At 53.2% G+C, this 230,686-nt stretch carries 192 protein-coding genes and 16 pseudogenes (1 of these 208 only partly in view); 96 read left to right on the forward strand and 112 right to left on the reverse strand.

From position 1 onward, the window contains the following. Nucleotides 1–529: the 5' portion of an IclR family transcriptional regulator gene (locus tag ACGYLY_RS24970; RefSeq protein WP_395285476.1), read on the reverse strand. The gene continues 275 nt to the left of window position 1, outside the view; 529 of the gene's 804 nt are visible here — the first part of the coding sequence; its start codon is at nt 527–529; its stop codon lies off the left edge, out of view. 1,449 nt (nt 530–1,978) lie between these two features. On the opposite strand from ACGYLY_RS24970, the gene ACGYLY_RS24975 reads away from it, so the two are divergent. From ACGYLY_RS24975 to ACGYLY_RS24985, 3 genes are all read left to right on the forward strand, one after another. Then, nucleotides 1,979–2,302 (forward strand): hypothetical protein, encoded by a 324-nt coding sequence (locus ACGYLY_RS24975; protein WP_395285477.1) that lies wholly within the window; start codon nt 1,979–1,981, stop codon nt 2,300–2,302. 358 nt (nt 2,303–2,660) lie between these two features. Further along, the gene (locus tag ACGYLY_RS24980) at nt 2,661–2,972 is read left to right on the forward strand and encodes a hypothetical protein (protein ID WP_395285478.1); all 312 of its coding nucleotides are present in this window, start codon (nt 2,661–2,663) and stop codon (nt 2,970–2,972) included. 9 nt (nt 2,973–2,981) lie between these two features. Next, on the forward strand, nt 2,982–3,773 hold the full coding sequence (locus tag ACGYLY_RS24985; RefSeq protein WP_395285479.1) for a hypothetical protein: 792 nt from the start codon (nt 2,982–2,984) through the stop codon (nt 3,771–3,773). 561 nt (nt 3,774–4,334) lie between these two features. Here the strand turns inward: ACGYLY_RS24985 and ACGYLY_RS24990 are convergent. Next, nucleotides 4,335–4,421: pseudogene (locus ACGYLY_RS24990) on the reverse strand (IS5/IS1182 family transposase); the annotation flags it as partial. Nucleotides 4,422–4,555: 134 nt separating this feature from the next. Here ACGYLY_RS24990 and ACGYLY_RS24995 point away from each other — a divergent pair. Next, nucleotides 4,556–5,245 carry a hypothetical protein gene (locus tag ACGYLY_RS24995; RefSeq protein WP_395285480.1) on the forward strand — a complete coding sequence of 230 codons (690 nt, stop codon included), beginning with the start codon at nt 4,556–4,558 and terminating at the stop codon, nt 5,243–5,245. 169 nt (nt 5,246–5,414) lie between these two features. On the opposite strand, the gene ACGYLY_RS25000 is transcribed toward ACGYLY_RS24995, so the two are convergent. From ACGYLY_RS25000 to ACGYLY_RS25010, 3 genes are all read right to left on the reverse strand, one after another. Beyond that, the gene (locus ACGYLY_RS25000) at nt 5,415–6,944 is read right to left on the reverse strand and encodes an APC family permease (RefSeq protein ID WP_395285481.1); all 1,530 of its coding nucleotides are present in this window, start codon (nt 6,942–6,944) and stop codon (nt 5,415–5,417) included. Between the two features lie 147 nt (nt 6,945–7,091). Further along, nucleotides 7,092–8,222, reverse strand: coding sequence for a saccharopine dehydrogenase C-terminal domain-containing protein (locus ACGYLY_RS25005; RefSeq protein WP_395285482.1), 1,131 nt, complete (start codon nt 8,220–8,222; stop codon nt 7,092–7,094). A gap of 15 nt (nt 8,223–8,237) precedes the next feature. After that, nucleotides 8,238–9,752 (reverse strand): aldehyde dehydrogenase family protein, encoded by a 1,515-nt coding sequence (locus tag ACGYLY_RS25010; RefSeq protein ID WP_395285483.1) that lies wholly within the window; start codon nt 9,750–9,752, stop codon nt 8,238–8,240. Nucleotides 9,753–10,098: 346 nt separating this feature from the next. On the opposite strand from ACGYLY_RS25010, the gene ACGYLY_RS25015 reads away from it, so the two are divergent. The 5 genes and pseudogenes from ACGYLY_RS25015 (at nt 10,099) to ACGYLY_RS25035 (ending at nt 15,846) form a co-directional block, all read left to right on the forward strand. Then, the gene (locus ACGYLY_RS25015; protein WP_395285484.1) at nt 10,099–11,493 is read left to right on the forward strand and encodes an aspartate aminotransferase family protein; all 1,395 of its coding nucleotides are present in this window, start codon (nt 10,099–10,101) and stop codon (nt 11,491–11,493) included. Nucleotides 11,494–12,154: 661 nt separating this feature from the next. Next, nucleotides 12,155–12,325 carry a hypothetical protein gene (locus tag ACGYLY_RS25020; protein ID WP_395285485.1) on the forward strand — a complete coding sequence of 57 codons (171 nt, stop codon included), beginning with the start codon at nt 12,155–12,157 and terminating at the stop codon, nt 12,323–12,325. A gap of 566 nt (nt 12,326–12,891) precedes the next feature. Continuing rightward, a pseudogene (locus tag ACGYLY_RS25025) lies at nt 12,892–13,308 on the forward strand (NADP-dependent malic enzyme); the annotation flags it as partial. 494 nt (nt 13,309–13,802) lie between these two features. Next, entirely contained in the window at nt 13,803–14,579 is a 777-nt protein-coding gene (locus ACGYLY_RS25030; RefSeq protein WP_395285486.1) for an NAD(P)H-hydrate dehydratase, read from the forward strand. Nucleotides 14,580–14,979: 400 nt separating this feature from the next. Then, nucleotides 14,980–15,846: an NmrA/HSCARG family protein gene (locus ACGYLY_RS25035; protein ID WP_395285487.1), complete on the forward strand. Its 867-nt coding sequence runs from the start codon at nt 14,980–14,982 to the stop codon at nt 15,844–15,846. Between the two features lie 31 nt (nt 15,847–15,877). On the opposite strand, the gene ACGYLY_RS25040 is transcribed toward ACGYLY_RS25035, so the two are convergent. Beyond that, nucleotides 15,878–16,216: a four-helix bundle copper-binding protein gene (locus tag ACGYLY_RS25040; RefSeq protein ID WP_395285488.1), complete on the reverse strand. Its 339-nt coding sequence runs from the start codon at nt 16,214–16,216 to the stop codon at nt 15,878–15,880. 140 nt (nt 16,217–16,356) lie between these two features. Between ACGYLY_RS25040 and ACGYLY_RS25045 the strand changes: the two genes are divergently transcribed. Then, nucleotides 16,357–16,746: a DCC1-like thiol-disulfide oxidoreductase family protein gene (locus tag ACGYLY_RS25045; protein ID WP_395285489.1), complete on the forward strand. Its 390-nt coding sequence runs from the start codon at nt 16,357–16,359 to the stop codon at nt 16,744–16,746. A gap of 34 nt (nt 16,747–16,780) precedes the next feature. Here ACGYLY_RS25045 and ACGYLY_RS25050 read toward each other — a convergent pair whose 3' ends face one another. Further along, nucleotides 16,781–16,930 (reverse strand): hypothetical protein, encoded by a 150-nt coding sequence (locus tag ACGYLY_RS25050; protein WP_395285490.1) that lies wholly within the window; start codon nt 16,928–16,930, stop codon nt 16,781–16,783. A 43-nt stretch (nt 16,931–16,973) separates the two neighbouring features. On the opposite strand from ACGYLY_RS25050, the gene ACGYLY_RS25055 reads away from it, so the two are divergent. Continuing rightward, nucleotides 16,974–17,858 (forward strand): complex I NDUFA9 subunit family protein, encoded by an 885-nt coding sequence (locus ACGYLY_RS25055; protein WP_395285491.1) that lies wholly within the window; start codon nt 16,974–16,976, stop codon nt 17,856–17,858. A 48-nt stretch (nt 17,859–17,906) separates the two neighbouring features. Here the strand turns inward: ACGYLY_RS25055 and ACGYLY_RS25060 are convergent, their stop codons facing one another. Then, complete coding sequence (locus ACGYLY_RS25060; protein ID WP_395285492.1) at nt 17,907–18,182, reverse strand: HalOD1 output domain-containing protein; 276 nt, start codon at nt 18,180–18,182, stop codon at nt 17,907–17,909. Between the two features lie 143 nt (nt 18,183–18,325). Here ACGYLY_RS25060 and ACGYLY_RS25065 point away from each other — a divergent pair, with 143 nt between their 5' ends. From ACGYLY_RS25065 to ACGYLY_RS25075, 3 genes are all read left to right on the forward strand, one after another. Beyond that, on the forward strand, nt 18,326–19,345 hold the full coding sequence (locus tag ACGYLY_RS25065; protein WP_395285493.1) for an SDR family oxidoreductase: 1,020 nt from the start codon (nt 18,326–18,328) through the stop codon (nt 19,343–19,345). Between the two features lie 74 nt (nt 19,346–19,419). Beyond that, nucleotides 19,420–19,674, forward strand: coding sequence for a hypothetical protein (locus tag ACGYLY_RS25070; protein WP_395285494.1), 255 nt, complete (start codon nt 19,420–19,422; stop codon nt 19,672–19,674). Beyond that, nucleotides 19,671–20,030 (forward strand): hypothetical protein, encoded by a 360-nt coding sequence (locus ACGYLY_RS25075; RefSeq protein WP_395285495.1) that lies wholly within the window; start codon nt 19,671–19,673, stop codon nt 20,028–20,030. Before ACGYLY_RS25070 ends, ACGYLY_RS25075 begins: the two co-directional genes overlap by 4 nt. Before the next feature lie 6 nt (nt 20,031–20,036). On the opposite strand, the gene ACGYLY_RS25080 is transcribed toward ACGYLY_RS25075, so the two are convergent. Continuing rightward, nucleotides 20,037–20,984, reverse strand: coding sequence for a zinc-binding dehydrogenase (locus ACGYLY_RS25080; RefSeq protein ID WP_395285496.1), 948 nt, complete (start codon nt 20,982–20,984; stop codon nt 20,037–20,039). A 236-nt stretch (nt 20,985–21,220) separates the two neighbouring features. Here ACGYLY_RS25080 and ACGYLY_RS25085 point away from each other — a divergent pair, with 236 nt between their 5' ends. Beyond that, nucleotides 21,221–22,639, forward strand: coding sequence for a sugar porter family MFS transporter (locus ACGYLY_RS25085; RefSeq protein ID WP_395285669.1), 1,419 nt, complete (start codon nt 21,221–21,223; stop codon nt 22,637–22,639). Between the two features lie 164 nt (nt 22,640–22,803). Here ACGYLY_RS25085 and ACGYLY_RS25090 read toward each other — a convergent pair whose 3' ends face one another. Next, nucleotides 22,804–23,430: an SDR family oxidoreductase gene (locus ACGYLY_RS25090; RefSeq protein ID WP_395285497.1), complete on the reverse strand. Its 627-nt coding sequence runs from the start codon at nt 23,428–23,430 to the stop codon at nt 22,804–22,806. A gap of 559 nt (nt 23,431–23,989) precedes the next feature. On the opposite strand from ACGYLY_RS25090, the gene ACGYLY_RS25095 reads away from it, so the two are divergent. Then, entirely contained in the window at nt 23,990–25,147 is a 1,158-nt protein-coding gene (locus ACGYLY_RS25095; protein ID WP_395285670.1) for a glutathione-independent formaldehyde dehydrogenase, read from the forward strand. 100 nt (nt 25,148–25,247) lie between these two features. On the opposite strand, the gene ACGYLY_RS25100 is transcribed toward ACGYLY_RS25095, so the two are convergent. The 3 genes from ACGYLY_RS25100 to ACGYLY_RS25110 form a co-directional block, all read right to left on the reverse strand. Further along, a complete protein-coding gene (locus ACGYLY_RS25100; RefSeq protein WP_395285498.1) occupies nt 25,248–25,388 on the reverse strand; it encodes a YHS domain-containing protein in 141 nt (46 codons plus the stop codon). Nucleotides 25,389–25,610: 222 nt separating this feature from the next. Continuing rightward, entirely contained in the window at nt 25,611–29,900 is a 4,290-nt protein-coding gene (pglX, locus tag ACGYLY_RS25105; RefSeq protein ID WP_395285499.1) for a BREX-5 system adenine-specific DNA-methyltransferase PglX, read from the reverse strand. An 862-nt stretch (nt 29,901–30,762) separates the two neighbouring features. Further along, a complete protein-coding gene (locus ACGYLY_RS25110) occupies nt 30,763–31,044 on the reverse strand; it encodes a hypothetical protein (RefSeq protein WP_395285500.1) in 282 nt (93 codons plus the stop codon). Between the two features lie 679 nt (nt 31,045–31,723). Between ACGYLY_RS25110 and epsC the strand changes: the two genes are divergently transcribed. After that, on the forward strand, nt 31,724–32,605 hold the full coding sequence (gene epsC, locus ACGYLY_RS25115; protein ID WP_395285501.1) for a serine O-acetyltransferase EpsC: 882 nt from the start codon (nt 31,724–31,726) through the stop codon (nt 32,603–32,605). A gap of 1,273 nt (nt 32,606–33,878) precedes the next feature. Here the strand turns inward: epsC and ACGYLY_RS25120 are convergent. Both ACGYLY_RS25120 and ACGYLY_RS25125 read right to left on the reverse strand, forming a co-directional pair. Further along, on the reverse strand, nt 33,879–34,802 hold the full coding sequence (locus ACGYLY_RS25120; RefSeq protein ID WP_395285502.1) for a manganese-dependent inorganic pyrophosphatase: 924 nt from the start codon (nt 34,800–34,802) through the stop codon (nt 33,879–33,881). Nucleotides 34,803–35,251: 449 nt separating this feature from the next. Further along, the gene (locus tag ACGYLY_RS25125; protein WP_231187573.1) at nt 35,252–35,488 is read right to left on the reverse strand and encodes a hypothetical protein; all 237 of its coding nucleotides are present in this window, start codon (nt 35,486–35,488) and stop codon (nt 35,252–35,254) included. Between the two features lie 928 nt (nt 35,489–36,416). Between ACGYLY_RS25125 and ACGYLY_RS25130 the strand changes: the two genes are divergently transcribed. Further along, on the forward strand, nt 36,417–37,796 hold the full coding sequence (locus tag ACGYLY_RS25130) for a Cdc6/Cdc18 family protein (protein WP_395285503.1): 1,380 nt from the start codon (nt 36,417–36,419) through the stop codon (nt 37,794–37,796). Between the two features lie 80 nt (nt 37,797–37,876). Here the strand turns inward: ACGYLY_RS25130 and ACGYLY_RS25135 are convergent, their stop codons facing one another. From ACGYLY_RS25135 to ACGYLY_RS25145, 3 genes are all read right to left on the reverse strand, one after another. Then, on the reverse strand, nt 37,877–38,290 hold the full coding sequence (locus ACGYLY_RS25135) for a hypothetical protein (RefSeq protein WP_395285504.1): 414 nt from the start codon (nt 38,288–38,290) through the stop codon (nt 37,877–37,879). Beyond that, on the reverse strand, nt 38,287–39,162 hold the full coding sequence (locus ACGYLY_RS25140; protein WP_395285505.1) for a ParA family protein: 876 nt from the start codon (nt 39,160–39,162) through the stop codon (nt 38,287–38,289). Before ACGYLY_RS25140 ends, ACGYLY_RS25135 begins: the two co-directional genes overlap by 4 nt. A 400-nt stretch (nt 39,163–39,562) precedes the next feature. Next, the gene (locus ACGYLY_RS25145; protein ID WP_395285506.1) at nt 39,563–40,978 is read right to left on the reverse strand and encodes an ATP-binding protein; all 1,416 of its coding nucleotides are present in this window, start codon (nt 40,976–40,978) and stop codon (nt 39,563–39,565) included. Between the two features lie 684 nt (nt 40,979–41,662). Here ACGYLY_RS25145 and psmA point away from each other — a divergent pair. Beyond that, nucleotides 41,663–42,397 (forward strand): archaeal proteasome endopeptidase complex subunit alpha, encoded by a 735-nt coding sequence (gene psmA, locus ACGYLY_RS25150; protein WP_395285671.1) that lies wholly within the window; start codon nt 41,663–41,665, stop codon nt 42,395–42,397. A gap of 600 nt (nt 42,398–42,997) precedes the next feature. Next, a pseudogene (locus ACGYLY_RS25155) lies at nt 42,998–43,995 on the forward strand (IS630 family transposase). A 105-nt stretch (nt 43,996–44,100) separates the two neighbouring features. On the opposite strand, the gene rdfA reads toward ACGYLY_RS25155, so the two are convergent. Continuing rightward, the gene (rdfA, locus tag ACGYLY_RS25160; protein WP_395285507.1) at nt 44,101–44,733 is read right to left on the reverse strand and encodes a rod-determining factor RdfA; all 633 of its coding nucleotides are present in this window, start codon (nt 44,731–44,733) and stop codon (nt 44,101–44,103) included. Nucleotides 44,734–45,519: 786 nt separating this feature from the next. Here rdfA and ACGYLY_RS25165 point away from each other — a divergent pair. After that, complete coding sequence (locus ACGYLY_RS25165) at nt 45,520–46,575, forward strand: hypothetical protein (protein WP_395285508.1); 1,056 nt, start codon at nt 45,520–45,522, stop codon at nt 46,573–46,575. Nucleotides 46,576–46,738: 163 nt separating this feature from the next. Here the strand turns inward: ACGYLY_RS25165 and ACGYLY_RS25170 are convergent, their stop codons facing one another. The 3 genes from ACGYLY_RS25170 to ACGYLY_RS25180 form a co-directional block, all read right to left on the reverse strand. Continuing rightward, nucleotides 46,739–47,641, reverse strand: a complete 903-nt coding sequence (locus ACGYLY_RS25170; protein ID WP_395285509.1) for an aldo/keto reductase — start codon at nt 47,639–47,641, stop codon at nt 46,739–46,741. A 345-nt stretch (nt 47,642–47,986) separates the two neighbouring features. Beyond that, nucleotides 47,987–49,243 (reverse strand): Cdc6/Cdc18 family protein, encoded by a 1,257-nt coding sequence (locus ACGYLY_RS25175; RefSeq protein ID WP_395285510.1) that lies wholly within the window; start codon nt 49,241–49,243, stop codon nt 47,987–47,989. Between the two features lie 1,129 nt (nt 49,244–50,372). After that, nucleotides 50,373–51,704, reverse strand: a complete 1,332-nt coding sequence (locus ACGYLY_RS25180; RefSeq protein ID WP_395285511.1) for a cytochrome P450 — start codon at nt 51,702–51,704, stop codon at nt 50,373–50,375. Between the two features lie 85 nt (nt 51,705–51,789). On the opposite strand from ACGYLY_RS25180, the gene ACGYLY_RS25185 reads away from it, so the two are divergent. Then, the gene (locus tag ACGYLY_RS25185) at nt 51,790–52,431 is read left to right on the forward strand and encodes a helix-turn-helix domain-containing protein (RefSeq protein ID WP_395285512.1); all 642 of its coding nucleotides are present in this window, start codon (nt 51,790–51,792) and stop codon (nt 52,429–52,431) included. Nucleotides 52,432–53,231: 800 nt separating this feature from the next. Here the strand turns inward: ACGYLY_RS25185 and ACGYLY_RS25190 are convergent. Then, nucleotides 53,232–53,453 (reverse strand): hypothetical protein, encoded by a 222-nt coding sequence (locus tag ACGYLY_RS25190; RefSeq protein ID WP_395285513.1) that lies wholly within the window; start codon nt 53,451–53,453, stop codon nt 53,232–53,234. A gap of 483 nt (nt 53,454–53,936) precedes the next feature. Here ACGYLY_RS25190 and ACGYLY_RS25195 point away from each other — a divergent pair, with 483 nt between their 5' ends. From ACGYLY_RS25195 to ACGYLY_RS25205, 3 genes are all read left to right on the forward strand, one after another. Further along, complete coding sequence (locus ACGYLY_RS25195; protein WP_395285514.1) at nt 53,937–54,698, forward strand: IclR family transcriptional regulator; 762 nt, start codon at nt 53,937–53,939, stop codon at nt 54,696–54,698. A 344-nt stretch (nt 54,699–55,042) separates the two neighbouring features. Then, nucleotides 55,043–56,704, forward strand: coding sequence for a long-chain-fatty-acid--CoA ligase (locus ACGYLY_RS25200; protein ID WP_395285515.1), 1,662 nt, complete (start codon nt 55,043–55,045; stop codon nt 56,702–56,704). Nucleotides 56,705–56,826: 122 nt separating this feature from the next. Further along, on the forward strand, nt 56,827–58,185 hold the full coding sequence (locus ACGYLY_RS25205; RefSeq protein ID WP_395285516.1) for a short-chain fatty acid transporter: 1,359 nt from the start codon (nt 56,827–56,829) through the stop codon (nt 58,183–58,185). A 308-nt stretch (nt 58,186–58,493) separates the two neighbouring features. Here ACGYLY_RS25205 and ACGYLY_RS25210 read toward each other — a convergent pair whose 3' ends face one another. From ACGYLY_RS25210 to ACGYLY_RS25230, 5 genes are all read right to left on the reverse strand, one after another. Next, on the reverse strand, nt 58,494–59,288 hold the full coding sequence (locus tag ACGYLY_RS25210; protein ID WP_395285517.1) for an SDR family NAD(P)-dependent oxidoreductase: 795 nt from the start codon (nt 59,286–59,288) through the stop codon (nt 58,494–58,496). Between the two features lie 564 nt (nt 59,289–59,852). Then, nucleotides 59,853–60,653 carry an enoyl-CoA hydratase/isomerase family protein gene (locus tag ACGYLY_RS25215; protein WP_395285518.1) on the reverse strand — a complete coding sequence of 267 codons (801 nt, stop codon included), beginning with the start codon at nt 60,651–60,653 and terminating at the stop codon, nt 59,853–59,855. Nucleotides 60,654–60,936: 283 nt separating this feature from the next. Continuing rightward, the gene (locus ACGYLY_RS25220) at nt 60,937–61,218 is read right to left on the reverse strand and encodes an acetone carboxylase subunit gamma (RefSeq protein WP_395291294.1); all 282 of its coding nucleotides are present in this window, start codon (nt 61,216–61,218) and stop codon (nt 60,937–60,939) included. 2 nt (nt 61,219–61,220) lie between these two features. Continuing rightward, entirely contained in the window at nt 61,221–63,206 is a 1,986-nt protein-coding gene (locus ACGYLY_RS25225; RefSeq protein ID WP_395285520.1) for a hydantoinase B/oxoprolinase family protein, read from the reverse strand. Between the two features lie 2 nt (nt 63,207–63,208). Next, nucleotides 63,209–65,293, reverse strand: coding sequence for a hydantoinase/oxoprolinase family protein (locus ACGYLY_RS25230; RefSeq protein ID WP_395285521.1), 2,085 nt, complete (start codon nt 65,291–65,293; stop codon nt 63,209–63,211). Between the two features lie 452 nt (nt 65,294–65,745). Between ACGYLY_RS25230 and ACGYLY_RS25235 the strand changes: the two genes are divergently transcribed. Together ACGYLY_RS25235 and ACGYLY_RS25240 are read left to right on the forward strand one after the other, a co-directional pair. Further along, entirely contained in the window at nt 65,746–66,885 is a 1,140-nt protein-coding gene (locus ACGYLY_RS25235) for a thiolase family protein (protein WP_395285522.1), read from the forward strand. A 286-nt stretch (nt 66,886–67,171) separates the two neighbouring features. After that, complete coding sequence (locus ACGYLY_RS25240; protein ID WP_395285523.1) at nt 67,172–68,065, forward strand: SDR family oxidoreductase; 894 nt, start codon at nt 67,172–67,174, stop codon at nt 68,063–68,065. Between the two features lie 126 nt (nt 68,066–68,191). Here the strand turns inward: ACGYLY_RS25240 and ACGYLY_RS25245 are convergent, their stop codons facing one another. The 4 genes from ACGYLY_RS25245 to ACGYLY_RS25260 form a co-directional block, all read right to left on the reverse strand. Continuing rightward, nucleotides 68,192–69,880, reverse strand: a complete 1,689-nt coding sequence (locus tag ACGYLY_RS25245; protein WP_395285524.1) for an acyl-CoA synthetase — start codon at nt 69,878–69,880, stop codon at nt 68,192–68,194. Nucleotides 69,881–70,683: 803 nt separating this feature from the next. Next, a complete protein-coding gene (locus ACGYLY_RS25250) occupies nt 70,684–71,187 on the reverse strand; it encodes an SRPBCC family protein (RefSeq protein ID WP_395285525.1) in 504 nt (167 codons plus the stop codon). Then, the gene (locus ACGYLY_RS25255; RefSeq protein WP_395285526.1) at nt 71,171–71,521 is read right to left on the reverse strand and encodes an ArsR/SmtB family transcription factor; all 351 of its coding nucleotides are present in this window, start codon (nt 71,519–71,521) and stop codon (nt 71,171–71,173) included. The genes ACGYLY_RS25250 and ACGYLY_RS25255 overlap by 17 nt, the downstream gene beginning before the upstream one ends. Nucleotides 71,522–71,963: 442 nt before the next feature. After that, nucleotides 71,964–72,410 (reverse strand): VOC family protein, encoded by a 447-nt coding sequence (locus ACGYLY_RS25260; protein WP_395285527.1) that lies wholly within the window; start codon nt 72,408–72,410, stop codon nt 71,964–71,966. A 279-nt stretch (nt 72,411–72,689) separates the two neighbouring features. Between ACGYLY_RS25260 and ACGYLY_RS25265 the strand changes: the two genes are divergently transcribed. Continuing rightward, a complete protein-coding gene (locus ACGYLY_RS25265) occupies nt 72,690–73,145 on the forward strand; it encodes a hypothetical protein (protein WP_395285528.1) in 456 nt (151 codons plus the stop codon). A gap of 179 nt (nt 73,146–73,324) precedes the next feature. Here the strand turns inward: ACGYLY_RS25265 and ACGYLY_RS25270 are convergent. From ACGYLY_RS25270 to ACGYLY_RS25285, 4 genes and pseudogenes are all read right to left on the reverse strand, one after another. After that, nucleotides 73,325–73,783, reverse strand: a pseudogene (locus ACGYLY_RS25270) (IS5/IS1182 family transposase); the annotation flags it as partial. Nucleotides 73,784–73,912: 129 nt separating this feature from the next. After that, nucleotides 73,913–74,623 (reverse strand): lysostaphin resistance A-like protein, encoded by a 711-nt coding sequence (locus tag ACGYLY_RS25275; protein WP_395285529.1) that lies wholly within the window; start codon nt 74,621–74,623, stop codon nt 73,913–73,915. 1,014 nt (nt 74,624–75,637) lie between these two features. Further along, the gene (locus ACGYLY_RS25280; RefSeq protein ID WP_395285530.1) at nt 75,638–75,790 is read right to left on the reverse strand and encodes a hypothetical protein; all 153 of its coding nucleotides are present in this window, start codon (nt 75,788–75,790) and stop codon (nt 75,638–75,640) included. 358 nt (nt 75,791–76,148) lie between these two features. Continuing rightward, a complete protein-coding gene (locus ACGYLY_RS25285) occupies nt 76,149–76,775 on the reverse strand; it encodes a helix-turn-helix domain-containing protein (RefSeq protein WP_395285531.1) in 627 nt (208 codons plus the stop codon). 115 nt (nt 76,776–76,890) lie between these two features. Here ACGYLY_RS25285 and ACGYLY_RS25290 point away from each other — a divergent pair, with 115 nt between their 5' ends. Both ACGYLY_RS25290 and ACGYLY_RS25295 read left to right on the forward strand, forming a co-directional pair. After that, entirely contained in the window at nt 76,891–77,259 is a 369-nt protein-coding gene (locus tag ACGYLY_RS25290; RefSeq protein WP_395285532.1) for a DoxX family protein, read from the forward strand. A gap of 284 nt (nt 77,260–77,543) precedes the next feature. Then, nucleotides 77,544–77,783 (forward strand): VOC family protein, encoded by a 240-nt coding sequence (locus ACGYLY_RS25295; RefSeq protein WP_395285533.1) that lies wholly within the window; start codon nt 77,544–77,546, stop codon nt 77,781–77,783. Nucleotides 77,784–77,845: 62 nt separating this feature from the next. On the opposite strand, the gene ACGYLY_RS25300 is transcribed toward ACGYLY_RS25295, so the two are convergent. Both ACGYLY_RS25300 and ACGYLY_RS25305 read right to left on the reverse strand, forming a co-directional pair. Then, nucleotides 77,846–78,352, reverse strand: coding sequence for a VOC family protein (locus tag ACGYLY_RS25300; protein WP_395285534.1), 507 nt, complete (start codon nt 78,350–78,352; stop codon nt 77,846–77,848). Between the two features lie 94 nt (nt 78,353–78,446). Further along, nucleotides 78,447–79,361 carry a glycosyltransferase family 2 protein gene (locus tag ACGYLY_RS25305; RefSeq protein ID WP_395285672.1) on the reverse strand — a complete coding sequence of 305 codons (915 nt, stop codon included), beginning with the start codon at nt 79,359–79,361 and terminating at the stop codon, nt 78,447–78,449. 99 nt (nt 79,362–79,460) lie between these two features. Here ACGYLY_RS25305 and ACGYLY_RS25310 point away from each other — a divergent pair, with 99 nt between their 5' ends. The 7 genes from ACGYLY_RS25310 (at nt 79,461) to ACGYLY_RS25340 (ending at nt 86,107) form a co-directional block, all read left to right on the forward strand. Continuing rightward, nucleotides 79,461–80,123, forward strand: coding sequence for a helix-turn-helix domain-containing protein (locus tag ACGYLY_RS25310; protein WP_395285535.1), 663 nt, complete (start codon nt 79,461–79,463; stop codon nt 80,121–80,123). Nucleotides 80,124–80,495: 372 nt separating this feature from the next. Continuing rightward, on the forward strand, nt 80,496–81,557 hold the full coding sequence (locus tag ACGYLY_RS25315) for an NADH-quinone oxidoreductase subunit H (RefSeq protein ID WP_395285536.1): 1,062 nt from the start codon (nt 80,496–80,498) through the stop codon (nt 81,555–81,557). Between the two features lie 182 nt (nt 81,558–81,739). Further along, complete coding sequence (locus tag ACGYLY_RS25320; RefSeq protein ID WP_395285537.1) at nt 81,740–81,913, forward strand: hypothetical protein; 174 nt, start codon at nt 81,740–81,742, stop codon at nt 81,911–81,913. Between the two features lie 415 nt (nt 81,914–82,328). Continuing rightward, a complete protein-coding gene (locus tag ACGYLY_RS25325) occupies nt 82,329–83,291 on the forward strand; it encodes an ATP-binding cassette domain-containing protein (RefSeq protein WP_395285538.1) in 963 nt (320 codons plus the stop codon). Then, nucleotides 83,288–84,127 carry an ABC transporter permease gene (locus ACGYLY_RS25330; protein ID WP_395285539.1) on the forward strand — a complete coding sequence of 280 codons (840 nt, stop codon included), beginning with the start codon at nt 83,288–83,290 and terminating at the stop codon, nt 84,125–84,127. Before ACGYLY_RS25325 ends, ACGYLY_RS25330 begins: the two co-directional genes overlap by 4 nt. Nucleotides 84,128–84,862: 735 nt before the next feature. Then, the gene (locus tag ACGYLY_RS25335) at nt 84,863–85,498 is read left to right on the forward strand and encodes a helix-turn-helix domain-containing protein (protein WP_395285540.1); all 636 of its coding nucleotides are present in this window, start codon (nt 84,863–84,865) and stop codon (nt 85,496–85,498) included. A 150-nt stretch (nt 85,499–85,648) separates the two neighbouring features. Then, nucleotides 85,649–86,107: a DUF6069 family protein gene (locus tag ACGYLY_RS25340; protein WP_395285541.1), complete on the forward strand. Its 459-nt coding sequence runs from the start codon at nt 85,649–85,651 to the stop codon at nt 86,105–86,107. A 226-nt stretch (nt 86,108–86,333) separates the two neighbouring features. Here ACGYLY_RS25340 and ACGYLY_RS25345 read toward each other — a convergent pair whose 3' ends face one another. From ACGYLY_RS25345 to ACGYLY_RS25360, 4 genes are all read right to left on the reverse strand, one after another. After that, entirely contained in the window at nt 86,334–87,161 is an 828-nt protein-coding gene (locus ACGYLY_RS25345; RefSeq protein ID WP_395285542.1) for an ABC transporter permease subunit, read from the reverse strand. Beyond that, nucleotides 87,158–88,075 (reverse strand): ATP-binding cassette domain-containing protein, encoded by a 918-nt coding sequence (locus tag ACGYLY_RS25350; protein ID WP_395285543.1) that lies wholly within the window; start codon nt 88,073–88,075, stop codon nt 87,158–87,160. Before ACGYLY_RS25350 ends, ACGYLY_RS25345 begins: the two co-directional genes overlap by 4 nt. 101 nt (nt 88,076–88,176) lie before the next feature. After that, a complete protein-coding gene (locus tag ACGYLY_RS25355) occupies nt 88,177–89,049 on the reverse strand; it encodes a hypothetical protein (protein WP_395285544.1) in 873 nt (290 codons plus the stop codon). Nucleotides 89,050–89,535: 486 nt separating this feature from the next. Further along, complete coding sequence (locus ACGYLY_RS25360; protein WP_395285545.1) at nt 89,536–89,883, reverse strand: helix-turn-helix domain-containing protein; 348 nt, start codon at nt 89,881–89,883, stop codon at nt 89,536–89,538. A 610-nt stretch (nt 89,884–90,493) separates the two neighbouring features. Between ACGYLY_RS25360 and ACGYLY_RS25365 the strand changes: the two genes are divergently transcribed. Both ACGYLY_RS25365 and ACGYLY_RS25370 read left to right on the forward strand, forming a co-directional pair. Continuing rightward, nucleotides 90,494–91,438 (forward strand): VOC family protein, encoded by a 945-nt coding sequence (locus tag ACGYLY_RS25365; RefSeq protein WP_395285546.1) that lies wholly within the window; start codon nt 90,494–90,496, stop codon nt 91,436–91,438. A 20-nt stretch (nt 91,439–91,458) separates the two neighbouring features. After that, complete coding sequence (locus tag ACGYLY_RS25370; protein ID WP_395285547.1) at nt 91,459–92,004, forward strand: YdeI/OmpD-associated family protein; 546 nt, start codon at nt 91,459–91,461, stop codon at nt 92,002–92,004. 179 nt (nt 92,005–92,183) lie between these two features. On the opposite strand, the pseudogene ACGYLY_RS25375 reads toward ACGYLY_RS25370, so the two are convergent. Continuing rightward, a pseudogene (locus ACGYLY_RS25375) lies at nt 92,184–92,860 on the reverse strand (IS6 family transposase). 811 nt (nt 92,861–93,671) lie between these two features. Between ACGYLY_RS25375 and ACGYLY_RS25380 the strand changes: the two are divergent. Continuing rightward, complete coding sequence (locus ACGYLY_RS25380) at nt 93,672–93,935, forward strand: hypothetical protein (protein WP_395285548.1); 264 nt, start codon at nt 93,672–93,674, stop codon at nt 93,933–93,935. Between the two features lie 1,074 nt (nt 93,936–95,009). Here ACGYLY_RS25380 and ACGYLY_RS25385 read toward each other — a convergent pair. Both ACGYLY_RS25385 and ACGYLY_RS25390 read right to left on the reverse strand, forming a co-directional pair. Next, complete coding sequence (locus ACGYLY_RS25385) at nt 95,010–95,168, reverse strand: ribbon-helix-helix protein, CopG family (RefSeq protein ID WP_395291295.1); 159 nt, start codon at nt 95,166–95,168, stop codon at nt 95,010–95,012. 164 nt (nt 95,169–95,332) lie between these two features. Then, entirely contained in the window at nt 95,333–96,601 is a 1,269-nt protein-coding gene (locus ACGYLY_RS25390; protein WP_395285549.1) for a cation:proton antiporter, read from the reverse strand. A 981-nt stretch (nt 96,602–97,582) separates the two neighbouring features. Between ACGYLY_RS25390 and ACGYLY_RS25395 the strand changes: the two are divergent. The 4 genes and pseudogenes from ACGYLY_RS25395 (at nt 97,583) to ACGYLY_RS25410 (ending at nt 100,248) form a co-directional block, all read left to right on the forward strand. Beyond that, a pseudogene (locus tag ACGYLY_RS25395) lies at nt 97,583–97,749 on the forward strand (DUF1931 domain-containing protein). Nucleotides 97,750–97,987: 238 nt separating this feature from the next. Beyond that, the gene (locus ACGYLY_RS25400) at nt 97,988–98,317 is read left to right on the forward strand and encodes an SWIM zinc finger family protein (RefSeq protein WP_395285550.1); all 330 of its coding nucleotides are present in this window, start codon (nt 97,988–97,990) and stop codon (nt 98,315–98,317) included. Nucleotides 98,318–98,472: 155 nt separating this feature from the next. Continuing rightward, nucleotides 98,473–98,904, forward strand: coding sequence for a TIGR03668 family PPOX class F420-dependent oxidoreductase (locus ACGYLY_RS25405; RefSeq protein WP_395285551.1), 432 nt, complete (start codon nt 98,473–98,475; stop codon nt 98,902–98,904). Between the two features lie 195 nt (nt 98,905–99,099). Then, the gene (locus ACGYLY_RS25410; RefSeq protein ID WP_395285552.1) at nt 99,100–100,248 is read left to right on the forward strand and encodes a M20 family metallopeptidase; all 1,149 of its coding nucleotides are present in this window, start codon (nt 99,100–99,102) and stop codon (nt 100,246–100,248) included. 98 nt (nt 100,249–100,346) lie between these two features. On the opposite strand, the gene ACGYLY_RS25415 is transcribed toward ACGYLY_RS25410, so the two are convergent. Together ACGYLY_RS25415 and ACGYLY_RS25420 are read right to left on the reverse strand one after the other, a co-directional pair. Further along, nucleotides 100,347–101,528, reverse strand: a complete 1,182-nt coding sequence (locus tag ACGYLY_RS25415) for a pyridoxal phosphate-dependent aminotransferase (protein ID WP_395285553.1) — start codon at nt 101,526–101,528, stop codon at nt 100,347–100,349. Nucleotides 101,529–101,530: 2 nt separating this feature from the next. Next, nucleotides 101,531–102,628, reverse strand: coding sequence for a mandelate racemase/muconate lactonizing enzyme family protein (locus ACGYLY_RS25420; RefSeq protein WP_395285554.1), 1,098 nt, complete (start codon nt 102,626–102,628; stop codon nt 101,531–101,533). Between the two features lie 148 nt (nt 102,629–102,776). Between ACGYLY_RS25420 and ACGYLY_RS25425 the strand changes: the two genes are divergently transcribed. Then, complete coding sequence (locus tag ACGYLY_RS25425; RefSeq protein WP_395285555.1) at nt 102,777–103,931, forward strand: hypothetical protein; 1,155 nt, start codon at nt 102,777–102,779, stop codon at nt 103,929–103,931. Between the two features lie 53 nt (nt 103,932–103,984). Here ACGYLY_RS25425 and ACGYLY_RS25430 read toward each other — a convergent pair whose 3' ends face one another. The 3 genes from ACGYLY_RS25430 to ACGYLY_RS25440 form a co-directional block, all read right to left on the reverse strand. Beyond that, entirely contained in the window at nt 103,985–104,962 is a 978-nt protein-coding gene (locus tag ACGYLY_RS25430; RefSeq protein ID WP_395291296.1) for an LLM class flavin-dependent oxidoreductase, read from the reverse strand. A 114-nt stretch (nt 104,963–105,076) separates the two neighbouring features. After that, nucleotides 105,077–106,414 carry a purine-cytosine permease family protein gene (locus ACGYLY_RS25435; protein WP_395285557.1) on the reverse strand — a complete coding sequence of 446 codons (1,338 nt, stop codon included), beginning with the start codon at nt 106,412–106,414 and terminating at the stop codon, nt 105,077–105,079. Nucleotides 106,415–106,899: 485 nt separating this feature from the next. Next, on the reverse strand, nt 106,900–107,100 hold the full coding sequence (locus ACGYLY_RS25440; protein ID WP_395285558.1) for a hypothetical protein: 201 nt from the start codon (nt 107,098–107,100) through the stop codon (nt 106,900–106,902). A gap of 403 nt (nt 107,101–107,503) precedes the next feature. Here ACGYLY_RS25440 and ACGYLY_RS25445 point away from each other — a divergent pair, with 403 nt between their 5' ends. Both ACGYLY_RS25445 and ACGYLY_RS25450 read left to right on the forward strand, forming a co-directional pair. Then, entirely contained in the window at nt 107,504–108,190 is a 687-nt protein-coding gene (locus ACGYLY_RS25445) for a helix-turn-helix domain-containing protein (protein ID WP_395285559.1), read from the forward strand. Between the two features lie 999 nt (nt 108,191–109,189). Continuing rightward, nucleotides 109,190–109,510, forward strand: a complete 321-nt coding sequence (locus tag ACGYLY_RS25450) for a HalOD1 output domain-containing protein (protein WP_395285560.1) — start codon at nt 109,190–109,192, stop codon at nt 109,508–109,510. 333 nt (nt 109,511–109,843) lie between these two features. Here the strand turns inward: ACGYLY_RS25450 and ACGYLY_RS25455 are convergent, their stop codons facing one another. The 5 genes from ACGYLY_RS25455 to ACGYLY_RS25475 all read right to left on the reverse strand — a co-directional run bounded on the left by ACGYLY_RS25455 (nt 109,844) and on the right by ACGYLY_RS25475 (nt 114,864). Further along, complete coding sequence (locus ACGYLY_RS25455; RefSeq protein WP_395285561.1) at nt 109,844–110,998, reverse strand: ABC transporter ATP-binding protein; 1,155 nt, start codon at nt 110,996–110,998, stop codon at nt 109,844–109,846. Nucleotides 110,999–111,000: 2 nt separating this feature from the next. Then, complete coding sequence (locus ACGYLY_RS25460; protein WP_395285673.1) at nt 111,001–111,867, reverse strand: carbohydrate ABC transporter permease; 867 nt, start codon at nt 111,865–111,867, stop codon at nt 111,001–111,003. Between the two features lie 56 nt (nt 111,868–111,923). Then, the gene (locus ACGYLY_RS25465; RefSeq protein ID WP_395285562.1) at nt 111,924–112,919 is read right to left on the reverse strand and encodes a carbohydrate ABC transporter permease; all 996 of its coding nucleotides are present in this window, start codon (nt 112,917–112,919) and stop codon (nt 111,924–111,926) included. A 24-nt stretch (nt 112,920–112,943) separates the two neighbouring features. Continuing rightward, nucleotides 112,944–114,251, reverse strand: a complete 1,308-nt coding sequence (locus tag ACGYLY_RS25470; RefSeq protein WP_395285563.1) for an ABC transporter substrate-binding protein — start codon at nt 114,249–114,251, stop codon at nt 112,944–112,946. Between the two features lie 427 nt (nt 114,252–114,678). Next, on the reverse strand, nt 114,679–114,864 hold the full coding sequence (locus ACGYLY_RS25475; RefSeq protein ID WP_395285564.1) for a hypothetical protein: 186 nt from the start codon (nt 114,862–114,864) through the stop codon (nt 114,679–114,681). A gap of 427 nt (nt 114,865–115,291) precedes the next feature. On the opposite strand from ACGYLY_RS25475, the gene ACGYLY_RS25480 reads away from it, so the two are divergent. Together ACGYLY_RS25480 and ACGYLY_RS25485 are read left to right on the forward strand one after the other, a co-directional pair. Next, nucleotides 115,292–116,626 carry a hemolysin family protein gene (locus ACGYLY_RS25480; protein WP_395285565.1) on the forward strand — a complete coding sequence of 445 codons (1,335 nt, stop codon included), beginning with the start codon at nt 115,292–115,294 and terminating at the stop codon, nt 116,624–116,626. A 520-nt stretch (nt 116,627–117,146) separates the two neighbouring features. Beyond that, nucleotides 117,147–118,391 carry an ABC transporter substrate-binding protein gene (locus ACGYLY_RS25485; RefSeq protein ID WP_395285566.1) on the forward strand — a complete coding sequence of 415 codons (1,245 nt, stop codon included), beginning with the start codon at nt 117,147–117,149 and terminating at the stop codon, nt 118,389–118,391. A 152-nt stretch (nt 118,392–118,543) separates the two neighbouring features. Here ACGYLY_RS25485 and ACGYLY_RS25490 read toward each other — a convergent pair whose 3' ends face one another. The 3 genes from ACGYLY_RS25490 to ACGYLY_RS25500 all read right to left on the reverse strand — a co-directional run bounded on the left by ACGYLY_RS25490 (nt 118,544) and on the right by ACGYLY_RS25500 (nt 122,056). Then, the gene (locus ACGYLY_RS25490) at nt 118,544–119,317 is read right to left on the reverse strand and encodes an ABC transporter ATP-binding protein (RefSeq protein WP_395285674.1); all 774 of its coding nucleotides are present in this window, start codon (nt 119,315–119,317) and stop codon (nt 118,544–118,546) included. A 180-nt stretch (nt 119,318–119,497) separates the two neighbouring features. Then, complete coding sequence (locus ACGYLY_RS25495) at nt 119,498–120,820, reverse strand: branched-chain amino acid ABC transporter permease (protein ID WP_395285567.1); 1,323 nt, start codon at nt 120,818–120,820, stop codon at nt 119,498–119,500. A gap of 132 nt (nt 120,821–120,952) precedes the next feature. Further along, nucleotides 120,953–122,056, reverse strand: coding sequence for a branched-chain amino acid ABC transporter permease (locus ACGYLY_RS25500; protein ID WP_395285568.1), 1,104 nt, complete (start codon nt 122,054–122,056; stop codon nt 120,953–120,955). Nucleotides 122,057–122,853: 797 nt separating this feature from the next. Here ACGYLY_RS25500 and ACGYLY_RS25505 point away from each other — a divergent pair. Beyond that, nucleotides 122,854–122,994: a hypothetical protein gene (locus ACGYLY_RS25505; RefSeq protein WP_395285569.1), complete on the forward strand. Its 141-nt coding sequence runs from the start codon at nt 122,854–122,856 to the stop codon at nt 122,992–122,994. Between the two features lie 260 nt (nt 122,995–123,254). On the opposite strand, the gene ACGYLY_RS25510 is transcribed toward ACGYLY_RS25505, so the two are convergent. Then, entirely contained in the window at nt 123,255–124,313 is a 1,059-nt protein-coding gene (locus ACGYLY_RS25510; protein WP_395285570.1) for a glutamate--cysteine ligase, read from the reverse strand. Nucleotides 124,314–124,723: 410 nt separating this feature from the next. Beyond that, entirely contained in the window at nt 124,724–125,197 is a 474-nt protein-coding gene (locus ACGYLY_RS25515) for a GtrA family protein (RefSeq protein WP_395285571.1), read from the reverse strand. Between the two features lie 416 nt (nt 125,198–125,613). Between ACGYLY_RS25515 and ACGYLY_RS25520 the strand changes: the two genes are divergently transcribed. Beyond that, complete coding sequence (locus ACGYLY_RS25520) at nt 125,614–125,748, forward strand: hypothetical protein (protein ID WP_395285572.1); 135 nt, start codon at nt 125,614–125,616, stop codon at nt 125,746–125,748. A gap of 1 nt (nt 125,749) precedes the next feature. Here ACGYLY_RS25520 and ACGYLY_RS25525 read toward each other — a convergent pair whose 3' ends face one another. Continuing rightward, on the reverse strand, nt 125,750–127,825 hold the full coding sequence (locus ACGYLY_RS25525; protein ID WP_395285573.1) for a hypothetical protein: 2,076 nt from the start codon (nt 127,823–127,825) through the stop codon (nt 125,750–125,752). A gap of 105 nt (nt 127,826–127,930) precedes the next feature. Then, nucleotides 127,931–128,884: a HalOD1 output domain-containing protein gene (locus ACGYLY_RS25530; protein ID WP_395291297.1), complete on the reverse strand. Its 954-nt coding sequence runs from the start codon at nt 128,882–128,884 to the stop codon at nt 127,931–127,933. A 318-nt stretch (nt 128,885–129,202) separates the two neighbouring features. Here ACGYLY_RS25530 and ACGYLY_RS25535 point away from each other — a divergent pair, with 318 nt between their 5' ends. Further along, nucleotides 129,203–129,559, forward strand: a complete 357-nt coding sequence (locus ACGYLY_RS25535) for a hypothetical protein (protein WP_395285575.1) — start codon at nt 129,203–129,205, stop codon at nt 129,557–129,559. Nucleotides 129,560–129,777: 218 nt separating this feature from the next. Here ACGYLY_RS25535 and ACGYLY_RS25540 read toward each other — a convergent pair whose 3' ends face one another. Next, the gene (locus ACGYLY_RS25540; RefSeq protein WP_395285576.1) at nt 129,778–130,623 is read right to left on the reverse strand and encodes a helix-turn-helix transcriptional regulator; all 846 of its coding nucleotides are present in this window, start codon (nt 130,621–130,623) and stop codon (nt 129,778–129,780) included. Between the two features lie 564 nt (nt 130,624–131,187). Continuing rightward, nucleotides 131,188–131,745 (reverse strand): hypothetical protein, encoded by a 558-nt coding sequence (locus ACGYLY_RS25545; RefSeq protein ID WP_395285577.1) that lies wholly within the window; start codon nt 131,743–131,745, stop codon nt 131,188–131,190. Between the two features lie 2,672 nt (nt 131,746–134,417). Between ACGYLY_RS25545 and glmS the strand changes: the two genes are divergently transcribed. The 3 genes from glmS to ACGYLY_RS25560 all read left to right on the forward strand — a co-directional run bounded on the left by glmS (nt 134,418) and on the right by ACGYLY_RS25560 (nt 138,612). Beyond that, the gene (gene glmS / locus ACGYLY_RS25550; RefSeq protein WP_395285578.1) at nt 134,418–136,232 is read left to right on the forward strand and encodes a glutamine--fructose-6-phosphate transaminase (isomerizing); all 1,815 of its coding nucleotides are present in this window, start codon (nt 134,418–134,420) and stop codon (nt 136,230–136,232) included. Between the two features lie 221 nt (nt 136,233–136,453). Next, nucleotides 136,454–137,767 carry a glycosyltransferase family 2 protein gene (locus ACGYLY_RS25555; RefSeq protein WP_395285579.1) on the forward strand — a complete coding sequence of 438 codons (1,314 nt, stop codon included), beginning with the start codon at nt 136,454–136,456 and terminating at the stop codon, nt 137,765–137,767. Next, nucleotides 137,764–138,612: a polysaccharide deacetylase family protein gene (locus tag ACGYLY_RS25560; RefSeq protein WP_395285580.1), complete on the forward strand. Its 849-nt coding sequence runs from the start codon at nt 137,764–137,766 to the stop codon at nt 138,610–138,612. Before ACGYLY_RS25555 ends, ACGYLY_RS25560 begins: the two co-directional genes overlap by 4 nt. Nucleotides 138,613–138,960: 348 nt before the next feature. Here ACGYLY_RS25560 and ACGYLY_RS25565 read toward each other — a convergent pair whose 3' ends face one another. Beyond that, nucleotides 138,961–140,100: a glycosyltransferase family 4 protein gene (locus ACGYLY_RS25565; protein ID WP_395285581.1), complete on the reverse strand. Its 1,140-nt coding sequence runs from the start codon at nt 140,098–140,100 to the stop codon at nt 138,961–138,963. Nucleotides 140,101–141,598: 1,498 nt separating this feature from the next. Between ACGYLY_RS25565 and ACGYLY_RS25570 the strand changes: the two genes are divergently transcribed. From ACGYLY_RS25570 to ACGYLY_RS25580, 3 genes are all read left to right on the forward strand, one after another. Next, on the forward strand, nt 141,599–143,344 hold the full coding sequence (locus ACGYLY_RS25570) for a right-handed parallel beta-helix repeat-containing protein (RefSeq protein ID WP_395285582.1): 1,746 nt from the start codon (nt 141,599–141,601) through the stop codon (nt 143,342–143,344). A 181-nt stretch (nt 143,345–143,525) separates the two neighbouring features. Further along, nucleotides 143,526–145,007 carry a flippase gene (locus ACGYLY_RS25575; RefSeq protein WP_395285583.1) on the forward strand — a complete coding sequence of 494 codons (1,482 nt, stop codon included), beginning with the start codon at nt 143,526–143,528 and terminating at the stop codon, nt 145,005–145,007. A gap of 87 nt (nt 145,008–145,094) precedes the next feature. Further along, nucleotides 145,095–146,246, forward strand: a complete 1,152-nt coding sequence (locus ACGYLY_RS25580) for a glycosyltransferase family 4 protein (protein ID WP_395285584.1) — start codon at nt 145,095–145,097, stop codon at nt 146,244–146,246. On the opposite strand, the gene ACGYLY_RS25585 is transcribed toward ACGYLY_RS25580, so the two are convergent. Next, on the reverse strand, nt 146,170–147,777 hold the full coding sequence (locus ACGYLY_RS25585) for a hypothetical protein (RefSeq protein WP_395285585.1): 1,608 nt from the start codon (nt 147,775–147,777) through the stop codon (nt 146,170–146,172). The two genes, ACGYLY_RS25580 and ACGYLY_RS25585, sit on opposite strands and share 77 nt — an antisense overlap. 709 nt (nt 147,778–148,486) lie before the next feature. Between ACGYLY_RS25585 and ACGYLY_RS25590 the strand changes: the two genes are divergently transcribed. The 3 genes from ACGYLY_RS25590 (at nt 148,487) to ACGYLY_RS25600 (ending at nt 150,700) form a co-directional block, all read left to right on the forward strand. After that, on the forward strand, nt 148,487–149,290 hold the full coding sequence (locus tag ACGYLY_RS25590; protein WP_395291298.1) for a hypothetical protein: 804 nt from the start codon (nt 148,487–148,489) through the stop codon (nt 149,288–149,290). 106 nt (nt 149,291–149,396) lie between these two features. Further along, entirely contained in the window at nt 149,397–149,678 is a 282-nt protein-coding gene (locus tag ACGYLY_RS25595) for a hypothetical protein (RefSeq protein ID WP_395285587.1), read from the forward strand. Between the two features lie 482 nt (nt 149,679–150,160). Then, entirely contained in the window at nt 150,161–150,700 is a 540-nt protein-coding gene (locus ACGYLY_RS25600; protein ID WP_395285588.1) for a metal-dependent hydrolase, read from the forward strand. Between the two features lie 174 nt (nt 150,701–150,874). On the opposite strand, the gene ACGYLY_RS25605 is transcribed toward ACGYLY_RS25600, so the two are convergent. Then, the gene (locus tag ACGYLY_RS25605; RefSeq protein WP_395285589.1) at nt 150,875–151,510 is read right to left on the reverse strand and encodes an IS6 family transposase; all 636 of its coding nucleotides are present in this window, start codon (nt 151,508–151,510) and stop codon (nt 150,875–150,877) included. 269 nt (nt 151,511–151,779) lie between these two features. Beyond that, nucleotides 151,780–151,935: a 4-hydroxythreonine-4-phosphate dehydrogenase PdxA gene (locus tag ACGYLY_RS25610; RefSeq protein WP_395285590.1), complete on the reverse strand. Its 156-nt coding sequence runs from the start codon at nt 151,933–151,935 to the stop codon at nt 151,780–151,782. A 587-nt stretch (nt 151,936–152,522) separates the two neighbouring features. On the opposite strand from ACGYLY_RS25610, the gene ACGYLY_RS25615 reads away from it, so the two are divergent. From ACGYLY_RS25615 to ACGYLY_RS25650, 8 genes are all read left to right on the forward strand, one after another. Next, nucleotides 152,523–153,599: an amidohydrolase family protein gene (locus ACGYLY_RS25615; protein WP_395285591.1), complete on the forward strand. Its 1,077-nt coding sequence runs from the start codon at nt 152,523–152,525 to the stop codon at nt 153,597–153,599. A 47-nt stretch (nt 153,600–153,646) separates the two neighbouring features. Next, nucleotides 153,647–154,009, forward strand: coding sequence for a Rieske (2Fe-2S) protein (locus ACGYLY_RS25620; RefSeq protein WP_395285592.1), 363 nt, complete (start codon nt 153,647–153,649; stop codon nt 154,007–154,009). 279 nt (nt 154,010–154,288) lie between these two features. Beyond that, nucleotides 154,289–155,461: a PotD/PotF family extracellular solute-binding protein gene (locus ACGYLY_RS25625; RefSeq protein WP_395285593.1), complete on the forward strand. Its 1,173-nt coding sequence runs from the start codon at nt 154,289–154,291 to the stop codon at nt 155,459–155,461. A 42-nt stretch (nt 155,462–155,503) separates the two neighbouring features. After that, complete coding sequence (locus ACGYLY_RS25630) at nt 155,504–157,006, forward strand: aldehyde dehydrogenase family protein (protein ID WP_395285594.1); 1,503 nt, start codon at nt 155,504–155,506, stop codon at nt 157,004–157,006. A gap of 114 nt (nt 157,007–157,120) precedes the next feature. Next, nucleotides 157,121–157,456, forward strand: coding sequence for a hypothetical protein (locus ACGYLY_RS25635; RefSeq protein WP_395285595.1), 336 nt, complete (start codon nt 157,121–157,123; stop codon nt 157,454–157,456). A gap of 195 nt (nt 157,457–157,651) precedes the next feature. Then, a complete protein-coding gene (locus tag ACGYLY_RS25640; RefSeq protein ID WP_395285596.1) occupies nt 157,652–158,782 on the forward strand; it encodes an ABC transporter ATP-binding protein in 1,131 nt (376 codons plus the stop codon). An 86-nt stretch (nt 158,783–158,868) separates the two neighbouring features. Next, nucleotides 158,869–159,699, forward strand: a complete 831-nt coding sequence (locus ACGYLY_RS25645) for an ABC transporter permease (RefSeq protein ID WP_395285597.1) — start codon at nt 158,869–158,871, stop codon at nt 159,697–159,699. Next, nucleotides 159,692–160,504, forward strand: coding sequence for an ABC transporter permease (locus ACGYLY_RS25650; RefSeq protein ID WP_395285598.1), 813 nt, complete (start codon nt 159,692–159,694; stop codon nt 160,502–160,504). The genes ACGYLY_RS25645 and ACGYLY_RS25650 overlap by 8 nt, the downstream gene beginning before the upstream one ends. 120 nt (nt 160,505–160,624) lie before the next feature. On the opposite strand, the gene ACGYLY_RS25655 is transcribed toward ACGYLY_RS25650, so the two are convergent. From ACGYLY_RS25655 to ACGYLY_RS25665, 3 genes and pseudogenes are all read right to left on the reverse strand, one after another. Then, nucleotides 160,625–161,398: an IclR family transcriptional regulator gene (locus ACGYLY_RS25655; protein WP_395285599.1), complete on the reverse strand. Its 774-nt coding sequence runs from the start codon at nt 161,396–161,398 to the stop codon at nt 160,625–160,627. Nucleotides 161,399–162,323: 925 nt separating this feature from the next. After that, nucleotides 162,324–162,539: pseudogene (locus tag ACGYLY_RS25660) on the reverse strand (transposase); the annotation flags it as partial. Nucleotides 162,540–162,543: 4 nt separating this feature from the next. Next, a pseudogene (locus ACGYLY_RS25665) lies at nt 162,544–162,861 on the reverse strand (UbiA family prenyltransferase); the annotation flags it as partial. A gap of 133 nt (nt 162,862–162,994) precedes the next feature. Here ACGYLY_RS25665 and ACGYLY_RS25670 point away from each other — a divergent pair. Then, entirely contained in the window at nt 162,995–163,414 is a 420-nt protein-coding gene (locus ACGYLY_RS25670) for a helix-turn-helix domain-containing protein (RefSeq protein ID WP_395285600.1), read from the forward strand. 337 nt (nt 163,415–163,751) lie between these two features. Here the strand turns inward: ACGYLY_RS25670 and ACGYLY_RS25675 are convergent, their stop codons facing one another. The 7 genes and pseudogenes from ACGYLY_RS25675 to ACGYLY_RS25705 form a co-directional block, all read right to left on the reverse strand. Then, on the reverse strand, nt 163,752–164,147 hold the full coding sequence (locus ACGYLY_RS25675; protein ID WP_395285601.1) for a hypothetical protein: 396 nt from the start codon (nt 164,145–164,147) through the stop codon (nt 163,752–163,754). Then, a complete protein-coding gene (locus tag ACGYLY_RS25680; protein WP_395291299.1) occupies nt 164,107–165,000 on the reverse strand; it encodes a ParA family protein in 894 nt (297 codons plus the stop codon). Before ACGYLY_RS25680 ends, ACGYLY_RS25675 begins: the two co-directional genes overlap by 41 nt. Nucleotides 165,001–165,910: 910 nt before the next feature. After that, nucleotides 165,911–167,137: pseudogene (locus ACGYLY_RS25685) on the reverse strand (orc1/cdc6 family replication initiation protein). 656 nt (nt 167,138–167,793) lie between these two features. Then, nucleotides 167,794–168,045: a UPF0175 family protein gene (locus ACGYLY_RS25690; RefSeq protein WP_395285603.1), complete on the reverse strand. Its 252-nt coding sequence runs from the start codon at nt 168,043–168,045 to the stop codon at nt 167,794–167,796. Beyond that, entirely contained in the window at nt 167,939–168,481 is a 543-nt protein-coding gene (locus tag ACGYLY_RS25695; protein ID WP_395285681.1) for a hypothetical protein, read from the reverse strand. Before ACGYLY_RS25695 ends, ACGYLY_RS25690 begins: the two co-directional genes overlap by 107 nt. Next, the gene (locus ACGYLY_RS25700; protein ID WP_395285604.1) at nt 168,482–169,084 is read right to left on the reverse strand and encodes a helix-turn-helix domain-containing protein; all 603 of its coding nucleotides are present in this window, start codon (nt 169,082–169,084) and stop codon (nt 168,482–168,484) included. It lies immediately after the preceding gene. 120 nt (nt 169,085–169,204) lie between these two features. Next, on the reverse strand, nt 169,205–169,624 hold the full coding sequence (locus tag ACGYLY_RS25705) for a hypothetical protein (protein ID WP_395285605.1): 420 nt from the start codon (nt 169,622–169,624) through the stop codon (nt 169,205–169,207). Between the two features lie 147 nt (nt 169,625–169,771). Between ACGYLY_RS25705 and ACGYLY_RS25710 the strand changes: the two genes are divergently transcribed. The 4 genes and pseudogenes from ACGYLY_RS25710 to ACGYLY_RS25725 all read left to right on the forward strand — a co-directional run. Then, a complete protein-coding gene (locus ACGYLY_RS25710) occupies nt 169,772–169,999 on the forward strand; it encodes a hypothetical protein (RefSeq protein ID WP_395285606.1) in 228 nt (75 codons plus the stop codon). A gap of 505 nt (nt 170,000–170,504) precedes the next feature. Beyond that, the gene (locus ACGYLY_RS25715) at nt 170,505–170,753 is read left to right on the forward strand and encodes a hypothetical protein (protein ID WP_395285607.1); all 249 of its coding nucleotides are present in this window, start codon (nt 170,505–170,507) and stop codon (nt 170,751–170,753) included. A 7-nt stretch (nt 170,754–170,760) separates the two neighbouring features. Then, nucleotides 170,761–171,000 carry a hypothetical protein gene (locus ACGYLY_RS25720; protein WP_395291300.1) on the forward strand — a complete coding sequence of 80 codons (240 nt, stop codon included), beginning with the start codon at nt 170,761–170,763 and terminating at the stop codon, nt 170,998–171,000. After that, nucleotides 170,982–171,944, forward strand: a pseudogene (locus tag ACGYLY_RS25725) (DNA polymerase domain-containing protein); the annotation flags it as partial. The gene ACGYLY_RS25720 and the pseudogene ACGYLY_RS25725, both read left to right, overlap by 19 nt. Before the next feature lie 24 nt (nt 171,945–171,968). Here ACGYLY_RS25725 and ACGYLY_RS25730 read toward each other — a convergent pair. The 4 genes and pseudogenes from ACGYLY_RS25730 to ACGYLY_RS25745 all read right to left on the reverse strand — a co-directional run. Then, nucleotides 171,969–174,719: a heavy metal translocating P-type ATPase gene (locus tag ACGYLY_RS25730; protein WP_395285609.1), complete on the reverse strand. Its 2,751-nt coding sequence runs from the start codon at nt 174,717–174,719 to the stop codon at nt 171,969–171,971. A 73-nt stretch (nt 174,720–174,792) separates the two neighbouring features. Beyond that, nucleotides 174,793–175,548, reverse strand: a complete 756-nt coding sequence (locus ACGYLY_RS25735) for a helix-turn-helix domain-containing protein (RefSeq protein ID WP_395285610.1) — start codon at nt 175,546–175,548, stop codon at nt 174,793–174,795. A 117-nt stretch (nt 175,549–175,665) separates the two neighbouring features. Continuing rightward, nucleotides 175,666–176,192: pseudogene (locus ACGYLY_RS25740) on the reverse strand (hypothetical protein). 10 nt (nt 176,193–176,202) lie between these two features. Further along, nucleotides 176,203–176,424 (reverse strand): annotated as a pseudogene (locus ACGYLY_RS25745) (transcriptional regulator TrmB); the annotation flags it as partial. Between the two features lie 130 nt (nt 176,425–176,554). Here ACGYLY_RS25745 and ACGYLY_RS25750 point away from each other — a divergent pair. Genes ACGYLY_RS25750 through ACGYLY_RS25780 form a run of 7 tightly spaced genes read left to right on the forward strand, consistent with a single transcriptional unit; the run spans nt 176,555 to nt 182,048 of the window. After that, on the forward strand, nt 176,555–177,178 hold the full coding sequence (locus ACGYLY_RS25750) for an HAD family hydrolase (protein WP_395285611.1): 624 nt from the start codon (nt 176,555–176,557) through the stop codon (nt 177,176–177,178). Continuing rightward, nucleotides 177,175–178,077, forward strand: a complete 903-nt coding sequence (gene cbiB, locus ACGYLY_RS25755; RefSeq protein WP_395285612.1) for an adenosylcobinamide-phosphate synthase CbiB — start codon at nt 177,175–177,177, stop codon at nt 178,075–178,077. Before ACGYLY_RS25750 ends, cbiB begins: the two co-directional genes overlap by 4 nt. Next, entirely contained in the window at nt 178,068–178,808 is a 741-nt protein-coding gene (gene cobS / locus ACGYLY_RS25760) for an adenosylcobinamide-GDP ribazoletransferase (protein ID WP_395285613.1), read from the forward strand. The genes cbiB and cobS overlap by 10 nt, the downstream gene beginning before the upstream one ends. Next, nucleotides 178,808–179,353 carry an NTP transferase domain-containing protein gene (locus ACGYLY_RS25765; protein WP_395285675.1) on the forward strand — a complete coding sequence of 182 codons (546 nt, stop codon included), beginning with the start codon at nt 178,808–178,810 and terminating at the stop codon, nt 179,351–179,353. Before cobS ends, ACGYLY_RS25765 begins: the two co-directional genes overlap by 1 nt. Then, on the forward strand, nt 179,350–180,351 hold the full coding sequence (gene cobT, locus ACGYLY_RS25770) for a nicotinate mononucleotide-dependent phosphoribosyltransferase CobT (RefSeq protein WP_395285614.1): 1,002 nt from the start codon (nt 179,350–179,352) through the stop codon (nt 180,349–180,351). Before ACGYLY_RS25765 ends, cobT begins: the two co-directional genes overlap by 4 nt. Next, nucleotides 180,341–181,351 (forward strand): threonine-phosphate decarboxylase, encoded by a 1,011-nt coding sequence (locus ACGYLY_RS25775; RefSeq protein WP_395285676.1) that lies wholly within the window; start codon nt 180,341–180,343, stop codon nt 181,349–181,351. Before cobT ends, ACGYLY_RS25775 begins: the two co-directional genes overlap by 11 nt. After that, nucleotides 181,344–182,048 carry an adenosylcobinamide amidohydrolase gene (locus tag ACGYLY_RS25780; protein WP_395285615.1) on the forward strand — a complete coding sequence of 235 codons (705 nt, stop codon included), beginning with the start codon at nt 181,344–181,346 and terminating at the stop codon, nt 182,046–182,048. The genes ACGYLY_RS25775 and ACGYLY_RS25780 overlap by 8 nt, the downstream gene beginning before the upstream one ends. Before the next feature lie 27 nt (nt 182,049–182,075). Here the strand turns inward: ACGYLY_RS25780 and ACGYLY_RS25785 are convergent, their stop codons facing one another. Continuing rightward, nucleotides 182,076–183,146, reverse strand: coding sequence for a PGF-CTERM-anchored ABC transporter substrate-binding protein (locus ACGYLY_RS25785; protein ID WP_395285616.1), 1,071 nt, complete (start codon nt 183,144–183,146; stop codon nt 182,076–182,078). Nucleotides 183,147–183,313: 167 nt separating this feature from the next. Between ACGYLY_RS25785 and ACGYLY_RS25790 the strand changes: the two genes are divergently transcribed. From ACGYLY_RS25790 to ACGYLY_RS25800, 3 genes are read left to right on the forward strand one after another with little or no spacing between them, the layout of a single operon-like run. Further along, on the forward strand, nt 183,314–184,612 hold the full coding sequence (locus ACGYLY_RS25790) for a cobyrinic acid a,c-diamide synthase (protein ID WP_395285617.1): 1,299 nt from the start codon (nt 183,314–183,316) through the stop codon (nt 184,610–184,612). A 2-nt stretch (nt 184,613–184,614) separates the two neighbouring features. Continuing rightward, the gene (locus tag ACGYLY_RS25795; RefSeq protein ID WP_395285618.1) at nt 184,615–185,322 is read left to right on the forward strand and encodes a cob(I)yrinic acid a,c-diamide adenosyltransferase; all 708 of its coding nucleotides are present in this window, start codon (nt 184,615–184,617) and stop codon (nt 185,320–185,322) included. Then, entirely contained in the window at nt 185,322–186,818 is a 1,497-nt protein-coding gene (locus ACGYLY_RS25800) for a cobyric acid synthase (RefSeq protein WP_395285619.1), read from the forward strand. The genes ACGYLY_RS25795 and ACGYLY_RS25800 overlap by 1 nt, the downstream gene beginning before the upstream one ends. 101 nt (nt 186,819–186,919) lie before the next feature. Here ACGYLY_RS25800 and ACGYLY_RS25805 read toward each other — a convergent pair whose 3' ends face one another. After that, on the reverse strand, nt 186,920–187,237 hold the full coding sequence (locus ACGYLY_RS25805; protein WP_395285620.1) for a hypothetical protein: 318 nt from the start codon (nt 187,235–187,237) through the stop codon (nt 186,920–186,922). A 207-nt stretch (nt 187,238–187,444) separates the two neighbouring features. On the opposite strand from ACGYLY_RS25805, the gene ACGYLY_RS25810 reads away from it, so the two are divergent. Then, nucleotides 187,445–190,552 (forward strand): nitric-oxide reductase large subunit, encoded by a 3,108-nt coding sequence (locus tag ACGYLY_RS25810; protein ID WP_395285621.1) that lies wholly within the window; start codon nt 187,445–187,447, stop codon nt 190,550–190,552. Between the two features lie 311 nt (nt 190,553–190,863). Here the strand turns inward: ACGYLY_RS25810 and ACGYLY_RS25815 are convergent, their stop codons facing one another. The 4 genes from ACGYLY_RS25815 to ACGYLY_RS25830 form a co-directional block, all read right to left on the reverse strand. Beyond that, nucleotides 190,864–191,298 (reverse strand): DUF86 domain-containing protein, encoded by a 435-nt coding sequence (locus tag ACGYLY_RS25815; protein WP_395285622.1) that lies wholly within the window; start codon nt 191,296–191,298, stop codon nt 190,864–190,866. After that, nucleotides 191,291–191,722, reverse strand: coding sequence for a nucleotidyltransferase domain-containing protein (locus ACGYLY_RS25820; protein ID WP_395285623.1), 432 nt, complete (start codon nt 191,720–191,722; stop codon nt 191,291–191,293). Before ACGYLY_RS25820 ends, ACGYLY_RS25815 begins: the two co-directional genes overlap by 8 nt. Nucleotides 191,723–192,319: 597 nt before the next feature. Then, the gene (locus ACGYLY_RS25825; RefSeq protein ID WP_395285624.1) at nt 192,320–192,610 is read right to left on the reverse strand and encodes a hypothetical protein; all 291 of its coding nucleotides are present in this window, start codon (nt 192,608–192,610) and stop codon (nt 192,320–192,322) included. A gap of 536 nt (nt 192,611–193,146) precedes the next feature. After that, complete coding sequence (locus tag ACGYLY_RS25830; RefSeq protein ID WP_395285625.1) at nt 193,147–193,404, reverse strand: hypothetical protein; 258 nt, start codon at nt 193,402–193,404, stop codon at nt 193,147–193,149. A gap of 402 nt (nt 193,405–193,806) precedes the next feature. On the opposite strand from ACGYLY_RS25830, the pseudogene ACGYLY_RS25835 reads away from it, so the two are divergent. Next, nucleotides 193,807–194,040 (forward strand): annotated as a pseudogene (locus ACGYLY_RS25835) (hypothetical protein); the annotation flags it as partial. Between the two features lie 183 nt (nt 194,041–194,223). Here ACGYLY_RS25835 and ACGYLY_RS25840 read toward each other — a convergent pair. From ACGYLY_RS25840 to ACGYLY_RS25850, 3 genes are all read right to left on the reverse strand, one after another. Further along, a complete protein-coding gene (locus tag ACGYLY_RS25840) occupies nt 194,224–194,754 on the reverse strand; it encodes an MATE family efflux transporter (RefSeq protein WP_395285626.1) in 531 nt (176 codons plus the stop codon). Continuing rightward, on the reverse strand, nt 194,652–195,620 hold the full coding sequence (locus tag ACGYLY_RS25845; RefSeq protein WP_395285627.1) for an MATE family efflux transporter: 969 nt from the start codon (nt 195,618–195,620) through the stop codon (nt 194,652–194,654). The genes ACGYLY_RS25840 and ACGYLY_RS25845 overlap by 103 nt, the downstream gene beginning before the upstream one ends. Before the next feature lie 148 nt (nt 195,621–195,768). Then, nucleotides 195,769–196,020 (reverse strand): lanthionine synthetase LanC family protein, encoded by a 252-nt coding sequence (locus ACGYLY_RS25850; RefSeq protein WP_395285677.1) that lies wholly within the window; start codon nt 196,018–196,020, stop codon nt 195,769–195,771. A gap of 255 nt (nt 196,021–196,275) precedes the next feature. Between ACGYLY_RS25850 and ACGYLY_RS25855 the strand changes: the two genes are divergently transcribed. After that, nucleotides 196,276–196,503 carry an SWIM zinc finger family protein gene (locus ACGYLY_RS25855; protein ID WP_395285628.1) on the forward strand — a complete coding sequence of 76 codons (228 nt, stop codon included), beginning with the start codon at nt 196,276–196,278 and terminating at the stop codon, nt 196,501–196,503. Nucleotides 196,504–196,734: 231 nt separating this feature from the next. Beyond that, entirely contained in the window at nt 196,735–197,688 is a 954-nt protein-coding gene (locus ACGYLY_RS25860) for a transcription initiation factor IIB family protein (RefSeq protein ID WP_395285629.1), read from the forward strand. A 672-nt stretch (nt 197,689–198,360) separates the two neighbouring features. Here ACGYLY_RS25860 and ACGYLY_RS25865 read toward each other — a convergent pair. The 3 genes and pseudogenes from ACGYLY_RS25865 to ACGYLY_RS25875 all read right to left on the reverse strand — a co-directional run bounded on the left by ACGYLY_RS25865 (nt 198,361) and on the right by ACGYLY_RS25875 (nt 200,555). Next, nucleotides 198,361–199,566, reverse strand: a complete 1,206-nt coding sequence (locus ACGYLY_RS25865) for an anion permease (RefSeq protein WP_395285630.1) — start codon at nt 199,564–199,566, stop codon at nt 198,361–198,363. Between the two features lie 351 nt (nt 199,567–199,917). Beyond that, nucleotides 199,918–200,399 (reverse strand): annotated as a pseudogene (locus ACGYLY_RS25870) (RNA-guided endonuclease InsQ/TnpB family protein); the annotation flags it as partial. A gap of 3 nt (nt 200,400–200,402) precedes the next feature. After that, the gene (locus tag ACGYLY_RS25875) at nt 200,403–200,555 is read right to left on the reverse strand and encodes a hypothetical protein (protein ID WP_395285631.1); all 153 of its coding nucleotides are present in this window, start codon (nt 200,553–200,555) and stop codon (nt 200,403–200,405) included. Between the two features lie 204 nt (nt 200,556–200,759). Between ACGYLY_RS25875 and ACGYLY_RS25880 the strand changes: the two genes are divergently transcribed. Further along, nucleotides 200,760–200,978, forward strand: coding sequence for a HalOD1 output domain-containing protein (locus ACGYLY_RS25880; RefSeq protein ID WP_395285678.1), 219 nt, complete (start codon nt 200,760–200,762; stop codon nt 200,976–200,978). Between the two features lie 14 nt (nt 200,979–200,992). Here the strand turns inward: ACGYLY_RS25880 and ACGYLY_RS25885 are convergent, their stop codons facing one another. Beyond that, nucleotides 200,993–201,193 (reverse strand): hypothetical protein, encoded by a 201-nt coding sequence (locus tag ACGYLY_RS25885; RefSeq protein ID WP_395285632.1) that lies wholly within the window; start codon nt 201,191–201,193, stop codon nt 200,993–200,995. A 310-nt stretch (nt 201,194–201,503) separates the two neighbouring features. Further along, the gene (locus ACGYLY_RS25890) at nt 201,504–201,950 is read right to left on the reverse strand and encodes a VOC family protein (RefSeq protein ID WP_395285633.1); all 447 of its coding nucleotides are present in this window, start codon (nt 201,948–201,950) and stop codon (nt 201,504–201,506) included. A 1,329-nt stretch (nt 201,951–203,279) separates the two neighbouring features. On the opposite strand from ACGYLY_RS25890, the gene ACGYLY_RS25895 reads away from it, so the two are divergent. Further along, nucleotides 203,280–203,921 (forward strand): helix-turn-helix domain-containing protein, encoded by a 642-nt coding sequence (locus tag ACGYLY_RS25895; RefSeq protein WP_395285634.1) that lies wholly within the window; start codon nt 203,280–203,282, stop codon nt 203,919–203,921. Between the two features lie 258 nt (nt 203,922–204,179). On the opposite strand, the gene ACGYLY_RS25900 is transcribed toward ACGYLY_RS25895, so the two are convergent. Then, nucleotides 204,180–204,896 (reverse strand): YbhN family protein, encoded by a 717-nt coding sequence (locus ACGYLY_RS25900; RefSeq protein WP_395285635.1) that lies wholly within the window; start codon nt 204,894–204,896, stop codon nt 204,180–204,182. A gap of 283 nt (nt 204,897–205,179) precedes the next feature. Here ACGYLY_RS25900 and ACGYLY_RS25905 point away from each other — a divergent pair, with 283 nt between their 5' ends. Beyond that, nucleotides 205,180–205,860: a TVP38/TMEM64 family protein gene (locus tag ACGYLY_RS25905; protein ID WP_395285636.1), complete on the forward strand. Its 681-nt coding sequence runs from the start codon at nt 205,180–205,182 to the stop codon at nt 205,858–205,860. A gap of 1,027 nt (nt 205,861–206,887) precedes the next feature. Here ACGYLY_RS25905 and ACGYLY_RS25910 read toward each other — a convergent pair. The 5 genes and pseudogenes from ACGYLY_RS25910 to ACGYLY_RS25930 all read right to left on the reverse strand — a co-directional run. Continuing rightward, a pseudogene (locus tag ACGYLY_RS25910) lies at nt 206,888–206,992 on the reverse strand (IS5/IS1182 family transposase); the annotation flags it as partial. Between the two features lie 135 nt (nt 206,993–207,127). Next, the gene (locus tag ACGYLY_RS25915) at nt 207,128–208,144 is read right to left on the reverse strand and encodes a DMT family transporter (protein WP_395285637.1); all 1,017 of its coding nucleotides are present in this window, start codon (nt 208,142–208,144) and stop codon (nt 207,128–207,130) included. Nucleotides 208,145–208,303: 159 nt separating this feature from the next. Next, nucleotides 208,304–208,507: a hypothetical protein gene (locus ACGYLY_RS25920; RefSeq protein ID WP_395285638.1), complete on the reverse strand. Its 204-nt coding sequence runs from the start codon at nt 208,505–208,507 to the stop codon at nt 208,304–208,306. A 194-nt stretch (nt 208,508–208,701) separates the two neighbouring features. Beyond that, a complete protein-coding gene (locus tag ACGYLY_RS25925) occupies nt 208,702–209,274 on the reverse strand; it encodes a hypothetical protein (protein ID WP_395285639.1) in 573 nt (190 codons plus the stop codon). Nucleotides 209,275–210,015: 741 nt separating this feature from the next. Further along, complete coding sequence (locus ACGYLY_RS25930) at nt 210,016–211,881, reverse strand: cation:proton antiporter (RefSeq protein ID WP_395285640.1); 1,866 nt, start codon at nt 211,879–211,881, stop codon at nt 210,016–210,018. 813 nt (nt 211,882–212,694) lie between these two features. On the opposite strand from ACGYLY_RS25930, the gene ACGYLY_RS25935 reads away from it, so the two are divergent. Further along, complete coding sequence (locus tag ACGYLY_RS25935; RefSeq protein ID WP_395285642.1) at nt 212,695–214,182, forward strand: glycosyltransferase family 39 protein; 1,488 nt, start codon at nt 212,695–212,697, stop codon at nt 214,180–214,182. A gap of 64 nt (nt 214,183–214,246) precedes the next feature. On the opposite strand, the gene ACGYLY_RS25940 is transcribed toward ACGYLY_RS25935, so the two are convergent. From ACGYLY_RS25940 to ACGYLY_RS25950, 3 genes are all read right to left on the reverse strand, one after another. Further along, complete coding sequence (locus ACGYLY_RS25940) at nt 214,247–214,540, reverse strand: hypothetical protein (RefSeq protein ID WP_395285643.1); 294 nt, start codon at nt 214,538–214,540, stop codon at nt 214,247–214,249. Between the two features lie 141 nt (nt 214,541–214,681). Beyond that, nucleotides 214,682–216,904, reverse strand: a complete 2,223-nt coding sequence (locus ACGYLY_RS25945) for an amino acid permease (RefSeq protein ID WP_395285644.1) — start codon at nt 216,902–216,904, stop codon at nt 214,682–214,684. 530 nt (nt 216,905–217,434) lie between these two features. Further along, nucleotides 217,435–218,337: a universal stress protein gene (locus ACGYLY_RS25950; protein ID WP_395285645.1), complete on the reverse strand. Its 903-nt coding sequence runs from the start codon at nt 218,335–218,337 to the stop codon at nt 217,435–217,437. A 176-nt stretch (nt 218,338–218,513) separates the two neighbouring features. On the opposite strand from ACGYLY_RS25950, the gene ACGYLY_RS25955 reads away from it, so the two are divergent. Beyond that, the gene (locus tag ACGYLY_RS25955; RefSeq protein ID WP_395285646.1) at nt 218,514–219,278 is read left to right on the forward strand and encodes a winged helix-turn-helix transcriptional regulator; all 765 of its coding nucleotides are present in this window, start codon (nt 218,514–218,516) and stop codon (nt 219,276–219,278) included. Nucleotides 219,279–219,477: 199 nt separating this feature from the next. Continuing rightward, nucleotides 219,478–221,892 carry an amino acid permease gene (locus tag ACGYLY_RS25960; protein WP_395285647.1) on the forward strand — a complete coding sequence of 805 codons (2,415 nt, stop codon included), beginning with the start codon at nt 219,478–219,480 and terminating at the stop codon, nt 221,890–221,892. A gap of 526 nt (nt 221,893–222,418) precedes the next feature. On the opposite strand, the gene ACGYLY_RS25965 is transcribed toward ACGYLY_RS25960, so the two are convergent. Further along, a complete protein-coding gene (locus tag ACGYLY_RS25965) occupies nt 222,419–223,732 on the reverse strand; it encodes an HPP family protein (protein ID WP_395285648.1) in 1,314 nt (437 codons plus the stop codon). A gap of 634 nt (nt 223,733–224,366) precedes the next feature. Continuing rightward, on the reverse strand, nt 224,367–224,741 hold the full coding sequence (locus ACGYLY_RS25970) for a winged helix-turn-helix transcriptional regulator (RefSeq protein ID WP_395285649.1): 375 nt from the start codon (nt 224,739–224,741) through the stop codon (nt 224,367–224,369). 128 nt (nt 224,742–224,869) lie between these two features. Between ACGYLY_RS25970 and ACGYLY_RS25975 the strand changes: the two genes are divergently transcribed. Together ACGYLY_RS25975 and ACGYLY_RS25980 are read left to right on the forward strand one after the other, a co-directional pair. Beyond that, nucleotides 224,870–225,844 (forward strand): aldo/keto reductase, encoded by a 975-nt coding sequence (locus tag ACGYLY_RS25975; RefSeq protein ID WP_395285650.1) that lies wholly within the window; start codon nt 224,870–224,872, stop codon nt 225,842–225,844. 165 nt (nt 225,845–226,009) lie between these two features. Continuing rightward, nucleotides 226,010–226,590 (forward strand): annotated as a pseudogene (locus ACGYLY_RS25980) (transposase); the annotation flags it as partial. Nucleotides 226,591–226,747: 157 nt separating this feature from the next. Here the strand turns inward: ACGYLY_RS25980 and ACGYLY_RS25985 are convergent. The 5 genes from ACGYLY_RS25985 to ACGYLY_RS26005 form a co-directional block, all read right to left on the reverse strand. Next, nucleotides 226,748–227,314 carry a SprT-like domain-containing protein gene (locus tag ACGYLY_RS25985; protein WP_395285651.1) on the reverse strand — a complete coding sequence of 189 codons (567 nt, stop codon included), beginning with the start codon at nt 227,312–227,314 and terminating at the stop codon, nt 226,748–226,750. Continuing rightward, nucleotides 227,293–227,544 (reverse strand): hypothetical protein, encoded by a 252-nt coding sequence (locus ACGYLY_RS25990; RefSeq protein WP_395285679.1) that lies wholly within the window; start codon nt 227,542–227,544, stop codon nt 227,293–227,295. The genes ACGYLY_RS25985 and ACGYLY_RS25990 overlap by 22 nt, the downstream gene beginning before the upstream one ends. A gap of 176 nt (nt 227,545–227,720) precedes the next feature. Beyond that, nucleotides 227,721–227,924, reverse strand: coding sequence for a hypothetical protein (locus ACGYLY_RS25995; protein ID WP_395285652.1), 204 nt, complete (start codon nt 227,922–227,924; stop codon nt 227,721–227,723). A gap of 164 nt (nt 227,925–228,088) precedes the next feature. After that, nucleotides 228,089–228,541, reverse strand: a complete 453-nt coding sequence (locus tag ACGYLY_RS26000; protein WP_395285653.1) for a universal stress protein — start codon at nt 228,539–228,541, stop codon at nt 228,089–228,091. A 196-nt stretch (nt 228,542–228,737) separates the two neighbouring features. After that, nucleotides 228,738–230,153 carry a sugar porter family MFS transporter gene (locus ACGYLY_RS26005; protein ID WP_395285654.1) on the reverse strand — a complete coding sequence of 472 codons (1,416 nt, stop codon included), beginning with the start codon at nt 230,151–230,153 and terminating at the stop codon, nt 228,738–228,740. Nucleotides 230,154–230,686 lie beyond the last annotated feature (533 nt).

Raw genomic sequence — 230,686 nt, forward strand, 5'->3', positions numbered from 1 at the left:
TCGTGATCGTGTTCCGCGTTTCCCCCGGGAGACCCGTGCTATCGACGATGGCGCGGACCTCTTCTTCCGGCAACTGGGAGAGGATAGCCTTTCCACCGGCAGTCTGGTTGGGGTACATCCGTCGTCCCAAACGGGTTCGCGTGGATACCCCTTGGTTGCCGTTCTCTCGAAACAGGGTGATGATACGAGCGTGTTCCCGTATGGCGAACATGGCCACCTCGTTCGTCACTTCGGCCAGTTCCTGAATCTGGGGCCTGATGATTGGCGAGCCGATATAGTGGGACCGTAGCCAGCCCCCGTAGTCGAGGAAACGAAATCCGAGGTGGTACTCGCTCCCGTTCTTGACCACGAAGTCGTGTGCCATCAGTGTGGAGAGGTGCTTATAGACGCCCCCCTTCGACAAACCAGTCTCGTCAGCGATATCGGTGACCTTTCCGCCCCCGAGTTTTTTTAGGGAATCTATTACTTCGAACGAAGTCTCCACGGCTTTGACGCGGGAATCCGATTCGGTTTCGGTGTTCGGGTTCATACGACTAGGTATGAACTATTTTAGCATATATTTTACCCATAGTTGAAAATTTCAGAGCCGAGTTTCTACCAGAAATTTCAGTGAAATATTTGTTGACAATGCTCCAGGATGATTTCAGTTGAACTCCCATAATGAGATATTGACAACCCGATAAGGACTACAAATCGACACGAATGAAATATCGGTGGACTACACGTCGGGGAGCGCAAAAAAACACCCGATAGAGGCGGTATACGTCGATTCTGTGCGTTTTTGACCCGAGAGACATCGGATCGGAATGGACCGGTCATCCACGGAAACGGACGAGCGGAACGCGGAAATCCGAAAAAGGGCACGATTTTTCGGTGCGTGTTAGCAGCATTCACGGATAGTATAAACTCACTCGAGCAAAAATCCGGAGAACTGGGAGAATAATACCTCAAAGTGTCCAAATGTTCGGATTATTTGTTTCCTTTCTCTATTTTTGACCGCTTATTCAGCCGATATGGAGTATACAATACGTCATCTATTAGTTCAATCACTGAATGGCGATCGCACGTACGACTCTCCGAGACGGTATGGTCGGAGCACCCGTAACAGACGTGCGCTTGTTATGGTGAACTTTCCTCTCCATAACAAGCGTATGTTTGTTATGGCCCGCCCGAGCGGGAGTACCACTGTCACACTAACGACCAAATCGGATCGAAGGAGGAATAGAAATCCGGAATGCGGATCGACTGCGAACGGAGGTTCGGTTAGATAGTGGAGAAGCGTTGGTGCTTGGTATCGAGTGTGGCTGCGTCGATCGCTTCGAGCGAGTCGAGGGGGATAAACGGAAGCCGTTCGCACACGTCGTTGACGGATAGCCGGCGCGCACGAACGCGAGTCCCAGTTTTTCGAGGGTCTCCGCTCCGGTCTCGATTTGAACCGGTAGAGTACTCGATCAGTTCCCCTGATCCGATTTAACCCCGATAGTCGAGGATAGGACCAGGATGGATTACAGATTTAGTCTTGTAATGGCCACGGAGCGTCGGGCGAGGATTTCAGCCGTTTAGAGGACCGGGTCGATGTTCGGACGTCCCCGTTGGAGAGCCGAGATTCGTCGAAAGGTGCCAGAAACGACGTTACATATCATGATAGGTCCCCTCGATGCTGACCACCTTCGCAACCTGCGTTACTTTGGTGGGAATGGAATCGGGTGAATAGTACGGAGTCCCACAAACAGTAACGTATATTGCGGTCTACCGCACAAGTATATCCAATGAGCGGTTAGCTAGTCGAATACTATGGGTTGACGACGTCCTTCGGGGGAGACTTCGCCACCGACAGGGTCGATTCGAAACTGGGACTCGTTCGGACGTTTCAATCGACGACTCCGTTCGAGAATCGCTCGGTCACGAAAACCTTCTCGCCGTCTACTCAAAGGGACTCCGAGTCACGGCGACGAAGCGACGACGCGCCGAGGAGGTGTTGGAGTCCCTCGAAATCGACCACGTTTCCGACAACGAAGCGAGCGAGCGCAGCGGGGGACAACAGAAGGCCCACGAACCTGACTACATACTGATTCTTGACCCGAAATGTATCCTTCTTGATGGACAGACTGTAGGTGTCAATCCGGCGCTGGCCGACCGGATTTTGGACCGAATCGACGAGATGCGAAAGGACGGGACGTCCGTCGTCATCATCGAACACGACATGAACGTCGTTCGGTCGATAAGCGACACTGTAACCGTGTTCGACCGAGGACGGAGTATCGCGCACGGATCGTTCGATGACGTTGCGGGGAATGAATAGGTACAGGAAGCGTACCTCGGGACGGAGGACGAAGCGGAGGGGTCACTACTATAAGCGGCACGAGAACGGCCGAGAGACTCGTTGCGACGGATGTTTCGACCGGATACGGTACGACAGAGATCGTCCACGACGTCTCGATTGCAAGCCGAGACAGTGTGACATGTGTGTCCGGTCCTAACCGAAGTGGAAAGTCCACATCGATGAAAGCCCTGAGCGGGGATCTGCCAGTATAGTCAGGAAAAACTACAGTCAATGTAAATGACATCACGGACGAATCCATCGTCGAAAAATATCGACGTGGCGTGGTTCAGGTTCCGCAGGATGGTGGGCAGCAAATGTCGCTGAGTATGGACGGGCGATGGCTCCGGAACCGTCGATATACCTGCTCGATGAACCCAGCGCCGGGCTCTCCCCGGCGCTCGTCGAGGACTTGTTCGATATCGTTCGGACGGTGGTCGACGACGGTGCACAGGTGATTCTCATCGAGCAGAGCATCCGCTCCGCTCTTCGTATCGCTGATTACGTTCATATCCTCGCAAATGGTCGGGCACAGTTCGAATGGGTCCGTCCGACCTCGCGGAGGAGGACGAACTCCTTGCCGCGTCTTTTGGCGAGCCTCGTCAGGTCGTCGACGCTTGAGTTGCCCACCTATTTTATCCCGCAGACTTGAGACCTCCGTATGGACGAGAAGAAACAGGCCACGTTCGGATCGGACGGGGCGTTGCGAACCGACGACGAAGCGACAAACGAGACCGACGACGGGGAGGGAGCGACAACGAACGATTTCGGCGATGAGTGCGGCGAGAACGAAACCATGTCCGGGGTGAACCGATACACCGTTTCCAGCTTGCTTCAAAAGGCAGTCAGACGTTCCGACGAGGAGACCGCCGCGTGGGCTGCCTGGGAGCTTGTGCGGTCCGGTTACGCGTGGAATTTTTGGGATCGAATCAACCTGTACGTAGTCGAGGATCTACGGGCCGGTCACGAAGCGGCGCTCACGATAGACCGTTACGAGGAATTGGCGCGTGAGCGCTGGTCGGAAGGTTCCTGGCGGGGGCGACTGTGTGCGGTGCACGCCGCGCTAGCGGCGGCCAGGGCGACCTCTTCGCGCGAATCCGCGCACGCGGACGATTATTTTAGTGAACTATCGGACGAACGAGCCACCGCGAATGAGGAGGGACGAGAACCCCGCTTTGATCACCCGGCGGACGATCTCGAAATAGATGGGAAGTACGATGTCGCGTTCGACCAGCACACGTACGAAGGAAAGAGGCGTGGCCGCGGTGGTGCCTTCTTCCGGACGCATGGAGCGCGGGTCGGTCCTGACGAGGAACCTGAACTCAGTCGCCGATGGCGTCTTCGGAGTATGAAACTGGAGAATCGTGACTATACCGATGAACAGTTGGCCCGCGCCGTCGCTCCGGTCAAGGCCGAGGACAGGTGGTCGGACGACGAAGCTCGTGACGAGTGATGGACCCGCTGACACTTCAAGGAGAATGAATGAGACGGCGGCGATAATGTCAAAAACTCAACTGTCTCGGGGCTGACGCCCGGGGCTGATTTTCGTCGCAGGTAGGTTCACCGTCTTTGATGAGTGTTCAGAAAACACTTATCAGTAAAGACGAACACATGGATAATGGAACGAAGGAGACGAACGTTTATCGGCGGTTTCTCGCTCGCGCTACTCGGACTATCCGGGTGTTTAGGTGTGAACTCCGGAGGGACGACGGACATCGCTATTGTGAATGAAACGTCCGATACAGTAACCACCAGTATTCACGTTACACGACTGTCCAACGGCACGCAGTTGCTCGACGAAACAATTACTATCGGTGCCGGTGGGACCGATGAATACGAGGACGTCGTGAGTGACGCTCACGTCGAAGTCTCTCTGAGCGTAGAAAACGGTCCAGAGAACAGGTACGAATGGTCCGATGGTGAAAGCGATGCGTAGGGACTTCACATCGATATCAATGAGGACACCATAGCGTTCTCATCGTTTGTCGACTAGAGCATCTTATGTCCGCCAATGAGAGTTCACCATTTCGTTCTGACTCCATTGGCCGTAGAGGTCGCCGTCCAGCCGAGCGCTCCATGCCGTGTGGAGCGACGAGAACTTCGAGGAGTATCGAGCGACAACAGGCCAAACAGACGTCTTTTCCATCTCCCACCGATTACCGAGGGGACAAGACACGTCTCTTCCTTACATGCGCAACGCGAATGGCCAAGGTCGTGGAATCGCTATTCATACGTATGGAACTTCGACTCCGGAACCGTATACGCGAGGTCGCCGAGGACGCAAAGGAGCGGACGGAAACGGTGTCGTATGTGGGGCGTATCGCGGGAGAAACCACCGCGCGAAAGACGGTCGGAAGCGGGACGACTGCATACGACGAGTTAGCGCGCGCCGCCACGTCGGCGAGAGAAGCGGTCGATACCGTTCGGGAACGACTGAACGATCGGGGTTCCGAAACGCTGTCGGACCCGTCGGCGATTGCGGCAACAACGAACCTATCGGCGGCCACGGTTGCGATCGAAATTCGAGAGTTCATCGACGCTGTTGACCACCGCTACGCAGCCAAGAGCGCGTTCCAAGGAGCGCAACGCGGGTACATCGCCGGCCCGTACGGTGCGGTTCTTGGAGGTGGGATAGGTACGGTGTACGGTACGTACACCAGCACCCGTGAGGCGTTCGACCCCAACGAACCACCGCGACCGTTCAGTGAGATGGGTGACATCGAGCGGTATTTAGATAGCGTTCAGCACGCAAGAACGGGATACGAGGTCGGCAAACGGTTCGGAACGAAGGGGAAAGTCACCGGAGCGGCGATCGGTGCCGGAGTTTCGACCCTTCCCATGCTCGTCAAACGAGTGACAGCGGGTCCGAATGGCGATGAAAGCGAGCGCGACGACAAGCGAATGGAGCAGTCATCGAGTGAATAAACAACCGAACGACGGCATCGTTGTCGTTCTCGGGTGGGAGCGTCGGATTCCGTCGTCGGTCGCGGTTTCGAGGGCGGCCGTGTATTTTCAGACGGCGTTGCGGTGAACACGGTGCCGGCAGTTGCAGGCCATCAGCTCGTCGCTCAAGGAATTTCGATGGAACCTGAAATTAGCGCTTTCGAGGCCGTCCCCGTTCACCTAGGAACCCCGGTTCGGAAGTCTGGGTGTGCCGATGGAAAAACGTGGGATTCACGTACTCCATCCACAGCATCAAGACGATGCCGAGGAGCAACGACGCGATGGCAATAACCAGCGGCGCACCCAGGCCGAAGATGGCACCGGTGTACGCTTCCGCGGGGTTCGAGAGGGTGATGACTTGCTGGATGAGTGCCCACGTGAGGATGAGCCCTCCCACGACGGGAGCAACACCGACCAACACGAAGTTCTTCACGCTCTTCGTGAGTTCGTGTCGATAGTAAATCGCACAGGCAAATCCGGTCAGGCCATAGTAGAACGCGATCATCAACCCGAGCGCCGAGAGCGAATCGTACAGGATGTTCTGGCTGATGAGCGTCAGACCGACGTACCACACGATGGATAGCGTCCCCATCCAGATGGTCGAGATATGGGGCGTGAGATAGCGTGGGTGAACTTTGCCGAATTCCTCCGGTATCGCTTCGTATCGCGCCATCGAGAGCGTGGTCCGTGCCGTCGGCAGAATCGTCGTCTGCGTGGACGCCGCCGCGGACGTGAGAACCGCGATGATAAGCAACTTATCGAACGGGAAGCCGAGGACTTGTGTTCCGAGTGAACTCAACACGTCGTTTTGATTGGCGACGAGAAACGGGACGCCGGCGTACGCTTGAGCGGCGATCGCCACGATGACGTAAATCGCGAGCAAGACGACGGTACTCACTAGCGCGGCGAGACCCGGCGTTCTGTCACTGTTCTCGCTTTCCTCGTTGACCGTGACGGTGGTGTCCCATCCCCAGTAAATGAAGATGGCGAGTATCAGCCCGGAATTCAACGCTCCCCAATCCGTAATCGCGAACGGATTCAGCCATGACAACGACGGCGTGATCGCACCGGCACTAGCGGTGCCCGTAAACACCTCTACAAGCGCGGCGACGGCAAAAATCCCGAGCGTGAGGATTTCCATGCCCAACAATAGAAATTGCGTGCGTGCAGAAAGCTCGATGCCGATGACACAGATGGCGGTGAGAAGGGCGATCCAAACGACCCCGATTAGCGTGACGGCGAACACCGAATTGGCCGCGTTCTGCCACCCGAGCAGCAAGAACGTGTACAACCCCGCGATCTGCGCGAGATTCGCCATCACGATGACGTCCGAAACGACGATGGCCCACCCCCCGAGCCAGCCGAGCCGTGGGCCCATGGCCTTCGTGACCCACGTGAAGGTCGTCCCGCAGTCCGGGTCGGCCTTGTTCATGTAGTAGTACGCCGCCGCGATGAACAGCATCGGGACGAACGCCAACCAGAGAACCGCCGGTGATTGCGTCCCGACGACTGCCGCGACGAATCCCAGCGTGGCGGCGAGGCTATAGCCCGGTGCCGTTGATGCCACGCCGATAACGACGTTGGAGAGGAACCCCAGCGCCCCGCCTTTTAGCCCTTTGCTCCCGATTTCCGGTGTCTTGAGTTCTGCTTCTTCTGTGAGTACGTCCCCGCGCTCGTTCATCCTATCCCTCCTTCGTATCGCGTTCGTTCGGCGGGCAAGATGCGATTCGAGACCGTATCCCACCCATCATCGTACCCCCGTTCGTACTACCCAACTACTAGTGTAGAACACGGACGAATATGGTCGTGTCGGGTCGTGCTGATGTGACTACGACACGTGTGTTTCCTCGATGACGATTTCTCGTTCGGTCAGCGCATCAAGGATCGTATTCGGGTCGAACGCCACTTCGGGAGGAACCGCGCCGGTCGTTAGCACATCCCCGCGTGCGACGAGTTCCGCCGCGACGCCCAACGGCACGCCCGTCCAAACTGCCGTTGCACCGAGGTTCCACTCGTCGAGGCGAGAGCGGACGACCGTCGTATACCGTCGGTAAGCATTCTCTCCGTCCACTTCTCCAACCACGTCCACCTGGAACGATTTCCACTCCTCAACGGCTTCGGGCGTCGGTTGCTGGCCGAGGTACCAGTCCAGAAACGTCCGCGGCGTCGTGGTCACGCCCTCGAATTCGATCTCCTCCTCGCTCGTCAGTCCGAGCGTGACGAGGGCGTCGCAGATGGAGAGTAACTCGGGCGAGAACGCGACGCGGAAATCGACGGTTTCCACGCCGGGAAACGTGAACGGCAGCGTCGCCAGTTCGGAGTGAATACTATACACGCCTTCTACTTCGCCCACGGGCTCCGGGAGAGTGTACGTTTCCCTGCCGGACAGCGGTTCGGTCTCGATCAGTTCGCCGTTCTCGTAGCAAATCGGACGCTCCGTCAGTTCGTTCAGAATCGTCTTCGCCGAGTACGCGAATCCCTCGCCGCCGCGTGTCCCGGTTCGAATATGGATTTGGCGTACCCGGTCCAGTTCGCTGGCTCCCTTCGCGACGGCGACGTTGGTGAGGCCGGGACTCGCACCCATTCCGAGAACCGCTGTGAGATTCGCCGCGTCGAATTCATCGTCGAGCCGTAACTGCTCCCGCGTCGTGTGGTACAGACCGCCCAAATCGAGGTACTGTGTCTCTGCGGCCAGACAGGCGTCCATCACGTATAGGTTGAAGGCGTACGGAAGCGCATTCGCAACCACGTCCTGGCGCTCCATCGCGCCCACGAGCGCGTCGTGGTCGGTGACGTCGAGCACGTCCGAATCGACTTCGCTCGGGATGGCTCGTGCAATCGACGAAATCGCTTCGGTGTCGGCATCGAATATCGATACCCGGATCCCGTCGTGTTCGGCGAGCTCCCGTGAAACGGCTCTCCCCATCGCGCCTCCACCTCCGAGCACTGCGATTTTCATGGTCGTCTCAGTTCCTCAGATGTCCGCCTCGTCGAGTGTGACGGTGACTGCCTTCGTGTGGGTGTATTCGTCCAGCGTCTCTGCTGCACACTCGCGGCCGAAGCCGGAGTATTTGTACCCGCCAAAGGGGATACCTGCACCGCCGCCGAAGTACTCGTTCACCCAGACGCTCCCGGCCTGAATATCGGCCGCCGCGCGGTGAGCGAGCGACACGTCACCCGTTGCGACACCCGACGCGAGTCCGTACTCCACATCGTTCGCCAGTTCGATGGCCTCGTCGTAATCCGAGAAGGTGATGATACACTGCACCGGTCCGAAGATTTCCTCCTGGGCGATTCGCATGTCGTTGTCCACGTCGTCGAAGACGGTCGGTTCAAAGAACCACCCATCATCGAATGCGTCGTCGGACGGGCGGTCGCCGCCCACTACCACGTGAGCACCCTCCTCGATTCCGAGTTCCACGTAGTTTGTGACCTTCTCGCGTTGCCGTTCGAACGAGAGGGGTCCCATCTCGGTTCCGTCCGCGAGCGGGTCGCCGGGTTCGTATGCTCGCGCGGCGGTCTCAAACGCCGCCACGAACACGTCGTGAACGGATTCGTGAACGAGCACCCGCGAGCAGGCGTCGCAGGATTGTCCCGTGTTGTAATATATTCCCATCGCGGCCGTCTCGGCGGCGGCGTCGATGTCTGCATCGGGGAATACGATGAACGGTGACTTTCCACCCAATTCCAAGGTGACGGGCGTAACGTTGTTTGCGGCCGCTTTCATCACGGATTGGCCGACGGGTACCGACCCGGTGAAGGACAGTTTATCGACGCCATCGTGTTCCGCGAGTGCCGAACCTGCTTCCTCCCCGTAGCCGTTGACGACGTTAAATACCCCATCCGGGAGGATCCCCTTCGAGAGCTGTGCGATTCGGGTTATCGACATCGGAGCCTCCTCGGACGGTTTACAGACCACCGTGTTGCCGGCCGCGAGCGCCGCGCCGACCTTCCAGCCGGTGAGCAACAGCGGGAAATTCCACGGCAAAATCAGCCCCGCTACGCCGTACGGCTCCGAGCGCGTGTACGTGTGGGTGTCGTCACCGGTCTGAAGGTTCGCACCGTCGTGCGTCCGTGCCGCCGAGACGTAGTATTCGAAGAACGAAATCGCGTCTTCGGTCTCCTCCCGTGCGTTCGCGAGTGGCTTTCCCGTGTCTAGGGATTCGAGGAGCGCCAACTCTTCTCCGTGGTCACGCAGTCGTGCCATCCACTCCCGAATGACAGTCGCCCGCTCTCGGGGCGTGGTGTGTCGCCACTCACGCTCGAACGCCTCGCGTGCGGCTGTCACGGCACCGTCGACATCGGCAGTGTCGCCGCGTCCGACGGTGGTAATGGTCTTTCCCACCGCCGGGTCGAGCGTCGGAAAACGTCCTTCACCGTCGGCCGGAGCCGACTCGCCGTCTATCCACGCGTCGATTCGCACCCCATCCATCGCCTGTTCGATCGCCTGTTCGTGATTTTCTTCCAATGTCCCAGTGAAGCCGGTCATTTCAATCCCTCAATCGCGTTCTCGACGGGCGCGTGTCACGGAAACCGACAGGGTCGCCGCAGCGAGAAAATCACCTGCGTTCCCCGATAGCGATCCGCCCACAGCGTGTTCGCCCCGCGGCAAACGGGAGGAGATACGTCGCGAACGAGCAAGAACTTTCGTTCAGATAGTGTCGGCGTAGCAGCGAGGAGTATGCTGCCGATGGAGGGACCTCGGATGACGATCAGCCCGAAGGGAACTGGAACTGTTCGTTCATCCGATTCTTGGGCAAAAATCTGGAAACCAATCGTGCGAAAATCGTCCTCCCGAGGAAGGCTTATTGCCGAAATCGGCCTATATAGTTGTGATGAGCATCGATAACAAGCCACATGAAAATCCCCACGAGCGGTTGTTTCGTGACCGGACGAAGAACAGTCAAACGTTCAACGCCCGCGCGTCCAACATCACGCCGCTCGGGGTCGAATCGAACGTGCGTGCGTTCGCGCCGTACCCGTTCTATGTCGAACGCGCCGAAGGGTCGTACGTCTACGACGTCGATGGGAACGAGTATCTCGACTTCCTGCTCGCGCTTGGACCGATCGTTCTCGGGCACAGCAACCCGGAAATCCGTGATGCAGTGAAAGCACAGGTCGATACCGCCGACCTGACAGCGACACCGCAGCCTATCGCCATCGAATTCATGGAGAAGGTCGCCGAGATGACACCGAGCATCGAACGGGTTCGGTTGGCGAACAGCGGTACGGAGGCAACCATGCACGCGATTCGTGTCGCTCGGTCGTACACGGGGAAGGACCTCGTCGCCAAACCCGAAGGCGGATACGCTGGAGCACACGACTACGCCCTCCAGAGCGTCTATGCCAGTGAAGAGGCGCTCGGTCCGGAAGATCACCCGAATACGGTTCCGTACGGCACGGGGATTCCGGACGCAGTTATGGACACCGTCGTTGCGTTCCCGTTCAACGACAAGGAGTCGACCGAGGCGATCTTACGCGAACACGCCGATAACCTCGCAGCAGTCATAATCGAGCCTGTAATGTTCTCTTGTGGCTGTCTCCTCCCGCGTGACGGCTATCACGAGTTCCTCCGCGAATTGACCGCGGAACTGGACGTCGTCCTTATCTGGGACGAGGTGATGACTGGGTTCCGACTCGGGCCACACAGTGCACAGGGTCGATTTGGAGTTACGCCGGACATGACCACCTTCGCCAAAGTCGCCGGGGGAGGCTATCAAATGGCGGGATTCGGCGGCAGACGCGACATCATGGAGGAAATCGTCCCACCCGAGGGTGACGAGGAGCAAACGTGGGACTCATCGGTTTTCCACGGCGGAACGTACAACGGCCATCCGACGTCCGCTGCGGCAGGGCTGAAAGCGCTCGAACTACTCGAATCCGGGGACGTGTACGACCACATCGAACGACTCGGCGACAAGTTGTTCGTCGGTTTACAGGAGGTTGCGGACGATGTGGGAGTGGCGGCGAACGTTCAACACATCGGTTCGATGGGACAGATCTACATGACCGATCATGACATCCACTCCTACCGGGATACGTGGCACGCGAACGAGGAGCGATTTGCCGACTGGTGGCTAGAAGCGGCGGGTCGCGGCGTCGTCTTCGGGACACCCAGTCAAGGGGAGCGCTTCTTCACGACGGACTCGCATACGGACGGAGAAATAGACCACGCTCTCGAAGTCGCCGAAGAGGCACTGAGTGCTGTGAACCATCCGTACGAGGATTGAAACCAGCGAAAGGACTGGGTCGCACCTCGCTTTTATTTCGGTGATCGGTCTCTTTCCGTGCTGCCGACAGAAAAAGCCGGAAAGGTATGAGGATTCCCTGATATGAACGAGTGGATCGGTCCAAATGGAAGCAGCAGTCCTGATCGCCTCGGGTGTCGCAATACGCCATGGAATGACGTCAACGCCATGCTGTTCGTTGTGATGGTGTAATGGAGAAACCTGTTCCCGTTCTCGATGGGATACACCGAACTGACGAACGGGGTGTTCACAAAGAGAGGCGTGGAGAGTTATCAGTTCGCCCGCTCTCTTTCTGAAGAGTGCAGGGCACTCGGTGTCCTACGATATGATATCGACCGTCGTACGGTCAAAGCCGAGCACCCAGCACTCAATTACTATCGAGGGCACGAAGACGGGAAATAATTTTGGCCGAACGATTGAAAATATGGTCGGATCGACCAGTCCGAGCATCCTCGAAGATGATGAACCACCTCGGGGTCTGGCTACGTAATCATCCTCGGTCTTCCCGATCAGCACGATGTCGCTCGACCTATTCGGCACCTTCGTATTCGTCGTCAGTGACGTGTTCCAACCACGCGACGGCTTCTCCGTCGAGTTCCTCCTGAATCGCGATGTGCGTCATCACCTTGTCCGGAGACGCACCGTGCCAGTGCTTCTCACCCGGCGGGAACCAGACGACGTCGCCCGCGCGAACCTGCTCGATCGGACCGTCTTCACGCTGGACGAGTCCGCACCCGCCCGTGATAACGAGTCGTTGCCCCAGCGGGTAGATCCCGTTCCCGAACGCCTTCGACCCGGCGCTCTCGATGGATGAGGTGCTGAAGATTGCGAGCCAGTTTATCGTTTCCGACGGCTAACCGACCCGGTCCTCTCCGCTCTGCCATACTAATTCGAAACGTTTGTCGAACGGAGGACACCCGACAACGTGAAAAACGAGACGGCGGTTCGGCTATCGGTTGATACTCGGTAGAACGGTGATTCTCGAATTCGTCTCGATACGCACGAATCGATCCGAACAGTCACGTCTCTTCAGGGAACGCTGTGAACCCGCCCGACCTATTCTTCGTTTTCTTCCGATCGATAGTATTCCCACGCTTCGTCGGGAATCTTCAACACGGTTCCACAGTAGGGGCACCTCGCCGTCTGTTCATCCGGTGCATCGAACGGTTCCCCACATCGTATGCACCGCCACTCTACACACCCTTCCTCTATCATGCTATGGGACTCTAGTTACTCACGAGGTGTATGCGTGTCGTGTGGTGGGTTATCCTCTATCGTGGATGCTTGATTGTCCGATCGAGTCGATCGGATTCCGACGCACTGATCGTCGGCGATGTGTTCCGCTCCGTTGCTTTGGCAACCCGTTCGCTTATGGAAACCATGGGCCTCGAAGAAGACGCTCTTGACTATCACCGGCGAGATCCACCGGGGAAAATCGAAGTCTCGACCACGAAGCCCACCGACTCACAGAACGAGTTGAGCCTCGCCTACACGCCGGGCGTTGCAACACCGTGCGAGGAAATCGCGGACGAGACGGACGAGGTGTATTCCTATACGGCGAAGGGACACCTCGTCACCGTCGTATCCGACGGCAGTGCAGTTCTGGAACTCGGAGATATCGGCCCTCGGGCCGCGAAACCAGTCATGGAGGGAAAGAGCGTACTGTTCAAACAGTTCGCCGGTATCAACAGCTTCGATATCGAACTCGATTCGACCGACCCGGACGAAATCGTCCTCGGAACGAAACTGTTGGAACCCACGTTCGGAGGAGTGACCCTCGAAGACATCTCGTCGCCGAGGCGGCCATGGACAGCGGTGTGTCACGGATCGCGATCGATATCGATGACTACACCGAACGACTTCGTGAGGAAGCGGAACACCTCGAAGAGTGACCGTTCCATCACGGGAAACACGTTCGAGGTGAAAGGGGTAGAGCGATGGCTCGATACGTCGAGACAAGGTTTATTGATCGCGCCGCCGACAACCGATGTCATGAACACGAGCGACCAAAGCGGCCGAGAACCGAGTGTCCAGCGACGATGTAGCATCTGTAATCGTATCCGGGAGGATTTTTTCGTCTCCGGAGACGACGCCTTCTGTTTCGATTGCTTCTCCCGACAGTACGGTTGGGATTGATGTTGCCGGTGGGGTGCCCGAAGAACAGCAGTGGCGGGGAACGGTCGGCAAAAAAGCCGAATAGTCGCGGGAAACCGTCTTGACGCCGCGTTCAGAACGGCCTTGAAAGAGCAGGCAGTAGTGCTAATCGTCTCATCCGTGAATCACACGTCACCATGAGCCGACTTCTCGAGACGCTTCCGGATCGCTCCGAGGAAGCCGATTCGCAGGGTGGTACCGTCGGTGTCATCGCCGGTAGCGTCGAGTTTACCGGTCAGCCTGTTCTCACCGGGTTGGCCGCCCTTCGAACCGGCTCGGATCACGTCCGCGCCTTCACGCCGGAGAAAATCTATCCCATCGTAGCGAGCCATTCGCCGAACCTGCTCGTCGGCCAGTATCCCGGCGAGGGGTTCACCGAAGCGGCGGTCGACCAAGCCATCGAACTGGGCCAGTGGGCCGATGCACTCGTCGTGGGGCCGGGTCTCACTCGCTCGGACGGGTCCGCAGTGTGTGAGACGCTTACGGAGGTGGATGGTCCGATGGTCATCGACGCCGTCGCCATCGAACCGGCGCTGGGGAACGACCTCTCGAACGCGGTGTTCACACCCGACGACTCCGAAATGGAATCGATAGTCGACGAACATGGATCGCTCGAGGAGTTCTCCGAATCGACGGGTGCCGTCGTCGTCGCGACTGGCGACGAAGACACCATCGTCGCCGAAGGGGAGCGAACGACCAACGAAACCGGCACTCCGGCACTGGCGGTCGCCGGGACCGGAGATACGTTGGCGGGAATCGTCGCCTCGCTGCTGAGTCAAGGACTGTCGCGTGAAGACGCCGCGGAACTCGGCGCGTGGCTCGTCGGGAAAGCCGGCGAACTGGCGACTATCGACCACGGCAACGGACTCGTCGCCACCGACGTTATCGACCGGATTCCGGACACCGTCCGTTGATCGGTGACTTCGCGCATCGAGAGGGACGTCTGTCGTTTTACACGTCGAACGGATCGGGTCGGGAGAACGACAGCTCGGTCCCCTGCGTCCCGTTCGTACTCGGCCGTGCCGGACTCACCGTCCGAACCGATGAACCCGTCGCTTCGAAGCGTCGATTCGATCGCTTCGAGCGAGGATGAATCCGTGTCCGGTACAAACGAGTGACACATGCTCTCGTTTGAATCCCATTCGACTGTCGATACTGCTAGCCACAGCAGTATCGACGAATCCTCCCCGTTCGTGTCGGTTCATCGTCTTCGTAGGATTTCTAGCGGGGGACGACGGGCGGAGAGGGGTCGGTTTGACACCCAAAACTCCTGTGGCTCACAACTAAGTAACTCGTGGTTGCCGATGTACCACCATGTCCCGAGAGACTCCGACCGGTATCCTCGTTGTCGGTGCGACGGGAACACAGGGAGGCGCCGTCGTGGATGCTCTCCTCGATTCCGACATCGAGTTCGACGTTCACGGATTGACACGACACCCGGAAAGCGACGCCGCCCGTCAGTTGGTCGAGCGGGGCGTCACGATAGAGGAGGGTAATCTGAACGAAAAGGAAGCGCTTCGTCCGATAGTGGAGGAAGTGGACGCGGTGTACGGCGTGACCAATTACTACGAAGCGGGCTACGACCGCGAAGTGGCTCAAGGCACGAACCTCGCGGAAGTGGCCGCAGACGTCGGTGTCGACCATTTCGTCTTCAGTTCGGTCGGCGGGGCCGAGCGCGACACCGACATTCCCCACTTCGACTCGAAGTACGAGGTCGAAGAGCGAATCCGTGACCTCGACCTTCCCGCCACCGTCGTCCGCCCCGTCTTCTTCATGCAGAACTTCGAGGGACAGCGCGACGCCATCGAGAACGGAACGATGGCGCTCGCGCTCGACGAGGGGGTCGAACTACAGATGATCGACGTCGATGACATCGGTGCCTTCGTGGCGCGGATTTTCGAGCATCCGGACGAATATCGAGGGGAGGCGTTTGAACTCGCGGGCGACGAACACACCCTCGAAAGCTCCGCGGCTACCGCCTCCGACGTACTCGACCGTGACGTCGAAGCACGCTACCTCTCGATAGAGGACGTGCGGGGGCGGATGGGTGACGAAGCCGCCACGATGTTCGAGTGGTTCAACGAACACGGCTACGAAGCAGATATCGAAACGCTTCGGGAGGACAACGACGTGGACTTCACGCGGTTGGCCGCGTACGTCCGCAAAAACGACTGGAAGTGAGTCGAGAGTACACCGCTCGATAGGTGGCGATTCACATCATCGCACGGCACGACTCGACGCAGTCTTCGAGGACGTCGGCACAGACCTGACAGTGATCGTGGTCGTGGCGGGAACACTCCTCGACACACTCCTCGGCCGCTTCGGCGGTGGCCTCCGCGAGTTGGTCGCTGTAGTTCGAGTTACGTGCCATGAATCGAGCGTGGTCGGCGGCGAGGTCGGCGACGTCCCGACAGAGGCGGATACATCGCGACATATCCATGTCCTCGTCGAGACACCGGTCGGCACACCACTCACACGTCTGTACCGCCTCGAAGCAGTTGTCGATACACTCCTCCTCGGTTTCGTTCAGATCGAGTTCTGACACTACCATCGAAAAGGGACGACACGCTCGACCGGAAAAGAGGTTACGGCGGCCGAAAAACGGGACCCCGAAGGTGAGCCAGTATCGCTCCGAGTGGTGGACTACGAGGGCCACATCCGATTAGTCGTTGGCGACGGTATGGGGTATCCATGCCCGATGAAACGCTCATCTACGACGACGGTTGCGGATTCTGCACGTGGTGGGCGGAGTTCTTCGGCGACCGCTCCGATATCCGCATCGTCGGGTTCTCGGACCTTTCGAAGGACGAACGAAGTCGGCTTCCCGACGACTACGAAGAGTGCGCCCACCTCGTCACGGACGGGGGTCGGTACTCCTGTGGCGCGGCGATGGAACAGACGTTCGTCCGTTCGAAGTTCGGGACCTCCGTTCACCCCTTGGTATCGTTCCTCAGGAACTTCGAGGAGTACAGCGGAATCCGGGAGGACGTCTACCGTGAGATAGCGGAGCGGCGCGACACCTTGGCGACGGTCCTCTCGAAAGAACCGGCGGCGAGCGACGTCCGAGAGGGTCACGACTGACAGTCTGTGGTTCGGAGACGGGGCGGAAAGCCGGTCACTGATGGTTTTCCATCCCTCCCCTTCGACGATGGCGGTCGCTCTCGTAGTCGTGGGATCGATAGCCGAACAACGGGAACGTGGCGAGCGAGGACAGGTTGATGGCGACGACGTTGATTACGAGGAGTTCGAGCTCTCCTCCCGACAACGGCCGATATATTTAGCACACAAACCACCGCTGATGGTATCGTATGAACATCCTCGTTACCGGTGGCGACGGGTTCGTCGGTCGAAACTTGTGTCGCGAACTCGCGGAGGACGGTCACGATTTGACCGTCCTTTCACGAACGCCCGACGAGTCAGTACTACCCGACGGAACAGGGACGGTTACGGGCGACGTTACGGAGTACGAATCGATAGTGGACGCGTTCGCGAGCCAGGATATCGTCGTCAACCTCGTCGCGCTGTCGCCACTCTTTCAGCCGCCGGACGAACCGACACACGAGGACGTTCACGTCGGCGGCACGCGAAACGTGACCCGGGCGGCCACGGAACACGACCTCGACTACATCGTTCAGATGAGTTCCGTCGGCGTGAATCCCAGCGGCGAGACCGGATACGTTCGTGCCAAAGCGTGGGCCGAATGGGTCGTCCTCACCGCCGACATCGACACCATGATATTCCGTCCGAACATCATGTTCGGCGACGCGGACGAGTTCGTCAACTTCATCCAATTGACGACTTTTCCCTACGTATCGGCGTTACCAAACGGCGGTACGACGCCGTTCCAGCCCCTCTGGGTCGGCGACACGGCAGCGATGATGGCCGACGCCATCGGGAACGACGACTACCTGAACGGGATCTACGAACTCGCCGGGCCGGAGGAGTTGACGCTCGCCGACGTGACCAGACACGTCCACCGGGCGAAAGGAAGGTCCGTATGGGTACTCCCCATCCCGATGGAACTCGTCGATGCCGGATTGATGCTCGCCCATCCGATTCCGCAGATCCCGTTCGGTATCGATCAGGCACGCTCGTTGAAAATGGACCTCACTGCCGGTCGCAACGACCTCGCCTCGTTCGACCGGAGGGAGCGCGACCTCACGACGCTCGATGCGTATCTCAGGGGGGCCTGACGTCCAAAACCGAAAAGAGATCGAATCGCGCCACGAAGCCGAATATGGTCACGTCATCTCGTCGGTGACCCGAATATCGATTCCGCCGTCGCTCCAGATACTCACCGTCACGTTGGTAAGATGAATCCGAACGGAGACGGAGACATCGTCGGTATCTTCGAACAGCATATCGATAGCCGTCGGGCTGATGTGATCGTAGAGGGAGAACTCGTCTTCGATCAATGACGCCGACTCGTGTGCTTCGACCGCTTCGAGGACGACTTCGCTAAGCGGCGTGTCCACATCGTCGGCGTAGTAATTTCGTCGCTCGGGATGGTCGTCCATGTTTTTCCTCTTCGAGCGCATCGACAGCGAGCGGCAATTTTCTTTGGGCTATATCACTTGCCGCTGTCTTTAGGGAGGTTGACGCACAGTTGTGCATCGAAGAACTGGCACCGGCGTGGGGACAACGACGTAGAAACCAAACCATGAACGTACAGCTGAAACCAGTCGAAGAGCAAGTGATCGTTATCACGGGCGCATCGTCCGGTATCGGGTTGACGACCGCGCGAATGGCCGCGGAGCGAGGCGCACAAGTCGTGCTCGCCGCTCGGGACGAGGACATCCTGCGGGAATTGACCGACGAGATCGCCGAGAACGGCGGGGAATCGACGTACGTCGTCGCCGACGTGAGAGATAGGGACGACGTTCGAAAGATAGCGTCAGTCACGACGGAGGAGCACGGCGGCTTCGACACGTGGATCAACGGCGCGGGGTCCTTCGTCTACGGAAGGGTCGATGAGACCCCGGTCGAGGACATGCGCGACCAGTTCGAAACGAACGTCTGGGGGCTGCTCTACGGCTCGCTCGAAGCGGCCGACCATCTGCGAGACCGGGGCGGCGCAATAGTGAACATCGGCAGCGTCGCTTCGGACCGTGCTATTCCGTTGCAAGGGAGCTATTCGGCCTCCAAACACGCCGTCAAAGGGTTCACCGATTCACTGCGGATGGAACTCGAGAAGGACGATGCACCCATCTCGGTGACGCTCGTCAAACCCGCCTCCATCGACACGCCGTATCCAGGGCATGCGAAAAACCACATGGACGAAGGAGCGTCACTCCCGCCGCCAATCTACGCCCCGGAAACGGTCGCACGCGCCATCCTGAACGCCGCGAAATCGCCCGAACGGGACGTGTTCGTCGGCGGAGGAGCCAAGGGACTGTCGCTGCTCGGTCACTACGCGCCGCGTCTTGCGGACACGATCATGGAGAAGCTATTCTTCAGGTTACAGCGCCGAGGCAACCGGACTCGGGCTCGCGAGCGAAACACCATCGACGGGCCGGTCGGACGCCTCGAAGAGCGTGGAACGGAAGAAAGCCACGTGTCCGAGTCCAGTCTCTACACCGAAATCGCCCAGCGACGGTCACCGTCTCGTAGGGCAGTCGTCGGCCTCACGGTCCTCGCAACGGTGCTGTACGTACTCCGTGCGGTACGTTCGAGAACGTAAGACCCATTATTCGACGTCCGCGACGAACCACGCAGGCCACCATACATAACACACCCATCGTCGATAAACCTCCCATGACCCACATCGAGCGAGCAAGGGGGGAGATCCAGCAGGTGAGCGAACTGGCGGACGGCGCGGTCAGAGAGCGATTACTCTCCATCGGCGAGGGTCTCGACGAACCGACCGACGGCGACCCCGGTGCACACGGGCCGTTCGACGAGCGAGCCGCGAACGGGAGTTTACAGCTCGAATCGAGTAGACATCGGACGGTTATCGGAGCCGTTCTTGTTCTCGTCACGGTAGCCTTCTGGAAGGTGGTTAGGGGATGAGGCGTGCAGCCGCGGTTCGCGCGTGCTACGGGTTAGTTCTCCTCCTTTCTCCGCGTGACGTGGTCGAACGCCTGTCCGGCGCGGACGGGAAGCTGTTTACGGTATCACGGTTGTTACTCGGCGTTCGTCACCTCTCGCAGGCGTTTCTCCTGAGCAACAACGACGGACGCGGACGGCGATTCCTCAGCGCGGGAGTCGATAGTATCCACGCGGCGAGTATGATTCCGGTGATCGTCTTCGAGAAAAACTATCGGAGAGCGGCGTCGTACTCGATGGTCGCCAATCTCCTTCTCGGGATTGGCGACGCGAACGAGGAGTGTCCCGCCCCTACGAAAGCGGACCGACGCGAGGCGTAAAATCGATCATTCGTCCGCAACGTCTACCACTATCTTCCCCGTCAGTCCGCCCTCTTCTGCCCTCTCGTGTGCTTCCGCGATCTCCTTCAACGGGACGACCGAGTCGATGACGGGTTCGAGTTGACCGCGTTCGACGAGCCGTCGAAGCCCTTCGAGCGGGCGTCGGTCGCGTTCCAAAAACACCATCTCGACGGTCAGATTCTTTTGGTACGCGTTCCCCCACTCGCCCTTCGGTTCGAGGATGGTAACCAATCTGCCACCCGGTTTTGTCACGCCGGTGCTATCCACGAGCGTGGTCCCTCCGACGGTGGTGAAGACCAGATCGACCCCTTCGTCGAACTCCGACTGAATCACGTCGGTGAACGCTTCGGACTCGTAATTGATCGCTCGGATCGCGCCGAGGTCCTCGGTTTGATCGACGGTTTCCGGACTCGCCGTCGCGATGACGCGTGCACCAGCGGCGCTAGCGATCTGTACCGCGTGAGCGCCGACACCGCCCGTCCCGTGGATGAGCACCGTCTCGTCGACGCCGACGTCACCGCGGGTGACGACCGCGCTCCATGCCGTTCCCGCGGCGAGCGGGAGCGCTGCCGCCTCCGTGTGTGAGACGTTTTCGGGTTTTCGAGCGACGATCGATTCATCCGCGGCGTGATATTCGGCGTAGCTACCCTGTTCGCCGAATATTTCCGGCGTATAAAACACGTCGTCTCCGACGTCGAAATCCGTGACCGCATCCCCAACCGCCTCGACGACGCCCGAGACGTCGTAACCGATGATCGCCGGGGGAGCGATACCGGCCCACGACCCTGCCTGTCGGATCTTGTAATCGACGGGATTGACGGACGTCGCGTGTACTCGAACCAGTACTTCGGTCGGTCCGGGAGACGGTTTCTCGACGTCGCGTCGTTCGAAGACGTCCGTTCCGCCGAAATCCGTGATGACCATCGCGTCCATGCGCACGCCTTCGAGAGGGATCGGTGTATAAATTGTGTCCGCTCGAGTGTGCCGAGTGGAGCGGTGGAACCTGTGGGCGTTTGCAGCGGAGCTAGCAAGAACGTGATGGGTGACGTCCGCGCATATAAAAACCGTTGTAATACGCCGAGATTAAAAGGGTTGTTAAATCGTAGTCCGGCGATTAACGCGACGGCTCGATCGGCCAACAAATTATTCCGGCTAAATAGTGGAACGTAATTGTGTCCACTGAATCATCCGAGGGCGGCTCCGGAGAGATCAATCGGTTCGTGTACGTCGCAACGGCCATCGCAGCGTTGAACGGGCTGTTATTCGGGTTCGACACCGGAATCATATCGGGTGCGTTACCGTTCATCGGCAAGACGTTTCAGCTCTCGTCGTTCATGAAAGAATTGGTCGTCAGTGGAGCGCTGATCGGTGCAATCGTCGGTGCTGCCGGAGGAGGACGGTTAACCGACGACTTCGGACGGCGAAAGCTCATCTTCGTCGCCTCGATCATCTTCTTCGTCGGGTCGCTCATAATGGCATTCGCGCCGAGCGTTCCGATACTCGTCGTTGGTCGCTTCACCGTCGGCTTCGGAATCGGCGTCGCGTCACTCATCGGGCCGCTGTACAACTCGGAAATCGCACCGTCTCGACTCCGTGGGTCGCTCGTCTCGCTCAATCAACTCGCCGTTACCAGCGGCATCCTGCTCGCGTACTTCGTCAACTATGCGTTCGCACAGGGTGGACAATGGCGCTGGATGCTCGGCATGGGCGTCGTCCCCGCGGCAGTCCTCGGTATCGGGATGATTTGGATGCCAAAGAGCCCGCGGTACCTCGTGCGAATCGGTGAAGAGGAAGAGGCACGAGACATTCTCAAGCGCATTCGTCCGTCGGCCGACGTCGACGAAGAACTCGACGACATACGAAAGACCGAGAAAGAACAGTCGGGAACCGGACTCGGCGAACTGTTAGAGTCGTGGATACGTCCGGCTCTCATCGTCGGTGCGGGACTCGCCGTGTTCCAACAGATCACCGGAATCAATACGGTGATTTACTACGCTCCGACGATCTTCAATTCGACCGGGTTCGCCAGTAGCGCCTCGATCCTTGCGACCGTCGGCGTCGGCGTCGTCAACGTCTCCTTTACGCTCGCCGCCGTTTTCCTCCTCGACCGCCGCGGACGACGGCCACTGCTCCTCGTCGGACTGGGAGGGATGACGGCCATGCTCTTCGGTCTGGGCGGAGTGTTCTATTTCCAGAGTTTGCAGGGCATCGTCGGATTGCTCAGCGTCGTCGGTGTGATGGCGTACGTGGCGTTTTTCGCCATCGGTCTTGGCCCGGTATTCTGGCTACTCATCTCCGAGATCTATCCGCTCGAAGTCCGTGGAACCGCGATGGGGCTCGTGACGGTTCTCAACTGGGCCGCGAACCTCGCCGTTTCGATCTCGTTTCTCACGTTGACGAACGCCATCGGTAAATCGTTCACTTTCTGGCTGTACGGCGCCCTGAGTATCGTTACGTTCGTGTTCGCGTACTATCTCGTCCCCGAGACGAAGGGTCGATCACTCGAAGCGATCGAATCGGACCTTCGAAGCAACAGCCTGACGGGAAGCAGCGAAGAAGCGACGGAACAGACGGTGCAGAACGAGTAGGATTCGTCCTTTTCTGGACAGTATTTACACTGCGTACTTCACGAATGGTTCTCCCGGACGCTGGCGTATTCACCGGAGTTAGCTCACGATGGCTGCATCGATCGAAGACGATACTCCACGAATCGGTTCGATCGGCTACCGATTTCGATCCGTTCGAATGCCGATCACCGAAGCGTTTCCAACGCCGTTTGAATCGGTGTATCGCCTGAAAGGATTTCGAACGTCCGCCCGTACGTACTCTCCATGGGAAGCGCAGTGACGAGCGTCCGTGCGACATCCGCCCGCGGGATATCCCCATCGCGCTCGACGTTGTCCTCGATTCTGATCCGACCGGTCCCGGGGTCGTTCGTCAACGGACCCGGACGAACGATCGTACAGGTTAGCTCGCTCTCCCTGAGCGCATCGTCGGCTTCCGCTTTCGCAGCCAAGTACTCTTGGAGCGCATCCGGGCTGTCTTCGGGCGAGTCGGCATTGATCGAACTCAGCATCACGAACCGTTCGACGCCTCGATCTTCCGCCGCTTCGATCAAACCGATCGCTCCATCTCGATCGACTCCCCACACGTCATCCCCGCCGGATCCGGCGGCAAAAATAATCGCATCATGCCCCGTAACGGCGTGTGACACGTCCTGCGTCAAATCCGCAACGACCGCCTCCGCACCCATGGCTTCGATATCTGCTACTTGGGTTTCGTCGCGAACCATTCCCCGTACGGTGTGGTCACTTCGGCTCAGAATATCCGTAATCCGTCGTCCAACTTGACCGTGGGATCCGGCAACGAGTACATCCATCGTTCAAGGATCGATTCGGCTTCGACCGCTAAGACTCTGATGACCGACCGATCCGCCCGCCGTTCCGATTACGAAAATAGCGTCGGCGAATCGGTGGTTCGCCTCCGATTATATACTATTTCGAGGAGAACCGAAGCGGATTTCCCTGGACGGTACTTTCCGAGCGAGTCTGATCTTTTTCACCCGACAGAACGCTAGTTAGGTGTCGTTTAGTATGCTGGGCATTCTTGCCTCCCGATGTGTCCCACGAGCGAGGGACGGGGAAAACGCGAGAGCGACACACGCGACCACGTCGAAATTGTCACGACTGAACTCCGTGGCTATACATCCCGAATCGGAGTGACAACGAAGGAGTACCATTACAGAGATAGAGTTGTAATTTGTTACCGACGGCTGCTCAGAAGCCCACATCGACGGGAAGTGCGATCGAAGACACGCCCATACCGAACATACGATATTCGATGGGTAACATATATTCTCGGAAAACAAAACTAATCTGGCAATAGCCACTATTGATCTTCCGGCACAGAAAGTCCACTTGGAGGAATAACACATGTCAATGAGAGCTGTCGTCTTTCAGGGAGAGCACGAAGTGGACGTCGAAGACGTGGATGAACCGCAGATAGAACACCCGAACGACGTCATCGTCGATATCACGACGACGGCGATTTGCGGTTCGGACCTCCACATGTACGAGGGCCGAACCGGGGACGACCCCGGGATGGTCTTCGGCCACGAGAACATGGGAATCGTCGAGGAAGTCGGAGACGGGGTCGACACGCTCACCGAAGGTGATCGGGTCGTCATGCCGTTCAACGTCGCGTGTGGCTTCTGTGAGAACTGCGAGAACGGCTACACCGGATTCTGCCAGAACGTCAACCCCGGATTCGACGGCGGCGCGTACGGATACGTTCAGATGGGGCCGTACCGAGGGGGACAAGCCGAGAAACTTCGGGTCCCGTACGCGGATTTCAACGCGCTCAAACTCCCGGACGGGGACGAACACGAGGATTCGTTCGCGCTGCTCGCGGACATCTTCCCGACGGGATGGCACGGCACCCGACTCGCCGACCTCCAGCCCGGCGAATCCATCGTCATCTACGGCGCGGGACCGGTCGGGTTGATGGCCGCCTACAGCGCGAAATTGAAAGGCGCATCGGAGATTTACGTCGTCGACCGCGTGGAGGACAGACTCGAACTCGCCGAGGAACACTGCGACGCCAAAACGGTAAACTTCGAGGAGGAAGACGCCGTCGAACGGATCGTGGAGATGACCGGCGGCGGGACCGACAAGGGCGTCGATGCGGTCGGCTATCAGGCGGTCGACCCCGAAAAGGAGGCCGAAGAGGATTACGACTCGGCGCGCGAAAACCCGGCGATCGTCATCAACAACCTCATCCGGACCGTGCGAGCCACCGGCCAAATCGGGGTCGTCGGCCTCTACGTCCCGGAGGATCCGGGAGCGCCCGACGAGATGGCCGCCGAAGGCCGCCTCGGCATCGACTTCGGAAAGCTCTTCGAGAAGGGCCAGCGGTTGGGTACCGGACAGTGTGACGTGAAACGATACAACCGCCAACTTCGGGACATGATAATCGAGGGACGCGCCGACCCGAGTTTCGTCATCTCCCACCGCGTTGACCTCGACGAAGCCCCGGAGATGTACGAACGGTTCGACAACCGCGAGGAAGGCTTCACCAAAGTCCTGATGGAACCGTAGCGACTACACGGCCTTTTTTTCAGCGAGTTCGTCTCACCGTCAGGAACCGCGGATCGCCCGAACCTCGGAAAATGAGAGCGGTGAACTACCGTACTGAACGTCAGCGGTACTCGTCCGGATTCTCTTCGAACAGTTCCCTGCACTTCGCGGACTCGAAGTAGTACGTGTCGCCTTCGTACTCCACATCGACGGCGGGAACGTCGCTGTCGACCATCGAACCACAGACTTGGCACTCTGTCATTTGCAGTTACCTCCGGGTGGGCGGTCAATCGCGCTCCCCATAAAATTTTTTCCCGCGGTCGCATTTCGGGCAGTTCAAGGCGAGCACCGCGTGGAGAGGAAATAGCGACAGCACGACGCTATACGGTCTCTATCTCGAGGAATGGACCGTACGATTTGCCGTACACGCTGTCCGTATCGTTCGATGTTCCGCGACTCCCGAAGGAGATCGTCGCGGGCGCGGTTATAGCACCCGTTCGTCGACGGTTTTCGGTACGATCTTCGCCTCGGAGAGCGGTGTGATATTGATCGCGACGCCGTGCTTGTGATTCGGGAGATAGCCGGCAGTCGTGATCTCCGATAGCGCCCGGTCGGCCCAGTTGGAGGGGAGTCGTTCGTCGACATCTTGGCAACGGTCCTGTATCTCTTCGGCTAGCGCCTTGAACTCCGCCAGCGGCGGGAGATCATCGACACTCTCGTCATCGTCCGTCATCGACTCCAGATACCCCTCATCGAGGATCGAGGAATCGTCGAGGCCCGTCGCGAGCGAGGCGAGCAGGCGCTCGTCCTCGGTCAGATTGTCGAACGGCTGGCCGTCCTCGTCCACCAAGTCGGCACCCTCGCGCTCGAAGTAGTAGGTCATAAACAGGATACCCGTACTGGAGTAATGATCCGAGCCTTTGAGCCGCCAGTTGAAATAGTCGAACAGATCGGCCAGGTGCGCTTCGACGGGTTCGTCGACCGGGTTTGCATACTGCTCGCAGGCCCGTTCGAGTTCGTCGAGGGCGTCGACCCACTCCTCGCGCCACTCGTCAACCGTGTTCCAGAAGTTGTCCGAGAAGGTATCCTGGAACCACGCTTCGTCGTTGCGCTCGCGTAGTTCGGCCAGCACGTCCACCCGCTCGCGGAGTTCCTCGCGGAAGGAGGCGACCTTCGGAGCCAATTCTTCGACGTGCTGACGGTCCTCGTCGGTGAAGTCCCGCTCGTCGGTGTTGCTCAGTTCCTGCATCACGTCCTCGAAGACGTCGATCTGATTGAGCCCGCTTGCACAGCGCTCGTACAGTTCCGTAGCCTCGGCCCGCTCGCTCGTCGAGAGCGAATCGTCACTCCGACGGCGGTTCGCGGCGCTGCGGCGTTCCCGCAGTTCGGCCTTCCGCGGTACGATGTACCGATTGGCGATCCGGTCGAACAGTCCCGAATCGAGGCGATGGTAATCGACGAAACACGCGAAGCCTTCGCCGTCCGAGTTGACAATGAGGCGTTCGGTAGTGAGCTTCCAGAGGATCGGCGCCTTTTCCATCCGCTCGACATGATACTCGAACAAGTCGTCCTCGATGAATATCCGGAGGTTGGGGTACGCCTCCTCGGCGGCGGACTTTGCGCCGAGCAAGCCGTCGACTTCGACCAGTCTATTTTCGGCGTACTCGCCGTAGGTGTCGCCGAACCGTTCGACGATACGATCGAACAGATCGGCATGGTCGCCGGCACCGTGGAGGGGAACGATTCCGTCCGGTTCGTCGCGAACCGCTTCTATCGCGAAGTAATGGACGAGATCCCGACAGTAGGAACGAACGTCTTGCGTTTCGAACAGGTCGGCTACGGGGCCAGACCCGCGAAGATCGATCTCTTGATCGATAGCTTTCCTCGTCGCCTCGGAGATGTTCAATGAGTCGTAGACCAGCGTATCAGTCGCTTCTGCGGTCTTTCTGATATCGTCCTCCCTGGAAGAGACACGATCGTTGGCGATCTTCGCTGCTTGAGAGATGGTCGTATCGGTCAGTATCGATTCATTTTCGAACGTATCTCCGTCCGTCGGTGCCTGCTCTATGTGCGGGTGTCGATCGTAGACGTACGATTCGGACGGTTCGTCCGGGAGGATATGTGGACCGACGAAATAGGGGCTAGTCGGGTCTCCCTGCCGTTGTGACGTGAATAACTCATACTGGGCTTTCGCTTTCTCTTCTAGCTCTTCGGCAGGTACGATGGACGGATCATACGGGATGCGGCCGACGTCGCCGGGATTCCACTCTCGGTCCGGGGTTAACGAGAGAAACAACCCGTGATAGAGTTGTGAATTGAGAACGTTCTGCATAGCCCATGCGGAGTGTCCGTCCGGGAACACCATCGGTCCTTTCTGGTCGAAGATCCCACCTGCGGGGAAGTAACCGAATCGCCGTCCCGTTTCCTTTATATACGTCCACGTGAGACCCTCCCGAAAATAGTAGTCGGTATTCTGTGGCCGAGACGACGTGATTCGCTTCACTTCCTTCCCGTTCCCTTCCCACCAGACCGTTTGTACGGTCTTCGGAAGCGTCCAAGCGTCCGTCCCTCCCTTCGCGAACGGATAAAAGGGCTCGTCGAACGAGATTTCCCAATGATTTCGAACGAATCTCGGATTATCGCCGGTTTGCAGACCGGTTTTGACGTCCGAGACCGACTCCCCCTCGATATTTGCGACAGCCGCATCGACGAAAGGGAAGTCGTCGAACAGCGCTCTCGTTTCTTCCGTCGTCCAGTAGCTCATCGGCGACTTCGGCAGGCGACCGAACTCCGAGAGTTCGACACGGTAGAGTCGCTCGACCCCGCTCGAAACGTTCCCCAACACCTCGTCGATGAACACACCTTCTTTCGAACCGGCATCCGGGTCTTCCAATCGAATGAACGTCCCCGTGTCTTGCGTACTCGAACCGGAACGCAGAACCGTTCCCACGGTTCGTACCGTAGCATTGTCCAATATTCCCAGACCGAACTCGGACAGGAAATCGAACGACGCGATGTGACCTTGGAAATCCCTTCTAAAATCCTCGAAACTCCGTTTGAACATGAACGAGCGCGGTACGAGCATACCGATTCTCCCGTTCGTAGCGCAGAGTTTGTTGCATACCTCGACGAAATTGACGTAGAACTCCGGATAATATCTGTAATTGTTTTCCACGTATTCCTGGACGGCGTTCGGCATCCGACCCTTCGAACCATACGGCGGGTTCATCAGCGCCACATCGTACTCCTGTGCGAGGATATCCAGCAATCGAACGAAACTCCTCAAATCTCGTGCGAGGAACGAATCCGACTCCCGATGCTCCTCCACGGCCTCGCGCAGGCTGTGCAGAACTTGCCCGAGGGTGTAATTCTCCCGCGGGTCGTCGCCGAGGGTGATCTGCACGCCCTCGACATCGCTGTCGTCCTCGAACAGATCACCGAGCGTCCCGCGCACGTCCAACAGACTGCCGAGACCGTGAACCTCTTCGAACGCGTCGAGGATACGCCGGAGCGCCCGTTCGACCTCCTCATCCGTACCGGCAACCTCGTCGAACACCGCCTCAACGCCGTCGATCTCGGCGACAGACGCGTCGGCACAGACGATACCGACTTCGGGCATATCGAACCCGTCGGCACCTTCGGCCTCGGCGCGGGTCCGACCCTTCAGATACAGATTGAACGCCGCGAGCTGGCAGGCCCGCATATCCAGGTCGACGCCGTAGAGGTTGTGTCGCAGGATCTCACGTGGAATCTTCTCGAAATCGAGGTCCGTCTCGGCGCGCCAGATACGTTCCAGCACGTCGAAAGCGTAGAGAAGAAAATGTCCGCTTCCACAGGCCGGGTCGATGACGCGAAGTTCCTCGGGATGCTCGAAGTCGGTCGGTTCACCTTCTTCCTCGGAGGGAACGAGATAGGTACAGAAGTCGGCGATGTCGGGTGACTCGTCGGGCGAGAGCGGTCGATTCTTCCGTTCGTCGGGAGCGAACGCCTCCTGAGCCTCGACGACGTCCCGAAGCTCGCCTGTCTGTTCGAGATAGAGCTTCCCGAGACTGTTGTCGGTGAGCATCCGAACGACCCAATGGGGCGTGTAGAACTGGTTCGCCGGCGGCACGTCTCCAGGGTCGAGTCCCTCACGGTCACCCTTGCGGCGCAAGTCGTCGAGGAGTTTGACGTTGTAGTACTCATAGACCCATCCGAGAACGTCATCGGCCCGCCAGACCTCGTCGTCGGCCTCGTCAAGGGTTTTGCAGAGTTCCTCGAAGGTGTCGTCGTCAGGGTCGATCAGGCTGTACACCGACGAGCGATCGAAGAGTATCTCGATCTCTTCTGCGAGATCGTCACACGCGTTGTGGTATGCCTTGAGGATGGCTTCGTCCTCGAGGAGGAACTCCTCCCTAACGAGCGTCTCGGCGGCGGGCGTCAGTCCGTTCTCCTTGAAGACGGTAACTTCCTCATCGATGAAATCACGCACCTCCATGGACCGGAGCGCTGCCAGTCGATTGACGATCGTGTAGCCGACGCCCGTGACGTACTGCTCGAACGCGTCCGACCAAACCTCGTCGGGGGCTTCGAGTTCGATCGCCTCCACGAGCTTCTCAGTATCCGTATCCAGCCCGGTGCGGTCTTTCGGTTCGTCATCGAGTCCTCGTTGCGTCAGCTGAAAACGAACGTTGTCCTCGACGCGCCCGCGCATCTCGGTGACGACATCCTCGAGGTGTTCGCGCTCCTCCTTGTCGAGCTGTGCTTTCCGGTGAGAGAGAAAATCGCGTTCCATATGGAGTACTGTGTGTGCTACCTTCGAGTCACAGGAGTGGCTTTAATGTTGTCAATGGGTTAACTTTGGAATCGGTAGCGACTCCATAATCACGTTTCTGTTCGGGATACGGGGCAGAAATTCCCTCCGCTTCCCGGTAGAACGGAACCCCTTCTCAGAAGTCCACGACGAACCCCCATGAAACCGCTCTCGATCACCAAACAACGAACGTGCCGGGCGGTAAATAGGTGTCTTTCACGTTAGCCCGGCGGTTCGATGCGTTGTGGAGGGTGATAGAACGATATATTGGTACCGCTATGGGACCGACGGGACGTTCAGCCGCGTCGAATCGAGTGTTGGCAGACGGGGCATTGTCGTTTCTCGCCATCGGTTACGCAATTCGTCGCATTTCCAGTCCATCCACATTCAGGACATTGAGCGATGTCAGTAGGCATTTCGACGTAAACTAACGGCTCATCCACTAACTACCTTGGTGTGAAGATACTACTAAGTAGCTGCCCCAGCCACTAGCCCACCAATCTCGCAGGGATACGTCGATCGTGTCGGTATCACTGGACGCGTTCATCAACGATTGGTGGTCACTGCACGTCCCCCAAACTTTTCCGATACCATGGAAAGTGTACAGTACCACCAATGAGCTTCATGAGCAAACTCAAAAAGCTCTTCGGGACAGAGAGCGATGCGCGATCTTCATGTCAGATGTGTGGTGAAACCTTCGATACCACGGACGGAGTGTGTCCGGAATGTGGTGGCCAAGTCACGAAGCGAGATCAACAGTCGTCGGACAATCGGCCCGGTCGCTAGCGACGCGGACGAACGCTGTTGGCGGGCAACTACCTCTTCGGCGAATGCATCGGGAGCTTCACTCGGTATCTCGCAGCGTAGCTGCAATTGCCTCGAGCTCCGCCTTCCGGAACGCGTTCGACGTTTGTTCCGGGTTATCGTCGTCCAGTTCGCCGATTTTTAGGAGGATTCCAGCCCGCATTTGTGGTTTGGACGGCAGATTGTTCGGATCGATATCGTAGTTGACAGCCGTACAGAGTGCTGCGAGGGCCTCTTTCGTGAACGCCGTCGATTCGATACGTTTGTGTCTCCCGACAGCCTGTCGAATTTCGTTGCGGAGTTCGGTAACCGTTTGTGACATGGGTACAATGCTGGTGGGAGTTGGCATGTCGGTTCTGGTTTCTCCCGTGATGGAATTCGGTTCCGATCATCGTTTCCGTCGCCCAACCGCCGAACATGTGACGGTTAAGCGGGAAAACCGTTATCCGGTTCCCGCGATATCTGCACGGTATGGGACTGTTTCAGGATGTGCTGTGCATCACGGGCGTTCGACACGACTACGGCGACGTGCACGGCGGCATGAAACGCTGTCGAAACTGCGGGAACGTCGAGGAGGACGAGTAGCGACAATCGAATCACGATCAAGGCCGTATAGAACACGGATCCTCTCCGAAAACAGATGGATATCAGCGAGTGCCGCCCCTAGTGCCCGACAGTTTTGACCGAGAATGTTCGATACCGATGTTTGATCGGTGATAAATACCACGAGTCAACGGAAGTCCGACCCAAAACTAGTCCCATCCTCCGAAGTTGTGAATCTTTTAGGCCCGATATCATATGTAGCGATATGTGGTTCATGTACTCTCCCGGCTCCCGGATGGTGTCCGCCTGGATGAAGGGGACGGTTAGGAGGAAGCCGCCATCACTGACGGAGACACCGGCGTCGTCCTCATTGATCGTCACGTCGACCCGCTCAACTCATGGACAGCCGTTCTCCTCTCCCATAGATTCTTCCCGACCAGTTCCTTACGGGACGAGTGATGGAGTACAGCTACACCGGCAACGCTCACCACAGTCTAGTCGCCGCCTACGAAGCTGACGAGCCGCCCTTCCCGGTCCACGAGCCACGGACCGCCCCCGAAACCTCGCACGCGAGGACTGAACTCTCCCTTCTTCATCGACTCCTCTTCCCGAGTTGCTGGAACGCCTACGCGGACCACACTAACCCCGAAGAGGTTCAAGAAACCCTCACTGAACTCGGCGAGCAGCTCGTGCGAGGCTGCCAACTGTACGCTCCCCGTGCTCAGCCTCGGGACTGCATCAGTGCCGTCATCGACGAGCTGCCCGCGATCAGAGAGCGCCTCAAACGTGATGTCGAAGCCGCGTATAAAGGAGATCCCGCCGCGAAATCCCACCTCGAGATTATCCGAGCGTATCCGGGATTCCACGCCATCGTCGCTCAGCGCGTCGCTCACGAACTGTACAAGGAGGGCAGGCAGGAGTACGCCCGCGAACTCACCGAAGCCGCGAAAAGCGACACGGGCATCGACATCCATCCCGGCGCCGAGATTGGCGACTACTTTTTCATCGATCACGGCACCGGCGTCGTCATCGGCGAGACCGCCACGATCGGTGATTGGTGTCGGCTCTACCAGAACGTCACCCTCGGCGCCCTCCACTTCGAAGAAGAAGAGGACACCGACCACGCACTCAAGAAAGGGTACAAGCGCCACCCGGACATCGGCGATCACGTCGTCATCGGTGCCGGGACGAACGTCCTCGGCGCCATCTCCGTCGGCAATCACGTCAGCATCGGCGCAAACTCCTGGATCACCGAAGATATTCCCGCGAACACCACGGTGTACGTCTCCGACCATCCCGACCAGGAACGCAAATCAAGCGGCAGCGAGACCGAAGAATAACGCTTTCGGCGATACGACTTCGTTTTCGTCATTCTTTTACCGTGGATGACCGGAGTCGTCGAACCGATCAACGGTGCCAGTGAGAGGGATATCGTGTGAGCGAAACAGCGCCTTTGCGTGTTCGAACTCTCGTTCGGTGAATGCGAAGTATCTAGACGGAAGTCGGACACGTCGCTTGTTGCTCTGATCGCCGTTTTGGTATTCGATAATAAATCGAGCATGCGTCCACCATGCGCCTTCGATCACCTCGACAGCGGTGATCGAATCGAGGGGAAGGATATCGACTCGTCGAAATCCTCGGAGATGGTCCGCAATATGGGCGAGAACGATGATGACCACAAGGATCACCAAAAAGATCGGAAAGAGCCCCCGTCTTACGAATAGGAAGAAATTGACCATCCAAACGAGGTAGACGCCCATCAGACCGACGAGAATGAGACCACGGGTCGAAGCCCTTGCTCCCTCATAGTAGCGTTTCAACTGGCCAGTGTAGCTCTCCTCGAGTCGTAGCTCGTTGTCGGAGATGAGACACGTCCCTCGTTTCGTCCTGAAACTCGCCACAACATGCCAATGTGAGTGTCTCGTGAAAAACGTTTAGTGCGTAACTGTATTCGAGATCACCAAATCGTTCGAACTCTTCGTAACGGGCGGGAGTGCGAGACTGCTTGGATGGCCACATCGGTCGGTTTATGCGGTTCACACCGGTTAACACCGTAGAAATATCCGTTGGAGTTTGGTTTTGAGAGATCGGTCAGAACGTCTTTTTCCTGAACGTCCATTGGTCGAGGTGGCCCGAGGAAACTCGGCCACCACCCTGTCGAAGTGACGTCAGAGGCACATCATCGATCGACAGGATAGCTGTGAACTGCGTTCACATCGGCTACCCGCCTATCATCCAACCCGCAGCATCTCTCTGCTCTGCCCACACGGGGGCATTATTTTTCGGTCATGCTGGCGGAGTCGGTGCCACGTAAGCACGTCGAGACGCATCGATGCCGATGCGAGAACCCGTCGCCGTGATCCGTGTCCATAATGTCAACGCGGGTCATAACGCGGCAAAAAAACGCCGAGCTACGGTATGCTCGAAGACGACGACCGCAGTCTGTGTCGTCGCTCACGTCGGGGAGAAAGGTTGGAAATCACTGACTAGGAGAGCGTCTTCGCTAGTCAGCGCCGTAGGGTGATGAGGGACATACCTCCCTCCGTGAAATAGGATGTACGCTAGCGCGTCCGGGAGGGGAAGTACTGCCGTACTCGAGGGACGTCTATGTATTTATTTGAAGACAGTCTCAAGTGGCGGGACGACCTGCTTCTTTCGGGACATGACCCCCGGTAAGAACGCCTCGCGGTCAGTAAACGTCGTATCGAGGCCTTCTTCTACGGTATCGACAGCACCACCCGCGATCAGTGCGGTGGTGTCTTCTTCGAGGAGATCCGTAACGAGCAATACGAACGCGGTGTACCCTCGCTCTGCGGTCACGTCGTCCATCGCGGCGAGCACGTCGTCACGTTGATTGAGGACTACCGCTGGCTCTACCGTTTCTACCTGTCCGATTCCAACCCGATCGGATCCGAATTCGAACTCCTTGAAATCGCTTAGTACCATCTCACGAGGGCTTTTTTCGCCGATCTTGCTCTTCCGTTGGAGTAGCTCCTTGCCGTACTCCTCGGTATCGACACCAGCGATTTCCGCCAGTCGATCAGCGACGACTCGATCCCGGTCGGTCGTCGTCGGCGAGCGAAGTACCACCGTATCACTCAGCAGTCCGCTGAGGAGCAGTCCGGCAGTTTGTGTATCGATCGTCTTGCCTGCATCATCGTACAGTCGTGTCAGGATGGTCGCGGTGGACCCGACCGGTTCCGTCCGGAAGAAGATCGGATCACCGGTTTTCACGTCGCCGATTCGGTGATGATCCACCACCTCGACGATCTTCGCATCTTGCGCGCCGGGAACCGTCTGACTGTACTCGTTGTGATCGACGAGAATGAGCTGTTCCCCGGTTGCGTCGTCGATGAGAGACGGACTCTCTACGTCCCAGCGATCCAAGACGAACTGCGTTTCCGGATTTAACTTACCGGCCCGCGCCGGAATCACATCGGCTCCCTGTGCCTGCTTCAGCCACGCGTAGGCAACTGCAGAGCAGATCGTATCCGTATCCGGCTGTTGATGGCCAACAACGTAGGTTGACGATGACATACGAAGGTGTCTCGACTCCAAATGTATGAACGCTTTTATTGCAATGTGAGTCACATCGGAAGGCTATTTCTGTCCGCATCGTAATCCATAGAGCATCCAAAACCTCGATAGACCACCCAAAGCCTCGGTCTCAAGCCTACTTCATCGTCCACCTTGACCGATCGTCGCGAGCACCCGTGTTGTCTCGAAGCGAACCCTCTCCCTCTCTCCCGAACGACACGTGTCCGTCGAATCCGTCGGTGGGAATGGCATCCGTAAACGATGGCGGACGAAACTGTGTTTAGTAGTGAGCACAACAGCTGTACGCAACTAGTGAACACAACTGTTGAACGCAACTAATGAATACAACCAGTGAACACTATTTTGTTCATTTCAGAACGTCATACGTGCGTTCGCGTCGTTCTCCACCGTGTACAAAACGCTTTGTGCGCGGTCACGAGGAGCCTTCGCTATTCAGAGCCGTAATCAGTGAGCCGAAGTTTCCCTTCGACTTCGTACACATGGCCCTTGTTGTACAGTCGTTCGATGATATCCTCGGCAGCGGGCCGCTCGAGATCTTCATTTTCAGCCAGAACGGCGTAGGCTTGCTCGTAGGTGAGTTCACCACCGGGTGGGATCGTGCTCGCGAGTGCATCAAGCGCTTCTTGCGCAAGTGGGGTGAGTGGCGATTTCTCATTTGGACCCATTCGTACGACCGAATTAGAGGACGCGATAGGTAAACCCTCGGACAGCGTCTACTCGTGATTGCGACAGAAGGATCCGAACGGGTGGCAGCCGATTTAGTAAGATTTGGAGACGGTTTGGTGACGATGGTCGATCTCGAGGAAACACCCCCACACCGGATTTCAAATGAATTCCGTTCCAAGAGAAGGGAGGGTTCGGAGAAGACGGAGGACGGTAGAGGTCCTCGAAGAAAGAGATCACGCGATAGAACAGTCATAGACCACGAATTTATAAAATCGAGTTCGTTTGGAGGACAATCCTCTATTCGCGTTATTATATATATTACTATAACGGAAAGATAGTAGTAGTAGTGAAGCGCAAGAAACCGGGTTTCCAAAGGTACAATCACTCTGAGGAATGGGCGGTTTCTACAAACAGCTCATTTATATACTAAATACTGAATCGGTGTTTCGATCGTCGACACTCGTCCTTCCCATCGTGGTTCACAATCGACACCGGATTTCAAATGATTCCGAAGTTACCAGGCTTCTATCGCCTCTCTAGCGTGGGTTCAGATTATTCCGCCGTTCCCTCCCCGTCCCTGTCCCCGCCTGAATCGCACCCGAATTCATTTGAAATCCGGTGTGGGGGTGCCGTGCACCTCCTGTCTTGCTTTACCCTGTCGCGAATTCATTTGAAATCCGGTGTGGCCGAGGGATAACCGACAACTCTCACGCCGTCTCTTTTATGGGATATTCATTTGAAACCCAGTGTATTCATTTGAAACCCGGTGTCATTTGCCCGTCTAACGGTTTTGTTCGGTTTATATACTCCCGACAACAGTGACCGCTCTCGACACGAATCGGTGAAACTGGCGTCCCGGGTGTATCGGAGAAAGAACCCGGGTGTATCGGGGAAAGAACTAAGGTGAATTCATTTGAAATCCGGTGTATGGATTCCGGCACAGCACAGGTGAAAACACTCGGCGATTATGCTGCCGAGCATGGGGCTGTTGCCCATTCTCGCTCTAAGGCTCGCGACGATCCTCTTTCCGTGCTCGACGAGGACGATCCCATTTTCGCTAACGAAGATTTGCTTCGTATCGACCACATTCCCGAGCATGACAAAATCGTCGGTCGAAACGACCAGATCGAGACCGTCGCCCGCCGACTCAAACCGACGATAACTGGAGGATCCGGAAAGGGAACCCTCCTTCTCGGCAAGTCCGGTTCCGGAAAGACGCTTGTCACTAGATATGTGAGCCGAGAAGTCGAAGAACGCGGTGCAGAGAATGACACCCGGATCGGTCGAGCAATCATCGACTGTGCACAACGCCGTTCGGAAGTTCAAACGGTCATTCACCTCTCGAAAAGTCTGAACGTCCCGCAGAAAACGGGCATTACGATTCCGCACTCGGGAATCGCGACGGGAGCGTACTACGACCGCTTGTGGACGGTCATCGACAAACTCTACGATGCGATCATTGTCGTCCTCGACGAAATCGATCGGCTTGCGCCGCCGGATGATGCCCGGAACATCCCACCGGAGGAGGCCGACGACAGTAAGCTCCTCATGCAGCTTTCTCGAGCCGGTGAGGAGAACGACGTCGACGCTAGCATCACGGTCGTTGGTATCAGCAACGATCTCAAATACGGTGATCGACTGGATACCCGCGTCGAGAGTTCGTTCGCTCCCGATGAGATCGTTTTCCCAGCGTACGACGCAAACCAGCTTGGAGATATTCTGTACCGACGCCGTGATGCCTATCACGAGGGCGTCCTATCGGAGGACGTGATCCCGCTGTGCTCTGCATTTTCCGCACAGGAACACGGGGATGCACGGCGGGCGCTCGATCTCTTTCGACTTGCTGGTGAAGTCGCTCGCGACGCCGATGGTGATCAGGTCCGTGAAGAACACGTCCGAGCTGCGAACGATGATGCCGAAGTCACACGCGTCCAAGATCTGATTAGGGGCTGTCCAACCCAGGCAAAGATCGCGATCGCGGCGCTTGCCGCCATGGACGAATTCACGAACCAATCCCATTTCAAGGCGACCGAGATGTATCAAGTCTACCGCATATTCGCGGAGTCAATCGGCACGAACGTCCTGGGTCAGAAGCGTATCACCGACCAACTCCGTGAGTATGAAACGTTGAAAATCATCGACATGACCCGGACGAGTGACGGATACCGTGAAGGAACGTATCTAGAGCTTTCGCTTTTGGACGAAGCGAGCCTTCTGCTTCAGTCGATCGGACTCGACGACCAGTGTTCCCAAATCCCGATTGATACTCAAATGCGCCAGCAGATCGTCGGTCTGGTGGGACGCTGATCCCGGTCTCGATCGTCAGGTTTCGCTTCAGACGGAGGAACCGAACGTTGGAAAAATAAACTCGGTAGCAAAATCGCGACTCAGTCGAACGTCATTCCGTATCCCCATTCTTCCAGGTGAACCTCGGCCTCGTCGAGATGTTGGAGACCGACTTTCATCAGGGCTTCTCGAAGATCGGTCAGGGAAACGTCGTCGTCAAATCGGTCTTCGAGTTCTCGAAGCGCGTCACGTTCAGCGCTTTTCGTGTCCTTTTGAAGGAATAGTGGTACTCGATCGCGGCCGTCTTGGACCCCATCTCGGCGGAACTTGTACGGAATTTGCATGGTTCGTCGTGAACTGGCCGTATCCGTCGTCGTTGTTTGGGAGTCGGTGGTCGGTTCATCGTCGGTGGCGTCGATACCGTCCGAATCCGATCGTTCGGTAGTTGTTGGATCGGTTGTACTAGCGTCTTCTGCGAACGGATCTTCACCCGCTCCTTCTTTCATTCCCGTCATACGGTCACAACCTCGTGATCAAGATCGCCTGGCTCAGGTGCGTTCGGTGCTTCGAGACCGACTTGGCTCTCGAGATACCGGGCCACCCTGTCGAACTGTGCGAGCGTTTCGAGTTCGTAGTCGCGACGACGGTCCCGGTATTCACGGACATAGGTGAACGCCGAACACTGTTGCATCCAGCATCCTTCCATCAAAGACGCACGCTCTCCGATGATCTCCGGAACCGGGTACTCGATTCCGTCGAGGATTTCCCGCTGATCACGCGTGTCTTTGAACCCGATCGGCAGTGCGCCGAGAACGCCAACTTCGACGTCCAACTGGTCCTCTAGGCCGGTCACGAGTGATTCCAACCCTTCGACCGCTGCGCGACCCTTCGCGGTGGGTTCGACCGGAATAACTAACGACCGCGTCGCGTGGATCGCGTTGTAGAGATGTGGCCCTTCGGTCGCTGGCGGATCACAGATGAGTACATCGTACTCGTCGGGGACACCTGCTTCACGGAGGACGCGGAGCAGTTGTGCGTGCATTCCAAACGCTTCCCCCATCGCCTCCGCTTGATCTTTCTCCCGCTGGAGATACTCCGCGAGGTCAGAGAGCATGTTGTGCTCTGGAATGATATCCACGCCGTCGACCGTCCTGATGAGGTCATCGAAGTCGCCTTTCGGACGACGGATCATATGCCGAACGATATTATCGACGGCCTCCGTTCGATGGTCGTCGACATCGAAGAGGCGGGACAGATCACCGTCTTGTGGGTCGAGTGGCACCACGAGCGGTTTGAGACCCGCGCGGGCGTGCGCTACCGCGAGGTTCGCAGCGGTTGTGGTCTTGCCCACCCCGCCAGCCTCACTGTACGTTGAGTACGCTAACATATTCTCTTCATGAGGCCCATTCATCTTGAAAGTTCGTCAGACGAATTCATGTTTTGTGTTCTTTTGTGGGTGTAATTGGTGTGTGCAATGGATGGATATGATGAATGGATTCGATGAACATCATCGATGAACATAACTAATGAACACACATGGTTGATTCATCCATTGGTTGCTTTTGTAGGCCATACCTACTGGAACCACTGAACACAGGTACTGAATGTAGTTCGTGAACATCTCGGCTGAACCTCTCACTATGGCGTCCATTTTGGTAGCGATATCTGAAAAATGTAGCATACAGCTGCGTGTTCATCACTGAACATAATTAGTGAACGCACTCAGTGAATGTACTCGGTGAATGCTACACTGTTCACTACTATTGTGATCAATTGGTTGCCCGTGTTTAGCGCGTTTCGTCCGTCTCAAGCGTGCGTACAACATCACGGAGGTCGAAAAGGCGAAGGTCGCTACGATCGGCGGCGGCTTCTTCCACGGATGGCTTGAATCCCGACCGGCTGAATAACGCGTATTCATACGACGGATCGCCGCCCGTCTTCGGTGTCCAGTCGATGTACTCCACCGTCTCTTCGAGAGTGTTGAGGATATCATATCCGAGTGGAGTGTTTGTGAACTTGACCTCACCGACGAGGAGTTTCGATGCGTCAGTCGGGGCGACGACATCGATTTCACGTCTCTTGTACCACCACTGACTCGGCACTCGTGTGAACGTACATTCGGGATACAGTTCAGGGAGTGCGTCGTGACAGAGCTCTTCAAACGTCTCACTCACGAAGTCCGGCAACTCCGGTTCGATGAGATCCTCGTATGCATTTTCGCCATAGAGCTCATACTGACCGCCGCGGCCGTACAGATATCGGAAGTAAAAACGAAAGACGGGATCCCGGATTTTGTATCGTGTTCGTTTGCTTCGGGTCGGGTCAGCGAGTGCTGGATGGTTTTTTTCGATGATCTGAAGCGTCTCCAAGCGGTCGAAATAATAGGATGTATTGGTGCTCTCAACTCCGGCCCCTTGTGCGATTTCGTTTCTGCTCCGATTTCCGCTCGCCATCGATTCCAACACCGAGAAATACGTATTCACCTCACTGAGTTCCATTTGGAGCACCGTTTCTGGCTCGTTGTGAAGTGACCCGTCCGGATCACACAATAGTCGCGTGATGTTCTCTCCTAGCGATCGTGATGCGTCGAGCGGATCTAAATAGCGCGGTGTCCCACCGAAAACACCGTACACGAATACGCGATCTTCCGGGTTGTATCCCGGAACGAACTCTTGAACTGACCTGAAAGGGAGCTGTGTGAGTTCCATTCGACCGTTCGGTGTCTGGGAAACACGACCATATAGCGGTGCACCGCCATCGAGCAGATACGTGTGGATCATTCCGATCGCTGACCCCGTAAGGACGAGCGTCGATTGACTGTCGTCCACGCCGGTATCCCACAGGTGTTGCACGATAGAGGGGAGGCTCTCGTCCGATTCGATGAGATAGGGAAACTCGTCGATAACGATAATCGCGTCTCGCTCAACGAGGTGTGTGAGGAGCGGTTCCCACTCCTCTTTGACGGACATGATGCCGGGAAATGGTGATGCTGCTGCTTCGGCGAAGCGGGAGAGTTGGGTCGTAGGAGTTCCTTGGATAGCCTGATAGTAGACGACGTCGTTTCGATCGATAACCGATTGGCGAACGAGTTCGCTTTTCCCGATCTGTCGACGCCCGTAGACGATTGCGAGTTCCGCCTGCTCGCTATCGTACAGCGCTTCGAGTCGGTCAAGTTCCGTAATGCGATTGACGAACCGTTCCATACGTGCTATAGAAATACGGGGTATGTATGTGCTTCGGAATTAGTGATGAAACTATTATAGTCTGAACTCTAATAGCCTCGATCCTATTCTGTACGTTCTATCAGGCTCGAACGTTCGATGGTGTCGTCGTTCTCCGATTCATCGCCGTAGTACCTCTAGTTTCGACGTTAGCGAAGTCCGGACTTGGCGGGATGTAATGGCCTCACGCCTCCAGCGACCGAACTCGCGATAACCCATCCTTTGTGACGAGTTGTGAAGTGGACAGTTTGTCCCATCGACCGCCTTTCATGGGTCAGCAAAAGGTCAGTCACTGATATCGAACTGGTAAAACTGTCTGAAAGACAAGATCGGATGTGGGGTAGAAGGCGTCTATCGGCAATGTACCGCCGGATTACTCCGGAACTGTGGTGTGGTAGTAGCGGACCGTCCGGATGCCTTGCGATGGTCGTCCGTGATGTTGGAATCCACTCGGAAAACGGGGCGTTTCACACCGGATTGGACATCCTTTCCGCCGTTCGACTGACCACCGATCAGGCAACAGGGACCCCCAACGGTGGGTCGCCGAGCGGTCAGGAGTGCGGAAAAACAGGACCGGTTTTCATCACGTCCCCCGACAGACAACAAAACTCCTTTACAAAGCCCACACCAATGGGTAGCAACGAGAGCCGAGCTCTATACAACACTATGCAAGGACAAAATCAACAGCAGGCATACGACCGAGGCACCTCGATTTTCTCACCGGACGGCCGACTCTACCAAGTCGAATACGCTCGCGAAGCGGTCAAACGGGGCAGTGCCTGTGTCGGAATTCGGACGACTGGCGGGGTGGTGCTCGCAGCCGAAATCAATACCCGATCACCGTTGATGGAATCGTCGTCGGTCGAAAAGCTCCATAAGACGGACAAGCATATCGGGATCGCATCCGCAGGCCATGCCGCTGACGCTCGCCAACTAGTCGACAAGGCACGTCAGCATGCACAAGTCGAGCAGTGGCGCTATGATCAACCGATTAGCGTCGATACGCTCACCACCGCGGTCTGTGATGATATTCAAGAACATACGCAGAAAGGTGGCACACGACCATTTGGTGTCGGGCTTCTCATCGGTGGCATCGACGAGGGCGAACCGAAACTCTTCGAAGTAACCCCGGCAGGAACGGCGTCCGAATGGCGGGCAACTGCAATCGGTGCGAGGAGTGAGGACCTGCAAGCCGCTCTCGAAGAACAGTATAAGGCCGATATCTCGATCGATAGCGGCATTCGCGTCGTTCTGCAGGCATTTAAAAGCGTGAAAGACGATGAGCTGTCGGCAACGGACGTCAGTGTCGCAACCATCGACACTGAGTCGAACCGGTACGGGATGATAAATGAGGAAACGGTCGTAGACCACCTTCGCGATCTCTCGACGGCCGATGAGTGAACACGGGTAGTGGTTCGTTCCGGCAACACGGTTCTCTCATGGCTTCTTCCGCGGTTTTGGACTGTAGGACGGGACGTTTTCGAGGAACGTTTGTGGTTAGTATGAGCTACTAACCGGAGTATGCTCTCGACCAGAAACCCGACGGTCCACGCATCGCAAACGGGACACGGTCGTCGATAATTGCAGTGCCGTCGCTTGGAACCCGCGCTTCTCCAACTATTCTGTCCCGCTCCGGACAGGGATCGTAGTCAGTCGCCTCTCAACGGCATCTCGTATCCATACGGACCGGCACGATTCCGTCCTGTTCGGCGGGTCGTAGTACTCGGCTGCCTCCAGTCCGGATTCCTCACGTACCGGCGAATCCGATATTTCCTCACTCACAGCATTCTCTAACTCCGAATCGAGGATTTTCTCCGATAACTCGTCCTAGTTTTCGGGAGATGGAACGAGATGGTGTAGTAGAACTCGGACACGCGCTAGTTAGTATAGAATTCTAACCACACGGTCGGCGTTCCGAGTGTCCAACAAAGAAGCAATCTTGTCGCAGCGTTGCCACAGTAATCGTTAGAACTTTTTACTCACATTTTCTTGCTGCATCTGATTAATCATCTCGGTGACATTTCCGCCGAAGAACTGCAAGACGCACTCGACAACGTGGACGAGAAGAAGCCGACACAGCGGCTGTTAGCGGCAATTGCGTACAAAAACGGTGTGACGCAAACCGAACTCGCCGAGTGGCACAACGTCGAACGACGAACGATCTACAGCTGGCTCAAGCGACTCGTTGGTATCGAGTCGCTTGAGCACGCCGTTACTGATGCTTATCGATCCGGAAGGAAACGCAAACTCTCAAAACCACAACGGAACGAGTTCGAATAAACCGTCTACGAGTCGCCGACGAACATGGGTATCGACGCACCGGCGTGGACGCCGGCGCTCGTTCAGCGCTATCTCGAAGAAACGTACGACGTGGACTATTCGACTCCGAGTTGTCGACGGTTACTGAAAGAAGCGGGATTGAGCTATCGAAAGCCTCGCCGAACGGCCGTCGAAGTCGATGTCGACGAGCGAGATGAGTTTCACGAGCAACGCAAAAAAAGCGGCAGGAAATGGGTTCCACGATAGTCCGGATCGATCCAAGAGCTGTGTGCACATCGAGCCGCGACCGCCCGGGAACCAAACGGCTTACGGCCCGCTGTCACGCTCTCTGGGCAGTATGACGGACGTATCTCCCGAGTACGATCCGGGTTCTCGGTGATCTCACACTCTCTCTTTCTCTCTCGATTCCAGGAGCGCGTCATCGCCGACCGCACGAAACGTTTCATTCTCGGATTATGTGATGATTCCTGAGACGAATTGATAAGTGTCCCCGACGATGGCCGTATTTTCCGGCGTCGACTGTCACGGACGTGGCGGTCCGTGACGACCTCCCCTTTGCGGCGTTACCGTCGTACTCTCCCGAGATGAATCCTGTCGAATGGTGTTGCGACGACCTCGACCGTCGTAGTAATCGGTTCTTTGATTCGCTAAACGAGCGTCCGTCAGCGATCGACGTTTCGAACAGATTTCGACATCGAAAAACGAGTAATTACTTTTAACAACCACCGTCGATTCGATGTCACAGACCTCCGTCCCGACACCGTCAAACGTCAGAACACGCCGGCACGTCGTTCGAGCGGACGGTTGTAACACAACTATCGGTGTTATTCGCCGGTCGTCGAACAGGCACATCCACCCCGCTGTAATAACGACGTTACTTCGTACTGTGTCTCACAGTCGTCACAGTAGACGGAGACGGTCGTTTGAACGTAAAAATCGCCCAGGGAGAGCAAGTCGTTTCCTTTCAGTTGTGACAATTTCCGTTCGACGACGGCCGTCGTTCGACCGATGAGACGGTCGAAACTGGACCGGGCCTTTTCGCGACTGCCGCTGACGTCTTTGCTATAGGTCGCCTCGCGAACGTCTTTCAGGTACGTCCGAATCGCCTGATACGTGACGAAGTCGCTTCGGAGCACCTCCATGTCGACACCTTCTTGACGGAGTCTGGTTTCGGTTTCGGTCCTAGTACCGCTACTGACCTCGTCGTCGGTGAGGAGTCGATAGACGTTTTCGACCTCTCCCTCCAGCGGGTCCATGCCTGCTTCCATCATACTGACCCCGAGCAGGCGTTGATTGAACACCGCCGCCAGCGTGCGGAGGCTATCCCGTTCGACGTCACGTCCGGTCCATCGCTGCTCCAGTTCGTCACCGATGTCGTCGAGGTCGTACTCTTCGATGAGTCGAACGACTTTCGTCCGGCGGGCGACCGGTCGGTTCGACGAATTCGAATTGGTCATTATCTTATACGTTCAGCTACAGGCTAAAGTAACTCCCGACCCGGCCCATCGAACGCTCTTTTAGAACGCTGGTGTGCACCCCCAGTCGGGGTTTGACGATACTGAACGATATCGCGTGGTGCGTTCGTCCTCCCCGGACCGAAAACACCCTCTCACTGCGCGAATATCGACGGCTCGACTGGTATTGCGGCGTTCTTCGAAGTTCCCTCACAGCCACTACCGATTGACAGTAGTGAACTGCCCGCCCGTAAATTCGCTGAGAGTAGGGGTTCGCACGGAATACGGTTTCACGACCTCGGAGAGCAGTGAAACCGCCGGTTGGGTCGCATCGATCAACTCCGTGACGATGGGAGCGATGGTAGTACTCGGCGATTCGAAGTGTTCGATGCGTGTGGTCGAGTAGGGTACATGTCCGACTCGACACCTCTTTCACCGATGTCCGCCGACCCTCCGACAGACAATGCGACTCGCACTGCTAGGCGGCACTGGAGACTTCGGTGAAGCGCGCTCCGCTTCGGACGGGACACGGACATAGAACTGTCGATCGGCTCCCGCGGCGCCTGTGAACGATGGCGGGTCGGATACACTGTCGAATTTCGGATGGATCTGCTGAAAAGTAGCACGATGTGAGCATTAGACACCGAATGGACCGAGAAATTTGTCCCATCGAGTGTGATACGTTCGCTCGGGGTGAACGCGGTGGAGATTTTCGCTCAATCTTCCCGCATGTTTATTGAAATATGTTTAGGAGAAAACTTATGGTGCTATTACCATAAATATGCTTCAATGTCCCCCTCACGACGAACGTTTCTCAAGTCGACAGGTCTCTCGCTCAGTAGCGGGATGCTCGCGTCGGCTGCCGGATGTCTCACCGACTCATCGGCGGGCGGCAACAGTAATCCAACTGAATCAACCACGTCGAACCAGTCGGGCGGGACCGATGCGAGGGATTTCACACGGTGGTTCCCGGATCCAACGACGACCCCGCTGCGAGACGGCTACGGGATCCGGTATTTCGACATCGCAAGCATCCGTGCCCGGAAAGATTCCATCCACGAGAATTCCTACGCCCGACTCAGGTCCCAGATGTTGCGCCCCGTTCCCGGTGAATACGTCGATGAAACCGCTGTCGATGCCACAGTAGCGATAGACTTCGTCATGCAGTTGGCCCTCGGGTCGTTCGACCCGGAGGCGATAGGAGAGAAAATCACTACCGACAGGCAGTCATCCGCAACGACGTCGGCGCGAAGTTCCACAACAGCGACGCGAACCACCCGGCCGGAGCCGGAACGCTACAAGGGGTTCGACCTCTACGGGACGGAGTACGTTTATGCCGTTTCGAAGGACGCGCTGATGGTGGTGTCTCCGATGGTCGATGGCGACGCAGTCGAGTACACGAAAGCTATCATCGATACGCGGGCCGCGAAGGCGAACCAGTACGCTGACAGCAACGGGTATGTTGCGGCGATGCTCGGGGTCGTCGACGCCCCCCACGCGCTCTGGTGCTATCCGGAGGCGATGGACGGGTCAACGTCGCGGGGCTTCCGGAAGGACGTCATCACGGGAGAGATCAAATCGTGGCGATTCGGGGCCGAGACAACCCACCTCACATGGGCGAACACCTATCCCGACACTGAGACGGCCGAGAGCGGCGAACTGACGGAGTATATCGAAGCTGAATCCGATCGATTCGGTGCGTACGAAGGGCTCGATGTCAAAACCGAAGGCCGGATGGCCTGGACCGACGGCACTATTCCGACCGGGGAATTCGATCACCTGTCACCACGCGGTCCGGGGGACAGTATCACCACCTCCCACAAGTCCCGTCGCAATCCCTTCTGAGGGCTACCTCGAAGACCGCCCGATCGGTCGATCGAAGTACTCGGCGATATTCGCACCCGCCGAAAAAGTGATCGAACCGATTGCGAGCTACTACCGTCCGGGGGGTTCGTGAAAAATCGGCTGCCGAGGAATACCGTTTTCGCATTTCCGGATTCGGTGTCGTTTAGGGGGCCGGAACCGGTGAATCGTGATCGCGTCCGGCATCACGCAGTCGCTCTTGTTCGGCCTCGTCGAGGGGTTCGTATTCGTTCGCCGCGTCGAGAATGTCCGGCACCAGGTTCGGATCACCGGCGCTCGGGATGGTGGTCATGCCCTGCGAGAGCGCATAGCGGAAGCAGTCGACGAGTTCCTCCTCCGTGTCGTACGGTTCATACCAGGTCTCATAGGGGCGCTCGTCCTCGGAGAGCTCATCGGGCCACGATCGTTTCGCGAAGCCTTTGATACACAGGGTACCGAGGCCGCGCTCCTGGGCGAACTCGAGTACGGATCGGTAGTTGTATTCGGGACCTTCTTTCGAGTCGAGTGTGTAGTTGAACGGAAACATCACTGATTCTAGTTCGGGGATGCGCTTGATGCTGGTGCGAATGATGCTCGGATCACCATGGCTTGTCAGACCGATATGGCCGATAAGCCCCTCTTCTTTCGCTTCCTTGAATGCCTCCAGCGCGCCCGGATCGTGATCGCCTTGAGACATCTCTGGCTGATAGTCGCCCGTGATAGTGTCCAGTTCATCATAGCGGGTCACTGCGTGGAACTGATACAGATCGATGTAGTCCGTATCGAGGCGCTCCAATGACTTGTGGAGTTCGCCCCAAGCGCCGTAGTAGGTGCGCTCTTGGGTCTTACACCCGAGGAAGATTTCGTCGCGGTGTTCGTTCAGCTTGGGGGCCAGTTTCACTTCGGCGTCACCATAGGTAGGAGCGACGTCGAAGTGATTGACACCCGCATCGAGAACGTCCTCCACCATCCGATTCGCGTCGTTTTGTTCGAGGAAATTCAGTGCGATGGCGCCGAACGTCAGAATCGAGCTGTCGTGACCGATGTCGCCGAGTGGTCGAGTTTCCATGTGTCCGAAACGGTGGGAGGTCACAAAATTCTATGCTCGCCGTCGGGACAACGTTACTCTCCACTCTGTTTCCGAATATCCCTATTGACAGTTTCCGAATACCCCTGTTGACAGAATGGATTCACAATCGCCCGGCACACCAATATTGCCAGTAAAAGCACCTGATTGAAGAACTCTATTGAATACTGGCAACGATGGTTTTCTCACCGATATACCAAATGGTATACCGTTCCGTGGAATACTGGCAAAAGCGGAGGGGGTACTGGCAAAACTGGCAGTCCTGGCTGAGAGATACTGGCGGAAGTGGAGAGGGTATTGGCAGTACTGGTTGTATCGGTTCCGCGTTCAATCGAGAATGCGATTCCGCTCGGCAGTTTCTCGAATCGAATCTAGTCCGCCAAGTTCGCTTTCGAGTGCATCTAGTGCCGATGAGAGCGAGACGTCGAGTTCGTACTCGTTGTAGTTACCGCGTCCTCCCGAGGAATCGACAAGTCGCAGAATCCCGTGTAAACTCAAATCGGACAAGTGATCGTGCACTCGGCGACGTTTCAGCGGATCACTTCCGTGATTGCGGAGAACCTCGCAATAGCGCTCGTAGATTATTTTTGTACGCTCCGGTGTCTCACCTCGTGCCGCCAGTTGACACACCGTTAACAACACGTATTGTCCTTGTCGAGTGAGTGAATGCATCCCCTCAACGACCTGCTGACGCTGGATTTGATGTTCGGCCTCTCGGACGTGAGTTTCCGTGATCAGTGTTTCACCCTCATCCATCGCCTCGTTCTCCGCGATATCTGCTGCCTTCCTCAACAATCGGAGTGCCTGTCGAGCGGAGCCCGAGTCCTGTGCCGAAAAGGCTGCACACAGTGGAATCACGTCCGACTCGAGCACATTATCGTGAAGCGCAAGGGAGGCACGTTGCCGGAGGATGTTCCGAAGCTCGGACGCGTCATAGGGTGGAAAGAGGATTTCTTCTTCACAGAGCGTATCCTTTACCTTCGGACTCAGATTGTCTCGGAACTTGAAGTTGTTGGAGATGCCAATAACGCCGACTTTCACATCGAGATCGAGTTGGGAGCGAGCCCGCGGGAGTTCGTACAAGATGTCGTCATCACTGCCGATATTGTCTATTTCGTCGAGTACGACGAGAATCGTCCCGCCGATAGATTCGAGGTCGTCGTAGAGTTCGTTAAAAATACGTTTTTGTTGGTATCCAGTTTCACTCATCGGCTCTCGATGGGACGAAACCGTGGTAAGTGGGTGGGTCGGTGAGCGTATCTCGTTCACCAGGTTCACCGCGACTTGGTAGGAAGTAGTACAACCGGTGCAGTTGAGTTCGATAATATCGAGATCGACATCGTCATACTCCCCGGCGGATGCTTGGAGTTCCTCGAGAAGATCGTGAGTAGCAGCAGTTTTCCCGACCCCCGTAACACCATAGAGAAAAACGTTGTTCGGTTGCCACCCTTGAATGACAGGGCGGAGGGTAGCTGCATATTCATCGAGTTCCTCATCCCTTTCTTCGAGTGACTCCGGTTGATAATCATCCCGGAGAACGTCCTTGTCTCGGATGATGAACGATTCTCGATTAAATCGGCCCATGTGAACACTCATCGTGAGTGACGGTGATATAACCACTGGTTCCAGTATGACCACTAAACAACCGTCAGTACCAGTACCCAACCGTCAGTACCAGTACTGCCAATAATTGCTCGGCTTATAAACCACACACACTCCACTATTGCCAGTGAAATTTGTGTAACGGTTGGTGGGGTGTCGATCCGGGTTCTAGCTAACGAAGGTTTTAATATAGAGTGCGTAGAACCATATCCGTACTGTGGAGTACTGTATACTATATTTCTAATAGATCAGTTATATTCGGTTATATTCGGATCCTCACCAGATTTGAGCTATAATGGTTCTCACCGCCAACTGCCTGTGCCCGTTCTTCTCTCTTACTGGCAATAGTGGAGTGAGAGAGGTATTTAAAAGAATCCGATACTGGCAACACTGGCAACACTGGCAACACCGGTGAACACCGCAACGCCAACAACACCGCCAACACCGCCAACCCCGGCAACACCGATAAACGTCGACAATGTCAACAACACTGAGAACACCCAGAGCACCGGTAACACCGAGAATACCGACGACGGTGATATCCAAACTACCGAGATCCCACTCCTCATCGGTTTCCCGATCGAAACTGACCTTCATCTCCGAAAAATGACGGCATGAATCATAGAACTCGAAGCCGCTACTGAATCAGACTCCTCGTGAAATCCCGATCGGTAAAATCGCGATTTAGATGATCACCACGATTATCATCTATTGTTCTCGGTGGTCGTTTGGCTCCACCGCGTTTCGGTAACCGAAAGAAGGAATTGGACACGTTACGATCGAAATTTCAACGCGATACTGCCGACTTGAGCGTGGTTTTCCGCTGTGATTCGCCGTGCGAACGATGACGTCGCCCCGGGCGCAAGGCCCTCCACTCGATCGACGAGGTGATCTATCGCGTCACGCCGTGTTTCGACTGCGTCTCGTTCTGACTGGACGCGTGTGTTCGCAACCATTCCTCTGCATGTTGAGTTGTGAGGACAAACCGGTGTTGGTATGGCTCTTTCGATGGGATACTGAACTCGCCACGAAGCGCAGAAGTCGAGACCGCTGCTCTCAATGCATAGAAAATCGACTCGACAGCCTCCAACCAATTCTTATCACCATGACCCTACTCACCTATTTGTTTCCGCCGTATTCGTAACCATACCGGTTCACTCGGACGGCATGTGAGCGCAGGGGTTGGCGACAACTCTGTATCAGATGTTGCTTCAAATCGCACCGATCGGAGCAGTGTCGCAAGCGTGAGGCGTAGTTCGAGGAGTGCAAACCGACGCCCGATACACTGCCGCTCACCACCTCCGAACGGGAAGTACGCGAACTCCGGGTGTGTCTCGGACATCTCCGTCCAGCGATCGGGTTGAAATTCATGTGGATCGTCATAGTAGCGCTCGCTGCGATGGATCGCCCACTGAGGGAGGACAACCCGAGTTCCCGCCGGGATATCGTACCCGGCAACTGTATCTGCGGTCACTGTTTGGCGAAAGAGTGTATATGCAGGTGGATACAGTCGGAGGGTTTCACGGATTACACGGTCAGTGTATGGAAGATTCGTTTGCGGTGAAAGACTCTCGGGCTTTCGAACTTCGTTGATCACCCTCTCTTGTTGCTCAGGATTGGTCGCCAACAATCCGAGAGCGTATGTCAGCCCGATCGCAGTCGTTTCGTGGCCAGCGAACAGCATCGTCACAAGGTGATCACGGATTTCAGTATCTGAAAGCGACCCTGCTTCTTCGGCCGACAGTAACGTCGAACAGAGATCAGTCCGTTCATCGGTACTCGTTGTGTTTTCTGACTCTCGTCGTCGCCGGAGGATTTCGTCAATGACGTCGTCGAGATCATCGGTTGCACGCTGATACCGGCGATTCGTCGGTGTCGGCACCCAAAGTGGGAGTTCCATGGGCAGTTTCGATGGTTTGAACCGCTCTGTGATAGCATCTGCAGCGGTGGTAATCACATCTGTTTCTTCAATACCGTCAGCACCAAACATCGTCGTCGCGATGATGGATAGCGTGAGCTGCGTCGCTATGGTATGCGCGTTGATTCGCTGGCCGTCTTTCCAGTCGCTGAGTTGGTGTTGTGTTTGCTCACGCATATCGAGCGCATAGGTGGTGAGCTTGCCTGGATAAAATGCAGGCTGGACGTGCTTACGACCGCGTTCCCAATTTTCGCCAGACGCAGTGAGCAATCCATCTCCTAGTAGCTTACCAAGGTCGTTGAGTTCACGAGGATCTTTTTGATACCGGTCTGATTTCTCAACGAGCACTCGTTTCACGAGGCCGGCATCGGCAAAACAGACGAACGATAGCCCGGGAATCGAGACGCGAAATACGCGGCCATACGTTTTTGGTGCTTCTTCGAGAAATTGAAATGGATTTTGTCCGATCTCAAGTGCACTTCCGAGCAGTGGGAGTTGACCAGCCGTGGGAATTGACCCGCTCATGGTTCTATGTTGGGTCAGAATTCCAGAGGACTTACTGCCGGTTGCAACTGGGTGTTTATATACTATCAAGAAAATATGATCCTAAATGGAGTATATCCGGGCTCGGATTGGGATTCCTGAATCCGAAACGTCAATCACAAATCTCGCCGCAGCTGACGGTATTGAAGCCGTACATCTGTTGGCTGGTGGCGTTCTCGATACCGATACGCCGACGTACACGCTCTCGATTACGGGACCTGAGAAGACGGTTCGACAGGTTCTCAAGGCTGATCCTGATGTTCTTGCGTGGGAAATCTCAGGTTCCGATACGGAGGTTGTGTATGTCTACGTCCAATTTCATGCTCCGCTTGAGGTTAGATTGCTCCGAGAGCGGTTTACGAAAGACAGCCTCATTGTCCTTCTTCCGGTGACATTCTATCCTGACAGCGTCGAACTCACCGTCGTGGGCGCACAATCTGACCTCTCCTGCGCTATCAAAACACTTCCATCGATATTTGATGCTACCGTCTGTGAAGTCGGCACCTACCGAAATGGCATCCACCGTGGTCAGTCACTGACCCAGCGGCAGCGCGAGGTTCTAAAAGTCGCCTACGATTTCGGGTACTACGAACGGCCGAGTGAAACGAGCCATGAAGAGATTGCCGACGTACTCGGTTGTGCACCCAGTACAGTTGGAGAGCATCTACAGAAAGCCGAGAAACGCCTTGTGAAGGAGGTATTCACGTAATCTTGGTCTCGGAAGTCGATGCTTTTCACTAATACGTTTCTGCGGTTATTTGATTTCATCGTCAATATAAAAATCGTAACGTCCACATCCAACTCTCGGCGTGCTGTTGATCTGCTGGTGCAGTTCGAAGTGACCGGCGAATACGACGGATCACCGATTGTGACGGCAAACACAGTGCTCACGCTGCTGAAACGGACTGGAATCGGCTAGGAACACTGTTTCAGAACGACGAACGCCGGGTGAGCAGCGGCGGCTCTGGTTCGAATCGTCTTTGATTCGTCCAATGGTTAAAAGAGTGACTAGAGATGGCATCTGTGGTTCAGTTTGCGACATTTGTCGAGGGGGTGATTGTCCCAAATAGTGCATTCTGGGACTGTTATTACCTATGTAGTCTCATCTTCTGTGTCTGTGGTTTCATGTATCGTTATACGATTTATGAACTTCTAAATCGCTGTTTTCGTGCAGTAGACGAGTTGTAGCCGGAAAATACACAGGAAGTGGTGGTGTGCGACTCACTTTCTAATCGGAAGTGCAACTACCCCGGGCCTACCATTCAAACTGATGCGTGAACGTTCTAATCTCTTAATCCACTATCGGAGGGAGAACAATGCAAAATGACCCCGAAGGAATTTCGTCTTCTCCATTCAGACATTTAAACGGACAATCGGTTTCGATGCTCATACTCAACAAAGAACCGCACAGTGAGGATCGAGACAAGGACCCTCGAATAGAGAAACGTGGGTGGATCGGTGTTCGATCGTAGAGGCGAAAGAAACTTCCGTCTCTTCGGCGTAGAACGATCACATCAGGTGATTTTCTGTGAGGCATCGGTTGGCTGGCAACGTTCCCGGTTTGCCGTCGATGCCGCCGATACGGGTCGCGGCGGGCGAAACAGCTGACAAAATCAACGGCGAGTAGTCTTGGATGTTTGCTGCAAAGATGTCGAAAGAAGCTGCCTCTCGACGTTGTCGCTTTTGATTAGCAAAGCACTGAATCATCGGCTGCATTCCCGTCCAGACCAACCGAGAAACACGATCTTATGAACGCCGTATCTTTCGAATGGTTTTAACTATCGGACCACTCTCTTTCGAACCAGGCTGATCGATTGACACGTGTGTCTGTTCAAAACCAGATCGAAAAATGGTTTCACACGCTCGAATTCGGGTCGACTGCTCCCATAGATTATGGGTAGGCAATTGGTCGGGTGTCCAGTGGTGGTTTGAACAGCTAGTGCATTACTATCGCCATCAAGAACCACATCGATCACTCGACGACGAACACCCGTCGAAGACGGGCTAAACTAAACCCAGTCGGCATTGATTATCCAAAAAACTGGGACGATGTTGGAACGGACTCTTTCTACGGGCCCGCTTAGTATATTTTAGGTTAGGATCCGAAACTGATCGAGATACTACCCATTTCCTCCGTTTAGAATCTCGGTTGAGCGCATCGTAACGTGAATGGGTTCCCTGATGTTTATGATGACATATGCTGTGTTATGGAGCATGAGCACACAAAAAACGGTCGGGTCGGTCAAACGGAGTCTAGATATAATCGAGGCGGTAACCGAACTCAAAGGGGCACGGATTAGCGAATTAAGTGATTATTTGGATATGACGGAAAGCTCTATCCACAGTCATCTCACCACGCTTAAGAACGAGGGATACGTCGTCAAACGAGGTAACAACTACGATATCGGGATGCGATACATCCAGCTCGGTAGATATGCGAAGCATCAGAACCCTATTTGTAGAAAGGCAAAACAGAAACTGCGAGAAATCGCTTCGGAAACCGGGGAAGTGGCATCAATAATGGTCGAACAGAACGGGTTCGGCTACTACGTCTTCGGGCGCAAGAACTACAACACGAATCAACCCTGTACCGAAGGGAGAATCACGAAACTTCATTATTGTGCACCGGGGAAGGCGATACTCGCGCATTATCCGCCGGAACGAGTCGAGAAGATAATCTCTGAACATGGGTTAGTTTCGCGAACTAACAGAACCATCACGGAGGAGGGCAAACTGTTCGAGGAACTCGCGAAAATCCGAGAGTGTGGAGTTGCTTTCAACCGAGGAGAGTGCATCGAAGGACTCAGAGGGGTCGGCGTTCCTATCATTGGGGAGGCCGGGGAGGTTGTCGCTGCCATCGGAGTATACGGGCCATCCCACCGCGTGACCGGTGAGTTCCTCGAGACCGAACTTCCTGACCTCCTGGAAGCCCACGCGAACGATATCCATCTCGATTTAGTTTACGGGGGAGAGTGAACGACCGTAGACCCTATCGATCTTGATCCGTCGGCGATTACCGTACGTAGTGCATTGCGTCCCCAGTCTACTACCACTTTACTGACGGTTCTTTGATAAGAACTCTCCGGGTTACAACACCTGTTCTCACTGACTTCCGTAAAGTGGTTGTAGCGCTCATCTATTCAGGACTCGTTCTTCGTTCGAATTCGAACTCGTCGAAGGGTCTCCAGTGAATACGTCGATTTTCTTCTTGAATTCGGAACGCCGCTTCGGCCTGCTCGCTCCCCATTTATGGATCTAATTTTCGGACTAGCCGGCGACGACAGTACATTTATTGCGACTGGTCTTATAGTAACTCTCCTATGCTAGATAGTAACGACATGACGTTACACACCTTCCTCTGGCGAGCTGAGAACGTGTTCACCAACCGAGAGATCGTTTCTCGGACACACAACGGTATTCACCGCTACACGTATGGCGAATACGGAAATCGGGTCCGGAAACTTGCGAGTGTCCTCGACCGACAAGGATATGGCAACGAGGACCGAATCGCGTCGTTTGCTTGGAACAACCATTGGCATCACGAGTTGTACTATGGCGTTCCCTGTCAGGGCGCACAACTACATATGATTAACATCCTCCTGCCGGATTCCCACATTCGGCATATAGTATCGGATGCCGAGGACAAACTACTTTTCGTCGATCCGACGGTCCTCGAGACGCTGGAGGGGGCATACGACGAGGAGTCGTTTGCAAGCGTAGAGCAGTTCATCGTCATGGGCGAGACGGTTCCCGAGACGGACCTCGCTCCTATCACCGACTACGAATCGTTCATCGCTGACGGCGATCCGGACTATGAGTTTCCTGACGTCAACGAGGACCAGGCGGCCGGAATGTGTTATACCTCCGGAACGACCGGGAAGCCCAAAGGCGTTGAGTACAGCCACAAAATGTACTGGGGACACACGTTGTCGTTACTGGCGGGTGAGATCGGCTTCACCTCCCACGACGTCGAATTGACGACCGTTCCGATGTTCCACGTCTCTGGATGGGGCCGACCGTTTGCGACACTCGCAGCTGGGTCAAAACAGGTACTTCCGGGGCCGAACCCTGAAACGGAGGACCTCGCTGCGCTCATTGAAGAGGAGTCAGTTACCAAGAGTGCGGCAGTCCCGACGGTCTGGAGAGGCCTACTCCAGTACGCCGAGGAGACCAATCTAGACCTCTCCTCTGTCGAATACTTATTCTCAGGTGGCTCGGCCACACCGAAGGAACTCATTGACGGGTACCAGAAGAAACTCGGAATCGAGGTTGTGGGAGGGTACGGAATGACCGAAACAACTCCAGTCACTCATACCGCGGAGTTACTTCCCGACAAAACCGATCTCGAAGGTGAGGAGCGGACCGAAATCCGCGCTCACGCAGGTCTCCCGGCTCCAGGAGTACAGATAAAAGTCGTCGATAATGAGACTGGCGAAGAAGTCCCATGGGATGGAGAGTCGCTCGGGGAAGTCTGGATGAAGGGCCCCTGGGTCGCCACGGAGTATTTCAACGCACCCGAGAAGACCAAGAAGACGATCACCGATGATGGCTGGCTCAGAACGGGTGACGTGGCACGCGTAACGAAGGATGGATACACCGATGTCGTCGATCGGCTGGACGACCTCGTGAAGAGTGGTGGAGAGTGGATCTCGAGCGTGGAGATCGAAAACCGGCTCATGGGGCATGAACTGATCGAGGAAGCCGCAGTTGTGCCGGTCGAACATCCGAATTGGGACGAGCGTCCGGTGGCGTTTGTCGTCACTGCCGATAGCGTCGAGGATCGTACCGAACTGCGCGCAAGGCTCCGCGAGCACATTGCGGAGGAGTTCCTGTCCTGGTGGGTTCCGGACGAGATCGAATTCATCGATGAAGTCCCGAAGGGTTCGACGGGCAAGTTCTCGAAGCTCGAACTGAAGGAACAGTACGTCGACGACGATCTCCGGACCCGAGTCCGCGAGAATGCTCCCGGTGGCGGAGCTTAAACCATCTGAGTAGATGCGAGCTCTCACTATTTGAACATAGCTTCGCCCGTCTTCACCACTGCTCGGCTTGGTACGTCCTGAAAGAACGTTACCTTTATTATGTATGTATGTGAGTTCACAGTGTGACAAACGTACTCAGGCGGATGGCTGAACAGTTGAGCGTCGGTGTAGAAAAGTACATGCCTCACTCGTTCGTTTTTGCTATAGTTCTAACAGTCGTTGCATATATCGCAGCGGTACTGATGACCCCTACTGGTCCATTTGGTGTTGTGAGAGAATGGTACAGCGAATTCTGGGGTTTCCTCGAATTCGCAATGCAACTCACGGTTATCATTGTTACAGGATACGGGATTGCTACTGCTCCTGTGGTAAGAAATGGCATAAATAAGCTCGTTCGAATTCCAAACACGCCACTGCAATCGTATCTTTCCGTCGCTATTTTTGGGTTTGCAATTGCGCTCGTCCATTGGGGGCTTGGATTAGTCTCCGTGGCACTGTATGCGATCTTCCTATGCAAGGAACGAGATGACGTTGATTTCGGCTTTACAGTTGCAATAGCGTATTCCGCGGGCGTGATCGGTGCTGGCGATTCAATATCACAGACTGCACCACTACTGGTGAGTACATCGGGTCACTTCATGGAGGATATGATCGGAGTGATCCCGCTTAGCGAGACGATTTTTAGTCCGTTCCACGTAGCGATGATCTGGGGCGCCTTTTTTTGTCTCCTACTGATCGTTTACTTCACCTATCCGACCCAAGAAAACACGGAACCAATTCCTGACGGAAAAGTGGACGATCTAGTTCCGGAATACGGGAGCCATCTGGACATTTCATCACCTGCTATGCGTTTCAACAACTCCAAAGTATTTAACAGCAGTATTGTGATGCTCGGAGGGGCGATGTCGATATGGCAAATACAATCCGAAGGCCTGTTCGGAATGTTAGGGCTCAACAGCCTGAATCTGATATTTCTCACGGTAGGTATCGCTCTCCATGGAAATGTAGTCAGTTATGCCGATGCGATAACGGACGGCGCAACGCGTTGTGGACAAGTGATTCTCCAATTTCCGTTCTACGGCGGGATTCAAGGAATTCTGATCGGAACTGGACTTGCAGGCATTCTCATCAGTTCTATCACGTCAGTATCGTCGGCGGAAACCTACCCTTTTTTCGTTTGGTTAATGTCGGGTATTATTAATGTATTCGTGCCCTCGGGCGGCGGCCAATACATCGTCACCGCTGAAATCATACACCCCGTTGCAGCGAATCTCGGTGTGCCACATTCCGCGATCGTGACGGCTTACACTGTTGGTGACGTGTGGACGAACTTGCTCAATCCATTCTGGGCACTGCCTGTTCTCGGGATCGCCGGGCTAAACGTGCGAGACATATGGGGATACGTCATTATGGCAATGATCGGTTACGGATTGGTTGTCGGCAGCCTCACGCTGCTCTTCCCACTGCTTGGACTCATATAACATTCGGATTTTCAATTTCTGACGATTCTTATCGGTCTCTGACGTTCTCGGAGTAGGATTGGGGCGGGGTTGCTTACGAAACAGCGCTAGAAAGCGCGTTGCACTGATTGGCCTGCCTACCTAGAAAGATCCGTAATGGGAGTCCCCCTCGATTGATCGGAGCACTGGTCGTCCAATTCCCCTTCTCCACCAGGGTTATCTCCTATCTACAATCTACTAATATGATCCCACGTTTCGCTCCGATCGTATCGTTTTGTGAGTTTGATTTGAACGTGCAACCGGATACCGAGCGGGTCGTCAACGGGGTCCTACTCCAGATTGAGGTCGTCCTCCATCGAGTTGCCAGGTCTCGGAACGCCTTTGACTGTCACCGTCTCGCCGGTCACGAACGACGCGGCAGGGGTGACGAGAAACCGTACCACGTCTGCGACGTCCTCCCCGTAGCCGATACGACGATCAACTTGCTCGCGGGGCGGCATGTCCTCGCTCTCGATACCGAGCGTTTCAGCGACGCCGGGAGTCTGAATGAGCCCAGGCGCGACGCAGTTGACCCGAATCCCCGCGTTCGCCCACTCGACGGCGACCGTCTCCGTCAGATGAATAATAGCTGCTTTCGCCGCGCCGTAGTGGCTCTCTCCTGGCGCGGCGTGCTGGCCATTGATACTGGCGAGGTTGACGATACGGCCGCCATCGGTTCTGCGCATCACTTCCCCGGCGACCTGCATACAGTGAACCGTCCCGTTCAGGTTTAGGTCCATGATGGCGTTCCAGCCGTTTGACGAGATATCCTCGAAGGACGCAACGAACTCGCCGCCGGCGTTATTGACGAGGATGTCGCACCCCCCGAACTCCTCAACTGTGGTCTCGACAAACGCCTCGACATCGTCACGCTCGCGGACGTTGCATTCGACGGCGAGGGCGTCCCCACCCTTCGCCTTGTTAATCGCGTCGGCAACGGGATCGATTCGTTCGCTAGCGCGCGAGCAGATGGCGACATTTGCACCGCCCGCTGCGAGCGTCTCCGCGATGGATCGGCCGATTCCCTGACTCGCGCCGGTAACGATAGCGGTATCGCCCGCTACGCTGAAGTCCGAATCATGCATCGTGGAGTACGACAAATGCACGGGGCATCACTCTATCGATCCTCGGTCGCCCGTACTCAGTTTGTTGGTTCTCCATCTCACTCCTTGCAATGTCCCGAGCGAAAACGGTCTTACAGAGGGGTCGTATTCTTCTCCGAGTATTCCGTAGCGAAAGCGGGTATTTTAGGGTTGGTGCGTTCGGCAGCGCGAACTATCACAACACAAAATCTCGTAAACGCATCATGGCCGTCTACCCTCTCCCGGATGATTGAGAGTTCGAAGCGCTTAGAGTTCCCATCGACCACTTCCGCAATTCATGGGTGGGCAGTCGGTCGAGTGTTCAGCGATGATTTTGAACAACACTAGTTCGATCACTCGAATTCGCATCGATCGTTCGACGACCGCACCCGTTGAGGAAGAGCTAAACGAGGCCGTACCGGCACTGATTTCTGACAATCCCTGTGATGATATCGGAAAGGCCCTTTCTACGGAACCTTCCGAGTATATTTTGAGACATCAGTTCAGAACTGATCGAATCGCTACAGCATTTCTCCCATATATGACCGGAACGGTATCATGCGTCTCTCAGTCACTCTCCTTCCCGTCGAACGACGGTTCTCGCTTCTCGAGGAACGCGTTCATGCCTTCCTCTTTGTCACTTGTATCGTACAGCTTCCCCGCCAGCGACGCCTCTAGCGCTAGCCCGACGTCCAGATTCGGACGAGTGGCGTTCACGGCGCGCTTCCCAAACCACTGCGCGAGAGGTGGGCCGGCAGCGAGTTCCGCGGCGACCTCGTCGACTTTGCCCTTGAACTTTTGGTCGGGAATCGTATCGTTGATGAGTCCGATATCTTCAGCCTCCGCCGCTGGGATGTAACGTCCCGTCAGAATCAACTCCTTCGCTTTCAGGAATCCGACGAGATGCGTGAGACGCTGGGTGCCCCCCGCGTTCGGAATAATGCCCAATCCGATTTCGGGAAAGCCGAACCTCGCGGATTCGGTCGCGAGTATCATGTCACACATCATGGCGATCTCGGTGCCACCACCCAGCGCGTCTCCGTTTACCGCTGCTAGGACCGGCTTCGTCGACTCCTCGATTGCTCGTTCCAGATCTCGGGTCGCTGTTCGAAACTCCCGCTGAAACCAGATTCCGGACTGGCCCTGAAACTGCTTGATATCTCCGCCGCCGATGAACGCCTGTTCCCCATCTCCGGTCAATACGATCACGCGAACTGAATCGTCTCCGTCGAGTGCCTCGAAGACATCGACTAGTTCGCGAATCGTCCCTAAATCGACCGCATTTCTCACCGCAGTACGGCTGACGAAGATCGTTGCAAGTGAACCTTCGCGCTCGACGTATATGTTAGTGTAGTTTGAATTGTCCATGGTTGTTGGGTTAATAATCGTTTGTCAATTTGGGTTTCGTGTATCAGCTGTTGGTAATTATCGTGATGCAGTCCATTGTTTATCGTTGTGGACCGATTATTCCTCCGACCTCGCGTTTTCGACGTCCGTATACCGGTCGCGAAGGTCTTTCTTCGAGAACGTGCCGGCCGTCGTCTTCGCGTCCTCGTCGACAAATTCGATGTCTTGGGCCACACCTGCGATACTCCTCGGGCAGCAGGTCGTAGACTTTGACGTTGCTGCCACGGTTGACGATAGCAGTCACTCAGCTTTCGAGGAGCGTGACCTCGTCGTGGACCGGGTCCTCCGGACGCGCAACCTCGTTAGTGAGCATCGTAGCACACTTCGGGCAGTAGAACTTTCGGAACACCATTTCCTGATCGACGTAACGCGACGGGTCCTCGTAGTGGGGACCGGCCTCCTCGACGCTGACCTGTTCGATAGCTAGGTTCCGTTTGACGTTCTCCGTGTTGGCACCAAGCTCTGCGGAACAGAATCCGCAGGTGACGACACCGTCTTCGACGGTGAACTGATCGCCGATCTTCATCGTCATTGCACCTCCTCGGGGATACCAAGTTCGTCCGCGGTTTGTGCCCGTTCGAGACGGTCGTCTCGAATCTCCTGTCTCTTAGCCTCAGTACCGGGCTCGTCCACCGCATCGTCATCTGTGAGGACGACTCCGTAGGTCTCGCGAGCATGGGCTTTGCTGATCGTTCCGTTGGCAACGTCCTCCGCGACTCGATCCGGTTCGCGGAGGATCGGATCACCGAGACCGGCGCACGACCCCCACCACCACTCGGTGACGGAGTCGTCGTCGAGGCTTATCGCCGGCCCTTTCCCGACGGTCAGTTCCCTTTCACCGGCGAGTTCGTCGAACTCGCTCGCGATCTTCCCTGCTTCGAACTGTTCGTTCACGTCGGAGTCGTGAACCACTCGCGTCTCACCGCGACTGCTGGGGAGACCACCGAAGATACCCGGCCCTTTCGGGACGCCTTCGGTCGTGTAGACGCCGAGGTCCATCGATCCCTGGTGGAGTGTGAACGCGAGGCGACCGCCGTTACCGCCGCGGCGTTTACCGGCTCCCGCCGTGTCTCGATGCTCCGACCGATACAGGTACAGAATCGGCCATTCGCGCTCGTAATACTCGACATTGGGACCTACTCCCTCTGGAATCCAGAACTGGCCCGCGGCGAAGGCCCCGTCCTGATTCAGTCTCGCGCCGGTCGAAGAAACGAGCCCGTCGAGCATCGGCGCGACGTAGTAGTCGCCGCGCTGATTCTCACCCTCGCCGATGACGAGATGCCACTGCGGCTGCGTCGTCGAGACCGCCTGTTCGCGTAGCGCTTCGTCCTCGGCACTCAGCAGCATCTTCGAGATGACGGCGTTCGCCAGGCCGACCCCGAGTTCGTTCGCGTAGATTCCCGCGGGGCTGACGGCCGCGCCGAACTCGGGACAGGAGATGGTTCCCGGCACCGGCTCGAAGTTCAGCGATTTCATCATCCCGCCCGTCGCTCCCATCTGCTCGGGCTGCATGAGGAGGTTCGCAACGGCGATGATGGATCCGCGCCATCCGGGGAACGGCTGGTTGATGGAGCCGACCTGATCGTGCGTTCCCTCGTTCGTGAAGGTGAGCTGATCACCTTCTTTCCGCACGGTGAGTTCCACCGGATACACACCATTATCACCGGTGATCGCCCGTTCCTGATAGACGCGTTCCGACCACTCACCGTCGGGGATCGCCGAGAGGATGTCGTCTTTGAACGCCTGCTCACCGCTGTCGATAATCTTCCGCATCGTCCCCTTGACGGCGCTGGCTCCGTACTTCTCGATGAGCGTCCCGATCCGCTCTCGGGCGGTGTTGATCCCGGCGATACCCGCCCTGAGGTCCATCGATAGCTGTCTCGGAGTCCGTGACTGACGGCGATAGATCGCTTCCGTCTCCGTAACGATATCCCCGCCGTCGACGATCTTCGTCGGCGGAAACATCGGAGGATCCCAGTAAGTGTCGACCGCGTTGGGGCAGAAGCTCCCGGCGACGGTACCGCCGACGTCGTTCTGGTGCATGAGGTTACTCACCCAGCAGAACAGCTCTCCGTCGTTGAACACCGGCGCCATCAGTGCAACGTCGGGCTGATGAGGCGAACCCACCCAGCAGTCGTTACTGAGGAAGACGTCCCCTTCGTCAATGCCGGGTTCAGCGCCACGGTTTTCCAGAATCCAGTTGGCGATGAGATCCATCGTTCCCGCGAAGTACTGCAAGTACGGCCCGAAGAAGACGAACTCCGCGTTCTCCGTCAGGATACCCGTTTGGAAGTCCCGAGTCTCCAGCGTGATGGGGGAGACGGCGAGATTTTCGATGGTGCTGCCGTGCTCCTCGTTCGCGTTCCACAACGAGTGTCTGATAACCTCGTGCGTTATCGGGTCGATATCCTCGTCGTACTCCTCGTCAAGCGTTACCTCGTCCGGAACCGTGACGTTGGACGGGACGTACGGCAGATCCGTTCCGTTCCAGTCCTCGAACTGTCTTGATGCCATTGTTATAGTGTGATTTCGAAGTCGTTGTATTTGCTGACCGTTACTTTCTGCCCCTCGTGAGCGACGATCGATGTGTTATCCAAGTCGATAATCACCGGGCCACTCATAGTGTTTCCGGGGCGGAGCCTCGTGCCATCGTAGACGGTAACTTCTCTCTCGGGCTGTTTCTCGGATAGGAACACTGACCGCGGGGAGAGCTCAGCGTCCGTATCAGGAGCAGCCGACTCCGAATCGAAGGACTGTCGATCGAATTTGGCGACCCGTCCGATCGGTTCTAGCGAGAGGCTGACGATCTCTGGACGGGCTTCGGGAAGCCGCGCTGCCGCCGAGTAACGCTGTTCGTACTGGTTCTCGAACCGATCGATAATCGTCTCGACGGTGTCCTCGTTGATGCGGCCGGAGGGGATCGCCACGTTGAGTTCGTGGACCTGATCCTCGTAGCGCATCTTGGCCATGCGATCGAATTCGGCGACCTCCTCGTCGATACCGCTCTCTGCAAGGAGTTCACGGCTTCGTGATTCCATCCCGTCGAACACTGCCTGTATCCCCTCCGGGTCGAACGGTGCCAACATAACGACTTCTTCCTCCAGCGCGTACCGAATGTCCGACTGGGAGATACCGTACGCCGACCAGACCGGTGAGATGTCCCCGGGAACGAGTACGGATTCGACGCCGAGTTCTCCCGAGTACGACGCGGCGTGGATCGGCCCTGCGCCACCGTAGGAGATGAGACTGAAATCACGGGGATCGTATCCCTGTCCGATGATCTTGTTTTCCATGAGGTTTGCCATCTTCGTATTTACGACGTCGTAAATCCCGCGAGCGGTCTGATTGACGCTGAGGCCTAGTTTGTCGGCGAGTCTCTCCATCGCCTCGTGAGCGTGTTCCTTGCTGGGAGTGATGTGTTCGCCAATCCGAGCGTCAGGGTCTATGTATCCCAAGAGCAGATCGGCATCGGTAACTGTGGGGTGTTCTCCACCGCGACGGTAACATGCGGGGCCGGGGTTCGCGCCAGCGCTCTCCGGACCGACCCGGAGGCTATTGCTGTACTCGTCCACGTGAGCGATGCTCCCGCCGCCGGCACCGATCGACTCGATATCGAGTTTCGAAATGTTGTACGGATAGCTCTCGATGACGGTCTGGTTCTGTACGAGCGGATCACCGTCTTGGATCAGGCCAACTTCGAAACTCGTCCCTCCCATGTCAGTCGCGATTACATTCTCGGATTCGATTTCCTCGACCAGACGGGCACTGGCGCGTATACCGCCGACCGGCCCGGAGCCGATGAGCATGATCGGCGAGTCGGAAGCCTGATGGCCAGGTACCGTCCCACCGTTACACTGCATCAGGAGAAACGGGTCATCGAACTGGAACCGTTCGTCGAGTTTCTCTTCGAGGTCACCAAGGTAGTCTGCCGTCCCCGGACCGACCATCGAGTTGATACAGGTCGCGACGGTTCGTTCGTATTCGCCTAGCGTCGAAGACACTTCATGCGAACAGGAAACGTAGACATCCGGTGCCTCCTCTTGGATTATCTCTCCTAGTCTCTGTTCGTGCTCGGCGTTACGGAACGCCCAGAGAAACGAGACTGCGATTGCTTCGACGCCCTCATCAACGAGAGACCTGACGGCTTCCCGTGCGGCTTCCTCGTCTAACTCGACGACTTGCTGGCCGTGCGCGTCGACCCGTTCCGGGATGCCCCAGACGAGAGACTGCGGAACGATCGGATCCGGTTTCTCCAACTGCGTGACACGGAACACATTCTCCGGGGGCTCGTTCGTCACTTTCCCGTTCCCGCGCATGATCTTGATCTCGTCTTCGTGTCCCTGCGTCGTTATCAGACCGGTTTTCGCTCCTGCGCCCTCGACGATCATATTCGTCGAGACGGTCGTCCCGTGAGACACGCGGATGGTTTGGTCGAATAACTCATCTAACTCCAGATCGATCTTTGTTGCCGCCGTCTCCAAGCTATTGAAGAATCCGCTGACGACATCGTCGGTTGACGGCGCTTTCGCTGTCGTTACTCTCCCCTCTTCGTCGATGAGTACGGAATCGGTGAACGTCCCGCCGACGTCCACTGAGCACACTATGTCTAAATCAACGTTGCTATTGCCTCTCATACGATCCGAGTTAACAAGGCAACCAATCAACAATAAACGTTTCTTCTCCTGCGTCGATAGTCGCCATATTCTATCCTTGGGATGCTGAATCGCGACCCGGCGTGGTAACAATTCTCTAACGGAGAATATCCGGGATCTCGTATCGAATCCAGCGATTTTCGCCTTCTGGAAATGGGAATTACATTCTTAGTTCTGTAAAGACTAGTGTAAACAATCATACAATCCCCGGCAATATGATTCTCTAATGGAGAATGGATGCCACGTCGATGACGCCCGAATTCGACTCCACTCCGCTGTACTCACAGGATATCCCCGTGACCAAGCGATAGACGGATCGGACCGGCAGATCAGTCTACCGGATCGACGTAAACAGGCCTGATACCACAAATGTTAAACTTCAGTGAGGGTATGCGATAGACGTGACAGAAATAACGCCGGTGATCGTCACTGCTAAGCGTACCGCTCAAGGGAAGGAAGGAGGTGCTCTCGCGGGAACCCGCAGCGAGGATCTATCGATTCCCCTGGTGAACGCAATGCTGGAGGACACGGGGCTCGACGGCGACCGGATCGACGACCTCGTATGGGGGTGTGCTCAGCAACGCGACGAACAACAAACGAACATCGCTCGTCAGATTGCACTGTTCTCGGATCTCGGCGAGGCGGTTCCGGCGACGACGATTGACCGCCAGTGTGCATCTTCGGCACAGGCGATCATCACTGCCGCTGACTCGATCGCTGCCGGCCGTCAGACAGCCGTTTTCGCCGGTGGCGTTGAGAGCATGAGTCGGGTGAAGATGAGCGGTGCCGTCAGCGATGATCTGCACCCCGAACTCGATGAGGTGTACGGGATGGAGAATCTGCAGATGGGCATGACCGCGGAGAAGGTCGCCGAGGAGTTCGACGTCTCCCGCGAAGCGCAGGACGAATATGCGGCTCGCAGCCAACAACGCGCGGTCCGAGCGACCGAAGAGGGATGGTTCGACGACGAAATCGTTCCCCTCGAGACTGGCGATGGCGTCCACGACAGGGACGAAGGCCTCCGCCCGAGTACGACAGTGGAGAAACTAGCCGAGCTCCCGTCGGTATTCACGGACGACGGGTCTGTGACGCCCGGAAACGCATCACAGATCGCCGACGGGGCGGCCGGTCTCCTCCTGACCAGCCACGCGTTCGCTGATGAATACGGACTTGACGTTCTCGCGGAGGTCGGCACTAGCTATGTCGCGGGCGTCGATCCCACAATCATGGGCGTCGGGCCCGTCCCAGCGACGGAGGGATTGCTCGAACGCGCCGACCGCGACATCGACGATTACGGGCTCTTCGAGATCAACGAAGCGTTCGCCAGTCAGACGTTGTACTCGCAGCGAGAACTCGGTATCCCGGACGATCGGCTTAACGTCAACGGCGGCGCGATCGCGATCGGTCACCCACTCGGTGCCTCTGGCGCGCGTCTCCCGGTGACGCTGGTCCACGAAATGAACCGGCGCGGCGTCCGACGCGGAATCGCGACTGAATGCGTCGGCTTCGGACAGGGCGCCGCCATCGAGTTCTCCCTCTAAAGCGTCATTGGGAGTCTCGTCGCCGCGGAATCAGTATCGTTCCAGTTCGCGTTCGTCTAGGGTTCTCTTAGCCAGCGACTGCCAGCTTCTCGACCGATAGAGCAAGGCGTATCTGGTTCGACCGCGGGAACGCGACCGCTCCGGTCCAATCGTCCATCGAGCATCCTCAGACGTCGCGAGAGCATCGTTCGGCCACCCAGTCGCGTGAGACGACCCTATCTGCTCATGTTGCGGGCGTATTTGTGGAATCCACTACATATAAATAGTAAATGATCCAAATCGAAGTATGCTTGATGGCAAAGTCTGCGTAGTCTGTGGCGCTGGCCACGGTCTCGGGGAAGAAACAGCGGTCGAAATGGCGAACCACGGTGCCACGGTCGTCGTGAACGATCTCGGTGTCGATCTCTCAGGGGAGGGAACCGACGAGCGACCGGCAAGAGGGACAGTCCGACGTATCGAGGATGCCGGCGGTGAGGCGACGACCCACTTCGGAGACGTCACCGACCTGGACTACACCAGTCGACTCATCGAGGAGACAGTCGACGAATACGGATCCGTCGATAGCATCGCGAACTTCGCAGGGATCCTCCGGGACACGATGATCTTCAACATGGACGAGGAAGACTTCGAGACAGTCGTGGATGTCCATTTGAAGGGCCACTTCTCGTTGTTACGCAACGCGGCCGTTCACTGGCGGTCCGAGTACAAACAGGGTAACGGGTTTGACACCCAGCGATCGTTTTTGTGCGTCTCCAGCGGTGTCGCAGCTGGCAACCCTGGACAGGCCAATTACTCGGCAGCGAAAGCCGGCATTCTGGGATTGATGCGCACGTCGGCGCGAGAGCTACACCAGTACGACGTTCGCGTGAACGCGTTGTGGCCAACCGCGTTGACACGGATGACTGAAGGGCTTCCACAGATGGAGAACAAGGAGGAGATGGGGCCTCAGCACGTAGCTGCCGCTCCAGTGTTCCTTGCCAGTGACGACGCCGCGGATGTGACGGGCTGTACTATCGGCACTGGCGGAGGACAGATATCGTTCGTCACCGACCCGGAACGTGAACGTTCGCTCTCCAAAGACGTCGGCACAAGCGGTGCCTGGACAGCTCAAGAGATTCGCGACCGGTGGGGAGAACTCACCGAAGACTACGAAACAACGCGGATGACTGCTGGCTGGTAACTCGGTTCCCAGTCGGAATTGTCTCCGACGAGAGTACGGTCCAACCCACGAGATAGCATTATTCGTACCCCACTAACAGAACCCATGAAGAAATAGGAGATACAGCGCAGAAGGGGGGCGAAAAGGTTAGAGATTCTCTCGTTCATCGAGTGTCTTCCGGCGAATCTTCCCCGTCGCAGTCTTCGGGAGTTCGTCGATGAATTCGACCTCCCGAGGATACTCGTACTTCGCGAGACGGTCCTTGACGAAGTCCCCGATGTCGGCGGCGAGGGAGTCGGACCCAGTGTATCCCTCGTTGAGCGTGACGAAGGCCTTGAGGGTGCTTCCACGCTCCTCGTCGGGAACGCCGATGATTCCAGCGTCTGCAACGGCGTCGTGCTTTGAGAGAACGTCCTCGACTTCCTCCGGACCGATTCGGTAGCCTGCGGAGATGATAACGTCGTCCTTCCGGCTCTTGTAGTCGAAGTAGCCGTCCTCGTCGCGCACGCCGAGGTCCTCGGTGAGCATGTAGTCGCCCGCGAACTTCTCCCGAGTCTTCTCGGGCTTCCCGAGATAACCTTTGAAGATTGTCGGGTTGTCAGTAATCACGGCTATCTCACCGATTTCGCCGTCGGGTACCGGACTGTGGTCTCTCGGGTCGAGGACGTCGGCGTCGAATCCAGGCATCGGCTTCCCAATGTTTTGGCGGTACTCGAAGTACCGCGAGCAGTTCCCGAACAGGATTGTCCCCTCAGTCTGACCGTAGGCCTCGTGAATCGTCGCGCCGAATACGTCGTCCGCCCACTCGGGGAGCGTCTTCCCGACGGCCTCTCCGCCGCTCCCAAGGACGCGGACAGAGTCAAGGGTGTATCGCTCCGTAGGCTTGTCAACACTATTCATCATCATACGGAGCGCGGTCGGGGGGATGTAGAGACAGGTGAGCCCGTAGCGCTCTACGAGTTCAAAGGGTTTCTCGGGGTCGAAGGAGCTGTAATTCTCGTATGCGAGCACGGGCTTCCCGTAGTAGAGTGCGGGTAGCACGAGATCGAAGAACGAGCCAACCCACGCCCAGCCAGTCGGATGCCAGAACACGTCGTCCGTTCTGAGGTCCGCGTTGGTAAAGTTGCAGATGAACCCGGGGAGGTGTCCGAAGATCACGCGATGAGGGTAAACGACGCCCTTCGGGTCGCCCGTTGTCCCGCTCGTATACGGGATCACTGCATCATCCTCGGCTTCTGTCTCTACGATTTCGAAGGAACGATCGCTGCCCTGTATCGCGTCCCAGAGTCGCGTCTCGTCGGCTTCAAGGTCGTCAACATCACCAACGACGAGGACTTTCTCGAGCATGTCGAGTTCCCCCTTGACCTCGCGGACGTTTTCGAGATTGCAGGCGTCCGCGACGATTACTCTCGTTTCACTGTCGGCGAGGCGGTATCGAAGGGCATCCGGCCCAAAGAGCGTGGAGAGTGGAACGGAGACGCCGCCAATTTTCCAGATTCCGACGTGCCCGATTACTGTCTCCGGCTTCTGTGGGACGCAGACAGCGACGCGGTCGCTGACGTTGAGCCCCCACTCAGAGAGGTAGTTCGCGAGCTGGTTCGTCCGCTGTTTCAACTGCCAGAACGTGTACGACCCTTCATTGTCCTTCTCGTCTTCGTAGAAGAGCGCGACTTCGTTCTTCCGGCTTGCATGGCGGTCACAGACGTACTCCGCCATGTTTACTTGGTCCGGGACATCCCACTCAAAGCCGGATCGAAGCTCCTCATAGCTTTCCCACTCCTGCTCGTAGAAGTGGTAAGCTTCGATCCGGCTTTCTGGGTAATCTCCAACAGTCATCGTTCCTCCGTGAACGCGGTGACTTCGGTAACCGTTCCACTAATATTACGCCCGATCTGACACAGCATCATCTGTGGTATTCTCACACATCGCAATAATTATTTGGTACTGTCTAGCTCTGTACCTTCTCACAGGTGTTCCTTGAGCGATCAATGTGGTATACTCTGATTATGGTCGTTCACAGAATAGTCAATTCCCTGCCTGACACTCAAGCGACTATTACCACCATGACGTATTCAAGTGGCCAACGCGAATTTTGAGTGTGTGAGATATTCTTTAGATCAGGTTCGTTCTTTGTCGCCAATCAGATCAATCAGTCCAATTCAATCAGAAGGATTGCAGTGTGGTACCGAACTGATCGACCAGGAAATCATGTCCCTACAATCATGTTTCCCAGTGGTTTCGTGGAGGAATGCAGTCGCTGAATCGGGACCATCTCGCCTGATGGAGTATACGTTGAGAAGGAATTTGCAGGTGTGAATTGTGCAATAAAAACAATACTGTGTCTCATCAATTGCTACAGTGTCATGTCGCTCACGGTTTATTCTTGCTTGCCAAAGGAGGATCTGAAACGCTGGTGGATATCCGATAAACTCACTGGAAATTTAATTGAACTAAAATATATCGGCCGAATAGACGCGAAATAGTTTCTGCGCCACCGAACGATAATCTTTCTCTCCTGCTCTCAACAGCCAAGGCTCGCTTTCTTAAATTTCCATTTGAGCAGTTCTAGGCGAGTTTCTACCGTTTAATTCGATAAGCGGAAGTGAGGGTCCCACGGTTCCCTCGATAAGATCTATGCGCTATGCCTCCTCAACGACGTTCGCGAGGTTTCCAAGGGAGTCATTCCATCCTTCGTTGGCGTCTTGGGGCGGGATGTTCTCAGGGATTCCTGCCTGGTGAGCAGTGACTTCGGTCCCGTCAGAGACCCTCTCGAAGGTGACCGTGGTCGTCATCTCGCCGGCCATTCCTGGATCATCGGACTCGAATTCCTCGGTATAGACGATCCGCTCGCCAGGGGATAGTTCTTCGTAAGTCCCGTGGAACGTGTGAGCGTATGGTTCCAATTCCTCGATGTCGGCAGTGAACGACATGCGGAAGGTGCCGCCCTCCGTGGCGTCGAACTCGTGAACTTCACAGGAGAAGCCCTCTGGCGGGAGCCACGCGGCGAGTTCGTCGGGATCGACAAAGGCTTTATAGACTCTCTTTGGTGTGGCTTCGATCACGCGATTGACGGTAATACTTCGATCTTCATCTGTGGTGGCCTCTTCCCGCGGTTTTGTTCCGTCATCAGTGTTGTCTCTCATGGGCTTCTTGCTCCAGATGGTCGGCCAACGCGTCGAAGCGGTCTTCCCAGAGCACGCGGTACCGGGTTAGCCATCCAAAGGCTTCACTCAGCGGCGCGGCATCAAGGTGACATCGTCGAACCCGGCCGTCCTTCTCGATATCAACCAAGCCCGCATCTTCCAACACATGCAAGTGCTTGGAGACTGCCGCCAGCGAGACGTCGTGAGGTTCGGCCAGTTCACCGACGCTTTCGGGGCCATCGGCGAGTTGTTCGAGGATCCCTCGGCGGATCGGATGGGTTAATGCTTTGAAAATTGCATCGAGATCCGGGTCGTTCGACTGTTGTTCAACCATCCGGTTGAATGTACAGCGCGCTCGATATTAAACCTATAGGTTAAACAAAATGCCTTCGACGATTCAGGCGGAGAGAGCAGCTCTCGTCAGAAATAAATGTGATTACGCTCTCTCTTTGCAAAATGGAGCGTATCTTTCGCCACCTGAAATTATAAAGAGAAGTGGAACAACCCCGGGACCCCTGAATGGATCTGTGTATAAGAATTCCTCCGGTGTCATATCGAGTACCAATCTTATTAGTTTGCCGTGTCAGTCTTGACTCAAAATCGTAGACGCATCACGTCGGGTGATTCTACCATTCTCTTTCGTTCCAGTTCGACCGGTCCGCCGGCGAGGTTCTCCAGGCTCATACCTCCGCCTGTAGCGGCGTCTTCTTCGGGGGTTGGCTTGGGAATGTCCAGGCTCGAAACGGTAACTGCCGAGAGCGTATGGGGACGACCCGCTAGGCTCCGTCGAGTTCCTCGGCCACCCCGACGATGATGCCTTCGGGTCCGCGCACGAAGCAGAGGCGGTACACGTCTTCGTACTGGGCGACTTCGCCCACGAGTTCGGCGCCGTGGGAGCGAAGGCGGTCGAGGACTTCGTCGACATCGTCGACGGTGAACATGATGCGGCGGATCCCCAGGCTGTTCACTGCCGGTTCCTCAGATCCGTCACGGATGGCTTCGGGTGTGATGAATCTCGAGAGCTCGACACGACCGTGGCCGTCAGGGGTCCGCATCATGGCGATGTCGCTCTGGACGTTCTCGAGCCCCACGACGCGGCCCGCCCACTCTCCCTCGACGCGCGTCTCGTCTTCCAGCTCCATGCCGAGTTCCGTGAAGAACGCCTTCGCAGCTTCGAGGTCCTCGACCACGATGAGAATGTTGTCCATTTGCTTGATCGTCATAGTCCGATCAAGCCTCTCCTGTATTTGCCACTTTATTCGCAACGACGAGTCCAAGAACGACACCGAATCCGAAGACAACAAAGCGAGGCGGACCTCGTTGCATGGAATGCCCGCTATTTGCCCTCTGTTTTGTCTTTGTGTATTCTGTACCACAGGACGTAGGTCGGTTCGCGCATGACGTTGGAGTCATCACTTCTACAGACGGGCCGTCATACCCTCAAGATTCGTTCGAACATGTTCGAGTAAACAGTCATCGTGGCTGCTATCGTCCTCTAGAGTATGAAATCACCTGCTGGAGTATCAAAGAGTGAATCGAATTACAGAGGAACACGATTACGTAACCAAGTTCGAAGTATCGCAGCGCTTCCGCTGAGACGAATCATACGCGTATTGCTGGGGGTGGAGGCTGCATCATTCTTCTTCGCCGCCACAATTCATGCAGGGATGCTCATCAGTGGCTATGAGCATCATGAGGCGATGATTGCCGAGAGTGTCATCGGTACGGTTCTGCTCGGTGGCTTTGTGATAACCTGGCCCCATTCACGTTCAATGTTCACAATTGCCATAATCGTCCAAGCATTCGCATTACTGGGAACGCTCGTCGGGATTTTCACGATCATCATCGGCATTGGCCCACGTACTGTCCCGGATATTGCATACCACGTAAGCATTGTGCTCGTGTTAGCGGTTGGCCTTGAATTGGCCCGACGCGGACGTAGAACTGAAACAATGTGAAAGCCATCACAGACTTGAATGTCGGTGATGTTGTGTATCGCTTCAGTGGATTTCCCTAGGCGGGCTCCTACACAGAATACACAATAATGGCAAACACAAATTAGCTATTTTTGACTACAATCGAAAATGGAGTTGGATCGGGTGGTACTACCACGTCCTCGAGGGAGCCCAAGATCCAGTTTGTCAACAAACGTAGGTTCATTAGGACTTGAGATCGTACATGTCGTCGTCGCGTGAATATCGGGAACGGCGTTGGTTGCCGTATCAACTAACAGGGTCGTCTTCAACTGTTGGGTTGTCAAGTTCGTTCGCTTCGGTAGTGAGCTGAGGCATGAGCGCGCTGAAATCCGGATGCATCGATCCCTGTTATATCGTTCAAGGGTAGATCAGCGAGTGAGATGTTCAGTAGGACACGCCAGACAGCCATTTCCAGGCGGTCGAATGTCTTACTGAGCATTGGGGGTGCCGGAATCAAGTCAAGGGCATCGCGGATGCGTGGCATTTCGATGAGTTCGTCACCGAAGTCGCGGTACGTGGTCGTCTTCTTCACTTTCAGACAGAGCAGAACCACGTGTTGGCGGAGCGTGAAGCGCTTTCGAGAATAGCCTGACGAGAACCGTGGCACGGCGAGTCAACACGACAGCACGTTCAACGAATCGAAGGAGGTGTGATCCGGGAGAGAATCCATCTCTCCTCCGCTACTCACTCGTTGTGTTTCTCAGTAAGGTTTCGACAGGGGCTTTGATGTGAGACTACACACGCCCGACTCAGCCATAATACAGAGCGTAGGTCAACAGGATGGCCATCATATTCCAACTGCCGTGTGCGACCATTGAGGCGGTCAAGCGGCCGGTGTATACGAACAGAAGGGTGTAGGCGATGGTGGTCGGGAGAATATCGAACCACTCTACGGCGTTCGCCGGTAGGTGGCCGAGGGCGAAGAAGAGGATCGACAGAATTCCGGCTACCCACAGTCCCACACGAGGTTTTTCGAAGGTGTCCTTGAGAACGGTGATGAAGTATCCTCTGTTGTAGAGTTCCTCGGTGATTCCGCCGCCGATCACCCCGAGCGCGATGTAGGCCGCGAGGCCCAGTACCGTCCCATCCATCATCGACACCATTTGCGCTATGTCCGCTCGTTCGGCCCCACCGGTGCTGGGAATAATCCATCCAAACTGTAGCGCCGCCCAACTCAATCCGACCAGAAGCCCCAGCAGGCTATCTTTCTTCCAGTTATGCGGAGTGAGGCCGATAGACCGGAAATCCCTTCCCAGCCACCTGAGGGAGACGTACAGTAGGGCACAGATGGCACCTAACTGAAAGAGAGCGATAACGAACAGGTTGATGCCGGTGAGGCCGCCGTTGAATTTGCTGATACCGAAGAACAGGTTCGGAAGGGCGAACAGAATGAATCCGAGGAGGATCGTTACGACAAAGACAAGGATGGTTTTGCGTTTGCTGGCTGGTGATTGAGACATGATCTGTTAGTAGATCGACCGTTTTCAGTGGACTATGTGGGATTTCGGACACATATCCCTTCCGTCGACTCGAACCTTGTATACCTCCTCTAACCGACTGTGACATAAACATCACGGTCGAAATGGGCTTGTTGAAACTCTCTGAGAATAACAAAAGTGGTGTGCTGAATATAGACCACCCATTGACCGGCTTCTCTGCAAAAACGTATTCGATGGTCTACCCTCTATCGCTGGTATGTCCACTAGCGTTGCAACACCTGACTTAGACGGGCAGTGGGCGTACGATCGTGATTGGCATTCGCTCAAGAGTTCTACTCGACGACGAGGAATCGCGACGATGGGGTGGTCAGCTATTCAGCAATTCATCCTGCCAGAAAATGAGTCCGTCAAGTATAGGTTCTCAATCGGAATGCTCGCTGGTGGCATTGTATACCGACTTTGGTATGGTGTGCTTCTGCCTCTCCCCATCACCGATAACGAGTAGAACAGGACTATCAGGGTTCACTGGTTCACCATCAGATGACCAAACAATCTTGATCCGCTTCTCTCACCTTTGAGGATCAGCTGTGACTCTCACTCACCACCACTGGTTTCGATACTAAGAATTCGGACATCGCCAGCTTGCTCAGTATCGATCTCAGGTGTTGAACTGGGTAACAGAGACATGACCGAATCTTTCGTATATCCCTACTCGGAGGCACGCTATGGCACGCGTGTGAGCAGGAAGGAGGGGGTGGCGAGGGAGAGGCATGTGGATCAGGAGTGATGGCGCTAGACCCATCCGGGAGCCCAGTCAGGGTGTTAGAGGCAACCGCGCCATACCTGATCCTTTGGGGGTTCGGTATATGCTTTGTGCTATTGTAAAAAATAAGTCAATCAGTCATCCAACCATTGTCTCAACTATATCTACTACTCACCGAGCGATCACAGCTAGAACTTTGACTCGCTCATCGCTGCAAAAGTTGTGTCGCCAGTCGTATCTTCTGTTCATTAGCTATGTGTGGTGTGAGAGTGCTACCCGAGGAAATACATGAGGAGAAAAAAGATAACGAGAATGCCAAGAAGCACTACCATAGCTTTGATCGAATCTGATCTGAGGACTGGCATCCCTGAACCCGTCGGGTCTCCGTCTATCCTGTCCATACCATCACCACCAGTTCCGTCCATATTTTCACAACTCATCTTTAGCTAATAAGCTTACTCACAATATGTCTTTATGATTTCTCAAGTTGTCAGTCGATTCTTTACCAGACAAACACCACTACGACTAGATTTGCGAACGAAACTGCACAATCAATTCTGCTACTGACGAGACGGCACAGAACCGCGCACAGACCGACCAATTCTCCTTCGACGTCGATGTCCCCGAAATGTTGCTACTCCAAAGACTCTGGTGACCACACGCCTAATCAGGAAAATAGACGTCAGAAAGCTGTATCATCTCTACGCTTCTTCCCAGATATTGATCAGACACGATGTTCGTTCAATGGGCGGACACCCTCGACACTCCGTCTATCTCCATCATCTATGAGATGAATTCCTTGATAATATGGCCTTCAGCCCGATGCAGGACACCACTAGCTGCCGATTGACTGACTCTGAACCTTTCTGCAAGCTCAATGAGCGTACAGCCACGTGGACTATCGTAGTAGCCGCGTTCAACCGCTTCAGTAATAAACTCCCGTTGACGCTCGGTTAGGAGTCCGCTCGCTTCGTATGATTGCGTGAATGATAGAACCTCATAAGGGATATCAGCCGCCGCTAACTCGGTCGTATACTCCGATAACTGCTCCTGTGAACCGATTAGTTCACTTGATAACCACCCATCTTTGATAATGATGGGAAATCGTGGGAGGCTCCCCGTCGCAAGCCTCGCCTCATACGTTGACGGCATCGAAAATACCAACTGGATCAATACCATTCCCTCGTCGGAATGGAGAACCTCGGACGAGTACACCTCCGGTGCGTCGTCGAACCGGCGAACGATGGCGTCCCCGTCTGGTGTCGTTACCTCGATGATTTCGAGTACGCCGTTATCTGAGGGATTGCTCGTCAGGATCTTAAACTCGATGTTCGAAAAGTCGGTTGAGACACTAGCCAGGAAATTATCGTCGTCTGCCCCAATCTTGGTTTTCAGGTGTACGCGAGGCATACCACGCTAGAGTTGGCTGACGAGTGGTTTAACAGACTCGCAGATGACTTAAAAGGGTGAATGTATTCACGTACAAATCCGTGGTCTCGCTTAGCGTAGCAAGTAGTGAATAGCTATGAGTGCACTTGAAACGGCCATCCCTATTGTGCAAGGACTGCTCGGACTCATCATGGTTGGTGCGGGCAGCGCGAAAATTATCGGTGTTGACATCGCGAAAGAGGACTTCAAGCGGTACGGCTACCCGAAGTGGTTTCGATTCGTTACCGGTGGCATCGAAGTTATTGGTGGTCTCGGGTTGCTCGTCGGTCTTGTGGTTGCGCCGATTATCGCTGTTCTTGGTGGGGTTTTAATCGTCGCCACGATGATAGGGGCTATCCTGACGCATCTCTTCCGAGTTGATGATCCACTCTGGAGATATGTTGGACCATCGATGTACTTCATCGCCGGACTTATCGTCACGATTTTTTCGCTGCCCTCATTCTAAGTATTAAAATAGCAACAGTAGTTTCCTTCCCTTGTTTACAGATAGTGCCCCTGCATCAGATGAGTACAGCAACTCTTTCGGTACTCTAGATGGGCCTCCATCGGAGTTCGTCTCTAGACAATACTGAAGGGCGAAATTTCGAGATTTACCCTGTCTCACGGTCGTTGACACTAAACACTCCCACCCCGCTCGGATTAGAGCCCGAGACAATCGATGAAGACAGTGGGTGGGCGGAGTTTGCATTCCCACCGACCACGCTCGCACTCGGAGAGGCAAGCCCACAGATGCCGTTCACCCCGGGAGAAAGTGGCAGTGGTGTCGCAATGGCTGTCGATGATGTCGAAACAGCTACCGAAGAACTCGAAGATGATGGTGTGACTATTCTGATGGACCCGATCGACAGTGGTGTCTGCCACATGTCCATAATTGCTGATCCAGATGGTAATCCGATCATCCTCCATAAGCGAAACGATGGTACCCACGGGCGGGTTGACCCGTTCCCCTGGGTACAAAGCTGCGGATGATGTGAAAGAGAAAATTGTCAGAATAGGAGATGGGAGTGACTGTACTATTTTCCGAGACCAGTCTAACCAGTCGTGCTCAATTGGTGATTTTTCTCCATCGGACGAGTATACAACTCGACGATGTGTTCGTCCGGATCTTTGAAATATAATGACCGATATGGAGCTTCCGCGTCGTACTCGCGTTTGGTCACCGGAACATCTACTTGCTGAAGGAACTCATATGCAGCGTCAAAATCGCTCTCATCAATAAAGAGAGCAAAATGGACGTGATCGCCCCCCTCGTCGTATAATGCAGAATTGGGCCATTGATTCACTGGTTGTGCTTTCCGTTTCTCGTCTTTATCGGAAAACTCGCGAGGTAACCACAAGCCCAAGCGAGTATTCCCTCCGACATAGATCCACGTTGCCCAGACCTCGTCTCCAGAGGTTGATCCTGTGAATTGTCCATCAGCGTACCCCCACTGGTCGATAATGGGAAATCCGAGCGTTTCTGACCAAAATCTAACGGCCCGATCCATGTCTGCAACTTCGAGGACGAGTTCAGAAACGCCCTGTACTGGCAGTGTCATACGGTTTCATTTATATGGATACTATTGAAAGTGATGTCGCCCTCCAATCAACACGAAGTGATTTTTTGCCCTTTCGAAGTCGGTCGTTGAGTTACTACTCACCAACCCTCACGTCGTACTTCCCACCCCAGCAGTATCGTCGGCCATCCCAGACGAACGTTCGGCGGGCGAGTCCATACAGAAGGAGGGGCACAAACACGAACAGTGCTGGATAGGCTAGTACGGCTGTCCACCGGCGGACACCCAGAATCTCGTTGACGGCGAAATGTAGCACCGTTAGGATGATCACAGCTGGAAGTGGGTCTAGGATTGCACCAACAAGGACGAGCAGTGAGACGAGAACTGTCCCGACGATTGTCTCAGGGAAGTGCCACCGGAGAATCTGCGTCCATCGAACCGGCCGCTCGACCGCCTCGTGGATGGTCCCCCCAATGGGAACGATATGTGTCCGACCGACTGTCGTTACTTGGAGGTACTCCATGAGGAGCCCATCGTCGCTTACAGTTTGTCGAAGTTCGCCAAGAAATGTGGTCTCGTCGATGTCGCCTCGCTCGAACATGACCGCGCCGCCCCATATTTGGTTGCCAAGATAGAGGCCTAGAGAGCCAGCCGAAGCGTACAACGGCTCAAGCAGCACCGATAGGGGATCTTGTCCAACGAAGTAAGGCACTTCTGACACGGGTCCGTGGTCCTCATAGTCTGCGCTAAGCGTGACCAGCCAATCCGAGGGGTGATAGAAGTCGTCGTCAGTCCAAACGATGCGGTTGTGGCACGCGGCTTCCATTCCGGCAGCGATGGCGTTAGCCTTCCCCGAACAACCTTCCGGCTTGCCGGCGGCGACGAATCGGACGCCTGTGGGGTGGTTTTCTCGTTCGGTGACAGGGTCGTCCCCGTTATCGTGGATAATCAACAGTTCGTCGCTGTCTCCGAGCTGGGCGGCCAACTGCGCGCATGCGTCGGTCCATCTCGTCGTCGGCAAGAGGACGCTCGTCGGCGGGTGATCAGACATGGTGGTTAACCCTTTCCAGCCGAGGGCCATGAGCCCGCTGCCGGCGATTCATGGACACTTATGCTGAAAAGCTATAAGATAGCACCTAATCGTTAGTACATGCGCTACGTCACCGTCGTGGCTTACCCCAACGAAAAAGGAATCAACCGCCTCGACCGACGGGTTATCGAGCTTGGCCTAGAGTACCGAGCCATCCATCGCATGGAACTCCTCGCTGACGATTCCGTCGCGATGTTCGCCGAGGGTCGTGGCGATATCGAGGGACTCCGTCAGATCCTGTCGGAGTCGCCGGAAATCTTCGAGTTCTCTGTCTCTGGTGACAAGGACGGATTCTTCTCCTACACACGCTATGCGGCAGATGACCTGACTCGGATGCTCATGGAGGACCGGCGCGAGTCGTCATACCTAATCGATATGCCGATCGAACACACCACTGACGGCGGTCTCCGAGTGACTTACATTGGAACGGAAGCAGCCTTCACCAACGCGCTCTCCGAACAGCCTGAGGGTGTCAGAATAGAGGTCGAACGAATCGGCACATACACTCCCGGCCCCCGCCACATAGTCTCTCGGCTGACTGAACGTCAGCGGGAGGTGCTCCAGGCGGCGATAGCTCTCGGCTATTACCAAGAACCTCGCAAAGCGACCCACGACGAAATTGCGGCGGTAACTGAACTCTCCGAGACCACGGTCGGCGAGCATCTCCGGAAGGTCGAGGCGACCGTGTTCTCCTCGCTCCACGTTGGGGCCACTGATCGCTGAAGTGATCGATTGTCTCTGAGGAATCTGGTGATGGTCAGCTACTCACTCATTGCGACTGAGTACACGTCAGGCTAATCGTGGCTTTGGGGGAGCCGCTGATGTCACGGACGCACTTCGACGAAGTGAGGATCTGAATGCACCGGCCACTGAACCATGGAGCAAGACTGTTATCCTGCTATCGTTAGCTTCCCTGTTGTCGCTTCGACATCCTTGAGTATGCGACATAGGGGACAGCCCTATCAAGTATCTCATTGTGAGCTCCACTGATCTTCAGTCCAAGTATTCTGGTGAACGAGAAAAGGAGAGAAGCATATAAACAGCCCTTGATCGACGGCAACGCGCTCATCGCCCTCAGATGAGAAGGAGTAACCAATGAGACTCGTTGAGACGATTGCGGAGATACTGGGATTCGGCCCGAATGTAACCGTCATAGAACAACTCATCGCGTCATTACTCGGTGCCGCTCTAATTGGGGTCTTCTGCCTGACTCACATGGCAATTGCTGGTCCGTGGGCGAAACGAAAAGTGAACGCAGCTTTCGTGGATCGAATCGCCGTGAATCGAGTTGGTCCATTTGGACTGTTGGTCATCGTTGCGGACATCATCCGACTGATTTCGAAGGAACTCATTATCCCAAATGGCGTGGACCGTCCTGCCTGGGATCTCGCCCCTGTCCTCCTCTTTTTCTCGGCATGTGTTGGCTTCGCCGTTGTTCCGATGGGAACCATCGCTGGCGTTACGATCCAACTTGCCGACCCCGAGACCGGCCTCGTGTTTCTCTTCGCCATCTCGTCGCTAGCGACCCTCGCGTTAGTTATGGCTGGCTACTCGTCTAATAACAAGTATTCGTTTATCGGCGGGATGCGCGCAGTTGCACAGAATATCGCGTACGAGATCCCCCTCGTTGTCACGGCGGCGTCAGTCGTCCTGTTCACGGGAACGCTTCGAGTGAGCGAAGTCGTTGCGTTTCAAACTCGACCGCTCGTAAACGTGTTGGGCGTCCAAATCCCATCGTGGTTCGCCTTCGTCAATCCATTCGCTTTTGCACTGTTCATGGTGGCGAACTTAGCAGAGATTGGACGAAATCCGTTTGATACCCCAGAAGCACCGCAGGAGGTCATTGCTGGCTATCAGACCGAATACTCGAGCGTCTACTTCGTCTTTCTCTATGGGAGTGAGTTTCTCCATATTTTCCTCGGCGGTGCAATCATTACGACGTTGTTTCTTGGAGGGCCGAATGGGCCGTGGCTGCCGGGGTTCGTTTGGTTCCTCCTCAAAATATGGGGCGTATTCTTGTTCACGCAATGGGCACGAACAGCAATACCGCGCGTCCGCATCGATCAGCTCATCGAAATCGGTTGGAAGGGCCTCCTCGTTCTTTCATTTGCCAACCTTCTCCTCACAGCAATTCTTATTCCAATTCTAGGCGTGTAGTGCTAGCCTCCTTCCTCAATTGGGAAAGTGTAATTCTCCGAGTCTTGCTGTTTTCTGACCTTCTTCGAAACAATCCCTGAAATCCATGAATACACGACATTCATCCGCCCTCGACCACCCAGAGCCATGAGAACTCCGCAAACCACCAATACGTCATCTCCATCGATGACGTGACTGAAGACATGATGGTCTGCACCTGCCCACATCACGTCCACCGCACCGCCTTTTGCAAACACATGACTGCCATCGAGAACGCAGCCGACGATACCAAACCAGACAACTGCGCCTGTGACGGCCTCGGGGACTTCCCGTATTGGCCGTGCGTTCGTACGGGTCGCAAAGAACTGCCGAACTAATCTCCGTTCACCCGCTTTTTGATATTGTACCGAATGACTATCGTCCTTCTCAGGAGATTATTTCTCACCGGAGACACTGACTAAATAACTTCACTTACACTCCACTAGGCGCTCCTATTTCTTCGCTGCGAACCTCTACTATACTGGAGGATTAATCTCCGAGCGGAGCACGTATCATGATTTACAAAAAGAGATACAGAGAGGCGATTACTGAACCAGAAACGCGAGTGAAATTCACCACCCTAGCACGATGGACCTTTTCCGAAGCCCGGGAAACGACACGAAAACGGTTCGCGGAGAACGGAGAGGCGACACAAAATTCTAGGAACGACATGCGATTGGTCCAGACGGCGCCGACCGCTCCGTTGAATCTCATTGGTCGCCTAATCGATACAACACTAAGGAGGACGACGAAATGACACTCGCAATCGAGACCAATGACCTACACAAGTCCTTCGGTGATACGCTCGCTGTAGACGGCATTGACCTCCAGATTCCTCGAGGAACCGTATTCGGTCTTCTCGGACCCAATGGAGCCGGAAAGACTACGATAATCCGAATGCTTGCAACGCTGCTCCGCCCAGATTCAGGCACTGCGACCGTCCTTGGGCACGACGTCGTACAGAATTCGGCTGCGGTTCGTGAGAAAGTAAGCCTCACTGGCCAGTACGCCTCCATCGACGAGGAACTGACTGGTCGTGAGAATCTCATCCTCATCGGGCGCTTACTCGGGTTCTCGTGGCGCAGTGCCAGCAAGCGCGCCGACGAGCTGCTCGCCTCTTTCGGCCTCACCGAGGCTGCCAGGCGCCAAGTGCGGACGTATTCCGGCGGCATGAAACGTCGCCTCGACGTCGCCGCAAGCTTGGTCGTCACACCCGAGGTCCTCTTTTTGGACGAGCCGACAACGGGTCTCGACCCTCGTAGCCGGAACCAAGTCTGGGCAATCATCCGTGCCATTGCTGCCGAGGGAACGACTGTACTCCTCACTACACAGTATCTGGACGAGGCAGATCGTTTGGCAGACCGGCTTGCCGTGATCGATGATGGGCGAGTCATCGCGGAAGGAACCAGCCGCGAGCTGAAAGCCGCCATCGGTGCCAGCACGCTTCATGTTCGCCTGCACGACCCCAAACAGCGTGCGGAGGCCGAGACCATCCTCGGGGACCTCCTCGGTGTGGAGATCCTCAACGGAGACGACCGTGACACGCTTTCTGCGAGCGTTTCGGATGACGAGAACGCTGCAGCGGTGCTCTCGGCGCTTGCTGGCGCTGACGTGCGCGTCGATGAGTTCTCGCTTGGACAAGCGAGTTTAGACGAGGTATTCCTTGCCTTGACGGGGCATCCCGCAGAAGAACAAACCGAAGAGGTAGCAGCATGAGCACCGAGACCAAGGAGACATCGCTCATCACCGAGGAGGATCTGGCTGATGCCCTCTCACGCGATGAACGTCCGCCGCATGCTGGGGCAGTCTCCGCATCGGTCACACTCGGGTGGAGAGCCCTCTTGAAAATCAAGCATGTCCCATTCCAACTGTTCGACGTCACGGCATTCCCGCTCATGTTCACACTGCTGTTCACCTTCCTCTTCGGTGGTGCCCTCGCGGGGTCACCCAGCGAGTACATTCAGTTTCTCCTACCAGGAATCCTTGTACAGTCCATCGTCTTTATTACTGTTTACACCGGATTTGGACTTAATACAGACATCGACAACGGCCTGTTCGATCGCTTCCAATCGCTCCCGATTTGGCAGCCCGCACCTATCGTTGGCGCGCTCTTAGGCGACGTTATGCGTTACTCCATCGCCGCGGTTATGGTAATCGGGCTCGGGTTCGTACTTGGATTCAGGCCTGGGGCCGGGTTCGTGGGCGTGCTCCTCGCGCTGGCACTCGTTCTTGTGTTCGCATTCAGCCTCTCGTGGATCTGGATCGTCGTCGGGCTAACCGTTGAAAAGCCCGAATCTGTCATGACGATGAGTTTCCTCTTGCTGTTCCCACTCACGTTCGTGTCCAACATCTTCGTGGACCCTGCAACCATGCCCGGGTGGCTCCAGATCGTAGTTGGCGTCAACCCGGTTACACATCTCGCAGACGCTACCCGTGGTCTCATGCATGGAGGCGTTGAGTTCGTGGATATCGCGTGGGTACTCGTCGCTTCCGCCGTGATTGTTGCCGTCTTCGCACCGCTTTCGCTCCGGAAGTACCGCGAGGAACGGTAGCTTCGATTCCGGACGAGACCATTTCCTGATTGTGACTCTGTTGGATCGCTGCTCACGAGGTGTTACAGATGATAACTGATATTCGTCTATGAATAACAGTTATCTCCTATCTTCGGTATCACACTGCCATGAACTCGTTTGATGCAGCTCGCGTTGAAACAGTCTTGATGGACTCGTATAGTACACTCGTCGACATGCGTTCGTTAGAGGATGCACTCGCCAAGTATACCGATAAAGCACGAGAAGTCGCTACGATCTGGTTCCAACGATCAAAGATCTACGGTACTGTTGCCACTCAGTTCGAGGAATTTCGTCCCTGCAGAGAGAAATACCGTCACTCACTCAATGATGGCCTGCACCTGCCCACATCACGTTCACCGCAACGCCTTTTGCAAGCACATGGTTGTCGTCGAAAACGCAACCAACGACGGGACGCTAGAGGCTTTCCACAGAGAGGACGACAACGAGACCGAAAACTGCGACTATGACGGCCTCGGTGACTTCCCCTGTTGGCCGTGCGTGCGAACGGGACGAACAGAACTGCCGAACTAACTCGGTTAGCATTTTATTCAATGAAAATAGTTCTATCACATAGTACTGTTACTCACTTTCTCGTGGATGGCTTCTGTACTGTTGCACTCGTCCTCGTATAGTGGTGATACAGCGTCCTCGGATGCTGCGTAGAATCGACGCAGACACGTACGTAGATATTCGCTCGGAATAGTACACCATATGATGCCACGTATACAGCTCAAAATCAATGCTGCTGCGTCACAGGACCAGCTGGCCACTGCCTCTACCGAATTCCCGGAGGAAGAATTCGAAATATTAGCGAGCCACACAATTGACGATCGACTAGTTGGTATACTCAAGGTTCGAACGATGGACGGAGACGCCATCGCTCAATATTTCCAAGACACAGTAGGAGTCCACTCATCTGAAGTGCTTTTTACAGATGAGAGATATATTCTCCTCCAGTACGAAATTCCAATTCCTGATCCATATCGTGTGGCTCGTGCATCAGGCAATCTGACACTCTTCCCGATTACTATGCACGACGGCTGGTTGTTCGTGGAACGAAGTGCCTCAAACGAACAGTTAGCACAATATAGGGATCAACTAGAAAGCGCTGGACTTCAGTATCAGATCCTCTCGTTACAGCAATCACACGATCCGATTGAACTACTCACTGATCGGCAACGACAGTTCATCACCGAAGCTATTGCGCGCGGTTATTACGAGACCCCCCGCCAGTGTACGCTAACCGATTTAGCAGAGATTTTTGGAATTAACAAGTCTGCTGCAAGTGAAACACTCCGTCGGGCTGAAGGACGAATTATCACAGACGCACTACCCAAATCGAAAACGTGATGTCTTGAGAAAATTGCAAGATAATGCCTATTGGAGCAGCGAAAAATCATTGAGCTACGATTGTAGATTCACCGTTTGAAGAAGAATGCTATTTAAACTGCTGAACTAGTTCACGCACAAAGCTGGGATATCTCCCGAGCTAGTATAGATATGGCACAATTAGAAACGGCAGACGATGTAAAATCGTCAACATCGCCTGATTTGAATCGTTTCGTAAAATATGGTCTATTAACGATTGTCATCGCTGTCATCGTAAATTCGGCTATTCGTGTGGTCGCATACCAATTCATTACCATTCACTCTGCTTTTTGGCCGTTAGAATGGGAAGCGGTGGCCGGAAGTACAGCTCTCACGATCATTGGTGCAACTTTCATTTACTGGGCAGTGACTCGCCTGTCTCAGCGACCGAACCGAATATTTGTGATTATTGCGGCGCTTGTGCTGCTTCTCTCGTTTGGGTCTTTCATAGTGCCTCCACCTATTTTGGAGGAAACACCACCTTCAGTAAGTGCGGTCTTAGCAGGAATGCACGTGAGTGTAGCGGTCATTAGCGTTAGTCTATTGACCCGGATCTCAAACACCACTTCTGAGTCTGACAATCGTCATTAAATCGGATTCCAAGTGCCGCAAAACCTCGACTAAAGGGAAAAGAGCCGTTCAATGTCGTATTCGTGAGCAAGACCGCACTTGTGTGGTCAATAAATGAAACCTCAGGGTAGTCATAGTGCTCAAACGATCACAAGACGCAATAGACACTCCAGCACAAACGAGAAGAGTATCGAAACTCTCTGAGCGTCCAATCGACTAGAGTGCAGAACCGACGTCTCATGGATTATCAGGAGAGCTCTGCGTGAGCGAATCGCCAGTATCCGAACACGAGAGGCAAGGTCAGCCAGAGCACCAATACGACAAATCCGAACCAACCTTGCTGCCAAAATGTATCGACAGTCCCCGTCTGACTTGCCGAGTTTACCACCGTATACGCGGAGTAAAACGCCTGACGTGGGTTCATAGCGTTGACGAATGTGATGATATCACTTTGGAAAGCTTCGGAGCCGATTTCGAAGTAGTTGAGGAGGAGCGCGAGGACGATGTTCAGAATATCCCAGACCATCGTGAACAGGACGACGAGTCCAAAGCCAATGGCGACGACCGCGTTCTCCGATGCAAGCCCTGCCGAAAGCCCGACGCTGATGCTGACGAAAACCGCTCCGAGGAGGAGCGCGAGCAACGCGAACAGTAGGAAATCTACTATCGGGAGCGGAGCGCCGAGAGCGGCGATGACACCACCACTAACCACTAACCCGACGAGCGTAGCTACCGAAACGATGGTTGTCCGCCCGATGAACTTCCCGCACAGCACGTCAGTCCTCGTGTGTGGCAACGAGAGGAGCAACTTCAGGCTCCCTGAGTCCCGCTCACCAACGACTGACCGATATCCCGAGAGAATCCCGACTGTGGGGAGGAAGATGGCTGTCGGCGTCGTGAGCGAGAGGATGATGGCGAGTTCGTTTGCGTCCTCAACCTCGTAGGCGCTGGTAACCTTGACAAAGAAGTACGACGCACCGGCAAAGAACAGCACGAAGATCGCGATGAGCGACAACAAACGCCGTGAGCGAACGGCGTCCCGAACGTCTTTTTTCGCGACGGCCATCCAACTCATGCGTACACCTCCTGTCGGTTCGTGAAGGCAGCAAACAGGTCGTCGAGGGACGACTCTTCCGTGGCAATGTCGTGAACCTCGACCCCCGCATCTCGAACGGCATCTATCACCGCTATCTTCGACCCGTCGGCAATTGCGACGACGAGTTCGTGGTCGTGCCCCTGAGCCTCCAGAACACCAGGACAGTTTCGAGCGGCAGCGAGTGCGTCTTGTGTCACTTGTGAGACGGAGAGAGTGAGGTTGGCCGACGTCTCAGTCGATTGCCGAAGGCCCTGAATCGAATCCTGCGCGATGAGTTGTCCCCCCTGAAGTATCCCAACACGGTCACAGACCGCATCAACCTGTTCGAGAATGTGGCTCGAAAAGAAGATCGTTGCACCACGAGCGTTCTCTTCGAGGATGATCTCGCGCATCTCGCGGGCACCGTTCGGGTCCAGTCCAGTCGATGGTTCATCGAGAAGTATCAAGTCTGGTTGATCCACGAGAGCCATTCCGAGGGCAAGACGCTGTGCCATCCCTTTCGAGTAGCCACCTGCCTTTCGGTCCGCTGCGTCTGCGATGCCGACACGTTCAAGAATTTCTATCGGCGAGTCCTCGGCGTTTTTCGATTCGATGGCAAATTCGAGATGTTGACGACCGGTAAGGCGGTCGTAGACCGAAAAGGCGTCCGGGAGGACGCCAATTCGTTGCCGGATGGCGAGCGAGTCCGTCTGGGCGTCGTATCCTAATACGCTTGCTTGCCCCGTGGTCGGGCGAATGAAATCGAGAAGGATGTTGATAGCTGTCGATTTGCCAGCACCGTTCGGCCCAAGAAATCCGAATATTTCTCCATCTTCGATAGAAAGGTCCAACCCGTCCAAAGCGGTGAAATCACCAAACTGCTTCGTAACGTTCGAGAGATCGATTGCAGTCATTGCAGGTGGACGATGGCATGGGTATCTATTGGTCTCCAACGATGGTTTTCTACCCCAGAAAAACGTCGTCGAAGGCTTTGATACCGAGAGGGGAAAATTCCTCACGACCCGTGTTCGAACACTGATTGCCTCGACAAATCGATGCCGACCATACGGCAGTATAGAATGGTCGAGAGACTGAGATAGAGAAACTCGCTTAGGGTGCTGACTACCGAGATACTGATATCAGAGATAATGGGTGGTGCCACAGCCGGTAGTAGCGCGAAGATGCCAAACGGTAGTATGAGGAACGTGACCGAAAGAATCCCGAACGCGACGAGGTGCTGGGACGCGAGTCGCCAGCTACCGAGACACGCTTGGAAGATGTTTCGGTCTTGTATGGCGATTTCGTGTGCAATAAACGTCAATCCGGTAAACAGGATAAACGCAGGTATTAGCAGAACGATGCCACCGATCACCACTAGCCCAACTCCAACGAAGGAGTGAGTGGCAGCGGTTAGTGTGGATTCTCCGATGACGAAGACAAGTCCAATGCCGAGAGCTACCGAGACGAGGATGATGCCGACGACAATACAAATACCAACCCATGCACCGAGATAGGTATGAACTGTCGCCCATCCCATCCGGTAGAATACGAACCGCTCTGGAATGCGGTCTTCACAATCGCTTGCAAAGATCCGAATTGCAATGATTTGGATCGGGGTGGTAATCGCAGTCGTGAGACCGAGGGTGAGCAGTGTGGCTGCCAAGCTCACAAACACGGGTATGTCTGTCGCAGGTGGGACCGGTTGAGCTGCGTTTGCTGGGAGAATCATGGAGTCTGTCTGGAGGGGGAGATACGTCGAAGACGTGATCGATGTCAGTCCGGAGAGGAGGAGGTCGATGACGAAATAGCATCCGACCAATAACAGTCCATTCCGTGTTTTTAGCTGTCCCACTCCCTTCCGGAGCACAGAGCGAGTGATGATCTTCATCGTGAATTACTCCTTAGTTGACCAGGGATCGCTCCAAAGCTGTTGCAAGGACATGAAGTATAGCCGGAGGTGATTCGATGTCGTAGGGTAGTTGCTGATCTCATTTCTCTTTATACTGGATTCGGACCTTCTGATCGTCGGTTTTCGGTCGGGATGGTCCACTCGAGATACGTAATGAGTAGATGATGCATCCGAGACCAATTATCTCTACGAGACGGCTCAGAATAGGCAAATACGACGTGTAAATCCGCGGTGGGAACGCAAACTGCGCACTGAGTAAAGTGACGACGATGGTCAAGCCAAACGGGACGACAGCGATGAGGGCAAGGCCGAGGGCCAAGTAGAGCATCCGTCGATTTTGATTGCGACAAAATCCACGGTACGCTTGGAATGTGATGTATAGTCCCATTCCTATCGCGACGAACGTTAATAGGAGCGAGACGAGATACTCGACATACGCGGACAGCGCGGTTGTTTGAAGAACGATCATACTTGATTCCACATCTCGGTAAACCGGTCCGCAACGTCGTCAGTCGGTTGTGTTTCGATAACGATTTCGAGGTTACCGTTCGTCAGTTCCACTGTAAGTCGCTGGAGACAAGCCTCGTACATACTGTAGTGATGGCCGTCTGCCGCAATTTTAGTACGTTCAGCCACTAATCCTGCACCGATGAGGCGTTCAATACGCCGATATACGGTCGGAAGCGACATCTCACATTCGTCTCCTAGTTCTTTCGCGGACATTGGTCGTTTGCTAACTGCGATGAGGATCGTCCTCGCATACTCATCGTCGAGGAGTGCGAAGACGTCAGTTGTAGAACAATCCTCATTCACACGTGCCAGTTCGAATACGGCTCGTATAAGCCATCTCTTTTGTACCCAGTTCCTTTACGAAACCTAACGATCGCGTACAACCTGTTTTGTGATGTGTACCGACCGTTAGTTTCGTCGCTTGTTCTCTGTTCATTACTGATCTCGTTCGTAGTGTGTCGGTATAGCGGCTGCTATCGTTTTCTGCCCCAGAAAAATATCCGCCTGTTTTACTCTTTCAAGCCGTCCCGATCAGTGCTGGGCTGAACATCGACGACGTGACCAAGGACTGATGGCCTGCATGTGTTCGCACCATGTCCACCGGGCTTCTTTCTAAAACACGTGGCCGCCGTCGAGCATGCAACCGGTAACGGCACGCTCGACGCCTTCTCGTCGGAGGGCGACAACGAGACCAAACCAAACAACTGCGACTGTGACGACCTCGGGGACTTCCCGTATTGGCCGTGCGTGCGAACGGGAACGGAAATAACTGTCAAGCTAACCATCACTTCAGTCTTTTTGAGATACATAATTTTTGAAGAAATGGAGACATGGGTGGGACTGGTTCACTTTCACTAAACTTAGCGCGTTTATATGGCACTTGCTAGCCTATCTCTACTGGAGGGGTGTAGGCATGACATCAGATACTGAAACAGAAAATGCGGTCGAACCCAGGCAAAAAATCACTCCGAATCTCTGGTTCAATGATCAGGCAGTGGAAGCCGCGGAGTTTTACACTTCCGTGTTTGAAAACGCGGAGATCAAGGATACAACCCATTACCCGGATGCCGGGCAGGAAATGACCGGGAAGGAAGCCGGCAGCGTGATGACGGTTGCCTTCAAGGTCGAGGGGTTCTCGTTTGTCGCGCTCAACGGCGGGCCGAAGTTCAGTTTCAACCCGTCGATATCGTTTTTCGTGAGTCGAGAAACAAAAGAGGAAATGGATGAGTTATGGGCACGGCTCGTCGATGGTGGGGAAGTACTCATCCAGCTTGATGAACACCCCTTCAGCGACTATTACGGCTGGGTGCAGGATCGATATGGTGTCTCGTGGCAGCTCATCCTCCCTAGCAACGAAGGCGACTGGCGTCCGGATCTGGTGCCGTCCCTCATGTTCACACAGGACAACGTCAACAAAGCCGAGGAAGCCATCGATTTTTACACCGGTGTCTTTGCTGACACCGAACTGGGTCACCTAGAACGGTATCCGGAAGACACCGGCCCAGCCAAAAAAGGGGCGCTTGCCTTCGGAGATTTCAAAGTCGAGGACGTCTGGCTGGCTGTTATGGATACCGGCGTTGAACAGGACTTCGCGTTCAACGAATCTATCTCCCTCATCGTCAACTGTGAAACCCAGGACGAAATCGACGAACTCTGGGACGCACTCAGCGCGGCACCCAAGGCCGAGCAGTGTGGCTGGCTAAAGGACAAATACGGTGTCTCGTGGCAGATTACGCCCGCGATGCTGAACGAGTTGCCGGACGACGACCTAGAGGCCAATGCGCGCATGATTGAGGCACTGCTGGAGATGAAGAAGCTCGACATTGCAGAACTGCAAACAGCATATGATGGAAACTAAGCTGCGTTAACCAAAGAACAATGTCAAAATCAAAAATCAACTTTACCGCTCAACTGGTTTCAATCGGATCGCGAACCGTCCTCAGGCTACCCGAGCACGCGAGTGAAAAGCTCCCATCTCGCGGCATGGTGATGGGCCGCGGAACCATCAACGGGTTCCACTTTCAGACCCCGCTTGAACCGGACGGTGAAGGAAGCCACTGGTTCGAGGTCGACAAAGCCATGCGTGAAAACGCTGGAGCAGACGTCGGCGACACTGTAACATTGGAGATTGAGCCGATTAGTGACTGGCCGGAACCCACGGTGCCAGCGGACTTGAAAAATGCTCTTGCAGACAATCCAGAGGCACAGACTCTCTGGAAAGATATCACAACGAAAGCACGCTGGGAATATATCCGCTGGATCCGCTCAGCTAAAAAGTCCGAGACCCGCGAGCGGCGGATCGAGACAGCCTGTTCGAAACTGGAAGACGGTCAGCGCAGACCATGTTGTTTTGACGGCAGATCCTGTACTGTACCCGATATATCGAAGAGTGGGGTACTGATTGAGCCGATGGAAAATCGCTGACCTGGACGGCCTACGAACAACACGGATGGGAGCAATTCAGTGCGACGGTGCGCCACGAACTCATTCACGCATGGCAGTACCACGAATCGACGACGCGGGTCACGGCGAAACGTTCATCCGGTGGACAGATCGCCTCGAAACCTCACAGTACTGCGACCGGTTCACATCGCCGGCACTGTCTAGTTAAGCTCCTCCTCGACAGGTGTTCGGTTTTCAAGCGATTGATGCGGTCTCTGACAGTTATAGTAATGCACAAACTGCTCAAGCCACCGCTGAACGCTCGGCCGACTGCCCACCCATGACGTATGGAAGCGGTCGATCCGCTGTTTGAGCGTGTGAAACCACTTTTCGATCAGATTTCGCTCGGTGTAGTCAAGCCGACCGCGCAACCCAATTCGGAAGAGGGCAGTCCGATAGCCGTAGCCATCAACGAGAAACACAGTGTCAGAGAGATCATGTTTCTCGACCAATCCAGACAGAAACGTAGCCGCTTGATCGGTCCCATGCCGATCAAATACTTTGACATCAAGCAGTAACTTTGTTTCTGTGTCTATTGCAGCGTACACCCAAGACCACTCGCCGTTGATTTTGACAGCGGTTTCGTCAACCGCGACCCGCGTCGGCGTCGCCGACGGCGGGTCGGAGACGCTGTCAGATATCCGATGAACTCATTGAAAAATCGCTTGATGCGAACGTTTTACGCCGAAGAGCACGAGAATCCCTTTTGTTTCCCTGAGTGAACAACCGGGTGGAGCCGGACGGCGAACGCCCGTCAGGGCGTTCGCCGTCCGCTCACGCTCCCAACATTCAGCGTAGCCGTCTCTAAACTCTTTTTGAGCAGGTTTGAGAGTAGCATGAATCACTAACTCTTCAACCTGCTCGTCCTTATCTAGACAGTGCCCCCTTTTCCGATGATTTGACACCTGCTGATCCTCGCTTGATCCGCGTTCTATGAAGAAGTTTTTGCGCACTGCCGCCGTGAGCTTTGGTTCTCACCGGTACCCCAAATCTCTCTTATTTACGAGAGAGCGGTAGACAGTCCGCCGGCAGAAACACACGGGTGCCCACCCAACTGCAACACACCGGATTTCCTTTGCTTTTCACCGGATAGACAGTCAACCCCTGCCCCTGACAGTCCTGCTGGTGCCACACCAGAGTTCCGCTGTAAACCGCGCTCGCTCGACAGTCCCACCGTCACTAGGTCTAACTCACTCCTGCTGGTACGCAGAGGACAGTCCAACGTGCTGGTCTGTACCTGGCTCAGGGCAGCTCCTGACGTCCTGTGGACAGTCTGGCAGTGCTGTTCACTGCCACTCACTCGTGCGTTCTATGGAAGACGGTCGCTCTCCGATTGGCACCCAGTATGACGCTCATGTGGCACCCCACCTCTGCCGTCCTACAAGAATTCCGTGAGTGCGTGCTACTGGCACCCCAGCTTGTTTTTCACGGGGATTTGCCCTGTATCGCACACGTTGGCACCCACTGGTCTAGTGTCCTGGCTGGCACCATACTGTAAGCGTTTCGCGTCTGTCTTGGTTCTGTTCGGTAGCAGAGGATTGTCCTCACTCTTGATGTCGTTGATGCTGAAAACCGCTTCTTGTGCGTCTACTAGATTCGCTAATAATATTATGGAAAACAATATTGTCTCTCTCGATGTATTATTCTCTATGAGTTCCGTTGTCCAGTCACTCAAGAAGCCCTACACCCGGAACCTCCTCGAAGTCATCGGTGCGTCGCTACTTGCGCTCATCATCGTTGGTCCAATTATCTACGGCGCTCTTGGCGCACTCGTCGGCTTTACACTTGACCTCCTTGGGATTGCTCAGCCACTCTCACTGCTCGGGATGAACATCGTCTTCATCAGTTCCATCTTCATCACAGTCTGGACCGTCTTCAAACTGGTTGAACTATACTACCAGCGCAAGAACTGAGGCGTTCTCGCACTATACACGGAGAGCTAGATCCGTTCTCATTCCATTAGGGTGACCGTGAGCTCCCAATGAACTGTTCCCTCTCGCTTTTTTACTTTGGCCCCTAGATCCAGCACAGCCTGACTGTCCCCTTCTTTTAGTGTTCGCTCTTCTCCAGTTGTTTTGCATAGTGGACTGTCCTATTCTTCGTGTCTGGTTGTCGTCGAGGATTCGCTCTGGCAGACTGTCCGGGTGCTGTTGTTCCCGGCTGGCTGCTCTCTCGCATCATTGTTGCTGGCTCTGTTGACAACCTGTTGGGGTGCCCTCTTTTCGCGTGTACTGTTCACTATCTGTTTTGTGATAGATTGGGGGTGCCCACTGGTTCTTGCTGGCCTGAGTTTGTCCGCTCTCGTCGCGGGTCGTTCTACTCTGTATTCGGGGGGGTGTCAGCCCCCGCGTTGTGTCGCGCACACCCACATTATCATTTTGACAGTACTGTTGTTCATCCCCTTTCGCGTTATCTTTTGGTCTCTTTCACCGCTTCATATACCGCCGTCGGGATGCAGTAGCTCAATTGAATCCAATCATAATATTATAGTTGGTATGGTTCGTTAGCCTTGCGTATAGCTTCCTATGTCATCTGATAACTCCGCCACTTTGACCACGGGACACGCCGACGAGATGGAAGAAAAACTGAACCGTGGAAATGAACATCGGCGTAACATTCTGGGTGCCCTCGCCACTGCTGACAGTGACGCACTCAACACGTCACAAATCCGAGAACGAGCCGACGTCCCCAGCAGGAGTATTTTTCTCGAGGATATTCCTTCGGCCGCTCAGTTGAGATAGAAGTCCCTCTCGTTATAGTAGGGCCGATGAAAGAGACGAGTACTTAATACGTTGGATAACCAAAGGTGAAAGGTTATGTCACTCGCTGCTGCGGTGCGGGAGTGGTTCGTTGATGAGGATAGCCTCATCTATGAATGCCGACACTGTGGGACATCGCTGGCAGCCACCGACCAGGTGTGTTCTACGTGTGGGTCAACTGAAATTGTCGACTTTGACGTTTCGTGATCTCCCCGCGACGTGCTTGGATTACTTGTCACGAGCTTTCAACCACTGATCGAGGAGCTCACGTATCGCTGCATCACGGTTCTCTCGATGGTGAGCAAATGCAACGTCATCGATTTGCTCGAGCTCCTCGGCTGTGAATCCGAGGGTGACTGAATCCATATCGGGAAAGTCCTGATCCATTAAGGGAAGTCTTGAGCGCCATCAATAAGTAAATTTGTCAGCCATCCGTTTGGCTTACGGATAGATTCTCGAACGCGATCATGGACAACGATGATTTGCATCTATCTCAGTATATAATCAAGATCATAAAGTCAGAATAAATAGTGTCCATAGTTATTCATCCATCATGCGTCGCCACGGTTTGAAAGTATTTCCATCACCGGTGTGGCAGTGATCCCATGAACGATAATGGAAACTAAGACAATAAATCCAATAAGTGCCCATAGGAGGCGTGGTGTCGGGAATTGCGCTCCATTCAGTCCATACGAAAGATAGTAGAACGATCCGACACCGCGAATGCCAAAGAACGAGATCGTAGCACGCTCGCCGCCCTCGATTGGTGCTCCAATGAGACCAATCATTCCTGCAAGTGGGCGCAGGATGAAAATGATACATAATCCTACGACAACTGCTTCCCATGTGAGTGGATCAAGGAGCCCAGAGACAAGTGTTCCACCGAAGAGAACGAGCAAAAGAGCCATTGCCAACCGCTCCGTCACTTCTGAAAAATCATGAAGGGCTCGATTATATTCATGAGATCGCTCTTGATGTCTGATTACTAACGCAGCAACAAAGACCGCGACGAAACCATATCCTTGGAGGATTTCTGTTACACCGTATACCAATAGGGTCCCACCAAGTGCTTCAGCTCCTTCTACTGCTCGGGCAAGTCGAGTCGTAGGTGAAAAGCGAAACAATAGTTCTGCGAGCACATATCCAAGGAAAAGTCCTAGAAGAGTTCCCGCGATGATTTTATATCCAACATATATCAACATCCACTTTCCAAGCCAATCAATACTGGCGATCCCGGATCCAGCAATAAGAATGGCGGCGTATGTGAATGGAAATGCCAATCCGTCATTGAGACCAGCTTCTGAGGTGAGAGCAAATCGGACTTCATGTTCGTGTTCTCGGCCGTCGCAATGGTCGTCTGCAGCATTCTCACCTTCCCCTGGGGGTCCAACCTGGATGTCCGAAGCTAGCACAGGATCTGTCGGTGCGACGATGGCCCCGAGGAGAACGGCAGTCGCAGGAACGATTCCAAGCACCCACCACCCAAGAAACACCGTGCCAACGATCGTGAGCGGCATCGTCACGACTAATAACCGCCACGTTGTTGACCAGGTTTGAAATGAAAACGGTCGGTCCAATTTGAGTCCCGCCCCCATTAAGGAAACAATCACAATGAATTCAGTGACCTTCTCAGCAATGGCTCCGTTTGCTATTGGATCTGGGTTTGGAAGTCCAAGTGGAAGCGAGAACGCTACTGCTCCGATTACTAGATAGAAGAGAGGACCTGAGGCGGCACGATCGGCGAGCAAATCTGGCAGAACCGAAGCAGCAAGGATAACGAAGCCAGCTAATGCTACTCCTACAATATAGGTTTCAACCATTACTATATGATAGCCACCGAACCGTCAAAATCAATGTGGCAGTTAATCTCTGCGTCCGACATTAGAAAAGTAGTTGTCCGGCCATTCGTCTCAAGATACCAGTCCCCCTCATTAATGTGAATAAACCGTCGCTTCAGTGCAACTAACTCCAGTGAACTGGTACTGGAACTGACGGCGTAATCGTCGTTTACCCCGCCCTGATGAATTAGAAAATCCGCTTCGATAGGCTTGCCACCTCCATCAGGTCGAAACGGGCGTGTACGAACGGATGTTGAGAGGAGATCCCCGATCTTCACTTAGTACTCGTGAATCGTCTCTTGATGTTGGTCAGATCGATTTTCGGCGATCGGAAAGTGAAGGATAACAGTGCCACTGGTTTTGCTAGCGACCGTGACCGACATTGGATCCATATGGAGTTTCATCACTCGTGAAGATAATCGACCGAGGACGGTCATAGCCTCTATTTTTGACCAATAGAACATCGCCTAGAGCATCTCGGACAACCCAATCGATCAGATTGAAATAGGTCGCTTCGATACACTTCGTATCATTTGAACGATGGTGGATCTAAATGTAGCACTCATTTCACCACCGGTCAATGATTGTTTGGCCAATGGTTGCCGGACCATCGATAACTTCGAGACCAAGATCAGTAAACGCGACCGTCTGGTACGAATCACTTCGACAACTGTACCCGCCATAGCTATCTCTTCGTTAGCTAAAGGGATAAACTCGGTGAGCATCCAACGACCTGCAATACTGTCATTCGAAATCTATTTTAAATCACGAGCGCGCTGACCTGGACGGCCGACGAATACTACGGGTAGGAGCAATTCAGTACGACACCTATCAAGCGGTTACCACTGGCAACTTGAGCTCACGAGTCGCTCAATGGATCTCGTTTTCATTGATCCGAATTACTGGTCCTTTCGATCCTTTTGCCACTGCTCTTTTGCAGTATTATACCGTATAGACGCTTGTATAGCCAATTTGATTGTCAAAGAAGCAGTGAAAGAACAGCTCGAAGGACACAATGTGTGAGTGACTTCTACGATGCACTCGATGAGGAAGTTGAGATGGTTCTCGAGGATGCTGCTCGACGAGCCGAAGAAAACGATCGTAAAACCGTCCGAGCACGCGATTTGTAGCGATCCGTCGCCTCACTGTAATTGCAATTCTCAGAACCAGCCCAATTGCGATCCCTATCTGTATGTTATCCATCGCAGCTCCGATCCCGGCTCCGAGCGTGATCCCAACTGCAATCCCAGTTCCCATCTTCTTCTCTGATCCGTTTTCATCTTGATCTGAAGATATAGGGATTCAATTTGTCAGTCCACCTAACAAACAGGCTGTATTCTCTAATCTGAGCTATGCACAAGTCCATAGATGCTTGCACCGTTAACGAGGATAAACCATTCCGCAGCTCTCGAAGCTGACGAGACGGCACAGAACCGCGCACAGGCCGACCAATTCGCCTTCAACGTCGATGCCCCGGGATTCGTCGAAGTCACCAATGAGAGCTATGATAAGCCCGCTGACCACCAGTACACTGTCTCCATCAACGGTGTGACTGAAGAGTTGATCGCCTGTACATGTTCTCACTATGTCCACTGTGACGCGTTCTGCAAACACAGAGCCGCTATTGAGAATGCTTCCAGTGCCTGGAGTATTGTGTTCTTCTCACTTCAGATATTGGTGATCGAAAACGATCGATAACCTGAGCGATGCAAATGTCCCGATTGCAAAGATCGCTTGACATCGAGAGAAGGACCGTTCGAAAATCTCTCCTGAATAACACCACCGGAAATCATTCAGAAATAGTAACAATACGGCGACAACGATATTTTGAAGCCTGCAACCGTAAACTCTGTATGTTCGATAAAGACCAGCGCGATTACATCACTCGCGCCCGAATTGGTCGACTAGCAACAGCCGACAGAGATGGTCGACCACATTTAGTACCTATTTGTTTTTCCCTTTTGGATGAGACGATCGTCACTCCTATCGATGAGAAGCCAAAAAAACGCTCACCGACAACACTGCAACGTAGCCAGGATATCAATGAAAATTCTTGTGTGACTCTCCTTATTGATCACTACACGGAAAATTGGTCGAAACTTGGTTGGATTCAAATTCGTGGTACCGCAACTCACCTTCTTCCAAATGAACCGGATCACACTCCAGCAGTCTTCTCATTACGACAGAAGTACGAACAGTATGCAAATCATGCGCTAGAGGAACGTCCAATCATCCGTATAATGCCAGGGAGTGTCCTCACTTGGGGGGAGCTCACTCACCAGTGATGAGCTATCAATCGACGACAATGGCGACTCCGATCCTACCGTGCATCACAAATAGTAATCAGTCGAAATACAGCGGGATGACCAGCGTACCATATACCACCGATTCTATTTCTCTTGTTGCACAATACAGTCTGCACAGGCCAGTAGCCGGCGACGAAAAGGCACAACCGAGTAACGCGCAAGACGCACGTACTGATGAATGAGAAAATCATCGAATTAACGAGCGATCTCATCAAGCACGAAAGCGAGAATCCACCGGGCAATGAGCACAGTGTCGCCGACTATCTCAAAGCCCGCCTGCAATCGTCGCCAGTCCCGTTCGATATCGAATCTTACGAGGTTGCCCCTGGTCGTCCAAACGTCGTCGCTCGTGTTGGAAATCCCTCGAACGGTTCCGTACTCTTGGCGGGGCATACCGACGTCGTTCCGGCGCATGCAACCGACTGGAGCGCCGATCCATACGACCCTACTGTCCACGATGAACGTCTCGTAGGGCGCGGAGCTGCTGATATGAAAGGAGCGCTCGCGGCGAAGATACTCGCGACCGAAGCGTACTACAACGAGACCGACGAACCGGGACAAGTGATACTCGCGTTTGTCGTTGATGAGGAAACGAACGGTGCAGGGATGAAGACGCTTGTTGATCGAGGTATCGATGCAGATGCTGCCATCATCGGCGAACCAACGGATCTGCAGGTCTGTACTGCCCAAAAAGGGGTTGTTCGCTACAAAGTGACAGTGCATGGTGAAAGCGGTCACTCTGGACGACCGGACAATGCTATCAATGCAATCTCGGGTCTGAACCGAGCCATAGAGCGTATCGAGACGTTCGATGATCGTCTTCGTAAAGAAGAGAGACATCCATTACTGGCTCCAGAAACGATAACGGTCACCGAGATCGAGGGCGGTACCGCTCCGAACGTGGTTCCAGACATGGCGACTGCGACGGTCGATTGGCGATTTCATCCCGGGAAGACCGATCCAGATCGATTTGACCATCGCCTTCGGGAACTTCTCGATGGAATCAGTCTCGATAACAAGCCACTGTCTATCGAATTGGGACGTACCGTCTTTGCTCGAGCGGCGGAAGTCACCCCAGATCACGAGTTTGCCGGTATACTATGCGATGCGGCTCGAACGGCTGGCGTCCCTGCCGATGTCATTGGATTCGATGCGGCGACAGATGCCCGCTTTCTCGTCCATGACGCGGGGGTCCCGACCGTCCTCTTCGGCCCCGGTAGCATCGAACGCGACGCTCATACCGTCGATGAGTCGGTTCGGATCACTGACCTCACAGCGACCGTCGAGACGTATCGGGTAGCGCTTGCTCGCTTGCTTTCCTGATCGTTCGTGTGTACCTCCTTCGATCGACGAGATCGATGATGAAGTTCCGAGCTGACCCCGCTATCAATCTATCAAAAACACGCTCGATCTGAACGACATCACCGATGGTCGACAGCGAACGCTTCGATACGATCGAGTCCTTCCTCGATTCGGGACAGATCGTTTGCAAAGCTCAGTCGCAGTCGTCCCTCACCAGCCTCGCCGAACCCTACCCCTGGTGTGGTGACGACATCATAGTCTTCGAGGAGTTCTTTTGCCATCGCAAGACTCGAGTCGCCGAATTCGGTCACGTTGATAAACACGTAGAAGGCACCTTCGGGTGGTGGGCAGGAAATCCCGTCGATGTCCGCGATTCGATCGACAACGTAGTCGCGCCGCTCTTCGAATGCTGACCGCATCGCATCGACCTCGTTCATGGGACCGTTGAGTGCCGCAATCGCGGCATGCTGGGAAATGCTCGATGTGCAGGCAGTCGTGCTTTCTCGTAGGATGGTTGCCGCAGAAACTACATCCTTGGGACCCAATAGCCATCCGACACGCCAGCCGGTCATCGCAAAGGTTTTCGAACAGGATTCGACAGTCAGAACGCGCTCTGGGGAATCGACGTAGCCGGTGATCCCGGTTCGATACTCACCGTACAGAAGTCGGCTATACACTTCGTCGGCAATCACGTACGCATCACGGTCTACTGCGGCATCGACGACCGATTTGACTGCACCTGGATCGAACACCCGGCCCGTGGGATTCGACGGTGTCGCAAGCATCACTGCCGCGGTCCGCTCAGTCATCGAATTTGTCACACGTTCTGAATCAAGTGTAAATCCATCTTCTGGATCGAGTGGCACTTCGACTGGAGTAGCACCGGCCAAAATCACTTGGGTTCGGTAGTTCGGCCACGAGGGGGACGGAAGAATGACCTCGTCTCCGGGATTGACCGTTGTGAGCATCGCAAGCGCCAGTGCCTCCATCGCGCCAGTCGTAACGAGGACCTCCTCGGTCGGGTCAACAGTGAACCCATGGGTCTTGGCAGTCGATTTGGCAATCGCTTCGCGTAGCGTTGGGAGACCAGCATTTGAGGTGTAATGTGTCGCCCCAGCGCTCGCTGCGTCAAGGGCTGCCTGTATGATGTGAGAAGGAGTATCGAAGTCCGGTTCGCCAATCTCGAGGTGGACGAGGTCTTCACGACCCGCCGCCTCCGCTCGTTTGGCGAGATCGAACATCTGCCGGATCGGTGATTGCTCGACCGCGGACATACGGTCGGCCAAACGGTTTCCAGTCATACTCATTGCCTCTCGATGACCGTTCGATCGGTCCGTAGTTCAGCGAGGTCGTCGCGATTGATTTTGACGCCCAATCCCGGTCCTCTGACGCTGATTTCTGGAACCGAAAAATCGAGGTCAGTGATATTCTCCGTCGTCATGAATGGACCAACCATCTCGTTCCAAATCACGTTCTCGAAGGCGAGACAAAAATGCACTCCGGCAGCAGTTCCGACACCTCCCTCGACCATTGAACCAAGCTGGGTGGGTCGATCATCGGCTTCCGCGACGGTATTCACCCGAATCGCTTCTCCGATCCCGCCAGTCTTCATCAACTTGATGTTGTAGATGTCGCCAGCCCCACGATTCACGAGGCCGAGACAGTCGCTGGCTGTTTCGACCGACTCATCCGGCATCACCGGGATATCGACACGCTCACGGAGTGCAATGAGGTCATCGACGTTTTCCTTAACAACTGGTTGCTCGATCACGTCAAGGTATTCAGTGATCTCCCGAAGTGCACGGAGGGCTGTCTTTGCGTCTCCCCACCCCTGGTTGGCATCTGCTTTGAGACTCACCGATTCCGGAACCGCTGCGGCGATCTGTTTTACCCGTTCGATATCGGTTTCCGGCTTGCTGCCGACCTTGATTTTTATCTGCTCGTATCCAGCTTCGACAGCATCGATTGCATCCGCAGCCATCTCATCCGGATCTTTTATTGACAATACTTTGGGAACGTCAATCACCGGCTTCGTGGCATTACCCCCTAATAGCTGGTACAACGGCATCTCAGCAGCTTTCCCCCGGATGTCTTGGAGCGCAAGTTCGATCCCAGCGTGAGCTGTTCGCGAGCCATCAACGAGGGCCGCCATATCGCTCACGATTCGTTCGATGTTGAGTGGGTTCATGTCGAGGATGAGTGGTGCAAGAACATCCTCAATCACGGCTGCGGTCGATCGTTGGGTTTCACCGGTCACCTCGTAAGCGGGAGCTGCCTCTCCCAGCCCTGTAATTCCAACGTCGGTTTCGATCTCGATGAGGACGCGTTCAAGCTCAGGAATCGGTTTGAGCGCGGTTACAAACGGCTCTTCGAGGGGGATGTCGTATTGGTGGACAGTCATTCGATCTATGCGCATAGGTACCACTACTACAGATGGGAGGATCCTTGAAGACTCGTTCGCCCACGCTTTCCGGTAGAGGAATCACACACTGGTTGATCGACGCGGTGTCACAGCACAGATTCAATACGCAGATCGTCGAACCACGTCTATGGAATTCGCAGCATGGTGTTACCCCTGGGATCTGCTCGACGAGGGTGTCGAGAACGTTGTAGACCGGTTAGCAGATATCGGCGTTAGCGAGGTAACCTTAGCTACCAATTATCACCATGTGCAGGCGTTTCTACCACATAACCCAAAGCGCCGTACGATCTTCGCTCGTGCGAGCTCCTATTTCCAACCAAGCGACGACTACGGGCGACTCACACCGATTCCATACGAAGGAATGGACGGAGACGATTGGCTGGAAAGGATCGATGATGCGCTCGCAGGGACGGAACTGTCGCTCAATTCTTGGACAGTCGGGTGTCACAACTCACGGCTCGGCCTACAGTATCCGGATGTGACGTTACAGACACCATATGGAGATTCACTGGCGTTCGGACTTTGTCCGTCAAACCCTTCGGTGCAGGAATATCTCCGCTCCCTGCTGACCGATCTCGATGAACGAGCATCCTTCGAACGAATCGAACTCGAGTCGTTTGACTACTTCCATGGTCGCGGGTTTGGCTGGCATCACGATAAATTTCACACAGATCTCGGCCGTCTCGGAGAATTCCTCTTTGGGCTTTGCTTTTGCGATCACTGTCAGGCAACCGCATCAAGTGCTGGCATCGATACCGAAGCGGTTCGCAAGATCTGTGTCGCTACCATCGATGCGATTGCAGAGGGGACACTTCCTGCCGATTTCGATCTCCTTAGTTGGTTTCACGCCCACCCAGAAGTCGCCGAGTACACGGCCGTTCGGACTGATACCCTTACAGACTTGTTTGCCGAGTTCCGTTCAATTGTCGAAGCTGATCTTGGCTACTATGCTGGCTTGATCAACGTTGCAGACACGTGGATGCATGGGGCCGATCTCTCGAAACTATCTTCTCATCTCGACTTTATTACGGTTACCGCCTACGAATCCTCATCAACGGCCGTTCTCAACGAGTTTCAAACGGCGCACACGCTCGCCCCTGATGCGGAGTTGCACGTCGGAATCCTTCCCGGACACCCAGTCATTCACGACCCCCAACCGGTGGCAGAAATCATTGATGCGCTGGCTAACGAGGGTGTTCCACGGGTATCGTTCTACAATTATGGACTGCTGCCGGAACGAAATCTCAATTGGATCGCCAACGCGACCGAACCGAATCGATGAATCAGCAGACGGTCACTAATTGATCGCCACGGAAAGAATTCACTCAAACCCGACTACGTTTGAAATCGTGGGAGGACCTCGTCCGCAAATCGACGGACACTGTCCATCCCTGTCTGTCCCTCCATCCCCGGGAACTGCGTCCGGAAGATCAGATGGTCCACGCCGATATCCTGATATGTCGCGACCATTCCGGCTACTTCGTCGGCCGTTCCGATCATCGTCTGTTCTTCGATGTCCTCGAAACCCGGTCGCCCTGTGAATTCTGGATTTCCCCATTTGATGTATTTTTCAGTGAGGTCAAGTAGGTACGGATCGACCGCATCGTAGGCAGCCTCGGTCGTCTCACCGACGAAACCGTCGACCATGATCGTGACATCGCCTTCGTCTGGATCCTTGCCAAACTCTCCTAACGACTCGCGATACAACTGAATATCGCGTTCGAGATCCTCCGGAATGGTTACCGCGGCAGTGAACCCGTCACAACGATAAGCCGCCCGCTTGATCGCCACGCTGGCGTTTCCACCACCCCAAAACTTCGGTCGGGGATTTTGCACGGGAGAGGGACGAACAAAACCATCTTCAAATTGGTAATAGTCTCCGCTGTGGTCAAAGCGTTCTCCCGCCAGCAGTCGCTTGAGAATTTCCAACCCCTCGATGAATCGTGGAACACGCTGATCCATCGGGACGCCGAAATTGACGAGTTCGCTCTCACGGTACCCGAGGGAGACTCCCCACCGAGTCCCCCCGTCCATCAGGTTATCGATGGCGCTGATGCGCTCGGCGAGGTGGATCGGGTGGTAAATAGGGAGAATGAGAATGTTCGCCATTAGATCGATTTTGTCGACACGAGCCGCCATGGCCGTGAGACAGGAAAAGGCATCATAGAAACCGTCGTCGTAGAAATGACGCTCGCCGACTGCAGCGGTGTCATATCCTAGTGTTTCAATTTCGGTCGTCTGCTCTAGCATTTCCTCGAACGAAAAGTCCGTTCGACGGTCATCGTACTGGTTGAGATACACCCCGAATTCCATGTCTGTATCTCCGCTCCGATCTCGCATAATTATTCCCCAGGTTGTATCCGTCACTTCGACGAACGCGAAACAACCATTAGAATCAGCCAAAAGAGATGGAACCGGGATCCCCGCTTAGTCCGCGGTCCGAGCGTCGGTCGGTGTTCGGTTGTGAATCCACCCCTCGATGGGGTTCTTGAGTGTGTAATAGATGACACCGGCAACGACCGCGCTGGTGAGTGCCGGGACGAGATAGGCTGCCCCCGCGAGCCCAGGAATCCATCCGTTTGCCCAGATTGCATAGATCGCACCGACGAGCCACGCGATGATGGCAGCAGGATGCCAGCCATGTAAGTACCAATATTTACCGCCGCGCTGGAAAAGGGCCTGGTCGTCGATTCCGTGTTCGAACACATAGTAGTGGACGAGCATCACCCCGGTCGTCGGGACGAGTGTGATCGTCAGTGCTCCTAAGAAGGCATCGATTCCACCGAAGCTGAAGATGCCCATGATAGCCAATATCGTCCCGATGGCGCCGGTGAGCATCGTCATATTCACGCGTTTCTTGCCTGTCAGTTGAGAAAGGGCGATTCCACCGACGTAGACGTTGGTCACGTTCGTGGTCCACGAACCGGCGATGAGGAGTATTAACCCCACCCACCCGAGGCCGAGCTCGACCATGATATTCACTGGGTTCCAATCACCTGCCGCGATTGCTGCGAGGATGCCAATTACCGCTAAGGCGATTCCAAAAATGATCCACGCAAGTGTTGCGCCCCACGATGGTTTTTCTGGATCGACAGGCGTACCGTAGCGACCATAATCCATCGCGACGATAAAGAATGCTGCCGTCGCTGCAGGGAAGACGTTAAGCGCCGCCCAAAATGACATCTCACCTCCACCACTACCTGCCAGATTGATACCATACTGGGTAAGTATTTGATACACAACGAGGGCGAGCAAAACTGTCATGATCGGTACTGCTATCTTGTTCAGTACCTCGATCCACTCATAACCAAAAATCGCAACTGACGCCATGACGAGCCCAAGCACCAGTGCAAGAATCTCGAACATATATGGGAATCGGATGCCGAAATTGGTGAGAATTCCTTGTGTACTTGCTGCGACAATGCCGGTCTGAACACCAAACCATCCCACTGTCGCTAATACGACTGCCAGCGAAGGAATTGCGCGTCCGTTAATACCGAACGCGGCCCGCATGGCAGTTGTTCCTGCTGTTCCTTCTTCCGAGGCAATGTACGTCCCGTAATAGACGACAATTCCGACTAGAAGGATGCTTACGACGACGGCAGCGATACCAATCCACAGTCCAGCTCCGACGGTCAATGATCCCAGAAGGAAATTGGTAATAACGATACTGAAACCGGCCCAGATGGTGAATATTTGCCAAAATCCGCGTGTTCTTTCTGACTCCGAAATGACATTTACTCCTTCTGTTTCGATTAGTGGCATTGCACTACCTAGTCGAGACATACAGCAAAAAACATTAGGGATAATTATTGAGACGGTAGCTGAATACCGGTTACCTCCGACGATTTTTCAATTCGACCTATCGACGGACTATATGCGAACGTAGCACCAATATCCCAATTCTTTCGCCACTTCTTACAGGTATTCAACATGTGTTTCCAACTCCGTTTTGGATCACAGAAGTGCACGAGTTAGCTGCATTCATGGTGATTGCCCTCTGGGCGTTAGGTGGAGTATTAATAGTAAAATCATGGTGGTCCACGTGAATGTAATCAGCCTCATGACACCGACCCTCTCTGTAGTAGCGATTATTGTATGATAAAATTAATTAGATTGCGTACTGTCGGAGCTTTCTGATATAACTATAAGAATTCCAACATTAAATGCCCAAGGAATACCAATATTATATTTTCTATCAAAGTTGAAAATTAGACCATAAGTTATGGAATCTTAAAACGATAGGATTCTCAAGCATTGTTCATCCGCTGGCTGTGTGTATCTCCGCAGATTAGACATCGTGTCGTTCGATAGGGTTCACGGGAGAACTCTGCATTCTGTTGTTTCTTACTCTCTTTTTTGATTTCAAGAGTGACGTCATGAGGTGTTTCACGGTTACAATTTTCGCAAAGTTCAGTGAGCGTCTGAAATCCTTGTCCCTTTTTCGCCATTTTTATTTCCCCGACTGCTAGATAGCACTGGTAAGAACATAAGTTGTGCTTCTTTGTCATCTGAAATCGTTGTGTTAAACCAGTCAAATTTCCCAGATTTCCTTGACGGATGCACTGTTGTATGAGTACCTCACAGATAACGATCAGTTGCCTATTAGCTGATTGCTATAGGAATATACTGGGTGGCAACTGGCCATCTGAACTTAGTGGAGGTCCAAGACGAACAGTCTGTATCATTGTATTAATTCATGAATCACGTCGTTTAGTGTGACACATTGTTGGTCAGAGAGGTTCCCAAGGTTCATTGGTGACTTCTACTAGTCGGAGCATCGAATAAACCAGAAAGAAGAAGGGCCTACAACAGGGCGAAAAGAACAGTGCTATCAACGTCGTATATCGGAGTATGACCGTCGAAATCGACATCCGTCTCGCTGCGAATGAGTTTGCCTTCGGTCAGATTTTTCAAGCGATGCCTGCCTTGCGGATCGAATTCGATCGCATCGTTCCGATTGGACGTGAAGACGAATATCTTCCGTTCGTCTGGGTGGAAGCAACGGAAGCAGCACCAAACTCAAAAGCAATAGAAGAGGCGTTCACCGAGTGTCCGGACATCATGGAATTCAAATTGTTGACTGCTGCAAAGGAAAAGCGGTTATATCGCCTCCACTGGCAGCCCACGGATGTAAGCTTACTTGATGGGATGGTTCAGACGGGAGGTACAATTGTTGAAGGATATGGTGAACATGGTGAGTGGATGTTACGCCTTCGATTTGCCTCACAGGAAGGCCTCTCTCGATTCAATAACTACTGTAACGACCACGATCTCAATTTTACCCTCGACAGAATGATGGACGTGAACCCACCAGGAGACTCACATCTTGATCTCACATCAGATCAACTGGACGCAATCCAGCTTGCGTACCATCACGGCTATTATGAGATTCCAAGAGGGATCAGCCAAGAAGGGATTAGCAACCTTCTTGGGGTTACTCACCAAGCTGCCTCAGAACGACTCCGTCGAGCGAATAAGAAAATTCTCGAACAATCGTTAGGACCATTGTTGGACACCGAATTACGAGAGGATGAATGAGTGTTTGACTTTCGTGATACCTGCAAATAGTTGCATTCCGACTCCCGTTGTAGTTAATAATGTTAATTATCATGGTAGGGGCTAAAACTGGCTGTAGGTAACTACTGTGATGAGTATTTCCCTACGCTTATCGGGCCAACATGGCCACTTTCATGCTACCATGTCTGTCTCAATAATCAGAGGTTGATACTTGGTGATTCCACCTCAAACCACTGTCGATAAGATTGCCGGCACTTCAAGAGTCAAGTGCGTAGAACAAGGGTGATTCGATTATCCACGGCGATACTCTCCGATCGAATGTTCTTTGGTCGCCGAACTGACTACATCGTTTGACCCATCAGCTGGTGTAATTCCCCTCTCAATCAATAAACGAGGTTTTGATGTAAATTTGTACGATGAGTTAATTTGTCGGTGCTGAACACGCTGAAGTCACATCGCTAGAATGACTTGGCGAGAAAGATAGGTACTCAATCGGTTCACCTTGGAGGACAACCAGAACATCTAACCCCCTTCAAAATCCATTACATACCTACTGGTGTAATGGAACGTTACTAGCTGGTAATCCTGCATAGAATCACCGATGCGAAACATTACAATCCAGAGACAGTATCGTGTAAGTATTCAGTACTATTGCTCTGATGATCACAGTAGCTGGGAATTAGGATATCCGAAGTATACCGCCTCTGATGGCACATAGACGTATCGTTGAGGATGAACAAATATTCGCATTCGGTAGGCAGGTTCGAGACGAATCGTCTCCTAATTATCTCCCGTTGTGACGCCTTCTACGTGAATACCTTGATATCTTTTGAACGTGTTGTACAGTCGGAATTCCGCTTTCAAGCTTGAATCGTTAGACATGCAGGAGATTAAGGTGTTCGCAGAGCGTTTTTCTTGATTCGGGACTACCCTTCACTTGAGGAAGTTCGTCAATGCCCGGCGTGCCAATTCCCCGATTGTCGCGTTTGGTTGCATTCCTTTCTCTGGAGATGAGTTGAAATGGTCCCTAACACAACGCATGCCCCGAGTGACGAACCCCAGCGGTACGTCACGTACTATGATCGTAACAGTGCGGCCCGTCTGAGCACAGTCATCGCGCATTCACTCGCAGAGTTAATGGACACGGACACCGATGTGGGAGAAAAAATACTCTACGAGAGTGTGGATCCAGAGTCGTTGGATCATCTTTATAAAAAGAGATTCGATGGAACACCACGAAACAAAGGTTATCTCACCATCATCACCAATGGCTACACAATTAAGGCACATGCCGATGGACTAATCGAGATCACACCTAACCACTCTCGTAATCCATTATGATGAACCAAGCACTACAACATAAAATGACTGCTCTATACTCATAGAGCGCAGAAATCAAAGGCAGGGTGGGCTAATCAAATAAACAGACAAAATGTGATTCCTTGAAAACGACAACCCAGACCAACTCACTTTTTCTCATGACTTCATGAGGCAGAAATCAGCCTCATGCCGATTAGAGAATGGACACTTCAAGGGCTACCGATCGCTTTGCACTCAGATTTTATTATTGTGGTATTTGAAAGACCGGTGCCGGGTGTTTAAACATCCAGCGCATTTCATCATTCTATGTCGAGCTGTTAACTGCTACAGTACGAACGATAGATCAGGTATGGATCAGTTCGGATTGATGAATGGATCTTCTGTCATGACCCTGTGTCTGAGTGCTTCTCCGGTTTTTGTATCGAAGAGATTGATGGCATCTTCTGGTATATGTATGGTTACGGGCTGACCAGAGCTTATTTGTTTGAATCTGTTGACGATGGCGATGAATGTTTCGGGGGTGGTAGTGTCGTTGTCAAACATCAAGTAAATATTGTTCTCATTACCCATCGGTTCGACAACATCTACTGTCGCTTCGAACGTATGTAATCCACTGACGTCTTCCGATACGTCAATGTCCTCTGGACGGATGCCCAAGATGACTTCGTCTGTGCCGTCAATAGCTTCTCCAATCTCTTCCGAGAACGGGTATTCAAATCGGCCGTTTACGGTCTGTGAGATAAGTCGTGATCCATGTACCTCCATATTGAAAAAGTTCATTGACGGGCTTCCGATGAACTCCGCAACGAACTTATTTGCGGGCATGTGATAGCACTCGAGTGGCGTACCGATTTGTTGGAGTTCACCGTCGTTCAACACGGCAATACGGTCACCCATTGTCATCGCTTCCGTCTGGTCATGCGTAACGAACACTGTCGTCACATCTAGTTCCTCTTGGATACGTTGGAGCTCTGTACGCATGAATGCGCGGAGCTTTGCATCTAAATTCGAAAGTGGTTCGTCAAGCAAAAACACTGCTGGGTCGCGAACGATAGCGCGTCCGAGCGCAACTCGTTGCTGTTGCCCCCCAGAGAGCTCCTTGGGTTTTCGATCGAGCAACTCATCGATGTCGAGGAGGTCTGCGGTCTCTCGAATCTTCTGTTTCACTTCGGTGTCCGATTTCTCTGTTGACTCCTCGAGACCGAATCGCATATTCTCAGCAACGGTCATATGAGGATAAAGCGCGTAGCTCTGGAACACCATCGCGATATTACGGTTCTTGGGGGATTTATCATTGATGAGTTCACCGTCGAGATAAATCTCACCGCTGGTGGGTAATTCCAAACCTGCGATCATCCGTAGAATCGTAGTTTTACCGCAGCCGGAGGGGCCGACGAGAACAAGAAACTCACCGTCGGCGATATCGATTGAAACGTCGTTAACGGCGATGATGTCCTTCCTACTACCCATGAACGATTTCCTGATTTTGTCGAGTGTAAGTGTTGCCATATTTATGTTTCTCCTGTAACACCCTCCGCAAACTGCTCGCCAAACAGGATGTAGATGAGCAACGTTGGAAACGCGGCGATGAACGCGCCAGCCATCTGTAGGTTGTACTGTTGCACCATCGACCCCTGAAATGTGTTGAGCGCTAGGGTGATAACTTGGTTCTGTGGGTTCGATACCAGCACCAACGCAAACAAGAGATCATTCCATATCTGCGTGAACTGATAAATGAACACAACCGCGAACATCGGTGTTGAGAGCGGGAGGATGATCCGACGGTAGATCCGAATCACCGAAGCACCGTCTAGCCGAGCCGCCTCCAACATTCTCTCGTCGAAGTTCGAGTAGTACGATCGAAACAAAATCGTACAAATGGGTATACCATACGCCGTGTGCGTGATGATGAGTTCTATCAGTTCTACTCGGCCCGCGAGAAATGGGATACCTGAGAAGAATGAGGCGAGATTCACGATGGTCCAGAACCGCGTCAGCGGTACGAGCACCGACTGGTACGGAATAAACACACCGGCAATGAACAGCACGAACACCGTTGTTTGGCCACGCCAATCGAGATTAGTCAGCCCGTAGCCCGCGAGTGATCCAAGTAGTCCCGAAAACAGCGTCGCCGGGACAACAAGGACGAGACTGTTCACGATTGCTCCATGTGCATTTCCGAGCGGTCCCTGAAGTTGCCCCCACGCCTGAAACCACGGGTTGAGGGTGGCATCGGTGAGCGATGGCGGCACGAATGGTATCGTCTCAAAGAACCCGGACTGCGTTTTAAACGCGGTCACGAATCCGGTCTCTAAAGGCGCCAGATAAAACATAACCATCCCGATTAGTACTACGTATAAGACGACACGCCAAGACATGACGAGGCTGACTCGCTCTTGAAGCGATGTCTCGCCTCTAAGCCGGTCTCTGAAGCTCATAGCTCCCCCCGTCGATATTGATAGACTAAGTATGGGCCAATGATGACGAGCGCCATGACAAACAAAACAGTCGCGATGGCAGAACCGTAAGCCCAGTTCGTTGAGCTAAACGCTTCACGGAACATCATTACGGCTAAAATGTCCGACGACGGACCCGGAGTATCTCCGAACATGACGAACAGGAAGTCGAACGCTTTGAGTGCGAACACCATCAATACGATCGCCGCGCTCAACGTCGACGTTCGAAGTTGCGGGATGATCACCCGCCGGTACATACGGAGCGTACTCGCTCCGTCGATTCTGGCGGCCTCAAACTGTTCATTTGGGATCGCCCGGAGGCCAGCCAGGTAGACGACCATGCAGTAGCCGCTGAACTGCCACATCAAAGCGAATATAACGGCCGCGAGTTTCGTCCGCGGATCGCTGATCCAATCATTCGCGACGAAGTCAAGCCCGATAGAACGAAGTAGAACGTTAATCAGTCCGCTCGATGGGTTGTACATCCACGCCCAGAAAATAGCAGTGACGACGAACGAGAGACTCATCGGCAACAAGTAAATTGTCCGGAAGGTGTTCGTGGCTCGAATATCCTGGTCGACGAGGATCGCGAGGACGAGCCCGACCACGAGCGATACTATTGTGAAAGCGACGAGCAACACGACTGTGTTGCGGGCGGCGCTGATAAACGAGATGTCCGTAACCATTCGACTGTACATCTCGAAATCAAGAGAGCTGTAGTTCGGGGAGCCGAATCCCGCCCAGTCGGTAAGCGAGATGAGCGCATTCCAGCTAATTGCGCCGTACACGAATAGACCCACCAGCAGGGCTGGGGGGAGCCAGAAAACAAGTCCGCGGACGAAATCGCCTCCCATCTGCCTTCCTCTAATCAGGCCCAAAATCCGATTCGATTCCTTAGGTTCCATGCCACCATCGGTTCGAGCATCGGCTCGGTTAGAGATGCAGTCAGTCAACCAAGTGATTATGCGTTTCATGGCGGTCAAGTCCGGGGATCAGAGTTACGCCTGAAACGCGTCCTGAATGCGCGAGGCAGTAGAGTCGACATTCCAACTCTCCGTGAAGCTGGCGAACGCCTCTTCCATGTTACTCTTGACTGCCGGCACGACCGCCGACCCGTGGGCGATTGTCGTCGGTTGGCTCTTGGAGCTCTTGAAATCCCGAATCTGCGACTGGAGGAACGGACCGAACGGAGCCATTGGGACATCCGTTCGTGGTGGTATCGATCCTTTGATTGGATTGAAGCGCCGTTGTGCGTCGACGGACGCACAGTAGGCAAGGAACTTCTCCGTCGCGTCTGGCGATGGGTTGTTCTTGGGATAGACAAACGAGTCGATCACCATCGAATACACCCCACCCGTCCCAGGGAATGGTACATAATCCCACTGCTTCTGATATTCGAAGTTCCCTGCGGCTTCGTACTGACCGGCTGCCCAGTCACCCTGCTGGACGAACGCTGCCTCACCGTTGATGACCTTACTGTTCGCCTGATCCCACGAGATCGACCCCGAATCCTCGTTGAAGTTCCCGCTATACTGCTTTACCTGCCGAAGTGATTGCTTGATTTGGTCTTGGTGCTGTTGGGCATTTCCGGTGACGAGATCGAGAAAGGCATCACTTCCATGTGAACCGATGAAAACGGTCTCCCAGAGTTGAAGTGTCGTCCATGCCTCCTGCGTCGAGTGGGCCATCGGCGTCGCCTCCGTCTTCGAAGATACCGTATCGAGCGCGTTACCGAGCGCCGTCGGATCACCGATTGATTTGGGATCGACACCAGCCTGCTTGACGACATCTGCGTTGTAAAACAGATTGTTTAGCCGATGAATGTTCAGCGGAACTGCAACGTAGTTACCCGCTGGCTTGGCCGTGTTCCTGACGCTTTCGAGGTATGCGTTTTGAACCTCCTGCGTCCAAACGCTATCGCCAATGTCGTTGAGGACATTCCCTTGGATGTACGGGGTAAGTGACTGTCCAGGCCATATCTGAAAGGTGCTCGGCGGATTCTGGTTAAGCACCCTGTTTTTGATCACGGTATCGAGAGCACTCCCAGCACCTCCCGGAGCCGGGTTGTTCTGAACCTGAATCCCGGGATATTTCTTTTTATAGCCATCGAGCAATGCTTGCAACGCTTCTTTTTCGCCGCCAGCCGTCCACCAATGCACAATTTCGAGCGTATTAGAGTCACTCCCCTGCTGTCCCCGAGCTGTGCACCCAGCTAGCAACGCGAGCCCGACGGCACCTGCACTACCCGTACCTTTCAGATACGCTCGCCGTGATATACCCCCCTTTTCTATGGTTGGTCGAATCATTTTGGATGTCCCCTTTCCCTAGCGAACCCCTATCTTAGGGAAATGTTAACAAACAATAGACCCTATCGCACAAATACGTTTTGGCTAACATATTAAAGAATCGTCAGAGTCGATTCAGTGGAGCCTTTTGTCGGAAAATCGAGTTACACAAAAAGGAGAAGCGACTAGATTTCTACTTGCTCCATGAGATGATTCCATCGGCCCTCTCTAAGGGAAATTACATCCGATGATTAGAGGAGTTCGTTGTCGACGGAATGGAAAACAGTGAGATTCGCCCCTTCGTGATTGAGTTTGGACAAACTTAAAATTCGAACAGCGTTATCAGGCAAATCAACCATAGCAAGTCTCACCCACGAGTCACCGTTATATTGAAGGCGGCTGGTCGTTGCACCCACTTGTTCTACCAGGGTCACTGTTTAGCGTCGTCTTAGAAGATCGATCGCGTTTCGTCCTCATCATCTGTATACACATCCTCGTTTATGATCGCATGGAGATTGCCATACGGGATGAATGCAACCAGTTCGTCGTTGTTAGTGTATAAGTTCACACCAGTCTCTATCGTTTCGTAGCGCTCGCAGCTAATCTCGCCCTCTGTCAGGATGGTTCGGTACATCGTCTCTTATTCGCTTCGACGCTACTAAAGAGTACTCTGCCCTAACAGCCATTAGTCGTAGTGCGCTTCGTCTGGAAGCGTGTCTTGTTATTCGATGAGATCGACACTCCTAGCTAGAGATGTTGAAAAGAGACGAGATGAGCCTTGTCACGTTATCACTCATGCAACTGTTGAGTCTTTCGCTCGTACCTAATCTGATACCTGATTGCGGTTGGAGTATCTCTATTACTGAAAGTCACCCAACAGCAAGGGATATTGAGAGACACGGTCATGTCTACTTAAAAGAGATGTGTCGTACGCTCTAATAATAAACCTAGGCAGAACAAGGCTTTCTCGTTGAATGGCTGTAGCTGCCGCTAAAGGATTTATCGATTTTTCATCTCTCGCTACGGTTTTGTGAGCGGAGTGTCTAGTAGTACCGAGTAATATGGTGGACCTGATTTCCGTCGGTGGTCTGCTGCTCGCGTTCCTTTTAGTATTCATGAACGGAGTATTTGTCGCTGCTGAATTTGCATTCGTCAGAATCCGTCCGACGCAAGTGGAGACGCTGGTTGAACAGGGCAGACCAGGAGCTACCATAGTGCGGGAAGCTGTCGATGAGCTGGACGATTATCTTGCCGTTTGCCAACTCGGGATCACCCTCTCGTCGCTCGGTCTTGGGTGGATCGGCGAACCCGCCGTTGCGAACCTAATCGAACCCCTCATCGGAGGATTCGTTCCCGAGAGGACGCTTCATTTAGTAGCGTTTGCTCTCGGATTCGGATTCATTACGTTCCTCCACGTGGTGTTTGGTGAACTTGCTCCAAAGACGTTCGCTATTCAGGAGGCCGCACGCATCTCACTTGCCGTCGCACTGCCGATGAAGTTCTTCTATTATGCGTTCGTACCTGGGATCATTGTCTTCAATGGCACTGCTAACTATTTCACCCGTCTCGTCGGTGTTCCTCCGGCTTCCGAAAGCGAAGAGGTTCATACTGAGGAAGAAATTCGAACGATCCTCACCCGCTCGGAAGAAACGGGCCAAATCGATATCGATGAGGTTGAAATGATCGAGAGCGTCTTCGAGCTGGGAGACACGACCGCCCGCGAAATCATGGTGCCACGACCCGACGTGGAAACTGTACCCGGTTCGATGCCGTTCCCGGATCTCCAATCAGTCGCCGCCAAGGGCGTCTACACGCGATATCTCGTGCTCGACGAAACAGGAGAACACCCGCTCGGGTTCGTCCACGCCAAGGACATCCTTCGCTCACTCGAACTAGAAACCGACGATGCTGACTCGCTCGTCGCTCGAGATCTCGCCCGGGATGTGCTCGTCGTTCCGGAAACTGGGCGTATCGATGACATTCTCGCCGAGCTTCAGACACGAGGGGGGCAGATGGCCGCAGTAATTGACGAGTGGGGGGTTTTCGAGGGGATCATAACCATCGAGGACATCCTCGAAGAGATCGTGGGCGATATACGAGATGAGTTCGACATACCGGCCCAAGAACGATCAATAGAGAAACAGAATGACGGGACGTATGTCGTCGACGGAGGCGCATCTCTCCAAGACGTGAACGACATGCTAGATACTGCATTCGAGAGCGATGATGTCGATACAATCGGCGGCTGGGTCCTGAGTTATCTCGGACGGGTTCCGGAGACCAGCGATCAAATCGAGCAAGACGAATACGTTCTTCGCGTCGACGAAATCGAAGACACGCGAATTTCGCGGCTCGTTATCCAGCAAGAACGGTCATCACAGGATACAAACTCTTGAAGATTAAAGCTGGTGCGAGGGTTCAGAAAGGCTGGATTCGGGATTTTCGAATAATTTTTTTAACGTCGCCGTCTCGGCTTGATGGATTGCGGCGATATTATTGTTGTTCAAGACCTAAGAGATAATAATAAATAAGCTTGCAAAGAAACCTGATCTCACTCCAGAAGGGCTATTGGAACGATTTCGCCGAGCACATGAAGATTTGACTAAAAATGTGATTATTGTTAGACGTGGTGCAAAAGGCAAAAGACATAGGCCGTAATCATACCAGTTTTTCAGGGTAGGACTTCAGGGTAATTCCCAAAAAGTACTTAGTAACAATACTCGCCTATGCAACAGCCCAGTGAGGGAATCCTCAAAATTTATTGATTTGCAAATTCTCTATTTTATTAGATCTAATGCAGTGGTGTTGACGGCAAATCGAAAAATTGCATATATTAATCAGCAATGTTTTTACCAGACTTCAGAACATATCCCGTAGATAGACTTATATCAATAGTCAACATTATCTTGTAGTGGCATGACAGAGAATGTCAAACGACGCAAGTTCTTGCAACAGGCAGGAGTAATTAGTGCTATTGGCCTCACCGGCTATGCTGGAAGTGCCGCTGCACAACAAGGTAACCAGCAGATCAAGGTTGGAGTGCTACAACCGGTAACAGGTGATCTTGCATCAGTTGGTCAACCGATCAGAGATGCTGCACTGCTCCCAGCAACGCAATTGAATAACGAGAACGCAGATTTCCAGATTGACGCCCAAGCAGAAGATACCCAGACTGATCCACAAGCTGGAATTAGTGCAGCCCAAGCACTCGTCGACAGTGGATATCCATCAATCACCGGTGCAGCGTCATCGGAAGTTACGATCCAAGTGGCTCAAAACGTTCTGATTCCAAATCAAGTTGTAGGTTGCTCACCAGCTAGTACCTCACCGGAAGTTACACAATTACAAGATAACGGGTTTATCTGGAGGACTTGTCCGAGCGATACTGTTCAAGGACAGGTACTAGCCCAAGTCGCCTCAGACCGCGCGAATGCCTCGTCAGTGGCGATCATGTATGTGAATAACTCCTATGGACAGGCACTTGCAAACAGCTTTGCACAGTCATTCAACGGGAATGTTCCGGCTCAAGTGGCTTTCGAACAAGCTCAATCGTCCTACGCAGCTCAGTTACAAGAGGCGATGGCGACCCAACCCGATGCCCTGTTGGTAATCGCATATCCGGAGAGTGGTAATCAGCTGTTCAGGGATTATTATTCCAGCTACAGCCGCGACACACCGATTCTCGTAACCGATGGATTGCGGGACCCTGCGTTGCCTGGCAATGTCGGACAGCCATTGACGAACGTTATCGGGACAGCACCGGCTGCTGACGGACCAGCAAAACAATTCTTCACTCAGCTATACAAACAAGAGTATGGTGGTCAACCGGGTGTTTTCACCGCACAAGCATACGATGCAACAGCGGTTCAAATCCTTGCAAACATCGCTGGCGGCGCACAAAACTCGGGACCAAGCATTCGAGACAATATGCAGACGGTTGCGAATCCACCCGGGCAAAAGGTGAGTCCGGAAAATCTAGCCGAGTCATTAACGATGGCTGCCAACGGTGATGAGATCAATTATCAAGGAGCATCTAGCACCCTGAGCTTCGATAACAACGGGGACATTACGACTGCAGTATATGAGATCTTCAGCTTTACTCAGGGTGGCAATCTCAGGCAATTAGATGTTATTGAGTTCCAAACTGATCAGGGGCAGTGAGGGACAGAAATCAACGCGATTTCTTTATATGTCATCGGACGACAGTCGGTATGATAGGCGATCGTGGCGATTCGGAGCTAGCAAGATTACTGCAGGCAATTCGCCGTACAATAAGCGGGATAATTATCATCGTTATCGAAGCGTGAATGACGTTAGAAATTTGCTCCGAAATATGCATCGATAACTTGCTCGTTTTTCAGGATCTCTTCCGGTACATCATCTGCAAGGACTCGACCTTGATGCATCACGATTACACGCTCACAATTGTTCATAATCAGGTCCATATCATGCTCAACAAGCAAAAACGTGAGACCCTGGTCTTTGAGCCTGTGAACACGCTCCAGTAATTTCTCCTCTAAGACTGGATTCACCCCAGCGAACGGCTCGTCTAATAACATCACATCGGGATCAGAGAGGAGAGCCCGCGCCATTTCCAACAATTTCCTCTGGCCACCGGAGAGATTGCCTGCATACTCCTCGGCAAGGTGGTCGATCTCGAAAAATTCAAGCGTCTCCCATGCACGTTCCCGAAGCGCACGTTCTTGAGAATTGACGCCTCGTCGTGCTCGCGGAAATATCGTTCGCCAAAGCCGTTCTCCCTGCTGATTTTTCGGTGCGAGCATCATATTTTCGAGAACCGTCATCTCATCGAGTTCACGGGCGATCTGAAACGTTCGCACTACTCCGCGATCAGCGGTTTCGTATGGACGCAAACCAGTAATCTCCTCGTCGAATAGATAAACCGAACCGCTGTCCGGTTGTTCCACACCGGTAATGCAGTCGAAGGTCGTGGACTTTCCCGCCCCATTTGGTCCGATAAGACCAGTCAGTGAGCTTTGTTCTATATCAAAGCTCGCTCCGTCCACGGCAGTTACGCCACCAAAACTCTTGGTTAAGTTCTGTACTCGAAGCGGTCGTGGTGCCATCGACTCTTTTAGATTGTTTTCGCTTTGGGGGACGCGCACGCCACCATCCGGAGCCACCGATCTGAATTTATTTGGGTGTCGGTTCCTCCCGATATTCATCCATTCGGACGTGGAGTTATCGATAGGATATTTCATTGATTTTCTCCGCCGTTTACCTTCATACCTTGGGTCAATTCAGTACTATTCATCATCCGGCCCCCCATCTGCTTGTGTTGGTCGAGATTTCCGCCGAGAAAGATCAACGCTCGAAGCGACTTCTTTACGATGTCCGAGGATCCCCTCCGGATGATTTTGGATGAAGTAGACGAGAACGACTCCAGCCAGCACAAAACGAAAAGACGCGAGATTAGCCATCAAGAATGCAAACAACGGGATAACATTCAACGTCGTTAGTGGAGCGATAGCCGCAACAAAAGTGTCCGGAGCATTGCCAAGCGAGATCAACTGTTCGATGACTCGTCGGGCAAACGTTGGTCCTTCAAAAAGCAGTGCTACAAAAAGTATGCCGCCGATCACACTGCCGGTGTTCGAACCCGATCCACCGATGATGAGAGCAATGAAGATGTAAAATGTTAAAATAGGGAGAAAGCTGCTTGGGCTAACATACGATTGGCTTCCCTGCCAGAGAATCCCACCGAGACCCATAAGCGCACATCCGAGCATAAACACCTTGATCTTGAACCGACCAGTGCGTTTCCCAAGCGATGTTGCGACAAGTTCGTCTTCACGAATGGCTTTGAGAACTCGTCCAAATGGTGAGTTACCGACTCGACTTAGCACGATGTAAAATAGCCCAACAAAGATAACGAGTACAAGCGTGTACACCCAATTTACCACTGTTACGCGCCCGATTCCTATCGGCTCAAAAAATCCAAAAACGACAGTGCCCAATGCAGTCGGCGGTGAAGCAGGACTCCTTGCAGAACTGTAGAACAGCGCGTTAATTGGATTCGTGGGGAGTGGCATTCCCTGTGAAGCGCCAGTACCTAGATGGATACCTGCAACTGAAAATGTTTGAAGACTGGTCGAGTTATATGTAATCCGAATGATCTCCGAGAGCGCAAGCGTGACAATAGCGAGATAGTCCGCCTTTAGACGGAGCGCAGGTAAGGCTGCTACTGCTCCAACCAAAGCTGCCGCAAGCATTCCACCAATGATTCCGACAATGAGGGGTAGTCCAAGACCCGGAACGCCTCCTGCTTGTGGATTTACTGGTGCAGTAATCATCGCCATGGTGTAAACCCCGATTGCCATGAAACCAGCAACGCCAATGTTGAACAGTCCAGCGTATCCCCACTGTAGGTTCAATGAGAGGGCAAGTAATGCATAGACCGCTGCAAAGAAAGTGATCCGTTGAAGTGTGCTGGCCAATCCATTGACGTCGAGTCCGAGGATTATCCCAACTACGGTGAAAGAGACATACACTGCGAGAAGTATTCCGATAATCAGCTCTATATCTCCACCAGGAAGTTGGATTGAACGGTGCCCGGATTCATCACTCATCGTGGGTCAGTCCTCCATTCAGAGGTACCCATTCGCTCTGCAAATGATTCTGAATGAGAAAATATTCACTATTTTTGAGGGTGATATCCCAACTGGTAAGTGGCAAAGTAAGATCGCAACAGACAACGCCAATCATGCTGTCGTCACCCCGCTGAACAACCCCGCTGGCCTTACTATTAGAATGACTATCATTACGAGAAATGCTGCAGCATACGTAAACTCAGAAGGGATCCAGATTAACGAGATAGTACTTGTAATGCCGATCGTGAGACCTCCAAGTATTGCACCGTAGATCGAACCGATCCCACCAAGAATCACAGCTGCAAATATCAATAACAGTAGTGTCCAGCCATAATCGAAGGAGATGGTTCCTGTTTCAAGTACGACGAGATAACCTGCGGCAGCCGTAAGCCCTCCACCAATAATCCATGTAGCACGAATTATCCGTTCAGTTGGAATACCGCTGACACGCGCGAGATCGGAATTGTCGGCCATCGCTCGCATTGCTTTGCCGAGTTTGGTCTGCTGGAGTAACACATGGACCCCGCCCATTAGCAACAATGCAACAACGACTAAGACAACTTCATGTGCACTGATAATGAGATCGATTACTGGTATTGTGTAGGTAGGTAATGTCCCGCCCGTGATTCCTGTACGACTGGTTCCAAATACAATCGCAAGAATATAGCGGAGCGTGAGTGCCACACCGATACTTGCGATAAGTAAAGCAATCGAACTTTGACCTCGCATCGGACGATAGACGATGCGATCGACAGCAAGTGTAAGTCCGACTCCGAATACAACTGCGACCACGAATCCAATGAAAACTGCCAATGGTGTAGCCACAGCGCTAGCGCCAACACTTCCTGCGTTAGCGCCTCCACTGACGCCGAGGAGGAACAGATCACCCGCGGATACAGTCCCGAATCCGGCAATCAAATAGGTTGCCACCCAACCAGCGAAAGCACCTGTTGTAAGGTAATCGCCATGAGCGAAGTTCGCGAAGTTGAGAATACTATACGTCATTGAGAGCCCGATTCCAGCGAGTCCGATGATCAGTCCAATAATAATTCCATCTTTTAGAAAAAGGGCTAATGTTATTCCTGTTACTTCTCCGGAATTAAGCTTCGAAATCAGATCTAAAAAGAGTAATATACCGACTATAATGACGACGATCTCTATCGTATGTTCTACGAAGAAGTCCTTTCCACGTACATATTTTTCCCCTGTACTCATTGGTATCACCCACCAAGGTGTATAGAGTGTTGTAAGAGCAAATATCTTTTCGCTTGTACGGTTCAAATGTTTGAAAATGTAAGGATTGTACCTCGAATGATGAAAATGAACCTACTACAGGATTGTAGACTCTCGAAATCGGGTACTGATTATGGAGAGTTCGTTCACAGAGAAACTATCGAATCGGATTCCGGAAGAGGGAATTGAGAGTTATTAATGGACGATTCCCTCACAGGGATTAATCGCGCTAGGAAATTGGGTATGGTCTGATCGTCTAACTTCCTAGGTTTGATTAATCCCTACTGTCAGCAGGGGTTGACGACATAAACATCTTTACCACTTGTTCACGAGCCACATTACAATAACCATACTATTTACACCAGAGCATCAAGCTGTTCTATGGTGAATCTTTTTCACATCGTTTAAAACCACGAGAGTAACATAGGAATTGTAGACGATACGAGACCTCATTCTCCACAAAGAACCTGTGGCCTAAGAAGTAGTGTTCAATCATACATAGCATCTGAGGAGCTATGGCTTGTGTGCCATCGATAAAAAGGGCTGAAGCGGTGGTTAGTTCGGCAGTTCTTTCCGTCCCGATTCACCACAAGACCAAGGCACGGAAAAACAAGGACCCATGACCCCTCGGGAAATAAGTATCGAGCACGTTCGTGTGGTAAGCATTCCACGCAAGAGCGGTGAAAGAACAGGGCAAGTGGAAACTCTCGTCGGCGCAGGTTCAGAATATCCTCGATGAACATGGGCTCGATACGAATTAGAACACAGTGCGCCGAACGATGAAATTCGTCGCGAAGATCTCGAGTGAGAAGCCACAAGACGAGCGTGACCTGCACGATTACGACAATCTGATTACGCTCACCACGGGAGGGTCGAAACTCACGCTCATCGCCGACCAAGACGAGTGGGAGAGTACATGACCCGAGTCAGCGAACATCTCGAGGACAAGAAACGCACCCAACTGAACGATCAATTGGACGCGGTTACAGCCGAAGAGGCCCGTCGGACACAACCCCAGTCACGAGTACAACGGACATCACGGTTGGAATGTCGGAGGACGCCACAAACACGAGAAGACGTCGAAAATTTACATTTTGAGTACAGCTATACTTATGTATGTAATCATAGGACAGTTTCTAAGAACCTAAATCGCCCGTGTTTTCGAACCTTTTTATTGATCTCAGTACAGTAAGTTTTCGATGTCTTCTCGCAACCGGTTAGCGTACGCTAAGCGTATTTTCCGTGCTTCGGTTGTCGACAGTTGATAGTTACCAGCAATTTCTTCGGCTAATGGATCGTACTGATCAATATCAAATCTCATTGTCATGAGATAATCACCCACCCGTTTTGAAAGCCCATCGTTCATCGCCGTAGCGGTGATCGCTCGGAGTTCAGCGAACGGTGGTATACCGACCTCTTCTGGGCGAATACCTGGTGTTCCTACATTCACCGACTTCTCGTCGGTTAATGAGAGTAGCATTGAGACATCACTCACGAACTGTAGAATTTGACTAGGGAGTGCAACATCCGGTGCACGCCACTCAACTGTTGGCGTCTCTTCCCGCAACCGTACCGGTGTAAGGACAACATCTTCCTGTTGGATAAAGTGCGTAAACTCGGCTTCGGGAATGTCGAGCTGTTCGGCACGTAATTTTAGTGTGTCATACATCTGTGCGAGACGCTCGTCCCACTCCTCGGTCGTGTCCGCATATGGCCATAGATCACGATATCGCGTCAATAGCTGAGTCGAATGGGTTCGATATGAGAGTGCACGAGCATCCATTCCTAGGAGTACGCCATCGTAGTATGGGGAGGAACTAACGAGTGCAATCGCTGGATCGAGGGCAGTTAGGAGGTTGAGCTGATCCACGACGTTGCCTTTGTCAAAGTGAATATGAGTTCCCGCGCAGTTTTTCGCGAACTTGATATCGTCACCGTATATTCGCTGTAGTAACCTCCCTCGATCACTCGTGATCGGAAATCGGTGTTCGGTGAGTGGGGTGGCGAGTGGGACGAGATGTTTATCGAGGTCTGCTGCTCGAGCTAACACTGTTTCGAGAATCGTGACGAGATTCTGTCTCAAATTTGTCATCCCGTCCGCAGGTGGAAGTTGGATTTCGAGCATCGGATCGATGAGTTCGGGAACGACCGCCTCATGAATCTCGAGGAGTTCATCTGCTTCGACGAGTTCTCCCGTATCATCGATTACCCAGTATTCCAGCTCGAGACCGAGTTTCATTAGTACTATTACATAGAGCTAGACTCTTAGCATCGACGGCCAAGAAACTCGAATTGATCCACCGCTGTTACTACACGTTCTTCGAAGAGCCGTTCACGAGCAAAAAAACTCGTCTTCGCATTCTTCTCAATAACGGCGAGCGGATACGACAAATGCAGATCGTCGGCGCGATCGGGTGATCAAAAACAAAAGTAATATTCTCTTTATCGATATGGGTGCAAACAATCGACTCTCGAAAATCCATCTCGGGAAGGAAAATCTCATAGTATTTGTTGGATACAAATCAGATATCATGTCCTTTTCTACCAGAGACGAACACCACAAGCCAAGTGAATGGCTGAAAATATTCGTCCTTCTTCTACCTGTTAGCAGAATTCGGTCGAAAGATGGCGAAGTCACCTCGGGAGTAATCATGAACTGTCGCTGTGAATACGCCAAGTAAGGAGAGATTCGGCGAAATAATTGAAGATCAAACCGATCCCGATTCCAACGAGATTTGCGGCGAGATACCAAACGTGCAGCCACGTATTGAGTACGAAGAGTACGATGAGACCGATGACGACGCTCCCGAAACGATTAATATTCGATTGACAAGCGCGTCTGAAGAGCGACCGATCGCGATGGTTACGGAACGTCCAGTTATCGTTTATGACGAACATCAACAGGATAGAAAATTCTTTCCCGATGGCAGCGCTGACGAGCGTTGAAAGTCCAAATCCGGAGACGAGCGCGATGAGTGTGGCATTCTCGACGAGGCCTCCAGCAATACCAACGATGATGAATTGGCTGAGTAGTGTTGGTTGAACGAGGGCAGCAGGAACAAAAGGGAGGTTCTGAAAACGTTTTATGAGTATTGAAGACTCCAGTCGGATCCTGAGCGGCATCGTGGATACCTAGTATCGATACCGACAGCAAAGATTCTTTCGTCACTGGCCGACAACTCATTCAAAGGTAACGGTCCTCTCTACTACACACGCAATTTCCGACGGACCCATTAAACACACGATGCTTAGACAGGAATCCGTTCTAGAACATCGTTTCAGTCAACTCTGTTTGAACACGGTACCGTTGAATATCAAAATTCGAGTATCAATCGTCAGTATGAGATACTAAGTCCTGCGATCCTTTTTTCTGACATAGACCGCTCCATTTCCTGGCGCTTTCTCCCTGAAATCGGTAGGGTTTAGGACTAATCATAAAAATAACAGTTAAAACATGGATCGATGTGAAATCATCAACTCATCTTCTGTTCACACTATTTAGAAAAAGATAATACAACTGACGTCTTAGCAATTTATGCATGACAACAAGCAATAACACGGTAACGGCGTACCTCGCGGAGAACCCCCGAATGATTGGTGTCCTGTTCACCATTTGCCTCCTCCTCACACAAACGGGGAACGTGGCAGCAGCGAACGGTACCACCATTTCGTAGTTTAGAGATCGCTCAAATCGATCTCGGTCGACCAACGTAGTTTGTTTTTGAACAAGACCGGAATTTGTTCTAAGCGTAAGAACTGAATAAGTGAATGCTTGGAGAGAGTAAATGGTGGGAGTTCACCGCTAGTCAAAAAGTAGGTTTGAATCTCATCAATGTAGGGCCAATAGAAGGAGCCAACTCCCTGTTCGATTGTGGGGAAGGTTGTTAATTTTACGTTGTATGAATTCTCTTTCTGACCGGGATCAATCCGGCACATCATTGGAGTCCCGTTCTCGCTCTGTGCGATTTCTACACTTCCATCCCCGACAATTACATATTGATTCTTGACTATTCTGTGTTCTTGTGCGAGAGTGAGCGCAGATCGAAGTGAAAATCCTCGGTTTAGTAGACGAGCGATAAGGCGTCCTATTCTCGTTGCGCTCTTGTTTCCAATGTGACTGTAAGTTACGACACCACCGATGCTTCCTGCATCAATCAATCGCTTTCCTTGTTCGTATGATCGACATCCGTTCAGGAGAAATGTATCAACGTCTACCTCCCCAATACTCCGTACGTCTAAGCCACCATCCCGACAGACAAATTTATCATTTGTAATGTGTCCAATGTAGTGAAGGAAATCCGTTTCAGTTGCAAATACTGCATGCAATTCGTCAACAGTGAGATTTCGGTGGATGTCAATGTTGAATTCCAATTCGTCGCGTTCGCCATAGAGACTACCACCGTCATCATATTCAGAGCTCATTTCCGGTTCATTACAAACGACGGTGATTTTGATTCCTTCGGTAGAACCACTCCTGCAAAGTTTATTCTCAAACGCCTTTTTGATGATTTTATTCGCACCGATAGGGCTCCCGGTTCCGAGCCAGGCACATTCCAGAGAGTCCGTCTTGGGAGGTGCAATGTAGGAATTGAACCTCTCGTTGGATTCACCCCTGTGATCAGTCTCGGTACTTCGTATGAAACCATTAACCGAGTTGGGTAGCTCAAGTTTAGTAGCATGGTCTCGTTTATTCTCGACCGTTCTAATGATCGATAAGTTATTAACAAGGAACGGCAGTGATTCAATATTCCGAGATTCCTCGGTCACAAACGTCGTTAAGGGCCAAGTAGGAAGATGATCTTGGATTGATCGGTACGGAACTTCGAGATAGGCTTCGAGCTGCTCAGCGAGCGATTTCTCATACAATTCATCGAACGTCAAGTCGAGATGTTCCTCAATTGCTCGCCGCTCATAGAGTTCAACTTGATAATATCCCTCAGTCCGCGTAATACAATCGAGAAAGAAAACCTGTTTAAGCACACGCTCAACTTTGTTTTCAAACTCCCCGGATGAACGGCGAAGATCCAGATAATATCCGCTGTCTGTGAGTAATCGAGGACGAGGACCGGGAACGACGGTTGCTCCAAGATAGTATGCAAGGGAACTCACCGGGTAGATTGTTTGTAATTTTGGTGGCACTTCGATACGGACACCGGATGCAGGTGCGGAAAGTTCGTCCGGAATCTGCAATTCATTACTTAGTTCGATCTTCGGAGGATGGCCGCGAAGCGACGGAAGTGAGCGCTCACAGCTCGTTGTTTTTAATGCTGAACCAAATGCGGAGATGGCTTTCATCACGTCAGACGGTTCTTTCGTCGTTGTTATCGTCGTTCCTGGTTGTTCATGGTATGAACGCGCCCCAATCTGAACTCGTGTTTCTGTTCCAAAATCAAGCACCATCCGATCTGTTGATGATGCAACTGTGAGTGCACTGGTGACACGGAGATACACTTTAATCGGTCCATTTAGTTCGACCAAGTACTCGCGTTCTGGCAGCTCCTCGTAGGCAAGCTCTTCCGTTTTAACGAGGACGTCGCCCGATAGATTTCGAATGTAGACGCCTACAACGTATGGCAACTCAATGTTCTCTATCGTTACTGAGACGGCGCTATCGACTGGAAAATAGAACTGGCTAGTATCAGTTGGGTTAGGACATGGATTGGGGGATAATTGGAGTGGATACTGACGCCGTTGAATCGGATCAATGATTGTAAGAGTTGCATCGTCAGAAGCAAGGAACTTTGGGTTCATATTTATCCTCCAGGCGACTTTTCGCAGGAATTCCCCAGTGAATCAGGTTCATTGGAGAAGAGCTGCCACCATGGGAACGCGAATTTTCCCCTCGCCCATTTCCCATCATATGGGGAACCATTTTGTGGTATGATCAGTATCGTTCAAGTGCAATCGCTGTTCTAACCCATTAACACTTACCTGTAATTCGATGACGATATCGAATATGGGTTTGACCGCCTTCACAGTATCCGAATAGTACGCATCCGGGAGAAGATAATGGCCGAGTCCATTCGCGTCTTTGACCCTTTTCGTGACTGTTGCAATGAATTGACCGGCAGCTTCAGTCTCCTCTTCTTCAAGAAGTATTCGAAGCGAGTCGAAACTGAATCGTAGTTCTCCAGGATCATACCCATTTCTTCGTTCCTGCAATTCGAGTATCTTTTCTTGAATTGCAACTTGAAACTCCTCGAGGGTCCCGACCACGGATGAAACATTTACTGGATCCGGTTGGTCTGCGTACGATTGCGCAACGGACCGTGTATATGCACCCGCTTCATACGTTACGATATAGGCGTTCTCTGGTGGTGATCCGTTCAGCGAATGTCGCATTTGTGCGCCCTGGGCTGATTTTCCATATTGGGCAAAGATAAACGAGCGATCGGATGAGCGTTCTCCCAAAAGTTGCACGCTCAGTTGGTCGAGAATATCCTCGGGAACGCTACCCGTTACCAGAATATTACCACCGGTCCGTTTCAGGCGGCCGAGTTCTGATTCAACTCGAACGTTCCCGTCTCCCTGAACGGTGATATAGTGACCTGCAAACGTAAATGATATCCCACTATCGGTTGGTGAGGGACTGTTCTTCTGTGGTTGAATCCCCGCTTCTAACGCTTCTGTATTCACGCTCGCATACAGTGGTTCGGGGACGTCTATTGGGTCCACACCTGCTGCTTTGATCATATGTTGAATAATAGTAGAACCCAATGAGAGGTCCTGTTGCTGGTTATACTTAAATTCGAGTGGTTTATTGACTCCGCATATGAAGGGGATAGTGCCTGGTTCTTTCTCCACTCTCATATTCCACTGCGCTACTAGCGTTGAATGGTCAAAAATCCATAGGATTATTGGCGAAAAACACCGCTAAACGTATTCCAACCGAAGAAGAGAAAAACAATTTCAAACGGCATAATACTCTGAGTTCCAATTATTGAACCTAGGTGGCCAAAAACGAATAGATGAATTGTAATCATACCTTTCCCAAAAGTTATGATCCTTAAATAGAATAAATATTATAAGGGAGGAGAAATTTTTTTCTGATTCAAGTAGTAGCTGGAGGGCTAAACTAAAATGGAGAAAACCAGTCAATTCATATTTGTACACGGAGTAAGACGGCCAATGGTCGACAAAAAAGAAGGGAAGATTACTGACGAACTATGTCAGCTGGTAGAATTGGTCGATTCTAAAATCCAGGAGCCAAAGCCATCCGAAGTTTGTAGCCTTCTCGCAAATGAACACCGATGGTATTTGATTAACTACCTGATCGAGCAGGATACTGCGGTTCCACTTTCACAGATGGCAATGGATCTCTTCAGTCGAGTTAAAAACCGACCGCTCGACGAAGTAACTCCTAGCGAACAACAACAGATGAGAATTAGTCTTGAACACGAACATCTACCTCGACTTTCAGAATGTGGAATTCTTTCGTGGTCGTATGGCGAAGTGATGATCGATCCACGTCCCATCACAAGTTGAATACAAATGCAAGGGTTATGTGCGATGAGATCTATTAATCGCAAAAGAGCGTTTGTCATTCATCGAGTACGGTGAATTAGGACCGGTTGTAGATACCCGAAGCGAAGTTGCAACCTCCGAAAGGGTAAGGCTTAGCTGACTATGCCATAGTTTCCTCCGGGTTCATTTCGAGAAATTCCTACCATGCCTTACGTAATCTCCTAAGAGTCCATAAAGTATCACCTACGCCTGTCTTCGTTCGAATCATACTCTGTTCTGTTCTTTAACTCGCGGTTCGTTCTGAGCGAACCAGTGTCGTCATCAAAAGGTACTGCATCCGCCCAGACCTGTTCGAATAGTCTTATTCCCCAGGTGCGTGCTTGCTCTGTCTCTGCGATGAACTCAGTCTGGACGTCGTACGAGCCGTCCAGGAGGGGCAGCGAGAATAACAAACAGACATCAGTTACAGCTAGTTTGAACGACACATCGGCGATCCGTATGTCCAGATCCTCAATGGAATCAGAAATCGAAGCCACATCATTCGGAAGAGCTGAAAGCACAGTCTCTGACAGTACGAGTTGGCACTTTTCACAGCCATCGAGCAGCGCACTCCAATGTCGTTCGTCGTAAACCGGTACCACAAAACGTGCAGAGGTCGTCGCTTCAAGACGATTCTCTACCTCTCGCATCGCCCGTGAGGGCTGTGTGTCGGTCGCTCGCACGACCGATCCAGGAACTAATTGTGAAAGATCGAACTGAAACGAACGTGGGAGGACAGCGACATCATGAGTCTGCCAATACTGTTGATCGGTCTGAATGAGTTCTTCCATTCCGTGCTGTCGATGGAGGAAATTGACAACCAATGAACCGGTTCCAGTAAGGAACCACTGCTTCGACCGTGAACCATGAATCAGTCCATGGTCCTCCAGGTTCGAGAGGGCGTTGTACACTCCTGACTGGCTCGCACTTCCGTATTCTATTAATGCTTGGGCCGAGCGCTGTCCATCAGCGATTGCCAAGAGGATATTAGTACGCGTCCCCGATCGAACCACATACTCGACGAGTGTCTCCGGTTTCTCTCTCATACTTACACTAGATTTCCCGTTCCTGCTCAGACTACCCTTGAGGAAGCGATAGGAACCAAAAGAATAGTCAACGTAGCTCCACTTCAACCTAGTTGATCGTTGATGGATTATACCGATTTACGATAGGTTGAATGCTAGTTTGTTTGAATTCAGATTATTCCAATATCTTTTACTCTGTGGGCTCTCCCGGTAGTATAATCCAATCTCCTACATTATTATTTGGGGGTCGACACGTTCAGATCCTAAATGTAAGGAAGCTCAGCAGAATCATTATTATGGTGGCAGACTCCGAAAATACACACTTGAATACTTTACAGTGCTTCCAATTCCGGGAGTTAAATCCTTGGCCTTTAGAACAAGAAGCCACGGCGCTTCAAGTAGAATCTGAACATGTATCAATACAGGAAGTCATTGAACAATCCCATAATACACTCTGTAGCGAAACGTGCGTTGTTCGATATGAGAGATGGAACTCCGGCGAATTGTTCTACAGCTCAATGAAATCTAGACTCTTCGTGGTTTGATTGAACTTATGAAATACTGGTCCAATACGTAAGCCGTGAGCTAGAAGATGGATGAGTCGGAATATGCGTAAGCGATCGAAATCAGGGTGAAAATCGCGATCACTACGACGTTCATAATAGGAATGAGGATGTCGAAAACCGGGAATATTCCCAAAAGGGTGTTGGCTATTATTACAGAAGCAAGTATCCCTCCAAGCAGGTAATATATCTCCCAGTGGTGGGTAGGAACCGGTCGCGGGGTCGAATGCTGAAGCACAATGTTTACCTTTTCCGTTTTTCGGACGGTCTGATGGCGCTTGTCGTAATCTACGACATTCATCCTTTCGAGTCTGGGTAGGTGTCTTTGGGTCAGTGCAGTGTAGACAATTTTTTGCTCCCGACAACTGATTTCGTCCACCGATGAGTTGTTTTCCCATGCAGCGATTAATCCGGCCAATTTACTTACTTCAATGGACTCTCCATGAGAGTTAAGAATCTCGAGGAGCTTTCTTCGTCTAGCGTTCGCGAGTACATCGTACGCATCTTCCATCTGTTGAATCGTTTGGTCAGTTCTTTGCCCCGTCTCCCCCTCCGGATATGAAATGCTGATAACACCCATGCTGGTCACACCTCTTGTGTTATTATCTCTAATCCCCAATTTATAGCTTAGCTAACGTCCAGCGAGTTCAATTCTACATAATAGTTCTAAAATAACTTCCATATAAAATAATCAAAAAGTATATCTGATATTCTGAGGAGTTGAATTGGATATGTTCGAATATTTATCGCGTGAATTATTTTTGGTAAGCGCCACTATCTTTATCGTCAAATATTAACTCATAACTGGGAGTGAGGCTCATTATCGGCGAATAATTGCTGTAGTTCATGAGTCCTTTCTTGATGGAAATCTACAATTTGACTGGAATAAGTGTAACACATTTGGCTGCTTCTGGTTTTCGGCACTGTTTAGCTAGGCCAGTATAAGATTCAAGCAGCTCGTTGATTTTGGGATCCAGGCTCAACCAAAAACTCTATAACAAGACGATAGATACGGCGAGCCTTGAGTACTAAACGCGTGAATGGGCGGCGACAGCCGTCGCGTCATCAACCGATGACGTTTGCCAGATCTTGTAGCTCACATCGAGCACATGTCTGGCTATCACCCCATTATACCATCGCTGTCGATCGTGTACGCACAGCCGTAATACGTCACCACCTCTCGATAGCTTAAATCAGTCTGCTTTATGAAATTTTGATCTAAATTGATTTGATGACCATAGTCGAAGCCTTTATTTATGAATGTTCTCTGATCTGATTACTAGATCAATTGAGAAGTGACTCTTTTGCTGGTCCTGGAAAAAATCTTATTTTTGCATCTATAATGGACTATAATTTCACTCAGTATTTTACAAAAGATATATTATTATATTATTCTGTTATTATATCGGTTGATTAATTTGCCTCACAGTAGGCGTTCGTTCATAGGTGGTCGGTGTGGTCTCCAATGGCCATAGTAGTGTGTGAACTGTTCAAAGCATCCCTGAATGTTCAACTGGTTGCCTATCCATGATATATGGGAGTGGTCAATGCGTATTTAGAGCCTGTGGACCCTCTTTATAATCAATATTCGCCTTATGAAATTAAGCGATCTGTTCAGTCCAGCTTGGAAGAGTGCGCAACAGCCGTAGCCTTCAACACGAAAAGTCGCGGTCGGGAAATAGCATTCCCCGGTTAGTTCAGACAGAATCACCGTTGCTTGATTAATACTATGTCAATCAAATACGAAGTTATCAAGTAGTAGTTTTGTGCCTGTAATATTGCATTGTACACCCAAGACTATTCACTAATATTTCGATAGTGTTTAGTCCACTGTGACCGCGTCGGTTATACGACGGCGAGTTCGAGACACTTTCAGCCGACCGATTCATCCACTGAAAAGGGACCGCCCAACAGGCCGAATTTGGTGTGCGGGAAACTAGCTCGAAGATCCCCTAAAATAATCAATAATCAAACAAGAGCACTGATCAGTAGATTACTAATTCTCGCATTTTCTTTTCGACAGCGTCTTTGGGTGACCTCTAACAAAATTAACGATCAATCCATTCATAGCCATACGAAGCGGATGATTAGAGGAAGTTGTTGATATACGATGGTCGAACATCGCGCAGTCTATATAGCGAGTCAGGCAGTGCAACTAGCTTGTGAACAGGGTGAATTTCGAACGGCTGAACTTCGTGCTAAACTTGATTTACCATGTGATTCCACTCCCTCTAATAGTGCTATTAGAAGTGTACTGCGGCAACTCGAAGAGGAAGGATGGCTCGAACGCGATCACCCGCGAGGCCGCATTTGGCATGCTAGTAAAAATCTTGTGGACATGAAAAAGGGAGATTCATTTTAGCAAGATTTCACGGGTAGTGCCTGGATTTAATTCACATTGTTTAATTCAGTATTGGATTAAATTATCATCGCGTAGAGGGATTACTGACGTCTGAATGATGTTATGGACTGAGTTACCACTGTTACTTTTCGTCAGTATTTTCTTTCTGCTTTTTCACAAAAAAGAATATAAGGATTTGACAGCAAATGAAGCTGAGTTCGCAGTTCGCCTCGTTACACACCTACTTTTGTAATGGGGGGTTAATTCCTATCGTTCTTCCTCAGATTCCATTTCCGCCTGACTTGTATCAACGTATATCAATTGCATCTATAAAAGACAGAGTGACTATCGATGAAAACAGCTAGCGAAAGAGCAAGATGACTTGTTTTGCACTATCGTTGATCTCAACACAAACTTTTCTAGTCAAATGTATAATAAATCGCTACCAATTTTGACTATTCTATGAGGAGGAAAAACCCTTCAAACTAGAATTGACATATACTAATTGCTGAGATCTTTCTCTTACTGGGATCGCCCCCGTTACCTGATAGAGACCGACAACCACCAGCTGCTTCCAACAGCTGGCGAAGAAAACGGTGCACCAAAATGGTACTCGTTTGCATAGAGATATTAACCGGAGGGAGAAAGATTGTGCTTCGCGGATAACAAAGAATCACTCGTATGAAGAATCTTTCGGATTTCTAATAAATAGAAAAGCAAAGGGAATATCGGATTCGTTAACTCTGGACTACGTGTCCGATAGATGTTGAAAAGGAATGCTGACTTTCCGCTCGGTAGGGATAACCGATTAGAGACTACACTGCTCGGAGTGGATAACAAAGTGGTTATACGGCTTTATCTGAGGATTGTTACTCGAACGAAGTAACCGAAGAACCGAGGTGAATAAGAGAATGTGTGGAATCATTGGCTACACCAGTAGATTGAACGATGCACCGGCCGTTCTGCTAAACGGTCTTTCGAATCTCGAGTACCGCGGATACGATTCTGCGGGGGTTGCACTTCAGGACGCTCCGCTAAAAGTGATCAAGAAGGGAGGAGAGCTCGACCGATTACGAACGGTGATGGACGATCAGGTTAATATGGAGTACTCGCTCGGGATCGGTCACACTCGCTGGAGCACGCATGGCGCGCCTTCCAAACAGAATGCACATCCCCACGTAGACTGTACGAACTCGATTGCCGTAGTGCACAACGGGATTATCGATAATCATCAAGAGTTAAAAGCAGAACTGGAGGCCATCGGTCACGTTTTCGCCAGCAAGACGGATACAGAAGTCGTACCTCACTTAATTGAACACTATTTGAAAGAAGATTTGGATCCGATGGCGGCGTTTCGGAAAACGATCGCGCGACTGGAGGGGAGCTACGCTCTCGCCGCGATATTCGAGGAAGCGGACGTGATACTTGCCGCACGATGGAAATCGCCGCTCGTGCTAGGACTGGGAGACGGGAGAAATTTCCTCGCTAGCGGCGTGCGCGCCTTCCGCGAATACACAAACAAGGTAGTATACCTCGAAGACGGGGAAATCGCTCGGATAACGCCGGAGAGCGTAGACGTATCCGATCCGATGGGCGAACCCGTAGAAAAAGAAGTCACAACGGTCGAATGGGATCTCTCTGCCGCTCAGAAGGGCGAATACGAGCATTATATGCTTAAAGAGATTCACGAACAACCGCACGCTATCGATCAGTGCGTCAGGAGTCGAATCCTTGATTCGGACTGCGAGGTTAATTTGGGTGTCTCGATGGATGTTACGGACGAAACCCGCGTCGAGTTCGTCGCCTGTGGAACTAGTTACTACGCGGCAAAGTATGGATCCCTGCTCTTTCGACGATCTGGAATACCATCGTCTGCTTTTTTGGCGAGTGAGTACGTTCCAGCGAACGATTCAAATGAGAACCAGATCGTCGTGGGAGTCACTCAAAGCGGTGAAACTGCGGACACGCTCAACGCGCTTCGAATAGCTAAACGACAAGGGGCACAGACGCTCGCCGTGACAAACGTCGTCGATAGTTCGGCGACGAGAGAGTGCGACGAGTCGCTCTACATTCGAGCCGGTCCGGAAATTGGAGTTGCAGCGACGAAAACGTTCGCAACACAACTTACAGCGCTCAACCTGTTAGCATGCCAAGTCCTAGATCGACAACAATCAGGATCACGACAGGACGCGTTCGACCTCATTACCGAACTACGAAACCTCTCGAACAACGTCTCGAGGATAGTAAGCGGATCGAACGTGGAAGACGTCGCTCAACGGTATCTCGAATCGAAAAGTTACTTCTTCATCGGCAGGGGGTTACAGTACCCCGTGGCCCTCGAAGGTGCGTTGAAGATGAAAGAGATAACATACGAACACGCGGAGGGATTCGCTGCGGGGGAACTCAAACATGGTCCATTGGCCCTCATTACCGATCAAACGCCGATTTTCGTTGCACTCACCGGTGACGACGAGATCGCAACGAAGACCATCGCGAATGTGGAAGAAATCGCTTCGCGGGGTGCGCCCGTCATCGTCGTAACCGATGGAGCGCTGGATGTGCCGGAATACGCCGATCAAGTCATTTCGGTTCCGAGAACACACCCGCACTTGTCGCCGATTCTCGTGAATACCCAGTTCCAGTTGCTCTCATATCACACAGCCCGACACCTCCAACGCCCTATCGATAAACCGCGGAACCTGGCCAAGAGTGTCACAGTCGAATAAACGAGAACGGCCGATTAGAGCGATAATCATCATGAAAGAAAAGATAAAGCAAACGATCTCGACTGACTCATTGGGTGATGTACTTCTAGGGTTAGTAGTCGTCATAGCTAAAGTGGTTTTAGTAGGTTACAGGGCTGGTAGAATCGTCCGAAGAGGCAGTATCTCGTTGAGCTCAGTGGAATTGTTTGAAGATACGATAAATTATTCGGGAAATTATGACAATGTTCCAAGAGAATGACGATGGAACGACGAAGGAGCGTCTGAACAGACCCGTAATTGGCGTCGTCGCGACGCCGACGAACGCGGACGCAGTTGCTCGTTCCCTCCTCCGGGCAAAGCGGCACGGCTACCCGACGATGGTGGTGATTGCCGGCGATCAAAATGTTGAGTCGGTCACAGTGGCTACTCAACTCGGGTGCCACCTTGTAAACAGAGAATCACCACAAGATGGCTTTAGATCGTTGCGTACCGATCTCGCTCGATCGGCGAAGAGACGTGGGTTCCCTGGCGTGATTTTTCATCAGACACCGACAGAGAGGTTAGATTATGACAGAAGTGAAGAACGCTTTCTTCGGTCAGACGACTATATCGTCGACGGAGCAACGACGACGATTTCGAACAAAGTGTCCGTTCTCGTTGGAATTCCAGTCTATAACGAGGAGGATTCGATTGGAGAAGTCATCGAGCAAGCGAGTGTATACGCTGATGCTGTCCTCGTCGTTGACGACGGAAGTGATGACGAGAGCGCGGAACTTGCTTGTTCGGCCGGTGCGGATGTCATCGTCCACGAACGAAATCAGGGATACGGTAGCGCTTTGCGGACACTCTTCCGTGAAGCTGCCGTACTGCAGGTGGATCATCTCGTCGTCATCGATGGAGATGGACAACACGACCCAACAGACGTCCCGCGACTCGTGGCCGCTCAGCGCCAAACAGATGTGGAACTCGTCATCGGCAGTCGGTTCGTCGACAATGTCGACAATCAGATTCCACGCTACCGTCGGTTCGGTCTCTTGATGATAACTATTCTCACGAATCTCAGCTTCGGCGTCGTCCGACCGAATTCATGGATAACGGATTCGCAAAGCGGATTTCGGGCGTACGATGCTCGCATAATCAAATCGCTAGCCGTGGATTCGACGCTGGGGGACTCAATGGATGCAAGCACCGATATCCTCAATCATGCTCACCGCAATAACTACGACATAGAAGAGGTTGGAACGACTATTTCGTACGATGTGCCGAATGGAAGCAGCCTCAACCCAATACACCACGGTATCGTACTGGTACGGAACATACTCAAGACAGTCGAGCGCGAGCGTCCGATGACGATTCTCGGCGCACCGGGGTTCGCCGGCGCGCTTATCGGCTTCGGCTTCGGTTATTGGACGTTCATAAACTACGTCCAAACGGGAACGTTCCCGGTCGGACTGGCCATCACGTCGGTTCTGTTCTTACTCTCTGGTATCTTCGCCTGCTTTACCGCAATTATCCTCCACTCGCTGGGCACCCAAATAGGGGGTGTGAACGGATGACCTCTATACTGAACGCCTTGACGTTTGACCTTGAACACTGGTATTCGGCGACGCTCGTTCGGGACGCCGTCGATGATCCCATCGATCGGGTTCGCGATTCGGTTGCCATCGTTCGCAACCTCCTCGACGGACACGACGTGACCGCGACGTTCTTCGTCGTCGGAGAACTCGCTCGCGAGTATCCTGATTTGATCGAGCAACTCGCCGACGACGGACACGAGATCGGATCACACGGTCACACGCATACACCCCTCGGAGATCTCAATGTCGACTCGTTCCGGCGGGAACTCGTCGACAGCGCCGATGCTATCGAAGCGGCAACGGGACGACGCCCAAAGGGGTTCAGAGCACCGAATTTCTCTGTCGGACGAGAGACCGTGTGGGCATTCAATGCACTCTGTGACGAGGGATACCGGTACGATTCGAGTGTCTTCCCGACATGGACGCCGATGTACGGGGTTCCCGAAGCGCCGGTTCGGCCGTATCGCGTTGACCCGACCGACCCCTTCGGCCCGGGCGATGGTGAGCTGATCGAACTCCCCACTGCCGTGGCTCATCCGCGCGTCCGCATCCCTATCGCAGGTGGTTTCTACGCCCGCATGCTACCGGCGAGAATGCTACGAGAAGGCGTTCGGTCGCTCAATCGCAAAGGGATCCCCGCGACGCTTTACTTTCACCCTTGGGAGTTCAACCCGTCCGTTACCACTGACTCACCACCGTACCACGCTCGATTCGTCAGTTTCTACGGTATCGAACGAACGATTGGGAAACTCGATAGTTTGCTTGACGCGTTCGACTTCAAACCAGCAGGTCGAGTAGTAGAGACGAACGGGATGGTGTCCTAACACCCGTCGAGCCCCCGAACGACGTTCGCAGGGAGTACCTGGAACGTTCGGGGATGGTAGCACGAACGACGGATTCCCCTGTCATCTACGTAATCGGTTCACACGCAGTCGTCGGACTCGACGGTTCGGTAGTACCGTTTGGCCTCCGCCGGTTCGGGGTTCAACAAATTCATCGTACGTGATACCGTTCAGCACGACGGCGGTGTTGGATTCGAGGACCTGAACTCGACCGGATTCCACTTCGTCATCTCGGACACAGTCACGTTCCGAATCGACGGCTGTGTCATCCAGTCATCACTCCGGCATCTCCTTCACAGGCGATATTTGGAGACGCATGTGATGAGACACCTAACACCAAGATCCATCAATAGCATGTTGATAAGCGGACTGGGCCTGGTCGGCTACTGTGTCCCAGTCGTATTGTTGAGCGCGTTTGACTGGATTAGTAGACGGGCGTTCACCGCATAGTGCGGCATTGAGTGACTGGGTGAGAGAAATGACTGTGGGTTTGACGAGGAATCCCGCGCCGTCAATGACTTCGTCCGCAGCTGAATCTGGATAGTCAGCCGCGATGACAGTACAGTCGGCAGCCATTGCTTCTGCGAATGTGATTCCAAACCCTTCCCGCGTACTTGGGGATACGAAGACATCGGCGACGAGCATATGTCCAAGGACATCCTCATAGTCATCGACGAATCCGAGAAATTCCACGTTGGCGGCGTGGGTCAGCGACTTCTGCTTCTCTTCAAGATGTTCGCGTTCAGGTCCGTCGCCAACGATTCCTAAAGTTACGTCGTGGACATCGGCGACCGAGTCGAAGGCCTCGAGGAGCATATCTACGTTCTTGTGTTCGATGAGTCGACCGGCGAAGAGGATGTCGTAGCCCTCCTCAGGTGGTACGGCACTTCGGATCTGTTCGACATTAATGCCGTTCGGGACGATCTTGATGGTCTTACGGGCGGAACCGATGGCAGTGAGTCGGTCGGCCGTATTGGATGAGACCGCTATTGGATGGTGCGGCGTGCGCGCGGTGGCCCGCTCGGTGAGCTTTCCAAACGGTGCCAGGTACCCAAGGTACTCCTTCCAGTAGTTTCCCCACACCTCGTGCCACGTGATGACGAGGTTTGATCGCGCGGTCAATGTCCTAAGTTTCGCTGGAAAACACGGAAAGTATGGGAAACACTGGCAGTCGACAACGTCGTACTCTGCACCATCGAGCGCCGGAAACAACCGTGCCGCGAACCACAGTGCCTCTCGAATCGATCGACGACCATTGACGTAGAGTTCCTGTGGTTCACAGACGGCGTGAAGGGTGATACCGTCGTGATCGACGATACGTTGGTTTCGCTTGTCAAGCCACCAGCCGACGCAGTACCAGTGGACGTCGTGGCCTCGCCTTGCCAGCCTCGTCGCCAGTTCGTAGATCCGCTTTTCTGCACCACCTGTAACCCACGGATAAACTACATCATAGACGTATGCGATTTGCACCGAAATTCACCGGTGCAATTCGATTGGGCTCCCTAATAAAACGTGAGAAACGTTCAGACGCCCGTTTCATCCCCCTTCGGTACCGACGGTCGTTCAACCCTACGTTTCGAATCGACGTAACAAGGTATTTTGATATCGTTCAGCTTACCAACCAGCATAATACGACTTACCGTGGTTGAACTATCTAAATAACCTGACGAGTGGCTGAAATAGTGTCACTGGAAGCGAAATGGCAGTACCATTTGCAGTAGTCTATAGCGGCAGAATAGAAGACAGTGAGTTAAATCTGCCGTCAAATATCTGGATGATGAGATAGTCGCTATGGCAGACGAATTTTCGGAGAGAACCGTACCGGAGAGGAAGAGCTAGGCTATAAGACGTTTACCAATCTCGACGCGGTGTTCCTTCGAGATGACATCGAACACATGATCGTCTGCACGCCGAATGTTCCCACTCCGATATCATTATGCAGGCTATAGAATACAAAAACATGTTCTCTGAGAGGAAATGCTGGCGACGAGCGCGACATCGAAATCCGACGGTTCTTCGTTCCACTGCACCGCCGAGCCATCTTCGAGTGAGTTTTGCACGCGGAATCGTACTCGGTTGTCGACGAACTGGCTGAGAAAATAGTCTATCTCCCGGCGAGTTCGGATCCTTCGGAAAACGAAACTGTCAAGCGCTCGCTCGTCGTGGGACGTCTGTAATACCGCTCGATCGGGCGCTAGGTCTTTAATCAGGTCAAGGATAGCAGCTCCGGCGTCCGTGTCGAGTTCGGCCGTCGGCTCTACAGATCGCTCAGTCCGTCGCGTTCAAGCGGTTTGGCCTCTCGCTGCCACCACATTCACTTAGAAACGCCGCGTTTGACGAGCAGGAGCGCAACGTCCACTCTCGCAGACAGCAAGCGTAACAGATGAAATCGCTGGAAGGCGATACTGACCCGTTGCAGCCGTAGGCTGGTCAACTCTCGCTGGGAAAGCAACGTCTGTCTTTCCCAGCAAGTGTCATCATCTCACCCGTCGGCGTATCGAGTCCCGCAAGCAGGCGGACGTGCGTGGATTTTCTGCTTCTACTGGATTCCACGAGGCCGACAAACTCGTCGCGTTCGATTGCCAGTGATACGCCCAAAAGTGCTATCACCCTCAAACGGTTACAGTTCTCGTTACAGCGGTCACATCGAAACGGCTTGAAAGTATGACCACAGTAGCGGCATCAAAACCGACTTGGCTTATCGAACCGTAAAAAAGAGTACGGTCTGGCTCACCTGTCACCCCCGCAACCGTGTCACCGGGAAGCGTGTGGGTTCAGCGCGTCTTCTTCATCCTTCAAAATAAGGCGAGAACAATCGATTTCCATTGTGGTGTGATAAACAGGATTCTATCCGATCAAATGTCATCTCTATTTACATTCGTCTCCTCAAATTTTTGCCCTACTTTTGTCGGGTTCGAACGACCTAGTATTAAATAGGTACGTGTACATTTGTATATCACGTTGAAAGATGAGGGGGAGAAATGAGGTCGATAGACGAGAGTACATAAAACTACTTGCAGTAGCAGCTTTCACTTACCCGGAAATCCGGTCAGGGATCGAAAACAGAGAAACATCAGACATACAAAAAATGACGGAGAACCATGATTACTTCACGGCGACGGGTGCAAACGTCGACTGGCGCAAACTGTTTGACGAGAACATTGATCGACTCGACACCGATGTCGAGATCCGAGATGCCGAGTCGAACCTAGGCTCGTACACTCCTAAACATGGTGCGAAGTTCCTTGCGCTAAATACCGAGCGAATGTTTATCGGAGATGGGAACCGATGGCGGGCAATAGAATCCTCCGGAATATCGCCATCGGTCGATGCGGTAGGAACTCGCTCTCTCTCCGAAACGGTCATCTACGCTGCTGAATATGATTCGCTTCAGGGAGCTATCGATGATGTTTCTGCTGGCCAAACCGTCGTCATCCCAGCTGGGACGTCGACGATACAAAACCCGCCTATCGAGGTTCCAGAGAAAGTGACTATTCGGGGCGACCGATCGGGATCAACGTTGAGGCTACCCGACGGAGCGAACACCCATGCGATCACAATTGCTGAAGGGAGTGTGGATGTCACGCTGGAAAAATTCCGTGTCGACGCGAACGGGGACAACCAAGACACATCTCTTCCGCGTGGTAACTTGCACGTTATTCAGAAGCGGTCCGGCGCCTCATCAGTTCTATACCGGGATCTCACCGTAACCGACGGTGCGAAAGGCGCGGCGATCGGGAATGATGGAGGAAATGATATCGTTTGTATGAATTGCAACGGATACAGGGGCGGGAAGAACGGAGCGCCATGTGATTTTATTTTCAACAATCTAGTGACGAGCCTCCAAGTGAGTGGCTGCTACATCGAGAACTTCACTGATACCGCCGTAGCCCAGGATAATGTTCAAAACACAACCGTCTATGGAAACATAATCAAAGACTGTCAGTCTCAGGCGGTCACTTTCGTGAAAAACTCTAGCCGCGGAGCCATCGTGAATAACCGAGTAGTCAACTCAGGAAACCCTTCCGTGGACGGTGCGATTGTCGTTAATCCGTACGAGACCGATAAGCAACCGACTGAGGTAGTTGTCGCCAACAACACCGTCAGCGACTGCCCGTCAAACGGGATTTTTGTGGACGCGTCACGAGTCGGAACGATCGGAAACGTCGTGACCGGAAATGACGGGGTGGGTATCTTCTATCGAGGCGGAACCTACGGAGGGATCGTCGGCAACATAGTCATGGACAGCGGTACCACCGAGAGTCCTGCACCGGGAATTCGTCTCGGGAGTGCAGGGTCACGTCACTCCATCCATAACGTGGTCGGTATGAACGTCACGCAGAACGCGGGAAGCGCGCAGTCGTTCGGTATCGAAATCGACAGTCCGTCGGTAAACAATAACTCGTTCGTGGGGAACTCTGCCTCGAGACACACTCGGGGAGCCTGGAACGTTCCCGGACGTGAGAACATTCGTGTCGGAAACAATCCGCCGATGCCTCTCGCGTCGGGTTCTGTTTCACTCGATGCCGGTGGATCGCAAGTCGTTTGGTCTAGTTCACACACCGTATTCCATCCAATCATCTCGCTCATGGCGCTGGGTGGAATGGGTCAAGCGAACTCGTTCGTCACGACTGACGGAACGAATACGCAGATCTCCGTTCGGGAGATTGGCGGCGAAAATCCCGTCGAAGTGAGGTGGGCGGTTTGGCCGTGATGATCGAATTCGTGACGAACGAACAACGTTTCGACCAGACCCGCGAAGCAAATCACATCGGTGGTACGTATGTTGGGTGGTAGTCCGCGTTGGTTCCGCCGTCGATTTTACAGTAGATTCGCCGCGAACAGCGCGCGACGGAGGCACACGAAGTTCGACGGAAAAACCGATATGAATTCGTATGAGTAACGTCGAAAACGCGTTCCATCGCTTCGTACAGGGGACGGCCTTGGTGTTCATAGGTGACATACTAGGTGCGGGGAGTTCGTTCGTCGTCCGGCTCGGTACGGCCCGATATCTCGGGCCCGATAACTACGGTATCATTGTCCTCGGGATCACGGTCGTCGAGGTTCTGTCCATCGTCTCACTCCTCGGACTACCAGAAGGGATAGCTCGCAACCTCGGGAGAACCGACGAACCCAGTACGATGTACGCCCCGTTGTTAGCGTCAATCTCGACCGCTGGGATCTTCGCGGTCGGTCTCGTGCTGTTCTCGAATCAAATAGTTTCTTTCTTCCACGAGCCAAAATTCCTCCCGGTACTGATAGTCTTTGCTGCTTCACTACCGTTCGTCGTGCTCACTCGGTTAATCGTTGGAATATTCCGCGGCCTCGAAAAGTCTACATGGCGAGTCGTGGTGCAAAACGTTCTGAATCAGACCGGGACAGCCGTCGCCGTCGGGGTCGGGGTTGTACTGGGATTGAGACCAGTCGGTATCACCGGGAGCTGGTTCGTTGCGCCGTTCGTGGCGACGCTCATCGGGATTTACTTCCTCTACGGTCACACAAATCTCTTCGATATTTCTGAGATCACGCGGAGCTTAACCGGTCCCCTGTCGTGGGAACTCCTTTTGTTTTCCCTTCCGCTGGTAGTTTCGCGGAGTCTTTGGTCGCTGATGGAACAGAGTGACAATTTCATACTCGGCTATTTCAAACCGAGTTCGGTCGTCGGCGTGTACGACGCCGCCTTCACGGTTCCGAGGGTACTCCTCGTCGTTCACACCGCCATCGGATTTCTGTTCTTGCCAATCTTCTCCGACCTCGCTACCGTGGGCGACGCCGACGAAATGGATCGGTTTTACAAATTGGTAACGAAGTGGATGGCGCTCGTGTCGCTGCCGGTTTACTGTCTCATACTGGCGTTCCCTAAACCGATCCTATCGATCACGTTCGGTGCCGAGTATGAGTCCGCGACGAACCTCCTCTTGCTGATCTCGACCGGGTTTTTCATTCACATAATCGCCGGAATCAACGAACATGGTTTGATCGCACTTGGACGGACGCGAACTATCCTGCGCGGGAACATTATGTGTCTCTCGCTGAATATCCTGTTGAACGTCACGCTGATTCCGTCGATCAGTGCTTTCGGCGCGGCGTTGGCCTCCGTCTCGGCGTACATTGCCGTGAACAGCTATTGGACGTATCGTCTCTTTTCTTACAGCGGCGTGTTTCCGATCTCTTGGACAACTGCGAAAGTGCTCCTCCTGGGTTTCATCTCATTTTTCGGATCGCTGATCGCTGTCGAATCCGTTTTCGGTCGGACGATCGGAGCGATGGTGCTATTCACAATCCTGTTTGTCTTCTCGTATTTGATCGTGCTGTTCGTCCACATAGAACCAGAGGAAATTCGCTTTTTCCACATGCTTACTGAGGAACGTTCATAGTTATGCTCTACGAGAAAGTGGCATTTCATCGGTAACGTGCATTATTAACCGTCGAAGTTATTGTCCGTTCTATCGATGTACGTTTCCATGCATGTAGTTCAAACTCCTTGCCGATTTCATCCCGACATCGGCGGCGTGGAGTCGTACGTCCGTGACATCTCGAAAGAGATGGTACGGAAGGGTCACGACGTCACGGTCGTTTGCACAAGAAATTCGCCTCGTCTCCCTCGGAGTACCACGATCGACGGCATTCGCATAGAGAGAGTCGATCCGGTCGGAAAAATCGCGAACACCAGTGTCACCCCTCGACTACCGTTGAAGCTGCTGAAAATCGCCCGACGCGCCGACGTAATCCATACACACATTCCGACTCCATGGAGTGCCGACATCAGCGCGCTCGTCGGCTTGGTTACGAACACACCAGTGGTTCTCACATACCACAACGATATCACCGGAGAGGGAGTCAATCACTACGTGGCGCAACTATACAACAAAACGGCACTTCAGTTCCTTCTGCGCGTCACCGACCGAATCATCGTTACGCAGGAAGGATATCTGTCCCACTCTCCCCACATCGAAAACTACGCCGAAAAAGTCACCGTTGTCAACAACGGTGTCGATACGAGGGAGTTCCGTCCGAAGACGGTTCCTCAAAAACAGAAACGACAAATCGGTCTCGATCCGGCACGACCCAACCTCTTCTTCCTCGGCGTCTTGGATGAGTACCACGAGTACAAAGGACTCAATACGCTCCTCAGAGCAGTCAAAGAAATCGCACTACGAGATGGGGACACACCTAAGCTGCTCGTCGGTGGCGACGGTTCGCGTCGCTTGGCATACGAGTCGACCGTCACCAAAATGGGGATCGACAATCATGTCGAGTTTTGCGGACGAGTTTCGCAGGTAGAGCTCCAGCAACTTTACAGCAGTGCGGATCTCTTCGTGCTCCCGTCCAATGACGCAGACCAGGAAGGATTCGGACTCGTTATCCTCGAATCGCTTGCGTCCGGGACACCAGTCGTTACGACGAACGTGGTCGGGGTCTCCGACCATGTCGCAGATCTCAATATCGGTATCATCGTGGAGAAGGACAAACACGAGGCGTTGGCGGACGCCATCGTCGACGCGGTCAATACGATAGACGATTTTGAGATGGACGAAGCTAGAAAGCTCTGTGAGCGAGAGTACTCCTGGAAAGCGAGTACCGAGATGCTGCTGGATATCTACGAGAGTTTATAGACCGCTGTATCCTTTCGTCACAGCGCACTCGGTACACAACGAATTTGTCCGTTTGGAAATATTTGTCGAACGCTTTGCTTTTTTCAAACTTTCGATACGCCGTCTCGTTGATCGGTTTCCGATCATAATTCTCTATGGCTAATCCTTTAGTCTTGACTTCTTCATTCAATATAAAGTAACGAACGTCCCCTTTTGATTTTATGTACTGGCAGGCTCTCGTCGCGTTCGTACCGTACCAGACGTCTATCATCGCATCTCGGTTTCGATCCTCGTTGATACGGTACACCCATTTGTACTGGTACTCTCCCACCAGATACGCTCCAGTCTTCATATCGGTGTATATTGGGGTGCTCTGGTCGATACCGTGATCCTGAAGCTCAGTTGCTAGTTCTTCGTAGTTGTCCTGCTGGTAGGGAGTTACGATCGGATCAGGGATCGTGGCGATGTTGCCCGCAGCCATGATGATAGCCAACACCATGACCCAGGAAACCAACATCCTCTTGTGTCCATGCTCGTCGATGGCCTGCTCTAACTGATCCACTGTGATGAGGAGACCGGGAACGGCCATCTCGAAGAAAATCCGTGACCAAAAGAAGCTGGCCGAGAAACTTACGGGAATGTATGTGACGATTATCGTGTAAACCCAGATTAACCGTTCATCAAGGAAAAACGACCACTTCCGGATTGAAAACGCTCGCATGCACGAGAGACCGGAGGCTATCGCTATCGGCAAAAGTGTGATCGCACCGTACGGGGGTGCCGACACAATGAATGGAACAGAGTTCTCTCCAGAGATTCCGATAAGATCGTGCAGGGCGACGATAAAGGTGGAATTAGCCGACTCCCCATTTATTGTAAGTACATCATATTTGAATATATTCCGTATTACTGACTGTAATTGGAGAAGGTAGACAATAGCGAACGCGGCGGCGGTGGCCGTAACGAAACGCAGTCTATCGTTTCGCTGTACCGCACAAACAACACTAAACATTATTAATATCGCGAAGAGTAGGATGGTCCGTGGAAAGTAGAGGTATGAGATAAATGTCAAACAGACGACAGCGGAGACGAACATCCGTTGCTGGCCGCGTTTCCATTCGACCGTCGAGTAGACGCCTAGAAGTAGTATCGGAAATGACAAGCCGCGTGCCTCGGTGATGTACATCGCCGAGTAGTCCGGAACGAGAAAGACGAGTGACGCAGCGAGTAACTGATACTTTCGTTTATTGGTGTACAGTCCCCCCAACAGATATCCGGCTAGGAATTTTAGTCCCGCGGTCAGCAGAAAGAACCGCCTCCAGGTGCTGGTAAACCTTAAACCGGTAACGCGCTCTGCGAAAACGTTCGCGTATGCCTGGCCCGGTTCGTACACTCGAGTGCACAGCTTCGGCCAATACGCGTCGTAGTTCCCAATTGTGGACAAATGGGAGCAGTCGGGCAACCGTAATCCGGAGGACATGAGAAAATCTTCCACATACCACGTTGCGTAAGCCCATCTGTCGACACGCGGCGGGATGGAAACTGCTTTCACAATGACGACAAGGCATAGAAACAACGGTAATAAGTACAGTATCCGCTTTCGGATCAATAACAATACGGATACCCACCGTCGATATCGGTTGTTCCACCTTTCTCGTCCCATCGTATCTAGCCTCGCTATCGCACTGGACGCCGTCCGTTCGAACCGCTCGTCTTCCCATTCTGCGGGCGGAAGTGTTATACCTCATTTGATGTGTGCCCACAATTAATTCGGGTATTTAGAGTATTCGTTGGTATCTATAGTCAAGTCGTGACGAGCGTATATTGTTATTCGCTCAGATCCGATCGCACCGACGATTACTTTCGAAGAATTCTGGTAATACCGATGGTAAACGTTCGGCGCCTGGAATGAGAGACGTAGAATCGCACTATCTGACCTTTTGAACCTCTCGTCCCTTCTACACCCCATAATATAAGTAGACGTTTTGGAGATAATTGAAAAGTTAAATTTATGTCACCGTATGTAAACTTTTTTGCTCCGAATTTCATGTGACGTTCAATGGAAGCAAAATAATTTCCCGTTTCTATCTATTGTCTCCGGAGGTTTTATATGCTAAGATGACGGGTGGTGAATGGGAGATACGAAATGAGACCGTTCGTCGAACTAGTTTTCAACGGCACTTGTGACAGGAGGACGATTCATGAGTGACGATAGGTACAATTCGTCCTTTCACCGAGACGCCGAGGGCAGGAAAGATGTCGTGACGTCGATGGGTGGTTTCCGACGGGGTGAGTTCCAGATAGAGGACGACAATACTCGAGAGCGTTCGCTACAGCCGTTATCGCTCGTTCTCGGCGGTCTTGGAGCGTCGTTGATTGTCGGAGGGATAATATTACCAGGCGAGGGACCCGTGCTCTTCGCGCTGGGCGGGACTGGGATGTTTTCCGGAGTGCTTTTGTACTATCTTTCGCCCGAACTACGACTCTCCGCGCGCGTCTGTACCGATATGTACTCGGCGTTTTCCCGAAACGAACTCGCGATCATCCGAGAGTTCGGTCTCCAAAACGTGCAAATCTATGTACCGGAACCAACCACCTCGGCCCCCAATCGCTCCGGTGTCAGACTCTTCGTCCCGGAATCACCCGATTACTGCGTTCCGGTTGAGCTCGCTTCCGACTCCCTGTTCGTCGATTCCAAATCTTCCGCGGAACGCGGTATCGCTCTGTATCCGAGCGGAACGGATCTGTTTTGTCGTTTTCAAAACACCGCTACCAAAAAAGTTGCAAACACACCGGAGCGTATCATAGAACAGTTGATAGAGGCGATAACCGACCAGTTCGAACTGGCTCGCTCGGCTACCGCCAACTATGAAGCCGATAGCGGACGCTTCGTCGTCGAAATAGACGAGAATCGTCTCGGACCAATTGATCAGATCGACCATCCGATTGTTTCGTTCATAGCGATCGGACTGGCAAAGGGACTGGAACAACCGATACGTACTGACGTCGAAAACCCGGATTCCGAAAACGCCAGCACGTCGTTTATATCACTTTCGCTCGTATGAGCACGGTCGAACGTCGGTGCGCAGGACGAGAGACTCACAGACCAGAACCACTATCGGCAGATCATCGCCGAGACGATCCCTCAAACGACGGAGGAGGAGTTCAGTGATGATTGATATGACCCAACGACGGCGCGTCGTCTATAGCCAGACTATGTGGATGCTGATTGCAACAATCATACTGTCCGTGCTCGACGTCCTGTCGCTTCGAACGTTTATTGTCATGTCATTCATCGGTCTTATAACTATTGTTGAAGCGACCGCCCCTATTTATATCCAGCTACCGTGGCGTAGCCGCCTCCGCATCGTTACCCTTGTAGCGCTCTGTGCGTTCGGTTTTTTTGTTCTCCTTACAGTTCTCCGTTTCGTCGAATGGAATCCATTCTTCTAACGACTGGCGAATTTCGAGAGAGTACGTCGAAACCGGAGAAGAGTGCATGTTGTTCGTAGGCGTTATCCCATCATCCTATTTCGACCACGTGGCCGGTCTCCCGACTGACCGCTTACTGCCAGTGATCCGTACTACGCCGACGGGAGTAACAACGATGACTGGACCGACGAGGCGGATCTCTTAGACGATGCGGCCGTCCGCTGGAACGTCTCTACCGGTGGGAATCTCACATTCAGCGGTGCCACGTCGAGAGTTGGATTACGGATCTTCTGGACGGGGCGACGGGTTACCGGCTGCCCATCCTAAATTCCCACGGACTGGAAGCCATCGAATTCCAGAACGATGCCAACCGGCGGTTCTGATGACGTCTCAGGTGGTCTACGTCGGTAACAGTTCCATCGACGTCGTGGTATTCGAAGGCGGGAGTTTTTAATACGATGCGGCCGATCAAATTAAGATCTCGCTGCACGTCTTAGACTCGCATGTGGCCCTGGGAGCATGTCGGGTTCGGATATCTTGTGTATTCTCCCGTCGTCCATCGGTTGCGCGGGCGCCCGCCGACAGGAAGGGAGACCGTCGTCCTTGTAATCGCGACACAACTACCCGACGTGGTGGACAAGCCACTCGCCTGGACGGTGTCTGTTCTCCCAAGCGGTCGTTCGCTAGCCCACTCGGTGCTTACTGCGACACTCGTTGTTGGACTGGTCGCGATGTACTGTCGGCGAACCGGTCGCGAGGGTGCGCTCGCGTTCGGCGTGGGGTACTTCTCGCATCTCGTCGGCGACGCACTTTCCCCGGCGCTAGCCGGAGAGTATGCGTACCTCTCGTTCTTGCTCTGGCCTGCACTCCCGGTCCGCGCGGACGCCGAACCGAGTTTTGCCGCGCATTTCGGAGAGCTGTCTTCGAGTGGGTTCTCCGCCCCGGTACTTCTGTTTGCCGTGGTAACGATACTGCTCTGGGTGATCGACGGACTCCCCGGTATACCTCGGTCTCTCGTCGTTTTGCTGCAGTCGAACCAGTAAGCAGTCGCATGAAATTACTTCATTGTTGGATTCATAGAAAGATCTCCAGAGAGCAATATTTGTATTGCTCAATGGGGAACAGTCATCTGAGGCAGAGAAAGACGTCTCAGGGCTAATCGAACGACATATGAAGAAATCCACATATCTATGAGGACATGGATCAGAGGGCACTGTCTAGTTTAGTTCCTCTTCGACAGGTGTTCGGTTGTTGAGCGATTGAAGCGGTCGCTGATGGTTATAGTAATGCACAAACTGTTCAAGCCACTGCTGGACGCTGGACCGACTGCCCACCCACGACGTATGGAAGCGGTCGATCCGCTGCTTGAGCGTGTGAAACCACTTTTCGATCAGGTTTCGCTCTGTGTAGTCGAGCCGACCGCTCAACCCAATTCGAAAGGTGGCAGTCCGATAGCCGTAGCCATCAACGAGAAACGTAGCCGCTTGATCGGTCCCATGCCGATCAAATACTTTGACATCAAGCAGTAACTTTGTTTCTGTGTCTATTGCAGCGTACACCCAAGACCACTCGCCGTTGATTTTGACAGCGGTTTCGTCAACCGCGACCCGCGTCGGCGTCGCCGACGGCGGGTCGGAGACGCTGTCAGATACCCGACGAACCCATTGAAAAATCGCTTGATGCGAACGTTTTACGCCGAGGACCGCAAGAATCGCTTTTGTTTCCCTGAGCGAACACCCGGTCGCGTGAAACCGGACGGCGAATGCCCTGACGGGCGTCGCCGCCCGCTCACGCTCCCAACATTCAAGCGTAGCCGTCTCTAAACTCTTTTTGAGCAAGTTTGAGAGTAGCATGAATCACTAGCTCTTCAACCTGCTCGTCCTTATCTAGACAGTGCCTTTTGATCTAATTTGTCTGAATTTCCGTCATCGATCCAGGTTCCAAACCGGACGCTGCGATAGTGGCGAATAGTGAGAGATCTCACTATTTCTTGATTTTCTTTGTGTCTCGCCATCTCGTCGGCTACTTCGGCAGCGTCGATTAGACACCAGTCAGAAGCGACACCAACGCTGGCGATGTCGAAGGCGGTCCTATTATCAACGCTTGTCTGTAATATTGGCAGTCAAATCGTTACAATTACCCCGGAGACCGCGTTATCACCGGCAAATTCGAGCATCTTGATAGCGATGTGGCCTCCGTCATTGTACATAGAGACCACGCATTCAAACTCCTCGCGGACTGCTCGAACAAATACTGTACCAGGTGACTCTGGACCCATCGTGTATACCTTTCCTTACAAACACGTTCGACAGCCGGTTCGATCTCCGATTCGTCTTCATCACCCAACAGCCCACCGTCGCTAGACCACTTTTTGTAAGAACTACATGATTGGAAGCAACAGGATTTTCACACGAGTTACTTCTCCAATTCCCAATTGGTGTTACAAGACTATGGGTGTAATGGTTCATGAAGCAATCATGGAACAAATTCTGAATTATGGAATTGGGAGACAGAAAGATGGGATTGCGAAAAACCATAGAGAAGCAGTCATACGGCTGATTTCAGCTTCTCGTTGACTGAGGCAAGATGAAACAGGGTTCAAAACACCAATATCTGCTTTTCAAACCCTATCTCGGCAATTACCCGATTACAATATTATTTCGTAATCATGAATCCCATGACGGGTAATACAGCCAAATTCTTTATACTGTTTTCGATGTCTCCTCTTAAAGCAGCGATTCTGGCTTGTACAAGGGGTGAAATTTCGAATTCCGTCAGAAAGAATCGGATTTAGGAGATAGAAGATGTGAGTGTAGACATATACGAAGAAGATTTATTATGAACGATCCAGAACTGGGAGAGTGTATGGCACAGAAAGCCCCCAATTCGACCTTGGCAGAGACAACTGTAGTAGATACCGATGTCCATATGACAGTGCCCGAAGAGGAGGTTGCACAATACATGGACGAACCATATGCCTCCAGTATCACTGACTCCCCACACCCTATTTTCCCATCAAGTAGCTGGGATCAACGGATGGGCGGCAAGATCAAGGATAACTTCTCGGAATTTACTGAAGCAGAAGATATCGTCCAATTTCAGCAGGAATTCGAGATCGATTATCCGATCATCAACACATTTGAGCCGCTCGGGAAGTTCTCTCAGCCAGATCTGGCAATGGAGCTTATGCGGGCGTACAATCGGCTTCTACTGGACAAGTATTTAGACGATCACGATTTTCTGGGGTTAGCTGCCGTCGCGACCCAGAAGCCTCATGAAGCGGCAGAGGAGATCGACGAGATGGGTCAAGAAGAGCAAGTCGTTGGCGTGTATATTGGGTCGAGTGGTGAGCATCCTCCCTTGGGGGATCCGAAATACGATCCCATCTATCGAGCTGCTGAGGACAATGACCTTCCAATCGTGTTTCACGGAAATGCCGAGGAGTTCATGTTCGACTTCCCGATGCAGAACCGGGGTTTCAATAAGTTCTTTGAAGTTCATAGTGTCGCCCATACTTGGCAGCAAATGATGACGCTAACGAGTATCATCGCTGAAGGGGCGCCGGAGAAATTCCCGGGTCTCAATTGGATCTTTCTCGAAGCTGGCTATGGCTGGATCCCATACATGATGCACAGGATGAATAAAATATATCATATGCGCCGAAGCGAGGTGCCGCTGCTCCAGCAAACACCCGAGGAGTACATCCGGGAGTCAGTCTACCTCGCCAATCAACCCCTCGGTGAGCCGAACGACTCCGAAGATATGCGGAAGATGCTCGAAATCATGGGGCCGGACAATATCATGTTCGCTACAGACTACCCGCACTGGGATTTCGATGCACTCGAAGAACTCGACAAGTACTTACAACATTATTTCACTAAGGAAGAACGTCGAAAAGTATTGCGCGATACCTCCGTCGAGGCCTTCCACCTCGATTTATGAAAGAGACGACTGACCGACGTGAGGACGTTGTAAAATCGGAGTGAACCATGAAAGACCATGTAATCGGACGAACGGACGAACTGAACGAAGGTGAACGAATACTGGCCGAAATCGAGGGACGCGAAATCGCAGTCTTCAATGTCGACGGTGAGTACAAGGCATACACGAACTGGTGCGTCCACCAAGCTGGACCCGTCTGTGAAGGTACCTTGACCGGAACGTGGGCCGCCGAATACGACCAGGAAAATCTCGAAGTGTGCATGGAGTGGTGTAGCGAGGACGAGATACTGAGCTGTCCGTGGCACGGGTGGGAATACGACGTCACGAACGGTGAATCACTGACTTCGAAGGCGCGACTTCCCTCTCATCCAGTTCGAGTCGACGGTGAGGACATCATCGTGAGCATTTGACGGACGATGCCGAAATAGATAGTAGCCATCCACCGTCGAACGAATACCATCCTCCTATCGTATGTCAGTTTACATTCTGAGATATCCCGGTATGCGTCGCACTACGGGGAAACAAGCCTTATGATTACTATGATATGAACGCCGCCGATACCGTACCTTGAGCGACATACTGACGAAACGGGAGGATAGCTGAGATTTGTGACAGACTGCGAAACGCTTAGTTGTATCTGATGGCGCAAAAGACTTATATTAGATTATTAATTCATATGTAGTAATGGTATGAGTAGGCACGCCTCACAGAGTGAGTCCGACGACGAGACGGCGCTCCCGGACTCCAACGATACGAACCACGACGGAAAGAATCGGCGGACGTTCCTGCTTTCGATGGCAGGAGCGTCGGCTTCGGTGCTCGCTGGCTGTTCGGGCGAATCGAATAGCGATGGAGAGGATGGTAGCGGCGGTACGTCCGCGAAAAAAACCGGCAAGTCACTCACGGTAGCCGTCTGGAGTGGTCAATACCACACCTATTTCAAGAACACGATCAAGCGAATGTACGAGGAGGAAACGGGCGCGACGGTTACGCTCGTACCCGGTTGGAGTGCGATCATCTCGAAAATCAAAAGCGCTCCCGAAGATGATCCGCCGTACGACATCGCGGTCACGGAAGGTCAGATGTATAAGCAGGCGCGAGCAGAGGACCTCTTCCTTACCATTCGAAGGAAAAACGTGCCAAATCTGAAAGCGGTGTACCCCTACGTCAAGGACCTTCGGTCGACGGAGTACGCAGTCCCGTTCGACGGTGCACCCGTCGGTGTGATGTATAACAACCGGAAGATCAACTACGACATTACCGATTGGCAAACCCTCATCGACAATAACACGCGCTTGACGATGGACGGCGGATTTTATGCGTACACGATACTCATCGGTGCTATCGTCGCCGACCAGATGTCAGGAGTCAAAGAAATATACAATAGACAGTACCACAACGTACCATTCAAAAAGGTCAGAGATTTCAACGCAACCTCGTTCTACAGCACGGGTGCCGAACGATGGCAGCAGATGCAACTACGCATCGCCAACGCTGCCCAATCGTATTTTGGCGTCTCGATGGGACGGAAGACCGAAAACGACTGGATCTCGGTTACGCTGCCGGAGGCAACCACGGGATACTACGACCATTACGGCGTCGTCCGTGGCACGGGCAAACGCGAGATGGCAGAACACTTTCTCAACTTCATGCTCAGGAAGGACGTTCAGAACAAGTGGGGTGAGACGAGCCATCAGCTATTGGCAAACAAGAACGCAGAGCACTCCGAGGTCGCACAGGAGGCTGGCTTCCCAACGAACAATCGAGAGTATAAAAACTTCCACTTCCCGGATTATAACTATCTCTCGGAGTACTCCAGTGAGTTTAGTGAAAAATTCGAAAAGCTCAAACGGTCATCGTAGTACCGCCCCAATCGACAAATTCCCTCGCACATCAATGAATTCATGGAAAATTCGATCCTAACCGCACACGAAGACGCGATTACCGATGTAACGACCGATACGACGTTCACTCCGTGGATAGACGGAGAGCGATATCGTCCCGATAAGGGCGAAACTATCGAGACCATCGACCCGGCAGTGACTCGTCCCATTACGGCGATTCCTGCCTGTGACGGTGACGATGTCGACGCGGCGGTTCAGGCGGCCTGGAACGCCTACGACCGTGAGTGGGGGGCAACTTCGCCCGCCGAGAGGGCGTCGATGCTTCGTGAGTGGGTTGACAAGCTACGGGACCACAAAGATGAACTGACCCGACTAGAGTGTCTCGACACCGGCAAACCCATCGAACAGGCTCGCGGGGAAGTCCAAGGTGCATTCGACACCTTGGACTACTATGCTTCGCTCTGTCGAACCATTGGCGGTGATCAAATCGCCGCCGGTAACGGTCTCCATGCCTACACTCGCAAAGAACCGTTCGGCGTGGTCGGACAGATAATCCCATGGAATTTCCCCATCTGGTCGTTGACCTGGAAACTCGGTCCTGCGCTCGCCGCTGGTAATACATCAGTGCTGAAGCCAGCACAGGATGCACCGTTGACAGCGATTCGCGCCGCGCAACTGTCGGCGGGCATTTTTCCAGATGGAGTTGTCAACGTCGTTCCCGGAACGGGAAGCGATGTAGGGAATGCGCTAACTGGCCACGAAGGCGTCCAGAAGGTGTCGTTCACCGGTAGTCGGAGGGTCGGCGAACGTGTCATGCAGGGTGCTGCGAGTCACATCGCACCGGTAACCCTGGAACTCGGTAGCAAATCTCCATTCTTGGTCTTTCCCGACGCCAACCTGTCGAAAGTCGGACAGGCAGTTGCCGACGGAATCTACTACAGTTCGGGGGAGATTTGCGATGCATTCTCACGGGCAATCGTCCACACGGACATATACGAGGAGTTTCTCGACGCGTTTCTCGCGGCCGCCGAGTCGTACACGTGTGGGGACCCGCTTGAGGAAGGCACGACGATGGGACCGTTGACCACTGCCGACCAGTACGAGTCCGTTCGGGAATACATCTCCCTCGGAAAGGAAGCGGGGTCAAACCTCGTTTATGGCGGTGGGACGCCAAGTGGATCACTGGAACGCGGATGGTACGTCGAACCGACGGTGTTCACCGACGTCGAAAACGATTCGCGTATCGCTCGGGAGGAGATATTTGGTCCAGTCCAGACGGTGCAGACGTTCGACAGTTATGACGAGGGCATCGACATAGCAAACGATACTAGATTCGGTCTGTCGGCCGGTATTGGAACCAAAGACACCTCGCTCGCCCACCAGGCAGCCGCGGATCTCGAGGCCGGAATAGTCTACGTCAACGACTATGGCCCTATTCTCCCCGAGGCACCCTACGGTGGCTTCAAGGAATCGGGAATCGGGAAGGACCTGGGTGAAGAGTCCCTCGACCATTATCTGCAAACCAAAAGCGTCTATATGAATCTCGAGAACCCGACGTGCTGACCGTAGCCACCGCCGTGAATACGGTGCGGATTTGAGGTTTGATAGCCGCTCCGAAGTTTCCGTTCTGAAGGACACAGCGTCACGAATAAGTACGATAAAACCAATATTTTGAGCGTGGTATCTGAAGAGACCGAATCCCAGTCGACCGAGCGACCGGAGTGGTGGAAGAAAAACGAGCGTCTCCGTGAAGAGATGGGACTGCCGGATTACGAACCGCCCAAGTTCTCCGACGACATTTTTACACATACCATCGTATCGCGGTTGGAGGAGAAGTACAGCTGCTCCATCACGTTCCGATCAAACCAGCCCCGCTACCGGGCTCATTGGGAAATCCATGTCGATGGGAGGTGCGTTGCGTCGACTGCCCGTCGGCGGACGAACGCCGGGAATACGATCTATCAGCTTTCATCGACAGCATTTACTGACCTCGTCGAATCCGCACTCGAGTAGTGCAGCTCGAACCAGAAATTCTATTTTGGTTCGAAGTCCATGGAGTTCGGTATATATCCCTGAACATCTATAATCCATATTATGGAAATTTATATAATGTTAGATGGATCATATCGTTCTATGAGTGGAATTTACACACTTACAGACCTGTCCGACCGCACCGACGCACCGTTCGCGTTGGGTTGGTGATTCTCCATGAGTGCAATTAAACTCGAAGACGTGACGAAACGGTACGGGGATTTCGATGCCGTCGACGATTTGTCCCTTGAGGTGAAAGAAGGGGAGTTGCTGTGTGTGCTCGGCCCGAGCGGATGTGGCAAATCGACGACAATGCGAATGATCGGTGGTCTCGAACGACCGACAGAGGGCAAGGTTCACATCGCAGGCCAAGAGGTCACACGACAGCCACCCTACGAACGCGACTGTTCCATCGTCTTTCAGGATTGGGCGTTGTTTCCCCACAAGACGATACTAGAAAACGTGGCATTTGGGCTGAAAATGGATGGCATCGACAGAACGAAGCGGAAAGAGCGTGCTCGAGAGACGCTCGAAATGGTTCAACTTGGCCGGCACGAGAACAAGAAACCGAAGGAACTCAGTGGCGGCCAACAACAACGGGTTGCACTGGCGCGTTCGCTCATCGTCGAACCTCACGCACTGCTACTCGACGAACCATTGTCAAATCTGGACAAGCGGCTAAAAGAGGAGATGCAACTCGAGCTCAAAGACATTCACGAGGAATTGGATCAGACGATGGTTCACGTCACTCACGACCAGAGTGAGGCATTCACGCTAGCCGACCGTATCTGCATTATGAACGACGGGAAACTCATTCAGGTAGGGGCACCACCGGATGTGTATAATAACCCCAAGAATCAGTTCGTCGAGGAATTTCTCGGCGATACGAACTTCCTCGAAGGAACAGTGGTCGAGACGGCCTCGGACGAGATCGTCGCCAAGACGGATCTCGGATGCCACGTGGATATTCCCGTTACGAACCGACAGGCAGCACCGGACGAGGGAGAATCGGTGTCCATCTCCTTACGACCGGAAAACATGCAACTCCGGCAATCCGAAATTCAAGATATCAAAGCCGACGGCGGTGATACACGGTGTACAGCAAGTGGACAGGTCGACAACGTAATCTATCGTGGATCAATGACGCGCCTGTACATCGACACCGGTTCGCGAACGATATTCGTCGAACAACAGTACGATCCGGACAGGGAAATCGAAGAACAGCAAGACATCGTTATCCAGTGGGATCCCGAACGGTTGGTTGCGTTCGACAATGAGGAAACCCAATTCACCACCGTAGAGAATTAAGAATGAGCGTAGAACTCCAACAGGGGTCGGTCCTCAATCGACTCGGGAACTGGCTCCAACGTGGCTCCACGCGGGCGAAGCTACTGATGGTTCCACTCATCGTATTCGAGGTCATTTTCTTTATTGTACCGTTGCTTTACCTTTTTCGTATCAGTCTTTACGCTCCTACCGGTGCCGGTGCATATGCTGCGGGAACGTGGTCTATACGTAGCTACGTTCAAGTACTCACCTCGGATCTCACTATCGGACTGTTAGTATTCACAATGAAGTTTACCGTCGTCGTGACCATCATTACGCTCACGCTTGCGATAGTGCTATCCTATGCCGTCTGGAGAGCTGATGGGATGTTGAAGACGGTGCTATTGTTCACGGTCATCCTTCCGTTGTTGACAACGCTGGTGGTGAAGCTCTACGCGTGGTTACTGTTGTTGTCCCCTATTGGACCGTTCAACAACATTCTGGTACGGATCGGCGTCATCGAGCAAACGATGATACTCATGAACAATTTCTTGGGAACGGTCATCGGTCAAGTGTACACTGCGTTGCCGTACGCTACATTGGCCATCTACAGTGTCATGTCGACCATTGAGTGGCAGACGGTTCAGGCGGCCCGCGACCTTGGGGCAAGCCGACCACGCTCATTCTTCGAGGTAGTACTGCCTCAGACGCTGCCGGGTATTTCTGTGGCTACCGTTGTAACCTTTGCCTGGGGAGTTGGTGCGTACGCTTCGCCTGCGCTCCTGGGGTCGGCCAGCGAGACGACGTTTGCCATCGAAGTTGAACGGTTGATGCTCCAGCAGTTCAACTATCCAGTTGCAGGTGCACTATCGATAATTCTACTCGTTTTCGTTCTAATATCAGTTATACTCATGTTCACTGCCCTCAGTCACTGGGGAGGTGACGAGATGTATGTTTAATGCATATGTACGCGAACGTCTGGAACTATTCGCCTTCCGTGCTGCATACGGACTGCTGGCGTTTCTCATGGTGCTACCATTACTGGTGGTTATCGGCACCTCGTTCGGCTCGACAGGACAGTTAGTCTTCCCGCCGCGTGGACTCTCGTTGGCATGGTACGATCAGTTTCTCTCGGATCCGTCGTGGAAAGGAGCCGTCGTGAACAGCGTGATTACGTCTTCGGGAACGGCAGTACTGTCGACATTCTTGGGCGTAACTGCCGCATTTGGGCTGAAAGGGGTCAAATCGAAGTCGTTGCGGTACTTTATCCCTATCGCCTTACTCCCACTGCTCTTGCCAGCAGTAGTCATCGCGGTCATTCTGTTGACCTACCTCAGCGAATTCGGTCTCCATCGCTCGTACTTTGCGATCATCATCGCACACTCGCTGTGGGCGACGCCGCTGGTGTTCTTCATTATGCAGGCGGTGCTCTCCCAATTCGACTGGCAATTGAGGGACGCCGCCAACGACCTCGGTGCCGGTCCCATCCGGTCGTTCGGCGAAATCATCCTTCCGAACATCAAAAACGGGATCTTTGCATCGGCACTCATCGCGTTTATTATTAGCCTCCAGGAATTCGTCATGGCGCTATTCCTATCAGGACAGGATACCCGTACCATCCCGGTGCTAGCGTGGATTGGCCTCAGAAATGAGCTAGACCCGACCATCAGCGTGGTTTCAACGTTACTCATCGTCGTGGCTATCCTCTTGGTAGTGCCTGCTGCACTCGCTATCGGTTTGGAACGACTGGCTAAACAGCTTTGATCCCTTCAGACCGGATCTTTTCCCCTCGTTTCTGTCAGCTGGGGCGTCGGCCGATGATCTCCCATCGCGACGGACGGAAGTTAGCGAGTGAATAGCGGATAGAACTCGTACGACATGATATCACCGGATATCCGGCTCGTTATAGTTGAGTTCGACGACGTTCACCGACTGCAAGAGTTTCTTCGGGAGCTCGGTTTCGAACCTATCGCCGGCGAATCGATGTGTCGGCCCGGCGATGCTCAGTCCACCGAGGATGTTGTTCCTCTCGTCGAGAATTGGTGCACCGATTGAGCGCATGCCCTCGCGAAACTCCTGTCTGTCGTATGCGTACCCTCGCTCACGAATTGCGTCGAATTCCTCATACAAATCTTCCCTCGTCGTGATGGTTTGGTCAGTTTGGGCTGGCAACCCATGCTGGTTAATAATCTCGTCGACCTCATCTTCTGGCATGTGCGCCATAATCGCTTTGCCGGTGGCCGAACAATGCAACCTGATTCGTGTTCCCGGAATCGCAGGATATTGAATATCTACACTGTCTTGAACGACATCAAGGTAGACACCCCGTCCATGCTCCTCCACGATGAGCGTTATCAACTCCTCAGTCTCCTTTGCCAGTTTTCTGATAGCGGGTGCTCCCTCCGCGTACAGTAGCAAACGCTTTCGAACGATTTCCCCTCGTTGTAAGAATTTAAGTCCGAGCTTGTACTTCGGTCCCTCCTTGACGACGTACTCGAGTTCCCGGAGTGTCGCAAGGTGGTTGTGGACTACACTTTGTGGTCGTTCAACGATTTCTGCGAGCTTTGTGACTCCAACTGCTTTGTGTTCTTCGAGCGATTCAATTATCTCTTCCATCGTATAGAGGGCTTTGACAGGGTTATTCGCCTCTATTACCATAATTTGCTTCATCGTAACCGTAGTATAAAATGTTTTGCCTGCTAGGGTCGCTTTCATTCACGGGGAAAGGAGCGGGATCCTCTAACTGTTTAGCCGTCCTTCACACCATCCATGAGGATCGCTTCCCTCACGAATTCTGCACAGATCGATTCGGGGTACCGGGGGTGGTCTACTTTGGATTTAACCGGCAGTGACTTAGACACCACCGCTTCCAGGGTAAACAGCCGATACAAATCCCCTATAGCCCGATAACGGACATACAGAGTCCTATAAATCACATACTGCTACATCAAACGTTCAAGGAGTGAAGACCAGAGTTTCGGAGGGTGGGTTGTTTTTGCGCATTTCTGGGGCTTTTCGTGGTTCAGACAGACCACATCGGTGTCGCATCAACTACCTTTCTCGGTGAGACGCCATCGTATGTCGCGTTCTGGGCTCTTCCAGAATCGAACGGACCGAAGCCATGTTCACGAGCGAGGCAGGTTGTCCGGTAGATTTCTTCATCGGAGAACTCGGTGGTAGCTTCAGATGTTTCTGAATTGCTATCGGGTGATCTTCTCACTTCCTCCAGTGGTCGTACTTCTGGAACAGCGAGGTCCTCGTTGTGGACTTCCCTGACTAAGAGATGTGCGCTGGCCGTGATATACCCTCGAATATCGTCGTCGAAGCGATTACGCCACGTTCGAGAGATGACAGATTCGTCAGGAATTTGTTCAAGACCGAATACGTCTGCGAGTTCAGGGTGACGTGAGAGGGCTCGATAGCTGTCTCCGGTGACTTCCAGATTAGCGAAGAGTTTGAGCATTCCGTGAAATGAGTACGGTGCAGGGTGCCACTCTGGATATCCATCTTCGAGCGTCTCGATTTGAAGCTCAAGATCGGTAAGTACAGAAGTCCGTACCCTCCTGAGGTCGGCTAGGTAGTATTGTGCTGGCAGTGAGTCAAATCCGAGTCGACGGCGGAGCAACGGGTTCGCTTGCAGGTAATCGTGGAGCGTTGTTTCATTCCAACCGTTAATCTCCTCGATAAGGAATGCTCGGGCCAGTAACGCCATCGGATACGGTCCCGAGTACGGCGTTAACGTATCGTGCACGGCGAACGTGAGGTGGTCAATCGGGAGGCGACAGATCAGAATCTCGATATAGCAGAGCAAGCGCTCCAGCAATAGCAAACAGGATAAGACTGAAGATAAGGACGGTTCTGGGGGCGACCGCACCACGAGGGATTGGGCGCTCAGGATCGTTGATGCGGTCGATATCGCGGTCGAAGTAATCGTTGATAGCCATTCCCGCACCGGTTGCAAGAATCGTTGTGATAATTGCTTCACCAACTGCACCGCTATTGCTGAAGATAACAGTTCCTTCAGCCACAAATGCACCGATGAACGTTAAGACTCCCGCTGCAATAGCATTCCCTGGCCGGGTGAGTTCGAAGAGTCCTTGAACGCGTTCGGCATGGGACACACCTGCGATTTGTTGTGGCCATCCAATAAAGAGTACGAATTATGTATCGTCAAAATCGGAATAGAACGGTGTTTTAGCACGGTTTAGTCGGTGTGTGAGAAAGACCTATTAGCTATCACTAATCCTCTCACGTATGAAGACAGAAGACAATGAGTTGGCAGAGGGGACAGTACTCCCAGATGAACGAGTAGCGAGATTCGAACAACTACTGGATGAAAAATCCGAGTTGGAACTCACGGAGACGATGGCCACGGTTTGTGGAGTCCATATAGCAGCATTTCGTGTATACCTCACCATTCTCGATTATCCACATAGCACGATCGCTGAAATCGCTGAAATTCTCGACCGCGATCAGAGTACGATCGGGAAACAACTGAAGCCGTTGTATGAAGAAGAGTTAGTGAATCGGTATCCTCGCACCGTCTCTAATGGGGGCGTCAAGTATCTTCATGTCGCCCAGCCACTTGCGCAAACGACAGAGTGGTTAGACCAAGAACTAAACAGCTGGACGGATACAGCGATGGCCCAATTGTCGTGCCTGTCTTTCGAATGAGCCACCATATACAGAATCCACATACAGCATACAGATACTGTATTTAAAGGCAAAGAAAGAATTTCAGATTCAAAATTGAATTAGTTGGATCACCGGTTCGGCTACTCGAGAGAAACGGGTATCCAGCGGACAGATACAATTTATGTATACAGTATTCGAATATAGCATATGTAGACAAGGTTCAGTCCAGAAAAGACAGATTCTGACTACACGATATTAGGATACCGATTGTGACAGCACCAGCAACTAGCATACGTATTCAGTATACGTTTTCAGAATACACATTCAAAATATCGATGCAGAAGCCACAGTCAGAAAGCGGAAACAAACAGCGAACTCAGAACTCGTCTTCTTTAGACAGGAGGTACTCTTTTTTCGCCTTTACTGCTTGGTCAACCGTCTCAGGAGCCACCTCTTGCAACCCTACTCGAATGAGATCCCCAATCGTTTGGCTTCGATTCACATTGGAATCGTTTTCTCGGTTGAGTGCCCTGCGTGCATCTGTTGCAACATTTTCAAGTTCTCCAGACTTCTCGAGTCCGTGAAACAGTGCTGCGAGATTCGTATCCCGAACAGTGATATTCGAACTGGCGTCACCGTTGTCAATTGCTTCATAGGCTTCCTGAACTGTCTGCGTTAGTTCGACAGTCTCGTCGGCCTGGGACGGTTCGGACGTTGAACGTTTCTGGTTTTTACTGCTCTGGAGGAGCTTTTCTGCTTTGTCTTGGCTCATTGGTCTCTGTGAGTCGGTTGAGGAGTTCGGTGGTGTTCTCGCGGTACGCGTTTAGCACACGCTGCCCTGTATTGTACAGCTCATCTTCAGGGACAGCAAAGAGTGTGCAGCCTTCGTTTTGCTTCTTCGAGATATCCTGTGAATTCGGGACAGGAACCGGGGCCGCCTGGTCTGGATATGCCTCTTGGAGTTCAGCAACGAATTCCTTTGATAAGTTCGTCGAGCTCTTCACCATCGTCGGAATGACCATCGCGAGCTGCGGATCGATTGGATGTTCGTTGTGAAGGTCATCGAGATCGTCGCGAAGATTATCTAGCTGGTTTCGCTCAAACGCACCAGGTTTGAGTGGCGCAATGACGTTTCTGGCGGCGAACAACCCGTTCAACGCAATGTTGTCCTCTTTGCCCGGCAAATCTAGCAAAACGAAATCGTAACGATCGCTCAGGTCTTCGGTAATGAACTCATTCAGCTTCGAAAAACGCTCCTCAACGGGAACGTTTGCGAGATTATTATCTGCACCGCCGAGCCCAGGGTCTGCGGGAATAAGGTCAATACCTTCTCCCGTATCATAGACCATGCGATCAACGACATCTGGGATATTGTCGCGGATGAATTCCCAATCTTCGCCAAAAATAGCGGAGATAGGAGCATCGATATCATCGACCTCATCGTTCATCCCAAAGTGAGTGGACAGGTCGTTTTGCTTCCCTGCTAAGTCAACGAGGAGCACGTTAAGGTCATGCTCCCGTTCAGCTGCAACAGCTACGTGTGCGGACGTGGTTGTTTTACCAACCCCGCCTTTTTCAACGTATGTTGCAGCACGTAGTATCCGGTTACTCGATACAGTGACCATATGCATTTGCTGTATACATATACAAGATACAAAAAGGTGCGTCAGACAACGAGAAGAAGAGAATAGCAAATCCTCGTAGTAGCCTCGTCTATCAGGTAGAGAGTGCTAGAATTACAATATACATATTCTGTATTTGTATATAGTATTCAGATTCTGTAATCGAGATTAAAGGGTGAGTTCGAGATTTGAGACAAATTGGGCAAATACACTAGACGTGCTGTATCCACCACACTACATTTCCGCGGTCCACCTCGTCCAATGAATTACGAAAAGAATTCGTTCCTCTCACGTCCTTCAGGGCAAAGATATCGACGCGGAACATCACTATCAGGTTCTGGTTTCTCAGTTTCAGTGACGGCCACTACAGCGGTTTTCCTGAGTTTATCGTCATAGCCGGTATCAATACAGAGATACCTATCCTCGTCACATATAAATAAGGATCAACTCGTTGTTTATTAACTCAAGAAAACTGCTGTCAGACGTATCCACGCGTGTTGATTAGGTAATAAAAATATATCGGCATATACTACTACAACACATAACGTTATAATAGATAGTAGTAGTGCCGTGATGTTGAGGTGAAACAGAGGTCACCGATTTCTCTCGTTAACTCCGGAAAAGTGGTGTGTGATAACTGATGAACCGCTACTATACCTCTCCTTCGTGTGGATAACTCAGGAAAGCCGCTGTGTGAGAGGGGTAATTTCCGACTTCGTTCTTGGCTTCATTTGCAGCAGTGTTGTCTCTCTGGTTCCAGTACTTTCTCTAAACTGATCGCTGTTCACATGCAAGAGTGGTGTGGTTCTGCCAAGTGATTCGGGGGACAAATGGTTACTTTGACCTCATGTGATCCGATTGAGGCTACTAATCTACCATCGTCAGACACCACTGTTGCAAGTGAAAACCGGAACTACATAACGTCATTTTGCTGTGCACGCGTTTCTAACTTCGTTAGCGTATCTTCTAAAGATAGTACATCGGAAAGCGCTGACAGCGCACTAGAGAAGGGAACATCTAGTGCATAGCTATAATAATTTCCACGGGAGCCACTGCGATTCTCCTCGGCAGTCAGAATACCAAGCATTCGAAGATCGGATAGATGGTTATGTACGGACCGCTGAGCGAGCGGATCGACGCCTGCAAACTGACAAAGGTCGGTATACTCCTCATAGATACGTCGAGTACGACATGGCGTATCACCTTTTGCAGCCATTGAGACGACTGCTAGAAGAGCGAAATGACCATTGACGGTCAGTTCTCGCATACCTTCTTCAACGCGCTCCTGTTCGAGCATCTCTTTTGCTGCCTCGACATGCGATTCTGTAATGATGTCGTTGTCTCTGTTTTCAGCATACTCACCTGCAAGTCGAAGTAGGTCAAGTGCTTGACGAGCACTCCCACTATCCTTGGCAGCGAGGGCAGCACAGAGACGTGGGACGCTATCTTCGAGAGATCCTTCTGCTAGCGCAACATCGACGCGAGACTCGAGAATATTCTGGAGCTCAGGCGCGTCATACGGTGGGAAATGAAGTTCCCGTTCACAGAGCGTGTCTTGGACACGAGGATCGAGTCGATCGCGAAACTTGAAATCATTGCTCACACCGATCAGGCCGACTTTCGTCTCGGTGAGCTTGTCATTTGATCGCGCACGAGGGAGTTCATAGAGCAGCTCATCACGAGTACCGATGGAGTCAATCTCGTCAAGGATGATGAGGACAGTTCCCCCAAGCTTGTCGAGTTCTGTGTAGAGTTTTTTAAAGATAGTTTACTGTGGATATCCCGTTGAACTGATTTCAGCACCCTCAGGTCGGAGCTCGTTCACCAGTTCGATAGCAACTTGATAGGACGAGTTGAGCGTTTTACAGTTGAGCGAGAGTACATGGAGGTCGATGTCGTCGTACTGTTCGATGTCTTCACGGAGTCTATCAAGGAGAAAATCGGTAACTGCAGTTTTCCCGACTCCTGTATTCCCGTATACGAAAATATTGTTTGGCTCCCATCCGTCGACGACCGGTTGAAGAGCGTTCATGTACGCGTCGATCTCTTCATCACGTTCTTGGATACGCTCCGGTTGATAGGACTCGTTGAGCGCGTCCTTGTTCGTGAAAATATTTTGTTTTCGGGTGAACCGCCGCATTCTGTCTCAATACTTATGTCTCATCCATATAAAACCATGGCTGCAACTGATTCAAGTGAACAGTAACACAGACACACACCACTGTTACAAGTGAAACTAGAAAGAGAGAGTCTAGTAAGAGAACAACAGTGCACAATTACAACTAAAGCGTTGACATAACGTCCGACACACCACCCGTTCAAGTGAAATCAGGCGATATACAGCGTCTATATGCTGAATCTCCGGGAACCGTTGTAGCCTCCGTGAATTTGTCTCCTTCGGTCAGTACCGACAGTCATTCATGGGTTCACTTGCAGCAGTGGTGTGCGACTGTTTCTTTTGTTAGTTATTTGAACGAGTTAGTTCTCTCGTTCAGTTGGATCCGTGGTTTAGATGAATTTCTCACCACCTCCTCCTATCCGCGACTAGCTTCACTTGCAAGAGTGGTGTCTCTCTGGTTCCAGTACTCTGTCTGAACTGGTCATTTGGCGATGTTCACATGCAAGAGTGGTGTGTTCTGCTCATGGAACGTTGTTTTCGTTCACGTGCAAAGGTGGTGTGGCCTCACTAGGTATCGCAAGTCGAGGTGATGCTCATTCAATATCGAGTGCGACGTCAACTTCGTCGTCAAGATCGTCTTTGGTTTGTGGGCCGAAGCGGGGCTCAACGCCAGTATCCTAGAGAATTTCTTCCATCTCCCAGCGAGTCACACCAGTGCGCTCTGCGGCCTTCCCGAGTGAGATTTCACCAAGGACGTAGAGCCCAATCGTCGTCGCGAGATATTCTTTATTTTGTGGGGTGTGTGGGTCAGTGGGCGACTCGTTATGGAGATTCGTATTTCTCTCGTGCTTCACGCTGAAGTGCGAATGTATCGACGGTCTTGATTCGATCACCGTACCCGTGCTTTGTGAGTGCAACTTCAATTCCACGGCGAGCAGCTTTATCGGCGGTGTAGACCGTTACCGACTCCGCTCTGTTTTGATCGAGGAGTTGTGCTGCGACGCCGCCGATTGCAGAGTCAGCCTTTTCCACCGTATCGGCGTCCTGTTCCGTTGCAGTAGCGATGTAGCGCTGCACGATATCCATTGTACTCGACACAACTGGATTCGCATACGCAATCTCATCCGCGAAGGTTGCCCAACCACGATCCAGTGCTAGATCGATCGGCTCATCTGCTGTCGTGTATCCATCTGGTCCACCACCCAACTCTTCGTACACTCGTTGTGGAATTGTAAACACGATATCGTGTTCGTGGGCAATACGCTCTAAAAGCGCGAATCGGCCAGACTCAGGACGACCGAAGGCGATGAAGAGATTTGTATCGGCGATATGAGCCTCTGTGTCCGGAATAATTGAGAGAGGCATTTATTCGGAGTGCTCTGGGAGATCTTCGTCGTCGAGATTCACCTCTGCGTCGATTGCATCGAGATCCAGATCGTCCTGGGCGTCCGGCTCTACATCGACAATGATCTCGCGAAGTTCTTGGAGGATGGTTTCAGCCTCGAGTACAGAGAGATCCAACTCGCGAGCCATGATTCGTGACGTCATCTTGCCTTTGACGTACGCACGTGCATACTCAGTCGCAATTGCGAGTCCTGCAGTGCCATGCCGATCACGGTAGAGTTCGAGATTTTGATTGTCCGTGCTGCGGGCAAGAGCGGCGATCAGTGTTGGGGTGATCTCGTACGAGCCCTCATCAGCCTGCACGGTGATCGAGAGATGCGGCGCTCGATAGCGATGGGGCTGCGTTTCAGTCACGCGTTCGAGCAAACCCATATCGGTGAGCCGATTCACATCTTCGTAAATCGTCGTCGAGGAGCTGTCGAGACCCGCTGCAAGTTCATCGACCGTTGCGGTATCACGTTCTCGGACACGTGTGTAGAGTTGGGCAAGCCGCAGGTGGGTAAGCACATCCGAAATCGCGAGCATCGTGTCGATCGGATGGGTATCGCGTTTGGTTGCCGCCATACTTTCCACTTTCCGCGGAAAACGTATAGTTCTGTCGCAGCACCAAACGTGGGTTAGCTCACGCTTGTACGGGGAACTGTTCGAGTTGAGATGACCAGCATACCGAGTAATTTGGCAATTTCAGACTTGTTCTCGTCGGATCGTCACGATATCGGCTGCTACTCGTTCGGATCCTTCGGCTGCAATCACGAGCAGATTTGACGCTGGTGTACAGGGCGCTCGCTCACCACCGTGAAATCCTGCATCTGCAGCACCGGGCAGTTGGACTTGATACCCATTCCCTGCGATTTGGAGTGAAGCGTTTGTAACTCGGTGGATCGAGACGGTGTCGAGTGCGGCTGACGTTGCGAGTTCGACGATGTTTTGGTCGGTGATGCGGTCGACGTCGACGACAAGAAGGAGACCATCGAATGCAAACACTCGGATGTCTGCAAAGCGGGTGGGCTCGTCGTCAGTCTCTTCAACGAGTCCAGCGGCTCGGGCAGGCTTTGTGATCTGGAGAGCAAGGCCATCGCCGGACCGTTTGATTTTGTTTGGCATTATCGGTTAGTATGTTATGCTAACCTAAGAGTATTTGCCCTGTTGGATGCACTCGGCTCGGAGTTGACCGTGAGATGTGGGGGTATCCATCCTTCCTAGCGGTATCCCGTGTACTTACCTGTACAGCTCTCAAATCCAGAGATAGCAATGAGTTCGAATGGGACGTCGCCACTCACTCCACTCGCGCAGGATGCGCTCGACGCGCTTGCGACCGCACTTCCGGATGCGAGAGGGCTCACGTACGAGCAAGCGTATGCAATTCTCAATGACGAAGAGGATCTTGAGCGCCCTGCTGCCGAGGATATCATCGAACGGCTCTACATGAAAGGCCATCTGTATGAAGTCGACGGGAAGCTCCGGTTGACTGATTATTGACTACAAAATTGAGCAACTATCGGAGCATGTTGATTGGTCCCGTTGGTTTCATCCGTGGGTTACTACAATCAATATTTGTGTTATCGGAACGTGTTTTATGCCTCCGTCTGATGCTCTAACTGCGCTCACACAACTGGTCAAGGCAATTTCCCTGCGCCATCATGCGACGCTCAAGGTTTGGCTGGTTGTGGGAGCCCTTCCAACGGCTTTCCTTGCCTTTCTACGAGTGAGCGTTGGTGGAGACTGTGTTTTCGGAAAATCCAATCAGAAACGATTCAACTGGGCCATTGACGACCGGTACCCGGGATCTGTTCGAGACTCATCTCGGAGAGAGACGTACTGATTCGCTCCAAACTGACGATAGCAGAACCTTGAGTCTTACTTCATAGTTGGTGGTCAGCACGACCAGTACTCACACTGGTTTCCATCGACATTTCGTCTATTGGAATATTCGGAAGCGACCCTGGCTTGCCTAAGAGGATCTTGGTAGTCGTGTTTACCTGTAATGAGCCAAACCAGCCAAATCACGACGGGATGGGACGAGTATCGACGAGCACTTCGACCGACCGACCAAGCAGTTTTTGATCGACTCTTCAAGTATGCCCAGTTGCATACCGATCCCAGCACGGTTCACAAGCCATTGTTCGTTGAGACCCCCATTCTCATCTCGATCCTGATCGAACAGCAGCGACAACTCGACGACTTGGCGGATCGGCTCGATCACGTAGAGGACGATTTGCACGGGCAGGGATGAGGTCATGGTGTACAAAATCGACTACGTCGACGGCGACGTGCTCAGATGGTCTCTAACTGAATCGGGTGTGACCTGCGAGATCGATGCATCGTATACGCCGATAATCTACGTGTCGGTGCATGGTGACGGCGATTTTTCGACGGCACGTGCTGCACCTCGTGACCATCCTGCTGTTGTGCAGGCTGCTATCATCGATGAACGCGTGAGTTTTCGCCACGACCACGAGCGGATGTGCTTGAGCCGTTGATCGAGGATCGGGATACGATCAAAGCCGAGATTCGCGAGACTGAGAACGAAGATCGTCGCGATGAGTTGGAAGGCCAGTCGAGTGCGATCAAGTGGATTTTGGTGTCGTGTTTCGGCTATCAGGGCTTCTCGAATGCAAAGTTCGGGCGGATCGAGTGCCACGAAGCGATCAACGCGTATGCTCGGGAGATTTTGTTGGAGACGAAAGCAGTGCTTGAGGAGCATGGGTGGCGAATCGTGCATGGGATCGTCGATAGTGTGTGGGTGACGCCGATCGACGGCGAGGAACAGACGTCGCTTTCAGAGCTTGTCTCGAAGATTTCTGAGCAAGTGGAGATCCGACTTGAGCATGAAGCGCACTACGACTGGATATCGTTTGTGCCGTTACGTGATTCAGATGCTGGTGCGTTGACGAAATACTTCGGGAAGGTCGATGGTGAAGACGAGTACAAGTATCGTGGCATCGAGTGTCGCCAGCGAAGTACGCCGTCGTATATTGACGATGCACAGAAAGCGTTGATTCGAGCGGTGGATGCGTATCGTGATCCGGAGGCGGTCTGTGAGGAGTTGCGAACGTGGGTCGATCGCCTTGAGCGTGGGGCGATTGACTCGAGTGAACTGGTGATTACGAATCGTGTCTCGAAGAAGCGGGAGGACTACACGCAGTCGACCCGGAGTGTGGCGGCACTGGAGCGGGCGGCTGATTTGGGGTTGGCGCGTGCGCCTGGTCAGAGTGTGTCGTATGTTGTGGTCGATGATGCGAAGGACTCGCGAGAGCGGGTGTTGTTGGCGAGTGAGGAGTTGGACGAGTATGATGTCGGGTTCTATCGGGAATTGTTGGTTCGTGCGGCAGCAAGTGTGCTATCGCCGTTGGGGTGGCGTGAATCGGATATCGAGCAGGAGTTAGGACAATACACCGAGTCGAGCTTGGCGTCGTTCGGTTGAGATATACACGCTACCGAAAGACCCTCAGGAGAACCTGCTGGGTTTGAGTCGCGACAGTCGCATCGCATTTGCCGTCACACCGATACTCATCCCCATATCGCCGACAACAACAGCCACGATGACGTTCACGAGGCCAAACGGCACGCCGATCGCCAGCAATGCCTTGATGCCGAGACTTGTCCAGATGTTCTGGCGAATCACTGACGTTGCCGTTTGGGACAACCCGGCGAGATACGGCAACTTCGTGAGATCATCACTCAACAAGGCAATGTCCGCCGTCTCAAGAGCGGTGTCCGTTCCCGCCGCACCCATCGCAATCCCGACTGTCGCCGTCGCGAGTGCCGGTGCATCGTTGATGCCGTCTCCGACCATAGCGACGCCGTCGGACTGTTCGATAAGCTCCTCGATGGCTTGCACTTTCTCGTCCGGCAGGAGTTCGGCTCGGTAGCCATCAACGCCAATCTGCTCGGCAATTGCTTGTGCCGTGCCCTCATTATCGCCGGTCAGCATGACGACACGCTCGATGCCGTGGTTGTGGAGCTGTTCGACCGTCTCGTGTGCACCAGGTCGAATCTCATCAGCCACGGCGATGAGACCAAGCAGTCGATTGTCCGCTCCGACGAATACGACCGTTTTTCCGTCGTTTTGGAGGCTTGGTACTGTTTCGGCCATCAAATCAAGATATTGACCGTGGTCACACTCCGCCGTCGTCATCGCGACTCCGCCATCCGTTGCGACATGGACGTGACCAAGATCGAAACCAAGGTTCTCGAACAACTCAGGTTTGCCGATGTAGTACTGCTCATCGTCGATAGTACCGGTCACGCCCTTGCCGGTAAGACTCTCGAAGTTCTCGATCGAGCGTTCGGGGATGCCCTCGGCAGCACCCGCGTCACTAATTGCCGCTGCAATCGGGTGTTCACTCCGTGCTTCGAGACTCTGTGCGGTCCGCAATACCTCTTTGCGAGACGTTCCTTCGAGTGGGACAACGTCCGTTACGGTCAATTCGCCTTTCGTGAGTGTTCCCGTCTTGTCGAACGCAACCACGTCGACATCCCCCATCGCTTCCAAGTCTGGCCCACTTTTGATCAGGACGCCGTTTTTGGCGGCACTCGTAATCCCCGAGACGACGCTCACGGGCGTGCTGATGACCATCGCACACGGACACGCGAGAACGAGCAGTGTGAGACCGTGAACAAAGCCAGCTCGCCACGTGGCATCGAACACGAGCGGCTGAACGAATACGAGGGCGACTGCGAGACTCACGACGACTGGTGTGTAGTAGCTGGCAAAGCGGTCGACAAACTGCTCGTGGTCCGTTTTTTCGCGCTGGGCGTCCTCAACCATCTCAATGATCCGTGCGATGGTGTTCTCGGCGGCTGTCGAGGTGACGCGAACCTCGAGGTAGCCCTCCTCGTTGATCGTCCCAGCGTACACTTCCTCATCTTCGGTTTTATCGACGGGCACGCTTTCGCCCGTGATTGGAGCCTGGTTGACCGCGCTCTCGCCTTCGATGACCTCACCGTCCATCGGAATCTTGTCCCCCGGACGGACGATGACCACGTCGCCGACTCGGACATCATCGATATGGAGTGTTTGTTCATCGCCATTGCGACGAACGGTTGCGGTCTCTGGTGCAAGCTCCATGAGTTCGTCTAGGGAACTTCGTGCCCGTCCCATCGAGTATCGCTCCATCAACTGGGCGAAGCTGAACAACACGGCGAGTGTGCCACCCTCGAAGTAGAGTGATTCACCGAAGATGAGACTCGCAGCGACCGCGCCAAGAATGCCAAGACTCATCAGTAAGTCGATATCGAGACTCAGATTTCGGGCGGAGTAGTACCCGTTTCGAATGATCCGCTCGCCGCCTGCAATAATGCCGAGGATATAGAACACTTCGGTGAGTGTGATTGCTTGGCCAAATCCAGTCGCAAGCACGATATTCAGCGAGGGAAGGAGATATTCGACGGCAAGTCCGAGTGCGAGAAACGCAGTGCCCGTGTAAACTTTGAGTGCACGTGTGCTGCGCCAGACGGCGCTGGGGTTTTCGTGTGGCCGTGTCTCTTGACTTGTTGCTCCCTCGGTTCGACTGCCTTCGACCGCGTAGCCTGCGCCCTCGATCGCGTTGATGAGGTCATTCTGGGTGACAGTGTTTGGATCATACGTTACACTGACCGTTCCAGTCGTCGGTTGCGTGTCGTACGAGAGAATTCCCTCCAGTTTGTCGAGTGCATTCTCGATCTTGCCAGCACAGGAGGGACAATCCATGTCCGGGACATCGAAGGTGGCTGTGCGTTCTACGTGTTCTGTTTCGATCGCGTAGCCCGCTGCTTCGATTCGCTCACTGATTTGCTCGGTATCTGTCTGTGAAGAATCGTACTCGACATGGACTGTTCCCGTCGTCACTTCTGGGTCAATTACTTCGATACCGGCCAGTTGCTCTACGCTGGTGGAAATTTTACTCGCACAAGACGGGCAATCCATGTCCGGGACACTGAACGACGCCGATTCACGTTTCGGGATCGATTGAACGTCATACCCCGCTGCCTCGATTCGCCCGATGATGGCACTCTGGTCGATCTGATCCGGGTGATAGGTGATTGTCACCGTTCCAGTCATCACCTCTGGATCGATCGACTCGACACCATCGAGTGACTCGACGCTTTTGGTGATTTTTGCTGCACACGACGGACAATCCATCTCGGGGACTGCGACAACCGTAGTCTCCACATCGGCAGTATCCGATGGAGTCCGTTGATCCGACTCTCTACTCATTACCTCTCAGTAGTTCTCGTTGTGGCTTACGGGTTCGTTTGGTGTGTACCAAACGAATGAGAGAGAACCAGCGTTATTGATCCGATTCGGGAAGTTGGGCAAACGGCATATTCTTCACGTAGGACCCTGCGAGATGGGCTTCTGCTCGGCGGAGACGATACGAAAGTGTTGAACCGGGAATGCCGAGCTGTTCAGCCAGGTCGTACGTTTCGATCGCTCGTGGGGTTTCGTAGTAGCCATGCTCAACGGCGGCTCGTAACGCACTCTCTTGCTCCGGCGAGAGGAACTGTTCACTCTCGCTGTCTACCATGTCGAGATCCGACGCATCTGTATCCTTTACACGGATGATATCAACACCAGCAGTCTCGGCAATTTCGGCTTCGAGGGTCTCGTAGAAGGGTGTGAGCTTTGCATCACCGGGGAGAATCAAGCGCCATTGATAGCGGCGACCGCGCCAGGTTGTCTCGAAGATCAGCCCGTCACCGAAGTGTTCAAGTGCGAGATGCGGAATCGACGTACACGCAACGGTGCGATTCCAGTACGAATACAAGATGAGTGTCTCGGCACTCCGATCGAGGACACGAGTCTCCCACTCGCCTTGGCAGTCACGCCGAACGAGACAGTCAGCGAAATAGTCGGCTGTGGCGACCGCATCAGCGACAGCATCCAGCGCTTCTTCAGCACCGCCGATATGATCTACCCGCCACAGTGTGTCAGCGGTGACGTGGCATGAAAGGGAGCGGAGTTGTGTCTCCGGAAACCCTGCGAGGATATCGGCGACCGGGTTACTTCCCGGCTCGTATTCGAGAGCGAAGACGAATTCACGCATAGGAGGTGTATAGGAGTTAGACGCTGATGAGTGTGTACATCGCATATCTACATTCATGCGAGTCTGATAACTGTCCTCAGAAACTGGACTGATGAGGAACACCTCTGTAATTACACATCACGTGATCTCTTCGATCAACTCAAATCCATTTTTGAACGTGATTTGTCCTTTGAATCCCCGAGCTTCAATCGCTCTCACTACACCTTTGTCCGCATCGGTGTCTGTCGTTACGACAGTAATGGACGATGCATTGCCGCTATCGAGGAGCTGCATTGCAACGCCAGCAGGTGCTGTATCTGCTTTCTCAATCTGATCCTCGCTTCGATTCGATGCCTGTGCAATGAACCGTCGGACGGTGTCCATCACTGCTGCAACTGCACTTTTTGTATAATCGAGTTCGTCAGCGATCGTCACCCACCCGGCGTCGATCGCACTGTTGATCGGGGTTTGACCTGGGGTACTTCGATCTGGTGCTCCACCAAGTTCTGAATACACCCGTTGAGGTATCACAAACGAAACCTCGTTGCGTTGTGCAAACCGCTGAGTGCGGTGTACTTGTTGTTTTGTTGCCGTCCATAGGCGATGAACAATCCCGAATCTGCAACCCAGGCGTCCCTCTCGATATCCGAACCAACGTCACTCATTTTTCCTCTCTTACGTCTCCGTGTCTGGTGGGTGGTCGCGTGCGTTTTGGATCCTATCAAAGTAGGGGTCGTGTGGTTGTATCTCGAGAATGACTTCTCTGAGGGAGTGAAGCACAGCAATCGCGAAAGCGACCTGGAGATCAAGCTCCCGAGCGGCGATTCGCTCGGTCATTTCCCCATCAACGTAGGGAACGGCGTACGTGAGTGCAGCAGCGAGTGTATTGTCGCCGTGTGGGTAAGACGACCTGCGAGTGATCCGATCAAATGTTGATGCTCGCCAACCCGCGTAATGTCGATATCGAGATCGTTCAAAGACGGGAGTTCCTCCGTATTCAAATAGATGGTCCACATATCGTTCGATCGTGGCAGTTTCGTTCGACCTCTTCGGGACGCTCGTCGAAGTCACACCGCCAGATGACCCTGCACAAGCCGTTGCCATTGCGCTCTCCGAGCGGGGCGTTTCCATTCCGTCGGACTGGCCGCACGTCTATACGACTCCCCATCTCGATGTCCCTCCCGGTGAAGAACTCTCGCTCGTCGACCACGTGAAAGTGGGATTGGAGAGTTGTGGAAGGGACGTCTCACGCTCGGTCGTTCGAACATCACTTCTCGATGCCTTCGAAACCCCGATTCGCACACGAACTGGGGCTAAAGCCGCCGTTACATCTGCTGACAGATGTGGACCGATCGGAATCCTCTCGAACTGTAGTGTTCCGGGACTCGTCCAGCACACCCTGTCTCAGTCCGACCTTGACCCGGACGCTTTCGATGCGGTCGTCAGTAGCGTCGAGTGTGGATGGCGGAAACCGGATATGCATGCGTTTCGCGAAATCTCTGCCCGGCTCGACGTCCCACTTTCAGAACTCACCCACATCGGTGACGATCCGGAAACGGATGGAGGAGCAACTGATGCAGGAGCTACTGCGATTCTACTCGATGACGTCTCATTGAGCGACATTTCGAGGGAAATGGAGTGTCCCAAATGACGATCTATGGCGTCCTCGCGGTCACGGTTGCGTTCTTGTTAGATTGGTTTTTCATGGAACCGCCGACGCGGGCACATCCCGTCGTTTGGTTCGGGAAAGTGATTGCTGCGACTGATCGTGAGTGGTCGGCCCCTCGCCAAACTGGCTTGCTAATTGCGGTAGGATTGCCCGCGATAGCTGCCCTCAGTGTCGGTATTCTCGTTCAGATAGCCATCGTAGTGCATCCCCTCGCCGCGACCGTTCTCGCTGGCATCGTACTGTTTACGACGACGAGCATGCGGATGCTTCTCGAAACCGCAGCCGACGTGACGGAATTGACCGAGACGAATCTCGCGATCGCCCGAAAAGAGGTACGAGCGCTTGCAGGACGCGACGCGTCGTCACTCTCCACGGGAGAAGTTCGAAGCGCAGTTGCTGAAAGCCTCTCCGAGAATTTGGCCGATGGCCTCGTGGCGTCCCTGTTCGCCTTTGCCATCTGTGCTCCCATTTCGCTTCCGCTGGCCGCCGCTGCGGCGACGTGGGTGAAGGCAGTTAACACGCTCGACTCCATGCTGGGCTATCGGTCGAAACCTGTCGGCTGGGCGAGCGCGCGACTCGACGATGCGGTGATGTGGATTCCAGCGCGACTCAGCGCCATATTCATTGCAGTCGCCAGTCTGGGAACTAGTTCCCTTTCAGATGCTCGTTCGTGGGCCCATGAACCACCGTCGCCGAACTCCGGGTGGCCGATGGCGACCCTTGCCGCGGCACTCGACACTCGTTTCGAAAAGCCGGGCGTTTATACGCTCAATCCCCGCGCACGGCTCCCGACCGCTGCTGATGTGAGACAGGGAGTGGGTATCGTTCGGCGGGCGAGCCTTCTCGCGTACGTTATTGCGGGGGTGGTCGTGTGGTTCTGACGGCGGTTCGGGGTGCGCTCGGATTTTTGAGCCGGCTTCCAGTCGGACACGACGAAGATGCGTGGGAAGCGTTTCGACGCAGTTCCGTCGCATTTCCCTTGGCCGGATACGTCATCGGTATATTCCTTGCCGTTCCACTCTTGTTTCCCCTTCCTGCGTCTGCCGATGCCATATTGTTCCTCGTGACTGTGTATGGGGTCACTGGTATCAATCACGTCGACGGACTGGCCGACCTTGGCGATGCGGCCGCGGTGCACGGGGCGGAAAAACGCCGGGCTGTAATGAAAGATACGGATGTCGGCGTCGGTGCTCTTCTCGCCGTCACCCTTCTCATTGCTGGACTGACGCTCGCCGCGGTCGGACTAGTTGCGCTTCCGCTCGAAGCAGTCGTTGCCATCGTGGTCACTGCGGAGGTGAGTGCGAAACTCGGAATGGCGGGATTGGCAGCGTTCGGGTCGCCTGCACACGAGGGATTGGGCTCACAACTCATTGACCAGACTCCACGAGGATTCGTCGTCGCGGTCATCGTCTCGCTTCCGACACTAGCCCTTTCGTGGTCCCCACTGGTAGGTATCGTAATGATAAGTTCCAGTTTGCTCGCCACTGCCGTCGTCGCTCGGTGGGCACGGTCGTGGCTCGGCGGCGTCAGCGGCGACGTGTTCGGGGCGACAAACGAACTTTCCCGACTGGTCGCGCTTCACGTGGGGGTGGTCGCGTGGACGCTCTTTTGATGTGCGGTGGCAAAGGAACGCGGCTCGACGCGTCCGTCGAGAAACCGATGTTCGAAATCAACGGTGTACCAATGGTAGACCGCGTCTGCACCGCCGTCTCCGAAAGCCGAATCGATGCTGTTCATGCAGTCGTCTCTCCGAACACTCCGGAAACGCGACGCCATCTCGACTCGCGTGCGCTATCCATTATCGATGCTCCCGGAGACGGGTACGTCGAAGACCTCTCGTACGCACTCGAACGCGTCGAACCACCTATTCTCACCGTTGTGTCGGACCTCCCGCTCCTCGCTGGAGAGTGTCTCGACCGGGTCCTTTCCGTACACGACCGCGGTTCGCTCACTGTCTGCACTCCCGCCGCCCTCAAGCAGCAGTTGGGAGTGGGAACCGACACGACGTTCGAGCGTGAAGGAGGGGAACTCGCTCCGACCGGACTCAACGTCGTGGGTACCGGCGATGTTGAAACCACGTATGTTACTTACGATGCACGTCTCGCTGTCAACGTGAACCGACAGACCGACGCGGCCGTGGCGGAGGCGTTCGTATGAGATTCGTCCTCGCTGCGGGAACGACACGTACTGCCGAAATCGACGGAATCAGTGCCGCCGGTGCAGCCCCGGACCTGATGGCACATACGCCGAGTGCGGATATCGAAATCGTCGAATACGGACGACCGGTTCGGGCGCCGATCGTGCCGGTCAGTCCGAGCGGCTGTCCGACACCCGCCGTCATAACGCGGGCCGTTCGGGAACGGCTCGGGTTCGATCTAACCGTTATCGATGCCGGGTTGATACGCCCGACGAGTACGCCGACGGTTTCGATTGGTGCGCAAGGCGGCAAAGACGTTCGAGAGACGGAGCCGGTTCCACGTGCACGGGAAATCTATGAGGACGCACGACGATTTGGCGCGGCGCTCCCTGACGATTCGGTCATGGTCGGCGAGACGATTCCCGGCGGGACAACCACTGCTTTGGGAGTTCTCGCGGCATTGGACGAAGATATCGCCGTTTCATCATCGCTTCCGAACAATCCACTTCGACTCAAACGAGACGTCGTCTCGGAGGCACTATCCGCAAGCGATCTGGGTCGGGGGGACGCAACCGGTGATCCTGTCTTCGCGGTGAATCGCATGGGTGACCCAGTTCTCGCCACTGTGGCGGGATTCACTGTCGGTGCCCTCGAATCCGGAACCGACGTAACCCTGGCTGGTGGAACGCAAATGCTCGCGGCGGCGGCGCTCGTTCGCCACGCCGGAATCGACGATTCGTTTGGATTGGCGACGACATCGTTCGTCGCCGCCGACGAGACGATCGCGCTTGACCGAGCGTGCAATAAACTTGATCTCGAACTCGAAGTCACCGACCCGAAATTCGACGAGGACGATCACGTTTCGATGCAGCGGTACGTCGAAGGGGAAGGAAAAGAGGGCGTCGGAATGGGTGGTGCGCTCGCGCTCGCCCACCGAGCAAATGTCGATATGGATTCGATCCGGGACAGCGTTATCGAAGTGTACGAACGACTCGATGGTGACACAGATGGACCGTGACGCCATCGAAACCGTCGAACGCGTCCCCCATGGGAGTTCTGACGACCCGGATCTCCTCGATTTTAGTGCCAATATCAACCCGCGAATTCCGACCGGCGTGGAGGCCGTATACCGTGACGCACTGAAACGATCCGGGACGTATCCGGCCGACGACTACCCCGAGTATCGGGCGGCGGCAGCCAACTACGTCGGCTGTTCACCCGAGGAGGTGGTTCCGACACCGGGTGGTCTCGCCGCGATTCGCCTGACCATCGAAACGTCGGTTTCTGCGGACGATTCTGTGCTCATTCCGTTCCCTAGCTTTGGCGAGTATCACCGTGAGGTCTCTCTTCAAGGTGCGAGTCCCGAGCTCGTTCCTCACGACCGTATTCTCGAAACGGACCCGACCGACCACGCGCTCGTCATCGTCTGCAATCCGAACAATCCGACCGGTGATCGCTACGATGCTGGTGAACTCCGTCGCTACGCGGAACTGTGTCGGGATGCCGGAACAACACTGCTCGTCGACGAGGCGTTTCTCGGATTTACCGACCAGGAGTCGATGGCAGGACAGGAAGGCGTTGTCGTCGCTCGCTCCCTGACGAAACTGTTCGGCTTGCCGGGCTTGCGTGCTGGCTTCGCGGTCGCGACGGATCCCGTCAAGAATCGACTCGAAACCGCCCGTCGTCCGTGGACGGTCGGTACTCCCGCTACCGTCGTCGGGACGTACAGTATGGGATGTACCGAATTTATCGTCGAGACCCGAGAACGGGTCCAACGGGAGCGCAGCAGATTGCGCGAAGCACTCGCCAGTTCGTTTGATGTCCATCCCTCGGAGGCCCCATTTCTGTTGTTGGACATCGGTGAGCGCGACCCCGACGAAATCGTTCGGGCTGCTCATAAGCGGAGGGTCGCCGTCCGTGATGCAACGACGTTCCGCGGTCTCGATTCACATATTCGAGTGGCAGTACGCTTGCCGGATGAAAACGACCGACTGGTGGACGTACTCGACGATGTTTGAGACGACTATTCGGGACGACGTGCTTCGACTCGCTCGCCCCGAAACTAGATGGCTCAGTAGCGGTTGGAACGGCGGGTTTTCGGACGCGAATGCCGCCTACAACGTCTCGGTTCCAGCGGGGTTCCAGCGGACGGACCTAGACGCGTACATTGACGAACGACGGACGAGTGCGCGGTTCGGTCGTCCTGGTCCGACGCTCCTCACCGGTGTTGATCTTCGCCATGCTCGCGGGACACGGTACGGCTCGGTTGAAGTGGTCGTCACCGCTGGGATATCGAACCCCGCGGCGCTCCCGATGACCTCAAGCGAGGAAACGAGGTCGCTTGACGACACGTGGGATGTCGGGTCGGACGTTGGAACTGTGAACGTCATTCTGGGAACAACCCACGCACTCGACGATGGGAGCCTCGCGACGTTGCTGTCGGTTGCCGTCGAAGCGAAAACTGCGACGCTACTCGCCGAAACGGGGTTTCCTGGCACGACGGACGCAGTCATCGCCGCGTGCGACCCGAACGGAGAGGAGGAGACTTTCGCCGGAAGCGGGACGCCGATTGGGGCAGCGGCGAGGGCGTGTGTCCGCGACGCTGTCCAAGCGAGTCTCCGTTCGCGGTATGCGAACCGGGAGGTCCCGTCGTCAGTCAAGGACGCGGACTACGGCGTCACGACCGAGGTTCAAAGCGAGACGTTCCGTCTCTGAGAGCAAACTATCGATTCCGTCGTCGATTCATCGCCACCGACGGACCCATAGCAGTGCACCAACCATAGCCACGAGGGCGCTGATTACGCCGAATCCCGGTTGTCCGTTCGACTCCGTTGTCGTTGCTTCACTTTCATCCGCAGCACTTATCATTTCGGTGGTAGTTACAGTCGTGTTTGTGGTCGCGTTTGCCGCCGCATATGCATCCGGATGGAAATGTTTCGTGAGGTTCGTGATAGCAAAGACTACTCGCGGTGCGGGTTGGTTCATGTACTCGATAGGGACTACGACGGTCCGGTTTTTCCGCACGGCGGTAAGGTTCCGGTATCCGGTTTCATCCGGAACAGCCGGGTCTTGTTCGTTGAGAACGATCCAATCGGGATCTTGCTTTACAACGACTTCCTTGCTGATCTCTTTGTACCCCGAGATGCCAACCTTGGCGGCGACGTTGTTGCCTCCGGCGGTCCGGATAATCCGGTCGATGAACGTCCCTTTGCCGGAGGTATACCCGTAGAAAAGGTAGAGAACGTCCGGACGTTGTTCTCCTTTAACAGCCTGTCGGACGGTACGGATACGGTCTTTCATCCACGAGACGGTTTTCTTTGCACCACCACACTCACCGACGAGGGTACCTGTGACGGCGGTATCGCGGTAGACGTCCTCGATAGAGGTCGCACTTCGATACGCGTACACCGTCACACCAGCATCGCGGAGCTTTTTCACGGTTTCTTTCGAGACGGTATTCGGTGCGAGAACCAAGTCCGGTTTGAGCGAAACCACCTTTTCGACATTGACGAATGACTCCCCAGTACCGGACACGTTCGCCTTTTCACTCGCACCTTCTAGGTAGCTTGCGTATTGGGTCACTCCGACGACCTTGTCTTTTGCACCGATCTCCCACATGATCTGTGCAGCGCTCGGCGAGAGCGTGACGACGCGTTCTGGTTTCTCATCGAGCGTTGCTTTTGTTCCGGTCGCATCTACCTTGGAGACTGGAAACGAACAAGTCGACTGTTGGGTCGCTGTTACTGTCGCTGCCGGTGGGACAGCGAGCGTTGCTACAAGCAGAAGACTGACGAGGAGTATCCTCTGTCGCATGTGACTGCTCTTTGGACGTATACAATAAATATTTACCTAACACAACCTCACTTTCACACGTCGGACCTGCTGCCAGTCCGTTTTCGGACGCTCAACCGACGCGAACGATGAGTGTAAATTCGTCGTTCGAATCCACAACGGCAGCACCACACATCACTTCCCCGAAAATGAACGGATTCGTCATCGCTGGGACGGCATCAGGAGTCGGCAAAACCGTCACGACACTCGCGGTTATTCGCGCTCTCGAAGCAACGGGTCAGACAGTTCAACCCGCAAAAGCGGGTCCGGATTTTATCGATCCGAGTCACCACGCCGCTATTGCGGGACGGCCCTCTCGCACACTTGACACGTGGCTCGAAGGTGAAGACGGGATGCGACGAAATTACGACCGCGGAACCGGCGATGTTTGTGTTGTCGAGGGTGTGATGGGACTCTACGACGGAGACCGATCGAGCACCGCACGGGTCGCGGACGTCCTTGACATTCCGGTCGTGCTCGTCGTTGATGCCAGCGCCGGAATGGAGAGCGTCGCCGCGACTGCACTCGGGTTTCGAGAGTACGCCGAACGAGCGGGTCGGAATATCGACGTCGTCGGCATCATCGCCCAACGCGCCCATGGCGGACGTCACGAGCGAGGAATCCGCGATGCGCTCCCGGATGAGTTGGAGTATTTCGGTCGAATTCCACCGATATCCGGCCTCGAAATTCCCGACCGCCACCTCGGACTGCAGATGGGTGACGAACGCCCGGTGGATACGGAGGCGCTCGATGAGGCCGCTGTACACGTTCGCGCGAATCGGTTGTTGGATATCGCTCGTGAGCCACCTCGCCCACCGGAACAGGAACCGAACCCTACTCGAAACCGCCGTGTTGCAGTCGCTCAGGATGCGGCATTTCGCTTCATCTACCCTGCCGTCATGGAACGACTTCGAACTCGGACCGAGGTTGTGACGTTCGCACCGACGGCGGGCGACGACCTTCCCGACTGCGACGGTGTCTATCTTCCCGGCGGCTATCCGGAACTCCAAGCAGAACGACTCGCCGACAGCCCGTCGCTTTCGACGCTTTCGGGTCAAGCAAGCGATGGACTGCCGATTCTCGGTGAGTGTGGCGGTCTAATGGTATTGGCTGAATCACTCACCACGACGAACGGGCGAACGTATTCGATGGCGGGAATCCTCCCTGCCGAGGTTCGAATGCACGAACGGTATCAAGCACTCGATCACGTCGAGCTCCGTGCCCGCTCGCAGCCGTTCGGTATCGATAGCGGGACAACCATTCGAGGACACGAATTTCATTATTCGAGCGCGGACGTCGCGCCCGATGCTACCTTCGCCTTCGACGTGAGACGAGGGACCGGTATCGACGGGGAGCATGACGGATTGACGGAGTTCGAGACGGTCGGCACGTACTGCCACGCTCACGCCGCGAGTGGCGCGTTCGACGCCTTCATCGATTCATTGTAACCATGTCAGAAAACGATTCCAATTCCACCGAGACGGACCGTACTGAACAGCTGAAACAAACGCCCGGCAAGGGGCGCACACCGATGTCCCGACCTATCGAACCCGATGCTCCTGACGAGTTTGGTCTCGTTCAACTCTGGTGGGGAGACGGGAAGGGAAAGACCACCGCTTCATTAGGGATGGGCTTTCGCGCCGCAGGACACGGATATCGTGTTCATATGCTCCAGTTCATGAAGGGTGGCGCATCGAGCGTCGAAGACGTCCGTGGAGAGTACAACGCCATCGAGCACGTTCCCGGATTCACGTACGAAAACTCGGGGAACTACGGGTGGCATGGATTCCTCGACGGGTCGGACGACGACGAACACGTCGCCAAAGCGAAGGCTGGATTTTCGCGGGCCGAAGAACTCGTTCACACTGCAGAGGAGGTGTCGCTCGATGAACCGCTCCCGTTTGACGGGGCTCCCGAAGACGGAGTACATATGCTAATTCTGGACGAAATCCTCTATGCGGTGAACCGTGAGCTGATCGACCCGGAATCGCTCGTCGAACTCGTCGAATCCAAACCCGATAACCTGGAGTTGGTTCTTACGGGTGGACACCAGAAACCGGAGTATCTCTACGACCATGCGAATCTCGTTACCAACGTCCGAAAGGAAAAACACCCCATCGACGATGGGCAGCGGGCCCGCAAAGGGACCGAGTACTGATGACGGAGACGGTGCTCGTTGCGGGAACTGAAAGCCACGTCGGGAAGAGCACCGTTGCTGCAGGATTGTGCCGACTTCTTGCCCGACGTGGCGTGTCGGTCGCGCCGTTCAAAGCACAAAACATGAGCAACAACGCTCGGGTGGCCGTTGCTCCCGACGGAGAATGGGGCGAGATCGGCGTCTCACAGTATGTGCAGGCACGAGCCGCTCGAATTCCGGCGTCGACGGATATGAATCCCGTTCTGCTCAAACCACGCGGGGATGGCGAAAGCCAACTCATACTGCAAGGGAAAGCCGTCGGGAACGTTGCTGCTGGAGCGTACTACGAGTCACAGTGGGAACGGGCCAGACGTGCAGCTATCGAATCCTACGAACGATTGGCAGCGGACCACGATGTTATCGTTGCCGAAGGTGCCGGTAGCATCGCTGAAATCAATCTTCACCATCGGGATCTCGCGAACGTGGAGACCGCACGGTTTGCGGACGCTTCGATTCTCCTGCTCGTCAACATCGAACGTGGTGGGGCGTTCGCCAGTCTGTACGGAACGGTGGAACTCATGCCCGATGACCTTCGTGACCGTGTTCGGGGAGCGATCATCACGAAGTTTCGTGGAGACGAGTCGCTGTTGGACCCCGGTATCGATGCAATCGAAGATCGAACGGGTGTCCCGATTCTCGGCGTATTGCCATACGACGATCCCGGCCTCCCGGAAGAGGACAGCGTCTCACTCCCACTGCAAGAAGAGATGGCTATTTTCGGTAACGATGACGGTGTTCCCGACTCGCATTCCATTACGATTGGTGTTCCACGGGTACCGCATATCTCGAATTTTACCGATCTCGAACCGTTAGCGAACGAACCGGGTGTCCGTGTTGCGTACCTTCCACTTCACTCTGGTCTCGACAGCGTCGATGCTATCGTACTTCCCGGTTCGAAGAACACTGTCGATGATTTGCTTGCTCTACGGAACGCGGGGTTTGGCGAGCAGTTAGCGGCCTTTTCCGGTCCCACTGTCGGGATTTGTGGTGGCTATCAGATGCTGGGAGAACGAATCACGAACGCGGCACTCGAAGGTACCGGCGACCACAACGTCGTGCGTGGTTTCGATTTGCTCCCCGTCGAAACGCGGTTTTCGACTGAAAAACACGTTGAGCGAGTAACTCGAACACTAAACCCAGTTGGGTTGCTGTCCGAAGCGGAAGGGACAGTTCGCGGGTATGAGATCCACATGGGCCAAACCTCCGCAACCCGTTCGGTCGAGCAACCGATTGGTGAGGGAAGCGCCGCGCTGAATTCTGTCCTCGGAACGTACCTCCACGGTCTCTTTGAAAACGAGAACGCTCGAACTGCGTTCTTGAAGGCAGTGTTCCAGTCTGCGGATAAACCATACCTCGATGAAAGGGATTCCTTTCAGTCCCCCTACGATGCTGCTGCTGATCTCCTTATGATGAACGTCCCGCAATTACTTCAGAGATCCGTTGATATTGATCGGTGATCGAATTTCCCATATTTGTTTGGTCGATTCAGATTGTCGCTGGTGAAGGTAGTCGATTACACCGTTGTAATAGAGGGGGTCGCGACCTCTCAATAACCCAATCATGCGACCATCACGTCGTTCGTCTTGGCGACGTTCTTCGCATGCTCGAGGGCATTCAGGTACTTATCCTCGACTTGCTGACTCTCGGCGCGTTTCTCGCGGAAGTTTACGAGTTCGGTATTCTGTTCCGAACGCTGAATTGTCTCAAAGAGCTGGCGACCTGCGTTGGTTGCTTCCGCAGCGAGATTCGGTGAGTCATCGTCAACGCTCTCCCCTGTCTCGTAGTCCCGCACGGGATTGATTATACGCGAGACTGACGCCCGGACCCGACTGTTCTTCTCCTCTGCTTTGGTGAGATCGTCGATGTCGTCTTGCACAGACTCGGTTGTGTCTTCGGACTACCGAGCTGCTGTCGGTCCTGGGCACGCTCTTTCGTCGCCTCTTCGCGATAGTCTTCGAGTTCGTCGACACAGATGGAAACTTGTTGAATTGAGTGTTATGATGATCGTATCCAACCCACACGCTTACGTGGTGCTCCATAGTAGTGTCTGCGGGAAATGGTAAATTAAATACTACTATGAACCATGTCCATCAAAAAACGCCTCTCGCATAAAATATCGGTTCCGGACTCCAAACAAGTATCGTCGCTACGGGAACAGACAACTACCTATTTGAAAAACAAAGTCGGCACGAGGACAGAAGCAGTCGCCGAGCTCACAACACTGATTGATCAATTCACTAACGAACGTACGGCTCATGCGATCGAGTACTCCATTAACCGATTGTTCGAACAGTATGAATCGGACGGCGACTTCGAATTTTCGGATAATCGTGCGCTTGAGAACTTCTTGCGTCGATATAATTTGGATAAAGCCCGCCTCGACGACCATTTACTTGAGGTGGTCCGGAGCCAATTCGTTGTGAAGTCCACCGAAGAACCAACACGATCGCTCGAACGCATCGCTAACGAACTCTCGGGAGAGTCGAAGGCAGATGTCGATCGCTCAATCGATAGTCCCATGACGGACGTGCTGTCCCAGTTCCTGACTGACGATACTCAGGGTCGGGTCCATTCTCTCGACGATTTTCTAGAGCGAGACGCCGTCGACACGGTTCAGCAGGTCGAACAGCTGTTCGTTGAGGATCTACCGCGAGTGGTGGAAGAAACACGGACGACCGACGTGAAGGCAGAGCAGCGGCATGCTCCACCGGCGACCGCAGCAGCAGTTGCTGCGATGGCTATCCTTTCTGATGGTGATCGAATCGATCCTGCCTACGAACGCGTTCTGGTCAAACTGGCCTCACATCTGCTTTCTATATATAGCGATGTGGATGGACCTCCAGAAAAAGAACTCGTCGATGCTCTCCCGGAAATCGTACGAGCCATCCGCGAAGAGGATGTAAATTTCGAGACATTCAACTCAAAGCGGACGGGTTCGATAGTACTCGTTGCACTGTTCATCGCCAATCTTGTCGGAATGGGTCTGGGAGCGTGGAAGTCGTATCGGCATGCGCCGCCAATCCCCGACGAAATCCGTGATCAAAATGGCGACATTGTCGCCACCGACGAACAGATTCGGCTGGGTAAGAAGCTGTTCCAGGCCAATGGGCTGATGAACCAGGGGTCAATCCTCGGCAACGGATCGTATTTCGGAGTCGATCTCACAGCTGATGCTCTGCACCTCAAGGCCGAGTTCATGCAGGAGTACTATGCACGAGAACAGGGAGAAGACTCCATTGAGGTACTTGATGAGGCCGAGCAGGTCGCCATCGAAGAACGCATCAAACGAGAACTCGACGCCGACGCTCCAGATGGATCAGTCATCCAGTATTCGGCCGCTGAAGCGTATGCTCATCGGCGAATTCGTGAACAGTATATCGAGCGGTACCACGAAGGCGACCCTGATAGGGGGATTCCGCCAGAATTCATTGCGACGCCCGAACAAGCCGAGCGCATCGCCGATTTTTCCGTTTGGACTGCATGGTTTGCCCACACTAACCGACCAGACTCGACCCACTCATACACGAACGACTGGCCGTATGAACCTGCGGTCGGAAACCGGCCGACCGGGCAGGTGTTGGTCTGGAGCACGATCAGCGTCCTCTTGCTTATTTTTGGTGGTGGTCTCGGGGTGTGGGCGTATCACTCGCTTGACTTTGCCGAACCGACGACCGACGTTATCGACATTCCATCACCCGACTCGGTGTCGATCACACGCACACAGTACGCTGCAGCGTGGTACATCCCGGTTGCTGGGGCGCTGTTCGCCGTGCAGGTACTTACCGGAGCGCTGCTCGCGCACTATTATGTTGAACGGACGGGCTTTTTCCGGATTGAAGAGATGCTCGGGATCGACCTCGTTTCGCTACTGCCCTTCACGACGGTTCGAACGTGGCATCTCAACCTCGCAATCCTGTGGATAACGACCCTGTGGCTTGCAGGGGGACTCTTCCTCCCGGGGCTGTTCAACGATCACGACCCGCCCTGGCAAGCGACGGGCGCATCGGTGCTCCTTGGATTACTCGTAATCGCGACCGCTGGTGCGTTTGCAGGGGTTTGGTTTGGAATACAGGGCAAACTTGGCTCGCCCGAAGAGGGGAGGCTCTGGTGGTGGCTTGGATCTGAAGGGCTTGAGTATCTCGAGGTGGGCCGACTCTGGAAGCTGCTCTTGCTTGGTGGACTCGCTGGATGGACGGGACTAGTACTTCGGAGTGTTCGCCAGATGGACGAACCGCTTGCTGGACTCGGACACTTCTTGGTATATGCGGGTGGATCAATCGGATTGCTGTTCGGTGCGAGCATGCTCTATACACCAGAGACGAACATGGCGGTGACAGAATTCTGGCGCTGGTGGGTCGTCCACATGTGGGTCGAGGGGGTCTTCGAGTTCTTCGTGATCGCCATCATCTCCGTTGCCCTCGTGTCGATGGAGCTGCTCGAGAAAGAGGAAGCAGAGAAAGCAATCCTCTTTGAGGTATTCGCGATTATGGCGGCAGGTATCGTCGGCGTCTCGCATCACTACTGGTGGGTTGGTCTGCCTGATTTCTGGGTGCCGCTTGGGACGACATTCTCGACGCTTGAGTTCGTCCCGCTCGTGTTCGTTCTGTATCGAAGCATCGGCGAATACCGATCGTTGAAATCGCAGGGAGAGTCATTCCCCTACAAAATTCCGCTGCTGTTTATCCTCGGCAGTAGTATCTGGAACTTCGTCGGTGGTGGCGTACTCGGCTTCTTCGTCAACTTGCCAGTGATCAATTACTATGAACATGGAACCTATCTCTCTGTCGCCCACGCCCACGGGGCAACGTTCGGTGCATTCGGCCTGCTTGCGCTTGGACTTGGGACCTACATCCTGCGTGTTGTGACGCCCGAGGCGGTATGGGATCCGACGTGGTTCCGGGTCTCATTCTGGTTCATGAACATCGGTCTGACAATCATGGTTGTTGCATCGTTGCTTCCGGTCGGATTCGCTCAACTCCGGGCGGTCTACACGGATGGCTATGCCGCCGCACGGAGTCTCGAGTTCTACGAGCAGCCACACATTCAGACGTTGTTGTGGGCGCGGTCCTTCGGAGATATGCCGATGATTCTCGGAGCGCTTACGTTCACCGCTGGCGCTGTCCGTCACCTGTATGCTGCACGAAAGGCGTCATTAGAACGGAACGAAGGAACGACGGGCACACCGGTTTGATTTGAGACGGTACGTGGGGGTGGTGAACTCGTTCATCACCCCTTCTCGGGTGTACGTCAACTAGAACAACGATCAAGGGTTACTCGAAAATCTCCGATTCATGAATTCCTCGTGTGTTGGCGACTTCACGGATATCATCGGCGATCGAAACTCATAGCAAAGAGTACGGGTCCTGTCCTGAAGAATCATCGTCAGTTGTGGTTCGACGGTGACCATCGGGTTGACTTGATCACGTGGTTCCGCCCACAGATGAAGTAGCCCGTAATATTCACGTCACTCCTTGCTCGTGAGTTCCTCAGGCTTTCGGTTAGTTATATGCTATCGTATTGCTGGAACCACTGGGCAATTTGCCGACTGAACGCGTCATATACTTCTAATCCGCTCTGGAGAGTCTGATATACCTCGACGTAGTCAACCCTCCCGTATTCATGAGCCAGAACGTTCCGAAACCCGATTGCAGCGACGAGCGTATTCATCGTCTCCTCGTCGATAACCTCCTCTTGCCCGAGAACGCGAATCGCCTCCTTAGATGCAACTCCCGCAAAATCAAAGTCGCGTGTAGCAATGTGTTGTGCGAGGTCGGAACACGCTTGAATCGTATTCTCGAACATCCGTTCAACAGCGCGTTGCTCGGTCGTGTTTGTGAGGAGTTCTGTGCGAGTGAGCGACTGCTGTTTCTCCTTCAGTTCGCCGTGATACTGCTCGATTTGTCCGAGCTTCGTCGAGACAACTCGTTCATCAGCCATGCAGGCCGTCCTCGGCAATGCGGTCGATCACGTCCCGCTGGTGGCGACGAATCTCTTCGTGTTGCTCCTCAAACAGCGCCTTTGTGTCCGCTTTGAAGTTACGAAACGTGTCCTTGTTGCCACAGAGGAACTCGCCATTGACAGCGTCGTGTGCTACTTCGAGTGGCAGTGTTTCAATATCTGAGACATCGATGAATGGGGCATCTTCTCGCTGCAGGTCACCCGAGAGGAAACAGAGGTTTTGGAATCGCTCGTGAGAGAAGAGATTGTCTGCGAACTTGACGGCGAGGTCGAGGTCGGATGACGGACGCGAGTTGCTAGTGAGCTGCGAGCCGAACACCACCGCAAAGTCGATGTCCGTATCGCGGCAAAGTGACTCTTCGAGGACGGCGAGCAACTTCGAGTGTCCGTCAATTGAGTCCATACGTGGAATAATGACGGTTCTCCACTAAAGAATTCCGTTGGTTTGAGGGTTGGGAGTTAGGGGCAGAACGATTTGTTCGCAAACTATCTCGGAGTGTAACCCTAAAGAACTCGACCAGCGGTTCAATCACGCAGTTCCGACCACAGACGCGGTGGCCGGTACCACCTCTCTCTCTCCAGCTTGTAGCCGATAGACGCCGATTGTAGTCTGTTCCGTGCTGTCGCTATTTATTGGTGAAATGATTAAGTTTCCAACTCTCGAAGAACGGGTATGCTCCTGATTGGCACGAATGACGGCGTCTATCAAGCTCCAATAGACGAACTCGAGAACACCACACACGTTCTCGAGAGCGAGCACGCCCTTCGAATTCATCAGTTCGATGCAGCGGTCTATGCAGCCACGCGCTCAGGGCTGTTCCGATCGATGGACGCCGGTGAAACATGGACCAACCTCAATGTTCCTCGGCGTGAGGTCTACTCTGTCCTCCGGAGTCCTGCTGGTGACCGACTGTATGCCGGGACACACCCTGCTCACCTGTATGTCTCAACCAACGATGGCGAGTCATGGCGTGAATTGGAGAGTTTGCAGGAGCTGCCATCACGTGACGAGTGGCGACTGCCTCGCCACCGCAACGAAGCGCATGTTCGCAGTCTGGGTGCTCATCCTGATTCTCCTCACCGCATTGTCGCAGGCATCGAGGTTGGCGGCATCCATATCAGTGACGACGACGGTGAAACGTGGACAGAACGTCGTAATGGAGTACATGATGATATCCATCACGTACTCGTACAGGGGAGTGAGGAGTATATCGCATCGTGCGGTGGGGGTCTGTACCGGACGCGTGACGCCGGTCGATCCTGGACACGTCTTGATTCCGATCTCGGGCATACCTACTTCCGAGAAGCGTTTGCTGTCGGGGGGCGGTTGTATGCAGCAGCGGCCCGTTCGTCTCCTCCCTCATGGGGTGGCGAACGTGGACCAGATGCAGCGCTGTTCGAATCGACTGATGACGGAGACACTTTCGAATCCGTCTCGTATCCTGGCAAACCGCAAGAATTCATTCTTGCTTGGGCGGCCCTTGATGATGGCACGGTAATCGCGGGGACTCGGGGAGGTCACATTCTTCGTCGGGCAAGTGATGGATGGAGCAGAGTTGGACGAGTTCCATCCGGTATTCGTTCACTCACTGTCGTGTAGCTGGTTGGTCTGCTTAATGCGTGGGTGCCGACGCCGAGACTGCAACGCGGTCTCTTATTCAGGTTTTGTCCAAGTCCGCAGAATTCGACGACCCCGGACTCTGGTTTGCGGAACACCAGGGTTAGTGGGATATCTTCGCGTCGTCCCGCCGCAGCTCGGTCGAACGCCATCTTTATCTTCTGGTTATTCGCGGAGTCGTCGTAGGGGTTGTCGGCTTTCGCATCGCCCTAGTAATTGATGTAGCCCGCATTGACTGCGAGCGTATCTTCCCACGGATCGTCGTGCTGGGAAATGCCGTTGTCGTTCGACACGAGGACTAATGCCGCGGGCGTGTCGGATCGATCCGCGCCAAGATCACGAATTCCACCAGTGTTCTTGATGCCACTGTCGAGCGGGCCTCGAATCCATCGCAAGAACTGGTCGTCCGAGTTCCGAAAGCTGCCTGTGTCTCGGTATTGTTGACCCACACGAAATGAATACTGCATGATAACGCGGCATTGTATCCGTCATCCAATAAATGCCTGCGTAACACGCTTTCTGAGTCGTCTGTTGTAAGGTTGGGGTCAAGGGAGTCAAAGAACAACAGCACGAACTCGAAGACGGTCCGACAAGGAATCAAAGAGACACTCGAATATCTCGTGTTCTTCTAGCAGAACGACGAAATCAAGATTCTGAACGTATCCGACATTGAGTTTGGTCTCATGAAAATTCTCAAGTGGTTTTTCTGAGACAACTCTCTATTTAGCTACACTTGATTGAGTTCACTGCCTCAGGAAGACAGAGGTTGACCTGTGTCTCTCGTGGGAGACGATTTACATAGAACTATGTGGTTTGGTTAGAATATCAAACTGAAATGTACAGTATACTCCATATCGATAATTTAGTTCATCGACTTCAAGACAGATCGCAGTCGGGTTGCTGAAACAGAATATCACAAGCAGTTGAGCGTCTACTATCACGTGCTCTCAGAGTGGTTCCCAGAGCGAGACGTGACGGCAGGTATCTTCTATACCGCCACTAGTGAGCAAGTCGGTATTGACCCTCTATCGAAGAGCGAACTCGGTAGCCTTGTTGAACGTGTAAATGGATCTTCTATGGAATCGACCTCTCTGCTTGAGTGAACACCACGTGAAAGAAGACACCATCACGGACATCCTGCAGGAACTCTCGGGGACGAGACTGGGCGCGAACTGGATTCCTACAGCTACTGCATCGAAACCAATGGTGAGGAGATCGAGCTGGGCCTTTGCACGTGGTTCACCCAGCTGGCTGTCCTGTAGCAGGATGGAACCATTTGGAGCAGTTCAGTCCGCCGAGCTAGAGGTGGCAGTAGCGGCACGCGTAAGCATGCCATCAGCCGTCGAATGCCTGAACAGTAGCACGAGACCGGCACCGGCGATAACGTTTGAAATAGTCACGGCCCAAAATGCCCCTAGAGCACCGTAACTCAAAACGAACGCCGAGATGGCTGCGATAGGAACTCGCACGGCCCAATACTGCAAGAGAACGGCATACATGGTGATGTCCGTTCGTCCCGCACCGTTGAAGCCAGCGGTGACTGTGTGAATCGTACCGAGTGCCCAGTACCCGTATGCAAGAATTTGCAGATACGCAACCGAGTACGTGAGTGCTTGGCCGTCGATACTGGGAACTATCAGATGTACAAGTGCCGTCGGGAAGAGCCACTGAACAACACCAATCAAACCAAGACCAATTGCTCCAACACCAACGCCTAGCCACGTTGCTTGTCTTGCACGGTTCGGATGATTGGCACCGAGGTTCTGTCCAACAACCGTCGTCGCCGCTGACCCAATTCCGATTGCTGGAACGAACACGAGAATCGAGATACGTGCACCAACAGTGTAGCAGTGAGGGCAGCAGAACCACCAGTGATCGTGATAATCGTAACGATGAGCAATCGTGCAGTTTGCTGTCCCACACCTCTTCCAATCTTTGGCCCACCGACTCGAATGAGTTCGACAATTTCGTCTAACTCGAATTGGAGGGCAGTACGCGTAATTGTGAACTTCCCACGTCCGGACAACGCCAACGTAAGAACGATATTGCCGCCGACTGCATAGCCAATAAGAGTCGCATACGCCGCACCAGCGATGCCATACTTCGGGAAAGGCTTCCAACCAATGATGAGAAATGGATCGAGAACAGCGTTGGTTCCAATCGCGACGAGATTCACTATCAGTGGAATCCGTGAATCACCGGAACCGAGAAATGCCGCCTCGAGGGAATCACTCATTGCTGATACAGTATATGCAAGAGTGGATGCACTCAAGTAGATTGCAGCAAGGTGAGCGACAGCTGGTGTCGTGTTAAACAACTGTGTAATGTCGCTTGCAAAAGTGTACATAAAAAGTGAGACCCCTGACATAAGCGTAACTGCGACAAGTAATCCGTGGACGGCGATTCGACTCGCACCGGTACGATTATTAGCACCGATGCGCTGAGAGACAATAATTTGGATGCCGCCGAAAACTGCACCGACAATAGTCGCAACTAGACCGACGATTGGTGCCACGAGTCCAACGGCAGCAACAGCCGTCGCGTCGAAGCGTCCGAGCCAGAAAACGTCGATAATCTGTTGAGCGGAGAGTGCAAGTTGCTGGGCAACGATCGGAATCGCAATGAATGCGAGCGATTTTTTCAGGGACCCTGTCGTGATTTCCTCTCCGGAAACGTTTAACATCTACTACTTTGCAATTTATTTCAACCTTTATATTTTTACCTATTTGTCATATTACAGTTAATAAATGGGAGTATAGTATTCTAACACTATTCGGTGAGTATCAGCTGTGCGGTAGCAAGCCAGTCCTTCTGTAAATAAGGGGATGATATCAATCTAGTAGCAAGACAGATGGAAAGGCAGAGGGATGTCGAAGCCGCAATAAGGTGTATGAAATCCCCGACAACCCGTTGAAAAATGTTGGATTCACAAACGACTCCGTATGACCGGGAAGGTGGAAGCGGAGGTTTGTTTCGCGCCGAGCAATACATTGACTCGCATATTTCCTTGCGAAACCGACATCGCTATCTACGTTTATTGATGCGAAAAGAAGTGACTCGATACGGCCAAAATTCCCCAGCAGACGTGGTCATAATCGAGAAGGTCAGAATTTGGTAACGAGTTCGTGAGGTTACGTGCCTCTTGGAGCAATGACGCATCGTTCATTGCCCGCCCAGCACCGATTAGACCAAGAACTCGCCCTGCTGGTCCTCAGCACCATTCCATCCCACCGATATCACGCTTGCTTGCCCCTTCCTTCGACGTCGATGCCCCTGAACTCATCGAAGTCACCAACGAGAGCCCCACAGACTACTAGTACACCGTCTCCATCGACGACGTGACCGACGAACTGATGGCCTGCACCAGCCCACATCACGTTCACCGCAACGCCTTTTGCAAGCACATGGTTGCCGTCGAAAACACAACCAACGACGGGACGCTGGAAGCCTTCCACAGAGAGGACGAAGACGATACCAAACCCGACAACTGCGACTGTGACGGCCTCGGTGACTTCCCGTGCTGGCTATGCGTGCGAACAGGACGGACGGAACTGCCGAACGGATAAACTCGGTGAGCATCCAACGACGTACGATCTCGGAGAGCACCGACCAGCGAATGCGCACGGTAAGTGCAGAATACAGCAGGTGAAAATCTTCTGGAGATACTAATGGCCTTACTGACCAACCACATTGATAGACCGGATTAGAACACCAATCTATCACAAGTGGATCAAGGAAAGTTCGGTGGATATAACAGGCAGAGACGTTAACCAAGTCGGCCCACTCTGCGCTAGAGTATGTCACACTCTACTCGTCGAATCGAACGCGACGAGGTGAAAGAGAAGACCGAGAAACACAACCGTGGCCAAATCTGTTCTGAGTGTCACTCAAATACGCTAATTACGAGCGCCGATGGGAGGGAACTCGTTTGTGAGACCTGTGGATTAGTTGTTGAGGAACACAGCATGGACCATGGTCCAGAATGGCGAGCGTTCACCCATCGGGATCGCCAACGAAAAGCTCGTGTTGGCACGCCAACGACGCCCACAAAGCACGATAGAGGTCTAACGACAACAATAGACTGGAAAGACAAGGATGCATCTGGCCATACGTTATCGGCCGAGAAACGCAAACAGATGCATCGGTTACGGACGTGGCAAGAGCGCATCCGAACAAAAAACGCAAGCGAGCGTAATCTCCAATTCGCGCTCGGCGAAATCGACCGAATGGCAAGCGCACTTGGCATCCCGCGTTCGGTGCGGAAAATCGCCTGTGTACTCTATCGCCGTGCACTGGATGAAGATCTGATTAAAGGCCGATCGATCGAAGGTGTGGCAACCAGTTGTTTGTATGCAGCGTGTCGGAATGAACAGATCCCTCGTAGTCTAGAAGAAGTCTCGGCCGTGTCGCGTGTGGAACGAACGGAAATCGGTCGAGCATATCGGTATATCGCAAGGGAGCTTGGACTCGAAATTGAACCCACTGACCCACATCAGTACATTCCTCGTTTGTGTTCAGAACTCGGCTGTAGTGACGATATCGAAGAGAAAGCCAATGAAATCATAGACGTCGCAATCGATCAGGGACTACTCTCGGGCAGATCACCCGTTGGCGTTGCCGCAGCAGCGATTTATGGTGCCACGCTTCTTTGTACGGGAGACCAAACCCAGGCTGAAATTGCCAATGTCGCCAACGTTTCTCAAATGACCATCCGTAAACGATACCAAGAGCAGATGGACGCACTCAATTGATTACCGATACACCCACAATATTCATATCTACTTCTAGTTGAAGCTTTAAATCCGACATATCTATAATCGAGAGGATAGACCTTTTCGTGTATTTCAACAGGCAGGGCAGGTTGAGTGTCTCGGGGCGTGATCTGGGTGGTTCACCACATAATGCTGGTTTACATTCGCTGACTACGAAGGACAAAACTATCTCTATTGGTGGGAACAGTGGAGATGATTTCTCTGGTCACAAGAACGCCACGTATCCACAGTTTCGACAGTAAATCCTGTCACCATCATGGAAGAGGATTCCATCGGCACACTGTGCACACTTTCCCTCGACGGTCCCGTCGGTGGCGAGTTCTGCCCCAGATTTGTATATCACTCGTTCCAACGCGGCGATGCGGCGACGTTGCTCATTGAGTTGCTTCTGCAGACGTTTTCTGTTGTGTCGCTGATGTGCTAGCGGACCACGTCGCCGTCTCCGCAGGTGGTACAGCATGATTAATCATACTGTATCTACCTGCATGGTTGTTGTGCGTGCTCTCGCAAGGACCACTCATCCTCTGAAAAGAGGCATGGTATTCGTGGAAGTCTTCCATAGCTTTCCTTAACGAGGCACCGACTGACTAACTGAAACAGATGGATGGGCTAGTACCGAAGGTGGCAAACTAAATGTCCGGCTGACTTCGTTTACAGAACAAAGGCAAACGCTCGATACAGTATAAATCCAGTGCCTCCTGCACCTAAGAGTGTGAGCAGCCAAATTGCGACTGTATAAACCGTTTTTCGGACAGAGATACTTTCTGTCCCTTCAGTTAGGCCACTTCCAATGATACTCCAGAGGATAATATTGTTGAACGAGATCGGGTAGCCGAGAATTATCGCGGTTTGAGCGATGATAAACGCCGGGATCAGCGCTGCAATTGATCGTAGAACGCCAAGCGACGAATAATCACGTGCGACCGCTTGGAGAATTCGGGGTGACCCCATCCATGCTCCCAACAGAATTCCAATTGCTCCAATCGATAGTAAAATCGTCCCCGGAAGATGCAGCTGTGATTCAAACAGAGGCTCCAATGGACCGGTCGCTAAGCCAACTTGACTGCCACCGCTCGAAAAGGCAACTAAACTCCCAAGACCGATCAAAAAAAGTCGAACTCCACGGTCAACCGAACGATTGAGTGATCGTCGAAGTAATCCGGCTACGAGAAGACCCAGAATTAAACTCGTAGACGCCATCACAAAATCATATGCTCCAATTATCGGCGGGCCAGTCATCCCCAATGAGTGTGAGGCGTAACTCGCGATGGTGCCTTGTGCAGTACCAGCGGTAGGAATCAGGGCCGATGGCATATTCGCAACGATGATACCAACGATCCCACCGAGGATTGGGAGCGTGGTTTGTTCGGAAAGTCTAGTGCGACGGAGCAAGTAGCCCGTTGTATAAGCAATCGTAATCGACATCACTGGTACTGCCGCCCAGAATGTTATAATTTCACGATAGGTCCCATATGCAGGCTCCCCACCAAGTGCCAGTCCCGCGCCAACGATCGACGCCGTCGTTGCAAACGCGGCTGGGATTGGATATCCTGTCCGAACTCCAAGTGAAATAAAGCCTGCTGCTGTCAGTAGACCTGCAATCGCCGCGAGCGGTGTTAATTGAGTGCCCGCTATTAGCCCTTCCCCTACCGTTTTCGAAATATTGCCACCTTGTGTGATCGCTCCTAAAGCAGCAAGTATTCCCAGAAGAAATGCGGCGCGCATCGTCGATAGGGCATTTGCACCAACCGCTGGTGCAAATGGGGGAGAATTACTACTCGCGCCTAATGCCCACGCCATCGCTAGACTTGTAGCGATCGCACCAGCTACGACAATAAATGATGTTAGGATAGCCATCTGCTCTTTGAGCTGCGTGCTCTATTTGTCGTCAATAGCAATAGCCCCGCTGCTTGAATGAGCATCCTGAACAATTCATAGGTATTTCCGGATATATACTCCCGTAACATCCGATCAGAAGTTCGTGTACGATCGTTCACACGGGTAGCAGATAGGCGTATTTCGTTTGTAGGTGTTGTCCTGCTGTTCGCGGGTCCGATATCTGTCGAGTTGTCTCCTACGTAGCCATTACGTGACGGAGTTTCTTGCCCATACAGTTGATAAACAGATCACGCGTCATCGGTCTTGTGAACTACCCTGCTCTGCTCGGCCGTATGGCCTCGCTGAGGACGGGGCTTCCTGATTCTACGCTTTCTTGAGCGTCACTTGCTTGAGTTTGGTGTCGTCGGGGATGTCTCGGTGGAGCCGAATCGGAATATCCGCAAGTTCGAGAGTGACAGTACGGTCTGACCGCCCTTCTTGTCGAGCTTGAAGCTAGATTGACTGTACGTGAAACTGCGAAATTCCCGTGGCGGCTTCCACTTGAGTTGACCAACGCCGTAACCGTTGTCCTTGAGCGCCCCGAGCGACTTGATATTGTCCTCAATTCGCATGACAGCAACTTGCAGAACTGTCGAGTACACGTCCGTGAGTCCATCCCACCAGTCTTTGAGGCTGGGGAGTTCGTCACGGATGGACCGAACGCGCTGGTTGAGGGTACCTGCGTTCTCGGGGATTTGGTTGAAGCGGTAGAGTGCGTGGTTGTAGACTTGCCTACAGATATCGCGGCAGCGGTCCAACTCCTCACGGTGGGCGTCGGATGGCTCAAGGAGATATCTGTAGGCGTAGTACATCTGCTATTCGCGCTCCTCGATGAGTTCGTCGAGTTTCTCACGAAGAAACGACGAGAGGTTGAGGTGGTTTCCCATGCTGGCCGTGCGCGCGAACGGGACTGGAAAGAACTGCTGAACGAACCACCGCTTCAGCCCTTTTTGTCCATGGTGCGCCAAATGACGGTCTCGGATATCACCGACCAGCGAACGCTCACGAAGAGGATAGCGGTCAGTGGACTTCAGAGCGATTTTATAACTGGACGTGGGTGAGCTAGTGACTGTCTCAGGCAGTGCTGAGTGGTCGGAGTTCGATTCAATGATTGTAAGCGTAGCAACGGGAAATGGAGGAGAGAATACGGACAATGAACCAATAGTACCGTTATTGCGGAAACCATCGCGACCCACAAAGGTGTCGATCCAGCCGATATCGAGCCGCTCTACAGAACAATCGATCCTGACGCCCTAGATGCCCTCTTTGCGCCACGAAACGATGGGACCGCCCGAACGACTGGCAAAATTATTTTCACGCATGCCGGATATGAGATCATAATCAATAGCGACCGAACAGTCACCGTTGAACCGATTGACGAGGAAGAGTAGTCTCGTATCGCCCGTCATCCAGAATTGCTTGCTTCGGCTTGGAATGTCACAGCGGTCAGCGTGAGTGACTTGCCGCTGAATGCAGCCATCAAGTCATCATTGACGCCCTCGATTCGACCATTGATTGAAAAAGAAATGTGCTCGTCGTCGGTCGCAATCCCGATGTCTGTGAGTTCGATATCGGCTCCGTTTTGGAGTCGGATCGTGTGTTCCATATCCAAAGCCCGTGAGTGACACTCCTTAGTCTTCTGGTTAAGTTGTTTGGAGACCAACAAAATTGGCAACCCACAGGAACTCCTCATTGGTGGCTCCAGTCTTCTGATTTCGAGGGAATTAATCCCCAATCCGCCGAGTACTTTCTATATCTGCCGGGCGACGCGGATCACGGAACAACGTTCGCCCAGTGGAAGGACACCCTCGACACCGTGAAACCGGCGACAAATCGCCCTGTTTCCGGCTAGACCTGATTCCCAGGGATGCCCGGGCTCGAAACGGTAACTGCCGAGAGCGTATGGGGACGACCCGCTAGGCTCCGTCGAGTTCCTCGGCCACCCCGACGATGATGCCTTCGGGTCCGCGCACGAAGCAGAGGCGGTACACGTCTTCGTACTGGGCGACTTCGCCCACGAGTTCGGCGCCGTGGGAGCGAAGGCGGTCGAGGACTTCGTCGACATCGTCGACGGTGAACATGATGCGGCGGATCCCCAGGCTGTTCACTGCCGGTTCCTCAGATCCGTCACGGATGGCTTCGGGTGTGATGAATCTCGAGAGCTCGACACGACCGTGGCCGTCAGGGGTCCGCATCATGGCGATGTCGCTCTGGACGTTCTCGAGCCCCACGACGCGGCCCGCCCACTCTCCCTCGACGCGCGTCTCGTCTTCCAGCTCCATGCCGAGTTCCGTGAAGAACGCCTTCGCAGCTTCGAGGTCCTCGACCACGATGAGGACGTTGTCCATTTGCTTGATTGCCATTATAGATGCAAAGTGGGGCGAATGGAGCATGGGGGTATTGCCGAACCCCTTCGGGGGTTTTTAAGTAGGCGGTTGGCATTCTTGACCCACGTGCGGAGAAAGCATGGTAGCTCAAGCCGGCCGTTCCAATAGACGGCCTGTCTATCGACGAGCTAGCCTGCGAGCGCAGGCGGGCATAGATGTTAGAAAGCAACCATGAGGCGTCTGACCGTCGTATTGGATCTGGGTGAACGCAAATTGGTTTCCGTTTTCGATGTAATGGACGACGAGCGGGTGAAATGTGGGTTTCTGCACCACTACACCTCTTGACCGATGGGACATTCGTCATTCTCTACTAGCTCCGTGGTTGACCTCGACCACGCGCGGGCGGTTTTTGACGAAAATGTTCGATGGTGAAGAAACAGTCTCTCATTGCGTGATTGAGTAGCTATCTCTGTATCTTTTGCGTGGAACGGTGTAGTGTCTAGTTTCTCCCACCGGACATCCAAAGCGTCTCCACGACCCTCAATACGACGGAGTGGGGCGTCTTTGACGGGTGCTCGTTCTCGAACGGTTATTGGTTACCGAGGTTCGCTCCCATTGCCTGTCCCGAGATACGCCCATCGAAGGAGAAATAGAATGCTAATTACCGCACTGAATGCCAGGATAGCGGCGAAAAAAACGGTACCAAGGAGCATTACACCTCCCGCACCGGATTGCATGTACCAATCGACTCGAACAAACAGAGTGATGGACGTGATTATGATACGCTCGTTTTTTCCGAATGCACCAGGTACCTGATTCTGGATATCGGGACGCGTTCGAACCGTTCTGAGACCTTGGTTCATGAGACCAATGAGCATGGCCAATGCCGCCAGATAGAAGTCGAATCGAAGGATTTCGATTCCGAGCGTAAACTTCCCTGAACGGATGAGGATAAGCAACTCGTACGTAAATAGCGCCCCAATGTACACGTGAGCAAGAGCTCACTGAGAATCATTACACTGGTGAGTCCGTTTAGGATTAAGTTTTGGTTCCTAACTGTCTTGGTCATAACTGATATTGATTTCTAGAAGGCTTATAATTATTTAATGATTTATAAATAGAAGACTCGCTCATACCTCTGAGAAGGGAAGAACACGAACCACTCTTCGTAGGTTACTCGACCCATCAACATTGTGTCTGTCTTGGCCATAGCCGAATCGCTTCGGTAGTTTTTATACCCAAGGCAGACATCCCCTGAATGGGGAGTAGAATCATGAAAAAGCGAGACTCCCGTCTTGGTGGTTGGGGCATCCATCGACGAGTCACTACGCGAGTACGGACAGTAATACGTCTAAGGAGATGGTCATGAGACACTTAACCGTCCTACTCGATCCGGGCGAACACAAACTAGTCTCCGTTTTCGATGAAATGGGCGATGAACGAGTGAAACGCGAGTATCTGCACCACTACAATCTTCTCACCGATGGGACAGTCGTTAGCCTTTACCAGCTTCGCGGTGACCTTGATCACGCAAGGGCTGTCTTCGACGAAAGCACTGACGTTGTCCATTACGATATCCCCGAGCAAGAGGACGGTTTTGTGTACCTTCACTCTAAAATAAGCGAATCCCTTACAGTCCTCCTTTCAGCATTGCAAGAATCGGAGGTCATCATGGCTATGCCGATAAAGTTCTTGAGTGACGATCGCTTGCGGGTGACGTTCATCGGCGAACACGAACCGATGAACCGACTTCTCGACATAACCGCGGAGTACGTCAACATCGAAATTGAGCGAGTCAGTAAGTACGGTTCAGGGGATCGTCTCAGCTCGGTACTTACTGAACGTCAGCAAGAAATCTTAACAACCGCAGTTGAGCAGGGATATTACGAGGTTCCACGGCAAGCGAGGATACGGGACGTCGCCGACGTACTGAATCTTAGTCAGGCGACGGTTGGCGAGCACCTCCAGAAGATCGAGGCGAGGGTTCTCTCCAGCAACGTTCGCTGACCCTGCAAGAGTGCTGTCTGTTCAGCGTCGTATGAGAAAACTATTAAAACCTGTTCTAATCTCTTGCTGGAACGAGACATAAGAACAGGAGCTAGGAGACCATTGGTGGCTATGTTCCAATGCTACGTGCACTGTAGAAAACTGTCGCTGTTCCACCCAACAGAATCGGAATCCAATAAATGATACCACGAAAAATGATCACGGCTGAAGCTACGACCTGAACGCCGAGAGCAGGAACCACTACGAGTAATAGTGCTATCAATACTCCCTCAATAGCACCGGTTCCTCCTGGTAGTGGCGTAACACCAGCAATGGCAGCAATTGGAACGACGAAAGAGCCACTGAGAACGGGATCGAGTGATTGATTGTACGAAATGCGAGCCACAGAGACAATACCTGTAAAGCCCATCCAAGAGTCGAATAGCAAAGGGAGAAGGCTAAGCTTCGGCGACTTGAAGTGATTCGTTGGATCAAGCGGAAGAATCTATCAACTCGATCTGCAATCATCGATTCGGTTGGCATCGAAATCCAGGATACATGTTGGGTGAATTTTTTGAGTACGAAGATAAGTCGGTTGACTAAAAATTCCTTCAACCCATCGCGATGTCGCCAACCAATAATAAGGAGTGATGGTATCGCAACTGCGAGAAACACAACGAACACTGCTGCAATTTCCAACGGCCCGTCTAGTGTCGAGGTTAGCAGAAAATAACACACACCGAAAATTGCCAGTGAGATTGACGGGACAAAATTCAACGTATCGGCGCTCACGACCGCGGCAAGTCCGGTCTCGTACTCGGAATCGGTGACTCTGGAGATGAGGTGCGCTGTTAATGGTTCTCCGCCTGCTTGTCCGAATGGGGTAATGTTATTGAAGAATATCACGCCTGAAAGGACGAAGAACCCTTTCTGTGGTGAAATACGAATATTGAGTTCGCCAAGAACTGTCCGTAACGCCATCCCCCATGCGGCCATCCGAAAATGGCACAAAATAGTAGGAGGAGTGTTCCCCTATCTGAACGGGCGATCGTTGCTACGAGTCTGTCAGTCCCGAGGTAGGTGAAGAGTGCCGAATAGACTACAAGTCGCTAGAGTGAATGAACTCCGAAGCAGCGCGCTGAGTACCGGTCTAGCTATTAGCAGGTTAGTGACCGATACGATTCGTGACGTCCTTGCGGGTGGAGGTAACGCCAAATATTGGTCAGGGACAGACATTAGTGGAGTATCCATTATTGAAGGCAGGAGGAAGCGGTGAAAGATGAAGGTGTTTTCATTTGACACCACGAGAAACCAGGCTCTTGCACTCTTTGCTGCTACAATAGGTCTGTCTATCCTTGCATATTCGGTCCTTCATCACTATATCGCCGGTTGGATGGATCCCGTCATCCTCCGTGAATGGATCAATGGATTCGGGATATTTGCACCGGTTGTGTACATCGCGGTTCAGGCCCTCCAGGTCATCGTTGCACCAGTTCCAGGGCAAGTTACGGCACTGGCGGGTGGATATTTGTTTGGGCCTCTTTGGGGGACATTGTACAGTCTGATCGGGATTACCATCGGAAGTGCCATCGCATTCGGACTCGCTAAACGGTACGGTCGACCATATGTCGAACGAATCATCGGTTCAAAGGTCATCCAACAGTTCGACAGCTTTACCGAGAGAGCAGGGGTTCCTGGATTGTTTGCGTTTGTTCTCCTCCCTGGACTACCGGATGATGCCGTGTGCTTCCTCTTCGGCCTTACCAAGATCAAGATTCTACCATTCCTTACAATCATGACCGTTGGGCGACTTCCAGCGTTAGCAGTGACGACTGTTGCCGGTGGAAGTTTAGCTAGCGGTCGTATCTATGAAACCCTCTTATTGCTCGGGCTGTTGGGAATCCTCTCAATAATAGTATTCATAAAACGAAAGACGGTGATCTCGCTCCTCGCCCCCTAAGAGTCCATAAGCAAATAGATGACTTTTAGTCGGGAGCAGAATTCGCCTGGAGACGGCAGAAAGCCACCAGCCCAAACAGATCTGCAGAACGTCTTTCGAACAATCGCGGCCAACTCATATTGCGAGTAGCCTGTATATCGTTCGACCTCGCTGTATGAGCGCCAGTCACTTCCTGCCCTTGAGGAGGATGTTCGCACCGTCGTTAGTGCATGGTTCAATACGACGCCCACGAGTCCGAGTCCGTCTTCGGTGGTACAGGCGCTAACAGCGATTAGTATATAATACTAACTTCGGCATATCAACTTCCTGTCTATCTGGCGATTGTTTACGGTACGATCAAACGAAGTGGCTGCATATGCTTCGTGAGACGGAGTTGCTCGATACAATTCATAGCGAGCTTGCTATCGAATCGGACAAAACACGAGATGACGAGAGTGACGCTGAACAGCTTACGACGTGGATGCCCGGAAACAATGAGGACAGACGGCTGCTGATCGGCGCCATTGAGGGGGACAACAGCGGTCCTCACTTACAATCGACCCAAACCTCGGAGGATGGATTTGGAGCGTTATGTTCTTTCAACGCCGCTCGCGGTAACTTAGCTCCTAGATTGTGAGCGTAGATGTACCGACTACGCCATTCCCCGGGAGGTTGGAAATCAGTTCAAATATCTTCGGAGATAACGACACAGACGCGAGCAATACAGCCTCTTCTCGACTTAGTATATCCGGATTAACTGAGTGGGTGACGTGGCTCAATCGCCCCCGTCAGCCTCACTGTCGAATGATTTGTATGAGGTTCTCACAGGTGTCATCGAAGACGGCCATCGTGACGCCCCCGGCGGTCATCGGTTCCTGAGTAAATTCGACGCCTTGCTCGCTCAGGTGTCCGTATTCAGCCTCTATTTGATATTATCGCGATTTCGTGACCTTAGACCGGCCTCGTCTGCTAAGGCGGGCGGGGCCGGTTCCGGACTCACCTTACGCCCACTCGGGGCGTCGATGTGCCCTCGAACTGTACCTAACGTTTAGAGTGCCTTGTCGATGTTGTGAGTAAGACAGCCGATAACGAGTTCACGGAATTGTTTCCACCAGCGTCGAGAGCGGACGAATGCGCCATATTTCCGTTTAATGCGAGTCGACCTACTGGACGACGCCATCGACTTTCCGCCTGCTTGCCCGCTATTGACGGCACTTGCAGCTGGCGGGTTGCTTGAGAGAGTGAAGAATTCCTCACAATACTCAATGTATTCTCCGAGGGGTGTATTTCATCCCCGGGGAGCAGATTCACAAATGTGTTCTTCATCTTGGTCAGGTGAAGCAGGCACCCCGCGTAGTCTTCGGATTTCGTCTCGAAGATTTTGCCGTTCGATCAGAGCAAAGCCAATAACGATGACTGCAAAGCCAAAGACAGTTCGAACAGGGACTACCTCATTAAGAACAATTGCTCCCACTCCCGTTGCAACAAGTGGAACTGTATAGCTAATGAGATTCGCCCGAACTGGTCCGGCGCGATCGATGAGACCGTAATACGCAGGAAAAGCAACCGCCGTTGCAGGCACCCCAACCCAAAAGATTGCGACAAGGGTCCCAAACGTTAGCGTGACGTCGCCCGGTGATTCGCCCATCAATAGACTGAGACCATGAACTATCCCAGCAGCCAGCACCAGTGCCCACGCTGTCATTCCAATTCCCGAAATCGAACGGTCCGTCTTGCTCAGAAGCACACTTCCGAATGCTACTGCGACTGCAGCGCCGCCGACCAGAGTGACGCCGAGAAGCGTCGCGTTTCCCGTTGTGGATATCGAATTCAGTCCAACAATGATTATCACTCCGACTAGCCCAAGCAGAATACCAATCAGTCCGAGGAAGTCGAATTTTTCCTCGGGTAACAACACGATTGCAAACAGTGGCGCCAAAACAGGAACAAGGCTAAATATGACTGCTGCAGTTCCAGTGGTGAGATATTGCTGTCCCGTAAAGAGAAGTGCGGCGTTAAATCCTGAGAGAAACAATCCAGCGATGACGACTGCCATCAGATCACCACGGGTACGTGGTCGCCAATAGCCGCCACGCCGATACACGAATGCGAGGAGGATTGCCGCCCCGATGTCGTAGCGCAATCCGGCAAACAGGATAGGTGGGAGAGCGACCAGACCTGCCTTGATACCGACGAATGCAGTGCCGAAGGTCAAAGAAGTGATGATAAACAGCAGCAGGGTGTGGCGAGCTGATCCTACATCGGTTTCACGCTCACTTGGGTTCTCGCTTTTCACCCCACTCATATTCTTTATACGTGATGTGCGCGCTTAACGATGCTGAGGCGGAACACTGGTTTGAAAACAATTTGATCAGTCGAAGTGCAGCTTGTCCACTTTCGATTCAAGTCATTGTGATAACTACAACGTTACAAGTGAGAAATTCGGATCAAGCACCACGGCATTCTACGCGCCGAGCGATACGATTGCAGTAAGATACAGTACGAACGAGGCGATGGCCGCCATCGCGCGGATGTGGTTCCACCGTGCCCAGCGCGTATGAACAGCCGCCCAGCCCTCCAGCGGCGACGCCGTCGACCACGTCGCGAGATTGAGGATGACAAGAAGGATCGGGAGTGCAAGGATTGAGATATCGAATACCGCGTACACCAGGTCCCCAACGGGATCGGTAGCTGAGATGGTTGGAAATCTCTGTTCTGATCTTCGGGGTGTTGGGAATAATATTGGTACTCACACTCTCGGTCTCGAACTTCGGGGGCGCTCTCCAAAAATTATTGTCACTTTCTATTGCTATGACACTGAGTTCATCAGGGGATATTCCCCATTCGATCAGACTCGTTCATTCACCGATTGTCGTGCATCTCTTCCATTATGATTCGAGAGGCCGGTAGAGTCACTGGTATCAGATCACGTGTGCCGCCGGGTTGCAATTGCTCCAGCGCTGGGAAACTCCCAACCGTAAGTCCGCCAATTATGACTGTCCATCCCATTGAGAGTATGGGGACTTGCACTGTTTTGCCGAGGAAATCACCGCCATAGGCGATGACTGCTAACGCGAGGTTGAAATAGAGGAACCGGAGGCCGATCAGCAGTGGGCTTAGCGAAACCCAGCCGGGGATGTCAGTAAAGAGCGGCTGTACCCACCCACCACGAATCAAGGCTGCTCCGAGTACCATTGTTAGCCATCCAATCATGGCTGCGCTTTTGACCCCGCCAAATTCGACTGCGGTAGTGACCATGATGACGTAGAGCAATGGAATACAAGGGACGGAGATATCGGCAAATGCATAGACGGTGTCGTCGATGAGGAGGCCAAGGCCATCTTTTTCGACGGTTGTGAGTGTGCCATGGCCGCTGAATGAGCGTCGGGTGTTGGTCTCTGCTGGTCGTGGGGTGCGTCCTGGTGGACCAGACATAGTATTTCGAACTTCTCTGTACGGTAATAAAAACATTCATGATTACTTGACTTCTCTCACATGTCTGGACACAAATCAGACACTGGATTGTCGATTTGGTTCGGCTATCCCGAACAATTCTGGGGCAAGAAGTCTGATTTCTGGGGTTTCGACGCGTTTCAAGATGCGTGATTGGTTTGATAACCAAAGTAGAACGTGCGACGGCAACGAGGTCGATTTCCCGATTTACTCGATTTTGGGTGGATGACTTCCTGTGGGCAGTATAAGCGGCAGTGGAATGTCCCCGAAATCTCAATTAAATCTGTACGTAGGTTATGGTGCCCTCCCACGGTGATGCTGAGTTCAGGTGGTAGGTCATCAGACGGGCGAGGAGCTACTAAAACGTCGTCGAATCGACTACGACAATTGCGGAACCGTCTTCTCGCTTTATCCCTACCGAGAAATCTGGAGCGATGGAAAACTCCTTGAACGAGCTGACCTGGGCGAACCATTTGCTCCGCTACCCAGCATTCGTTTGGTAGCGTTGTCAACACCCACACATTCGGTTACGTCACGGACCGAGATAGATGTCCGCCGAGTTTGCCCACTTCTCAGACCAGGCAGCTTCTTCGTGTTTTCAACCGATTATCCATTTGGGCAGTTCGCCCCGGGGATGGCGAGGGAGAGAACTACTTCGAGGTAAAGTAAGCGTCCAGGGAATGGGAAGTCGACATCCTATACTACTGAAGACTCTTTGATGATTTAGGCTTTTACTTTTGAGTGACACTGTTCGATGGCTTCATCGACACCTTGCTTTCGTCCGATAAACGTCAGATGATCTCCCTGTTGGATCGTGAAATCTGGTGACGGAATCTCTGATTCACCATTTCGGCTCACAAGTGCGATGAGGACACCATCAGGAAGATTCGGTCCAATATCGCGAACGGTTTTCCCAGCAAGAGTCTCGGCTGTAACCTCGATTTCTTGTATGTCGCCATTTCGTTCGATTTCGGACATCCAATCGGCGAGTGCCGGTCTCTCCACTGCATTATCCATTGCTTGCACAATCGAGTCGTTCGCCGAGATGGCCCGTACACCGAGCTCTTCGAATGCTTCGACATTCCCTGGTTTATTCACGCGAGCGATCACTGTCTCGGTATCAAATTTCGAATTTGCGAGTTGTGCGACGAGTAAATTTGCATCATCATCGCCAGTGGCTGCAGCGATGATATTGGCATTCTTGGCGCCTGCTGACAGCAAGTCATCGGTATCTGTGCCTGTTCCATGATGAGCTGTGAAGCCTGCAGTGCGTGCTCTCTCAATTTGTTCTTGATCCTCATCAATGAGAACAACGTTTTCTCCTCGATCCTCTAATCGTTTGGCGAGGCCACGACCGACGCGACCTGCACCGACTATGATCGTACGCATTGGTATTACGTTAAGTGCTTGTGCAATATGCCGAGCAAAACCAGCTTCAAAAACAACAGTCACCAGAATCACGAGAAACACGGTCCCGACCAAAACGGTTGCTGCGGTTGGATTCGTTGGACGAAGTTCTAGAGCAAAGAGCGTCGCGACACTCGCTGGAATGATTCCACGAGGACCAACAAAACTGATAAACAATTGTTCTTGTCTGGTAAACCGTTCCCCGTGCGTGCAGAGTAACACGAGTGCCGGCCGAATGAGACACACGACTGCGATGACAACAATGATCCCGCCAAGACCGAGGGAGACAAGCTCGTCGATCGAAAGGAGCGTTGCCAGCGAGATGAAGACGAATGAAAGAACGATTAGGGTGATATCGCCTTTGAACGATTCGATCTCGCTTTCATACGGGAGATTTGCATTGCCGAGGAGGAGACCAGCAGTTGCAACAGCAGCGATACCGGCTTCCTGGGAAATCGCATTTGCAATGCCATAACTTCCGATTGCGCCAATGAGAACTAACAGTCGAGCGTTCTGGACCGCGTTTGAAGCCGAGATATCAACGTGTTCGAGCAGATACCACAGGATGCCAGCGACCAGCCCACCGACGACAATACCGACGCCAAGTCGAGAGACAAACGACTGCAGGACATGGATCACCTGTGTTTCACCTGTGATAATGAATTCAAACATCGCAACTGCCAGGATGGCGGCAGTCACGTCATTGACGATACCCTCTGTTTCGAGTGCTGCTGCGACCCGATCACGCACCGGGACGATACTCAGAATGGGTGTAATGACTGTCGGCCCTGTTGCGATGAGCAACGACCCGACCAGAAACGCGAGTTCCCACGAGACACCCAACGCTACGTGAACAACAACGGCTGTTCCGACGAGCCCAATAATTGCTCCCATTGTAACAAGTCGGAAGGCTTCTCGTGGCGTTTGTCGAAGCTTCTCGAGTTTGAGGTGAAATGCACCCTCGAAAACGATTATCGCGACACTCAATCCAACGATTGCTGGGAGCGATGATCCAAACGCATCAGCCGTGATGAATCCTAACCCTTCTGGACCGACAGCAATCCCTGCAAGGATAAGGAACAAGACACTCGGAATTTCCAGCCGAGCGGCTAGTACCTGGGAAGCAACACCTAATCCGAGGATGATTACTACAAGCGGGAGAAGCCCTGTTCCGGCACTCACTAGTGAGACACCTGGTTAGGGTTACTCATTCACCGGTATATAATCGCTTGTATCACCGTCGATGAATAATAGATTAATGCCTTTTTTAAATAACACCCACCACAACGCCTTCTGCAAACACATGGCTGCTGTCGCAACTGCGAGGGACGACGGGACGCTCGATGCATTCCCCTCAGAAGACGAAGATACCGAACCCGAAGATGCGACTGCGACGGTCTCGGGGACTTCCCGTGTTGGCCGTGCGTTCGTGCGGATCGCAAAGAACTGCCGAACGAACCACCACTACACCTTTTTGTATCCATGATACCGTAGGTAGTATTCTCGACGCCACTCTACCTACGCCCGAAATGAATGAGCATGAGTATCTCCGTGCTAATTCAGTCGAAAATAAGCGACGGATCTGTTTGCTGATCAGAGTCATAGATGAGAATGTGTCCATCCTGCTGAACGAACACTTTAGAGAGTGAATTCGTCACACTCAGTCGGGTGTCGGTGGACGTTCGAAAACCGAATGACAGGGTTATCGTTGGTCTGATTCCGGGGCAAAAGTCAAATGCCATTGATGCGTCTACTGAAACCTAGATTAGTGTAAGAGATTGATATTTGAATCAGTAATATCTGAAATTCTAATCCTGTATTAGTAGATAGCATACGTCTCGATCATTTCCTTCGATGGAATAATGAGTAATACACATAATATTCCCTGAAAATCGACCCCACGGCACGATACGTATGGATGAATATATGTGATAGACAATCACTAAAATCTAAGAACAGGGGATTCATAATAGTATGTCCACAAACTACCACTGAATGAATCTACGTGAATTGAATGCTAACTTACAGTACTCAGGCTACTATCAGCTCTTGTTTATTTCCTTAACTGTAGGCCTGGGCGGCATTCTTCGAGTTCATACGATTGGCTTCGATAGCTTCTGGTTGGATGAGGCGATCACGATGTACTTCATTCACACCATGACGTTCCAGGAACTCGTTACAGAACTCCCGAAAGCTCAACCTCATCTACCCCTGTATTATATCTTATTGAAAGCGTGGATAGCCATTAGTGGGACCGAAGAGGGAGCGGTACGAATGTTGTCAGCGGCGTTCAGTATCGCTTCGATTCCGATTCTCTATGCGCTTGGTAAACGCCTATATGGGTTTCAGGTGGGAGCGATCGCGGCACTAATGCTGACGGTGAGCCCCTTCCAAATATACTATGCACAGGAGGCGCGAATGTATTCACTTCTCGCCTTCCTCACCGTCGCATCATACTACTGCTTACTCCGGTATTTGGACTCAAGACAGAATAAAGAGATGGCACTCTACGTCGTCTCAGCTATCCTTCTCGCATACACCCACGTATTTGGATTCTTTATTATCGCGTCTCAAATCCTCTACTTCCTGTGGGGCGAATGGACGGGTTCGGAAAACTGGCAGTCATTTATTCGAGAAACTGGGAAGATATCTATCCCGGTGGGAATTGGGGCAGCACCGGCCGTCGGGATGATTGTAGCGAAAGTGTTCATCCCGAATGCGTATGGCAGTGGCAGCCAGGTACAGCATATTCCTGCACCACCGAATTGGCACGACATCATCTCTGCATACACCCACTTCACGGTTCGTCACTCGCATCCACCGATGAGTATCGCGGTTCAGGTAGGACTTCTCATCGGTATCGGAGGTGCTCTGTTCGTCCCGTCTTACTTACTCTCGCGGAAGAAATCGCTATTCCTGTGGATTTGGTTACTGGTCCCTACGTGCATGGCAATCGTTCTTTCTTATCTTATTCAGCCGATATTCTTCCCTAAATATTTGATCGGTTGTTCTATGGCACTGTATCTGCTCTTCGCGCGAGGCGTTGCACTCATCCCACGACCTAACGTACGAACCGTTCTACTCGCAATCATCTTGCTCAACTCCGTTGCCCTGAATAGTTTCCAATTTACGAATCATCAGAAGCGGGAATTCAAATCCGCTGCTCAGTTCGTCGACCGAGACTATTCACCCGAGGATTTAATCATCGTCGACAAACGAAAGTCGTCGTCGCCGTTCGGATATTACTTTGATCGAGCAGGAATGCCGACAGTCGGTGATATCACTGGGCCACTTCGTCCCACGATTCGAAAACAGGTCCGGAAAATCGACACAGTATGGGTCGTGTTTTCGTCCTCGAAACGACCGCACCGACGGAAAGTCCTCCGGACCGTGCGTCGAACGCATAACCGTGCGGCCATCAAACGATTTGCTGGTATCACAGCATATCGTTTTATCGAAGAACCGAGTCACATGGAACAATAAAAGAATCAGCTTTGAACCGTTCGAACCCCCTTTGAGCAGCTAACTACGATACGTGATCACCTCACTATCTTTTTGAAGCAACTAATCTCTGCCAATCTGAGGATGCTGTTGCGCGAGTCAAATAATGAAAGCCGATGAAGAAAAATCCCTGTCCGAGGAATAAGAAGAAGAGCAACTCGATCGGAACACGGTATCTCCCGAGGAGCCGGACAGCTGCAAGAGTTACAAATACACTCCCGATGACCACCCACGACAGCATTTTTAGAACCGGGTCAGAGAACAGAAACTCAATGAAATGAATATCTGTTCGATCAAATGGATCCTCCCACACCTCCTGATCAGTTTCTTGACTGGACATCGCTGTCTTGGTACAGACTGTCAATCGTCATCAATACCGGTGATTGTCTCGCTGACAGTACGCTTCTGTACCAACTCAAGCTCATCTTTCTACTGTCGTTCAAAAGGAATATTCGAGAATCTTCTTACTTGAGGCCTTCGTTCAATACACTACTCGTTCAATAACTGCTTGGACGAGCGTCGTTCCTCTCGATTTGGATGGGTGAACCAAAAGAACACTGCACTCTAATTGGCTACTGATTTCGCTTGCGGGGTCCCCAAGCACCATTTCATGTATCCGCGAGTGCGCAACGGTTCCTAATATTGCGACGTCGGCACCTGCTGCAGCACTGACTAACCCTGCAATCGTGTCGGATACTTGGATTACCTCGCTCTCTGTTTCACCCGAGCAAAGTCCCTCAAGCTCGTGTAAGAACTCACGTGCGACAGTAATCTGTTCCTTCGAAGCACTTGGGTCAACTGCGGTCACGAATCGGATAGTCGCTCCGAAGGCAGTAGCAATCGCACTGGCGACAGCAACTTTAGTTGGCTCGTACGGTCGTCGTTGGGTAAGGACCGCAATTTCGTCGACAGCTTGTAATCCACGATCTTGAAGGAATACAGTCGTACACGGAGCGTGTTTCATGAACCAGTCTACGTCACTGCCGAGTAGTTCTGCGTGCCAGTGATCCGGTTGCCATTCACCAAGAATGAGCTCGACACCGAGATTCTCCGCATAATTGACGACCGCCCTCTTTGTATCGTGGCTGACTACTTCACTCGCTTCAATGACTGCCGGGAGGTCCTCGGCTAACTCACGTGTTTGGGTCTCGAATTCCCGGTCATCCAAACTCAGCTCAGTCGCCGAGGATAAGGGAAGCTGGTCCGGAACTTCCTCAAATCGGATCGCATGAACCGTTCCACCTTGTTGCTGTGCTACACTCGCTGCAACGCGGAGCAATGTCTGTTCTCGTTCTACAGACGTCTCTCCGTCCATTGCGACGAGGACGTGCCCATCACCATCAGCGACAGCCCGCTCCGTCTCGATCAACGTTTGGGAACTCTCGGATCGTCGAATCGCATCGAGGGCTGCTCCTTCCCGTTCCGTCCGTTCGTGACCATAGAATCGATACCATGCAAGACCGAACAGGATGATTCCCAGTGCACCTCCAAGTGCAACGACACCCATCTGTGTCAGCAAAAGTAGTCCACCAACGGCACCAATACCTTGTACTATGGGATAACCAGGGGCTGTAAATTCGGGGGCATACCAGTCGAGATCACTCTCGCGAAACGCAATGAGTGCACCATTGATGAAGATGAACACGAGGATCTGGAACGCACTTGCCAACTTCGCGAGATCGACGACCGGTACGAATGCGATTAGGAAGAGCAGAAGCAATCCGGTGAATTCAATCGAGTAGATGGGTGTTTTGAACTGTTCACTTATCTCGCTGAACTGTGGGGGTGCAAGCGAATCGCGACTCATTGCGAGCGGATAGCGTGACGATGACAACACACCCGCATTTGCCATACTCGTCAATGCTAAGACCGCGATGATAGCAAGCACGAGGCCACCCAATGGCCCTGCAAACGCTTCTGCCGCTTGGGCCATCGGCGTCAGATTGTGCTTCGTCTGTAGCTCCGGTGCCGGTACAACGCCAACAATAACGAAAACAGTCAACGTGTATACCAACATCATCACGAGAACGGAAACAAGAATCGCGATGGGAATATTTCGCCCTGGATTTTCGACTTCTTCGGCGACACTGGCGATTTTCGTTACACCGGCATACGAGACAAAAACGAAGCCGGTCGCTGCAAGAAGTCCAGAATCTCCGTGAGTCAAAAACGGGTGATACTGGGAGTGGTCGACGTAGGTCATCCCATCAGCCACAAATCCCACGAGTACGAGTAGAACAAAGCTGACGATTCCCGCCTGTAATCGTCCAGTTTGCTTGACGCCGATGATATTGACGATGATGAGAAGAATACCGAGTCCAATTCCGACACCTGTGAGTAAGCCTCCAGAAATATTGACGAGTAACAGAAGATACGCACCCAGACCGACGAGAGCGAATGCACTTTTGAATACGAGCGAAAACCAAGCGCCGATCCCCGCGATGGTTCCTGGGAGCGGCCCCATTGCTCGATCAATGAAGAGATAGGTGCCACCTGCTTCGGGGAGTGCAGTCGCCATCTCTGCTTTCGATAGAGCAGCGGGGAGGACGATCAGTCCCGCAAGCAAGTAGGCCAAAATAACACTTGGCCCTGTCTTTGCAGCAGCGAGTCCCGGAAGAACGAAGATGCCACTTCCAATCATCGCTCCGATACTGATCGTGATCGTCGCATACAAGCCAAGATCGCGCTCAAGATTTTTTACCATGGTGATCTACTTCTTTTTTACCCAGATACGGCTCCGTTTCATCCGTTCTCTACTTTTGTGAGTCGAATAACATAAGCGTGAACCCTCTACCCACTATTTGTTGCATCTGCTGAACGCACAATCAATTTATATGCTTGTAAAGCGATCCATAACTATGACCCATCATGGTTCCGGCACCAGTAGATCGATTCCGGAATCGCTTGTAGAGGACCTACATACACTTGAGGACGAGTCACTTCGAGAAGTCATCACGTTTGCACAAGCGTTACTCCGTGAACGGGTTGTTCAACCCACTCAAATCGAAGCGGCTCCCGGTGATGAAATCCTCGGCACCGAAGAACAGGGTGGATATACACTTGTCACGAAAACACACGAGTGCGCAGACGGATGTAGTGATTGTCCACACGGGCCGTATCTCTATCGAGTAAAAGAAGAACTCTCCCCTATCGATAACGAATTGACACTCCATTGGGTATTTTTAGGTCACATAGAACCGGCACGTCATGAACCATAGCAATGAATCTGTGCCGTCACTTTGTTGGCCATCGACCACGCTGTTTTGACATCGCGATCGGTTGGCCACTGGCAGTGTAGATGTCGGTGGTTTTGGATCCGAAAATCAAACGACTAAATCGACTTTTCCCCGATCTCCCGAGAACAGTGATGTCGTAATAATCCGCCTGCTCGGCAATCGCTTCGGTAGCATCATCGGCTTCTAAAACCCACGTATTGACTTGGTTCGCATCGTCGAGTTGGTCCACCGCTGCGGATACATATTGTTCAGCACGAGCTCGTCTCCTCGAGGATGCATTGGGTGGAATGACGTGTAGAATATCTGTCCATGCGTTATGCTCTCGTGCAAGTGTATGGCCGACAGTCACGGCAAGACTAGAATGATTTCCACTCGAAACAGGAACGAGCACCGAGGAGATGGTCGGGCGAATTTCTCGACCGTTAGTAAGGACTGCATCGCAGGAAACTCTCTCAACAATTTTTTCAGCCGGTGTTCGCCAAAATACACCGAGTCCATTCGGGTGCTGCGAGTCATCAACGACAACAGTCCCAATACCGTGTTCGGTTACCGCACTACGAATGATCTGCTCTGGGGCTCGACCCAATCGCACTACACTCCGAATGTTCGTATCGGGATGACTTTGTGAGAACTGTATCATCAGTCGATCTACAATGTCGTGATGTCTTTTTGCTTCTTCAGGTGAGAGCTCTAACGGACGTTGTAGTGGGAGTGAAACCGGTCGGAGAAGTATTATTCCGGTATTGTTCGCCAGTGCTAACGCTCGCCCAATGGTAAGGCTCTGGGTTGGGTAGGTGTCATTGAGAATAGGAATCAAGATTGAACCTGTAACTGACGGAGCGGTCGATTCGATTGCACTTGGAGCGGTTACCCACTGGCTCCCCCCGTCTTCCCGTTCCATAAGAGTCGTTTGTGACGTGGAACCATAAATCATATGTCTAGATTTAGGATTGCTGAATTTATGAGCAATATATTATTCATTCCGCAGAGCAGTGTCACTACGATACTTCTTCTAATCTCGAGACATTCGAAGAATAGACGAAAGATGGTTTACCGTGGGTCAGAATAGACTTAGCTATGGCATATCGGCTCGACAATATCGATAAACGGATCATCTATTATCTGATGAAAGATGCTCGAGATACGTCCGCACCGACCATTGCTGACGAGGTGAATGTTTCAGCAGGGACGGTCCGTAATCGTATTTCTCAACTACAAGAGAATGGCATTATTACAGGCTTTCACGCAAATATCGATTTTGAGGAGGCCGATGGACGGCTGACGAACTTGTTTTCCTGCACTCTGCAAATGCCGATGGGAGAGAAACTGGCCCAGCAAATCCTTGAAATCCCCGGCGTCATCAACATCCGTGAACTCATGACCGGCCGTGGGAACGTTCAGGTAAAAGCAATCGGGGATGGAACCACTGACCTTTCTCGAATCGCCTATGAACTCACCGAGTGCGGTCTCGAGATAGAAGACGAGGATCTAATACAGAACGAACGGTTCCATCCGTACCACGAATTTGGTCCTGACGAACCCGGAGATCACATCTCATTGACGGATCTTGTAAGCCTCTCTGGAAACGCCGATATTGTTGAAGTAGCTATCAATCCAGAAGCACCAGTTGCAAACAAAACCTTACGTGAAGCCGGTGAAGAAGGATTGATTCAGGACGATCTTCTCGTCATTGCAATCGAGCACGATGAGACTGTCCTCACACCGAAGGGCGATACGCTCATCCGGCCGAACGATGTTGTCACCGTTTTCTCGAGAGGCGGTATTTCCGATAGTATTCTTCAGAGCTTCACTGTGAACGGGCAAACTCAATCAATTGATTAAAAGGATGAAAAGGTGAATATATAAATTCGAATTCCCTATTTGGAAATTCGCGAAATGAACTTTGTTTTACCCTCTCTATCGGGATAATCCCGGTGACATTCCCGAATCACTGGATCCTATATAAATGGAATTTGTGAATCCCATGCTGGACTATTAAACCCATTCCTTTTTGATGGTGGGGTATGGATGTACTCTACACATGGCCGAAAACTCGCCAAGTGAAGAAGTCGCCACGGCCGAATCTACCGGTAAAGGCGACGTTGAAACAGAATTATCGCGGGATATGAGCCTCTTCGATATTACTTTCATTGGAGTTGGAGCAATGATCGGTGCAGGGGTATTCGCCCTCACTGGTTTTGCCGCCGGTCTCGCGGGACCAGCACTAACGATTGCATTCATCCTCAACGGGGCTGTTGCGATGTTCACTGCTGTCTCTTATGCAGAACTCGGTGCAGCTTTCCCAGAAGCGGGAGGGGGATATCTCTGGGTGAAAGAAGCGCTCGTTGACCCAAACGGCTTCTATGCGGGATGGATGAGTTGGTTCGCCCACGCGGTTGCCTGCTCGTTGTACGCTGTAACCTTCGGGACCTTCTTCGTTGAATTCTTCCGAATTCTAGGGATTGCGACGTTTCCTGCGTTCGGGCTAGGCGTTGGTTTTTGGGAAAAACTCCTCGCTGTCCTAATGATCTCCGCGTTTGCCTATATCAATTTCCGAGGAGCCGAAGAAACTGGGAAAGCCGGTGTCATCGTTACGGGAATCAAGGTCGTCATTCTGGGCCTCTTCATTGCCTTCGGTATCTGGGCAACGGTGAGAACTCCAAATTGGACGGCAAAATTCCTCGACAGTCCGAGCTTTGCACCGGGTGGCTGGATTGGCATTGTTGGCGCGATGGGTTTCACCTATATCGCTTTCGAGGGCTACGAGATCATCGTCCAATCCGGTGAAGAGGTTGTTGACCCTGGGAAGAACGTTCCCAAGGCCGTTTTCTATTCGATGGCGATTGTCGTTCCCATCTATGTTCTCGTCTCATTCGCCGCAATTGGCGGCATAGATATCACCCAGCATCTGATCAGCCAACCCGGTGGTATCCCGAACTCTGCCGGAACTTCACTTCCCACGTGGAAAGCACTCGGTGAGATGGGTGAACTGGGGATCATCGAAGCAGCAGGACAGTTCGTCCCCTATGGCGCCCCACTGCTCTTGTTTGCAGGACTCGCCGCGACAATGAGTGCACTCAATGCAACTGTGTACTCCTCGAGTCGTGTGTCGTTCGCGATGGGCCGAGACCGTGCGCTGCCGAGCATCTTCGATTCGATTCATTCGGAGAAGCGGACTCCACACTGGGCGATTTTGATCTCAGGAGTATTGATCGCCGCGATGGCTGTGACCCTGCCCATCGAAGCAGTTGCAGCGTCGGCGGACATCATGTTCATTCTGCTGTTCCTCCAGGTGAACTGGACCGTCATTCGAATGCGCCAGACGCACCCCGACCTGCCGCGCACGTTCAAGGTCCCGTATATGCCATGGCCACCACTCATCGGAATTGCTCTGCAGTTCTTCTTGATGCCGTTCCTCATCTACACCCTCGGACTCGAATACATCGGTATCGGAGAGAGTAACCACGGTCTCATCGCGCTGATCGCTACTGCTGCGTGGATGCTGGTTGGACTGGGTGTCTACTACGGCTATTCGAAACAGCAGGAAGCAAAACAAATCGAAGAAGAGACGCCGACTGTGGTCTCACACAAGGCCCACAGGGAAACGGAGAATCAAATCGTCGTTCCGATCTCAAACCCAGAAAACGCACAACAACTGATGCGGACAGCCGTTGATTTGGCACGTGACGAGGAAACGTATCCAGACGGCGGTATCCTCGTCATGAGCGTCGTGACCGTTCCGCAGCAGACACCCACATCCGAGGGTCGCGAATTCATCGGAGATGAACGTGAGGTCCTCGAAGAAGCAATGGAGATCGCTCATGAGGCGGATATTCCCGTCAGCGGAACAGTTCGCATCGGTCACGATGTCAGCGATGCGATCTTGAACACGATCGAGCAATACGACAGCGATGTCGTACTAATGGGATGGAAAGGGCAACACAAAACCCAGCGTCGCGATATCGTTCTGGGAAGCAATGTGGACGACGTCGTACAAAATGCGTCTTGTGACGTCCTCATCGAACGTATTGGTGACGACGCTGGCAAAGTCGATTCGATCCTTGTCCCGATTGCAGGCGGTCCCCACTCCGACTTCGCTGCTGATGTCGCAGATACCATCGCCTCTGCGACGGGTGCGCACATCGAACTCGTACACGTTGTTGAACCAGGTGCAAACGAACAGGAAGCACGCGAGATGCTCGCTGATTCCGAAAGCCGATTCCGCGAGCGGGCACAGGTTTCAACGACGGTACTCGAAGGCGACGATATCGTCGATACCATCGTTGCACGCACCAGCGATCATGACCTTACAATTGTCGGAGCTACACGGGAAGGTCTCTTGCAGCAGTTCGTCTTCGGAGTTATTCCGGAACGAATCGGATGGAGGTCGAAGAGTACCACCATCATGGCAAAGCAGCATCAGGGGCTCAAGTCGTATCTCCAACGGTGGCGGTGAGGTGCGAAACTCATGGCCACGATATTTGAACAAACACTCCACTGGACCTTCCAAGTGGGATTCACTGGAACGCTCGTGTTTGCAGTTCTCTTTTTTCTTTATGTATGCGGTGGAACAGCGGCAGTGTCGCTCACGTCGTTTCATTTCTCCTATCACTTCCTGTTAATGCGATCCGATCTCTTGTTTGATCTTCTCGCAACTCTCGTTGGGTGGTTTATCTGTCTGTTCTGTCTGTCTATTATCAGTCTTACATGCATTGGACGGCAGGTATTCCGCTACCGAGATGATGTCGCAATCATTTCTGCGTTTATTGGACTTGGGTTTGGAGCATCTATTATACGTTATACCCTTCCACCGTTGTTCAGGCTGTTCACAGTTGGAATCACATAGTCGGGGTGGCTGAATCCAAAACAGTGCTAAACATCCATTTTTCTCAAATATTCGATTACAGACGTCTCTGCAACGTTTTTAGGGTATATCGCCATCCATGTGATTGTTTAGATAGAAACATCGATCCACTTGTGGCTCAGGTGAGCCCTTCATGCACGATTGCGACATCTGTGTCGACGTTTTGTATTTTTTCGAATGTCGGAGGTGTCAGTACCCGCGATGCAGGACTTCGGTCGGTAGATGCTCCGACGAAAATCAGATCATAGTGTTTCCCGTTCTGATTGAGGTACTGATCGATAGAGGTGGTTGCAACCCGTGTCTCGTGAATCGTATCGAATGCCTCAACCAATGATTCTAACATTCGTTCAGCCTCCCGTCGCTGTGAACTGCTTGAAACACACTTAGTTACGCTCACGAACCCAGACTCCGTCGTAAGCCGCTGAGCGAAATCAAGCATACTGTGAGCAAGATCCCCTGGCTCCTTGATTAAGAGAAGCAGCCGTTGCCACGATTTTCCTTCGTCGACAGCTCGATAAACTACGATATCGATTTCGTTCCTGAATAATCCTTGAATGAACGACGAGAGAGAGCCCTCCGCCGTTTCATAGGGTGTGACAATGAGGTCACAATTCATATCGTGAGCAACTGTGGTTACGAGCTGAGCGAGTGGCTGGTCTTCAACGACGACAGTTGTCCGGCATGGCACACCAGTATCATCCTCGATTTGTGCTGCAAATTCTTCTAGCTGCTCGGCCTCTTGGTGACCTTCCGCTTGTGTTTGCAAAGACTGTTGGTCTGTGGTTTCATTGCTATCTCTCTCATCAACGGATTTGAGCAGGATGATTTTACTCACGTCATGAGCTGCTGCGAGGCGGGCAGCAAACAGTGCGGTCTCTTTTGCTCTATTCCCTCGCATTGGGACGAGAATATGGTCATCACCGTTTGTTGACCGGTAAATATACCGCGCACGCTGGTTGTAGAAATAGTCTCGCCAGAGAATAAATGCACCCGCAATAAATATACTAAAGACCGCGATGACAACGATATACGTTAGCGGAGTGCGTTTGGTGAGAAAAATCAATATCGCTGTCGAGTAGGCAGCTGGTTCTTCCATTCCAAGAACCCACGTACTGATCCCCGTCAATAATATTGCCAGCATCGCTCCGAGAACCTCGATTTCGACCTCAACAAACGGGAGTGCTATCCAGGAAGCAAATTTGATCGACCCCCACCCACAAACACCACCAATCGTAAGCCCACCAACGAACTTGCTGGGTTGTGCGTATCTCCCTTTTGGGTCAGCAAAGAGGGTGTAGGTCCCAGATACGAGTGGAGGGAATACTAAGAAGATTAGACGAGGATACGTCGTTGCGACAAATGCCGCGATTCCAAACAAGATGGGTATGAAAATGAGGACCGAGAGCTGTATGAAATTCGGTGTTTGTTCCATCCAGCGGTAGAGACGATGGAGATGGTATCGATATCCACCTATTTGGCTCCAACTGCGACGAAAACGATGATAGAGAGATGCGAATCTCTGTTTCATTCGTTACTACCCGCACGGCGACCGGTAGAAGGAATTAGACGGTACCTAGAACCCTGTAGTATAGACAGTGTATATTTCACGCCTACTGGATTGAATCTACGATGATAAAACACCGTTGGCTGAATCAGCCAGTTCTTCCTGTATCGGTGGGATTGGCAACACCGTTGAGATCCAACTACGAGTAATCCTGGGTCATTGGGCCGATAGTAGCAAATAAATCCTCTATGTCTGAACTCTGCCATTCTGGGCAGAATATTGTGCAATCAAAATCCCGTAGCATCGCGTCGGGACGCGGTCCCGCCCACTCGATCAGTCGACCGACGGCGTCTGAGTGTCGTTCTGCCATACTCGTTTCGACCTAGCCCCTTCGATTAATAGTTCGTACTCCAAAAGAACGGCGGATGGTTTTAATGTGCGGCTTGATTTCACAACACTCTGAGTGAGACACACCTAGTTTGGCATTCAACTCCGAAGAAGGGCGCAGAGCTATATCACGGTGTGCGACGACGTTCAGTCGATTCGGAAGTATCCATATCTATTACTCGTAGCCGTGATAGACCGCCCAAGCGCAGAGGAATTCGAACAACGGCTTGAGGTTGGTTGTTTTCTCGGTTGCGGTGTACTCGACCCGCGGAGGGATTTCGTCGTAGGATTGTCGGCGCAGGAAATCGGCGTCTGTCAGCTCCTGAAGTCGGTCGGTGAGCGTCGTCGTCGGGACGTTGAGTCTATCTTGGAGTTCGTTGAATCTACGAGGTTCGGCGCTGAATGCGAATTCGTGAAGGATGGGGAGCGTGTGTGCACTCCCTAAGAGGGTGAACAACTGGGTCTTGGCTTCGACGTCGATAGAGGGTTCTGGAGTGTTCTCAAGCGCGGTCAAGAACGAATCGTCAGGGAAGGAGTCGGGATAACTCATTGTAAGGGATGAGGCCGGAGCGATATTATAGGTGCTGGGATGCGAACGGAAGTAACGCCGAACGTTCGGCGTTACTTCGTTTTCTAGGTCCTGACAGTATATTTCTTCCCGTCGCATCAGGTCGAGTGATGGAGTACACAACTCTCGGCAACACGGGAATGACAGTGAGCAAAATCGGGCTCGGTTGTATGAGCTTCGGCGACGAGCAGGCGTGGATGCTCGACGAAGAGGAGGGCGGAGAACTAATCGAGCGCGCCATCGATCTCGGCATCAACTTCTTCGACACTTCGAATTCGTATTCGGTCGGAGATAGCGAACGTATCCTCGGACGAGCTATCGACGGTTACGACCATGACGAGTTAGTGATCGCGACGAAGGTCCGGTTCGCGTCTGGAGCCGAGTACCCAAACGCACTGGGTCTCTCGCGGAAGACCGTCGAACAGGAACTCCGCGGGAGTCTCGACCGGCTCGGCATAGACGCAATAGACCTCTACCAGATCCATCGTTGGGACGACGCCACGCCGATAAACGTGACTCTCTCAGCATTTGACGATGCCATCCACCGGGGTGATGTACGATACGCGGGCGCGAGTTCGATGTGGGCCTACCAGCTCGCCCATGCGCTCGCTGACAGCGACTTAGAGAACCGCGAACGGTTCCGAACGATGCAAAATCATTACAACCTCGTCTACCGCGAAGAGGAGCGCGAGATGCTCCCCCTTTGCGAAAAGGAGGGAATCGGCGTTATACCGTGGAGCCCGCTCGCGCGAGGCTACCTTGCTCGTCCTCACATGACTGCGAAAACGTTGCGGAAAGACAGCGACGAGTACATTGATCGATTCCGAGCCTCCTACGTAGGGGGAGGTGGACGCGAGATAAACGAGCGCGTCCAAGAACTCGCCGACCGGTACGACGCCACCATGGCCCAGGTGGCGCTTGCCTGGTTGCTCAGTAAGGATGTCGTGACCGCACCAATTGTCGGTGTTTCTAGAATTGAACACCTCGAAGAAGCGGTGGAAGCCCTCGACCTCTCGCTCTCGGCGCGCGATGTCGACTATCTGGAGGAGCCGTACGAACCGGTCCCGGTCGTTGGGCACCAGTAAAGCGAGCGATGTCATCTTCGGTTTCGTATCCAAAGCAGTTTCGTGGATCGGCTTCCAGTTGCTTTTGAAGTGCCGTGTTGAATAGCGATCTAATCAGCTGATATCGCAGGTTAGAAAGGTGAAGTTGAGGAAGTCGACTCTGTCCATGAGGTCGATCTCCTCGACATCGTTGAGCAGTGTCGTCACCTAGCCAAACAAGCGTTGGGAAAGCATGCGGGCGAACCCGCCAGCGGCGGGTTCGCCCGCTGGGTCCATGTCGTCCTGCACTGCTTTCGGCTCGAAGAGGACCACAGCTACCGTGAAACGCCGAATCGGCTGGAGTACATGGCTGAGATTTGTGCCGTACTTGGCTTAGATCGGGACGATCTGCCGGAGTAAACGACGATCTACAAATCGTTCGACCGCCTGAAAATGTGGGTATGGCGGGTGTTTGGGGGGGGGGGGGGGGGGGCCCCCCCCCCCCCCCCCCCCCCCCCCCCCCCCCCCCGCAGTCTGGCCACGCCGCACTCGACAGCACGTTCTTTGACCGCCGCTCATCCTCATCGTACTACCGCCAACGATCCGGCAGTACCGTTCAGACGCTGAAAGTGGCGACATTAACCGACAGAGAGTCGCTTGCCGTTCTTGACGTCCATATCTCAGCTCGGTGGAAACACGATACGAAGACCGGGCCGCAGGTCGTCCGGCGGAACGCGGACGACCTGCTCTCGGTGGCAGCTGACGAAGCCTTCCACAACTGGGTCACCCACACATCAGGGCGCGGTGGGTGCAAATCGCCCGTTGCAAGCACCGCATCCGGTGCCGCGAGATGATGGCCGCACGGTCTCACATGGACCCGCGACGGACCCGCCACCGTCATGGTCCCAACAAGCCGCAGACAGCGCGGACAGCGGTATTTCTGCGTCATTCGGTGGCCTCCTCGACGCGGAGCGACCCACCGCAGTCGCCACAGCTGTACTGCTCGGGGTGTTTGACGACCTTTGAGCGCTGGAAGCGTGCAAGTTGTCCACCGCACCCATCGCAAATCACCCACCAGTTCGGGGCTTTGAAGCGCTCACAATGCTGGGTTGTGTCAAGCGCATCCGTCCACCGCTCGAACGTTCGCCCGTGGTCCGCGGTCCCGAACTCGTGATACTGCCATGCGTGAATCAGTTCATGACGCACTGTCGAACTGAATTGCTCCCAGCCGTGTTGCTCGAAGGCGGTCCATGCGATCGAGATCGTTATCTCGCCGGTCGCAGGGTCGTATTTCGTCGCTCCTGCCGACCGCTGTCGTCGGTGGGACACCTCCCAGTCAATCGCTTCAACGGGCAGATCAGGAAAATACTCATTGGCGACGTCTACCGCATGCTGTTGCGCTCGGTCGAGCAGGTCGCGCTCTGTCGTCAGTGTGTCTGCGCGTTCGGCCGCATTCGCACCCTCGGTCAGCGTTCGCTGGGCACCATCGGTCAGCGTTGTTTGGCGTGACATAAATGAAAAAGGGGGACGGGGTTAGTTGGGCAGTTCTTTGCGACCCGTTCGCACGCATGGCCAACACGGGAAGTCACCGAGGCCGTCACAATCGCAGTTTTTGGGTTCGGTGTCGTTGTCGTCCTCGGAAGGAAGGCGTTGAGCGTCACATCGTCGGTTGCAGTTTCGACGGCGGCCATGTGCTTACAGTAGGCGTTGCGGTGGACGTGATGCGGACACGTGCAGGCCATCTGGTCCTCGGTCACGTCGTCGATGGAGACAGTGTACTGATGGTCTGTGGAAGTCTTGTGGCTCTCGTTATGGATGTTCGATGAGTCCGGGGGTAACGACACAGTTAACGAACCAACGATCTATGCCTACCATTTGCTGCCTGATGGCACTACAACGGTGCAGCAGTGAAAGGTTGTTATGGAATCTCTTCGAGCGGAACCGCGGTCGCCGCATCGGCAACAATCCAGGATGAGAAAATGCTTTTGTCGCCTGTTACCGGTTGAATAAGGACGTATTCAGTGTCAGAGGTGCCTTCAACGGTATATTCGAGATCGAAGATAGGCCATGACTCAAGAGATGCATCTGAGACGATACTATTGCCCGATGAAGATGGAGTCATAAGTAGTCGTCCTCAAATCCTACGTCAGTCTTGAGTATTGTAACCGAAGTGGCTGCTAATGCAGGTGCTCTTGCTGATTAGCTACTTCTAACGTGATTAGTCCCTTTTGCGGTTGGTTTGAAAAGTTGAAACAGAGGGAATCAGATACCGACTGCTTGTTTGACTCAATTTTTGGCCGTGTTGACAGTCACAGAGCCATCGAAATCAAGAATAATTTTCTGTGCCGTATCCCCGAAAATAGCTTTCCCAGTCGGCGATCGGTTGTGACCCGTGATAAAGATCCGGTCACAATTTTGCTGATTGGCTATTTCGAGAACTTTTTCAGCCTTGTTACCGAGATACCCTGCCGTATCGTATTCAACAGTAGTATCAGAAAGAACCTCACTTCCAATTTCGTCGGCGAGTTGTATAGCCCTTTCCTCTGCCTCGTTACGAGTATAATGAGTCGAATTACTGGTGGAAGAATCCATGAATTCTCGATGTGAGCTATATTTCAATGCGTCGGTGACGTGAATGAGTAAAAGATCTGCGTTCGTTGCCTTTGCTACTTCACCGGCCTGTCTCACTAGGGTCCGTGCCGACTCTGTCGGCTCAACAACTGCAAGTAGCTGATCCATACTACCAGTAGCAACCGAATTCATTAAAATCATTGCTTCCTGATAGAGAAATCACAACAATAATCAATGAAATACTCGTTAAATCTCCTTTCTCTTCGAATATGTCTTCCGAATGTGAAAAGGCAAAATACACCGACCGTAATGTGTCATCCATTCAGGTCAGTATCGAGTCGAAAGTAGAGAATCGGTCGTACCGTTACTCGCGAGAGGGTACTGACTCCGTTCCGGTTGCTCCGACAGAATTGGAGACATTGTCCCGAAGATCGGCTTCGATCGCCTCGAGGGAGCGTCCCTTTGTCTCGGGGACCATTCGATAGGCGAAGACGAATGCCAACAAGCTACAGATCCCGAACAGCCAGAAAGTGGATGGTTTGCCCAGATTTGCGGTGAGTATCGGGAATGCGAGGGAAACGAGCAGGTTTGCACCCCAATTGGCGACAGTTACAGTTCCCATAGCACTGCCGCGAACCGAGAGTGGATAGATCTCGGAGATGAGCAACCAAAACACGGGACCAAGACCGATCGCGAAGAAAGCAACGAAAAGCATCAGGCTCCCTGTCGCAATCCACCCAAGGATACCTCCGAATCCGGGAAGGTAAAAGACGGCACCGAGAACTCCCAGCGTCACGACCATTCCTCCAACCCCAACGAGTAAGAGACGGCGGCGGCCAACGCGGTCAATAAGTGCGATCGCAACGATAGTCATGACGACGTTAATAACACCGATTCCGACGGTAGCAAGGATCGATGTTGAACTTCCGAAACCGGTCGATTCGAGGATTGTGGGTGCATAGTAGATGACTGCATTGATGCCGGTAATTTGCTGAAAGACGGCGAGTCCGAGCCCGACGATAAGTGCTGGCCGCAACCATGATTCGAACAGATCCGATAAGCCGTTTCCAGACTGTTTATCGACTGTTTTCTTGATTTCGTCCATTTCAGCATCGATGTCGGATTCGCGAGAACGCTTGAGAACCGCTCGAGCAGCGTCCGGTTGATCGTGTTCGTAGAGCCAGCGCGGGCTTTCGGGCATCTTGAGCATACCGAGTGCGAGGATGACAGCCGGGATCATCCCCGTCCCCAACATTAATCGCCAATCGCCAGTATCTGCAAAAGCGTAATTGACGAAGTAGGAAATGAGGATTCCGAGTGTTACCATAAGTTGATTCAGTGAAGTAAGTGCGCCGCGAATTTTGGGTGGTGCAATTTCAGAGATGTAGAGTGGGCCAACGATTGATGCAAAGCCGATCGCAACGCCATCGATGAGACGTCCCACGACTAATACCGGAACCGTCGGTGCGATAGCCATCGTTAGCGATCCGATGAAGAAAACTACCGCACCGAGCAGGATTAGTCGGCGCCGACCGATCTGATCGGCTAATTTGCCGCCAGTCGCAGCACCGAACGCTGCGCCCGCCATTGCACCACTGATTACGATACCTTCGACGAGTGGTGACATCGTGAAGGTGTTATTAATATAGAGAAATGCACCGGAGATAATTCCGGTATCGAATCCGAATAAGAGCCCGTTGAGGGCTGCCAATCCAGCAGTGAGATAAATGAACCGATCCCCTCCACTTGCTTGTGTGTCGTCTGTGTTAGCGGTAGCCATGAATAGCGTACTCAAAGCTGGCGATGTTTGGTTTAGATAATTTTCGAAGTTTTCTCAATCAATATTAGCTTAATATAGGAGCATATATACTCATAAAACACCAAAATAGAAGATTATTGTATACACTGTTCGTATGACGGACTGAATTATTCTCGACCCCGCGAGTCGTAGGCGTCCCATGTGAGCGAGATTGTAATCTCGTCCCTCGGATGGTTGTATTTCGTTGTTCCTGCCGACCGCTGTCGTGGTGGGATACCTTTACTCAATTGCTTCAATCGATAGGTCTGGGCACGCTCCGTCGTCGGTGTGTTCTCGCGTTCGGTCGAACCAGCCGCACACTCGGTGAGCGTTCGCTGGGTACCATCGGACAGCGTTGTTTGGCGAGACAGAACTGAAAAAGGGGAGGGGTTAGCAGCAGTCGATGGGTGCGCCCTTCCGGGTGGCTTTCGCACACAGTTTTCACATTTCCAGCAGGTATGATCGACGTTGCCGTACGTGTCGTAGCCAGTGTACGGCCACTTATACGCTCGTCC

It is taken from the genome of Haladaptatus sp. CMAA 1909, from assembly GCF_043952005.1.
Classification (GTDB): domain Archaea; phylum Halobacteriota; class Halobacteria; order Halobacteriales; family Haladaptataceae; genus Haladaptatus.

What these genes read in the sequence shown, in the direction of transcription:
- ACGYLY_RS24980 (WP_395285478.1), top strand. Translation starts at nt 2,661, where the DNA reads ATGGCTCCGGAACCGTCGATATACCTGCTCGATGAACCCAGCGCCGGG.
- ACGYLY_RS24985 (WP_395285479.1), top strand. Translation starts at nt 2,982, where the DNA reads ATGGACGAGAAGAAACAGGCCACGTTCGGATCGGACGGGGCGTTGCGA.
- ACGYLY_RS24995 (WP_395285480.1), top strand. Translation starts at nt 4,556, where the DNA reads ATGGAACTTCGACTCCGGAACCGTATACGCGAGGTCGCCGAGGACGCA.
- ACGYLY_RS25000 (WP_395285481.1), bottom strand. Translation starts at nt 6,944, where the DNA reads ATGAACGAGCGCGGGGACGTACTCACAGAAGAAGCAGAACTCAAGACA.
- ACGYLY_RS25005 (WP_395285482.1), bottom strand. Translation starts at nt 8,222, where the DNA reads ATGAAAATCGCAGTGCTCGGAGGTGGAGGCGCGATGGGGAGAGCCGTT.
- ACGYLY_RS25010 (WP_395285483.1), bottom strand. Translation starts at nt 9,752, where the DNA reads ATGACCGGCTTCACTGGGACATTGGAAGAAAATCACGAACAGGCGATC.
- ACGYLY_RS25015 (WP_395285484.1), top strand. Translation starts at nt 10,099, where the DNA reads ATGAGCATCGATAACAAGCCACATGAAAATCCCCACGAGCGGTTGTTT.
- ACGYLY_RS25030 (WP_395285486.1), top strand. Translation starts at nt 13,803, where the DNA reads ATGAGCCGACTTCTCGAGACGCTTCCGGATCGCTCCGAGGAAGCCGAT.
- ACGYLY_RS25035 (WP_395285487.1), top strand. Translation starts at nt 14,980, where the DNA reads ATGTCCCGAGAGACTCCGACCGGTATCCTCGTTGTCGGTGCGACGGGA.
- ACGYLY_RS25040 (WP_395285488.1), bottom strand. Translation starts at nt 16,216, where the DNA reads ATGGTAGTGTCAGAACTCGATCTGAACGAAACCGAGGAGGAGTGTATC.
- ACGYLY_RS25045 (WP_395285489.1), top strand. Translation starts at nt 16,357, where the DNA reads ATGCCCGATGAAACGCTCATCTACGACGACGGTTGCGGATTCTGCACG.
- ACGYLY_RS25055 (WP_395285491.1), top strand. Translation starts at nt 16,974, where the DNA reads ATGAACATCCTCGTTACCGGTGGCGACGGGTTCGTCGGTCGAAACTTG.
- ACGYLY_RS25060 (WP_395285492.1), bottom strand. Translation starts at nt 18,182, where the DNA reads ATGGACGACCATCCCGAGCGACGAAATTACTACGCCGACGATGTGGAC.
- ACGYLY_RS25065 (WP_395285493.1), top strand. Translation starts at nt 18,326, where the DNA reads ATGAACGTACAGCTGAAACCAGTCGAAGAGCAAGTGATCGTTATCACG.
- ACGYLY_RS25070 (WP_395285494.1), top strand. Translation starts at nt 19,420, where the DNA reads ATGACCCACATCGAGCGAGCAAGGGGGGAGATCCAGCAGGTGAGCGAA.
- ACGYLY_RS25075 (WP_395285495.1), top strand. Translation starts at nt 19,671, where the DNA reads ATGAGGCGTGCAGCCGCGGTTCGCGCGTGCTACGGGTTAGTTCTCCTC.
- ACGYLY_RS25080 (WP_395285496.1), bottom strand. Translation starts at nt 20,984, where the DNA reads ATGGACGCGATGGTCATCACGGATTTCGGCGGAACGGACGTCTTCGAA.
- ACGYLY_RS25090 (WP_395285497.1), bottom strand. Translation starts at nt 23,430, where the DNA reads ATGGATGTACTCGTTGCCGGATCCCACGGTCAAGTTGGACGACGGATT.
- ACGYLY_RS25095 (WP_395285670.1), top strand. Translation starts at nt 23,990, where the DNA reads ATGAGAGCTGTCGTCTTTCAGGGAGAGCACGAAGTGGACGTCGAAGAC.
- ACGYLY_RS25100 (WP_395285498.1), bottom strand. Translation starts at nt 25,388, where the DNA reads ATGACAGAGTGCCAAGTCTGTGGTTCGATGGTCGACAGCGACGTTCCC.
- pglX (WP_395285499.1), bottom strand. Translation starts at nt 29,900, where the DNA reads ATGGAACGCGATTTTCTCTCTCACCGGAAAGCACAGCTCGACAAGGAG.
- ACGYLY_RS25110 (WP_395285500.1), bottom strand. Translation starts at nt 31,044, where the DNA reads ATGTCACAAACGGTTACCGAACTCCGCAACGAAATTCGACAGGCTGTC.
- epsC (WP_395285501.1), top strand. Translation starts at nt 31,724, where the DNA reads ATGGAGTACAGCTACACCGGCAACGCTCACCACAGTCTAGTCGCCGCC.
- ACGYLY_RS25120 (WP_395285502.1), bottom strand. Translation starts at nt 34,802, where the DNA reads ATGTCATCGTCAACCTACGTTGTTGGCCATCAACAGCCGGATACGGAT.
- ACGYLY_RS25125 (WP_231187573.1), bottom strand. Translation starts at nt 35,488, where the DNA reads ATGGGTCCAAATGAGAAATCGCCACTCACCCCACTTGCGCAAGAAGCG.
- ACGYLY_RS25130 (WP_395285503.1), top strand. Translation starts at nt 36,417, where the DNA reads ATGGATTCCGGCACAGCACAGGTGAAAACACTCGGCGATTATGCTGCC.
- ACGYLY_RS25135 (WP_395285504.1), bottom strand. Translation starts at nt 38,290, where the DNA reads ATGACGGGAATGAAAGAAGGAGCGGGTGAAGATCCGTTCGCAGAAGAC.
- ACGYLY_RS25140 (WP_395285505.1), bottom strand. Translation starts at nt 39,162, where the DNA reads ATGTTAGCGTACTCAACGTACAGTGAGGCTGGCGGGGTGGGCAAGACC.
- ACGYLY_RS25145 (WP_395285506.1), bottom strand. Translation starts at nt 40,978, where the DNA reads ATGGAACGGTTCGTCAATCGCATTACGGAACTTGACCGACTCGAAGCG.
- psmA (WP_395285671.1), top strand. Translation starts at nt 41,663, where the DNA reads ATGCAAGGACAAAATCAACAGCAGGCATACGACCGAGGCACCTCGATT.
- rdfA (WP_395285507.1), bottom strand. Translation starts at nt 44,733, where the DNA reads ATGACCAATTCGAATTCGTCGAACCGACCGGTCGCCCGCCGGACGAAA.
- ACGYLY_RS25165 (WP_395285508.1), top strand. Translation starts at nt 45,520, where the DNA reads ATGTCCCCCTCACGACGAACGTTTCTCAAGTCGACAGGTCTCTCGCTC.
- ACGYLY_RS25170 (WP_395285509.1), bottom strand. Translation starts at nt 47,641, where the DNA reads ATGGAAACTCGACCACTCGGCGACATCGGTCACGACAGCTCGATTCTG.
- ACGYLY_RS25175 (WP_395285510.1), bottom strand. Translation starts at nt 49,243, where the DNA reads ATGGGCCGATTTAATCGAGAATCGTTCATCATCCGAGACAAGGACGTT.
- ACGYLY_RS25180 (WP_395285511.1), bottom strand. Translation starts at nt 51,704, where the DNA reads ATGAGCGGGTCAATTCCCACGGCTGGTCAACTCCCACTGCTCGGAAGT.
- ACGYLY_RS25185 (WP_395285512.1), top strand. Translation starts at nt 51,790, where the DNA reads ATGGAGTATATCCGGGCTCGGATTGGGATTCCTGAATCCGAAACGTCA.
- ACGYLY_RS25195 (WP_395285514.1), top strand. Translation starts at nt 53,937, where the DNA reads ATGAGCACACAAAAAACGGTCGGGTCGGTCAAACGGAGTCTAGATATA.
- ACGYLY_RS25200 (WP_395285515.1), top strand. Translation starts at nt 55,043, where the DNA reads ATGCTAGATAGTAACGACATGACGTTACACACCTTCCTCTGGCGAGCT.
- ACGYLY_RS25210 (WP_395285517.1), bottom strand. Translation starts at nt 59,288, where the DNA reads ATGCATGATTCGGACTTCAGCGTAGCGGGCGATACCGCTATCGTTACC.
- ACGYLY_RS25215 (WP_395285518.1), bottom strand. Translation starts at nt 60,653, where the DNA reads ATGGACAATTCAAACTACACTAACATATACGTCGAGCGCGAAGGTTCA.
- ACGYLY_RS25220 (WP_395291294.1), bottom strand. Translation starts at nt 61,218, where the DNA reads ATGAAGATCGGCGATCAGTTCACCGTCGAAGACGGTGTCGTCACCTGC.
- ACGYLY_RS25225 (WP_395285520.1), bottom strand. Translation starts at nt 63,206, where the DNA reads ATGGCATCAAGACAGTTCGAGGACTGGAACGGAACGGATCTGCCGTAC.
- ACGYLY_RS25240 (WP_395285523.1), top strand. Translation starts at nt 67,172, where the DNA reads ATGCTTGATGGCAAAGTCTGCGTAGTCTGTGGCGCTGGCCACGGTCTC.
- ACGYLY_RS25245 (WP_395285524.1), bottom strand. Translation starts at nt 69,880, where the DNA reads ATGACTGTTGGAGATTACCCAGAAAGCCGGATCGAAGCTTACCACTTC.
- ACGYLY_RS25250 (WP_395285525.1), bottom strand. Translation starts at nt 71,187, where the DNA reads ATGAGAGACAACACTGATGACGGAACAAAACCGCGGGAAGAGGCCACC.
- ACGYLY_RS25255 (WP_395285526.1), bottom strand. Translation starts at nt 71,521, where the DNA reads ATGGTTGAACAACAGTCGAACGACCCGGATCTCGATGCAATTTTCAAA.
- ACGYLY_RS25260 (WP_395285527.1), bottom strand. Translation starts at nt 72,410, where the DNA reads ATGACGATCAAGCAAATGGACAACATTCTCATCGTGGTCGAGGACCTC.
- ACGYLY_RS25265 (WP_395285528.1), top strand. Translation starts at nt 72,690, where the DNA reads ATGAAATCACCTGCTGGAGTATCAAAGAGTGAATCGAATTACAGAGGA.
- ACGYLY_RS25275 (WP_395285529.1), bottom strand. Translation starts at nt 74,623, where the DNA reads ATGTCTCAATCACCAGCCAGCAAACGCAAAACCATCCTTGTCTTTGTC.
- ACGYLY_RS25280 (WP_395285530.1), bottom strand. Translation starts at nt 75,790, where the DNA reads ATGGACGGAACTGGTGGTGATGGTATGGACAGGATAGACGGAGACCCG.
- ACGYLY_RS25285 (WP_395285531.1), bottom strand. Translation starts at nt 76,775, where the DNA reads ATGCCTCGCGTACACCTGAAAACCAAGATTGGGGCAGACGACGATAAT.
- ACGYLY_RS25290 (WP_395285532.1), top strand. Translation starts at nt 76,891, where the DNA reads ATGAGTGCACTTGAAACGGCCATCCCTATTGTGCAAGGACTGCTCGGA.
- ACGYLY_RS25295 (WP_395285533.1), top strand. Translation starts at nt 77,544, where the DNA reads ATGCCGTTCACCCCGGGAGAAAGTGGCAGTGGTGTCGCAATGGCTGTC.
- ACGYLY_RS25300 (WP_395285534.1), bottom strand. Translation starts at nt 78,352, where the DNA reads ATGACACTGCCAGTACAGGGCGTTTCTGAACTCGTCCTCGAAGTTGCA.
- ACGYLY_RS25305 (WP_395285672.1), bottom strand. Translation starts at nt 79,361, where the DNA reads ATGTCTGATCACCCGCCGACGAGCGTCCTCTTGCCGACGACGAGATGG.
- ACGYLY_RS25310 (WP_395285535.1), top strand. Translation starts at nt 79,461, where the DNA reads ATGCGCTACGTCACCGTCGTGGCTTACCCCAACGAAAAAGGAATCAAC.
- ACGYLY_RS25315 (WP_395285536.1), top strand. Translation starts at nt 80,496, where the DNA reads ATGAGACTCGTTGAGACGATTGCGGAGATACTGGGATTCGGCCCGAAT.
- ACGYLY_RS25320 (WP_395285537.1), top strand. Translation starts at nt 81,740, where the DNA reads ATGATGGTCTGCACCTGCCCACATCACGTCCACCGCACCGCCTTTTGC.
- ACGYLY_RS25325 (WP_395285538.1), top strand. Translation starts at nt 82,329, where the DNA reads ATGACACTCGCAATCGAGACCAATGACCTACACAAGTCCTTCGGTGAT.
- ACGYLY_RS25330 (WP_395285539.1), top strand. Translation starts at nt 83,288, where the DNA reads ATGAGCACCGAGACCAAGGAGACATCGCTCATCACCGAGGAGGATCTG.
- ACGYLY_RS25335 (WP_395285540.1), top strand. Translation starts at nt 84,863, where the DNA reads ATGCCACGTATACAGCTCAAAATCAATGCTGCTGCGTCACAGGACCAG.
- ACGYLY_RS25340 (WP_395285541.1), top strand. Translation starts at nt 85,649, where the DNA reads ATGGCACAATTAGAAACGGCAGACGATGTAAAATCGTCAACATCGCCT.
- ACGYLY_RS25345 (WP_395285542.1), bottom strand. Translation starts at nt 87,161, where the DNA reads ATGAGTTGGATGGCCGTCGCGAAAAAAGACGTTCGGGACGCCGTTCGC.
- ACGYLY_RS25350 (WP_395285543.1), bottom strand. Translation starts at nt 88,075, where the DNA reads ATGACTGCAATCGATCTCTCGAACGTTACGAAGCAGTTTGGTGATTTC.
- ACGYLY_RS25355 (WP_395285544.1), bottom strand. Translation starts at nt 89,049, where the DNA reads ATGAAGATCATCACTCGCTCTGTGCTCCGGAAGGGAGTGGGACAGCTA.
- ACGYLY_RS25365 (WP_395285546.1), top strand. Translation starts at nt 90,494, where the DNA reads ATGACATCAGATACTGAAACAGAAAATGCGGTCGAACCCAGGCAAAAA.
- ACGYLY_RS25370 (WP_395285547.1), top strand. Translation starts at nt 91,459, where the DNA reads ATGTCAAAATCAAAAATCAACTTTACCGCTCAACTGGTTTCAATCGGA.
- ACGYLY_RS25380 (WP_395285548.1), top strand. Translation starts at nt 93,672, where the DNA reads ATGAGTTCCGTTGTCCAGTCACTCAAGAAGCCCTACACCCGGAACCTC.
- ACGYLY_RS25385 (WP_395291295.1), bottom strand. Translation starts at nt 95,168, where the DNA reads ATGGATCAGGACTTTCCCGATATGGATTCAGTCACCCTCGGATTCACA.
- ACGYLY_RS25390 (WP_395285549.1), bottom strand. Translation starts at nt 96,601, where the DNA reads ATGGTTGAAACCTATATTGTAGGAGTAGCATTAGCTGGCTTCGTTATC.
- ACGYLY_RS25400 (WP_395285550.1), top strand. Translation starts at nt 97,988, where the DNA reads ATGCTTGCACCGTTAACGAGGATAAACCATTCCGCAGCTCTCGAAGCT.
- ACGYLY_RS25405 (WP_395285551.1), top strand. Translation starts at nt 98,473, where the DNA reads ATGTTCGATAAAGACCAGCGCGATTACATCACTCGCGCCCGAATTGGT.
- ACGYLY_RS25410 (WP_395285552.1), top strand. Translation starts at nt 99,100, where the DNA reads ATGAATGAGAAAATCATCGAATTAACGAGCGATCTCATCAAGCACGAA.
- ACGYLY_RS25415 (WP_395285553.1), bottom strand. Translation starts at nt 101,528, where the DNA reads ATGACTGGAAACCGTTTGGCCGACCGTATGTCCGCGGTCGAGCAATCA.
- ACGYLY_RS25420 (WP_395285554.1), bottom strand. Translation starts at nt 102,628, where the DNA reads ATGACTGTCCACCAATACGACATCCCCCTCGAAGAGCCGTTTGTAACC.
- ACGYLY_RS25425 (WP_395285555.1), top strand. Translation starts at nt 102,777, where the DNA reads ATGGAATTCGCAGCATGGTGTTACCCCTGGGATCTGCTCGACGAGGGT.
- ACGYLY_RS25430 (WP_395291296.1), bottom strand. Translation starts at nt 104,962, where the DNA reads ATGGAATTCGGGGTGTATCTCAACCAGTACGATGACCGTCGAACGGAC.
- ACGYLY_RS25435 (WP_395285557.1), bottom strand. Translation starts at nt 106,414, where the DNA reads ATGCCACTAATCGAAACAGAAGGAGTAAATGTCATTTCGGAGTCAGAA.
- ACGYLY_RS25440 (WP_395285558.1), bottom strand. Translation starts at nt 107,100, where the DNA reads ATGGCGAAAAAGGGACAAGGATTTCAGACGCTCACTGAACTTTGCGAA.
- ACGYLY_RS25445 (WP_395285559.1), top strand. Translation starts at nt 107,504, where the DNA reads ATGACCGTCGAAATCGACATCCGTCTCGCTGCGAATGAGTTTGCCTTC.
- ACGYLY_RS25450 (WP_395285560.1), top strand. Translation starts at nt 109,190, where the DNA reads ATGGTCCCTAACACAACGCATGCCCCGAGTGACGAACCCCAGCGGTAC.
- ACGYLY_RS25455 (WP_395285561.1), bottom strand. Translation starts at nt 110,998, where the DNA reads ATGGCAACACTTACACTCGACAAAATCAGGAAATCGTTCATGGGTAGT.
- ACGYLY_RS25460 (WP_395285673.1), bottom strand. Translation starts at nt 111,867, where the DNA reads ATGTCTTGGCGTGTCGTCTTATACGTAGTACTAATCGGGATGGTTATG.
- ACGYLY_RS25465 (WP_395285562.1), bottom strand. Translation starts at nt 112,919, where the DNA reads ATGAAACGCATAATCACTTGGTTGACTGACTGCATCTCTAACCGAGCC.
- ACGYLY_RS25470 (WP_395285563.1), bottom strand. Translation starts at nt 114,251, where the DNA reads ATGATTCGACCAACCATAGAAAAGGGGGGTATATCACGGCGAGCGTAT.
- ACGYLY_RS25475 (WP_395285564.1), bottom strand. Translation starts at nt 114,864, where the DNA reads ATGTACCGAACCATCCTGACAGAGGGCGAGATTAGCTGCGAGCGCTAC.
- ACGYLY_RS25480 (WP_395285565.1), top strand. Translation starts at nt 115,292, where the DNA reads ATGGTGGACCTGATTTCCGTCGGTGGTCTGCTGCTCGCGTTCCTTTTA.
- ACGYLY_RS25485 (WP_395285566.1), top strand. Translation starts at nt 117,147, where the DNA reads ATGACAGAGAATGTCAAACGACGCAAGTTCTTGCAACAGGCAGGAGTA.
- ACGYLY_RS25490 (WP_395285674.1), bottom strand. Translation starts at nt 119,317, where the DNA reads ATGGCACCACGACCGCTTCGAGTACAGAACTTAACCAAGAGTTTTGGT.
- ACGYLY_RS25495 (WP_395285567.1), bottom strand. Translation starts at nt 120,820, where the DNA reads ATGAGTGATGAATCCGGGCACCGTTCAATCCAACTTCCTGGTGGAGAT.
- ACGYLY_RS25500 (WP_395285568.1), bottom strand. Translation starts at nt 122,056, where the DNA reads ATGAGTACAGGGGAAAAATATGTACGTGGAAAGGACTTCTTCGTAGAA.
- ACGYLY_RS25505 (WP_395285569.1), top strand. Translation starts at nt 122,854, where the DNA reads ATGAAATTCGTCGCGAAGATCTCGAGTGAGAAGCCACAAGACGAGCGT.
- ACGYLY_RS25510 (WP_395285570.1), bottom strand. Translation starts at nt 124,313, where the DNA reads ATGAAACTCGGTCTCGAGCTGGAATACTGGGTAATCGATGATACGGGA.
- ACGYLY_RS25515 (WP_395285571.1), bottom strand. Translation starts at nt 125,197, where the DNA reads ATGCCGCTCAGGATCCGACTGGAGTCTTCAATACTCATAAAACGTTTT.
- ACGYLY_RS25520 (WP_395285572.1), top strand. Translation starts at nt 125,614, where the DNA reads ATGACAACAAGCAATAACACGGTAACGGCGTACCTCGCGGAGAACCCC.
- ACGYLY_RS25525 (WP_395285573.1), bottom strand. Translation starts at nt 127,825, where the DNA reads ATGAACCCAAAGTTCCTTGCTTCTGACGATGCAACTCTTACAATCATT.
- ACGYLY_RS25530 (WP_395291297.1), bottom strand. Translation starts at nt 128,884, where the DNA reads ATGAGAGTGGAGAAAGAACCAGGCACTATCCCCTTCATATGCGGAGTC.
- ACGYLY_RS25535 (WP_395285575.1), top strand. Translation starts at nt 129,203, where the DNA reads ATGGTCGACAAAAAAGAAGGGAAGATTACTGACGAACTATGTCAGCTG.
- ACGYLY_RS25540 (WP_395285576.1), bottom strand. Translation starts at nt 130,623, where the DNA reads ATGAGAGAGAAACCGGAGACACTCGTCGAGTATGTGGTTCGATCGGGG.
- ACGYLY_RS25545 (WP_395285577.1), bottom strand. Translation starts at nt 131,745, where the DNA reads ATGGGTGTTATCAGCATTTCATATCCGGAGGGGGAGACGGGGCAAAGA.
- glmS (WP_395285578.1), top strand. Translation starts at nt 134,418, where the DNA reads ATGTGTGGAATCATTGGCTACACCAGTAGATTGAACGATGCACCGGCC.
- ACGYLY_RS25555 (WP_395285579.1), top strand. Translation starts at nt 136,454, where the DNA reads ATGTTCCAAGAGAATGACGATGGAACGACGAAGGAGCGTCTGAACAGA.
- ACGYLY_RS25560 (WP_395285580.1), top strand. Translation starts at nt 137,764, where the DNA reads ATGACCTCTATACTGAACGCCTTGACGTTTGACCTTGAACACTGGTAT.
- ACGYLY_RS25570 (WP_395285582.1), top strand. Translation starts at nt 141,599, where the DNA reads ATGAGGGGGAGAAATGAGGTCGATAGACGAGAGTACATAAAACTACTT.
- ACGYLY_RS25575 (WP_395285583.1), top strand. Translation starts at nt 143,526, where the DNA reads ATGAGTAACGTCGAAAACGCGTTCCATCGCTTCGTACAGGGGACGGCC.
- ACGYLY_RS25580 (WP_395285584.1), top strand. Translation starts at nt 145,095, where the DNA reads ATGCATGTAGTTCAAACTCCTTGCCGATTTCATCCCGACATCGGCGGC.
- ACGYLY_RS25595 (WP_395285587.1), top strand. Translation starts at nt 149,397, where the DNA reads ATGATTGATATGACCCAACGACGGCGCGTCGTCTATAGCCAGACTATG.
- ACGYLY_RS25600 (WP_395285588.1), top strand. Translation starts at nt 150,161, where the DNA reads ATGTGGCCCTGGGAGCATGTCGGGTTCGGATATCTTGTGTATTCTCCC.
- ACGYLY_RS25605 (WP_395285589.1), bottom strand. Translation starts at nt 151,510, where the DNA reads ATGCTACTCTCAAACTTGCTCAAAAAGAGTTTAGAGACGGCTACGCTT.
- ACGYLY_RS25610 (WP_395285590.1), bottom strand. Translation starts at nt 151,935, where the DNA reads ATGGGTCCAGAGTCACCTGGTACAGTATTTGTTCGAGCAGTCCGCGAG.
- ACGYLY_RS25615 (WP_395285591.1), top strand. Translation starts at nt 152,523, where the DNA reads ATGGCACAGAAAGCCCCCAATTCGACCTTGGCAGAGACAACTGTAGTA.
- ACGYLY_RS25620 (WP_395285592.1), top strand. Translation starts at nt 153,647, where the DNA reads ATGAAAGACCATGTAATCGGACGAACGGACGAACTGAACGAAGGTGAA.
- ACGYLY_RS25625 (WP_395285593.1), top strand. Translation starts at nt 154,289, where the DNA reads ATGAGTAGGCACGCCTCACAGAGTGAGTCCGACGACGAGACGGCGCTC.
- ACGYLY_RS25630 (WP_395285594.1), top strand. Translation starts at nt 155,504, where the DNA reads ATGGAAAATTCGATCCTAACCGCACACGAAGACGCGATTACCGATGTA.
- ACGYLY_RS25640 (WP_395285596.1), top strand. Translation starts at nt 157,652, where the DNA reads ATGAGTGCAATTAAACTCGAAGACGTGACGAAACGGTACGGGGATTTC.
- ACGYLY_RS25645 (WP_395285597.1), top strand. Translation starts at nt 158,869, where the DNA reads ATGGTTCCACTCATCGTATTCGAGGTCATTTTCTTTATTGTACCGTTG.
- ACGYLY_RS25650 (WP_395285598.1), top strand. Translation starts at nt 159,692, where the DNA reads ATGTTTAATGCATATGTACGCGAACGTCTGGAACTATTCGCCTTCCGT.
- ACGYLY_RS25655 (WP_395285599.1), bottom strand. Translation starts at nt 161,398, where the DNA reads ATGGTAATAGAGGCGAATAACCCTGTCAAAGCCCTCTATACGATGGAA.
- ACGYLY_RS25670 (WP_395285600.1), top strand. Translation starts at nt 162,995, where the DNA reads ATGAAGACAGAAGACAATGAGTTGGCAGAGGGGACAGTACTCCCAGAT.
- ACGYLY_RS25675 (WP_395285601.1), bottom strand. Translation starts at nt 164,147, where the DNA reads ATGAGCCAAGACAAAGCAGAAAAGCTCCTCCAGAGCAGTAAAAACCAG.
- ACGYLY_RS25680 (WP_395291299.1), bottom strand. Translation starts at nt 165,000, where the DNA reads ATGGTCACTGTATCGAGTAACCGGATACTACGTGCTGCAACATACGTT.
- ACGYLY_RS25695 (WP_395285681.1), bottom strand. Translation starts at nt 168,481, where the DNA reads ATGCCTCTCTCAATTATTCCGGACACAGAGGCTCATATCGCCGATACA.
- ACGYLY_RS25700 (WP_395285604.1), bottom strand. Translation starts at nt 169,084, where the DNA reads ATGGCGGCAACCAAACGCGATACCCATCCGATCGACACGATGCTCGCG.
- ACGYLY_RS25705 (WP_395285605.1), bottom strand. Translation starts at nt 169,624, where the DNA reads ATGCCAAACAAAATCAAACGGTCCGGCGATGGCCTTGCTCTCCAGATC.
- ACGYLY_RS25710 (WP_395285606.1), top strand. Translation starts at nt 169,772, where the DNA reads ATGAGTTCGAATGGGACGTCGCCACTCACTCCACTCGCGCAGGATGCG.
- ACGYLY_RS25715 (WP_395285607.1), top strand. Translation starts at nt 170,505, where the DNA reads ATGAGCCAAACCAGCCAAATCACGACGGGATGGGACGAGTATCGACGA.
- ACGYLY_RS25730 (WP_395285609.1), bottom strand. Translation starts at nt 174,719, where the DNA reads ATGAGTAGAGAGTCGGATCAACGGACTCCATCGGATACTGCCGATGTG.
- ACGYLY_RS25735 (WP_395285610.1), bottom strand. Translation starts at nt 175,548, where the DNA reads ATGCGTGAATTCGTCTTCGCTCTCGAATACGAGCCGGGAAGTAACCCG.
- cbiB (WP_395285612.1), top strand. Translation starts at nt 177,175, where the DNA reads ATGACGATCTATGGCGTCCTCGCGGTCACGGTTGCGTTCTTGTTAGAT.
- ACGYLY_RS25765 (WP_395285675.1), top strand. Translation starts at nt 178,808, where the DNA reads ATGTGCGGTGGCAAAGGAACGCGGCTCGACGCGTCCGTCGAGAAACCG.
- cobT (WP_395285614.1), top strand. Translation starts at nt 179,350, where the DNA reads ATGAGATTCGTCCTCGCTGCGGGAACGACACGTACTGCCGAAATCGAC.
- ACGYLY_RS25775 (WP_395285676.1), top strand. Translation starts at nt 180,341, where the DNA reads ATGGACCGTGACGCCATCGAAACCGTCGAACGCGTCCCCCATGGGAGT.
- ACGYLY_RS25780 (WP_395285615.1), top strand. Translation starts at nt 181,344, where the DNA reads ATGTTTGAGACGACTATTCGGGACGACGTGCTTCGACTCGCTCGCCCC.
- ACGYLY_RS25785 (WP_395285616.1), bottom strand. Translation starts at nt 183,146, where the DNA reads ATGCGACAGAGGATACTCCTCGTCAGTCTTCTGCTTGTAGCAACGCTC.
- ACGYLY_RS25790 (WP_395285617.1), top strand. Translation starts at nt 183,314, where the DNA reads ATGAACGGATTCGTCATCGCTGGGACGGCATCAGGAGTCGGCAAAACC.
- ACGYLY_RS25795 (WP_395285618.1), top strand. Translation starts at nt 184,615, where the DNA reads ATGTCAGAAAACGATTCCAATTCCACCGAGACGGACCGTACTGAACAG.
- ACGYLY_RS25800 (WP_395285619.1), top strand. Translation starts at nt 185,322, where the DNA reads ATGACGGAGACGGTGCTCGTTGCGGGAACTGAAAGCCACGTCGGGAAG.
- ACGYLY_RS25810 (WP_395285621.1), top strand. Translation starts at nt 187,445, where the DNA reads ATGTCCATCAAAAAACGCCTCTCGCATAAAATATCGGTTCCGGACTCC.
- ACGYLY_RS25815 (WP_395285622.1), bottom strand. Translation starts at nt 191,298, where the DNA reads ATGGCTGATGAACGAGTTGTCTCGACGAAGCTCGGACAAATCGAGCAG.
- ACGYLY_RS25820 (WP_395285623.1), bottom strand. Translation starts at nt 191,722, where the DNA reads ATGGACTCAATTGACGGACACTCGAAGTTGCTCGCCGTCCTCGAAGAG.
- ACGYLY_RS25825 (WP_395285624.1), bottom strand. Translation starts at nt 192,610, where the DNA reads ATGCCCGAGATCGGAATCAAGACGTGTCCAGGATCGACCGGCGTCACG.
- ACGYLY_RS25830 (WP_395285625.1), bottom strand. Translation starts at nt 193,404, where the DNA reads ATGCAGTATTCATTTCGTGTGGGTCAACAATACCGAGACACAGGCAGC.
- ACGYLY_RS25845 (WP_395285627.1), bottom strand. Translation starts at nt 195,620, where the DNA reads ATGTTAAACGTTTCCGGAGAGGAAATCACGACAGGGTCCCTGAAAAAA.
- ACGYLY_RS25860 (WP_395285629.1), top strand. Translation starts at nt 196,735, where the DNA reads ATGTCACACTCTACTCGTCGAATCGAACGCGACGAGGTGAAAGAGAAG.
- ACGYLY_RS25865 (WP_395285630.1), bottom strand. Translation starts at nt 199,566, where the DNA reads ATGGCTATCCTAACATCATTTATTGTCGTAGCTGGTGCGATCGCTACA.
- ACGYLY_RS25885 (WP_395285632.1), bottom strand. Translation starts at nt 201,193, where the DNA reads ATGGAACACACGATCCGACTCCAAAACGGAGCCGATATCGAACTCACA.
- ACGYLY_RS25890 (WP_395285633.1), bottom strand. Translation starts at nt 201,950, where the DNA reads ATGGCAATCAAGCAAATGGACAACGTCCTCATCGTGGTCGAGGACCTC.
- ACGYLY_RS25895 (WP_395285634.1), top strand. Translation starts at nt 203,280, where the DNA reads ATGAGACACTTAACCGTCCTACTCGATCCGGGCGAACACAAACTAGTC.
- ACGYLY_RS25900 (WP_395285635.1), bottom strand. Translation starts at nt 204,896, where the DNA reads ATGGCCGCATGGGGGATGGCGTTACGGACAGTTCTTGGCGAACTCAAT.
- ACGYLY_RS25905 (WP_395285636.1), top strand. Translation starts at nt 205,180, where the DNA reads ATGAAGGTGTTTTCATTTGACACCACGAGAAACCAGGCTCTTGCACTC.
- ACGYLY_RS25915 (WP_395285637.1), bottom strand. Translation starts at nt 208,144, where the DNA reads ATGAGTGGGGTGAAAAGCGAGAACCCAAGTGAGCGTGAAACCGATGTA.
- ACGYLY_RS25925 (WP_395285639.1), bottom strand. Translation starts at nt 209,274, where the DNA reads ATGTCTGGTCCACCAGGACGCACCCCACGACCAGCAGAGACCAACACC.
- ACGYLY_RS25935 (WP_395285642.1), top strand. Translation starts at nt 212,695, where the DNA reads ATGAATCTACGTGAATTGAATGCTAACTTACAGTACTCAGGCTACTAT.
- ACGYLY_RS25940 (WP_395285643.1), bottom strand. Translation starts at nt 214,540, where the DNA reads ATGTCCAGTCAAGAAACTGATCAGGAGGTGTGGGAGGATCCATTTGAT.
- ACGYLY_RS25945 (WP_395285644.1), bottom strand. Translation starts at nt 216,904, where the DNA reads ATGGTAAAAAATCTTGAGCGCGATCTTGGCTTGTATGCGACGATCACG.
- ACGYLY_RS25950 (WP_395285645.1), bottom strand. Translation starts at nt 218,337, where the DNA reads ATGGAACGGGAAGACGGGGGGAGCCAGTGGGTAACCGCTCCAAGTGCA.
- ACGYLY_RS25955 (WP_395285646.1), top strand. Translation starts at nt 218,514, where the DNA reads ATGGCATATCGGCTCGACAATATCGATAAACGGATCATCTATTATCTG.
- ACGYLY_RS25960 (WP_395285647.1), top strand. Translation starts at nt 219,478, where the DNA reads ATGGCCGAAAACTCGCCAAGTGAAGAAGTCGCCACGGCCGAATCTACC.
- ACGYLY_RS25965 (WP_395285648.1), bottom strand. Translation starts at nt 223,732, where the DNA reads ATGGAACAAACACCGAATTTCATACAGCTCTCGGTCCTCATTTTCATA.
- ACGYLY_RS25970 (WP_395285649.1), bottom strand. Translation starts at nt 224,741, where the DNA reads ATGAGTTATCCCGACTCCTTCCCTGACGATTCGTTCTTGACCGCGCTT.
- ACGYLY_RS25975 (WP_395285650.1), top strand. Translation starts at nt 224,870, where the DNA reads ATGGAGTACACAACTCTCGGCAACACGGGAATGACAGTGAGCAAAATC.
- ACGYLY_RS25985 (WP_395285651.1), bottom strand. Translation starts at nt 227,314, where the DNA reads ATGTCACGCCAAACAACGCTGACCGATGGTGCCCAGCGAACGCTGACC.
- ACGYLY_RS25990 (WP_395285679.1), bottom strand. Translation starts at nt 227,544, where the DNA reads ATGGCCTGCACGTGTCCGCATCACGTCCACCGCAACGCCTACTGTAAG.
- ACGYLY_RS25995 (WP_395285652.1), bottom strand. Translation starts at nt 227,924, where the DNA reads ATGACTCCATCTTCATCGGGCAATAGTATCGTCTCAGATGCATCTCTT.
- ACGYLY_RS26000 (WP_395285653.1), bottom strand. Translation starts at nt 228,541, where the DNA reads ATGGATCAGCTACTTGCAGTTGTTGAGCCGACAGAGTCGGCACGGACC.
- ACGYLY_RS26005 (WP_395285654.1), bottom strand. Translation starts at nt 230,153, where the DNA reads ATGGCTACCGCTAACACAGACGACACACAAGCAAGTGGAGGGGATCGG.